The 230,686-nt window shown below is 71.3% G+C and carries 215 protein-coding genes, 4 tRNA genes, 1 pseudogene and 5 riboswitches (1 of these 225 cut by a window edge); of the genes and pseudogenes, 74 read left to right on the top strand and 146 right to left on the bottom strand.

The annotated features are described in order from the left end of the window. Positions 1 to 535: 535 nt before the first annotated feature. Positions 536 to 748: a hypothetical protein gene (locus ABD644_RS07110; protein ID WP_344688026.1), complete on the bottom strand. Its 213-nt coding sequence runs from the start codon at positions 746 to 748 to the stop codon at positions 536 to 538. A gap of 55 nt (positions 749 to 803) precedes the next feature. Further along, positions 804 to 1,022, bottom strand: coding sequence for a hypothetical protein (locus ABD644_RS07115; RefSeq protein WP_344688028.1), 219 nt, complete (start codon positions 1,020 to 1,022; stop codon positions 804 to 806). Between the two features lie 472 nt (positions 1,023 to 1,494). Between ABD644_RS07115 and ABD644_RS07120 the strand changes: the two genes are divergently transcribed. Continuing rightward, positions 1,495 to 2,715 (top strand): site-specific integrase, encoded by a 1,221-nt coding sequence (locus tag ABD644_RS07120; RefSeq protein WP_344688029.1) that lies wholly within the window; start codon positions 1,495 to 1,497, stop codon positions 2,713 to 2,715. 110 nt (positions 2,716 to 2,825) lie between these two features. On the opposite strand, the gene ABD644_RS07125 is transcribed toward ABD644_RS07120, so the two are convergent. After that, a tRNA-Asn gene (locus tag ABD644_RS07125) sits at positions 2,826 to 2,898 on the bottom strand. Between the two features lie 139 nt (positions 2,899 to 3,037). On the opposite strand from ABD644_RS07125, the gene ABD644_RS07130 reads away from it, so the two are divergent. Further along, on the top strand, positions 3,038 to 3,247 hold the full coding sequence (locus tag ABD644_RS07130) for a hypothetical protein (RefSeq protein WP_344688030.1): 210 nt from the start codon (positions 3,038 to 3,040) through the stop codon (positions 3,245 to 3,247). Positions 3,248 to 3,252: 5 nt separating this feature from the next. Here the strand turns inward: ABD644_RS07130 and ABD644_RS07135 are convergent, their stop codons facing one another. The 14 genes from ABD644_RS07135 to ABD644_RS07200 form a co-directional block, all read right to left on the bottom strand. Further along, entirely contained in the window at positions 3,253 to 3,828 is a 576-nt protein-coding gene (locus tag ABD644_RS07135) for a hypothetical protein (RefSeq protein WP_344688032.1), read from the bottom strand. After that, entirely contained in the window at positions 3,825 to 5,711 is a 1,887-nt protein-coding gene (dnaG, locus tag ABD644_RS07140; protein ID WP_344688033.1) for a DNA primase, read from the bottom strand. Before dnaG ends, ABD644_RS07135 begins: the two co-directional genes overlap by 4 nt. Further along, on the bottom strand, positions 5,711 to 6,214 hold the full coding sequence (locus ABD644_RS07145; RefSeq protein WP_344688034.1) for a hypothetical protein: 504 nt from the start codon (positions 6,212 to 6,214) through the stop codon (positions 5,711 to 5,713). Before ABD644_RS07145 ends, dnaG begins: the two co-directional genes overlap by 1 nt. Positions 6,215 to 6,228: 14 nt before the next feature. Next, positions 6,229 to 6,834 (bottom strand): YdcF family protein, encoded by a 606-nt coding sequence (locus tag ABD644_RS07150; protein ID WP_344688036.1) that lies wholly within the window; start codon positions 6,832 to 6,834, stop codon positions 6,229 to 6,231. A gap of 81 nt (positions 6,835 to 6,915) precedes the next feature. Beyond that, entirely contained in the window at positions 6,916 to 9,624 is a 2,709-nt protein-coding gene (gene ppdK, locus ABD644_RS07155) for a pyruvate, phosphate dikinase (protein WP_344688037.1), read from the bottom strand. A gap of 151 nt (positions 9,625 to 9,775) precedes the next feature. Further along, positions 9,776 to 10,087, bottom strand: a complete 312-nt coding sequence (locus tag ABD644_RS07160; RefSeq protein WP_344688039.1) for a hypothetical protein — start codon at positions 10,085 to 10,087, stop codon at positions 9,776 to 9,778. Between the two features lie 120 nt (positions 10,088 to 10,207). Next, complete coding sequence (locus ABD644_RS07165) at positions 10,208 to 10,654, bottom strand: hypothetical protein (protein WP_344688041.1); 447 nt, start codon at positions 10,652 to 10,654, stop codon at positions 10,208 to 10,210. A 16-nt stretch (positions 10,655 to 10,670) separates the two neighbouring features. Further along, positions 10,671 to 11,831, bottom strand: coding sequence for a tRNA dihydrouridine synthase DusB (gene dusB, locus ABD644_RS07170; RefSeq protein ID WP_344688043.1), 1,161 nt, complete (start codon positions 11,829 to 11,831; stop codon positions 10,671 to 10,673). 73 nt (positions 11,832 to 11,904) lie between these two features. Next, complete coding sequence (locus ABD644_RS07175; protein ID WP_344688045.1) at positions 11,905 to 12,366, bottom strand: BLUF domain-containing protein; 462 nt, start codon at positions 12,364 to 12,366, stop codon at positions 11,905 to 11,907. Between the two features lie 129 nt (positions 12,367 to 12,495). After that, the gene (locus tag ABD644_RS07180; RefSeq protein WP_344688046.1) at positions 12,496 to 13,911 is read right to left on the bottom strand and encodes a glycine--tRNA ligase; all 1,416 of its coding nucleotides are present in this window, start codon (positions 13,909 to 13,911) and stop codon (positions 12,496 to 12,498) included. An 83-nt stretch (positions 13,912 to 13,994) separates the two neighbouring features. Then, on the bottom strand, positions 13,995 to 14,540 hold the full coding sequence (locus ABD644_RS07185) for a hypothetical protein (protein ID WP_344688047.1): 546 nt from the start codon (positions 14,538 to 14,540) through the stop codon (positions 13,995 to 13,997). Positions 14,541 to 14,570: 30 nt separating this feature from the next. Next, positions 14,571 to 15,035, bottom strand: coding sequence for a hypothetical protein (locus ABD644_RS07190; protein ID WP_344688048.1), 465 nt, complete (start codon positions 15,033 to 15,035; stop codon positions 14,571 to 14,573). A gap of 59 nt (positions 15,036 to 15,094) precedes the next feature. Continuing rightward, positions 15,095 to 15,448, bottom strand: coding sequence for an HNH endonuclease (locus ABD644_RS07195; protein WP_344688049.1), 354 nt, complete (start codon positions 15,446 to 15,448; stop codon positions 15,095 to 15,097). Between the two features lie 23 nt (positions 15,449 to 15,471). Continuing rightward, positions 15,472 to 15,747, bottom strand: a complete 276-nt coding sequence (locus ABD644_RS07200; protein WP_344688050.1) for an antibiotic biosynthesis monooxygenase — start codon at positions 15,745 to 15,747, stop codon at positions 15,472 to 15,474. Between the two features lie 65 nt (positions 15,748 to 15,812). Here ABD644_RS07200 and ABD644_RS07205 point away from each other — a divergent pair, with 65 nt between their 5' ends. After that, positions 15,813 to 16,190, top strand: coding sequence for a Fur family transcriptional regulator (locus ABD644_RS07205; protein ID WP_344688051.1), 378 nt, complete (start codon positions 15,813 to 15,815; stop codon positions 16,188 to 16,190). A gap of 54 nt (positions 16,191 to 16,244) precedes the next feature. On the opposite strand, the gene ABD644_RS07210 is transcribed toward ABD644_RS07205, so the two are convergent. Next, entirely contained in the window at positions 16,245 to 17,087 is an 843-nt protein-coding gene (locus ABD644_RS07210; protein WP_344688052.1) for a hypothetical protein, read from the bottom strand. Positions 17,088 to 17,355: 268 nt separating this feature from the next. On the opposite strand from ABD644_RS07210, the gene ABD644_RS07215 reads away from it, so the two are divergent. Continuing rightward, positions 17,356 to 19,257 carry a serine/threonine-protein kinase gene (locus ABD644_RS07215; RefSeq protein WP_344688054.1) on the top strand — a complete coding sequence of 634 codons (1,902 nt, stop codon included), beginning with the start codon at positions 17,356 to 17,358 and terminating at the stop codon, positions 19,255 to 19,257. A gap of 76 nt (positions 19,258 to 19,333) precedes the next feature. Here the strand turns inward: ABD644_RS07215 and ABD644_RS07220 are convergent, their stop codons facing one another. After that, entirely contained in the window at positions 19,334 to 20,161 is an 828-nt protein-coding gene (locus ABD644_RS07220; RefSeq protein WP_344688056.1) for a protein kinase domain-containing protein, read from the bottom strand. A gap of 271 nt (positions 20,162 to 20,432) precedes the next feature. On the opposite strand from ABD644_RS07220, the gene ABD644_RS07225 reads away from it, so the two are divergent. Beyond that, entirely contained in the window at positions 20,433 to 22,523 is a 2,091-nt protein-coding gene (locus ABD644_RS07225) for a cation:proton antiporter (RefSeq protein WP_344688057.1), read from the top strand. 69 nt (positions 22,524 to 22,592) lie between these two features. Here the strand turns inward: ABD644_RS07225 and ABD644_RS07230 are convergent, their stop codons facing one another. The 6 genes from ABD644_RS07230 to era form a co-directional block, all read right to left on the bottom strand. After that, positions 22,593 to 24,065: an FHA domain-containing protein gene (locus tag ABD644_RS07230; protein WP_344688059.1), complete on the bottom strand. Its 1,473-nt coding sequence runs from the start codon at positions 24,063 to 24,065 to the stop codon at positions 22,593 to 22,595. A gap of 23 nt (positions 24,066 to 24,088) precedes the next feature. After that, complete coding sequence (locus tag ABD644_RS07235) at positions 24,089 to 24,523, bottom strand: hypothetical protein (RefSeq protein WP_344688061.1); 435 nt, start codon at positions 24,521 to 24,523, stop codon at positions 24,089 to 24,091. 45 nt (positions 24,524 to 24,568) lie between these two features. Beyond that, a complete protein-coding gene (locus ABD644_RS07240) occupies positions 24,569 to 26,122 on the bottom strand; it encodes an FAD/NAD(P)-binding protein (RefSeq protein WP_344688062.1) in 1,554 nt (517 codons plus the stop codon). Between the two features lie 138 nt (positions 26,123 to 26,260). Then, positions 26,261 to 27,043 carry an isoprenyl transferase gene (locus tag ABD644_RS07245; RefSeq protein ID WP_344688063.1) on the bottom strand — a complete coding sequence of 261 codons (783 nt, stop codon included), beginning with the start codon at positions 27,041 to 27,043 and terminating at the stop codon, positions 26,261 to 26,263. 73 nt (positions 27,044 to 27,116) lie between these two features. After that, positions 27,117 to 27,863: a DNA repair protein RecO gene (gene recO / locus ABD644_RS07250; protein WP_344688064.1), complete on the bottom strand. Its 747-nt coding sequence runs from the start codon at positions 27,861 to 27,863 to the stop codon at positions 27,117 to 27,119. A gap of 4 nt (positions 27,864 to 27,867) precedes the next feature. Then, entirely contained in the window at positions 27,868 to 28,785 is a 918-nt protein-coding gene (gene era / locus ABD644_RS07255) for a GTPase Era (protein WP_344688066.1), read from the bottom strand. Between the two features lie 61 nt (positions 28,786 to 28,846). Here era and ABD644_RS07260 point away from each other — a divergent pair, with 61 nt between their 5' ends. Both ABD644_RS07260 and ABD644_RS07265 read left to right on the top strand, forming a co-directional pair. Then, entirely contained in the window at positions 28,847 to 29,437 is a 591-nt protein-coding gene (locus ABD644_RS07260; protein WP_344688067.1) for a hypothetical protein, read from the top strand. 10 nt (positions 29,438 to 29,447) lie between these two features. Next, complete coding sequence (locus tag ABD644_RS07265; RefSeq protein ID WP_344688069.1) at positions 29,448 to 29,861, top strand: DUF1801 domain-containing protein; 414 nt, start codon at positions 29,448 to 29,450, stop codon at positions 29,859 to 29,861. 75 nt (positions 29,862 to 29,936) lie between these two features. On the opposite strand, the gene ABD644_RS07270 is transcribed toward ABD644_RS07265, so the two are convergent. From ABD644_RS07270 to ABD644_RS07295, 6 genes are all read right to left on the bottom strand, one after another. Then, entirely contained in the window at positions 29,937 to 30,269 is a 333-nt protein-coding gene (locus ABD644_RS07270; RefSeq protein ID WP_344688070.1) for a cytidine deaminase, read from the bottom strand. A gap of 85 nt (positions 30,270 to 30,354) precedes the next feature. Continuing rightward, a complete protein-coding gene (locus ABD644_RS07275; protein WP_344688072.1) occupies positions 30,355 to 31,704 on the bottom strand; it encodes a hemolysin family protein in 1,350 nt (449 codons plus the stop codon). A 10-nt stretch (positions 31,705 to 31,714) separates the two neighbouring features. Next, a complete protein-coding gene (gene ybeY, locus ABD644_RS07280; protein WP_344688073.1) occupies positions 31,715 to 32,218 on the bottom strand; it encodes an rRNA maturation RNase YbeY in 504 nt (167 codons plus the stop codon). A 5-nt stretch (positions 32,219 to 32,223) separates the two neighbouring features. Next, positions 32,224 to 33,243 carry a PhoH family protein gene (locus ABD644_RS07285; protein WP_425547398.1) on the bottom strand — a complete coding sequence of 340 codons (1,020 nt, stop codon included), beginning with the start codon at positions 33,241 to 33,243 and terminating at the stop codon, positions 32,224 to 32,226. A 221-nt stretch (positions 33,244 to 33,464) separates the two neighbouring features. Further along, positions 33,465 to 34,283: an enoyl-CoA hydratase/isomerase family protein gene (locus tag ABD644_RS07290; protein WP_344688074.1), complete on the bottom strand. Its 819-nt coding sequence runs from the start codon at positions 34,281 to 34,283 to the stop codon at positions 33,465 to 33,467. 59 nt (positions 34,284 to 34,342) lie between these two features. Then, the gene (locus ABD644_RS07295; protein WP_344688075.1) at positions 34,343 to 34,702 is read right to left on the bottom strand and encodes a histidine triad nucleotide-binding protein; all 360 of its coding nucleotides are present in this window, start codon (positions 34,700 to 34,702) and stop codon (positions 34,343 to 34,345) included. Between the two features lie 113 nt (positions 34,703 to 34,815). On the opposite strand from ABD644_RS07295, the gene ABD644_RS07300 reads away from it, so the two are divergent. Continuing rightward, complete coding sequence (locus ABD644_RS07300; RefSeq protein ID WP_344688076.1) at positions 34,816 to 35,934, top strand: endonuclease/exonuclease/phosphatase family protein; 1,119 nt, start codon at positions 34,816 to 34,818, stop codon at positions 35,932 to 35,934. A 34-nt stretch (positions 35,935 to 35,968) separates the two neighbouring features. Here the strand turns inward: ABD644_RS07300 and ABD644_RS07305 are convergent, their stop codons facing one another. Genes ABD644_RS07305 through hrcA form a run of 3 tightly spaced genes read right to left on the bottom strand, consistent with a single transcriptional unit; the run spans position 35,969 to position 38,896 of the window. Further along, entirely contained in the window at positions 35,969 to 36,724 is a 756-nt protein-coding gene (locus ABD644_RS07305; RefSeq protein WP_344688077.1) for a 16S rRNA (uracil(1498)-N(3))-methyltransferase, read from the bottom strand. A 3-nt stretch (positions 36,725 to 36,727) separates the two neighbouring features. Further along, entirely contained in the window at positions 36,728 to 37,858 is a 1,131-nt protein-coding gene (gene dnaJ / locus ABD644_RS07310) for a molecular chaperone DnaJ (RefSeq protein ID WP_344688078.1), read from the bottom strand. Positions 37,859 to 37,873: 15 nt separating this feature from the next. Further along, positions 37,874 to 38,896, bottom strand: coding sequence for a heat-inducible transcriptional repressor HrcA (hrcA, locus tag ABD644_RS07315; RefSeq protein WP_344688080.1), 1,023 nt, complete (start codon positions 38,894 to 38,896; stop codon positions 37,874 to 37,876). A gap of 245 nt (positions 38,897 to 39,141) precedes the next feature. On the opposite strand from hrcA, the gene ABD644_RS07320 reads away from it, so the two are divergent. Next, positions 39,142 to 39,516, top strand: a complete 375-nt coding sequence (locus ABD644_RS07320; protein WP_425547414.1) for a type II toxin-antitoxin system VapB family antitoxin — start codon at positions 39,142 to 39,144, stop codon at positions 39,514 to 39,516. On the opposite strand, the gene ABD644_RS07325 is transcribed toward ABD644_RS07320, so the two are convergent. The 9 genes from ABD644_RS07325 to hemW all read right to left on the bottom strand — a co-directional run bounded on the left by ABD644_RS07325 (position 39,513) and on the right by hemW (position 48,932). Continuing rightward, positions 39,513 to 40,118, bottom strand: coding sequence for a response regulator (locus ABD644_RS07325; protein ID WP_344688081.1), 606 nt, complete (start codon positions 40,116 to 40,118; stop codon positions 39,513 to 39,515). The genes ABD644_RS07320 and ABD644_RS07325 overlap by 4 nt on opposite strands. Next, positions 40,115 to 41,218: a sensor histidine kinase gene (locus tag ABD644_RS07330; protein WP_344688082.1), complete on the bottom strand. Its 1,104-nt coding sequence runs from the start codon at positions 41,216 to 41,218 to the stop codon at positions 40,115 to 40,117. The genes ABD644_RS07325 and ABD644_RS07330 overlap by 4 nt, the downstream gene beginning before the upstream one ends. Before the next feature lie 20 nt (positions 41,219 to 41,238). Continuing rightward, complete coding sequence (locus tag ABD644_RS07335) at positions 41,239 to 41,985, bottom strand: ABC transporter permease (protein ID WP_344688083.1); 747 nt, start codon at positions 41,983 to 41,985, stop codon at positions 41,239 to 41,241. Then, on the bottom strand, positions 41,982 to 42,878 hold the full coding sequence (locus tag ABD644_RS07340) for an ABC transporter ATP-binding protein (protein ID WP_344688084.1): 897 nt from the start codon (positions 42,876 to 42,878) through the stop codon (positions 41,982 to 41,984). The genes ABD644_RS07335 and ABD644_RS07340 overlap by 4 nt, the downstream gene beginning before the upstream one ends. A gap of 89 nt (positions 42,879 to 42,967) precedes the next feature. Then, positions 42,968 to 44,251 (bottom strand): NAD(P)/FAD-dependent oxidoreductase, encoded by a 1,284-nt coding sequence (locus ABD644_RS07345; RefSeq protein WP_344688085.1) that lies wholly within the window; start codon positions 44,249 to 44,251, stop codon positions 42,968 to 42,970. 22 nt (positions 44,252 to 44,273) lie between these two features. Next, on the bottom strand, positions 44,274 to 44,594 hold the full coding sequence (locus ABD644_RS07350) for a TraR/DksA family transcriptional regulator (RefSeq protein ID WP_344688086.1): 321 nt from the start codon (positions 44,592 to 44,594) through the stop codon (positions 44,274 to 44,276). Positions 44,595 to 44,973: 379 nt separating this feature from the next. Beyond that, on the bottom strand, positions 44,974 to 45,873 hold the full coding sequence (locus ABD644_RS07355; protein ID WP_344688087.1) for an oxygenase MpaB family protein: 900 nt from the start codon (positions 45,871 to 45,873) through the stop codon (positions 44,974 to 44,976). 74 nt (positions 45,874 to 45,947) lie between these two features. Continuing rightward, positions 45,948 to 47,681 (bottom strand): sulfate permease, encoded by a 1,734-nt coding sequence (sulP, locus tag ABD644_RS07360; RefSeq protein WP_344688088.1) that lies wholly within the window; start codon positions 47,679 to 47,681, stop codon positions 45,948 to 45,950. 30 nt (positions 47,682 to 47,711) lie between these two features. Continuing rightward, positions 47,712 to 48,932, bottom strand: a complete 1,221-nt coding sequence (gene hemW / locus ABD644_RS07365) for a radical SAM family heme chaperone HemW (RefSeq protein WP_344688089.1) — start codon at positions 48,930 to 48,932, stop codon at positions 47,712 to 47,714. 56 nt (positions 48,933 to 48,988) lie between these two features. Here hemW and ABD644_RS07370 point away from each other — a divergent pair, with 56 nt between their 5' ends. Beyond that, the gene (locus tag ABD644_RS07370) at positions 48,989 to 49,768 is read left to right on the top strand and encodes an enoyl-CoA hydratase-related protein (RefSeq protein WP_344688090.1); all 780 of its coding nucleotides are present in this window, start codon (positions 48,989 to 48,991) and stop codon (positions 49,766 to 49,768) included. A gap of 84 nt (positions 49,769 to 49,852) precedes the next feature. On the opposite strand, the gene selB is transcribed toward ABD644_RS07370, so the two are convergent. From selB to ABD644_RS07385, 3 genes are all read right to left on the bottom strand, one after another. Further along, positions 49,853 to 51,586: a selenocysteine-specific translation elongation factor gene (gene selB / locus ABD644_RS07375; protein ID WP_344688092.1), complete on the bottom strand. Its 1,734-nt coding sequence runs from the start codon at positions 51,584 to 51,586 to the stop codon at positions 49,853 to 49,855. A 5-nt stretch (positions 51,587 to 51,591) separates the two neighbouring features. Next, positions 51,592 to 52,917, bottom strand: coding sequence for an L-seryl-tRNA(Sec) selenium transferase (selA, locus tag ABD644_RS07380; protein WP_344688093.1), 1,326 nt, complete (start codon positions 52,915 to 52,917; stop codon positions 51,592 to 51,594). A gap of 29 nt (positions 52,918 to 52,946) precedes the next feature. Continuing rightward, positions 52,947 to 53,042, bottom strand: a tRNA-OTHER gene (locus ABD644_RS07385). A 63-nt stretch (positions 53,043 to 53,105) separates the two neighbouring features. Between ABD644_RS07385 and ABD644_RS07390 the strand changes: the two genes are divergently transcribed. From ABD644_RS07390 to ABD644_RS07415, 6 genes are all read left to right on the top strand, one after another. After that, on the top strand, positions 53,106 to 53,696 hold the full coding sequence (locus ABD644_RS07390) for a helix-turn-helix transcriptional regulator (RefSeq protein WP_344688094.1): 591 nt from the start codon (positions 53,106 to 53,108) through the stop codon (positions 53,694 to 53,696). A gap of 39 nt (positions 53,697 to 53,735) precedes the next feature. Next, positions 53,736 to 54,743: a selenide, water dikinase SelD gene (gene selD, locus ABD644_RS07395; protein ID WP_344688096.1), complete on the top strand. Its 1,008-nt coding sequence runs from the start codon at positions 53,736 to 53,738 to the stop codon at positions 54,741 to 54,743. A gap of 107 nt (positions 54,744 to 54,850) precedes the next feature. Next, entirely contained in the window at positions 54,851 to 55,231 is a 381-nt protein-coding gene (locus tag ABD644_RS07400; RefSeq protein ID WP_344688097.1) for a YciI family protein, read from the top strand. A 7-nt stretch (positions 55,232 to 55,238) separates the two neighbouring features. Continuing rightward, positions 55,239 to 56,435: an RNA polymerase sigma factor gene (locus ABD644_RS07405; protein ID WP_344688098.1), complete on the top strand. Its 1,197-nt coding sequence runs from the start codon at positions 55,239 to 55,241 to the stop codon at positions 56,433 to 56,435. Between the two features lie 136 nt (positions 56,436 to 56,571). After that, complete coding sequence (locus ABD644_RS07410; protein WP_344688099.1) at positions 56,572 to 57,537, top strand: zinc-binding dehydrogenase; 966 nt, start codon at positions 56,572 to 56,574, stop codon at positions 57,535 to 57,537. After that, a complete protein-coding gene (locus tag ABD644_RS07415; RefSeq protein WP_344688101.1) occupies positions 57,534 to 57,995 on the top strand; it encodes a YbaK/EbsC family protein in 462 nt (153 codons plus the stop codon). The genes ABD644_RS07410 and ABD644_RS07415 overlap by 4 nt, the downstream gene beginning before the upstream one ends. 43 nt (positions 57,996 to 58,038) lie before the next feature. On the opposite strand, the gene ABD644_RS07420 is transcribed toward ABD644_RS07415, so the two are convergent. The 3 genes from ABD644_RS07420 to ABD644_RS07430 all read right to left on the bottom strand — a co-directional run bounded on the left by ABD644_RS07420 (position 58,039) and on the right by ABD644_RS07430 (position 64,505). Then, positions 58,039 to 59,439, bottom strand: coding sequence for an FAD-binding oxidoreductase (locus tag ABD644_RS07420; protein WP_344688102.1), 1,401 nt, complete (start codon positions 59,437 to 59,439; stop codon positions 58,039 to 58,041). 96 nt (positions 59,440 to 59,535) lie between these two features. Beyond that, positions 59,536 to 60,906: an FAD-binding oxidoreductase gene (locus tag ABD644_RS07425; protein ID WP_344688104.1), complete on the bottom strand. Its 1,371-nt coding sequence runs from the start codon at positions 60,904 to 60,906 to the stop codon at positions 59,536 to 59,538. Next, positions 60,903 to 64,505 (bottom strand): ATP-binding protein, encoded by a 3,603-nt coding sequence (locus ABD644_RS07430; protein ID WP_344688105.1) that lies wholly within the window; start codon positions 64,503 to 64,505, stop codon positions 60,903 to 60,905. Before ABD644_RS07430 ends, ABD644_RS07425 begins: the two co-directional genes overlap by 4 nt. A 109-nt stretch (positions 64,506 to 64,614) precedes the next feature. On the opposite strand from ABD644_RS07430, the gene ABD644_RS07435 reads away from it, so the two are divergent. Together ABD644_RS07435 and ABD644_RS07440 are read left to right on the top strand one after the other, a co-directional pair. Further along, positions 64,615 to 64,848, top strand: coding sequence for a helix-turn-helix domain-containing protein (locus ABD644_RS07435; protein ID WP_344688106.1), 234 nt, complete (start codon positions 64,615 to 64,617; stop codon positions 64,846 to 64,848). A gap of 4 nt (positions 64,849 to 64,852) precedes the next feature. Further along, complete coding sequence (locus tag ABD644_RS07440; RefSeq protein ID WP_344688107.1) at positions 64,853 to 65,383, top strand: Clp protease N-terminal domain-containing protein; 531 nt, start codon at positions 64,853 to 64,855, stop codon at positions 65,381 to 65,383. Here ABD644_RS07440 and ABD644_RS07445 read toward each other — a convergent pair. The 4 genes from ABD644_RS07445 to lepA form a co-directional block, all read right to left on the bottom strand. Then, positions 65,352 to 67,112 carry an MFS transporter gene (locus ABD644_RS07445; protein WP_344688108.1) on the bottom strand — a complete coding sequence of 587 codons (1,761 nt, stop codon included), beginning with the start codon at positions 67,110 to 67,112 and terminating at the stop codon, positions 65,352 to 65,354. The genes ABD644_RS07440 and ABD644_RS07445 overlap by 32 nt on opposite strands. Beyond that, on the bottom strand, positions 67,081 to 67,782 hold the full coding sequence (locus ABD644_RS07450; protein ID WP_344688109.1) for an LppX_LprAFG lipoprotein: 702 nt from the start codon (positions 67,780 to 67,782) through the stop codon (positions 67,081 to 67,083). Before ABD644_RS07450 ends, ABD644_RS07445 begins: the two co-directional genes overlap by 32 nt. Positions 67,783 to 67,847: 65 nt before the next feature. Next, complete coding sequence (locus tag ABD644_RS07455) at positions 67,848 to 68,420, bottom strand: MOSC domain-containing protein (RefSeq protein WP_344688111.1); 573 nt, start codon at positions 68,418 to 68,420, stop codon at positions 67,848 to 67,850. Positions 68,421 to 68,527: 107 nt separating this feature from the next. Further along, positions 68,528 to 70,372 (bottom strand): translation elongation factor 4, encoded by a 1,845-nt coding sequence (gene lepA / locus ABD644_RS07460; protein WP_344688112.1) that lies wholly within the window; start codon positions 70,370 to 70,372, stop codon positions 68,528 to 68,530. Between the two features lie 218 nt (positions 70,373 to 70,590). On the opposite strand from lepA, the gene rpsT reads away from it, so the two are divergent. Further along, positions 70,591 to 70,851: a 30S ribosomal protein S20 gene (rpsT, locus tag ABD644_RS07465; protein ID WP_344688113.1), complete on the top strand. Its 261-nt coding sequence runs from the start codon at positions 70,591 to 70,593 to the stop codon at positions 70,849 to 70,851. A gap of 112 nt (positions 70,852 to 70,963) precedes the next feature. Here the strand turns inward: rpsT and holA are convergent, their stop codons facing one another. The 22 genes and pseudogenes from holA to ABD644_RS07575 form a co-directional block, all read right to left on the bottom strand. After that, on the bottom strand, positions 70,964 to 71,974 hold the full coding sequence (holA, locus tag ABD644_RS07470; RefSeq protein WP_344688114.1) for a DNA polymerase III subunit delta: 1,011 nt from the start codon (positions 71,972 to 71,974) through the stop codon (positions 70,964 to 70,966). A 472-nt stretch (positions 71,975 to 72,446) separates the two neighbouring features. Continuing rightward, a pseudogene (locus ABD644_RS07475) lies at positions 72,447 to 74,342 on the bottom strand (ComEC/Rec2 family competence protein); the annotation flags it as partial. 125 nt (positions 74,343 to 74,467) lie between these two features. Next, on the bottom strand, positions 74,468 to 75,292 hold the full coding sequence (locus ABD644_RS07480) for a ComEA family DNA-binding protein (protein WP_344688116.1): 825 nt from the start codon (positions 75,290 to 75,292) through the stop codon (positions 74,468 to 74,470). Positions 75,293 to 75,446: 154 nt separating this feature from the next. Then, positions 75,447 to 76,325 carry a DegV family protein gene (locus ABD644_RS07485; RefSeq protein WP_344688117.1) on the bottom strand — a complete coding sequence of 293 codons (879 nt, stop codon included), beginning with the start codon at positions 76,323 to 76,325 and terminating at the stop codon, positions 75,447 to 75,449. Between the two features lie 68 nt (positions 76,326 to 76,393). Further along, positions 76,394 to 77,155 (bottom strand): histidine phosphatase family protein, encoded by a 762-nt coding sequence (locus ABD644_RS07490; RefSeq protein ID WP_344688118.1) that lies wholly within the window; start codon positions 77,153 to 77,155, stop codon positions 76,394 to 76,396. Beyond that, positions 77,152 to 77,610, bottom strand: coding sequence for a ribosome silencing factor (rsfS, locus tag ABD644_RS07495; protein ID WP_344688119.1), 459 nt, complete (start codon positions 77,608 to 77,610; stop codon positions 77,152 to 77,154). The genes ABD644_RS07490 and rsfS overlap by 4 nt, the downstream gene beginning before the upstream one ends. After that, positions 77,607 to 78,344 carry a nicotinate-nucleotide adenylyltransferase gene (gene nadD / locus ABD644_RS07500; RefSeq protein WP_344688120.1) on the bottom strand — a complete coding sequence of 246 codons (738 nt, stop codon included), beginning with the start codon at positions 78,342 to 78,344 and terminating at the stop codon, positions 77,607 to 77,609. Before nadD ends, rsfS begins: the two co-directional genes overlap by 4 nt. 413 nt (positions 78,345 to 78,757) lie before the next feature. Continuing rightward, positions 78,758 to 80,194, bottom strand: coding sequence for a vWA domain-containing protein (locus ABD644_RS07505; protein ID WP_344688121.1), 1,437 nt, complete (start codon positions 80,192 to 80,194; stop codon positions 78,758 to 78,760). Beyond that, entirely contained in the window at positions 80,194 to 81,081 is an 888-nt protein-coding gene (locus tag ABD644_RS07510) for an AAA family ATPase (protein WP_344688122.1), read from the bottom strand. The genes ABD644_RS07505 and ABD644_RS07510 overlap by 1 nt, the downstream gene beginning before the upstream one ends. 25 nt (positions 81,082 to 81,106) lie before the next feature. Further along, positions 81,107 to 82,360 (bottom strand): glutamate-5-semialdehyde dehydrogenase, encoded by a 1,254-nt coding sequence (locus tag ABD644_RS07515; protein WP_344688123.1) that lies wholly within the window; start codon positions 82,358 to 82,360, stop codon positions 81,107 to 81,109. 150 nt (positions 82,361 to 82,510) lie between these two features. Further along, on the bottom strand, positions 82,511 to 83,728 hold the full coding sequence (gene serA, locus ABD644_RS07520; RefSeq protein WP_344688124.1) for a phosphoglycerate dehydrogenase: 1,218 nt from the start codon (positions 83,726 to 83,728) through the stop codon (positions 82,511 to 82,513). 24 nt (positions 83,729 to 83,752) lie between these two features. Beyond that, positions 83,753 to 84,235 carry a peptide deformylase gene (gene def, locus ABD644_RS07525; RefSeq protein WP_344688125.1) on the bottom strand — a complete coding sequence of 161 codons (483 nt, stop codon included), beginning with the start codon at positions 84,233 to 84,235 and terminating at the stop codon, positions 83,753 to 83,755. Between the two features lie 13 nt (positions 84,236 to 84,248). Then, complete coding sequence (proB, locus tag ABD644_RS07530; RefSeq protein WP_344688126.1) at positions 84,249 to 85,373, bottom strand: glutamate 5-kinase; 1,125 nt, start codon at positions 85,371 to 85,373, stop codon at positions 84,249 to 84,251. Continuing rightward, positions 85,370 to 86,848: a GTPase ObgE gene (obgE, locus tag ABD644_RS07535; RefSeq protein ID WP_344688128.1), complete on the bottom strand. Its 1,479-nt coding sequence runs from the start codon at positions 86,846 to 86,848 to the stop codon at positions 85,370 to 85,372. Before obgE ends, proB begins: the two co-directional genes overlap by 4 nt. Positions 86,849 to 86,981: 133 nt before the next feature. Beyond that, on the bottom strand, positions 86,982 to 87,236 hold the full coding sequence (gene rpmA, locus ABD644_RS07540) for a 50S ribosomal protein L27 (protein WP_135161267.1): 255 nt from the start codon (positions 87,234 to 87,236) through the stop codon (positions 86,982 to 86,984). A 7-nt stretch (positions 87,237 to 87,243) separates the two neighbouring features. After that, positions 87,244 to 87,582, bottom strand: a complete 339-nt coding sequence (gene rplU / locus ABD644_RS07545; protein ID WP_425547403.1) for a 50S ribosomal protein L21 — start codon at positions 87,580 to 87,582, stop codon at positions 87,244 to 87,246. 288 nt (positions 87,583 to 87,870) lie between these two features. Further along, entirely contained in the window at positions 87,871 to 90,702 is a 2,832-nt protein-coding gene (locus ABD644_RS07550; RefSeq protein ID WP_344688130.1) for an Rne/Rng family ribonuclease, read from the bottom strand. A 316-nt stretch (positions 90,703 to 91,018) separates the two neighbouring features. Next, the gene (locus tag ABD644_RS07555; protein WP_344688131.1) at positions 91,019 to 91,786 is read right to left on the bottom strand and encodes a TIGR03936 family radical SAM-associated protein; all 768 of its coding nucleotides are present in this window, start codon (positions 91,784 to 91,786) and stop codon (positions 91,019 to 91,021) included. Then, positions 91,786 to 93,708, bottom strand: coding sequence for a TIGR03960 family B12-binding radical SAM protein (locus ABD644_RS07560; protein ID WP_344688132.1), 1,923 nt, complete (start codon positions 93,706 to 93,708; stop codon positions 91,786 to 91,788). The genes ABD644_RS07555 and ABD644_RS07560 overlap by 1 nt, the downstream gene beginning before the upstream one ends. A gap of 113 nt (positions 93,709 to 93,821) precedes the next feature. Next, positions 93,822 to 94,232, bottom strand: a complete 411-nt coding sequence (gene ndk / locus ABD644_RS07565; RefSeq protein ID WP_344688134.1) for a nucleoside-diphosphate kinase — start codon at positions 94,230 to 94,232, stop codon at positions 93,822 to 93,824. Positions 94,233 to 94,243: 11 nt separating this feature from the next. After that, positions 94,244 to 94,651, bottom strand: coding sequence for a DUF4233 domain-containing protein (locus tag ABD644_RS07570; RefSeq protein WP_344688136.1), 408 nt, complete (start codon positions 94,649 to 94,651; stop codon positions 94,244 to 94,246). Continuing rightward, complete coding sequence (locus tag ABD644_RS07575) at positions 94,648 to 96,003, bottom strand: bifunctional folylpolyglutamate synthase/dihydrofolate synthase (RefSeq protein ID WP_344688137.1); 1,356 nt, start codon at positions 96,001 to 96,003, stop codon at positions 94,648 to 94,650. Before ABD644_RS07575 ends, ABD644_RS07570 begins: the two co-directional genes overlap by 4 nt. A 42-nt stretch (positions 96,004 to 96,045) precedes the next feature. Between ABD644_RS07575 and valS the strand changes: the two genes are divergently transcribed. Continuing rightward, positions 96,046 to 98,637, top strand: coding sequence for a valine--tRNA ligase (gene valS, locus ABD644_RS07580; RefSeq protein ID WP_344688139.1), 2,592 nt, complete (start codon positions 96,046 to 96,048; stop codon positions 98,635 to 98,637). 56 nt (positions 98,638 to 98,693) lie between these two features. Here the strand turns inward: valS and ABD644_RS07585 are convergent, their stop codons facing one another. The 8 genes from ABD644_RS07585 to ABD644_RS07620 all read right to left on the bottom strand — a co-directional run bounded on the left by ABD644_RS07585 (position 98,694) and on the right by ABD644_RS07620 (position 106,385). Next, positions 98,694 to 99,113, bottom strand: a complete 420-nt coding sequence (locus tag ABD644_RS07585; RefSeq protein ID WP_344688140.1) for an endonuclease domain-containing protein — start codon at positions 99,111 to 99,113, stop codon at positions 98,694 to 98,696. Between the two features lie 665 nt (positions 99,114 to 99,778). Further along, entirely contained in the window at positions 99,779 to 101,053 is a 1,275-nt protein-coding gene (gene clpX, locus ABD644_RS07590; protein ID WP_344688141.1) for an ATP-dependent Clp protease ATP-binding subunit ClpX, read from the bottom strand. A gap of 275 nt (positions 101,054 to 101,328) precedes the next feature. Then, positions 101,329 to 101,958, bottom strand: coding sequence for an ATP-dependent Clp protease proteolytic subunit (locus tag ABD644_RS07595; protein ID WP_344688143.1), 630 nt, complete (start codon positions 101,956 to 101,958; stop codon positions 101,329 to 101,331). A 22-nt stretch (positions 101,959 to 101,980) separates the two neighbouring features. Beyond that, positions 101,981 to 102,619, bottom strand: a complete 639-nt coding sequence (locus ABD644_RS07600; RefSeq protein WP_425547406.1) for an ATP-dependent Clp protease proteolytic subunit — start codon at positions 102,617 to 102,619, stop codon at positions 101,981 to 101,983. A 326-nt stretch (positions 102,620 to 102,945) separates the two neighbouring features. Continuing rightward, positions 102,946 to 104,367: a trigger factor gene (tig, locus tag ABD644_RS07605; RefSeq protein WP_344688144.1), complete on the bottom strand. Its 1,422-nt coding sequence runs from the start codon at positions 104,365 to 104,367 to the stop codon at positions 102,946 to 102,948. A gap of 135 nt (positions 104,368 to 104,502) precedes the next feature. Next, positions 104,503 to 104,576: transfer RNA gene (locus tag ABD644_RS07610), tRNA-Pro, on the bottom strand. Between the two features lie 58 nt (positions 104,577 to 104,634). Beyond that, positions 104,635 to 104,925 (bottom strand): YciI family protein, encoded by a 291-nt coding sequence (locus ABD644_RS07615; RefSeq protein WP_344688146.1) that lies wholly within the window; start codon positions 104,923 to 104,925, stop codon positions 104,635 to 104,637. A 5-nt stretch (positions 104,926 to 104,930) separates the two neighbouring features. Next, complete coding sequence (locus ABD644_RS07620) at positions 104,931 to 106,385, bottom strand: amidase (protein WP_344688148.1); 1,455 nt, start codon at positions 106,383 to 106,385, stop codon at positions 104,931 to 104,933. A gap of 124 nt (positions 106,386 to 106,509) precedes the next feature. Between ABD644_RS07620 and ABD644_RS07625 the strand changes: the two genes are divergently transcribed. Then, positions 106,510 to 106,583 (top strand) — tRNA-Gly (locus tag ABD644_RS07625). Between the two features lie 442 nt (positions 106,584 to 107,025). On the opposite strand, the gene ABD644_RS07630 is transcribed toward ABD644_RS07625, so the two are convergent. From ABD644_RS07630 to ABD644_RS07660, 7 genes are all read right to left on the bottom strand, one after another. Next, positions 107,026 to 107,571, bottom strand: coding sequence for a Mov34/MPN/PAD-1 family protein (locus ABD644_RS07630; RefSeq protein WP_344688149.1), 546 nt, complete (start codon positions 107,569 to 107,571; stop codon positions 107,026 to 107,028). Beyond that, entirely contained in the window at positions 107,520 to 109,352 is a 1,833-nt protein-coding gene (locus ABD644_RS07635; RefSeq protein WP_344688151.1) for a ThiF family adenylyltransferase, read from the bottom strand. Before ABD644_RS07635 ends, ABD644_RS07630 begins: the two co-directional genes overlap by 52 nt. A gap of 538 nt (positions 109,353 to 109,890) precedes the next feature. Beyond that, on the bottom strand, positions 109,891 to 113,643 hold the full coding sequence (locus ABD644_RS07640; RefSeq protein ID WP_344688152.1) for a DEAD/DEAH box helicase: 3,753 nt from the start codon (positions 113,641 to 113,643) through the stop codon (positions 109,891 to 109,893). A 12-nt stretch (positions 113,644 to 113,655) separates the two neighbouring features. Continuing rightward, positions 113,656 to 115,077, bottom strand: coding sequence for an ATP-binding protein (locus tag ABD644_RS07645; RefSeq protein WP_344688153.1), 1,422 nt, complete (start codon positions 115,075 to 115,077; stop codon positions 113,656 to 113,658). Beyond that, entirely contained in the window at positions 115,074 to 117,320 is a 2,247-nt protein-coding gene (locus ABD644_RS07650; protein ID WP_344688154.1) for a TerB N-terminal domain-containing protein, read from the bottom strand. Before ABD644_RS07650 ends, ABD644_RS07645 begins: the two co-directional genes overlap by 4 nt. Positions 117,321 to 117,813: 493 nt before the next feature. Continuing rightward, the gene (locus tag ABD644_RS07655; protein WP_344688155.1) at positions 117,814 to 118,839 is read right to left on the bottom strand and encodes a PIN domain-containing protein; all 1,026 of its coding nucleotides are present in this window, start codon (positions 118,837 to 118,839) and stop codon (positions 117,814 to 117,816) included. Between the two features lie 286 nt (positions 118,840 to 119,125). Then, positions 119,126 to 119,407 (bottom strand): hypothetical protein, encoded by a 282-nt coding sequence (locus ABD644_RS07660; RefSeq protein ID WP_344688156.1) that lies wholly within the window; start codon positions 119,405 to 119,407, stop codon positions 119,126 to 119,128. A gap of 266 nt (positions 119,408 to 119,673) precedes the next feature. On the opposite strand from ABD644_RS07660, the gene ABD644_RS07665 reads away from it, so the two are divergent. Genes ABD644_RS07665 through ABD644_RS07675 form a run of 3 tightly spaced genes read left to right on the top strand, consistent with a single transcriptional unit; the run spans position 119,674 to position 122,421 of the window. Beyond that, positions 119,674 to 120,309 (top strand): hypothetical protein, encoded by a 636-nt coding sequence (locus ABD644_RS07665; protein ID WP_344688157.1) that lies wholly within the window; start codon positions 119,674 to 119,676, stop codon positions 120,307 to 120,309. An 8-nt stretch (positions 120,310 to 120,317) separates the two neighbouring features. After that, positions 120,318 to 121,562 carry an AlbA family DNA-binding domain-containing protein gene (locus ABD644_RS07670; RefSeq protein WP_344688158.1) on the top strand — a complete coding sequence of 415 codons (1,245 nt, stop codon included), beginning with the start codon at positions 120,318 to 120,320 and terminating at the stop codon, positions 121,560 to 121,562. A gap of 1 nt (position 121,563) precedes the next feature. Continuing rightward, positions 121,564 to 122,421 (top strand): hypothetical protein, encoded by an 858-nt coding sequence (locus tag ABD644_RS07675; protein WP_344688159.1) that lies wholly within the window; start codon positions 121,564 to 121,566, stop codon positions 122,419 to 122,421. Positions 122,422 to 122,904: 483 nt separating this feature from the next. Here ABD644_RS07675 and ABD644_RS07680 read toward each other — a convergent pair whose 3' ends face one another. The 3 genes from ABD644_RS07680 to ABD644_RS07690 all read right to left on the bottom strand — a co-directional run bounded on the left by ABD644_RS07680 (position 122,905) and on the right by ABD644_RS07690 (position 127,174). Then, the gene (locus ABD644_RS07680; protein WP_344688161.1) at positions 122,905 to 123,330 is read right to left on the bottom strand and encodes a hypothetical protein; all 426 of its coding nucleotides are present in this window, start codon (positions 123,328 to 123,330) and stop codon (positions 122,905 to 122,907) included. Between the two features lie 456 nt (positions 123,331 to 123,786). After that, positions 123,787 to 126,135, bottom strand: coding sequence for a S8 family peptidase (locus ABD644_RS07685; RefSeq protein WP_344688162.1), 2,349 nt, complete (start codon positions 126,133 to 126,135; stop codon positions 123,787 to 123,789). A 220-nt stretch (positions 126,136 to 126,355) separates the two neighbouring features. Beyond that, positions 126,356 to 127,174, bottom strand: coding sequence for an AAA family ATPase (locus ABD644_RS07690; RefSeq protein ID WP_344688163.1), 819 nt, complete (start codon positions 127,172 to 127,174; stop codon positions 126,356 to 126,358). A 759-nt stretch (positions 127,175 to 127,933) separates the two neighbouring features. Between ABD644_RS07690 and ABD644_RS07695 the strand changes: the two genes are divergently transcribed. Beyond that, positions 127,934 to 129,004, top strand: a complete 1,071-nt coding sequence (locus ABD644_RS07695) for a hypothetical protein (RefSeq protein ID WP_344688164.1) — start codon at positions 127,934 to 127,936, stop codon at positions 129,002 to 129,004. A 95-nt stretch (positions 129,005 to 129,099) separates the two neighbouring features. Here ABD644_RS07695 and ABD644_RS07700 read toward each other — a convergent pair whose 3' ends face one another. From ABD644_RS07700 to ABD644_RS22695, 4 genes are all read right to left on the bottom strand, one after another. Then, positions 129,100 to 130,467 carry a hypothetical protein gene (locus tag ABD644_RS07700; RefSeq protein WP_344688166.1) on the bottom strand — a complete coding sequence of 456 codons (1,368 nt, stop codon included), beginning with the start codon at positions 130,465 to 130,467 and terminating at the stop codon, positions 129,100 to 129,102. A gap of 177 nt (positions 130,468 to 130,644) precedes the next feature. Then, positions 130,645 to 131,970, bottom strand: a complete 1,326-nt coding sequence (locus tag ABD644_RS07705; RefSeq protein ID WP_344688167.1) for an IS110 family RNA-guided transposase — start codon at positions 131,968 to 131,970, stop codon at positions 130,645 to 130,647. A gap of 423 nt (positions 131,971 to 132,393) precedes the next feature. After that, positions 132,394 to 132,690, bottom strand: a complete 297-nt coding sequence (locus ABD644_RS07710; RefSeq protein WP_344688168.1) for a hypothetical protein — start codon at positions 132,688 to 132,690, stop codon at positions 132,394 to 132,396. Between the two features lie 339 nt (positions 132,691 to 133,029). Continuing rightward, on the bottom strand, positions 133,030 to 133,488 hold the full coding sequence (locus ABD644_RS22695) for a GNAT family N-acetyltransferase (RefSeq protein ID WP_425547409.1): 459 nt from the start codon (positions 133,486 to 133,488) through the stop codon (positions 133,030 to 133,032). A gap of 76 nt (positions 133,489 to 133,564) precedes the next feature. On the opposite strand from ABD644_RS22695, the gene ABD644_RS07715 reads away from it, so the two are divergent. From ABD644_RS07715 to ABD644_RS07725, 3 genes are all read left to right on the top strand, one after another. After that, the gene (locus ABD644_RS07715) at positions 133,565 to 134,053 is read left to right on the top strand and encodes a hypothetical protein (protein WP_344688170.1); all 489 of its coding nucleotides are present in this window, start codon (positions 133,565 to 133,567) and stop codon (positions 134,051 to 134,053) included. Between the two features lie 200 nt (positions 134,054 to 134,253). Then, entirely contained in the window at positions 134,254 to 136,104 is a 1,851-nt protein-coding gene (gene ftsH / locus ABD644_RS07720) for an ATP-dependent zinc metalloprotease FtsH (protein WP_344688171.1), read from the top strand. Positions 136,105 to 136,184: 80 nt separating this feature from the next. Further along, positions 136,185 to 136,544, top strand: coding sequence for a DUF1003 domain-containing protein (locus ABD644_RS07725; RefSeq protein ID WP_344688172.1), 360 nt, complete (start codon positions 136,185 to 136,187; stop codon positions 136,542 to 136,544). 10 nt (positions 136,545 to 136,554) lie between these two features. Here the strand turns inward: ABD644_RS07725 and ABD644_RS07730 are convergent, their stop codons facing one another. Together ABD644_RS07730 and ABD644_RS07735 are read right to left on the bottom strand one after the other, a co-directional pair. Beyond that, positions 136,555 to 137,481 carry a metallophosphoesterase family protein gene (locus ABD644_RS07730; RefSeq protein ID WP_344688173.1) on the bottom strand — a complete coding sequence of 309 codons (927 nt, stop codon included), beginning with the start codon at positions 137,479 to 137,481 and terminating at the stop codon, positions 136,555 to 136,557. 160 nt (positions 137,482 to 137,641) lie between these two features. Beyond that, complete coding sequence (locus ABD644_RS07735) at positions 137,642 to 138,649, bottom strand: PP2C family protein-serine/threonine phosphatase (protein ID WP_344688175.1); 1,008 nt, start codon at positions 138,647 to 138,649, stop codon at positions 137,642 to 137,644. A gap of 71 nt (positions 138,650 to 138,720) precedes the next feature. Between ABD644_RS07735 and ABD644_RS07740 the strand changes: the two genes are divergently transcribed. After that, complete coding sequence (locus ABD644_RS07740; RefSeq protein ID WP_344688176.1) at positions 138,721 to 139,257, top strand: PepSY domain-containing protein; 537 nt, start codon at positions 138,721 to 138,723, stop codon at positions 139,255 to 139,257. 63 nt (positions 139,258 to 139,320) lie between these two features. Here the strand turns inward: ABD644_RS07740 and ABD644_RS07745 are convergent, their stop codons facing one another. Both ABD644_RS07745 and ABD644_RS07750 read right to left on the bottom strand, forming a co-directional pair. Next, entirely contained in the window at positions 139,321 to 139,473 is a 153-nt protein-coding gene (locus ABD644_RS07745; protein WP_344688177.1) for a hypothetical protein, read from the bottom strand. 169 nt (positions 139,474 to 139,642) lie between these two features. Further along, complete coding sequence (locus tag ABD644_RS07750; RefSeq protein WP_344688178.1) at positions 139,643 to 139,813, bottom strand: CsbD family protein; 171 nt, start codon at positions 139,811 to 139,813, stop codon at positions 139,643 to 139,645. Positions 139,814 to 139,959: 146 nt separating this feature from the next. On the opposite strand from ABD644_RS07750, the gene ABD644_RS07755 reads away from it, so the two are divergent. Next, a complete protein-coding gene (locus tag ABD644_RS07755; RefSeq protein ID WP_344688179.1) occupies positions 139,960 to 140,223 on the top strand; it encodes a GlsB/YeaQ/YmgE family stress response membrane protein in 264 nt (87 codons plus the stop codon). A 78-nt stretch (positions 140,224 to 140,301) separates the two neighbouring features. On the opposite strand, the gene ABD644_RS07760 is transcribed toward ABD644_RS07755, so the two are convergent. Together ABD644_RS07760 and ABD644_RS07765 are read right to left on the bottom strand one after the other, a co-directional pair. Continuing rightward, positions 140,302 to 141,321, bottom strand: coding sequence for a hemolysin family protein (locus tag ABD644_RS07760; RefSeq protein ID WP_344688180.1), 1,020 nt, complete (start codon positions 141,319 to 141,321; stop codon positions 140,302 to 140,304). Then, entirely contained in the window at positions 141,318 to 142,766 is a 1,449-nt protein-coding gene (locus ABD644_RS07765; protein WP_344688181.1) for a hemolysin family protein, read from the bottom strand. The genes ABD644_RS07760 and ABD644_RS07765 overlap by 4 nt, the downstream gene beginning before the upstream one ends. Positions 142,767 to 142,826: 60 nt before the next feature. Here ABD644_RS07765 and ABD644_RS07770 point away from each other — a divergent pair, with 60 nt between their 5' ends. Then, on the top strand, positions 142,827 to 143,162 hold the full coding sequence (locus ABD644_RS07770) for a hypothetical protein (RefSeq protein ID WP_344688183.1): 336 nt from the start codon (positions 142,827 to 142,829) through the stop codon (positions 143,160 to 143,162). Between the two features lie 650 nt (positions 143,163 to 143,812). Here ABD644_RS07770 and merA read toward each other — a convergent pair. Beyond that, positions 143,813 to 145,180 (bottom strand): mercury(II) reductase, encoded by a 1,368-nt coding sequence (gene merA / locus ABD644_RS07775; RefSeq protein WP_344688185.1) that lies wholly within the window; start codon positions 145,178 to 145,180, stop codon positions 143,813 to 143,815. A gap of 86 nt (positions 145,181 to 145,266) precedes the next feature. Between merA and ABD644_RS07780 the strand changes: the two genes are divergently transcribed. The 9 genes from ABD644_RS07780 (at position 145,267) to ABD644_RS07820 (ending at position 154,733) form a co-directional block, all read left to right on the top strand. After that, positions 145,267 to 145,698 carry a heavy metal-responsive transcriptional regulator gene (locus ABD644_RS07780; RefSeq protein WP_344688186.1) on the top strand — a complete coding sequence of 144 codons (432 nt, stop codon included), beginning with the start codon at positions 145,267 to 145,269 and terminating at the stop codon, positions 145,696 to 145,698. A 620-nt stretch (positions 145,699 to 146,318) separates the two neighbouring features. Beyond that, positions 146,319 to 146,906: a C40 family peptidase gene (locus ABD644_RS07785; protein ID WP_344688187.1), complete on the top strand. Its 588-nt coding sequence runs from the start codon at positions 146,319 to 146,321 to the stop codon at positions 146,904 to 146,906. A 218-nt stretch (positions 146,907 to 147,124) separates the two neighbouring features. Further along, on the top strand, positions 147,125 to 147,571 hold the full coding sequence (locus ABD644_RS07790; RefSeq protein WP_344688188.1) for a flagellar basal body-associated FliL family protein: 447 nt from the start codon (positions 147,125 to 147,127) through the stop codon (positions 147,569 to 147,571). Between the two features lie 224 nt (positions 147,572 to 147,795). Beyond that, positions 147,796 to 148,818, top strand: a complete 1,023-nt coding sequence (locus tag ABD644_RS07795) for a hypothetical protein (protein WP_344688189.1) — start codon at positions 147,796 to 147,798, stop codon at positions 148,816 to 148,818. 296 nt (positions 148,819 to 149,114) lie between these two features. Further along, complete coding sequence (locus ABD644_RS07800) at positions 149,115 to 149,354, top strand: SHOCT domain-containing protein (protein ID WP_344688190.1); 240 nt, start codon at positions 149,115 to 149,117, stop codon at positions 149,352 to 149,354. A gap of 85 nt (positions 149,355 to 149,439) precedes the next feature. Next, entirely contained in the window at positions 149,440 to 150,093 is a 654-nt protein-coding gene (locus tag ABD644_RS07805) for an ATP-binding cassette domain-containing protein (RefSeq protein ID WP_344688191.1), read from the top strand. A 14-nt stretch (positions 150,094 to 150,107) separates the two neighbouring features. Beyond that, entirely contained in the window at positions 150,108 to 151,610 is a 1,503-nt protein-coding gene (locus ABD644_RS07810) for an ABC transporter permease (RefSeq protein ID WP_344688192.1), read from the top strand. A 73-nt stretch (positions 151,611 to 151,683) separates the two neighbouring features. Continuing rightward, the gene (locus ABD644_RS07815; RefSeq protein ID WP_344688610.1) at positions 151,684 to 152,571 is read left to right on the top strand and encodes a DMT family transporter; all 888 of its coding nucleotides are present in this window, start codon (positions 151,684 to 151,686) and stop codon (positions 152,569 to 152,571) included. A 134-nt stretch (positions 152,572 to 152,705) separates the two neighbouring features. Further along, positions 152,706 to 154,733: an NUDIX domain-containing protein gene (locus tag ABD644_RS07820; RefSeq protein ID WP_344688194.1), complete on the top strand. Its 2,028-nt coding sequence runs from the start codon at positions 152,706 to 152,708 to the stop codon at positions 154,731 to 154,733. Positions 154,734 to 154,768: 35 nt separating this feature from the next. On the opposite strand, the gene ABD644_RS07825 is transcribed toward ABD644_RS07820, so the two are convergent. From ABD644_RS07825 to ABD644_RS07835, 3 genes are all read right to left on the bottom strand, one after another. Then, positions 154,769 to 157,630 carry a glycosyl hydrolase family 65 domain-containing protein gene (locus ABD644_RS07825; protein ID WP_344688195.1) on the bottom strand — a complete coding sequence of 954 codons (2,862 nt, stop codon included), beginning with the start codon at positions 157,628 to 157,630 and terminating at the stop codon, positions 154,769 to 154,771. Positions 157,631 to 157,781: 151 nt separating this feature from the next. Further along, positions 157,782 to 160,220 carry a phosphoketolase family protein gene (locus ABD644_RS07830; RefSeq protein WP_344688197.1) on the bottom strand — a complete coding sequence of 813 codons (2,439 nt, stop codon included), beginning with the start codon at positions 160,218 to 160,220 and terminating at the stop codon, positions 157,782 to 157,784. A 53-nt stretch (positions 160,221 to 160,273) separates the two neighbouring features. Then, a complete protein-coding gene (locus ABD644_RS07835) occupies positions 160,274 to 162,763 on the bottom strand; it encodes a heavy metal translocating P-type ATPase (RefSeq protein ID WP_344688198.1) in 2,490 nt (829 codons plus the stop codon). A 426-nt stretch (positions 162,764 to 163,189) separates the two neighbouring features. Here ABD644_RS07835 and ABD644_RS07840 point away from each other — a divergent pair, with 426 nt between their 5' ends. Then, complete coding sequence (locus tag ABD644_RS07840) at positions 163,190 to 163,459, top strand: SHOCT domain-containing protein (RefSeq protein ID WP_344688199.1); 270 nt, start codon at positions 163,190 to 163,192, stop codon at positions 163,457 to 163,459. A 450-nt stretch (positions 163,460 to 163,909) separates the two neighbouring features. Here ABD644_RS07840 and pspAB read toward each other — a convergent pair whose 3' ends face one another. From pspAB to ABD644_RS07905, 13 genes are all read right to left on the bottom strand, one after another. Beyond that, positions 163,910 to 164,482 (bottom strand): PspA-associated protein PspAB, encoded by a 573-nt coding sequence (pspAB, locus tag ABD644_RS07845; RefSeq protein ID WP_344688200.1) that lies wholly within the window; start codon positions 164,480 to 164,482, stop codon positions 163,910 to 163,912. Next, complete coding sequence (gene htpX / locus ABD644_RS07850; protein ID WP_344688201.1) at positions 164,479 to 165,396, bottom strand: zinc metalloprotease HtpX; 918 nt, start codon at positions 165,394 to 165,396, stop codon at positions 164,479 to 164,481. Before htpX ends, pspAB begins: the two co-directional genes overlap by 4 nt. A 4-nt stretch (positions 165,397 to 165,400) precedes the next feature. Then, on the bottom strand, positions 165,401 to 165,679 hold the full coding sequence (gene pspAA / locus ABD644_RS07855; RefSeq protein WP_344688202.1) for a PspA-associated protein PspAA: 279 nt from the start codon (positions 165,677 to 165,679) through the stop codon (positions 165,401 to 165,403). After that, positions 165,676 to 166,437: a PspA/IM30 family protein gene (locus tag ABD644_RS07860; protein ID WP_344688203.1), complete on the bottom strand. Its 762-nt coding sequence runs from the start codon at positions 166,435 to 166,437 to the stop codon at positions 165,676 to 165,678. The genes pspAA and ABD644_RS07860 overlap by 4 nt, the downstream gene beginning before the upstream one ends. Positions 166,438 to 166,636: 199 nt before the next feature. Further along, positions 166,637 to 168,979 carry a heavy metal translocating P-type ATPase gene (locus ABD644_RS07865; protein ID WP_344688204.1) on the bottom strand — a complete coding sequence of 781 codons (2,343 nt, stop codon included), beginning with the start codon at positions 168,977 to 168,979 and terminating at the stop codon, positions 166,637 to 166,639. A 292-nt stretch (positions 168,980 to 169,271) separates the two neighbouring features. Further along, positions 169,272 to 169,532: a heavy-metal-associated domain-containing protein gene (locus ABD644_RS07870; RefSeq protein WP_344688205.1), complete on the bottom strand. Its 261-nt coding sequence runs from the start codon at positions 169,530 to 169,532 to the stop codon at positions 169,272 to 169,274. Positions 169,533 to 169,617: 85 nt separating this feature from the next. Continuing rightward, entirely contained in the window at positions 169,618 to 169,923 is a 306-nt protein-coding gene (locus ABD644_RS07875) for a metal-sensitive transcriptional regulator (RefSeq protein WP_425547410.1), read from the bottom strand. Positions 169,924 to 170,119: 196 nt separating this feature from the next. Next, a complete protein-coding gene (locus ABD644_RS07880) occupies positions 170,120 to 171,034 on the bottom strand; it encodes an ion channel (RefSeq protein ID WP_344688206.1) in 915 nt (304 codons plus the stop codon). Positions 171,035 to 171,114: 80 nt separating this feature from the next. Further along, positions 171,115 to 172,053, bottom strand: coding sequence for a F510_1955 family glycosylhydrolase (locus tag ABD644_RS07885; protein WP_344688207.1), 939 nt, complete (start codon positions 172,051 to 172,053; stop codon positions 171,115 to 171,117). Beyond that, positions 172,014 to 172,883, bottom strand: coding sequence for a cytochrome c biogenesis CcdA family protein (locus ABD644_RS07890; RefSeq protein ID WP_344688208.1), 870 nt, complete (start codon positions 172,881 to 172,883; stop codon positions 172,014 to 172,016). Before ABD644_RS07890 ends, ABD644_RS07885 begins: the two co-directional genes overlap by 40 nt. Then, the gene (locus ABD644_RS07895; protein WP_344688209.1) at positions 172,880 to 173,488 is read right to left on the bottom strand and encodes a TlpA family protein disulfide reductase; all 609 of its coding nucleotides are present in this window, start codon (positions 173,486 to 173,488) and stop codon (positions 172,880 to 172,882) included. The genes ABD644_RS07890 and ABD644_RS07895 overlap by 4 nt, the downstream gene beginning before the upstream one ends. An 88-nt stretch (positions 173,489 to 173,576) precedes the next feature. Next, positions 173,577 to 174,215, bottom strand: coding sequence for a DUF305 domain-containing protein (locus tag ABD644_RS07900; RefSeq protein ID WP_344688210.1), 639 nt, complete (start codon positions 174,213 to 174,215; stop codon positions 173,577 to 173,579). Between the two features lie 82 nt (positions 174,216 to 174,297). Next, positions 174,298 to 174,735 (bottom strand): DUF6153 family protein, encoded by a 438-nt coding sequence (locus tag ABD644_RS07905; RefSeq protein ID WP_344688211.1) that lies wholly within the window; start codon positions 174,733 to 174,735, stop codon positions 174,298 to 174,300. A gap of 1,017 nt (positions 174,736 to 175,752) precedes the next feature. Between ABD644_RS07905 and ABD644_RS07910 the strand changes: the two genes are divergently transcribed. The 3 genes from ABD644_RS07910 to ABD644_RS07920 all read left to right on the top strand — a co-directional run bounded on the left by ABD644_RS07910 (position 175,753) and on the right by ABD644_RS07920 (position 176,813). Then, positions 175,753 to 176,022: a YgaP family membrane protein gene (locus ABD644_RS07910; RefSeq protein WP_344688213.1), complete on the top strand. Its 270-nt coding sequence runs from the start codon at positions 175,753 to 175,755 to the stop codon at positions 176,020 to 176,022. Further along, entirely contained in the window at positions 176,019 to 176,279 is a 261-nt protein-coding gene (locus ABD644_RS07915) for a hypothetical protein (protein WP_344688214.1), read from the top strand. Before ABD644_RS07910 ends, ABD644_RS07915 begins: the two co-directional genes overlap by 4 nt. A gap of 156 nt (positions 176,280 to 176,435) precedes the next feature. Further along, a complete protein-coding gene (locus ABD644_RS07920) occupies positions 176,436 to 176,813 on the top strand; it encodes a hypothetical protein (RefSeq protein ID WP_344688215.1) in 378 nt (125 codons plus the stop codon). 406 nt (positions 176,814 to 177,219) lie between these two features. Here the strand turns inward: ABD644_RS07920 and ABD644_RS07925 are convergent, their stop codons facing one another. The 3 genes from ABD644_RS07925 to ABD644_RS07935 form a co-directional block, all read right to left on the bottom strand. Then, positions 177,220 to 178,296 (bottom strand): cytochrome b N-terminal domain-containing protein, encoded by a 1,077-nt coding sequence (locus ABD644_RS07925; RefSeq protein ID WP_344688216.1) that lies wholly within the window; start codon positions 178,294 to 178,296, stop codon positions 177,220 to 177,222. Next, positions 178,293 to 178,856 (bottom strand): hypothetical protein, encoded by a 564-nt coding sequence (locus ABD644_RS07930; RefSeq protein ID WP_344688217.1) that lies wholly within the window; start codon positions 178,854 to 178,856, stop codon positions 178,293 to 178,295. Before ABD644_RS07930 ends, ABD644_RS07925 begins: the two co-directional genes overlap by 4 nt. Before the next feature lie 380 nt (positions 178,857 to 179,236). Continuing rightward, complete coding sequence (locus ABD644_RS07935) at positions 179,237 to 179,830, bottom strand: TetR/AcrR family transcriptional regulator (protein ID WP_344688218.1); 594 nt, start codon at positions 179,828 to 179,830, stop codon at positions 179,237 to 179,239. Between the two features lie 119 nt (positions 179,831 to 179,949). Here ABD644_RS07935 and ABD644_RS07940 point away from each other — a divergent pair, with 119 nt between their 5' ends. The 10 genes from ABD644_RS07940 (at position 179,950) to ABD644_RS07985 (ending at position 187,963) form a co-directional block, all read left to right on the top strand. Further along, positions 179,950 to 180,186 carry a hypothetical protein gene (locus ABD644_RS07940; RefSeq protein ID WP_344688219.1) on the top strand — a complete coding sequence of 79 codons (237 nt, stop codon included), beginning with the start codon at positions 179,950 to 179,952 and terminating at the stop codon, positions 180,184 to 180,186. Next, positions 180,183 to 180,713: a hypothetical protein gene (locus tag ABD644_RS07945; RefSeq protein ID WP_344688220.1), complete on the top strand. Its 531-nt coding sequence runs from the start codon at positions 180,183 to 180,185 to the stop codon at positions 180,711 to 180,713. The genes ABD644_RS07940 and ABD644_RS07945 overlap by 4 nt, the downstream gene beginning before the upstream one ends. Positions 180,714 to 180,915: 202 nt before the next feature. Continuing rightward, complete coding sequence (locus tag ABD644_RS07950) at positions 180,916 to 181,071, top strand: hypothetical protein (RefSeq protein ID WP_344688221.1); 156 nt, start codon at positions 180,916 to 180,918, stop codon at positions 181,069 to 181,071. Further along, entirely contained in the window at positions 181,072 to 181,461 is a 390-nt protein-coding gene (locus ABD644_RS07955) for a TlpA family protein disulfide reductase (protein ID WP_344688612.1), read from the top strand. It abuts the gene before it with no gap. Between the two features lie 167 nt (positions 181,462 to 181,628). After that, positions 181,629 to 181,991, top strand: coding sequence for a BlaI/MecI/CopY family transcriptional regulator (locus ABD644_RS07960; protein ID WP_344688222.1), 363 nt, complete (start codon positions 181,629 to 181,631; stop codon positions 181,989 to 181,991). Beyond that, positions 181,988 to 182,926 carry a M56 family metallopeptidase gene (locus ABD644_RS07965; protein ID WP_344688223.1) on the top strand — a complete coding sequence of 313 codons (939 nt, stop codon included), beginning with the start codon at positions 181,988 to 181,990 and terminating at the stop codon, positions 182,924 to 182,926. The genes ABD644_RS07960 and ABD644_RS07965 overlap by 4 nt, the downstream gene beginning before the upstream one ends. A gap of 202 nt (positions 182,927 to 183,128) precedes the next feature. Then, complete coding sequence (locus ABD644_RS07970; protein ID WP_344688224.1) at positions 183,129 to 183,659, top strand: hypothetical protein; 531 nt, start codon at positions 183,129 to 183,131, stop codon at positions 183,657 to 183,659. Between the two features lie 381 nt (positions 183,660 to 184,040). Next, positions 184,041 to 185,249, top strand: coding sequence for a peptidoglycan DD-metalloendopeptidase family protein (locus ABD644_RS07975; RefSeq protein ID WP_344688225.1), 1,209 nt, complete (start codon positions 184,041 to 184,043; stop codon positions 185,247 to 185,249). 298 nt (positions 185,250 to 185,547) lie between these two features. Continuing rightward, on the top strand, positions 185,548 to 187,158 hold the full coding sequence (gene resB / locus ABD644_RS07980) for a cytochrome c biogenesis protein ResB (protein ID WP_344688227.1): 1,611 nt from the start codon (positions 185,548 to 185,550) through the stop codon (positions 187,156 to 187,158). Between the two features lie 163 nt (positions 187,159 to 187,321). Further along, the gene (locus tag ABD644_RS07985) at positions 187,322 to 187,963 is read left to right on the top strand and encodes a M23 family metallopeptidase (RefSeq protein WP_344688228.1); all 642 of its coding nucleotides are present in this window, start codon (positions 187,322 to 187,324) and stop codon (positions 187,961 to 187,963) included. A gap of 16 nt (positions 187,964 to 187,979) precedes the next feature. Here ABD644_RS07985 and ABD644_RS07990 read toward each other — a convergent pair whose 3' ends face one another. Next, the gene (locus ABD644_RS07990; RefSeq protein ID WP_344688229.1) at positions 187,980 to 188,867 is read right to left on the bottom strand and encodes a M23 family metallopeptidase; all 888 of its coding nucleotides are present in this window, start codon (positions 188,865 to 188,867) and stop codon (positions 187,980 to 187,982) included. Positions 188,868 to 188,880: 13 nt separating this feature from the next. Further along, a riboswitch (cyclic di-AMP (ydaO/yuaA leader) is annotated at positions 188,881 to 189,033 on the bottom strand. A 399-nt stretch (positions 189,034 to 189,432) separates the two neighbouring features. Between ABD644_RS07990 and ABD644_RS07995 the strand changes: the two genes are divergently transcribed. Beyond that, positions 189,433 to 190,974, top strand: coding sequence for a multicopper oxidase family protein (locus ABD644_RS07995; RefSeq protein WP_344688230.1), 1,542 nt, complete (start codon positions 189,433 to 189,435; stop codon positions 190,972 to 190,974). A 6-nt stretch (positions 190,975 to 190,980) separates the two neighbouring features. Here the strand turns inward: ABD644_RS07995 and ccsB are convergent, their stop codons facing one another. After that, the gene (gene ccsB / locus ABD644_RS08000; RefSeq protein ID WP_344688231.1) at positions 190,981 to 191,970 is read right to left on the bottom strand and encodes a c-type cytochrome biogenesis protein CcsB; all 990 of its coding nucleotides are present in this window, start codon (positions 191,968 to 191,970) and stop codon (positions 190,981 to 190,983) included. Positions 191,971 to 192,622: 652 nt separating this feature from the next. On the opposite strand from ccsB, the gene ABD644_RS08005 reads away from it, so the two are divergent. Together ABD644_RS08005 and ABD644_RS08010 are read left to right on the top strand one after the other, a co-directional pair. After that, entirely contained in the window at positions 192,623 to 193,681 is a 1,059-nt protein-coding gene (locus ABD644_RS08005; protein WP_344688232.1) for a prolipoprotein diacylglyceryl transferase family protein, read from the top strand. A 175-nt stretch (positions 193,682 to 193,856) separates the two neighbouring features. Then, complete coding sequence (locus ABD644_RS08010; protein WP_344688233.1) at positions 193,857 to 194,291, top strand: hypothetical protein; 435 nt, start codon at positions 193,857 to 193,859, stop codon at positions 194,289 to 194,291. Between the two features lie 114 nt (positions 194,292 to 194,405). Here the strand turns inward: ABD644_RS08010 and ABD644_RS08015 are convergent, their stop codons facing one another. The 5 genes from ABD644_RS08015 to ABD644_RS08035 form a co-directional block, all read right to left on the bottom strand. Next, positions 194,406 to 195,590, bottom strand: a complete 1,185-nt coding sequence (locus tag ABD644_RS08015) for a peptidoglycan DD-metalloendopeptidase family protein (RefSeq protein ID WP_344688234.1) — start codon at positions 195,588 to 195,590, stop codon at positions 194,406 to 194,408. A 125-nt stretch (positions 195,591 to 195,715) separates the two neighbouring features. Next, a riboswitch (cyclic di-AMP (ydaO/yuaA leader) is annotated at positions 195,716 to 195,870 on the bottom strand. 395 nt (positions 195,871 to 196,265) lie between these two features. Then, positions 196,266 to 196,610 carry a hypothetical protein gene (locus ABD644_RS08020; protein WP_344688235.1) on the bottom strand — a complete coding sequence of 115 codons (345 nt, stop codon included), beginning with the start codon at positions 196,608 to 196,610 and terminating at the stop codon, positions 196,266 to 196,268. A gap of 296 nt (positions 196,611 to 196,906) precedes the next feature. Then, positions 196,907 to 197,848: a carbamate kinase gene (arcC, locus tag ABD644_RS08025; RefSeq protein WP_344688236.1), complete on the bottom strand. Its 942-nt coding sequence runs from the start codon at positions 197,846 to 197,848 to the stop codon at positions 196,907 to 196,909. A gap of 1 nt (position 197,849) precedes the next feature. Further along, positions 197,850 to 198,893 carry an ornithine carbamoyltransferase gene (argF, locus tag ABD644_RS08030; protein ID WP_425547412.1) on the bottom strand — a complete coding sequence of 348 codons (1,044 nt, stop codon included), beginning with the start codon at positions 198,891 to 198,893 and terminating at the stop codon, positions 197,850 to 197,852. Further along, complete coding sequence (locus tag ABD644_RS08035; protein ID WP_344688237.1) at positions 198,857 to 200,080, bottom strand: arginine deiminase; 1,224 nt, start codon at positions 200,078 to 200,080, stop codon at positions 198,857 to 198,859. The genes argF and ABD644_RS08035 overlap by 37 nt, the downstream gene beginning before the upstream one ends. Positions 200,081 to 200,403: 323 nt before the next feature. On the opposite strand from ABD644_RS08035, the gene ABD644_RS08040 reads away from it, so the two are divergent. From ABD644_RS08040 to ABD644_RS08055, 4 genes are all read left to right on the top strand, one after another. After that, positions 200,404 to 201,942, top strand: coding sequence for a YfcC family protein (locus tag ABD644_RS08040; RefSeq protein ID WP_344688238.1), 1,539 nt, complete (start codon positions 200,404 to 200,406; stop codon positions 201,940 to 201,942). A gap of 320 nt (positions 201,943 to 202,262) precedes the next feature. Continuing rightward, the gene (locus tag ABD644_RS08045) at positions 202,263 to 202,400 is read left to right on the top strand and encodes a hypothetical protein (protein WP_344688239.1); all 138 of its coding nucleotides are present in this window, start codon (positions 202,263 to 202,265) and stop codon (positions 202,398 to 202,400) included. A 55-nt stretch (positions 202,401 to 202,455) separates the two neighbouring features. After that, positions 202,456 to 202,944 (top strand): P-type ATPase actuator domain-containing protein, encoded by a 489-nt coding sequence (locus tag ABD644_RS08050; RefSeq protein WP_344688240.1) that lies wholly within the window; start codon positions 202,456 to 202,458, stop codon positions 202,942 to 202,944. A 102-nt stretch (positions 202,945 to 203,046) separates the two neighbouring features. Then, entirely contained in the window at positions 203,047 to 203,319 is a 273-nt protein-coding gene (locus ABD644_RS08055; protein ID WP_344688241.1) for a hypothetical protein, read from the top strand. A gap of 202 nt (positions 203,320 to 203,521) precedes the next feature. Here the strand turns inward: ABD644_RS08055 and ABD644_RS08060 are convergent, their stop codons facing one another. After that, positions 203,522 to 204,316, bottom strand: a complete 795-nt coding sequence (locus ABD644_RS08060; protein WP_344688242.1) for an STAS domain-containing protein — start codon at positions 204,314 to 204,316, stop codon at positions 203,522 to 203,524. A gap of 432 nt (positions 204,317 to 204,748) precedes the next feature. On the opposite strand from ABD644_RS08060, the gene ABD644_RS08065 reads away from it, so the two are divergent. From ABD644_RS08065 to ABD644_RS08075, 3 genes are read left to right on the top strand one after another with little or no spacing between them, the layout of a single operon-like run. After that, positions 204,749 to 205,225, top strand: a complete 477-nt coding sequence (locus ABD644_RS08065) for a TlpA family protein disulfide reductase (protein WP_344688243.1) — start codon at positions 204,749 to 204,751, stop codon at positions 205,223 to 205,225. Next, positions 205,222 to 206,820 (top strand): apolipoprotein N-acyltransferase, encoded by a 1,599-nt coding sequence (gene lnt / locus ABD644_RS08070; protein ID WP_344688244.1) that lies wholly within the window; start codon positions 205,222 to 205,224, stop codon positions 206,818 to 206,820. The genes ABD644_RS08065 and lnt overlap by 4 nt, the downstream gene beginning before the upstream one ends. Then, the gene (locus ABD644_RS08075) at positions 206,817 to 207,161 is read left to right on the top strand and encodes a TVP38/TMEM64 family protein (RefSeq protein ID WP_344688245.1); all 345 of its coding nucleotides are present in this window, start codon (positions 206,817 to 206,819) and stop codon (positions 207,159 to 207,161) included. The genes lnt and ABD644_RS08075 overlap by 4 nt, the downstream gene beginning before the upstream one ends. 7 nt (positions 207,162 to 207,168) lie before the next feature. Here ABD644_RS08075 and ABD644_RS08080 read toward each other — a convergent pair whose 3' ends face one another. After that, entirely contained in the window at positions 207,169 to 207,417 is a 249-nt protein-coding gene (locus ABD644_RS08080; protein ID WP_425547415.1) for an integrase core domain-containing protein, read from the bottom strand. A 99-nt stretch (positions 207,418 to 207,516) separates the two neighbouring features. On the opposite strand from ABD644_RS08080, the gene ABD644_RS08085 reads away from it, so the two are divergent. From ABD644_RS08085 to ABD644_RS08100, 4 genes are read left to right on the top strand one after another with little or no spacing between them, the layout of a single operon-like run. Continuing rightward, entirely contained in the window at positions 207,517 to 208,725 is a 1,209-nt protein-coding gene (locus ABD644_RS08085) for an MFS transporter (RefSeq protein WP_344688246.1), read from the top strand. Positions 208,726 to 208,762: 37 nt separating this feature from the next. After that, positions 208,763 to 209,182 carry an ArsR/SmtB family transcription factor gene (locus ABD644_RS08090; RefSeq protein WP_425547413.1) on the top strand — a complete coding sequence of 140 codons (420 nt, stop codon included), beginning with the start codon at positions 208,763 to 208,765 and terminating at the stop codon, positions 209,180 to 209,182. Further along, a complete protein-coding gene (locus tag ABD644_RS08095) occupies positions 209,179 to 209,940 on the top strand; it encodes a cation diffusion facilitator family transporter (RefSeq protein ID WP_344688248.1) in 762 nt (253 codons plus the stop codon). The genes ABD644_RS08090 and ABD644_RS08095 overlap by 4 nt, the downstream gene beginning before the upstream one ends. Further along, entirely contained in the window at positions 209,937 to 210,860 is a 924-nt protein-coding gene (locus ABD644_RS08100; RefSeq protein ID WP_344688249.1) for a cation diffusion facilitator family transporter, read from the top strand. The genes ABD644_RS08095 and ABD644_RS08100 overlap by 4 nt, the downstream gene beginning before the upstream one ends. Positions 210,861 to 211,030: 170 nt before the next feature. On the opposite strand, the gene ABD644_RS08105 is transcribed toward ABD644_RS08100, so the two are convergent. From ABD644_RS08105 to ABD644_RS08145, 9 genes are all read right to left on the bottom strand, one after another. Further along, complete coding sequence (locus ABD644_RS08105; protein ID WP_344688615.1) at positions 211,031 to 212,494, bottom strand: NADH-quinone oxidoreductase subunit N; 1,464 nt, start codon at positions 212,492 to 212,494, stop codon at positions 211,031 to 211,033. A gap of 5 nt (positions 212,495 to 212,499) precedes the next feature. Next, on the bottom strand, positions 212,500 to 214,083 hold the full coding sequence (locus ABD644_RS08110) for a complex I subunit 4 family protein (protein WP_344688250.1): 1,584 nt from the start codon (positions 214,081 to 214,083) through the stop codon (positions 212,500 to 212,502). Positions 214,084 to 214,086: 3 nt separating this feature from the next. Next, positions 214,087 to 216,024: a proton-conducting transporter transmembrane domain-containing protein gene (locus ABD644_RS08115; RefSeq protein ID WP_344688251.1), complete on the bottom strand. Its 1,938-nt coding sequence runs from the start codon at positions 216,022 to 216,024 to the stop codon at positions 214,087 to 214,089. Next, on the bottom strand, positions 216,021 to 216,338 hold the full coding sequence (locus ABD644_RS08120) for an NADH-quinone oxidoreductase subunit NuoK (protein ID WP_344688252.1): 318 nt from the start codon (positions 216,336 to 216,338) through the stop codon (positions 216,021 to 216,023). The genes ABD644_RS08115 and ABD644_RS08120 overlap by 4 nt, the downstream gene beginning before the upstream one ends. Further along, a complete protein-coding gene (locus ABD644_RS08125; protein ID WP_344688254.1) occupies positions 216,335 to 216,916 on the bottom strand; it encodes an NADH-quinone oxidoreductase subunit J in 582 nt (193 codons plus the stop codon). The genes ABD644_RS08120 and ABD644_RS08125 overlap by 4 nt, the downstream gene beginning before the upstream one ends. Before the next feature lie 10 nt (positions 216,917 to 216,926). Continuing rightward, a complete protein-coding gene (locus tag ABD644_RS08130; RefSeq protein ID WP_344688255.1) occupies positions 216,927 to 217,871 on the bottom strand; it encodes an NADH-quinone oxidoreductase subunit H in 945 nt (314 codons plus the stop codon). Further along, positions 217,864 to 219,075, bottom strand: a complete 1,212-nt coding sequence (locus ABD644_RS08135; protein WP_344688256.1) for a hypothetical protein — start codon at positions 219,073 to 219,075, stop codon at positions 217,864 to 217,866. The genes ABD644_RS08130 and ABD644_RS08135 overlap by 8 nt, the downstream gene beginning before the upstream one ends. Further along, positions 219,066 to 219,407, bottom strand: a complete 342-nt coding sequence (locus ABD644_RS08140; RefSeq protein WP_344688257.1) for an NADH-quinone oxidoreductase subunit A — start codon at positions 219,405 to 219,407, stop codon at positions 219,066 to 219,068. Before ABD644_RS08140 ends, ABD644_RS08135 begins: the two co-directional genes overlap by 10 nt. Before the next feature lie 157 nt (positions 219,408 to 219,564). After that, entirely contained in the window at positions 219,565 to 219,945 is a 381-nt protein-coding gene (locus ABD644_RS08145; RefSeq protein WP_344688258.1) for an ArsR/SmtB family transcription factor, read from the bottom strand. A 118-nt stretch (positions 219,946 to 220,063) separates the two neighbouring features. Between ABD644_RS08145 and ABD644_RS08150 the strand changes: the two genes are divergently transcribed. Both ABD644_RS08150 and ABD644_RS08155 read left to right on the top strand, forming a co-directional pair. Next, positions 220,064 to 220,471, top strand: a complete 408-nt coding sequence (locus ABD644_RS08150) for a four-helix bundle copper-binding protein (RefSeq protein WP_344688259.1) — start codon at positions 220,064 to 220,066, stop codon at positions 220,469 to 220,471. A 118-nt stretch (positions 220,472 to 220,589) separates the two neighbouring features. Then, on the top strand, positions 220,590 to 220,913 hold the full coding sequence (locus ABD644_RS08155) for a DUF305 domain-containing protein (protein ID WP_344688260.1): 324 nt from the start codon (positions 220,590 to 220,592) through the stop codon (positions 220,911 to 220,913). Positions 220,914 to 220,955: 42 nt separating this feature from the next. Here ABD644_RS08155 and ABD644_RS08160 read toward each other — a convergent pair whose 3' ends face one another. The 4 genes from ABD644_RS08160 to ABD644_RS08175 all read right to left on the bottom strand — a co-directional run bounded on the left by ABD644_RS08160 (position 220,956) and on the right by ABD644_RS08175 (position 226,630). Beyond that, entirely contained in the window at positions 220,956 to 222,287 is a 1,332-nt protein-coding gene (locus tag ABD644_RS08160; protein WP_344688261.1) for a multicopper oxidase family protein, read from the bottom strand. Positions 222,288 to 222,412: 125 nt separating this feature from the next. Then, entirely contained in the window at positions 222,413 to 222,661 is a 249-nt protein-coding gene (locus tag ABD644_RS08165) for an SHOCT domain-containing protein (RefSeq protein WP_344688262.1), read from the bottom strand. Positions 222,662 to 222,689: 28 nt separating this feature from the next. Beyond that, positions 222,690 to 222,956: a hypothetical protein gene (locus tag ABD644_RS08170; protein WP_344688263.1), complete on the bottom strand. Its 267-nt coding sequence runs from the start codon at positions 222,954 to 222,956 to the stop codon at positions 222,690 to 222,692. Between the two features lie 968 nt (positions 222,957 to 223,924). Continuing rightward, the gene (locus ABD644_RS08175; RefSeq protein ID WP_344688264.1) at positions 223,925 to 226,630 is read right to left on the bottom strand and encodes an HAD-IC family P-type ATPase; all 2,706 of its coding nucleotides are present in this window, start codon (positions 226,628 to 226,630) and stop codon (positions 223,925 to 223,927) included. 501 nt (positions 226,631 to 227,131) lie between these two features. Between ABD644_RS08175 and ABD644_RS08180 the strand changes: the two genes are divergently transcribed. From ABD644_RS08180 to ABD644_RS08190, 3 genes are all read left to right on the top strand, one after another. Next, positions 227,132 to 227,833, top strand: a complete 702-nt coding sequence (locus tag ABD644_RS08180) for a (2Fe-2S)-binding protein (protein ID WP_344688265.1) — start codon at positions 227,132 to 227,134, stop codon at positions 227,831 to 227,833. Between the two features lie 38 nt (positions 227,834 to 227,871). After that, a riboswitch (cobalamin riboswitch) is annotated at positions 227,872 to 228,046 on the top strand. A gap of 35 nt (positions 228,047 to 228,081) precedes the next feature. Beyond that, the gene (locus ABD644_RS08185) at positions 228,082 to 228,285 is read left to right on the top strand and encodes a CbtB-domain containing protein (protein WP_344688266.1); all 204 of its coding nucleotides are present in this window, start codon (positions 228,082 to 228,084) and stop codon (positions 228,283 to 228,285) included. Between the two features lie 10 nt (positions 228,286 to 228,295). Next, positions 228,296 to 229,066, top strand: coding sequence for a CbtA family protein (locus ABD644_RS08190; protein ID WP_344688267.1), 771 nt, complete (start codon positions 228,296 to 228,298; stop codon positions 229,064 to 229,066). Here ABD644_RS08190 and ABD644_RS08195 read toward each other — a convergent pair. Then, the gene (locus ABD644_RS08195) at positions 229,056 to 230,069 is read right to left on the bottom strand and encodes an alcohol dehydrogenase catalytic domain-containing protein (RefSeq protein WP_344688268.1); all 1,014 of its coding nucleotides are present in this window, start codon (positions 230,067 to 230,069) and stop codon (positions 229,056 to 229,058) included. The genes ABD644_RS08190 and ABD644_RS08195 overlap by 11 nt on opposite strands. Continuing rightward, a riboswitch (TPP riboswitch) is annotated at positions 230,060 to 230,168 on the bottom strand. Its footprint overlaps the gene before it by 10 nt. A gap of 58 nt (positions 230,169 to 230,226) precedes the next feature. Then, positions 230,227 to 230,320: riboswitch (TPP riboswitch) on the top strand. On the opposite strand from ABD644_RS08195, the gene thiM reads away from it, so the two are divergent. Further along, positions 230,314 to 230,686: the 5' portion of a hydroxyethylthiazole kinase gene (gene thiM / locus ABD644_RS08200; protein WP_344688269.1), read on the top strand. The gene runs 440 nt beyond the window's last position; only the first 373 of its 813 coding nucleotides appear in the window; it begins with the start codon at positions 230,314 to 230,316; its stop codon lies off the right edge, out of view. Its footprint overlaps the riboswitch before it by 7 nt.

The raw sequence follows: 230,686 nt of genomic DNA on the forward strand, positions 1-230,686 counted from the left end.
GCTCTTGCGGGCCACCGCGATCACGTCACGACGGAACTCCGCCGGATACGGCTTGGGCACGATGCTGATCCTTCCAGCGAGGCCGCAGCCTCACAGGCAAGGAGTCAACTGAACTGGGGGCAGTCCCCCCACTTCCCGATCCTCCTGTGCGTCCGAGCGAACTAGAGGTGGAGGTGGGTGCCGAGGTCGACTGGGAGGCGATAGAGCGGAAGGTGCAGCAGGAGCGGACCCTGCCCGTCCGCCAACGGGGAAGTCGCTACGCCTCATAGGTAGGTCCTTCGGACCCCCAGCGGTGGCGGTCAACGGGAAGGTGCTCAGCACAACCCCTTGCCGCCGCCGCTGAGGCGCTAACCCCACTCCGCGAGGCGCGTCGACGCGGGCCAGTCCGTTGCTGTGACACAGAGTCCACTGCGCGCCCCATAGCGGCCCACTGTGGGACACGAGCGCTGGTATATATCCCGCCAGATGGACGCTACGCGACTGACACCATTCGCGATTGAGGTCACACGCAGACGGCGGCTACCGGGGAACCAGTTCAGACCACTTGCCGTTGCGTCGCGTCTCGACGGAACGCACGCCGCAGGCTGTACCACGACATCGCCAACAGCAAGCCGTTGGCGGCCACGCCAAGCCACCGCCCTTTCACCACACAGATGACAAGGAGCACGCCCCAAGCAACAACCAGAACTACGTTGATCAAAACCAGCAACCGTGACCCGAACCGAGTTGATTGGTGAAAGCTGGTCATGTGCGGACTCCCGTGAGATGGCACAGCGCCGACTCGAGATGAGATGTCAGCGCAATCACTTGTTTCTGTAATGGTAGAATTGCCAGCCAATAAAGGCGAGCAACAGGTACGCCAGCGCGCCCATAAATATGGCCGTCGTGCCCCGCGCCCCGCCCTCGTCGGAACCCCACAAGAGCGCGAACGTGGCCACCAGCATGCAGCCCAACATAAAAAGCATGAACTGGTGCTTCATCTTCACCTTACGACCCCAATCGCCCCATTGCCGCTGGCTCATCCGAACTCCCCAGCGCCACCGAGGAGTCCCTCAAGTCGCCCTGCAACACACGAGTACGGCGGCGCCCACGCGGTCAGGCTATTAGTCGGCAGTACCCGAGTGTCTCTTAAGCCGCCTTCAGGGCGACGCCGCGCCCTTGGAACCGTGGCAACTTTCCGGCTGCTAAGACCAGGCGGTGCCGCGCGTCGGCTCTTGGGGGTCATACCCCCACCCTTTGCCGCCGATGGATGCCCGCCTAGGTGCCAGCGCATCTCGATAGTCCCGGTGGAGCCGAGGCGGGCAGTCAGTGGGCGCACAGCGGGCCAAGCGGCGAACCCCGGTCGCTCGACCCTCACTCACCACGCAGTCGCCGGCCTTCCACCAACGAGCGATCCGAGCCATGGCGACAGTTTAGAGTTACCCGACTTATCCGATACGATCCAGACCAGGCCGAGGCCCATAGCCCGGCAGACGACTCAAGGAGGGAGCGCACGTGGGACGACGCAGGCTCGGGCTCGGGGAGTGGGGAACCTTCACCTTCACCCCCCAAGTGCGTGGCGAAGACAACAAGTGGCACAGGGCTCCCGAGGGAACCAAGCCTGAGCAGTGGGAGGCGCGGGCCACGGTTCGCGACCGCGACGGAGTTCGGCGCGAGGCGTACCGGACCGCCGCGAGGAAGGCAGCCGCCGAGCGCCTGCTCACGGACCACCTACGGGAGCGGACCGCCCCCGCCCCGGCCGATGCGCTGGTCACCCAGACGACGCTGGTGAAGGACGCCGCCATCCTCTGGCGGGAGCGTCTGCCCGAGTCGCATCTGTCCGCCGGCACCCAGAAGACCTACCGATCGGTCGTCAACCACCACGTGATCGGCACGGCAGGAGCCCCGGCACCGCTGGCCAACCTCACCGTGCAGCAGGTGACCGCTGGTGGCGTGGAGCGGTTCCTGTCCACGGTCGCGCGCGAGAGCGGTCCCCAGGCCGCTCGGACCACCCGCACTGCTCTGCGGGCCGTGATGGACCTGGCGGTGAAGTACGACGCACTGACCCACAACCCGGTTCGTCAGGCCGGCCCCATCTCGACACCCCGCAAGCCGGAGCGAGCCGAGACTGATCGAGACACCGAGCGCGCCTTCACTCGGGAGGAGCGAGACGCCGTGGTCGCGTTCGCCGATGCCGACCCGAAGGCCCGGAACCGCGACCTCGGTGACCTACTGGCCTTCCTGGCGGGCACGGGGGCCCGGATCGGTGAGGCGTGCGGGCTGCGCTGGTCCGCACTGGACCTGGCCGATGGGTTTGCCCGACTCGGGCCGACCGTGATCCGCGAGACCGGCAAGGGCCTGCGCATCCAGGGCGACGGCAAGAGCAAGAGCGCCACCCGGACCGTCAAGCTCCCCGCGTGGCTGGTCTCTCGCCTACTGGAGCGCCAGGTGTCGGCGATCCCCAACGAGTGGGACGTCGTCTTCACCTCCCCTCGGGGCCAGCTCCGCGACCCGAGCAACACGACCAACGACGTCACTGAGCTACTGGCAGCCGCCGGCTTTCCATGGGCGCGCTCGCACACGTTCCGCAAGACAGCCGCCACGCTGTTGGATGGCTCGGGTCTGCTGACGGACCGAGGGGTTGCCAACCAGCTCGGGCACAAGCGCGCGAGCATGACCAAGGATCGGTACATGAGCCGCCACACCGTGCCCGAGGTGGCCGCCGAGGTGCTCTGAGAGAGGAGCGCGAGGACCGAAAGTCGGGAGTAAGTCGGGTTTCAGCCCAGGATCCCGCGAACAGCGAAGGCCCCTGACTGGCGAACATGCTGGTCAGGGGCCTCTTTGTGCTCCCCCGATTGGACTCGAACCAATAACCCTGCGATTAACAGTCGCATGCTCTGCCAATTGAGCTACGGGGGATGAGCGGGGCGGAACCCGCTGGCCGGACGAGACTACCCCACCGGCAGCCCCGCCCTGCGGAGGACCCCGGCCGGGTCTCGGGCGACGTGGACCACAGGTAGCGTGATCGCCGTCCCGCTCGTCCGTCCTGGAGGTCCCCGTGGCGAAGCTGTCGTTCATCGCCGGTTTCGGTGCCGGCTACGTGCTCGGCGCCCGGGCCGGCCGCGAGCGCTACGAGCAGATCCGCCGCGCCTGGGAGCACGCCAAGGACGACCCGCGCCTGCAGAGCATCGCCGGCATGGCGCAGGCCCGCGCCGACGACGCCGTCTCCTCGCTGAAGAGCAAGATGGGCAGCGACAGCCCCCACTGAGCCCGCTACTCGGGCTGTTCGGCCGCCACCGCGTCGGCCAGTTTCTGGCGTGCGACCTCGCGCTTGACCGGGTCGTTGCGGTCGGCGTCGTCGTCGAACACGACCGACCACTCGCGCGCCGCCTGACCGGGGATCCGGCGGGCGACCAGGAGCACCCCTCCGCGGTCGGGCAGCGGAGCCCGCTGGCTGGCGACGACGGTCTGGTCCACCCGTCTCCGCACGACCGACGGCAGGTCACCGGCCTCGGTGAGGACGTACCGGATCGGCGTCTGCCGCACCTGCACGCCGGGCTCGACCTCGACCAGCGCGGTGACCTCGAAGCTGCCGCCGCCGTCGTTGGTCGCCGTCCAGCGGGCGTGCCCGACCTCGTGCCAGGGCAGCACGACCAGCTGGTCCACCGACGCCACCTCGGGCGGGACGACCCGCAGCCCTCGCGAGGTGGCGACCAGCCAGCCCTGCGCTCGGGACAGCGGTCCCCACGCGAGCACCCGCTCGTCGGGATCGGACGACGCGAGGACGGCGACGCGCACCGGCTCCGGTGCCCGCTCGAAGCGCTTCTTGAGCTGGTCGAGGAAACTCACGGGGTCAGCCCGCCCATCGCGCGCTCACGCAGCGACCGCGCCTCCTGCTCGAGCGCGACCAGCTGCCCGAACACCCTCGTGTACTCCTCGGGGGCCTCGACCGGGTTCATCCGCTGCAGCTTCCCCTTCAGCGCCGCCACGCGGCGGACCGTCGCCATCTCCTGCAGCCGCGCCATCACGGCGTTGACGTAGTGGCTGTCGGCCTCCCCCACCGAGCGCAGCGGCTCGACCGCGAGCGCGGTGAGCTGCACCCGGGCGCTCTCCCGGTCGCAGTGCGCCGCGACCTCGTCGAGCCACGCCGGGCCGGTCACCGTGGCGGCCCCCGCTCCCCCGGCGCCGGCGATCGCCGCGGCGACCGCGGCGTAGTCGGGGTCGGTGTAGGCCGCGGGCGGAACGGCGTCGAACGACGGGCCGGCCAGCTCCGGTGACTGCAGTGCCGCCTTGACCGCCTCGCGCTCCACCTCGATGGCGGCGTCGTCGGGTGACCGCTGCGGCATGCGCGCGCGCCGCGGCGCGGGCGCTCCCCCGCCGTCGCCGGTCAGCCGCCGCACCCGCTCGGTCACCTCCGCCTCGTCGGTGTTGCCGATGAGGCCGGCCAGGCGCCGGGCGTAGGCGGGGCGCAGCGCGTGGTCCTTGATCTGCGCGACGAGGGGCGTGGTCTTCTCCAGCGCGGCGACCCGGCCCTCGACCGTGTCGAGGTCGTAGTCGGCCAGGGTCGTCTTGAGGACGAACTCGATCAGCGGGCTGCGCCGGGCGATCAGGTCCCGGACGGCGGCGTCGCCGTGCTCCTGGCGCAGCTCGCACGGGTCGCGGCCGTCGGGTTCGACGGCGACGAAGGTCTGCCCGACGAAGCGCTGGTCCTCCTTGAACGTCTTCATCGCGGCGGCCTGGCCCGCGGCGTCGCCGTCGAAGGTGTAGACGACCTCGCCGCGGAACTCGTCCTGGTCCATGAGCAGGCGGCGCAGGACGCTGATGTGCTCGGCGCCGAACGCGGTGCCGCAGGAGGCGACGGCGGTCGTGACGCCGGCCAGGTGGCAGGCCATGACGTCGGTGTAGCCCTCGACGACGACGGCCTGGTGCTTGCGGGCGATGTCGCGCTTGGCCCGCTCGATGCCGTAGAGCACGGTGCTCTTCTTGTAGAGCGGCGTCTCGGGGGTGTTCAGGTACTTCGGGCCCGGGTCGTCGTCCATGAGCTTGCGGGCGCCGAAGCCGATGACGTCGCCGGTGATGTCGCGGATCGGCCAGATGAGCCGGCGGTGGAACCGGTCGATAAGCGTGCCCCGGGAGGATTCCTTGGCCAGCCCGCCGGTGACCAGCTCGGCCTGAGTGAAGCCCTTGCCTCGCAGGTGGCGGGTCAGCGCGTCCCAGCCGGCCGGCGCGAAGCCGCAGCCGAAGTCGAGCGCCACCTGCCGGTCGAAGCCGCGCTCGGCGAGGAACTGCCGGGCCGGGGCGGCGTCGGGGGTGCCCAGCTGCTCGGCGTAGAACGCCGCCGCGGCGGCATTGGCCGCGACCAGCCGCGCGCGCTGGCCGACGCCGGCCCGGTCGGGACCGCCGGTCGGCCGGCCGCCGTCGTCCTCGTAGTGCAGCTCGACGTTCGCCCGCCCGGCCAGCAGTTCGACCGCCTCGGAAAAGGACAAATGGTCGATCTGCTGGATGAAAGAAATGACATCGCCACCCACTCCACACCCGAAACAATGGTAGAGATTTCGCGTGGGAGTGACTTGAAAGGACGGCGATTTCTCGTCGTGGAACGGGCAGAGACCCTTGAGCGACCCGCCGCCCGCGCGCTTGAGCTGCAGGTGCTCGCCGACGATCTCGTCGATCTTGCTGCGCTCCCGGACCAGCGCGATGTCCGCGGCCCGGATGCGTCCCCGGCCGGCCATCAGCTCGCCGCCCCGCCACCGGCGGCCGTGGCCGCGGCAACGGACGCCGCGCGTCGGCGCATGAGCAGTTCCCACCACAGCAGGAAGACCTGGTGCTCGAGCGGGAGGTCGCGCTGGAAGGTGAGCGTGGGGCGCGGCGACCACCCGCCCGTTTTCCCGCTCAGGGCGACCGGGCTCCCTTCGGACTCGAAGCGGTGCGTGCTCTTCCAGCGGGAGGCGTAGCGCGCCTCGACCGGCGTCCCCTCGAGGTCGAAGCTCCAGATGCTCTTCCAGGCCGACGTCTGCCGCGCACTGAGGCGGACCGCGGTCTCGGGGTCGCTCGCCCACCGCCCGGTGAGCTGCCGCTTCTGCCGGGTGAACACCCACGCCCGGTCGCCCACGGTGGCCGTGGCGGCCTCCTTCCACTTCGACGCGTGCAGCGTGGCCACGAGCCGGCCGTCGTCGAGGACCGGCACGGTGCCCTTCTCGGTGCCGGCCGTCCCGGCCTTGCCCAGTTCGATCACGGGGAGTCTCCTCGTCAGCCGATCCCCGGAGCGCCGGCGACGCTCTCACCGGTCGCGCGGTAGAGCAGGTAGGCGGCCGTCTCGCGGAGGATGTACTTGAACTGGGTCGTGCGGGTCTGGACCGCCGGGCCCTGCCGGGTCGGCGAGCTCGCGGCGTCCAGCCCGGCGTCGTCGGCCATGCGCTCGGCGCGCATGGCGTGCCAGGGGTCGGTGACCAGGACGGCGCTCGCCCACCCGTGCTCGGTGAACTCCGCGGCCACCGCGCGGATGCTCTCCAGCGTGTCCACCCCCTCGGGCACCGCCAGCAGCGCCTCGGCCGGGACCCCGGTCTCGGCGAGGTAGTCGCGCCCGGCCTCGGCCTCGGTGAACTCGTCGCCGTCGGCCTTGCCGCCGACCGTGACGATCACCGGCGCCACCCCGGCCTCGAACAGCTTGCGCGCGTGCTCCAGCCGGGCCTCGAAGATCGACGACGGGACGCCGTTGTACTGGGCCGACCCCAGCACGACGATCGCGTCGGACGAGGGCCGGGAATCCTGCCGCGCCGTCCACCAGATCGCCAGCGCCGTGGACGCGACGAGCAGGACGAACGCCAGGACGGCGGCGCCGACGATCCTGCTCACCAGACTGCCGACGCGCACCCCCACGCGTCATGGGTACCACGGACCACCCACCGCCCGTGGACCCCTGGGGATGAAGTGACTTCAGCCGCCGCTGCGCTCCCCGCCCAGCGCCGCCCGGCCGGCCTCCAGCCGGGCCACCGGCACCCGGAACGGCGAGCAGGACACGTAGTCCAGACCGACCTCGTGGAAGAAGTGCACCGAGTCCGGGTCGCCGCCGTGCTCGCCGCAGATGCCGAGCTTCAGCCCCGGCCGGGCACCCCGGCCGCGCTCCACCGCGATCTTGATCAGCGCCCCGACGCCGGGGATGTCGAGCGACTCGAACGGCGAGATGCCGAAGATGCCCTTGTCCAGGTAGGCATGGAAGAACGCCGCCTCGACGTCGTCGCGGGAGAAGCCCCAGGTCATCTGCGTGAGGTCGTTCGTGCCGAAGGAGAAGAAGTCGGCCGCCCCGGCGATCTCGTCGGCGGTCAGCACGGCGCGCGGCACCTCGATCATCGTCCCGATCGTGGCCGGCACGTCGACGCCCTCCTTCTCGGCGACGTCGGCGAGCACCTTCTCCGCCTCCTCGCGGATCGCCTCCAGCTCCTGGACCGCCCCGACCAGCGGGATCATGATCTCCGGGCGCGGGTCGCCGCCGGCCTTCTTCCGCTCGGCCGCCGCCTCGGCGATCGCGCGCACCTGCATGGTGAACAGGCCCGGCACGACCAGCCCGAGGCGCACCCCGCGCAGGCCGAGCATCGGGTTCTGCTCGTGCATGGCCTGGACGGCGGCCAGCAGACGCAGCGTGCCCTCGTCCTGCTCGCCGCGCTCCTCGGCCACCGCCACGCGCACCGACAGGTCGGTGAGGTCGGGCAGGAACTCGTGCAGCGGCGGGTCCAGCAGCCGGATCGTCGTCGGCAGCCCGTCCATCGCCTCGAAGATCTCGAGGAAGTCCTGCCTCTGCAGTGGCTCGAGCTGGTCGAGCGCGGCGTTCCGCTCGTCCTCGCTCTCGGCGAGGATCAGCGTCTCGACCAGCTGGCGGCGCTCACCGAGGAACATGTGCTCGGTCCGGCACAGGCCGATGCCCTGGGCGCCGAAGCGCCGGGCGCGAGCCGAGTCCTCGGGGGTGTCGGCGTTGGTGCGCACGTCGAGGCGCCGCACCTCGTCGGCGTGCGTGAGGATCCGGTGCACGCTGCGGACGAGGTCGTCGGCCTCGTCGGAGTCGGGTGCGATCTCGCCCTCGAAGTAGCGGACCACCGCTGGCGCCTCGACCGGCACCTCCCCCAGCCACACGCGACCGGTCGACCCGTCGATGGAGATGACGTCGCCCTCGTTGACCACCGTGCCGTCGGGGGCCCGGAACTGCTTCTTCTTGGTGTCGACCTGCAGCTCCTCGGCGCCGCACACGCAGGTCTTGCCCATGCCCCGGGCGACGACGGCGGCGTGCGAGGTCTTGCCGCCGCGGCTGGTCAGCACGCCTTCGGCGGCGATCATCCCGGAGAGGTCGTCGGGGTTGGTCTCCCGGCGGACCAGAACGACCTTCTCCCCACGGTCGGCCCACTTCACGGCCTCCTCGGAGGAGAACACCGCCTTGCCCACCGCCGCGCCGGGGGAGGCGTTCATCCCCTCGGTCAGCTGGGTGGCGTCGCCGCCCTCGACGAACCGCGGGAACATCAGCTGCGCCAGCTGGTCGCCGCTCACCCGGCGGACCGCCTCGTCCATGTCGATGAGGCCCTCGTCGACCAGCTGGGTGGCGATGATGAAGGCCGCGGCCGCCCCCCGCTTGCCGACGCGGGTCTGCAGCATCCAGAGCTTGTTGCGCTCGATGGTGAACTCGATGTCGCACAGGTCGCGGTAGTGCGACTCCAGCCGGGACATCGTCTCCATCAGCTCGCCGTAGGCGCCCTGGTCGATGTTCTCCAGGTCGGCGAGGGGAACCGTGTTGCGGATGCCGGCGACGACGTCCTCGCCCTGCGCGTTCTGCAGGTAGTCGCCGTAGACGCCCTGCGCCCCGCTGCCCGGGTCGCGAGTGAACGCGACGCCGGTGCCCGAATCCATGCCGAGGTTGCCGAACACCATCGAGCAGATGTTCACGGCCGTGCCGGCATCGCTGGGGATGCGCTCGCGGCGGCGGTAGATGATCGCGCGCTCGGAGTTCCACGAGTCGAAGACGGCGTTGATCGCGAGATCCATCTGCTCGCGGGGGTCCATCGGGAAGTCCGCCCCGGTCTGCTCCCGCACGATGGCCTTGAACCGCCCGACGACGTCCTTGAGGTGCTCCTCGTCGAGGTCGAGGTCGGACTCGGTGCCCTGCTCGCGCTTGACCTCGTCGAGGGCGTGCTCGAAGTGCTCGCCGTCGATGTCGAGCACGGTCTTGCCGAACATCTGGATCAGCCGGCGGTAGGAGTCCCAGGCGAAGCGCTCGCTGCCCGCCTGCTCCGCCAGCCCCTCCACCGACTCGTCGTTGAGGCCGACGTTGAGGACGGTCTCCATCATCCCGGGCATGGACGCGGCGGCACCGGAGCGCACCGAGACCAGCAGCGGGTCCGCCGGGTCGCCGAGGGTCTTGCCCATGGCCTTCTCGAGCGCCGCGAGGTGCTCGCTGACCTGCGCCTCGAGATCCGGCGGGGTGCTGCCGTGCTCCAGGTAGTACCGGCAGGCGTCGGTCGTGATGGTGAAGCCGGGCGGGACCGGCAACCCCAGGTTCGTCATCTCGGCGAGGTTGGCGCCCTTGCCGCCGAGCAGGTCCTTCTGGTCCTTGCTGCCCTCGCTGAAGTCGTAGACCCACTTCTGGGTGGTCCCGCTGGTCACCGTGTGCACCTCCGCGCTCGACAGCCGGCCTCTCGGCCCATGGTGCCGCACCGGTACCCGGCGGTACCTGGCCCGCCGTGCCGGTCGGCTCACTCGGGGTGATCTTGTCCCAGCGAGCGGTCCGGCGCGACGGGAAGTCCCCCGTCGGGGGTCAGGAGACGATCAGGAACCCGACGACGGCGAAGATCACGGTCAGGACGACGACCAGCAGGCCGACGTACAGGCTGGTGCGGTTCGGCGGCGAGGGCGGTGGCGACACGTAGTTCGGGAAGCCGGTGGCGAACGCCCCGCCCTGGACCTGCTGAGCCTGCTGCGGGGTGGGCGCGTACTGCGGCTGTGGCGCCAGCTGCACCTGCCCCGGGAACACGACCTGCGTGGGAGCGGCAGGCGCCGGGGCCGCCGGCGGCGGCACGGGGGCGCCGGCCGGTGCTCCGGGAACGGGGGGATAAGGCGGCTGCGACAACGCAGAATCCTCTCGAAGGGTCGGATGGTGCCCACCGGTAGGGCGGCGCCATCGTGGCAGGGTCGAGAGGCAAAGAGAAGGCATCCTGGCCCGAGCCGGGACGAAAAGTCCCGGCCTCGCTCAGTCGGCCGACGGGCTCGTGCAGACGTGCGGCCCGCCCTGGTTCACGACCGGGATCCGCGTCGTGCCGCCGTCGGCCCAGCGGACCTCGACCTCGATCACCGGCGCCCCGTCGACCTGCCGCTCCGTCGAGCCGACGACCTCGCCGGGGACGGAGTTCTCGTACTCGGCGGGCACCCGCCCCGGCTCGAACTCCGCGCGCAGGTCCTCGCACAGCAAGGCGTGCGCGGTCTCGCCGTCGCCCCGGTCCAGGGCGGTGAGGAAGACCCCCACGGCCTCTTCCGCCTGCTCGGTCGGCGAGCCTCGGACCACGAGCAGCGCACCGACCGCCACCAGCGCCATGAGCACCGTGCCGCCCAGCAGGGCGAGGAGGAAGCCGTTCCGACGGCGGGGCGTGCTGGTGTGCAGCTGCTCCGGCCCGTCGTCGTACAGGTATGGGCCGGTCATCGCTCGACTCCTGTGGTCATCCGCCGCTCACGTCCAGCTCCGCACCCGCCGGCGGGCGGGGGTCGTCCCGGTCGGCGAGCCAGCCCTCGGGCAGCGCCACCGGCCGCGGCGGGCTCGTGCGCCCGCGCGGCGCACCCAGGACCTCGATCGGGTAGGGCTGGTCGGGGATGCGGTCGAGCAGCCCGGCCAGCTCGTCCAGCGAGCTGACCATCGCCAGCGCCCGCCGGGTGTCGGACCCGACCGAGAAGCCCTTGAGGTACCAGGCCACGTGCTTGCGGAAGTCGGTGCAGCCGTGCAGCTCGCCCTGCTCCTCGCCGAGCAGCTGCGCGTGCCGGTGCATGATCGCCGCGACCTCGCGGAGGGTGGGCAGCATGCGCCGCGTCGTCCCGGCGAAGGCCGCGGCGAGGTCCCCGAACAGCCACGGCCGGCCGAGGCAGCCCCGCCCGATGACCACGCCCGCGGCACCGGTCTCGGCGACCATCCGCAGCGCGTCGTCGGCCTCCCAGATGTCGCCGTTGCCCAGGACCGGGATGTCGACGGCCTCGACCAGCCGCGCGATGGGAGCCCAGTCGGCGGTGCCGCTGTAGAGCTGGTCGGCGGTGCGGCCGTGCAGCGTGATCGCGGCCGCGCCCTCGTCCTGCGCGATCCGTCCCGCGTCCAGATAGGTGACGTGCTCGGCGTCGATGCCGATCCGGGTCTTCACGGTGACCGGGACGTCCTTCGCCGCCCGCACGGCCGCCCGCACGATGTCGCGGAAGAGCACCCGCCGCCACGGCAGGGCCGATCCCCCGCCCTTGCGGGTCACCTTGGGCACGGGGCAGCCGAAGTTGAGGTCGATGTGGGCGGGCCGGGTGCCCGCGACCTCCTCGTCGACCAGCATCTCCACGGCCCGGCCGACGGTGGCGGGATCGACGCCGTAGAGCTGGACGGAGAAGGCGTCCTGCTCGTCGGGCGTGGCCCGCACCATCTGCAGCGTCTTCTCGTTGCGCTCCACCAGCGCGCGAGTGGTGATCATCTCGCAGACGTAGAGGCCGGCCCCGAACTCGCGGCACAACGTCCGGAACGCCGGGTTGGTGATGCCCGCCATCGGCGCCAGCACGACCGCAGGGTCGACCGCCAGCGAGCCCAGCTTCAGCGGCGGCAGGGCCGTCGTCGTCGGCTCGAGCGTGCTGGTCATGCCACCCAGAGTAGGCGGCGACGTGGGTCACCTTCCCCCGCGCTGGAACCGCACCGAGGAACTTCCGGCGCCTTCAGACGACGTCGGCGCCGATCGTGTCCCTCATGACCTTCAGGACGGCGGTCTGCTCCCGGGTGAGGGGTTCGCCGGCGACGGTGTGCAGCCGCCCCTCGGAGGCCTCCAGCGGGATGTCGGCCTGACCACTCGCCGAGACCTGGGCCATCGCCCAGCGGGAGAAGACCCGCGCCGGTACGTGGTCCGCCTCGATCACCGTGACGTGCTCGTGCCGAGCGTCCCGGCTGATGCGCTCGTACAGCCCCTGCACCTCGGCGGCCTCGCCCTCCAGGGCCTGGACGAACCAGTGGTCGGTGATCAGGAGGGCACCGGTGACCCCGAGGACCTCGTTGTTCGACCGTGCCTCGCGGAAGATGTCGGCCAGAGCCGCCTCGCGATCCGCTGGGCCGACGCGGCTGTGGCTGCGGTAGATGAGGCGGAACGGCGACTCCGGCACGCTGGTCCCTGTCGTGTCCGTCATCGCGACGAGTCCTCTCATCCCGGTCCACAGGAGCAACCGGCGGGTGCCGGCACGGCCCTCCCCCGTGGCGGCGCACCGTCGACAAGTCTGGACGGAGCGGCGGCCCGCACATGTCTCAATGTGCGACGCTCAGCAGACGGGCAGCTTGGCCTTCAGGTAGCTCTCCACCTGGTCCAGGCCGATGCGCTCCTGGCTCATCGAGTCGCGCTCGCGCACCGTCACGGCGTCGTCCTCGAGCGTGTCGAAGTCGACGGTGAGGCAGAACGGCGTCCCGACCTCGTCCTGCCGCCGGTAGCGGCGGCCGATCGCGCCCGCGTCGTCGAAGTCGACGTTCCAGTTCCGCCGCAGGGCGGCGGCGAGGTCACGCGCCTTCGGCGACAGGTCGGCGTTGCGCGACAGCGGGAGGACGGCGGCCTTCACCGGGGCCAGCCGCGGGTCGAGCTTGAGCACCGTGCGGGTGTCGACGCCGCCCTTGGCGTTGGGCGCCTCGTCCTCGGTGTAGGCCTCGATGAGGAAGGCCATCAGCGAGCGGGTCAGGCCGGCCGCCGGCTCGATGACGTACGGCGTCCAGCGGGTGTTGCTGGCCTGGTCGAAGTACGAGAGGTCGGTGCCCGAGTGCTCGGTGTGCGTCGTCAGGTCGAAGTCGGTGCGGTTGGCGATGCCCTCGAGCTCGCCCCACTCCGAGCCCTGGAAGCCGAAGCGGTACTCGATGTCGACGGTGCGCTTCGAGTAGTGCGACAGCTTCTCCTGCGGGTGCTCGAAGTGCCGCAGGTTGTCCGGGTCGATGCCCAGGTCGGTGTACCAGCGGGTGCGCTCGTCGATCCAGTACTGGTGCCATTCCTCGTCCGAGCCCGGCTCGACGAAGAACTCCATCTCCATCTGCTCGAACTCGCGGGTGCGGAAGATGAAGTTGCCCGGGGTGATCTCGTTGCGGAAGGACTTGCCGATCTGGCCGATGCCGAACGGCGGCTTCTTGCGCGCGGCACCCATCACGTTGGCGAAGTTCACGAAGATGCCCTGGGCGGTCTCTGGGCGCAGGTAGTGCAGCCCCGACTCGTCCTCGACCGGGCCGAGGTAGGTCTTGAGCATCATGTTGAAGTCGCGCGGCTCGGTCCACGCACCCTTCGTGCCGCAGTTCGGGCAGCTGATGTCCGCGAGGCCGTTCTCGGGAGCCCGGCCCTTGCGGGCCTCGAACTCCTCCTCGAGGTGGTCGGCCCGGAAGCGCTTGTGGCAGCTCTGGCACTCGGTGAGCGGGTCGGTGAAGACGCCGACGTGACCGGAGGCGACCCACGTCTGGCGGGGCAGGATCACCGAGGAGTCCAGGCCGACGATGTCGTCCCGGCTCTGGACGACGGTGCGCCACCACTGCCGCTTGATGTTCTCCTTGAGCTCGACACCGAGCGGCCCGTAGTCCCAGGCCGAGCGGGTCCCGCCGTAGATCTCGCCGGACGGGAAGACGAAGCCCCGCCGCTTGCAGAGGTTGACGACCTTGTCGAGGCGGGCGGGGTCGTGCTTGGCGGTCTCGGTGTTGACGGGCGCTGCCACGGGGGGCTCCATCCGGCTGGCGGTCGGCGGTTGACCCGCCCACGGTAGTTGGCCGGTCGACGTGCCCCCGACGGCGGAGTCGGTCAGTACGTGGGCGCTGCCGAGTCGTCGTCGATCGAACAGACGGCGAGGCGCCCGTCCTCCTCCTCGATCACGACGGTGAAGGACGACTCGAACTCTTCCCCGGTGTCAGCGTGGATGCCCACGTAGTCGGTGCCGGCGGTGCCGACCACGTTCCCCGCCCCGATCTCGACGACGGTCCCGCGGACGAGAGCGTCGAAGTGCCCCTGGAGGACAACGGCACTGGGGTACCGCGATGTCTCGCACAGGACGTCGTAGGCGGCCTCGGCGTCACGGTCGGCCAGCCGCTGCACGAAGGCCTCGGCGAACGACCGACTGTTCGCGAAGTTCTGCGTCCCGGGGCCACGGGTCGGGTCGGCGTCGGGAACCGACGCGGCCGGCTCGGCCTCCGGTGCGGACAGGGCCGACGCCCCCGGCTCGCCACTCCGGTCCACGACGAGCAGCACGACCAGTACGCCGACGACCGCGAGGAGGACGACGAGGAGAGCGGAGGTCCCGACGACCAGACCCCGGGCCGCACCGGGCCGTCGCGGCGGTGACGAGCTCACGACGGGCCCCTCGGTCTCGATCCGGAACGGTCAGCCGCCCTGCATCAGGACGAGCAGCCACACGCCGGTGACGACGATGACGAGCACCGGCACCAGCGTCAAGACGATCCACGGCCACCGGCGCGACCGTTCGCGCGTCCTGGGCGCGACCACCGGCCCCCGAGCCGGAGGCACGGAGGACCACGCGGGATCCGGCGTCGCGGCGTGACCGGCCGCCCAGCGCTCCGCGGCCGAGCCGGAGAAGGTCAGGGTGCGCTCCCGGTCGGCGGTCGGCGGCGCCCCGAGCTCGTCGGTCGGCTCGTCGGCCGGAACCGGTCCCGGTCCCGGTTCCGGTTCCTGTTCCGGGGCCGCGGGAACGGCACGCCCTCGCCACTCCGTCGGCAGGACCGGCGGGGTCGTGCCCGGCAAGGGCGGCAGACGGATGTCGCGGGTCGGGTCGGCGAGACCGGGGCCGGGCGACGGCTCCCCGGGATCGTGCTCGGACGGGCCGGCCACTGCGCCTCCAGGAAGACGGTTCGGGATGTCGCACTGGAAGGTGCCCGGCCCGCGGCGGTCTACGCCTCCCCGAACAGCTTCGCCAGTTCGTCCCGGATCTCGACGTGCCGGGCCAGGAACCCCCGCTCGTCCAGCCGCTTGCGGCGCAGCCAGCCGGTGACCTCGTCGTTGCACTTGCTCGCGTTGCACGAGCCGCACGCCGGCGCGATGTTGTCCAGCGTGTACCGCCCGCCCCGGGAGATCGGCAGCACGCAGTCGCGCTGCAGGGGCGTGCCGGTGGCGCCGCAGTAGGCGCAGCCACCCCAGGCCGTCTGCAGGGCGGTCCACTGCTCGGTGCTGAGGTCGTGCTCGACGGCGTCCATGCGGCGCTTGCGCCGGCGGGCGTACCGGGCCGTGCGCGTCCGACTGACCACGACCGGAGCGTAGGGCGGCGACGTCAGTCGGTGACGTAGACACCCGGTTCGTCGAGGGCGTGCACCCACACCGGAGCGCCGGTGATCTTCACCTCGGCGGCTGACAGCGCGCGGCGGTAGGAACCGACACCGTCCCAGCGGGTGACCAGTGCCCACAGGTCCGGGTCGTCCGCGGAGCGGCCCAGTTCGCCGTCCCGGAACCCCGGCCGGGCGGACAGCGCCCCGAGCAGCGCGGCCACGGCGGCGGCCAACGCCTCGCCGTCCGGACCCTGCGCCCGCAGGCGCGTCACCGCGAACACGGCGTCCTCCTCGTCCTCTGTCCGGCACCGTCAGCAGCGCGGCGTCCACCTGGGATCATGGCCCCATGGTGCGCACCACCCGGCAGCGCGAGGCCGTCCGAGCCGTCTTCCAGGACCTCGACGGCTTCCACAGCGCGCAGGAGGTGCACGCCCGCCTGCGCGCCACCGGTGACGCGGTGGGTCTGTCGACGGTCTACCGGGCGGTGCAGTCGCTGGCCGACGACGGCGAGCTGGACTCCATCCGCACCGACTCCGGCGAAGCCCTCTACCGCCGGTGCAGCCCCCAGCACCACCACCACCTGGTGTGCCGCGCCTGCGGGCGGACCGTGGAGGTGGCCGGGCCGGCCGTGGAGCTGTGGGCCGACCGGGTCGCGGGCGAGCACGGCTTCGCCGACGTCAGCCACACGCTCGAGATCTTCGGCACCTGCGCCGCATGCCGATGACCGGACGGCCACGCGGGATGCGTGGCCGTCCGGTCATCCGGTCGGATCAGCGACTCAGAAGAAGTCGCACACCGTCAGGTCGGAGCCGACGTAGACCAGCAGCGTGAACGGGCTGCCGTCCTCCAGCGTGAGCGAGAACGCCGCGACGTCCTGGTCACCGGAGGTGCTGACGCTGTCGAACGTGCCGTCGGTGAAGCCCTGGCCGCCGAGCGTCTCGCTGTAGAAGTAGCCGGCCAGGACCTCGGCCGGGTCCCCGCCCGCGGCCGCGTCGGTGGCCGCCTGCTGCAGCGCCGGGCAGGTGAGGTCGAAGGCGCCCTGGAAGTCGCCCGAGGCCATCCCCTGCACCCAGGCGAACGCGACGTCGCCCGAGCCGGCGTACTGACCGCCGTCGGAGGGGTCGGGCTCGCTCTCGGTGTTCATCGAACCGGTCGCGGTCGCGCCACCGGGGATGCTCATGCTCGGCATCGAGGTCGACTCGGTCGGCGTGGCGCCCGAGTCGGTGCTCGACGCGGTGGTCGTGCTCGTCGAGCTCGCCGTGTTGGTCGGCTCGTCGTCGCCCCGGAGCAGGAAGAACAGCAGGACGCCGACGCCGGCCAGGACGACGACGACCGCGGCGATGATCCAGGGCAGGGGGCTCTTCTTCTGCGGGGGCTGGCCGTAGCCACCCGGGCCGAAGCCGCCGGGACCGCCGGGAGGCCCACCGAAGCCGGGCTGGCCGTACTGGCCGGGAGCGGGCTGGCCGTACTGACCGGGCTGGCCGGGCTGGCCGTACTGCGGCTGGCCGGGCTGCCCGTACTGCGGCTGACCGTACTGACCGGGCTGGCCCGGCTGGCCGGGCTGCTGGCCGTACGGACCAGGCTGACCGGGCTGGCCGTAGGGGCCAGGGGGCTGACTCATCTGATCTCTTCCGTTCCGTCGTCCGGCTGCACTCGTCCGGGCAGACCGCAACGTAGTGACCCGATCGCCCTGCGCCTACCGCTTAGTGCGCGGCACGCCGGTACCGGTTCCGTAAACCAACCGAACGTGGGTCGCTTCTTGGTCACGAACGTGTCGCCCGGCGGCCGAGGCGCTGGTCGCGACGCACCCGCGTCCCTAGAATCCGCGCACGACCGCATCTGCCGCAGGCTCGGACGAGCGCGGGTCTGCGGCACACGGAGGGGTCTGGGTGGAGTTCGAACAGTTCGGCGCCTATCGCATCGAGGGCCTGCTCGGTCGCGGCGGGATGGGCGAGGTCTATCGCGCCTTCGACACGGAACACGACAGGGTCGTGGCCCTGAAGGTGCTCTCCGAGCACCTCGCGGCCGACAAGGGCTACCGGGAGCGGTTCCGGCGCGAGGCGCACTCGGCCGCCCGCCTCAACGAGCCGCACATCGTGCCCATCCACCGCTACGGCGAGATCGAGGGCCGCCTGTTCCTCGACATGCGCCTGGTTCCCGGCCGCGACGTCGCCGAGGTGCTCGCGAACGAGGGCCCGATGGACCCCGCCCGCGCCGTCTCGATCATCAGCCAGGCCGCCCGTGCGCTGGACTCCGCGCACGCCGACGGGCTGATCCACCGCGACGTCAAGCCGTCGAACATCCTCGTCACGGGCAAGGGCGACGACGAGTTCGTCTACCTCGTCGACTTCGGCATCGCCCGCTCGACGACCGACACGTCGGGCCCGGCGCTCACCCAGACCGGCGCCGCGCTGGGCTCCTTCGACTACATGGCCCCCGAGCGGTTCCTCGAGCGGCCGGCCGACAAGCGCGTCGACGTCTACGCGCTGGCCTGCGTGCTGTTCGAGATCCTCACCGGCCGCCGGCCGTTCATGGGCGACGGCCTCGCCGTCCTCATGTACGCCCACCTCAACACCGACCCGCCGGCCCCGTCGTCGATCCGGCCGGACCTGCCCCACGCCCTGGACGCGGTCATCCTCAAGGGCCTGGCCAAGGAGCCCGACGAGCGGTGGGCGACCGCCGGCGAGTTCGCCGCGGCGGCCCGCAAGGCGCTCAGCGAGTCCGGCGTCACGCCGGCGCCGGAGGTCCGCGCGCCGGCCGCGCCGCCGACCGCCGTCACCCCGCTGCCGTTCACGCCGCAGACCGTCGGCTTCTCCAACCCCGGGCAGGGCGGCGGCTACGGCCCGCCGTCCGACCCGGGCGCACCCGGCTACGGTCCGGCCGCCGGCACGGGCGCCTACGGGCCCGCGGCCGGTACCGGGGGCTACGGTCCCGGCACCGGCGGCTACGGGCCCGGCACCCCGACCGGCGGCTACGCCCCGGCCGTCGGCACCGGCGGCTACGGGCCGCCGTCCAACCCCGGCCAGCCCAGCGCCTACGGCCCGCCGTCGAACCCGTCGATGCCGGTCTACACCAGCCCCGGCGGTCCCCCGTTCGGCCCTGCCGGTGGCGGGTCGTCGGTGTCCGGTGGAGGCGGCAAGTCCAACAAGCTGCCGCTGATCATCGGGGCCGCGGCTCTGGTCGTGGCGCTCGTCGTCGTGCTCGTGATCGTGCTCACCAACAACGGCGACGGCGGAGGTGGCAACGTCGCGACCGACACCATGGTGCCGACGACACCCCCCACCACGCCGCCGACCACGCCCCCGACGACCCCGCCGACGACCGAGGCGCCGGATCCCGAGGAGGAGCTGCTCGCGATCATCCCGGGGGGCTGGAACCGCGACAACTGCCGCACCCAGGACGCCGCCGGCGACGGCGACATCGCCGCGCTCGACTGCGGCGCGGCGATCGCCGCCCCGGAGGGCCCGACCGACTCGGCGTTCTACCTTTACCCCGACGCCGAGACCCTCGACGGCGTCTTCCTCGACGACACCGAGCGGGTGGGCCTCTCCGAGCTCTCCGGCCAGAACTGCCCGGACGCGCAGGGGTACCAGAACTACAACGGCGCCGACGGCCAGCCGGCCGGCCGGATCGCCTGCTACGTCCGCGAGCAGGACAACGCCTCGGTGCTGCTGTGGACGCAGGACGAGTACGCGGCCGAGGCGTTCGTCGTGATCGCCAACGGCGGCGTCGAGGGCCTGACGACGCTGATCGACTGGTGGCAGGTGCCCTCCAACAGCGACTTCGGCTGATCCGGCACACCGACGACGACGGCCGGTCGCTCCCTCGCGGGAGCGGCCGGCCGTCGTCGTCGTGCTGCTCGGTCGGTCAGGCGCGGGCGGCGAGTTCCTCGAGCTTCTCGCCGACCTCCTTGGCCGTCGCCGGGCGCTCCCCCACCGGGGCGAGGCACGCCCGGACGAGGTCGGCCTCCTCCTGGCTCAGGCCGGCGGCGATCTCGGGCTTGGCGCTCATCACCCGGCGGATCGCGAGCAGCGGCTCGCTGTCGGGCAGCTCGCCGTAGAGCCCGGTGCCGGTGAGCGCCCGGTGCAGGGTCGCCCCGAGCGCGAAGACCTCGGTGGACCGCGACGGGCGCTCACCCTGCAGCAACGCCGGGTCGAGGTACTCGACGGAGGCGGCGCTCGCCATGCCGGTCAGCGTCACCCCCGGCGTCAGGTACCGGGCCAGCCCGAGGTCGGAGAGCTTGCCGCCGTCCTCGGTCAGCAGCACGTTCGCGGGCTTGAGGTCGCCGTGGGTCAGCCCCGCCTCGTGCAGCGCGTGCAGTGCGTAGGCGGCGTGGGCCATGGCGCGCAGGACCTCGGCTCGGCTCAGCGGGCGGGCCGGGGCGGCCAGCGAGCCGAGGGGGCAGTACTCCATCGCGTACAGGAAGCTGTCCTGCAGCACGGCGTCGTACACCTTCACCAGGTAGGGCGAGCTGACCTGCGCGAAGGCACGCAACTCGCGGACGCCCCGCTGGTAGGCCTGCTCGCTGTGCTGGCCTGTGAAGACCTTGACGGCGACGAACTCGTCCGGGATGCCGAGCCGCGCCGGGGGGCGGGCCAGGTAGAACCGGCCGTGGTTGCCCTCGCCGAGCACCCGGACCACCTGGTAGTCCGCGATCGCGGCAGGCGGTGCTCCGGCAAGGCCGACGACGTCCATGCACTGTCCTCCTGTGCTGTTGGGCCGCCCGGCGTCTCGAGAGCCGCGCCGGTCCGGCAGCGGGTCAGTCTGCCGGGCCGGGCGCGTGGGCGGAAGGCACTCGGTCGTGCCGCGCGATGCGTGCCTCGACTCCGACCACGGGAGGCGGGACCCCGATAACATGCGCGGCCGGATGCAGCCTGCTGCGGGCGCCTCCCCTGGGCCTTGACCGGCCGTTTTCCTCCTCGTGGTGACCTGGCAGCGCAGGCCCATCCGGCTCAGCGGAGCAGCAGTGGATCAGCACGACATCGCCGAGATCACCGCCTACGTCTTCATCGACCTGGCGGTGATCATGGTGGTCGCCCGGCTCATGGGGCGACTGGCCCGGAAGGTCGGTCAGCCGGCGGTCGTCGGCGAGATCATCGCCGGGATCCTGCTCGGTCCCACCCTGCTCGGCGCGTTGCCCGGTGACCTCGACACGATCCTGTTCCCGGCCGACGTCCGGCCCTTCCTCAACGTGCTGGCCCAGCTCGGCCTCGTGCTCTTCATGTTCCTGATCGGCCTCGAGGTCGACCTGTCCTTCATCCGAGGCCGGGAACGGATCGCGGTGTCGGTGTCGGTGGCCTCGATCGTGCTGCCGTTCACCCTCGGGTTCCTGCTGGCCACGCTGATCCACGCCCGGCACGACGTGGTCGAGGGCCAGGAGGTCAAGTTTCTCTCCTTCGCCCTGTTCCTCGGGGTGGCCATGTCGATCACGGCGTTCCCCGTGCTGGCGCGGATCCTGGCCGAGCGGAACATGCACCGGATCCCCACCGGCGTCCTGAGCCTGGCCTGCGCGGCCGTCGACGACGTCATCGCCTGGGCGCTGCTGGCCGTGGTCGTGGCCGTGGTCGTCGGTGGCGACTTCACCGGCGTGCTGGCGATCATCGGCTACTCGATCATCTTCGCCCTGGTGATGTTCCTCGTCATCCGCCCGCTGCTGAAGTACCTGGTCACCTACCACAAGCGCTTCGGGCAGCTGACGCCGGAGATGATGGCGCTCGTCCTGATCGGCATCCTCGCCAGCGCCTGGGTGACCGAGGAGATCGGCATCCACTTCATCTTCGGAGCGTTCGTCTTCGGCGTGATCATGCCGCGGCAGGACGCCGCGAAGCTGACCCACGAGATCACCGACCGGCTCGAGCAGGTCAGCGTGCTCCTCCTGCTGCCGGTCTTCTTCGTCGTGACCGGCCTCGGCGTGGACATCGGGGCCATCGACCTGACCGGTCTCGGCGAGCTCGGGCTGATCCTGCTCGTCGCCATCGCCGGCAAGTTCCTCGGCGCGTTCGCGGCGGCGCGGTCGCAGCGGGTGCCCAGGCGCCAGGCGACGGCGCTCGGCGTGCTGATGAACACCCGCGGCCTCACCGAGCTGGTCATCCTCAACATCGGCGTCCAGCGCGGGGTGCTCGACGGCGAGATGTTCACGCTGCTGGTGATCATGGCCGTGGTCACGACGGTGATGACCTCGCCGCTGCTCCAGCTCGTCTACCCGCCGCGCGTCCTCGAGCGTGACATCGCGGCGGCCGAGCGGGCGGCCATGGGCCTCGAGGAGGCCTACACCGTCGTCGTGGTCGTCGACGACCCGGAACGGGACGCCGCGATGGTGCACCTGGCCTGCGACCTGGTCGGGCGCGAGAGCCCGGCCCAGATCGTGCTGGCGCGCGTGGTCCGCCGCACGCTGCCCAAGCCCGAGGTCGCCAGCGGGCTGGGCGCCGACCTCGCCCTGATGGCGGCCGCCGGCGACGAGTTGCGCCAGCTCGCGCGGATCGTCGGCGAGCGCGGGCTGCGGGCCTCGGTCGCCTCGCGGTTCAGCGACGCGCCGTGGGCCGACGTCAGCGAGATCGCGGCCAGTGCCGACGCCGACGTGGTGCTGGTTCGCGCCGGCTGGGCAACGACGGGGGACGGCGACGGCACGCCGTGGCCGGCCACGCTGCACGGCACCGTCGTCGTCGTCTCCGGCGACCTCGGTGAGCACGGCCTGGCACCGTCGGGGCCGGTGGCCGTCGTCCAGGACACCGGGCCCGACGGGCGCACCGCGCTGCGCATGGCCGCCCAGGCCGCCATGGGCCGGTCCGTCCCGCTGCAACTGCAGGCCGGCGAGGGCTGGCGGGCCGGCCGGCGGGCGGCGGGGATCGCGGACTCGCTGCGCCGGGTCGGGGTCGACGTCGCACCGGAGGACTCGGACACCCCGGCCGGGCTCCTGTTCGCGCCGCCCGGTGAGGTCACCGGCGGCACCGGTCCCGACCTGACGCCGGTGCTCACCGTCCACGCGGGGCCGGCCGACCGGGACCGGGACATGGACGAGACCCTGGCCGTGATCACTGCCCCTGCCGCGCCCGCCTGACGCGCCGGCCCCCCGGGAACGACGAAGGCCCCGCCGATTCGGCGGGGCCTTCGCTCGTGGTGCGGGCCGTCAGTGGGCCCCGCCGTGCGGTGACTCGAAGGCGAACTGCCGGCTGCCCATCCGGACGGCCATGCCCGGGGTGAGCCGGACGGGCTGCCCGGGCACCAGCGACGACCACTGCGGAGCACCCTGCGGAGCGACCAGCGTGCCGTTGGCCGAACCGGTGTCGAGCAGCAGCACGTCCCAGCCCTCCAGCCGGATCTCCGCGTGGTGCCGGCTGACGCCGCCCGTCTGGTCGATGATCAGCAGCGGCCGGAGCTCCCCGGACTGCACCCGGGGGTCGGTCTCCGGCTCACGGCCGAGCAGGTAGTCCGCGTCCATGCTGACCGTGGCGCCGTTGTCGAAGACGAGCAGGCCGAGCGGCGGCCGCACCCCCTCGATGAAGACACCGGTCTTCTCGGCCATCCGGATGCCGCACAGGTTGCAGAACAGCACGCGCGGGTCGTTGAGGTGCCCGCGCGAGCAGAGGAAGCCCTTCACCTTCGGACGGGTGTCCTCCGGCTCCGTGACCAGGGCCGCGGGCGGCTGCTCGGTGGAGACCACCGGCAGCGGCTCACGGGGCGCCTCCTCCTCCGGCGGCGCCAGCAGCGACGCCGACAGGACCGGGGCCGGCAACTGCACCGGCTCGGCGATCACCGGCGCCCCGACGGGCTCCGCCGCCTCGTGGGCGTGACCGGCGTGGTCATGCGCATGTCCCGCGTGGTCGTCGTGCGCGGGCTGCGCGGCCGGGCGCCGGGGCGGCGGCGGCAGCGGGAGCGCGCTGGAGGCCACCGGCGGGGTCGCGGCACCGGGCTGCGGCAGCAACGACCCGGGAGCCGGCAGCCGGACCATCGTCGTCGGCGACGGGGCGTCCAGCGCCGGCGTCGGCGCGGGTGCCGCGGCCGGGGACAGGACGGCCGCCGCACCCGGGACGCTGCCGGACTCGAGGTCGGCCAGCGGGTGCGGCGACGTGGTCACCGCCGAACCGGCCGACAGCCGCAGCGCAGCCGGGGGCCAGTCGACGAGCCGGTCGAGGAAGGGCTTGCCGTCGGGGAGCTTCTGCTCGCCGTCGGCAGGCGTCAGCCGCAGACCGAGGTCGGGGACCTCGGCCGCGGCGTCACCGACCAGCGCGACCGCGAGGCCCTCCTCGGTCGCGGCGGCGACGGCGAAGGAGGGCATGTCGGACATGGTCGGCAGCCAGGTGCGCAGCTCGTCGTGCAGCCGGCGGCCGGGTGCGCGGCTGCCGGCCGCCGAGACCCGGCGGCACAGGTCGACCAGCTCGCCGACGCGGACGTCGCCGGTCGGCATGGCCGGCTGCGGGGCCGCCGGCGACGCGCCCCATCCGCCGAGTTTGGGGCTGGCCGGCGGCGGTGCGTCGACCGCCTCGACGGCGACGACGAGCAGGATGCCGGGCAGCCGGACGACGAGGTCGTCGCCGGGCGCGACCGCGACCGAGACCTGGTCGAACGGGGGCACGGTGGCCGGACCACGGGCGCCGGCCACGGACGGAGACAGGCTGTCGGCCATCAGATGAGCCGCCCGCCGTTGATCCGCCAGTGGATGAACGGCACCCGCATCGGGCCGTTGGCGACCAGCCACACGACCAGCCACGTCGTGACGAAGTCGATGACGAACGCCGGGCCGGGCACGCTGTCGATCCACGGGATCGCGCCGCCGGCCAGCAGGAACCAGACGAGCAGCCCCTCGGGGATCGCGGTGAGCAGGCCGAAGATCGTCGGCCAGTCCTTCTCCCAGCGGAACTGCTGGATGCCGTGGTAGATCAGCTCCCAGACGATGCCGAGGACCGCGACGACCAGCAGGATCGAGAAGGTCGTCTTGTAGGCGGTGCCCAGCGGGGCGTCGATGGGCAGGATCGGCGTGATGATCAGGGTCCACAGGGACCCGACCACCGCCAGCAGGAAGATCCGCGTCTGGATGCGGCCGTTCAGGGTGGGGAGCACGAGGGTCTCTCTCGGTCGTCGGGGGTGTGCCGGGGGCGGGGGCGGTCAGATCGTCTTGTTGCGGACCCACTTCCACCACTGGCTGGTGGATCGCCCGGGCCCGAGCTTCTTCGCGAACCCCTGCTTGATCAGGTCGTCGGCGATCTCCTGCGCGGCGATCTGCAGCCCGAAGAAGGTGTCGACGCCCGGGAAGGGACCGCCCAGGGTCGAGCTCCCGGAGGCGTACATCTTGCCGCCGTTCTGCGCGCCGGTGACCTCGAAGTTGCGACCCACGTCGAGCCGGCCGACCGGGTTGCGCTGGGCGTTGGAGTGGTCCAGCAGGTCGGCCAGGACGCGGTGCTCCCGGATGTCGGCCTCGAGGCCGGTGCAGTCGATGACGGCGTCGAAGGTGCCCAGCTGCGGGCCCTGGTTGCTCGAGACGGCGACCTCGACAAGCTCCCCCACGGGCCGCATGTTGTCGATCTGGCCGATCATCACGCGGTACCAGCCCTGGGCACGGCCACGCTTGAGCTGCTCCTGCCAGTCGCGGCGGACGGGCGTGTTGGTGCCGCCCATCTCCTTGTAGAGCGTGGCGCGCTCCTGGCCCTCGGACTTGCGGACCTGCTGCTTGAGCTGCCCGCCCCACACCGACTTCGGGTAGTTGAAGCCCTGGTAGGCCCAGCCGTCGGCCCCCTTGCGGCGCTTGAAGATGCCGTTCCCGTGCGGCGTGTCCACGTAGGTGCGGAACAGGTGCACGATCTGGGTCTGCAGGCCCAGCCGGTCGCGGTCGTCGATGAGCCGCTGCAGCACGCGGGAGGCGACGATGCCGCCGCCGCGGATGAGGATCACGCCGGGGCGCAGCTTCAGCCGCTCGTAGATGTGCTCGTGCGGCTCGTAGGCGTTGACCACGCGGCTGTAGTCGTTGTACTCGCTGCGGTACTTCTGCAGGTCGGGCAGGAACTTCAGGCCGGGGTAGCCGATGGCGATGTGCACCCACTGGCTGCGGTAGGCGATGCGCCGGGTGGCCGCCGCGCCCTCGGGCGGGGTGAGGATCGTGAAGTAGCCGCCGCCGACCCGCCGCCGCACCATCCGCACCTGGCCGTGGACGACCATCTCCTGGTAGCGGATGCGGTGCATCTCCTTCTCCATCGACTCGAACGCGTGGCCGGCCTTGGGCGTGTAGTAGTTCGCCCAGATCGGCTCGACCAGCACGTTCCACAGCTGCTTGAGGTTGCCGTGCAGACCCTCGCGCAGGGCGTAGCTCGGGAAGCCCCAGATGTTGTCCGGCGTCGAGGAGGAGTCCGACCGCAGCCGCTCGCCGCGCGGGATCTGGGAGACCGTCGTCAGGTACTCGTAGCTCTCCCACGGGTGCTTGAGCGGCGTCAGGACGCGGATGGCGTCGGTCGGCACACCGCAGATGCGCAGGTAGTCAGCGGTCACGAACGAGCCGATGCCGCCGCCGACGGTGACGAACGGGACGTCGATGATCGGGATCCCCGCGTCGACCAGCATCTGCTCGGTCCAGAAGTCACTGGCGATCAGCTGGTCGGTGAGGTCGCCGGGCCGGGGTGGTGCCGGTGGGGTCTGGGCATGCTGCGGCGCGACCGTGCTCTCGCTCACGATGGGTGTTCCGTCCTCTCACAGGGAGGAGCCACTTTTTCGGCCCCGCGGTGTCCGTGTCAACGGGTCCCATCGCGGCGCGTCGAGAGTGTTCGGCAGCGCGGCCGGATCGTGATCGGACGACCGCGCCGAGCGGCTTCAGGCGGTGCCGAAGCGCCGCTGCCGCGAGGCGTACTCCTCGCACGCCTGCCACAGGTGCCGGCGGTCGAAGTCGGGCCACAGCGTGTCGAGGAAGACCAGTTCGGCGTAGGCCGACTGCCACAGCAGGAAGTTGCTGGTGCGGTTCTCGCCGGAGCTGCGCACGAACAGGTCGACGTCGGGCATGTCGGGCTCGTCGAGGAACCGGGCGACGGTGCGCTCGTCGATCGTGTCGGGGTTCAGCCGCCCGGCGGCGACCTCGCGGCCGATGGCCGCCGCGGCGTCGGCGATCTCGGCCCGGCCGCCGTAGTTCACGCACATGGTCAGGGTGAGGACGTCGTTGTCGCGGGTGAGCTCCTCGGCGACCTCGAGCTCCTTGATCACGCTGCGCCACAACCGGGGACGGCGGCCGGCCCAGCGCACCCGCACCCCGAGGTCGTGCATCTCGTCGCGGCGCCGGCGGATCACGTCGCGGTTGAAGCCCATGAGGAAGCGGACCTCCTCCGGGCTGCGCCGCCAGTTCTCGGTGGAGAAGGCGTAGGCGCTGATCGCGCCGATGCCGAGTTCGATGGCGCCCTCGACGCAGTCGAAGAGCGAGGCCTCCCCCGCCTCGTGACCGGCCGTGCGCGGCAGCCCGCGCTGCTTGGCCCACCGCCCGTTGCCGTCCATGACGATCGCGACGTGCCGCGGGATCTTGTCCGCCGGGAGCTGCGGCGGGCGGGCACCCGAGGGGTGCGGGTTCGGCGCCTTCACCTCGCGCCGGGGCGCGGTCTTCCTCACCATGTCACCGGTTCGCTCCCGCGGGTTGCTCCGCTCCTCGCTCGTTCCTCGCTGCGATGCTCACGCCCCTGTCCGCTCACGATCGGTCGACCAGGGCCAGCGACCGCAACCCGCGCTCCAGGTGCCACTGCAGCAGCGCCGCCACGAGCCCGCTGCCCTCCCGCCGGTTGGTGCCCTGGCTGGCCTCGGCCCGGTCCCAGTCGCCGGTGAGCAGCGCGTCGAGCAGTTCGATCGTGACCGGGCTGGGCATCGCCGAGCCGGTCGGCCGGCAGGCGGGGCACACCGACCCACCGGCCGGGACCGAGAAGTGCCGGTGCGGGCCGGGCTCGGCGCAGCGGGCGCAGTCGGCCAGCGCCGGTTCCCAGCCGGCGACCGACATCGCGCGCAGCAGGAACGCGTCGAGCACGAGGCCGGCCGGGTGGGTGCGGTCGGCCAGCGCCCGCAGCGCGCCGATCACGAGCAGGAACATCCGCAGCGACGGCTCGCGCTCCTCGGCGGTGAGCCGGTCGGCGGTCTCGAGCACCGCGGTGCCCGCGGTGTAGGAGGGGTAGTCGTCGACGACGTCCTGCCCGTAGGCACGGATGGACTCCGCCTGGCTGACGATGTCGAGGTTGCGGCCGGTGTAGAGCTGCAGGTCGACGTGGCTGAACGGCTCGAGCCGGGCGCCGAACTTGCTCTTGGTGCGCCGCACGCCCTTCGCGACCGCCCGCACCTTGCCGTGCCGCCGGGTCAGCACGGTGACGATCCGGTCGGCCTCGCCCAGCTTCTGGGTGCGCAGCACGACGCCCTCGTCGCGGTACAGCGCCTTCGGGGTGCCGCTCATGGCCTCAGTACCCCAGCCGGTTCAGCTTCTTGGGGTCGTCCTGCCACTCCCCCAGCACGGTCACGTGCAGCTCCAGGTGCACCCGGGCGCCGAGCAGCGTCTCCATGCCCTCGCGCGCCTCGGTGCCGATGGCCTTGATGATCTGCCCGCCCTTGCCCAGCAACATCGGCTTCTGGCTGGCCCGCTCGACGTGCAGCAGCGCGTGCACCTCGACCAGCTCGCCGCCCTGACGCCTGGGATCGGGCCGGCGGGTGAGCTCCTCGATCGTCACGGCCAGGGAGTGCGGCACCTCCTGGCGCACCTTCTCCAGTGCGGCCTCGCGGATCAGCTCGGCGATCTGCCGCTCGGTGTCCTCGTCGGTGGTCTGCTCCTCCGGGTACAGCGGCGGCCCCTCGGGCAACAGCCCGATCAGCAGGTCCTCCAGCAGCTCCACCTGGTGCCCGGCGAGCGCGCTGACCGGCACCACCTCGGTCGCCTCGACCAGCTGGCTGGCCGCCAGCAGCTGCTCGGCCACCTGCTTCTTGCCCGCCGCGTCGGTCTTGGTGACGACGACGACCACCGGCGCCCGCACCTCGCGCAGCTGCCGGGCGATGAACCGGTCACCCTGGCCGACGGGCTGGTCGGCCGGGATGCAGAAGACGATCACGTCGACGTCGGAGAGCGTGTCGCGGACGACGTCGTTGAGCCGCTTGCCGAGCAGGCTCTTGGGCTTGTGCAGCCCCGGGGTGTCGACGAGCACGATCTGGCCGCCCGGCCGGTGCACGACTCCGCGGATGGCGTGCCGCGTGGTCTGCGGGCGGTTGCTGACGATGCCCACCTTCTCGCCCACCAGCGCGTTGGTCAGCGTGGTCTTGCCGGCGTTGGGGCGACCGACCAGAGCGACGAAACCGCTGCGGTGCGGCGCCGGCTCGGGGGTGCTCACGCGAAGAGTCTCCCACCCGGGGCCGACGGGAACCGCGCACCGGGCTGGGATGATCGCGGGCATGGCACGGGAGCGCGGTCGATCGGCGCGGGCGGACGAGGCACGCACGCTGCACCAGCAGCAGCTGCGCGGCTACGGCTTCCTCGCCGGCCGCGGCCCGAGGCGCTCGGCCACCGTGACGCCGGGCCCCCTGCGCTACTGGCAGTACGACCCGCCCCGCCCGGTCCCGGTCGCCGTCGTGCTCGGCATCGTCGCCGTGTGGCTGGGCGTCTTCGGGTGGGCCGGCGGCTGGACCGCCGTCGTCGACGAGGCGCCGCTGGCCCTGGGGGCCGGGCTGCTCGTCCTCGTGCTCAACATCGGCCGGCTGACCGTGTCCGAGCACGGGCTGTCCGCCGACGTCCCGGCCGCCCGCACCAACCCGGCCGCGATCGTCCCGCTCGTGCTCGTGCAGGAGGTGCGCGCGGGCGACCCCCCGCCCGACTGGCCCCGGGCCGCGCGCCGCGGCGGCTGGCTGCCCGGCCGCTCGCGGGTCGCCGTCCGCTACCGGAGCGACGACGGCACGGCCGGGCAGGCGTTCACCCGCTGGGTGCGCGATCCCGCGGCCTTCGCCGAGGCGCTCGGGCACCCGCTCGCGACGGCGGCGCGCCGCTAGCCTCCCGCTCGTGCCCGGGGCCGCGCTCGAGGAGTACCTGTCCGGCGTCGACGACGCCGCGGCGGGGACGCTGCGCGCGCTCGACGCCGCCGTCCGCACCGGCGCTCCCGAGCTCGAGATGGCCATCAAGTACCGGATGCCGACGTACACCCTCGACGGCCGGTGGCGGTACTGGGTGGCCGCGCTCAGTGTCACGAAGGACGCCGTCAACCTGCGGTTCCTGTGGGGCGTGCTGCTCGACGACCCGCTGCACGTGTTGCGGCCGGGCACGTCGACGCTGATGACCTGGGACTTCCCACGCGGGGCCACGGTCGATGCAGCGGCTGTAGCGAGCTACGTCCGCGATGCGCTGGCCCGGCGCGACCACTTCCTGGCCCACGAGGAGGAGATCAGCGCCGCCGCCCGGGCGAAGTACCACCGCTGACCCCGTCCCGTCGAGATCGCCGATCTCGCGCGTCTTGGGGCCTCAAAGTGCACGAGATCGCCGATCTCGCCGGTCTCAGACGGTGGTGCGCAGGCTCCCGTCGGGGCCGGCCAGGTGCACCGGCGCGGACGGCGCGAGGTCGCGGACGGCCGCCAAGCCCTCCTGCTCGACGGCGTCGGACGCCGAGACGACGGCGGCGGCCTCGAGACCCTCGACCCCGCTGGAGACGGCGGCGGCCACCGCAGCCTGCAGCGCCGTGAGCTTCAGCGAGGGGAGGTCGACCGTCGCTGCGAGGTAGGTGCGTCCGTCGGTGTCGCGGACGGCCGCCCCCTCGGGCGCGCCGGTGCGGCCACGGGACGAGCGCGCGAGGGTGACGAGCTTGGCGTCTTCCGGGTCCAGGTCGGGCACAGAGCAATCCTTGCCGATCGGGGGCGGCCCTCCTGCAGGGACCCGCCGCGAGCGGGCGAGCGGTGGGGGGCAGGAGGGTCCTTCTTCAGCCTTCCACGGGTGCCGGCACGTCGGCGCTGGTGGCATCCGACCGGTCCCGCTCGTCGACCGCGTGCGGCTCCTCCGCCGCCACCCGGCAGACCAGCAGGGTGTCGATCCGGTTGCGCCGGCCCCCGGTGCTCTCGGCGACCAGCCGCAGGCCGCCGACCTCGGCCGCGGCGCCCTCGATCGGCACCCGCCCGAGCTCGCGGGCCAGCAGGCCGCCCACGGTCTCGACGTCGTCGTCCTCGGGGAGCTCGACGGCGAACAGCTCGGCGAGGTCCTGCACGGGCAGGCGGGCGGTGACCCGCATCGAGCCGTCGGGCAGCTCCTCGACCGGCGGCCGCTGGAACTGGTCGTGCTCGTCGGCGATCTCGCCGACGATCTCCTCGAGGATGTCCTCGATGGTGACCAGGCCGGCGAACCCGCCGTACTCGTCGACCACGATCGCGATGTGGATGCGGGCGGCCTGCATGTCGCGCAGCAGCTCGTCGACCGGCTTGGACTCCGGCACGAACGTCGGCGTGCGCATCAGCTCCTCGACCCGGGGGCCGTTGCGCTGGTCGTGGTTGCCCTGCGACCGGCGGACGAGGTCCTTGAGGTAGACGACGCCCACGACGTCGTCGACGTTCTCGCCGATGACCGGGATCCGGCTGAACCCGCTGCGCAGCGCGAGCGCCAGTGCCTGGCGCACGGTCTTGGTGCGCTCTATCCAGACGACGTCGGTCCGCGGGACCATGACCTCGCGCGCGATGGTGTCGCCGAGCTCGAACACCGAGTGGATCATGTTGCGCTCGCCGGACTCCACCACGCCGCGCTCCTCGGCCATGTCGACCAGCTCGCGGAGCTCGACCTCGGAGGAGAACGGCCCGTCGCGGAAACCGCGCCCGGGGGTGATCGCGTTGCCGACCAGGATCAGCAGGGTGGCGATCGGGCCGAGCACCCGGCCGAGCAGCCGCACGATCCCCGCCGTCGCCAGGGCCACGCCGTAGGCGTGCTGGCGGCCCAGGGTGCGCGGCCCCACGCCCACCAGCACGTAGCTGACCACGATCATCACGCCGGCGGCGGTGAGCACGGTCTGCCAGCCGCTCCCCCAGATGCCGTAGAGCACGACGGTGAGCAGCACCGCGGCCAGGGTCTCGCAGACGATCCGCAGCAGGAGCAGCAGCGCCACGTGCCGCGCCCGCTCGGCCAGGACCTCCTCCAGCGCGCGGGCCCGCTTCACGCCGTCGCGACGGAGCTCCTCCACGCGCGCCTTGGACACCCGCTGCAGGGCGGCGTCCATCGCGCCGAAGACGCCCGCGAACGGGATGAGGCAGATCGCGATCACCAGCAGGGTGACCGCACCGCCGCTCATCGGGGACGGCTCATGGGGTGCGGGGCTCCTTGACCACGGGGGCGCCGGTCACCGGCTCGCGCGGCGCGGCGCGCCAGCCCTCGATGAGCTTCTGCTGGAGACCGAACATCTCCTTCTCCTCGTCGGGCTCCATGTGGTCGTAGCCGAGGAGGTGCAGCACGCCGTGGGTGGCCAGCAGCACGAGTTCGTCGTCCATGGAGTGGCCGGCGGCACGGGCCTGCCGGACGGCGACGGCCGGGCACAGGACGACGTCGCCGAGCAGCGCCGGCCCGGGGTCGGGGTCGTCGGGGCGGGCGGTGTCGAGCTCGTCCATGGGGAAGGCGAGCACGTCGGTCGGGCCCTTCTCGCCCATCCAGCGCTCGTGCAGGCTGCTCATGTACTCGACGTCGACGCACAGCACCGACAGCTCCGCCATCGGGTTGACCTTCATCTCGCCGAGCACGAACCGACAGACGCCGGCCAGTTCGGCCTCGTCGACCGCGATCTCGGACTCGTTGGCGACCTCGACGGGCACGTCGCTCAGCTCCCCTGCCGGCGCGGGCGGTTCGAGCGCACCGGCGGACCGGACGCCGGGCGGGCGGGGGCGGGCTGCCGGGTGGCGTCCCAGCGCTCGTAGGCGTCGACGATGTCGCCCACCAGGCGGTGCCGGACGACGTCGGCGCTGGTGAGCTGCGAGAAGTGCACGTCGTCGATGCCGTCGAGGATCTCGCGCACGATCCGCAGACCGCTCTGCGCGCCGCCGGGCAGGTCGACCTGGGTGATGTCTCCCGTGACCACGAACTTCGACCCGAAACCGAGGCGGGTGAGGAACATCTTCATCTGCTCGGCCGTGGTGTTCTGCGCCTCGTCGAGGATCACGAACGCGTCATTGAGCGAGCGGCCGCGCATGTACCCGAGGGGCGCGACCTCGATGGTCCCCGCCGCCATGAGACGCGGGATCGACTCCGGGTCGACCATGTCGTGCAGTGCGTCGTAGAGCGGCCGCAGGTACGGGTCGATCTTCTCCGAGAGGGAGCCGGGCAGGAAACCCAGCCGCTCCCCCGCCTCGACGGCCGGGCGGGTCAGGATGATCCGGTTGACCTGCTTGGTCTGCAGCGCCTGCACGGCCTTCGCCATGGCCAGGTAGGTCTTGCCGGTACCGGCGGGACCGATGCCGAACACGATCGTGTTGGCGTCGATCGCGTCGACGTAGCGCTTCTGGTTCAGCGTCTTGGGCCGGATCGTGCGCCCACGGCGGCTGATGATGTCGAGGCTGAGCACGTCGGCCGGCCGCTCGGAGTCGCCGCTCCTGAGCATGGCGATCACCCGGCGCACCGAGTCGGGCCGCAGCTCCTGCCGCGTGCCGAGCAGCGCGATGAGCTCGTCGAAGACGCCGACGGCGAAGGCGTTGTCGGCCGGCAGGCCGGTGATCGCGATCTCGTTGCCGCGCACGTGCACGTCGGCGGCGACCTCCGCCTCGACCAGCCGGAGCAGCTCGTCGCCCGAGCCGAGCAGACCGACCATCGGAACGCTGTCGGGGACGGTGATCGTGGTCCGCACGGCGGCGGGAGTGGGGGCGGGGGAACCGGCTCGGGCGCTGTCCGCAGCGGCGGCTTGCGCCGAGGCGTCACGGGACGCGTGGACGGTCGGTTCGGGGACGCCTGGGGAGGTGTCGGGCAAGAACCCTCGACCCTGCCTTCCTGCGGAAGAAGATGCGGACCAGGCCAGTCTACCCGCGTGGGCGACCCCGGATCCCGGTTCGACCCCATCGGGGCACCCGGTCACCGGCCCGTGTAGGTCGCCTTCCCCGGGCCGTCGGCCAGGAACGAGGCGACGGCGCCGCGCAGGTCGTCGGTGCCGAACAGCGCGCCGGAGACGTCGGGCACCAGGGCGTCGGCGGCCCGGGACCCCTCCCGGACCGCCGTGGTGACCAGCCGCTTCGTGGCGGCGTGCGCCACGGTCGGGCCGGCCGCGACGCGGTGGGCGTACTGCCGGGCGGCGTCGGCGAAGCCGTCATCCGGGAGCACCCGGTTGACGACGTCCCACCGCTCCAGGACGGCGGCGGGATAGCGCTCGCCGGTGTAGATCAGCTCCTTGGCGCGGGCCGGGCCGGCCCGCTCGGCCAGCCGCTGCGGCCCGCCCATCGACGGGGTCAGCCCGACGACGACCTCCACCAGGCCGAAGCTCGCCCGCTCGGCGGCCAGCAGGATGTCGCAGCAGAGCGCCAGCTCGAACGCGGCGGTGAGGGTGAGCCCGTGCGCGGCGAAGACGGTCGGCACCGGTAGGTCCTCGATGGTCTGGGCCACCCGGAGCAGCCGGGTCCAGAGGTCCGCGCCCTGGCGCACCGGGGCCGGCCCCTCGGCGATGTCCCGGAAGAAGGTCACGTCGACGCCGCCGGACACGACCTTGCCCCGAGCCTCGAACAGCACGGCCCGGGCCCGACCCGCGTCGGCCGGGTCGGTGAGCGCCACGAGTTCGGCGGCGACGTTCTCCAGCTCGCTGAACACGGCCGGCGTGAACAGGTTCAGCGGCGGGTTGTCCAGGACGACGACGGCGACGTCGCCGTCCCGCTCGAGCCGCACGGGGGCGAGATCGGTCATGCGCCCCACCCTGTCACGCCCGCTGTCGGTGGCCGCAGGACGGCCGGTCCCGGTGCCGCTCAGCCGGGGGGCCAGTTCATGTGCCGGCCGCCCAGCACGTGCAGGTGGACGTGGTGCACGGTCTGGCCGGCCTGCGGTCCGGTGTTCGTGACGAGCCGGAAGCCGGGCTCCTCGCCGTCGCCGGCCACCAGCCCCTCCTGACGCGCCACGTCCTGCGCGGCGGAGATCACCTCGGCCAGCAGCGCCGGGTCCGCGGCCGCCAGCGCGCCGACGGTGCGGTGGTGGTCCTTGGGGATGACCAGCACGTGCGTCGGGGCCTGCGGGTTGATGTCGCGGAACGCGAAGACGCGATCGGTGGAGTGGACGACGTCGGCCGGGATCTCCCCGGCGACCATGCGGCAGAACAGGCAGTCGCTCACGGGCTCCGACCCTAGGACCGGCGCGGCCATCGTGCGCCCCGGCCGCCGCTCGCGCAGGCGTTCCCTTCCGGCAGTGGCAGCCCTACGCTGCGCAATCCTCGAAGGGAGCCGTCATGACCCAGCCCCGGGCCCTCGCCAGAACCCGGCAGCTGCTGCTCGCCGTCGTCGTCGCGCTCGCCACCCTGCTGGTGCCCGCCGGGGCCGCGCAGGGGGCCGGCGGCGGCCCCGCGCTCACGGTGATGACCCGGAACCTCTACCTGGGGTCGGGGCTGGACGCCCTGGTGACGGCGCCGGACCAGGGCGCGTTCGTCGCCGCGGTCGGGCAGACCTGGAACAACGTCGTCGCCACCGATTTCCCGGCCCGGGCGGAGGCGCTGGCCGCCGAGGTCCGGGCGACCCGGCCGGACGTGATCGGCCTGCAGGAGGTCAGTCTCTGGCGCGAGCAGCCCGTGGGAGACATCGTCCTGGGCGAGACCGATCCGAATGCCGAGGACGTCGTGTACGACTTCCTCGCGATCCTGCTGGCGGAACTGGGCGAACGCGGCCAGTCCTACGTGGCCGTCTCGACCTCGGTGAACGCCGACGTCGAGGCGCCCCGGGCCAACGCCCTGTCGCCGACCCAGACGACCGACGTCCGGCTGACCGACCGGGACGTGATCCTGGTGCGCGCCCCGCTGGCGCGGAAGTTCGTCAACCCGCAGGACGGGCACTACGACGTCCAGCTGAGCCTGCCGACGGCAGCCGGTCCGGTGACCTTCACCCGCGGCTGGGCGTCGATCGACTACCGGCACGACGCCCGCCGCACGGTGCGGATCTTCGACACCCACCTCGAGGTCGGCGCACCGTTCCCAGCGGCGCTCGCGCAGCAGGCCCAGGGCCTCGAATTCCTCGGCCTCGTCGCGCAGAGCCCCTTCCCGGTCGTGGCGCTGGGCGACTTCAACTCAGCCGCCGACGGTTCGACCACCCCCACGTACGGGCTGCTGACCGGTGCGCTGACCGACGCCTGGACGACGGCCCGCCCGGGCGATCCCGGGCTGACCTGCTGCCAGTCGGAGCTGCTCGACGATCCCGTGCCGGCGGCCACCAGCCGCATCGACCTGATCCTGACCACGGGGGCGTGGCCGGCCGACCGGGCGGCGCGGACGGGGGCGACGCCGTTCCGCGCGTCCCCCGCACCGCTGTGGGCGTCGGACCACTACGGAGTCGTCACCCGCCTGCAGCTACCCCGCTGACCCGGGCGAGAGGTGGGTCGCCGACCTGTCGCGGTCAGGCCCAGCGGGTGCGCATGGAGAGGGCGGCCAGGGCGGCGGCGCCCGCGGTCGAGGTCCGGAGCACCTCCGGGCCGAGCCGGACGGCGTGCGCCCCCGCGGCACGGAACGCCACGACCTCGCCGTCGGTGAGCCCGCCCTCGGGGCCGACGACGACGGCCACCGTGCCGCTCGTCGGGATGGTCAGCTCCGCCATCGGGCGGCGGGCCTGCTCGTGCAGCACCAGCGCGAGGTCGACGTCGGCCAGCAGGCCGCACACCTCGCGGGTGGTCATCGGCTCGGTCACCTCGGGCAGCCGCGGCCGGCGCGACTGCTTGCTGGCCGCCCGGGCCGCCGCGCGCCACTTGGCCACGCCCTTGGCGACCCGGTCGTCCCGCCAGCGGGTCACGCAGCGCGCCGCGGTCCAGGGCACGATCCGGTCGACGCCCAGTTCCGTGGCGAGGTCGACCGCCAGCGGCCCCCGGTCGCCCTTGGGCAGGGCCTGGACCAGCAGGAACTCCGGTGCCGGCGCGGGCACCTCGTAGCGGTGGTGGACGGCGACCCGCAGCCCGTCGTGGCCGGCACTGAGCACGGCCCCCTCGGCCACCGCGCCCCGGCCGTCGCCGACCAGCACGTTCTCGCCGGGTTCGAGCCGCAGCACCTCGACGGCGTGCCGCCCCTCGGCGCCGTCGACCAGCAGTTCCTCGCTCTCGGGCAGCTCGTCGAGCAGGAACAGCGGTGCGCCGTCCAGCTCGGGGGCCCCGGTCTCGGTCACCGGTCAGCGCCCGTTGAACGCGTCGCGGACGCGGGAGAACAGCCCACCCTGGGCCTCCCGGTGCGACTCCGGCTGGTCCTCGCCGCGCAGCGCGGCCAGCTCGCGCAGCAGCTTCTCCTGCTCGGCGTCCAGGCGGGTCGGCGTCGCGACCTCGACGTGCACGAGCAGGTTCCCCCGGCCGGTGGCGCGCAGCCGCGGGGCGCCGTGCGCCCGCAGGGTGATCACGCTGCCGGACTGGGTGCCGGCCCGGATGTCGAGGTCCTCCTCGCCGTCCAGGGTCTTCAGGCTCAGCGTCGTGCCCAGCGCCGCGGCGGTCATCGGCAGGGTGACCCGGCAGTGCAGGTCCTCCCCGTCGCGGGTGAACACCGGGTGCGGCCGCTCGTGGACCTCGACGTAGAGGTCGCCGGCCGGGCCACCGCCGGGGCCGACCTCGCCCTGGCCGGAGAGCCGGATGCGCATCCCGTCCTCGACACCGGCGGGCACCTTGACCGAGATCGTGCGGCGGGCCCGCACGCGGCCGTCGCCGGCGCACTCGGGGCAGGGCTCGGGGATGACCTGGCCGGTGCCGCCGCAGCTGGGGCAGGTGCGGCTGGACACGACCTGGCCGAGGAAGCCGCGCTGGACGCTCTGCACCTCGCCGCGGCCCGAGCAGGTGGTGCAGGTGGCCGCGTGCGTGCCCGGCGCGGTGCCGGCGCCGGTGCAGGTGCTGCACAGCACGGCGGTGTCGACGGTGATCTCCTTGGTGGTGCCGAAGACCGTCTCGTCGAGCTCGAGCTCGACGGGGATCAGCGCGTCCCGGCCGGCGCGGGTGCGGCTGCGCGGGCCGCGGGCGGCGGCGCCGCCGAAGAAGGCGTCCATGATGTCGCCGAGCCCGCCGAAGCCACCGGCCCCGAACCCGCCCGCTCCCCCGCCGCCGGTGTCGAACGGGTCACCGCCGAGGTCGACGATGCGGCGCTTCTCCGGGTCGGTCAGCGCCTCGTAGGCGCGGGTGACCTCCTGGAAGCGTTCCTTCGCCTCCGGGTCGGGGTTGACGTCGGGGTGCAGGTCGCGGGCCAGCCGCCGGTAGGCGCGCTTGATCTCGCTGTCGCTCGCGCCGCGGGTCAGGCCCAGCACGCCGAAGTAGTCCGTTGCCATCGAGATGTCTCAGCCTCAGCTCTCGGCCAGGAGGTGGCCGACGTAGCGGGCCACGGCGCGAACCGCGGCCATGTTGCCCGGGTAGTCCATGCGGGTGGGTCCGACGACCCCGAGGCCGCCCAGCGCCCGGTCCGGCGAGCCGTAGCCCACCGATACGAACGAGGCACCGGTGAGCGCCTCGTGGGCGTTCTCCTCACCGATCCGGACGAGCACGGTGCTCGCGTCCACCTGACCCATCAAGCGCAGGACGACGACTTGTTCTTCCAACGCCTCCAGCAACGGCCGGACCGTGCCGGGGAAGTCGAGCGCGCCGCCCCGCGCCAGGTTGGCGGTGCCACCGATCACCAGCCGGTCCTCGCTGGGCTCGACCAGCGTCTCCAGCAGGGTCGAGCTGACCGTGGCGATCAGGCCGCGCAGGTGCGGGGGCGCGGTCTCCAGCAGGTCGGGCACCTTGTCGCCGGCGTCGGTGAGCTTCACCCCGACGAAGGCGGCGTTCAGCAGGGTGCGCAGCTCGGCCACGGCGTCGGCGTCGATGTCGACGGGGGTGTCGACGATGCGCTGCTCGACCCGGCCCGTGTCGGTGATCAGCACCAGCATCAGCCGGGCGGCGGCGAGCTGCACGACCTCCAGGTGCCGGACGGCGCTGCGCGAGAGCGTCGGGTACTGGACGACGGCGACCTGGCGGGTGAGCTGCGCGAGCAGCCGGACGGTGCGCGACAGGACGTCGTGGAGGTCGACGGCGCCGTCGAGGAACCGCTCGATCGCGCGGCGCTCGGCCATCGACAGCGGCTTGACCGCCGACAGCCGGTCGACGAACAGGCGGTAGCCCTTGTCGGTGGGCACCCGCCCGGCGCTGGTGTGCGGCTGGGTGATGTAGCCCTGCTCCTCGAGCACGGCCATGTCGTTGCGGATCGTCGCCGGCGAGACCCCCAGGTCGTGCCGCTCGGCCAGGGCCTTGCTGCCCACCGGGTCGTTGGTCGAGACGTAGTCCTGGACGATCGCCCGGAGAACCTCCAGGCGGCGTTCGTCGTGCGCCACGGTGACACCTCCCCGTACCGGTCGTCGCGCCGTGCGGCGCGGTGAGGGCACTGGACCCCGCACTCGGCGGAAATCTGGCACTCGCAGGTACCGAGTGCCAGTCCAGCATACGTCCGGCGGGCTCCGCCGTCGCGCGGCTCGCGAACGCTCTCACCCCCGGCGGACTCGCGGCGGCCCCGGCTCCTGCCGGATAGGGTGGGACCGGTCGGCGCCCCGTCGGGGTAGAGAGCGGAGGTCGTTCCCTGATCTTCAAAGCGGTACGTGACGGCCGCCCCTATCCCGACCACGGTCTGTCCACCCGGGACTGGGCGATGATCCCGCCGCGCCAGGTGCGCATGGACACGCTGGTGACGACGAAGAAGGAGCTGGCGCTCGACGCGCTGCTCGCCGAGGACTCCACCTTCTACGGCGACCTCTTCCCGCACGCCGTCCAGTGGCACGGCGAGCTGTACCTCGAGGACGGCCTGCACCGGGCGCTGCGGGCGGCGCTGCAGCAGCGCAACGTCATCCACGTTCGCGTCCTCGACCTCGACGCGCTCACGCCCGTGCAGACGCCGTCCGGCCCGAACACCGCGGCGATCCCGGCGCAGCCCCCGGTGCCCAACCCGCGCCGCATCTAGAGCCAGCCTTTTTCCTCGGCCACCCGCGCGGCCTCGACGCGCGTTCGCGCACCGGTCTTGCCGATGGCCGACGACAGGTAGTTGCGCACCGTCCCCTCGGACAGGAAGAGCTTGCCCGCGATCCCGGCGACGGTGGCACCGTCCGCGGACGCCCGCAGGACGTCGGCCTCCCGCGCCGACAGCGGGGTCGCGCCCAGCGCCAGCGCGGCCGCCGCCAGGTCCCGGTCGATGACGCGTTCACCGGCCATCACCGCTCTGATGGCGCGCGCCAGCTCGGCGACGGGCGCGTCCTTGACCAGGAAGCCGGCCGCGCCCACCTCCATCGCGCGGCGGAGGAATCCCGGGCGGCCGAAGGTGGTGAGGATGACCGCGCGGCACCCGGGCACGGCCGACGCGAGGGCCCGCGCGGCCTCGATGCCGTCGCCACCGGGCATCTCGATGTCCAGCAGCGCCACATCGGGGCGGTGTTCCAGGGCGGCCGGCACGACCTCGTCGCCGCGGCCGACCTCGGCGACGACGGTGAGGTCGTCCTCGAGCTCGAGCAGCGCACGCAGGGCGCCCCGGACGAGGGTCTGGTCCTCGGCGATGAGCACGCGGATCATCGCGGGGCCACCCGGTCGGCGGCCGCGGGCAGCGCGGCGGCGAGTCGGAAGCCCCCGCTCCGGGCAGGGCCGGTGTCGAGCCGCCCGCCGAGCGCCTCGACCCGCTCCGCCAGTCCGGCCAGGCCGGTGCCGCGCGACGCCGTCGTCCCCCGACCGTCGTCGGTGACGGCGAGCACGATCTCGTCGCCCCCCGACCGGAGGTCGACGGTCACGGACCGCGCGGCGCTGTGGCGCAGCACATTGGTCGTCGCCTCGCGCACCACCCAGCCGAGGACGGCGTCGACGGCTCCCGGGAGCTCGGCCGCCGGGGTCGGCGCGTGCAGCGCGATCCCCGCCGCGGAGAGCGCGGAGCGCGCCTCGGCGAGCGCCTGGGCCAGGCTCACGGTGCGGTAGCCGCTCACGGCGTCGCGGACCTCCGCGAGGGCCTGCCGGGCCGCCTGTTCGACGTCGGCGATCTCGGCGCGTGCCCGCGCCGGGTCCCGTTCGACCAGCCGGCCCGCGAGCTCGCTCTTCAGGGCGATCAGCGACAGGCTGTGCCCCAGCAGGTCGTGCAGGTCGCGGGCGAAGCGCATCCGTTCCTCGGCGACCGCGCTCCGTGCGAGTTCGTCCCGGGCCTCGGCGAGCTCGGCGTTGACCGACACGAGACGGAGGGTGCCGCGCAGCGCGAACGCCGTGAGCAGGCAGATGGCCGGAAGGAACAGCAGATCGCCGAGCAGCCCATGGGCCGCGACGACGGCGCCGCAGACGACGGCTGCGCCGACGACCACCGGCCACACCCACCGATCGGGCAGGCTCGCAGCCGCGGCGGCCGCCACGTAGATGAGCAGTCCCGACCAGGCCGGGCCGAACCAGACGGCGAGCGTGATCCCGAGGACGACGACCACGAGGAACTCGCGCCGGAACCGCCGGGTGGCGCGAGGGGTGAACGCGTCGCTGAACAGCGCGAGATAGGCGGCGGTGAACAGCAGCAGCGCCGTCAGCGCGACCGCGCGGGTCAGCGCCGGTCTCGGCGTCGAGAACAGATCGGCCACCGGGAAGGCGAGGAACAGCATCCAGGGCAACCCCCACCCCAGTAGCTGCCACCGGTTCGGCGGGTGCATGGCCGCGACGCTAACCCTGCTCAGCCGGCCACCGCGTAGAGCGGGCGCCGCCGGGCCACGAGGACTGCCAGAGCAGCGAATCCGGCGGTGAAGCCGACCAGCGCCAGGACCGCCATCACGGCCGGGGCCGACCCGGCCGCGACGTCGCGGCCCAGCTGGGCGTACCAGTAGGAGGGCAGGAACCGGGCGAGCACCTGCATCGACTCGGGGAAGATCTCGACCGGCACCCAGAGGCCGCCCAGCATGGCGAGGACGACGCTCACCAGGCCCATCGCCCCGCCGGCGGCCTTCTCGTCGAGGGAGAGGCCCAGCAGCAGGCCGAGCGCCACGAACGCGACCGAGCCGGCCCACAGCACCGCGACCAGCCCCAGCCAGGCGCCCAGGCCGAGTTGGACCCCGTTGACGAACCGGCCCACCAGGGCGACGACCACGAGGCTGGGCACGGTCAGGAGGGCCCCGACCGCGATGTCGACGCCGACGATCTGGGTCTGCGGCACCGGCGTCACCCGCAGCTGGCGCAGCCAGCCCGACGCCCGGTCGAAGGAGATGCGGATGGTCGCGCCCAGAGCCGCGCCGATGCTGCCGTAGGCCATCATCGAGACCATGGAGCCGGCGGCGTACGACTGGTACTCCGCGGAGCTGCCGACCTGGCCACCGAAGATCTTCGTGAAGAAGACCGTGAAGAGCGCGGGCAGCAGGACGGTGAAGAAGAGGAACTGCCGGTTGCGCGCGACCCGGCGCAGCTGGAAGGCGAACAGCGGGGTCATCGGTCGGCTCCGATCGGTCGGGTGAGGGAGAGGACGGCGTCTTCGAGACTGGCCCCGCGGACCTCGAGGTCGGGCAGCCGCCGCCCCTCGACGAGCAGGGCCCGCAGGGTGGTCTCCGGATCGCCGGTGGTCAGCGTGACGGTGTCGCCGCGCCGGTCCAGCGCGGTGACGCCGGGCAGGACGTCGAGCGGGTCGTCGTCGGCCGCGGTGAACGAGATGGTGCGGGCCGCGGTGCCGGTCTTGATCTGGGCGGCCGAGCCGTCGGCCACGAGGCGGCCGTCGGCGATGACGACCACCCGGTCGGCGACGGCGTCGGCCTCGTCGAGGTGGTGGGTCGCGAAGACGATGGTGTGACCACGAGCGGCCAACCCGCGCATCGTCGTCCAGAACGACCGACGCCCCTCCACGTCCATGGCCGACGTGGGCTCGTCGAGCAGCAGCAACGGGGGTGCCCCGGCCAGGGCGACGGCGAGCAGGACGCGCTGGCGCTGCCCGCCGGACAGGGCCTCCACCGGCCGGGCCAGCAGTCCCTCGATGCCGGCAGTGGCCACCAGGTCCTCGAGGGGCCAGGGGGCCGGGAAGCTGCGCCGCACCAGATCGAGCACCTCGCCGACCCGCGCCTCGCTCGGCAGGCCGCCGTGCTGCAGCATCGCGCCGACCGCGCCGGCCCGGACGGCGTCGCGCGGCCGCCCGCCGAGCACCTCGACGGTGCCGGCGGCGGTCGGGACGAGGCCGAGCACGGCGTTGACCACGGTGGACTTCCCGGCCCCGTTCGGGCCCAGGAGGGCCACGGTCTGGCCGGCGGGGATCGACAGGTCGAGGGAGTCGACGGCGGTCGTGTCGCCGTAGCGAACGGTCAGGCCGGAGACGCCGAGCGCGGGGGAACTGGTCACGGCCCCAGCCTGTCGACCGGGGCTGCGGCCGTGTAGTGCGAGACGTCGCCGGTCGCGGCTGACATCTGTCATGCGCCGATCGGCGACCCCTACCGGAGCGGGTCGAAGGGACGCAGCTCCGGCGGCGCCTCGCCCTTGAGCACGGTCTGGGCCATCAGCATCCCCGTGACCGGGCCCAGCGCGATGCCCCACATGCCGTGCCCGCCGGCGACGAACACCCGCGGCGACCTCGTGCGGCCGAGCAGGGGCAGCCCGTCGCCGGTGCACGGGCGCGAGCCGACCCACTCGTTCTGCCGGTCGTCGAGATCGACGCCGGTGAGGAACGGCCGGACGGCGTCGGTGATCGCCGCGATGCGCCGAGGGTCCAGGGGCTCCTCCGGGCGCCGGAACTCCATCATCCCGGCGATCCGCAGCCGGCTGCCCAGGGGTGTGCAGGCGACCCGCTGCGCGGGGAAGTAGAGCGGGCCCGACGGCATCTGCTCGACCGGGACGCTGAAGCTGTAGCCGCGGCCGGCCTGCACCACCTGGCGGACGCCGAACCTGCGGGCCAGGGCTCCCAGCCACGCCCCCGTGGCGACGACGACGGCGTCGTGCCGCTGCGGCCCGTCGTCGGTCCCGAGCACCACCTCGTCGCCGTCGTCCCGGATGTCGGTGACGCCCACCCCCTCGCGGACGACCCCGCCCTGCGCGGTGACCGCCTGCGCCAGCGAGCGCACGTACTCGGGCGGGTGCAGGTAGCGCTGGCCGTAGACCTGCACGGCAGCGCCCACCTCGGCGGTGAGCACGGGGTCCAGCGCCCGCGCCTGGTCGCCGGTGAGCTCCCCGAACACGACGTCCCGCTGGCCCGCGGCCCGGATCGCGCGCAGCTCCTCGACCAGCCCGTGGCGCTCGCGCTCGTCGCGGTAGCAGGCGAGGAACGGCTCGGCGCGGTGCGTCGGGGCGCTCACGCCGGCGGCGGCCAGGACGTCGAAGGCGTCCAGTGCTCGCTCGTTGAGGGGCACGTAGGCGGCCATCCCGCGGCGCCATTGCCCCGGCGTGCTGTGCCGCACGAACGAGGCGAGGAACCGCAGCAGTTCGGCGTCGGCCCGCAGCGGCAGGTAGACCGGCGACCGCGAGCTGAGCACCGCCCGCAAGCCGTACCGCAGCACGGCCGGCTCCGGCAGCGGCGCGGCCAGGCCCGGAGTCAGCCAGCCGGCGCTGCCCCACGAGGCACCGGCGGCGACCGTGCCACGCTCGTAGACGGTGACCTGGGCACCGCTCTCCTGGAGGAACCAGGCGGTGGCCAGCCCCACCATCCCGCCGCCCACGACGGCCACGCGCCGGGGCGCGCGGGTCGGGGCGGGGGTGGCGGTTCGTCGGCGTCGGGAAAGCATCGAGATCACTCCCCCGGCGCCGTCAGTGCGCGCTGCTGCAGGCGACGCAGGTGGCCGCGAAGGGCCGCAGCTCGAGCCGCTCCTCGGGGATGGCCGTGCCGCACCGCGCGCACGTGCCGTAGGTGCCGGCGTCGATCCGGGCGAGCGCGGCGTCCACCTCGGCGATCGTGTCCTTGAGGTCGGCGACGCGGCGCTGCGCGACCGGGTCGGGCACCGACTGGGCGCACTCGGCGAGCGCCTCCTCGCGCTCCCGGACGTACTCGGCGCGCTGGGTCTCCAGCAGGGCACGGAAGCGGTCCGAGGTCGAGGGAACGGCGGACGAGGTGTCGAGGCTGGCAGACATTGAGATCTCCTCTTGGAGCAAAGCAGGAAGACGCGGTCACCGGGTGCGGTGTCGCGTCAGGAAAGAGGGGCTGGCAGGGACTCCGGGTGCGGGAGTCAGAACTGCGGCGGCGCTCGATCCTGGCTGCGGCGGAGTACGTCGAGTCCGCGGAGGCCACGAGCGCGGCGGTTCATCGCCAGGGCCAGCAACATCCCGCCGGAGAGCGCCATCGAGGGATGGTCGCCGCGGGGACTGAGGCCGGGTGGGGATCCTGCAGCCGGCTGGAACGTGCACACGCCCACCGCTGACCACCCCCACGAATCCGACCCGGCGTCGTTGCCGGAACGGGCACCATAGCCCACGAAGTGTGACGTGCGCCCCGCCCTAACGGGTGAACACGTCACGCCGTCGCGGACGCCGCCGGGAGGCGCGCGTGCGGAACCGGGCAGCCGGGCGGGAACGTGCCCAGGGTCTCGACGTCGTAGCCGTCGGGGTGGCTGCGGAGCTGCGGGAGCATGCGCCCGAAGAACGGCTGCCGGCGCGGCGGGAGGAACCGGACGACGCGGCCACGGACCTTCAGACCGCCGCGCACGAGCGCACGCAGGACCGGGTGCGGATGCGGGAACCGGAACGCCGACAGCAGCGGCACGTCCATGGTGGCCAGCGACACGGGCCGGACGAGGCGGGGCGGCAGCCGGTGGAACGGCGGGAACGTGGCGAGCAGGGCCAGGGTGGCCTCGGCGACCGACCGCGCCCCGGCGTCGAACCCGAAGTGCTCGTGCTCGTAGGCGTCGAGCAGCCGGGAGAAGCCCTGCCAGGTCTCCGGGACGTCGCGGATGCCCATCCGCCGGCCCACGGCCCGGTAGTAGTTGGCGCCGGCCACCCGCTCGATCTCGCTCATCGGCCGCCAGCCGAACTCGTCGATCCAGCGGATCGGCGTCACGACGAACGTGGCCAGGACGTAGCGGAGGTCGTCGTTGCTGATGTCGTAGCTGCGGTGCATCTGGTTCATGCGGCGGATCGCCGACCGGCCCTGCGGGCTGTCCGGCCCGTGCTCCAGGACGGCGTCGAGGATCAGGACCGTGTCGTCGTAGCGCTTCTGGGTGCGCTCGGTGAGCTCGCCGGTGCGCGCCAGGAGGCCACCGATGCTCGGGACGGCGTAGGTGCGGAACAGCGCGAAGCTCAGCGCCTGGTTGATGTCCCAGGGGAACTCGCGCGTGGCCATCAGCCGGTAGATCTCGACGAAGTCGCGGTCGGGGTCGAGCCGCTCGATCTGGCGCAGCACGTCGAACCGTCGCATGTCGTCCCCTGTGCTCGGCGATCTCGCAGCGAGCATGCCCGGCCGGACGGCCCCGGGGAAGGGCCGCCCCCGGGTCACCCCTCGGGCGGCCGCCCGTGCCGCTCGGTGTGCCAGGCGACGTAGGCCTCGACGGCGGTCGGCAGGGTCGGGTAGATGCGGTCGCCGCCCACCCGGTCGACCAGCCCCGCGGCCTCCAGCGCCACGAGCATGTCCTGCTTGACCCGTGCCATCGCGAACACCACGCCGCGCCGGGTGAGCTCGGCGCGCACCTCCTCCACGGCGTCCAGCGCGGTGAGATCGACCTCGACGTTGGACTCGGCGTTGAGCACGAACCACTGCGTCGGCGTCGGGGCGGACTCGACCGCGGCGAGCGCCCGCGTCCGGAAGTCCTCGGCGTTGGCGAAGAACAGCGGCGAGTCGTAGCGGTAGACGACCAGCCCGGGGATCCGCCGCGCCTCGGGGTAGTCGTCGACGTCGTGCATGCCGGCCGTCCCGGGCACGAAGCCGAGGATGCCGTCGTGCGGGCGGGCCACCCGCCGGAGCAGCTCGGCGATCGACAGCCCGACCGCCACCAGCACTCCGGCGAGGACGCCGAGGACCAGGACCGAGGCCAGGGTGGCGACGGCGAGGAGCAGCTCGCTGCGCCGGAAGGACGCGAACCGCCGGAACTCGACGAGGTCGATCAGCCGCAGCGCGGCGTAGACGACGATCGCCCCCAGCGCCGCGGTAGGGAACGCCTCGAGCACCGGGCGCAGGAGCAGCAGGGCCATGACCACCGACGCCAGCGCGACGAGCGAGTGCAGCTGGCTCCGGCTGCCGAGCGCGTCCCCGACGACGGTGCGGCTGCCGCTGCTGCTCACCGGGAAGCCCTGGGTGACGCCGGTGGCGAGGTTCGACATCCCGAGGGCCAGCAGCTCCTGGTTGGCGTCGATGCGGTACCCGTTGCGAGCGGCGAAGGCCCGCGCGGTCAGCACGTTGTCCACGTACCCGACGATCATCACGCCCAGCGCCGGGCCCACCAGGTCGGCGACGTCGGCGAGCCCCACCGCGGGCAGGGCGACCGCCGGCAGCCGCCCGGCGATGTCCCCGACGAGCTCGACCCCCTGATCGGCGAGCGAGAACGCGGCCACGGCCGCCGACGCCAGCACGATGCCGATGAGCGGCGCCGGGGCCCGGGGGAAGCGCCACTGGACGACGAGCAGCAGGGCCAGCACGCCTGCGGCGAGCAGCGTGGTCGCCGGGTGCAGCCGGTCCAGGCCGCCGACGAACGACGCGAGCTCGGCGAGGACGCCGTCCCCCGTCACCGGGATGCCGGTGACCGTCTCCAGCTGGCTCACGATCATGAGCACGGCGATGCCCGCCATGTACCCGACGAGGACGGGCTTGGACAGCAGGTCGGCGAGGAAGCCCAGCCGGGCCGCCCGGGCGAGCAGGCACAGCCCGCCGACGACGAGGGCCAGCGCGGCGGCCAGCGCGGCGTACCGGCCCGGGTCGCCGGCCGCGAGCGGGGCGACGACGACGGCGGTCATCAGCGCGGTCGTCGACTCCGGCCCCACCGACAGCTGCCGCGACGAGCCGAACACGGCGTAGGTGATCAGCGCCGCACCGATCGCCCAGAGCCCCACCACCGGGGGCAGGCCCGCGACGTCGGCGTAGGCCATCACCTGCGGGATCAGGTAGGCGGCGACGGCGATCCCGGCGAGGACGTCGGGCCGCAGCCAGGCGCGCTCGTACCGCCGCAACCGGTGCAGGCCCGGGAGGGCGCGCCAGAGCCCGTCGGCCGGGGCACTCGCGCCGGGTCGCGTCACGCGGTCATTCTGTCGGCCGGCCGGTCCCTTTCAGTCGGTCAGCTCGCGGACCAGGGCGTCGGCGAGCAACCGGCCGCCGTCGGTGAGGACGGCGCGACCCGCGGCGTGCGCCGCCGGGTCGAGCAGGCCCCGGGCGACGGCGTCGTCGGCGCGGCGTCGGCCGGCCTCCGAGAGGTGCGCCAGGGGCAGGCCTTCGCGCAGCCGCAGGCCGAGCATCACGGCCTCCAGGGCGCGGTCGGCGTCGTCGAGCAGTTCGGCGTCCTGGTGCGGGCTCTGCCCGGCGGCCAGCCGGTCGGCGTAGGCCGCCGGGTGCTTGACGTTCCACCAGCGCAGCCCGCCGATGTGGCTGTGCGCGCCCGGGCCGATCCCCCACCAGTTGGCGTTGGCCCAGTACAGCTCGTTGTGCCGGCACCGGGCGGAGTCGCTCGTCGCCCAGTTGGAGACCTCGTACCAGTCGAAGCCGGCCCCGCGCAGGGTGGCGTCGGCCTGCTCGTAACGGTCGGCGAGGACGTCGTCGTCGGGCATCGGCAGCTCGCCGCGGGCGATCCGCCGGGCCAGGCGGGTGCCCTCCTCGACGATCAGCGCGTAGGCGCTGACGTGGTCGACGGGCGAGGCGAGGACGGCGTCGAGCGAGGCGGCCCAGTCGGCGTCGGACTCCCCCGGCGTGCCGTAGATCAGGTCGAGGTTGACGTGCTCGAACCCGGCGGCGCGGGCCTCGTGCGCGGCCTCGACGGCGCGGCCCGGGGTGTGCCGGCGGTCGAGCACCGCGAGCACGTGCTCGGCGGCGGACTGCATGCCCAGGCTCACCCGCGTGAAGCCGGCCTCGAGCAGCTGCGTCAGGTAGCCGCGGTCGACCGTCTCGGGGTTGGCCTCGGTGGTCACCTCGACGTCGTCGGCGACGGGGAACAGCCGCCGGGTCTCGGCGAGGACGGCGGCGAGGTCGGCGGCCGGCAGGAGTGTGGGGGTGCCGCCGCCGACGAAGACCGTCGAGACGGTCGGCAGGTCGGGCCCGAGCACGCGGGCGGCCCGCTGCAGCTCGGCGATCGCCGTCCCGGCGTACTCGGCGCGGTTGGCCCCGGGGCCCAGCTCGTCGGAGGTGTAGGTGTTGAAGTCGCAGTAGCCGCAGCGGGTGGCGCAGAACGGGACGTGGACGTAGAGCCCGAACGGCGTCGTCGCCAGGCCCTCGCGGGCGCTGTCGGGCAGTTCGAGCGACCGCGCCGCGGGTTCTACGAGGGGCAGGACGGTGTTCATCTGCTCCCAGTGTGCCTCGGCCCCGGGATGTGCTGCGGGCGCCAGCGCCCGGCAGGATGCGGGGCGTGGACTCCGACCGTGTGCTGCAGGTCTCCGTCGCGACCGGCGTCGCCACGCTGACCCTCGACTCCCCCGCCAACCGCAACGCCCTGTCCCGCGCGATGCGGGCCCAGCTGCGCGACGCCCTGCTCGAGGCCATCGCCGACGACGCGGTGCGAGCCGTCGTGCTCGACCACACCGGCCGGGTGTTCTGCTCCGGCATGGACCTCTCCGAGGCCGCCGGGGGCGGTGCGCAGGACCAGGGGGTGCGCGAGTTCCCCGAGCTGCTCGAGGCCATCTGGTCCTCGCCCAAGCCGGTGATCGCCGTCGTCCGGGGTCCGGCGCGCGCCGGCGGGGTCGGCCTGCTCGCCGCCTGCGACGTCGTCGTGGCCGCGACGTCGGCCACGTTCGCGTTCTCCGAGGTCCGGCTGGGGATCGTGCCGGCGGTGATCTCGGCGGTCGTGCTGCCGCGGATGGTGCCGCACGTGGCCCACCGGCTGATGCTCACCGGGCAGGTGTTCGACGCCGAGGTGGCCGCGGCCGGCGGGCTGGTCGACCTCGTCGTCCCCGAGGCCGACGTCGACGGCGAGGTCCGCGCGCAGCTGGTGCACCTGACCGCGGGCGCCCCCGCCGCGCTGGCCGAGACCAAGCGGCTGCTGCGGGTGCGGACGCCGGCCCTGCACTTCGACTCGCTGCTGGAGCTCTCCGCCCGCTACTTCGCCAGCGAGGAGGGACAGGAGGGCATCGCCGCGTTCCGGGAGAAGCGCCCCGCCCGCTGGGTGCCCGGCAGGGACTGACTCGACCCGCTCCAGGGGTCGTGTTCGCGCTCGGGAGATTCTGCAGAACCGCCGGAGCGCGAGGCCAACCCCGGTAGCAGCCGGTCAGCGCAGCCGGCGGGTGTTGTCGGGCAGCCGGACGGTGGCGCCTCGCGTGTCCAGCCACTCCATCAGCGGGACGGCGACCCGGCGGCTGGTCCCCCACGCCTGCCGCGCCTGGCTGAGCGTGAACGGCTCCGGGATCCCCGCCAGCCGCGCCCGGGCGTGGTCCTCGACACCCGGCGCGAGCACCACGCCGTCGGCGATGCGGAGCAGCTGACCGCTGCGCACCGCCGCGGCGAGCTCGCGCGGGCCCAGCCCGGCCGCGGCCAGGTCGGGTGCCTCGGGGGCGGCGAACGGGTCCGCGGCCAGGCGGGCCAGCACGCCGTCGACGGCCCGCTGCACCGGCTCGGGGAGCGCCGCGGCGGCCACCACGACGCGCCCCTCGCGCAGCGCGAGCGGCGGCCGCACGACGGCAGCGAGCAGTTCGGCGTCCGGCAGGTCGAGGGCCCGGCGGACGACGTCGACCGGCGGACCGGGCTCCAGCGGATGGGCCTGCCGGTGGGCCGCGACGAGGTCGGGCACCCGCGCGGCCAGCTCGTCGACCAGCCCGGCGGCGAGCAGCCACGGGCCCACCCGGTCGGCGTCCTCGGGCACCGGCCAGCCCATGGCGGCGAACTCGTCGGCGCGCACCACCCGACGGCGGGCGAGGTCGGCGGCGGCGCCGGGCCGGGTCGTCAGGTCCGCGGCCCGCTGCCGCGCGGCTCCCCGGCGGCGCAGCTCGGGCGGGTCCACGTCGAGCACGTCGGCGCCGACCACCCGCCGGGCGCCCGGGTCGCGGAGCAGCAGCCGGTCCCCGACGCGCAGGGGCAGCGGCGTGGCCAGCCGCAGCCGCACGACGGCGCCCCCGAGCGGGCGCGACCGTGCCCCGACCGTCGCCGACCCCACGTGCACCACGGGCTCGGCCGGGAGCCGCCCCTCCGGGTCGCGGGCGAGCGTGACGTCGACCAGCTCGGTGAACCGGAACGCCGCGGGGGTCAGCAGCGCGTCGCCGCGGGAGAGGTCCAGGGCGGCGACCCCGCGCAGGTTCAGCGCCACCCGGGCGGGGGCGGTCGCGCGATCGACCGGTGCCCCGAGCGACTGCACGCCGCGCACGGTCACCTCCCGCCCGCCGAGCAGCAACCGGTCCCCCGCCGCCACCGAGCCGCCGGCGAGCGTGCCCGTGACGACCGTCCCGGCGCCGCGGATGGTGAACGCCCGGTCGACCCAGAGCCGCACCGGAGCGGTCGGATCGGCGGCCGGCAGCCCGTCGAGCAACGTCTCCAGGGCGGTGGTCAGCTCGGGCATGCCCGCTCCGGTCAGCGCGCTCACGGCGACGCCGGGGATCCCCGCCATCGACGTCCCCGCCAGCCGCTCCCGCACGTCGGCCAGCACCGGGGCGGGATCGGCGAGATCGGCCTTCGTGACGGCGAGCAGCGCGTGCCGGACGCCGAGCGCGTCGAGGCCGGCCACGTGCTCGGCGGTCTGCGCCGACCAGCCGTCGTCCGCGGCGACGACCAGCAGCGCCGCGGGGACCGGGCCGACCCCGGCGAGCATGTTGCCGACGAAGCGTTCGTGCCCGGGGACGTCGACGATCGCGAGGCGACGCCCCGAGGGCAGCGTCGTCCAGGCGAAGCCGAGGTCGATGGTGAGTCCGCGACGGCGCTCCTCGGCCCACCGGTCGGGTTCCATGCCGGTGAGCGCGCGCACCAGCGCCGACTTGCCGTGGTCGACGTGACCGGCGGTGGCGAGCACGTCCATGCCGATCACCGGGCAGCGACCGCCAGCACCGCGGCGGCGAGGGCCTCGTCCGACGACGGCGGCAGGCTGCGCAGGTCCAGCAGCGTGCGGCCGTCGTCCAGATAGCCGACGACCGGCGGCTCCCCCTGGCGCAGCGGCTCGGCGAACGAGGCCGGGAGGGAGACCGCGGCGCTGGGCAGCGGGTGCTCCGGGGCGCCGCCGCCGCCGACCCGCGCCTCGGCGTCGACGACGGACGCGTCCACCCCGGCGGCGCCGAGCCGGGCGACGATCGCGCGGGCCCGCTCGCGCAGCGTCTCGACATCGGCGGCGAGCATCTGCTGCACCGGGGGCAGGGGGCCGCGCAGCGTCGCCTCCAGCGCGGCGAGGGTGGTCTTGTCCACCCGCAGCGCCCGGTAGAGCGGATGCCTGCGCAGCCGGGCCACCAGATCGGCCCGGCCCAGGACCAGCCCCGCCTGCGGCCCGCCGAGCAGCTTGTCCCCGCTGGCGAGCACCAGGTCGGCGCCCGCCGCCAGGGTGCTCTGCAGGTCGGGCTCGTCGGGGAGCAGCGGGTGCGGACGGAGCAACCCCGACCCCACGTCGGCGACCAGCGGCACCCCGTCGGGGCCGAGCGCGCCGGCGAGCTCGTGCACCGGCACCGACCGGGTGAAGCCGCGGACGACGAAGTTGGACGGGTGCACCTTGAGCACGGCACCGGTCTCGTCGTGCACGGCGTCGCGGTAGTCCTCGAGCGTGACGCGGTTCGTCGTCCCGACCTCGCGCAGGCGGGCCCCGGTGGCGGCCAGCAGCTCCGGGATGCGGAACCCGTCGCCGATCTCGACGAGCTCGCCGCGGGCGATGACCAGCTCCCGGTCCTGGCCCAGGGCCGTGGCCACCAGCGCGAGCGCCGCGGCGCAGTTGTTCACGACGATCGCCGCGCCGGCGGCCGGCACGGCGGCCAGGAGCGCGTCGATCGCCCCCGCACCCCGCGGCCCGCGCCGCCCGCTGAGCAGGTCCAGCTCCACGTCGGTCGTTCCCGCGGCCGCCACCATCGCCTCGACGGCGACCTCGGAGAGCGGCGAGCGGCCCAGATTCGTGTGCACGAGGACGCCGGTGGCGTTGAGAACCGGGCGCAGGCTGCTCGCCGTCGCCGGGAGCACGGAGAGGACGGCGTCGACGGCGTCGGGCGGCGCGAGCTCTCCCGACCGGATGCGCTGCTGCACCGCCTGCACGGCGTCCTTGACCAGGCCGCGTCCCAGCCGCGCGCCGGCCGCGGCCAGGCGCTCGTCGGCCAGCAGCGTGTCGGTGCGTGGCACCTGGCGCCGCGGGTCCGCATCTCCAGGGGTCGGGCTCATCGTGACGCAGCGTAGGCGCGTCCAAGATCTGGCGGAGGCGGACGGGAATCGAACCCGCCTGACCGAGCTGCTCGGCCACGTCGGCTTTAGAGGCCGCGGGGGTCACCAGACACCCTGACGCCTCCACCGGGCAGCCTACGTGGCGCGCCGGTCCCGGAAATGTCAGTGGGGCTTGTCACCATCTCTGCATGACCCGCACCGTGACTCACCAGGCCGCCGCGCTGCCGCTGTCCGTGTCGCCGGAAGAGGCCGCGGCGATCGCGGTGGCGCTCGCCGCGCAGCCCGACGGTCCGTACGCCGGTGACGGGCGCACGGCGCTGGACAAGGTGCTGGCCGCACTCGAGCCCGACCCGCGCCGCCGGGAGGGGCTGGTCGCCCGCACGCAGCTCGTCCGCACAGAGGCGGCCAGGTCCCGAGGTGTCCGGTCCGCGCTGGAGGAGGGGCTGACCCGGCGGCGGGTGCTCGTCCTCGACTACCGCGACGGGAAGGGGGCCGCGAGCCTGCGCGAGGTGGAGCCGCAACTGCTCGCCCGCACGGCCGAGCACGAGTACCTCGTGGCCTGGTGCCGCGAGCGGCAGGCGGTCCGGTGGTTCCGCACCGACCGCATCGAGAGCGCCGAGGTGACCGCCGAGCCCGCCCCGCGCCGCGATCCCGCGACGTTCGGTGCTCCCCCGGCCGGCGATCACCACCCCACCCACCCGGCGGGGCGCGCGTTGCGCCAGCGCGCCGAGACGCAGCGCCCGCGGCTGGTCGTGCTGCCCGGCGGCCGGCAGGTGTAGTGCGGGTCGCCGCAGGCCGGCGCGGCCTACATTCGGCCGGTGACCAGCGCACCGACGACGATCCGCCTCACGCAGTACGCCCACGGCGGCGGCTGCGCGTGCAAGATCCCGCCCGGCGAGCTCGAGGCCGTCGTCGCGGGGCTGACGGCCACCGGACCGGTCGCACCCGCCGCCGAGCTGGTCGTCGGACTCGACGACGGCGACGACGCGGCCGTGGTCCGCACCGCGGGCGGTCAGGGGCTGGTGCTGACGACGGACTTCTTCACCCCCGTCGTCGACGACGCGTACACGTTCGGCCGGATCGCCGCGGCCAACGCCCTGTCCGACGTGTACGCGATGGGCGGCACCCCGGTGGTCGCGGTCAACCTGCTCGGCTGGCCGCGGGACGTGCTGCCCGCCGAGCTCGCGGCCGAGGTGCTGCGTGGCGGCCTCGAGGTGGCCCACGCCGCGGGCTGCCACGTCGGCGGCGGGCACTCGATCGACGACCCGGAGCCCAAGTACGGCATGGCGGTGACCGGCGTCGTCGACGTCGACCGGATCATCCGCAACGACGCCGCCGTCGCGGGCACCGCCCTGTCGCTGACCAAGCCGCTGGGCGTCGGCGTGCTCAACAGCCGCCACAAGAACACCGGCGAGGTCTCCGAGGAGGCAGTCGCCTCGATGACCGCGCTCAACCGGGACGCCGGCCGGGCCGCCCTGGCTGCGGGGATCAGGGCCGGCACCGACGTGACCGGGTTCGGGCTGCTCGGCCACCTCTACAAGATGGCGCGGGCAAGCGGCGTGACCGCGGTCGTCGACGCCGCCGCCGTCCCCTATCTGACCGGTGCCCGGCAGGCGCTGGCCGACGGCTTCGTCTCCGGCGGCACCCGGCGCAACCTCGACTGGGTGCGCCCGCACACCGACCTGTCGGCGGTGGGCGAGGACGAGGCGCTGCTGCTCGCCGACGCCCAGACCTCCGGCGGGCTGCTGCTGGGCGGGGAGATCCCGGGCGCCCCGGTGATCGGCGAGTTCGTGCCGCGGGGCGAGCACGTCGTCGTCATCCGGTAGCGGACGACGAAATTCCCGCACCGCCGCTGTCCTTTTCCCGCCGACGACCGCGTCGGGCAGGTAGGACGGACCGACCGGTACGTCCCTCTCCGACCCGGGAGGTCCCCATGCAGTACCTGATGTTGCTCTCGCACTCCCCCGACGCCTGGGACGACCCCGAGGCTGCCCAGCTCGAGGAGTGGGGTGCCTACACGCAGGCCCTGGTCGAGGCCGGGATCATGGTCAGCGGCGCCGGGCTGCAGGGCATCGAGACCGCCACGACGGTGCAGATGCGCGGTGGCGAGCGGCTGCTGACCGACGGCCCGTTCGCCGACACCAAGGAGCACCTCATCGGCTTCTACGTGATCGACGTGCCCGACCTCGACACGGCCCTGGAGTGGGCGGCCAAGGTGCCCAACGTGCGCACCGGCAGCGTGGAGGTCCGGCCGGTCCAGCCCGGCGCCGAGGCCGCCCGCGCCGACGCGGCGGCTGTGGCGACCGCGGGCTGACCTGGTCGTGAGCCCACTGGAGCGGGCGTTCCGCGAGGAGCGCGCGCAGGTGGTAGCCACCCTGGCCCGGCGGCTGGGTGATCTGCAGCTGGCCGAGGACGCCGTCTCCGAGGCGTTCGCGGCGGCTGCGGTCGCCTGGCCGTCGGCCGGCGTCCCCGACCGGCCGGGCGCGTGGCTGACGACGACGGCGTGGCGCAAGGCGCTCGACGTGCTCCGCCGCGACCGGTCGGCTCCCGGCACGGTCGAGGCCGTCGTCCCGGCCGCCCCCGAGCCGGGGCTCCACGAGGAGGACGCGGTGCTCCAGCTCGTGCTCACCTGCTGCCACCCCGCCCTGGCGATCGAGGCCCGGGTGGCGCTCACGCTGCGCCACGTGGCCGGGTTGTCGGTCGCCGAGATCGCCGCCGGGTTCCTGGTCCCCGAGGACACCATGGCCAAGCGGCTGGTCCGCGCGCGCACGAAGATCCGGCAGACGGCGATCTCCTTCGAGCTCCCCGACCCGGAGAACCTGGCCGAGCGCCTGTCGAGCGTGCAGGCGGTGCTCTACCTGGTCTTCACCGAGGGGCACCTGGCCAGCGGCGAGGGTCCGGCCGTCCGCACCGACCTGTGCGACGAGGCCATCTGGCTGGCCCGCCAGCTGCACCGGCTGCTGCCCGGCGACACCGAGACGACCGGGCTCCTCGCGCTGATGCTCCTGCAGCACTCCCGGGCCGCCGCCCGGCACGACGACGCCGGGCAGCTCGTCGCCTTCGCCGAGCAGGACCGCGCCCTCTGGGACACAGCAGCCATCGCGGAGGCCCGCGCCCTCCTCGCGACGACGGGCCGCGCGCCGGTCGGCCCGTACCAGGTGCAGGCCGCGATCGCCGCCCTGCACGCGGCGGCGGCCGGCGCCGACGACGTGAACTGGCCCCGCATCGCCGACCTGTACGGGCTGCTCGACCGGCTCGCCCCGTCGCCGGTGGTGACCGTGAACCGGGCCGTCGCGGTCGGGCGCGCCGACGGGCCGCGGGCGGCGCTCGCCCTGCTCGCACCCGTGCTGGCCGACGGCCGGCTGGCCGGCTACGCGCCGCTGCACGCCGCGCACGCGGACCTGCTCGAGCGCGCCGGCGACGAGCGCGGCGCCGTCGCCGCGTGGCGACACGCGGCAGAGCTGGCGCGCAACCCCGCCGAGCAGGCCGCGCTCCGGCGCCGCGCCTCCGCCGGCTGACCGTGATGTCGGGTCGCGGAGCGGGGGCCCGAAGGGTCCCCCGAGGCGGCCCACGTCAGAGCGGCTCAGCCGAAGCCGGGGACGGCACCTGGACGCGGTGTCGCCCGGAGGGCGACCGTGTCATAGCGTCGCGATCATGCTCGCTGCCTTCGTCTCCACGCCCGCCCCGAAGGACCCGCTCTCCGTGCTGGAGGTCGGCGACCGGCCCGAACCGGAGGCGAAGGAGGGCTGGACGACGATCGACGTCAAGGCCGTCTCGCTCAACCACCACGACCTGTTCAGCCTGCGCGGCATCGGCCTGCCCGCGGAGCGGATGCCGATGATCCTCGGCACCGACGCCGCCGGGATCGACGCCGACGGCAACGAGGTCGTCGTCCACGGCGTCATCGCCACGCCAGGGTGGACCGGCGACGAGACCCTCGACCCGAAGCGCTCGCTGCTGTCGGAGGTCCACCAGGGCACGATGGCCGAGCGGGTCGCCGTCCCGACGCGGAACCTCGTGCCGAAGCCGGCCGACCTGTCCTTCGCCGAGGCGGCCTGCCTGCCGACCGCCTGGCTCACCGCCTACCGGATGCTCTTCGTGAAGTCGGGGCTGCGCCCGGGCCAGACGGTGCTGGTGCAGGGTGCGAGCGGCGGCGTCGCGACGGCGCTGATCGTGCTCGGCCGCGCCGCCGGCTACCGGGTCTGGGTGACCGGGCGGAGCGAGGAGAAGCGGGCCGCGGCCCTGGCACTGGGCGCCGACCAGGCCTTCGAGTCCGGCGCCCGGCTGCCCGAGCGGGTCGACGGCGTGATGGAGACAGTCGGCGAGGCGACGTGGTCGCACAGCATCAAGTCGCTCAAGCCCGGCGGGGTGCTGGTGACCTCCGGCGCCACCACGGGCTTCAACCCCGGCGCCGAGCTCAACCGGGTCTTCTTCACCCAGCTCTCGGTGATCGGCTCGACGATGGGGACCAGGCCCGAGCTCGAGTCGCTCATCGAGATGTGCCGGGTGACCGGGATCCGCCCCCAGATCGACGTCGAGCTGCCGCTGGCCGACGCCCGGGAGGGCTTCGAGCGGATGCTGGAAGGCCGGACGAACGGGAAGATCGTGTTCACCGTATGAGCCCGGTCGACCGGGTGGTCGCGGCGCTGCGGGCCGGCGAGGTAGCAGCCGACGTCCGACGGTTCGACGTCCCGGTGCCGACGGCGGCGGTCGCGGCCGACGTGCTCGGCTGCGAGGTCGGTGCGATCGCCAACAGCCTCGTGTTCGAGGCCGACGGCGACCCGGTGCTCGTCCTCGCCAGCGGGGCGCACCGGGTGGACACCGGGAAGGTCGCCGCGCTGCTGGGCGTGCAGCGGGTGCGGCGGGCGAGCGCCGAGGTCGTGCTCGCCGCGACCGGGCAGGAGGTCGGCGGCGTGGCACCGGTCGGCCACCCCGCGCCCCTGCGCACCGTCGTCGACGTCGACCTGGCCGCCCATGCCCTGTTGTGGGCCGGCGGCGGCGACCACCACACCATGTTCTCGGCCACCTACGAGGATCTCCTCCGGGTGACCGGCGGTGTGCCGGCGGCCATCGCCTGACACACCGCCTGACACACCGCCCGAGCCCGTCACGGCTGCGGCCTCAGCGGACCAGTTCGCGGGTGTAGCGGCCGATGTTCAGCACGCCGTCGGGGTCGTACCGGCGGTTGATCTCGGCGAACCGCTGCAGGGTCGCCTCGTCGTAGGCCCGCCGTGCCGACCGCGCGTCGTGGGCCGGCCCGAAGTTCGGCCACACGCGGCCGTTGTCCCAGTCGGCCATCGCCGCGAACACCAGGTCGGCGTGCGGGGCGGACCGCGGGTCGGGCGCCATGCCCACGACCAGCAGGCTGAACTTCGCGTCCCGGTGGTCGAAGGCGTTGGGGTGCTCGGGCTCCCGCGCGTACGCCCCGCCCAGCTGCCGCACCTCGATCATCACCTGCGGCGAGCCGGAGCCGTAGCCGGCCACGGCCAGCAGCATCTCGGCCGCCTCGGCCGGGAAGTCCGAGAGCAGGATGGCCGGGTCGATGACCGGCATCGGGTCGACGGGGTCGGCGTGCACCGAGTCGACCGCGGTGTAGGGCTTGAGCGCGGCGTCGTCGAGGATGACGGGGGCCACGGCGCGGAGCTCGTTGAGCAGCCGCGCCCCCTCCTCCGGCTCCCCGGTCCACAGGAACCGGACGCCGAGGGTCATCTTCCCGGCCAGGGGCGGCGGGATCTCGGGCAGCGGCGGCAGCTGGAACAGCACGAACGACGTCGTCGCCTGCTCCGGCAGCGCCTCCGACCAGTCGCGCCAGCGGTCGATGACCCGCGCGGCGTCGACGCCGTCGAAGTAGATGGCCCCGCCGTAGAAGCTCGGCTGGTGGATCAGGTCGAACTCGACCGCGGTCACGATGCCGACGTTGCCCTTGCCGCCCCGCAGGGCGAAGAACAGGTCGGGGTGCTCGGTCGGGGTCGCGCGGCGGAGCATGCCGTCGCCGGTGACGACGTCGAAGGCGCGGACCCGGTCGGCGGCGATCCCGTAGGTGCGGGCCATCGGGCCGACCCCGCCGCCGGTGGTGTACCCGACGATGCCGACGTCGCTGGACGAGCCGTTGAGCGGGGCCAGCCCGTACGGGGCGGCCGCCTCGATGACCGGCAGCCACTTCGCGCCGGCACCGACGCGGGCCCAGCCCTCGGGGTGCACGGTGACCTCGTCGAGGGCTTTGGTGGCCACCAGCAGGTGACCGGCGATGCCCGGGATGGCGCCGTGGCCGGTGGCCTGGACGCCGGTGGTCAGCCCGTGGGCCCGGGCGAAGCGCACCGCCTCGACGACGTCGTCGGCGGTGCGGGCGTCGACGACGGCCGCCGGCCGCACCGGGACGGCGAGGTTCCACGGCGAGACCAGCTCGTCGTAGCGGGGGTCGTCGGGGGTGTGAACCGCACCGGTCAGCCGGGCGCCCAGCGGTTCGAACGAGATCTCCGGGATCGCGGTCTCGGTGACGGTGGTGTGCGTGGTGAGTGACACTGTTCCCTCCAGGTCCGGGTGACGTCCGGAGTGACGTCGAGGGAACGGTGGGCCGCCGACCTTGACGGCGGGTTGCGTCGGCCTTGAGGGCGGGCCTCAAGCGTGCGGCGCGACGAACAGCCCGGCCGGGTCGACGCTGCGGCGGATGGCCGACAGCCGGGCGTGCACGCCGGGCGGGAAGACCTTCCGGGTGTCGGTGCGGTCGTCGAGCATCGGCAGGTACTGGCGACCGGTGGCCCACGGCTCCAGGGCGCTCAGGTAGCGCGCGGCGTCGGCCCGCACGTCGGCGGTGTCCGCGCCCAGGCCGAGCCCCAGGGCGAGGAACTGCCCGTCCAGCGCGGCGAGCGCGCCACCGGCCGGGTCGGGGCGGGCCAGCGCGCCGCCGAGCTGCCGCAGCTCGGCCACCGCGAGCCGGGTGCCGGACCGTGGCCCGGCGGCCTCGATGACGGCCGCGACGGCGGCGTCGGGCAGGGCCGCGACGAGGGTGCTGCTCGCGTAGGCGGGCATGGGCCCCTCCGGCTCGAGGTGCAGCCGCACGAGCGTGTCCGCGGGGACGCGGGCGACGGAGTCGAACTCGGGACGCAGCGCGCGCAGGGGCGCCAGCACCTCCGCGGCGAAGGCGTCGTCCCCGAGGACGGCGCCGTCGACCATGGCCAGCCGCCGGCCGTGCAGCTCGAGGGGCACGGGCTCGGCGGCGGGAACGTCGACCAACCGGAACGCGGTCGTCACCTCGTCCGGGGCGTCGGCGCACCAGGCGACCCAGGCCGGCAGCACCTGCTCGACCAGCGTCCAGTCCCAGGCCAGGTAGCCGGCCACCACCGTGTCGAGCGGGAACAGCGCGAACTCCAGCGCGGTGACCACGCCGAGCGGCGCGGCTCCGCCGCGCAGCGCCCAGAACAGCTCCGCGTCGTGCTCGGCGGTGGCGCGGACGAACGTGCCGTCGGCGAGCACGAGCTCGACCGCGGTGACGGCGTTGCACTGCAGGCCCAGCCGCCGCGCGTACCAGCCGATCCCGCCGCCGAGGGAGTACCCGACCACGCCGACGTCGGGCGACGAGGGGTGCAGCGCCGCGAGCCCGTGCCGGCCGGCGGCCAGGGCGAGGTCGCCCCACAGCACCCCCGCCCCGGCCCGGACCGTCCGACGCTCGGGATCGACGCGGAGCTCGGTCATCGCCGCCGTTCGCAGCAGCACGGCGTCGGCCAGGCGGCCCTGCAGCGGCGGGGCGCCGTGCCCGGTCCCCTGGACGGCGACCGCCAGGCCCTCCGCGGTGGCGGTGCGCAGCACGTCGGCGACCTCGTCGGGGAAGGCCGGGTAGACCACGGCCGCGGGGTGCTCGGTGGACGCGAGGTTCCACGGCGACCGTGCCAGGTCGTAGGCCGGGTCACCGGGCAGGTGCACCGAGCCGCCGCACAGCCCGCGCAGGCTCTCGGCCCGGGAGCGCGCCGTCGGCATCCGCTGCTGCGTCACGGGGCTCCTCTCACCGGGACCGAAGCCTGCGCCCGGGAACTTGAGACGGACTTGAGACGGTCGTCGGACGCCTTCTCCTCCAGGACGGCCTGCACGGTGCCCGGCGTCATGAACAGCCGCTGCGCCACCTCCCGGACCCCGAGGCCGGCCGCGCTGAGCTCCAGCACCTGCCGTTCGGTGCTCGACAGCCGGCCGTCGCCCTCGGCGTGCGCGTCGACCGGGAGCCCCCGCGCACGCAGCGCCGCGCAGGCGCGCTGCTCGATCCCCTCGGCTCCCAGCCGGTGCGCCTCGTCGGCGGCCGCGCGCAGCAGCGGGACCGCCTCGGCGTCGGGCACCCCGGGTGCACTGCCCAGGGTGAGCCGGGCGCGGGCCCGCTCGACGCCGGCGTCCGTCGGACCGAGCAGGGCGACCGCCTCGCGCAGGTGCTCGACCCCGCCCGCGCGCCGTAGCCGGCCGAGCAGGCGCAGCGAGGACCCCAGATAGCTCGGGGCTCCCCACCGGCGCAGCAGCGCCACCTCGTCCTCGACCAGCTCGGTCGCCTCCCCCGTGCGGCCCAGGCCGGCCAGCGCCCCGGCTGTGATCCGCCGCCACGGGTGCCAGACGGGGTTGTCGACGGCGACCGGCGTCGGGACGTCGTCGAGCAGGGACAGGGCGTCGGCGAACCGGTGCTCGGCCACGAGCAGGCTGGCGATGCCCTCGTGGAGCAGCCGTCCACCCTCGCCCGCGGCCGGGCCGGCGAGCGCGGCGTCCGCGACCCGGCGGGCGGCCGCGACGTCGCCCCGGTCGAGGTGGCAGCCGATCTGGAACGCGCGCGAGTAGGGCTCGCCGATGCCGGTGCCGCCCCACATCCGGTCCTGCTCCAGGCCGAGCTCCAGGCGGGCGAGCGCCTCGTGCAGCTCCCCGCGCCGCCAGCGCCAGAACCCCTCCCACACGCTCGTGGACAGCGCGGCGAACAGCGACCCCCGCCGGTGGGCCTCGGTCCGGGCGCGCAGCCAGAAGTCGCCCAGGTCGTCGTCGGCGAGCATGCGCACGTTGGCGGCGACGACCCACAGCAGCCCGTGGTCGACCGCCATGAGGCGGTCGCCCTCGTGGGCGAACCGGGCCAGCGCGACCGCGCGCTCCCGGGAGGTCCCCGCGATCGTCTGCTCCCAGGCGAGGGTGGCCGCCAGCATCTGGGCGCCCTGCCCCTCGCCGGCGGGCTGCGGCGGGTCGGCCGTGCGCCAGACCTGCGGGTCCAGCCCGTGCATGTAGCCGGCGATCCGCTCCAGCGCCAGCAGCGCCTGCCGGTGGTCACCCAGGTCCTCGGGGACGACGAGCCGCGCCTCCCGGGCGAACGCCGTCGCGATGCCCGGCGGGCTGGCGAACACGTGCGTGCGGGCGATGGCGATCGCGAGGTCCGCCCGGATGCGCGGGTCGTCGTGCAGCCCGTAGGCCTGCAGGAGGTGGCGCGGCCCGGTGGCCCCGTCGAGCAGGGATTCCACCATGCCCAGCTCGACCAGCACGTCCCGCCGGACCGTGCCCGCCGGCGGCTCGGCCAGCGCCCGGCGCAGGTAGGTGACGGCGCTCTCGGAGGCGCCCCGGTCGGCAGCGGTCCGTGCCGCGCCGCGCAGCGCGGCGACCGTGGCGTCGTCCCCCCGCGGCGGGGCAAGGAGAAGGTGGGCGGCCACCTGCTCCTCGCTCGCGCCGGACCGCCGCAGGACGTCGGCGGCCCGCTCGTGCCGCAGCTCGCGCTCGGCGGCCGGGAGGTCGCGGTAGACGGCCTCCCGGACCAGCGGATGGACGAAGACCAGCGGCTGCTCGTCGCGGACGATCTCGGCGCGGGCCAGTGCGGCCAGCGCGGCCGCGGTGTCGCGCTCGGGCAGCTCGGCCAGGGCCGCGACCGCGGGCAGCAGGGCACCGTCACCCAGCACCGCGGCGGCGCGGGCGACGGCGGTGATCCGCTCCCCCAGCCGCCGCAGCCGGACGAGCACCATGCTGGAGACCGCGCGCGAGCCGACGGCCACCACCGCGTCGGCGTGCGCCGCGTCGGGCCGGACGCCGTCGGACTCCAGCGCCCGGATCAGCTGGCGCAGCAGCAGCGGGTTGCCGGCGGTCGTGCGGTGGCAGGCCGACGTGAACAGCGGCGACACCGGTTCGCCGAGGCGCTGCCCGACGATGCCGGCGATCGCGTCGCGCGACAGCGGCTCGGGCCGGAGGACCACCGCCGCCGGGTCGAGCTGCAGTTCGGCGACGAGTTCCTCCTCGTCGTGTTGCTCGCCCGAGCGCAGCGTGCCCGCGACGAGGACGGGCACGGCCTCGAGCCGGCGCACCAGGTACGCCAGCCAGCGCAGTGACGCGCTGTCGCACCACTGGACGTCGTCGACGGCCAGCAGCACCGGCCCGGCCGCGCTGAGGTTGACCACCAGCCAGTACAGCCCGTGCAGGACGGCGAAGGACCCCTCGCCGGCGTCGGCGGTCGCCAGGTCGAAGACGCCCCGCGCCCCGCTGGCCGCGCCCGACAGCAGGTCCTCGCGCCGGTCGGCGGTCAGCTCGGGCTCGAGCAGCTGCCGGGCCACGCCGAAGCCGAACGCCGCCTCCAGCTGGCTGCCCCGGGCGCTCAGCACGCGGACCGACCGCTCCCCGGCCAGCCGGCGGGCCTCGGTCAGCAGCCGGGTCTTGCCGATGCCGGCCGGACCCTCGATGAGCAGCAGGCGCGGCTGTCCCGCCTCGAGGGCGTCGAGGGCCTCGCGCACGGCCGCCAGCTCCCGGTCGCGGTCCACCAGGTCCTCCGGCGCCCGGGGAGCGGCCGGGGTCGTGGCCGGCGTCGTGGGCGCCCGGGGCCGGGGCACGTGCAGCGCCGGCGACTGGTCGAGCACCTGGCTCTCGAGGTCGCGGAGCGCCGGGCCGGGATCCACGCCGAGCTCGTCGGCGAGGACGGCGCGCGCCCGGCGGAGCGCGCCGAGCGCGTCGGCCTGCCGCTGGGCCCGGTATAGGGCGAGTGCGAGCAGGCGCCACCGCTCCTCGCGCAGCGGCTCCTCGGCGACCATCGCCTCCAGGTCGGGCACGAGCATCGCGGCCTCGCCGAGCTCCAGCCGGGCCGCCAGGAGCCGCTCGCGGGCGACCGTCCGCAGCTCGGCCAGCCGGCCGATCTCGGCCTCGGCCCACGGCTCGTCGGCGTAGTCGGCCAGCGCCGGGCCGCGCCAGAGCCCGATCGCCTCCGCGAGCAGCTGCGCGATCCGCGCGGGATCGGCCTCGGTGGACGCCTCCTGGAGCAGCTGCTCGAACCGCCAGGCGTCGACGGCGTCCCGGGGCAGCCGCACGGCGTAGCCGCGCCCCTCGCTGACGATGACCGCGGACCGGGTGCGGGCCGCACTGCCCGGCTGCAGGCGCCGACGCAGGTGGGAGACGTACGCCTGGAGCGCGCCGGCCGTGTCGGCCGGGGCGGGGCCGGGCCAGACCGACTCGGCCAGGCGCTCGGCGGGGACGATCTCGCCCTTGGCCAGCAGCAGGACGGCGAGGACGGCGCGCTGCCGGGGGCCGCCGAGGTCCAGCGGCACGCCGTCGGAGGACGCCGTGAGCTGCCCCAGCAGGTTGATCCGCAGCCGCGAGGTGCCGTCCACCGCCCCTCCCTCCGCGGGAAAGGTAGACGAGGAGACCGCCGCGTGGCTCCCCCGTCGTCCTGTCAATCAGGGTTGACACAGCCAGGCATGGCAACTTAGGTTGACAGCCATGGCGGATACGACGCAGGTGGCCTCGGCCGCCAGCAGCAAGGACCCGACCGTCGGGCTCCGGGCCGTCCGGTCGCTGCGCGTCCTGGTCGAGCGGCTCGAGGCCCTCCAGGTCCAGAACGCCCGCGACCACGGCTGGACCTGGGAGCAGATCGCCCAGCTGCTGGGCGTGACCCGGCAGGCGGTGCACAAGAAGTACGCGAGTGGCCGAGGGCCGCTCCGGCGGAGGGACTGAGGACATGTTCGAGCGCTTCACCCGGGACGCCCGGGAGGTCGTCGTCGGCGCCCAGCAGGAGGCGACCCGGCTGCACTCCGGCCGGATCGGCACGGAGCACCTGCTGCTCGCACTGCTGGACCGGCCGGGCAGCCCCACGTCCGCGGTCCTGGCCCGGTTCGGGCTGACCCACGACGCGGTGACGCGCTCGCTCGTCGGTTCCGCCGGCAGCAGCGACCTCGACGCCGACGCGCTCACGACGCTGGGCATCGACCTGGACGCCGTCCGCACCTCGGTCGAGGCCGCGTTCGGGTCCGGCGCCCTCGACGGACCCCGGCGCGAGCCCGGCCGGCACATCCCGTTCAGCCCGCGGGCGAAGAAGGTGCTCCAGCTCGCGCTGCGCGAGGCGATCGTCCTCGACCAGAAGTCGATCAGCGACGGGCACATCGCCCTCGGCCTGCTCCGCGAGGGGCAGGGGCTGGCGATGAAGGTCCTCGCCGACCTCGGGGTCGACGTCGGGGCGCTCAGGCGGGACGTGCAGGCCGCGCTGTCCTGACCTCGCGCAGCAGCAGGAGGGCAGCGAGCGCCGCCATACCCGCCGCGATCGCCGCCCCGGCGAACACGGTGTGCAGCTGGGTGAGGATCGCGGCGTCGACGAGCGCGTCGTAGGCGGGGCAGTCGCCCGGGGCCTGCGGGCACAGCTCGAACGGCGACTCGAGGGAGTCGACCTCCGCGTTGAACCGGCGCAGCGCGACCGCGGTCAGCAGCGACAGCCCGGTCAGCATGCCGACGGTCCGGGCGACGACGGCCAGCGCGCTGACGGTGCCGTGCACGTCCGAGCCGGTGACCGCGAGCAGGACCGCGTTGACCGGCGCGATCGCGAGGCCGAAGCCGAGCCCGGCGAGCAGCAGGACGACGACCGACCACCCGCCGTCCAGCGACCGCTCGTCCCACCTGGTCATCGCGACGAACGCAGCGCAGGCCAGCGCCATGCCCCCGGAGGCGACCAGTCGCGGGGCGACGGTGCGGCACAGCCAGCCGCCCGCGACCGCGCCGACCGGGACCGCGACGAGCAGCCGCAGCAGCACGAGGGCGGCGCCGAACTGGTCGCCGGGCGTGGTCGTGTTGCGGGCGAACAGCGGGATGTTCACCAGCGCCGCGACGAGGGCGACCCCGACCAGCAGGTTGACCAGCATCGCCCCCCACGCGCCGCTCGGCCGCAGCACCCGGAGCGGCAGCACCGGGTCGGGGGTGCGCCGCTCGTGCCACACGAAGGCCACGGCCGCGGCGAGCGCCAGCGGCAGGAGGACGGGCCCGTAGGCCACGATCTGGCTCGCCGGGTCGGCGGCGGCGAACGCCCACACGAGGCTGCCCAGGGCGAGCACCACCAGCGCCGACCCGAGCACGTCGACCTCGGAGACCAGCCGGCGCACCCCGCGCAGCGGCAGCACCGCCCCCGTCGGCACGGCGAGGCTGCGGGCGACCAGCCCGGCGCCGGCGAGGACGGTCACCACCAGCAGCGGCGTCGTGGCCGCGACCGCGTCGAGGAGCGGGACGTAGAGCAGGCCGAGGGTGACGTCCTCGGCGAGCGCGGCCGGCGCGGCGAGCTGGAGGCCGAACGCGACCACGGCGAGCAGGGCCAGGCCGAGGCCGAGCGGATCCGGCCGCCGTCCGCGGGCCGAGACCCACACGCCGGCCGCCAGGCCGAGCCCGAGCAGCAGGTTGAGCCAGAAGATGGCCCGCCAGTCGGCGAAGGCCAGGACGGCGGCACCGGCGAGCGGCCCCAGCACGGCCCCGGCCTCCTGGACGGCGCCGACCACGCCCAGCGGGAGCGCCCGCCGCTCGGGAGGCCAGCGGTCGGCGACCAGGGCCAGCGTCGCCGGGACCAGCCCGCCCGCGCCGATGCCCTGCAGCCCGCGACCGGCGACGGCGGGGCCGAGGGTCACCGCCGTCGCCGTCAGCAGCGACCCGAACGCGAACAGCAGGAGGCACCCGATCAGCACGGGGGTGCGGCCGCGCAGGTCGGCCAGCCGGCCGAGCAGCGGCAGGGTCGCGGTGTAGCCGAGAAGGAAGCCGCCGATGATCGGCGTGGCCCGCTGCAGCTCGTCGAGGCTGACGCCGACACCGGTGAGGATGTCGGGCAGCGCGAGGACGACGACGTAGGTGTCCGCCGCGGTGACGAGGACGGCCAGGGTGGCGACGACGACGGCGGCGAGCCCCGGCAGCGCGCGGTCGCCGGGCTCGACCCCCGCGTCAGCCGGTGGGCGGCGCGCTGATCTCGACATCGGCCCCGAAGTCGCTGAGGTCGAGGGTGAAGGTGGCGTCCTCGTCAGCGGCGAAGAACGGCCCGGTCAGCTCCGCCCGGCGCAGCTCACCGCTGTCCGACGCGATCGAGAAGCGCGCCTGCACCGACTGGCTCGGGTCGGCGCTGGTGAGGATCTGCTCGACGAGGTCGCCCGGCAGCTCGGCGGTGACCTCGCGGACGACCTCGCCGTCGACCCGCCGCTCCTCCCCCAGCTCGGCGGACTCCGCCTCGGCCAGCAGCTGGGAGATGCCGGTGTCGGGATCGAGCAGGGCACCGGGATCACCGAAGCCGAACTGGGCGGGGTCGACCACGCTGAAGCTGCTCGTGAAGGGCAGCTGGGCGTAGACGGTCCCGTCGACCGACACGACGTCCAGATCGACCGTCGACCCCAGCGCCACGACCTTCAGCGTCCCCTCGAACGACGACGGCCGCGCGATGTCCCCCTCGCCGCCGACCAGCGCGGTGCCGGTCGTGGGCGCGTTCTCGCTGTCGAGCACGAAGTGGGCGCTGCTCGCGTCGTCCAGCGCCGTCTTCGCGCGGGCCAGCAGGTCGGCGGCCGACTCCTCCGGGTCGCCGCCCCCGCACCCGGCCAGGACGGCGGCCGCGAGCGCCGTCGTCACCAGGAACGCCGCTCGGCGTCTCGGCGACATGCCACCTCCCGTCCGGCCGGGACTCCTCCCGGCACACCGCGGCGGACAGTAGCGCGCCGCCGCGGTCAGGCGAGGACGCCGGTCCGTGCGGCGAGCCCCGCCTCGACCTTCGCGCGGAGCCTCGTGCGGTCGCGCTCCGGCAGGTGGTCGAGGACGGGGGCGAGCTCGGCCAGCCGGTGCTTCTGGGTGGTGTAGATGCGGAAGGCCACGCCGGTGGTCACCTCGTGCGCGGGGCGGTGCACGACGTCGACGGCGTCGCCGGCTCCGATCTCGCCGGTCTCCAGCACCCGCAGGTAGGCGCCGGTCGCCCCGTGCGCGGTGAACCGCTTCACCAGCTGCGGCTCGTCCCAGAACCGGGCGAAGTTGGCGCACGGGACGCGCGGGGCGCTCACCTCGAGCAGCGTCGTCCCGACCCGCCAGCGCTCGCCGATCAGCGCGCCGGTGAGGTCCAGCCCGCTGACCCGCAGGTTCTCGCCGAACCGGCCGGGCGGCAGCTCCCGGCCGAGCTCGGCGATCCAGAAGTCGGCGTCGGCCTGCGCGTAGGCGTACAGCGCCTGGCCGTCGCCGCCGTGGTACTTGCGGTTGACCTGGACGTCGCCGTCGAGGCCGGCCTCGCCGACGGCGACCCGACCCGTCACGGGCCGCTTGTCGATGCCGGTCCGGACGGGCTGGCGGCCGGGGACCGCCGGCGGGTCCGTGCCCGAGACGCAGACCGCGTCGACGCGGCCGTCAGCGACCGGCCCCGTCACTTCTTGGAGGCGGTGGACTCGTTGGTCGAGAGCGCGGCGACGAAGGCCTCCTGGGGGACCTCGACGCGGCCGACCATCTTCATCCGCTTCTTGCCCTCCTTCTGCCTCTCCAGCAGCTTCCGCTTGCGGGTGATGTCACCGCCGTAGCACTTGGCCAGCACGTCCTTGCGGATGGCGCGGACCGTCTCGCGGGCGATCACCCGTGACCCGACGGCGGCCTGGATGGGCACCTCGAACTGCTGCCGCGGGATGAGCTCGCGCAGCTTGCCGGCCATCAGCACGCCGTAGCTGTAGGCCTTGTCCTTGTGCACGATCGCGCTGAACGCGTCGACCGCCTCGCCCTGCAGCAGGATGTCGACCTTGACCAGCGCCGACTCCTGCTCGCCGGCCTCGGCGTAGTCGAGGCTCGCGTAGCCGCGGGTGCGTGACTTCAGGGCGTCGAAGAAGTCGAAGATGATCTCGCCGAGCGGCAGCGTGTAGCGCAGCTCGACCCGGGACTCCGACAGGTAGTCCATGCCGCCGAGCTGCCCGCGGCGGCCCTGGCAGAGTTCCATGATCACGCCGGTGTAGTCGCTCGGGGCGATGATCGTGGCGTTGACGACCGGCTCGTAGATCGTGCCGATCTTGCCCTCGGGCCAGTCGCTGGGGTTGGTCACGGTGATCTCGGAGCCGTCCTCCATGATCACGCGGTAGACGACGTTGGGCGCGGTGGAGATCAGGCTGATGCCCGCCTCGCGCTCCAGCCGCTCGCGGACGATCTCCAGGTGCAGCAGGCCCAGGAAGCCGACGCGGAAGCCGAAGCCGAGCGCGGCCGAGGTCTCGGGCTCGTAGACCAGGGCGGCGTCGTTGAGCAGCAGCTTGTCGAGGGCCTCGCGCAGCAGCGGGTAGTCGCTGCCGTCGATCGGGTAGAGGCCGGAGTAGACCATCGGCTTGGGGTCGCGGTAGCCGCCGATCGACTCGGTGGCCGGCTTGTGCTGGAGCGTGACCGTGTCGCCGACGCGGGACTGGCGGACGTCCTTCACGCCGGTGATGAAGTACCCCACCTCGCCGACGCCGAGGCTCTCCACCGGCTTGGGTTCGGGCGAGATGACGCCGATCTCGAGCAGCTCGTGCGTGGCGCCGGTCGACATCATCTTGATGCGGTCGCGCGAGGAGATCCGGCCGTCGACGACGCGGACGTAGGTGATGACGCCGCGGTAGATGTCGTAGACCGAGTCGAAGATCATCGCCCGGGCCGGGCCGTCGGCGTTGCCGGTGGGCGGCGGGATCTCCTCGACGATGCGGTCGAGCAGCTCCGGAACGCCCTCGCCGGTCTTGCCGCTGACGCGCAGCACGTCGTCGGGGTCGCAGCCGATGATGTGGGCGATCTCCGCGGCGTACTTCTCGGGCTGCGCGGCCGGCAGGTCGATCTTGTTGAGCACCGGGATGATCGTGAGGTCGTTCTCCAGCGCCAGGTACAGGTTGGCCAACGTCTGGGCCTCGATGCCCTGGGCGGCGTCGACCAGCAGGACCGCGCCCTCGCACGCGGCCAGCGACCGCGACACCTCGTAGGTGAAGTCGACGTGGCCCGGGGTGTCGATCATGTCGAGGACGAAGTCGCCGCCGGCGTGCTCGCCGCTGCGCGCCGTCCACGGCAGCCGGACGTTCTGCGCCTTGATGGTGATGCCGCGCTCGCGCTCGATGTCCATCCGGTCGAGGTACTGGGCGCGCATCTGGCGTCCCTCGACGATCCCGGTGACCTCGAGCATGCGATCGGCCAGCGTCGACTTGCCATGGTCGATGTGGGCGATGATGCAGAAGTTCCGGATGATGGCCGGATCGGTGGCAGCAGGTGTCGTCACAGTGCACCCATCGTCCCATGCCCGCCGACGGAGCCGGGTGACCGAGGTTGCACGGGTGTGGCCGGGACCGCAGGACGCGAGAGGCACCGCGGGTTGGGGTCCGGGATCCGACGCTGGTATCTTTGCAGGCCGGTCCTGTGGCGCGTGCCGCCCGGACGCAGATCTTGAAGCACGACTGTCAGAAGTACTCCCTCCTGTCGAGACACCGAGGCTCACGCGTGGCGAACATCAAGTCCCAGATCAAGCGGATCAAGACCAACGAGCGGGCGCGTCAGCGCAACGTCGCGGTCAAGTCCGCCCTGAAGACGGCCGTCCGGCGCGTCCGCACCGCTGCGACCGCTGGGGACGCCGAGGCGGCCGCGGCCGCTCTCAAGACCGCCAGCAAGGCGCTCGACAAGGCCGCCAGCAAGGGCGTCATCCACAAGAACCAGGCCGCCAACCGCAAGTCGGGTCTGGCCAAGCAGGTCGCCGGCCTCTGAGCCGGCGTGCCACGCCCTCGGCGGCGTGGTCGCGACGAAGCCCCCTTCCCTGCCGGGACGGGGGCTTCGTCGTGCGTGGGGGCGTGCTGCGGGGCCGTGAGCGCGACGCCGGTCAGCGACCGTTGGCGCGCGCCCGGCCACCCCGGCCCGTCTCGGACCGGATGGTGACGATCCGGCGGATGGCGCGCTCCAGGGCGTAGTCGGCGCTCGCGGCGGCGCCCTTCACGTCGGCGTTGAGCTCGGCGGCCACCCCGATCGCCTGCTGCAGCCCGTCGATGCTCCAGCCCCGGGCCTGCGCCTGGGCCTTCTTCACCTTCCACGGCGGCAGCTTGAGCACCCGGGCCAGCTCGCCGGGGTTGGTGGTGCTCAGCGAGGACACCCGGGCGGCCGTGCGGACGCCGTCGGCGATGGCGTCGGCGATCAGGACGTGCGCCACCCCCCGGTCCAGCGCCCACCGCAGCATCTCGATCGACCCGGCCCGGTCGCCGACGAGGACGCGCTCGGCGACCGTGAAACCGCTGACCTCGGCCTGCCCGTGGTGGAACCGCGCCACCGCGTCGGCGTCGATGGTGCCGCCGAAGTCGGACACCAGCTGGCTCGCGGCCGCCGAGAGCTGGCGCAGGTCGGCTCCGATCGCCTCGACGAGAGCGGTCACCGCGTCGGGCGTGATGCGGCCGCCGGCGGTGCGGACCTCGTTGCGGACGAACGCGATGCGGTCGCCCACCGAGGTGACCTTCGGGCACTCGTCGAGCGCGGCACCGGCGGTGCGGAAGGCCTTCACCAGCGCCTCGTTGCGCTTGCCGCCGAAATGGACGATCACCAGCGTGAGGTCGGGGTCGGGCGCCTTGGCGTACCCGACCAGCGCGTCGGCGAGAGCGCCGGCGCACTCCTGGACGCCGGTGACGACGACGAGCCGGTGGCCGCCGAACAGCGAGGGAGCGAGCACCTCGGCGAGCTGACCGACCGGCAGGCCGGCCGCGGCCAGCTCGTGGATCTCCGCCTCGGGGTGGCGGCCGAGGACGGCGGAGCGGACCGCGGCGACGGCGCGGGACCGCAGCAACTCCTCCTCGCCCATCACGACCCGCAGGCGCGAGGTGGGCTCGACCGGTTGGGCTGCTGGCACCCCCGCATGGTGTCACGCGGGTGCGACGTCTCCGCCGCTCGCGGGCCGGTGGGCTGGGGACATGCGGAGGCGGTGCCGGGAGGGACGACTGCCCCGGATCCGGGACCGGCAGGGCAGGAGGTCCGGCCGCCGCGCCTCCGGCTGCACCCCGGGCGGCCACGCCCCAGGAGTCCCCGGAGCCGACCACGGCCAGATCGCCCTCCCGGTCGGTGCGGTGGACCTGCATCCCTGCCTGCCCGAGCCAGCGCAGCGTCCGGGCCGCCGGGTGGCCGTAGGTGTTGTCGGCACCCACCGAGACCAGCGCGACCCGGGCACCGCTCGCGGCGAGGAAGCCCGGATCGGCGTCGCCGCTGCCGTGGTGCGGCACCTTGAACACATCCGCCCGCAGGTCGGTGCCGTTCCGTCGGAGCCGGGCCTCGGCCTCGGCCCCCAGGTCGCCGGTGAGCAGCAGCGAGATCCCGCGGGCCTCGGCACGGACGACCAGGGACAGGTCGTTGGCCGCTGCGCCGGCGGTGGCCTGGCGGGGGTCCGGCGCGAGCACTTCCAGGGACACCTGCCCGACCGTGCGGCGGTCACCCGGCACCAGCGTGACCAGACCCGCTCCGGTCGGCCGCACGAGCGCCTGGAAGTCCGCCACCCGGTCGTCCGCGGGTGAGAGCGTCCCGGTGGCGACGACACCCACGTGCCGTCCGTCGAGCGCCCCCGGCAGGCCGCCGGCGTGGTCGGCGTCCAGGTGCGAGACCAGGACCAAAGGCAGCGTCTCGATGCCCAGCCGGTCCAGGCAGCGGTCGACGGCACCCACGTCGGGTCCGGCATCGACCAGCACACCCTCGCCCGGCCCGGTGGGCAGCACGAGGGCGTCGCCCTGCCCGACGTCGCAGGCGACCAGCACCGTGTCCGTCGGGGGCCAGCCCCGGACCGCCTGCCGCAGCGGCCAGCCGAGCACGAGCAGTCCGAGCAGCGCGGCCACCGCCAGCGGCCGCGCCCGGGGGAACCGCCACAGGCACCACCCACCACCGAGCAGGAGCAGCGCCAGCAGGATCGCGCCACCGGCGCCGGCCGGCCACGACGCGGCACCGTCGGGCACGGCTGCCGCTCCCTCGGCCGCGGCCACCAGCCAGCGCACCGGCCAGCCGGCCACCCAGACGAGGCCGTCGGCCAGCCACGGCAGGGCGGGGGCCACCAGCGCCGCGGCGAGGCCCAGCACGGTCGCCGGCGGAACGGCGGGCACGGCGAGCAGGTTCGCCGGCAGGGAGACGAGACTGACGGTCCCGTTGAGCCCGGCGACCAGCGGGGCCGTGACGAGACCTGCCGCGGCGCTGACGGCGACGGCGTCGGCCAGGACCGGCCAGCAGCCCCGCTGCCGGAGCGCCCGCGACCAGCCGGGCGCGAGCAGGACGATGGCCGCCGTCGCGGCGACGGACAGGGCGAAGCCCGCGTCCGCGGCCAGGCCGGGCTCGGCCAGCAGCAGCACGCACACCGCGCCGGCGAGGGCGGGCACCGCTGCCCTGGACCGGCCCGACGCCAGCGCCAGCAGCGCGACGGCACCCATGGCGGCCGCCCGCAGGACGCTCGGACTCGGGCGCGCGAGCAGCACGAACCCCAGCAGGGCCACGAACGCGACCGCGGCCTGCACCCGGCGGTCCACGGCCCGCCGGCGCAGGGGCCACAGCACCCACGCGAGCACGATCGCGACGTTGGCTCCCGACACCGCCGTGAGGTGCGCCAACCCGGCCCGCCGGAACTCGTCGGTCAGGACCGGGTCCATGGCGCGGACGTCGCCGACCGTGAGACCGGGCAGCAGGCCGGCGGGACGTGCATCGAGCACCCGCTCCGCCGATGCCGCCAGGCCGTCCCGGAGGTGAGCGGCAGCCTCCTGCACCTGACCGGGGACGCCGACGGGACTCGGCGGGCCGCGTGCGGAGAGGACCGCCACCCGGAGGTCCCCAGGGCGAGGCGCCGTGGCCCGGACCCGAGCGCGCACGGTCTCCCCCGGGATCAGGTCCCCCCAGCCCTCGGCGGCCGCGAACACCACGACCCCGTCGCTGAGCCCCCGGGAGGCCGTCCCACGGTCGACGAGCTCGGTCACCGTCGCGTCGACGACGATCCCCGGAACCGTGGCACCGGGCAGCCGGTGGGGGTCGCCGTCGACCTCGAGCAGCACCGACACCGTCCGGCCCGCCTCGGCGACCGGCCGCAACGGGGATGCCTCCCGCTCCAGGCCGCGCACGCCGGCGGTCGTCGTCGCGACCGCCAGACCGGCGAGGAGCCCGACCAGGAGCGCCGCCGATCGCCGTCCGGATCGCCCGGCCACCGCGACGACCGTCAGGGTCACGACCGTCGCGAGACCGGCCGCCGCGAGCAGCATCGCCGGCGACGCCCACGGAGCGGCGAGGGTCGCCGCCCAGACCGCGCCGGCCACGGGCACCAGCCGGAGATCGACCCAGGTCCAGCGGCCGCGGGCCGGCGTCGTCGCGCGGACCGCCTCCACGCTCACACGACCACCAGGTCGGCCAGCTCGGCCGCGATGGTCGGCCCGATGCCGGGCACGTCGTCGAGCTGGTCGACGCTCCGGAACGGCCCCTCAGCGTCCCGGTACGCCACGATCCGTTCGGCCAGCACCGGCCCGATACCCGGTAGCGAGTCCAGCTCGGCCGCGGTCGCGGTGTTCAGGTGGACGCGCCCACCGGCCGGTGACGGCGGACCACCACCCCCTCCCGACGCGGCCGGCGCCCCGGGCAGGCCGACGGCGATCTGCTCGCCGTCGGTGACCACCGCAGCCAGGTTCACCGAGGCCGGGTCGGCCTCGGGCAGGAACCCGCCCGCCGCCTCCACGGCGTCGGCCACGCGCGCCCCGGCGGGGAGCGACACGAGGCCGGGACGCGCGACCGGACCGACCACCGACACGACGACGGTCGAGGACGTCTGGGCCACCTCCCCGACTGGCGGCGACCCCTGGGCGGGCGACGGCGCGGCGGCCGAACCGGTCGGTGCGACCGGTGCCGGCTCCACCTCCGGGCGGTCCAGCCAGGTCCAGACGACCACGAGCAGCGCGGCGGCGAGCCCTGCCAGCCACAGCGAGCGTGCGCCCGCCCACCCGGGGTTCCACCGGACCGTCGGGCCCGGCGACCGGTGCCGCCCGATCCCGCCCGGCGGCTCGGCGGAGGCTGCGGGTTCGAGCCCCAGGTCGGGCTCTGGCGGCGGGCCGAGGTCGTCGTCCGGGACCCACCCTCCGGACCCGCCGGCCTCGGCGAGCAGGAGGCGCAGGCGAGCGCGGATGACATCGGCATCGTCGCTGCGGCGGGCGGGGAACGGCACGGGCCGACGCTAGGAAGCCGGACCCCTCAGGGGGTCGCTGCGGCGGGATCTGTGGACGGGGCTGCCACCTGTGGACGGCGGACGGCCCGCACCGGGGGCCCGCGGGCACCATGCCGGCATGCCACCACGAGGTCCGCGATCGGTCGTCCGCCGCCTACGGGCCCGGATCGGGTTCCGTCTGCTGCGCGGGAGAGGGCGCGATGACGACGCCGACCGCGCCCGGCCCGACGTGCGCACCGATCGCCGCCCCGAGCTCGCTCACGTACAGCTCGACCAGCCCGGGCAGCGCCGAGCGCAGCTCGGTGGCGAGCCGCTCGGCCCGATCGGGAGCGGCGAGGTGGTGCACGGCGATCGACACCGGGGCGTCGTCGGCGGCCTGCACGGCGTGCTGGACGAGGCGGTTCACGGCGCGGGCTGTCGTCCGCACCTTCTCCAACGGCACGACCCGGCCCTCCCGGACGTGCAGCACCGGCTTGACCGCCAGCGCCGTGCCGAGCAGGGCGGCGGCGGAGCCGATCCGTCCGCCGCGGCGCAGGTGCTCGAGGGTGTCGACCATGAAATAGGTGCGGGTCGCGGCGGCGGTGTCCTGGGCGACCTCGGCCACCGTCATGGCATCGGCTCCCTCGGAGGCTGCCCGTGCGGCCGCCATGACGGCGAAACCCATGCCCATGGCCGTCGAGCGCGAGTCGACGACGCCGACCAGGTGCTCCCCCACCTGCGACGCGGCGAGCCGGGCCGCGTCGCCGGTGCTCGACAGCTGCGCCGAGAGGTGGATGGAGACGATGCGGTCGGCGCCCGCATCCAGACACCGGCGGTAGGCGGCCACGAAGTCACCGGTCGTGGGTCGCGAGGTGGAGACGCTCTGCCCGCGCGTCGACAGCGCGCGGGCCACGTCCTCGGGGCCGATGTCGGTCCCCTCCCGCCCCGACCGCCCGGCGAGCACGACATACAGCGGCACGACCTCGATGGCGTACTTCTCGACGACGTCGGCCGGCAGGTAGGCCGTCGAATCGGTGACGACGGCGACGGGCACCCGGCGAGGCTAGCCCGCTGCGGAACGACAGTCGCGGCCATGGGCGGACGGCACGAGCCAGGAGGAGGTCAGAGCACCGCGTCGGCGTCGCCGACCTGCCCCGGACCGCCCTCCTCGGGGCCGGCGCCCGCATCCGGTGCGGCGAGGCCGCGCGGGCCGGTGACCGGACCAGCGGCGACCCGATCGGCACCGTCCAGCACGGAGTTGTTGTGCCGCATCAGGCGCCACCGGGTGCCCTGCACCGCGAGGTCGCTCCACGCGCAGTTGGTCAGCGGGCCGAAGACGCGTCGCTGCTCGGGCGCCATCCCCAGCAGCCGCTCGATGAGGCGCCCGGCCGTCCCCCCGTGGGTGACCACGACCGCGACCTCCGCGGCCGGCAGGTCCAGCAGGGCCGCGAGGGCACGCTCCCCCACGTCCGCCGGGTCCTCACCACCACGCCCGCGCACCGGCCGGCCGGCCATCCAGTCGGCGTACTGGTCGGGGAAGCGGTCGGCGACCTCGGCCCGGGTCAGCCCCTCCCAGCAGCCCATGCCGTGCTCGCGCAGGCGCGCGTCCTGCCGCAACGGCACACCGAGCAGGCCCGTGAGCACCTCGGCGGTCTCCGCCGTCCGGCTGAGGTCGCTGGACACGACGACCGTGTTCTCCGCGGTCAGCCCGGCGGCGACCAGGTGGGGCGCGGCCCGGTGCGCCTGGGCCCGGCCCCGGTCGTCGAGCGGCGGGTCGAGCTGGCCCTGGAACCGGCCCGTCGCGTTCCACTCGGTGCGGCCGTGCCGCCACAGCAACAGCCGGCGCACCGGCAACGGGGGCACGGTCGGTGCAGTGCCGGTCACCGGCCAGTCGTCTCCTCGGCGGACGACGCGGCGGACGACGGCTCGGCGGACGCATCGGAGGGCGGGGCCGTGTCGCCGTCGGGCGTCACGTGCCTCGGGCGGTCCTCGAAGGGGATCGTGGGGCAGTCCTTCCACAGCCGCTCGAGGGCGTAGTACGCCCGCTCCTCGGCGTGCTGCACGTGCACGACGACGTCGACGAAGTCGAGCAGCACCCAGCGCGACTCGGCCACACCCTCGCGGCGCACCGGCTTGATGCCGTGCTGACGCAGGCGTTCCTCCACCTCGTCGACGATCGCCTGCACCTGGCGCTCGTTCGGCGCGGAGGCGAGCACGAAGGCGTCCGTGATCGCGAGCCGGTCGCTGACATCGACGATGGAGACGTCGGTGGCGAGCTTGTCCGCAGCCGCCTGCGCGGCGAGCAGCGCGGTTTCCCGCGCCTCGGCCGAGGCGGTCATCGGGGTACCTCCTGGAGGTTCGTCGGGGGGTGGGGGTCGTGTCCGGTGCCGTCGCGGGACGGCGCGGGCGAGCCGTCGCGGGCGGGCCGCTCGGCGTCGGCGGGAGGGGCGGCGGCGCGGGCGCCGTCCCCACCGGTCCGCCGGCGGGGGCTGCGGTAGAGCCCGCGCTTCTCGATGTACTGCACCACGCCGTCGGGGACCAGGTACCAGACCGGCATGCCGCGGGCGACCCGGTCGCGGCAGTCGGTGGAGCTGATCGCCAGCGCGGGCACCTCGACCAGGCTGACCTTGCCCTCGGGCAGGTGGGCGTCGGCCAGGTGGAAGCCGGGACGGGTCACGCCGATGAAGTGGGCGAGCTCGAACAGCTGCTCGTTGTCCCGCCAGCTCACGATCTGCGACAGCGCGTCGGCGCCGGTGATGAAGAACAGCTCGGCGTCGGGCCGCTGCCGGTGCAGGTCGGCGAGGGTGTCGATGGTGTACGTCGGCCCGCCACGGTCGATGTCGACCCGGCTGACGGAGAAGCGCGGGTTGGAGGCCGTCGCGATCACGGTCATCAGGTAGCGGTCCTCGGCGGGGCTGACCTCGCGCTCGGACTTCTGCCACGGCTGGCCGGTCGGGACGAACACCACCTCGTCGAGGCCGAACAGGCCCGCGACCTCGCTGGCGGCCACGAGGTGCCCGTGGTGGATGGGATCGAACGTCCCACCCATCACTCCAACCCGGCCGCCTGTCACCGGAGGAGCGTATCCGGGCTGCACGGCAGCCCTCCGCGAGGACCGGAGCCGGCCCCGCAGGGCCGGCTCCGGCCGGTGGAGAGCAGCGACCCGCCCGAGGGCGGGCCGCCGCGCCCCTGCGACCGGCTCCCCCGTGCAGCCGGTCGCGTCGCACCTGCCCGTCGCGGACGGACCGGGGACGATGCCGGATGGTGCTCGGCATCGTGCTGACCAACGCACGTCCGTCGGTTGGGTTACGCACCGGCCTCGAAACACGGCGTGTCGTTCGCCTCATCGCGAGCCGGGGTGCTACCCGGGCCCCGTGTCGGCACGGGGTCGACGAGGCGCCACGTCGACACGGCGACGTCTCGACGAACGGACACGTCGACCTGGCGCCCGGGTGACCCGGCGGCGGACGGGCACCTCACCGCAGGTCAGAGCGTCGTCACGAACTCCGCCAGCTGGGCTGCGTTGCGGCACTCGACCATGTCGATGACCTCGCCGTACCGGTCGGCCGCGGAGTCCCCGCTCCCCCACAGCCGACGCGGCTCGGGGTTGAGCCAGTGCGCCGAACGCGACCGGCGCACCATGTCGGCCACCACGGGCAGGCCCGGCGGCCGGTAGTTGGTGCGCCCGTCGCCGAGCACGAGCAGCGACGTCTTCGGCCCGATCGCGGCCGGCCAGCGGTCGGCGAACACCTCGAAGGCGTTGCCGTAGTCGCTGTGCCCGTCGAAGGAGACGACGTCGGCCTCGCGTCCGATCCGGGTCACCGCATCGGCCACGTCGGCGCCCGGCCGGAAGAAGCGGGTCACCTCGTCGGTGGAGTCGACGAACGCGAAGGCGCGCACGCCGGTGAAGTGCTCGCGCAGCGCCTGGGTCAGCATCAGCGTGAAGTGGCTGAATCCCGCCACCGAGCCGCTCACGTCGCAGAGCACCACGAGCTCGGGCTTGTGCACCTTGCGCGGCCGGTGATGGGTCACCACCGGCACCCCGCCGGTGCCCAGCGACGCCCGCACGGTCTTGCGGAAGTCCAGCCGCCCCTCGCGGCCCAGCCGTCGCCGGGCCGACAGGCGAACGGCCAGCCGCCGGGCCAGCGGGGCGACCGCCCGGCGCAACTCGGCGAGGTCGGAGGACTGGGCCCGCAGGAAGTCGACCTGATCCGCCAGCGGGCGCACCGCATTCTTCGCGACCTTGTCCCGGCCCTTCTCCGCCGCCGTCCGCCGTCGCACCTCGGCCTCGATGGCCGCCCGCAGCGCCGCCAGCCGCTCCCGCACGGTCTGCCGGGCCACCTGCTCGGCCAGCCCGCCGCGGTCGCCCTCGGCCAGCAGCCCCGCCAGCAGCTGCGACACCAGGGTGTCCGGCGAGAGCGCCCGCAGCACGCGGTAGCTGAAGAACGACTGCCCCGACGGCGACGGCTGTCCCCGGCCCAGCCGCTCGACGGCCAGGCGGGCGAACCGGCGGAGCGCCTCCTCGTCGCCGTCCATGAGCAGCTGGAGCAGCTGGTCGCGCATCAGCTCGGCCAGGTCGGCGTCGGACCCCGGCAGGTCCAGGGTCGACTCCCCCGGCTCGCCGCCCTCTCCGTCCTCCCCGCCCTCGCCCGCCGGGGCCACCGGCCGGTCCGACAGCGGCCACCACAGGTCGAACAGCACGTCGTAGGTCGGTCGCTGGGCCGCCCGCTGCAGCAGCACCGCGGCCAGCCCGTGCCGCAGCTGCTCGCGGTCGAGCAGGTCGACGACGGTGAGGATCTCCGCCGCGTCGACCGCCTGGCTGATGCCGACCGGGATGCCGGCGTCGCGCACGGCGCGGACGAACCCGTCCAGGTGCCCGGCGAGGCCGCCGGGCTCGGGAGACGGAACGACCGGCGCGCTCATCAGTTCAGCCGCAGCTCGGCGGCGGCCCGGTCCTGGTCACTGGCGTGCTTGAGCACCACGCCCAGGGTGGAGCGCACAGCCGCCTCGTCGAGGGTGTCCAGGCCCAGCTCGAGCAGGGTCTGCGCCCAGTCCAGCGTCTCGGAGATCGACGGCGACTTCTTCAGCTCCAGCGCCCGCAGCGCCCGGATGATCCGCACCAGCTGCTCGGCCAGACCCGGGGCGAGGTCGGGCACCCGGGACAGCACGATCTCCCGCTCCCGCTCCGCCGACGGGTAGTCCAGCGCCAGGTACAGGCAGCGCCGCTTGAGCGCCTCGGAGAGCTCCCGGGTGGCGTTGGAGGTCAGCACCACCATCGGCCGGCGCGTGGCGGTGATCGTGCCCAGCTCCGGGATCGTGACCTGGAAGTCCGAGAGCACCTCCAGCAACAGCCCCTCCACCTCGACGTCGGCCTTGTCGGTCTCGTCGATGAGCAGCACGGTCGGCTCGGTGCGCCGGATCGCGGTCAACAGCGGCCGGGAGAGCAGGAACTCCTCGCCGAAGATGTCGTCGTGGACGGTGTCCCAGTCCGCGCCGTCGGTGCCCTGCGACGCCTGGATGCGCAGCAGCTGCTTCTTGTAGTTCCACTCGTACAGCGCCCGCGCCTCGTCGAGGCCCTCGTAGCACTGCAGCCGGATCAGCTCCGCGCCGGTCGCGGTCGCCAGGGCCTTGGCCAGCTCGGTCTTCCCGGTGCCCGCCGGGCCCTCGACCAGCAGCGGCTTGCCGAGCCGGTCGGCGAGGAACACCGTCGTCGCGATCTGCGCGTCGGGCAGGTAGCCGGCCTCCGACAGCCGCTTCTCGACGTCCCCGACGGAGGAGAACTGCGGGAACTGCGTGGGCGGTCGTGCCAAGAGAACTCCTCGGAGGCGGGACGGATCAGCGGACGTGGCCGCTGCCGGTCACGACGTAGGTGGTGGACGTCAGCTCGGGCAGGCCCAGCGGACCGCGGGCGTGCAGCTTCTGCGTCGAGATGCCGATCTCGGCGCCGAAGCCGAACTCGCCGCCGTCGGTGAACCGGGTGGAGGCGTTGACCAGCACCGCGGCCGCGTCCACGCCGGCGGTGAACTCGGCGATGGCCCGCGCGGAGTCCGCGACGATCGCCTCGCTGTGGCCGGTCCCCCAGCGGGCGATGTGCTCCAGCGCCTGCGGGAGGTCGTCGACCACGCGCACGGCCATGTCCATCGACAGGTACTCGGTCGCCCAGTCCTGGTCGGTTGCGGGGACGACGGCGGAGTGCGCGGCGCGCGCGGTCTCGTCACCGTGCAGCGTCACGCCGGCCTCAGCCAGCGCCGACAGCAGGCGGGGCAGGAACGGCACGTCGCGGTGCACGAGCAGCGTCTCGGCCGCGTTGCACACGCTCACCCGGTGGGTCTTGGCGTTGAGCACGATCGCCTCGGCCATCGCCGGGTCGGCCGACGCGTCGACGTAGACGTGGCAGTTGCCGACCCCGGTCTCGATCACCGGCACCGTGGACTCGCGCACGACGCGCTCGATCAGCGACGCCCCGCCCCGCGGGATGACGACGTCGACGAACCCGCGCGCGGAGAGCAGCTCCCCGACCGAGGCACGGTCGGCCGGGAGCAGCTCGACCGACCCCTCGGGCAGCCCGGCCTTCGCGGCGGTCTCGGTGAGGACGGCGACCAGCGCGGTGTTGGTGCGGAACGCCGACGCCGAGCCGCGCAGCAGGGCGGCGTTGCCGCTCTTGAGGCACAGGCCGGCGGCGTCGACGGTCACGTTGGGCCGGGCCTCGTAGACGATGCCGACCACGCCGAGCGGCACCCGCACCTCGCGCAGCTGCAGACCGTTGGGCAGCGTCGAGCCGCGGACGACGTCGCCCACGGGGTCGGGCAGCGCGACGAGTTCGCGCAGCGCGGCCGCGACGTCGGCCACCCGGTCGGCGTCCAGGCGGAGCCGGTCGAGGATCGCCTCGGGCGTGCCGTCGGCGGCGGCCGCCTCGACGTCGGCGGCGTTGGCGGCGAGCACCTCGTCGGTCCGCTCGACCAGCGCGTCGGCCATCGCCGCGAGGGCGGCGTTCTTCGTGTCGGTCGGAAGGGTTCGCAGAACCCGGGCCGCGGCTCGCGCGCGCAGCGCGGCGGCCCCGATCAGCGGCAGGTCGGCGGCGTCGGGCACGTAGCGAGGGTACGCGGCAGGACCCGGCCGACAGGGAACGGCGGCAGGACCCGGCCGACAGGGAACGGCGGCAGGACCCGGCCGACAGGGAACGGCGGCAGGACCCGGCCGACCGGGAACGGCGGCCCGGGGCTGGACGGGCGGTCGCCCTTACGGCAGGAGGGCGTGCGCCCGGATGACCTCGGGCATCTGCCGCAGCTCCTCGACCACCTCGGTCGGGACGGCGCCGGGGACGTCGGTCACCGCGAACCCGACCGCGCCGGTCGTCGACAGCACCTGCTGCTCGATGTTGAGGCCGTGCTCGGCGAGCAGGCCGTCGATCCGCGCGAGCACACCGGGCTGGTTGCGGTGCAGCACCAGCAGCCGCGACGACCCGGGCTGGCGGGGCATCTGGACCGAGGGCAGGTTCACGCTCAGCGCGGTCGTGCCCGCCTGCATGTAGGCGATGAGCTTGCCGGCGACGAACGTGCCGATGTCCTGTTGCGCCTCCTCGGTGGAACCGGCGATGTGCGGGGTGAGGATCACGTTCTTCAGCCCGCGCAGGTCGGACACGAACGGGTCGCCGGCGCCGGCCGGCTCCGAGGGGAACACGTCGATCGCCGCGCCGGAGATGTGCCCGCTGTCGATGTGCCGGCGCAGCGCGGCCTGGTCGACGACGAAACCGCGCGAGAGGTTCAGGAAGATCGACCCGGGGCGCATCCGGGAGAACAGCTCCTCGCCGAACAGCCCGGAGTTGCCCGGCCGGCCGTCGACGTGCAGCGTCACGACGTCGGAGGCGCCCAGCAGCTCGTCAAGGGTGCTGCTGCGCTGCGCGTTGCCCAGCGCGAGCTTGTCGGCGGTGTCGAAGAAGAACACCCGCATGCCCATGGCCTCGGCGAGCACCGAGAGCTGGCTGCCGATGTTGCCGTAGCCGATGATCCCGAGGCTGCGGCCGCGCAGCTCGTGGCTGCCCTTGGCCGACTTCACCCAGTGGCCGGCGTGCATGTTCTCGTTGTGCACGGTCATGCGCCGGGTCAGCGAGATGATCTCGGCGATCGCCAGCTCCACCACGCTGCGGGTGTTGGAGAACGGCGCGTTGAACACGGCGATCCCGTGCGCGGTCGCCGTCCGCAGGTCGATCTGGTTGGTGCCGATGCAGAAGGCACCGACCGCCCGGAGCGCGTCCGCGTGCTCGAAGACGTCGGCACGCACCTGGGTGCCGGACCGGATGCCGAGCACCTGGACGCCGTCGAGCCGCTTGAGCAGCTCGTCACCCTCGAGGGCGCGGTCGACCCGCTCAACCTCGAAACCGGCCGCGGTGAGCGACTCGGCCGCCGTCGGGTGGATGTTCTCGAGGAGCAGGGCGCGCCGCGGCGTGATAGTGGACATCACCCCAGAGGGTACGCGGGGGCGTCAGCGGGCCCGCAGCGCCCGGAGGGCGGTCTTGCGGGCCTCACCGGTCAGCCGGTCGAGGAAGAGCTTGCCGTCGAGGTGGTCGACCTCGTGCTGCAGCGCGCGGGCCATGAGCCCGGTGCCCTCCAGCCGCAGCGGCTTGCCGTGGACGTCGAAGCCCTCGACGGCGGCGTGCAACGCCCGCACCGTCGGCGCCCAGATCCCCGGCACCGAGAGGCAGCCCTCGTCGCCGTCCTGCGTCTCCTCCGACAGCTCCACGATCGTCGGGTTCACCATGTGCCCGATGACCCCGTCGATGTTGTAGGAGAACGCGCGCAACCCGACGCCGATCTGCGGTGCCGCCAGCCCGGCCCGCCCGGGGTTGTCCACGGTCTCGACCAGGTCGCGGATCAGGGCGGCGAGCTCGCGGTCGAAGGAGGCGACCGGGTCGGCGGGGGTGCGCAGCACCGGATCGCCGACCTCGCGGATGGGGCGGATCGTCACGGGAGACAGTCTCTCAAGGCCGTGATCGGCGTCCGACCAGCACCATCTCGTCGCGGTGGACGACCTCGCGGCGGTACTCGGGCGGCAGGTCGCCGGTCTTGCGGCCGAGCAGCGCGGGCATCTCACGGGCGTCGTAGGCGACCAGGCCCCGGGCGACGACCACGCCGTCGGGCCCGACCAGCTCCACCGGGTCGTCGGCCAGGAAGTCGCCGGCCAGCCCGGTGATGCCGGCGGCCAGCAGCGACGCCGACCGCTCCCGCAGCGCCCGCACGGCGCCGTCGTCGATCAGCAGCCGGCCCCGCGGGCGGCTGGCGTACCGCAGCCAGAACTGCCGGGCGCTGGGCCGGCGGCCCAGCGGCGTGAACAGCGTGCCGACCTGCTCACCGGCCAGCGCGGCCGCGGCCTGGGCGGTGGAGGTGACGACGACGGGGACGCCGGCGTGCGCGGCGATGAACGCGGCCTCGACCTTGGTCGCCATCCCGCCGGTGCCCACGCCGTTGCGGCTGGCCGAGCCGAGGGTCACGTGGGCCAGGTCGGCCTCACCGTGGACGGTGTCGACCAGCTGGGCCGGCCCGGACCGCGGATCGCCGTCGTACACGCCGTCGACGTCGGACAGCAGCACCAGCGCCTCGGCGCGGGCCACGTGGGCCACGAGCGCCGCCAGCCGGTCGTTGTCGCCGAAGCGGATCTCGTCGGTGGCGACGGTGTCGTTCTCGTTGACGATCGGCAGCACCCCGAGCGCCAGCAGCCGCTCCACGGTCTGGCGGGCGTTGCGGTAGTGGCTGCGGCGGGTCAGGTCGTCAGCGGTGAGCAGCACCTGCCCAACGGTGATGCCGTGCTTGGCGAACGCGTCGGCGTAGGTCTGCACGAGCCGCAACTGCCCGACGCTGGCCGCCGCCTGCGCGGTGGCCAGGTCGCGCGGGCGTCCGGTCAGCTGCAACGGCGCCAGGCCGGCGGCGATCGCGCCGGAGGAGACCAGGACGGCCTCCCGGCCGGCCGCGCGCACCGCGCCGAGGACGTCGACCAGCGCCTCGAGCCGCTCGGCGTCCAGGCCGCCGGGCAGCGTGGTCAGCGACGACGACCCGACCTTGACCACGACGCGACGGGCGCCGGCGATCTCGGGCCGGGCGGCGGTCACTGCGCGTCCTCCGGGAGGTCGTCCTCGGTCCACCCCGGCTCGCTGAGCTCGTAGGGCGTCCGCCGCAGCTTCTTGGCGGCCAGCCGCTCCTGCGCGCGCACCCGGTGCGGCGCGTCGATCCGGCTGTCGGTGCCGCGGCCGCCGAGACCCGCGGACTCCTCGATCGTGAGCGTCCCGGCCGGGAGGGTCGGCACCCAGTCGAAGGTGACCTCACCGATCGTGACCGCGTCGCCCTCGTGGGCGCCGGCCTTGGCCAGCTGCTCCTCGACCCCGAGGCGGTTGAGCCGGTCGGCCAGGAAGCCGACGGCCTCGTCGTTGGTGAAGTCGGTCTGCCGCACCCAGCGCTCGACGCGGACGCCGCGCACGACGAAGCCGCCGTCGCCGTCGGGCTCCACGGTGAAGCCGGTGTCGTCGACGGCCTTGGGGGTGACCGTGACGCGGGCGGGCTCCATCGGCGGCAGGCTCGCGCGGTGTTCCTCGACGGCGCGGGCCAGCGCGAAGCCGAGCTCGCGCAGCCCCTCCCCCGTCGCCGCACTGATCGGGAAGACCTCCAGACCGCGCTTCTCCAGCGTGGCCCGCACGAGGTCGACCAGCTCCCGGGCGTCGGGCACGTCGATCTTGTTGAGGACGGCGATGCGCAGGCGACCGACGAGGTCGAGCTCCTCGTCGTACTCCCGCAGCTCGTGCTCGAGGGCCTCGATGTCGCTCTCGGGGTCGCGGCCGGGCTCCATCGTCGCCATGTCGACGACGTGCACCAGGACGGCGCAACGCTCGACGTGGCGGAGGAACTGGACCCCCAGGCCCTTGCCGGTCGACGCACCCGGGATCAGGCCGGGGACGTCGGCCATCGTGTAGACGGTGTCACCGGAGCGGATCACGCCGAGGTTGGGCACCAGCGTGGTGAACGGGTAGTCGGCGATCTTCGGGCGGGCCGACGACATCGCCGCGATCAGCGACGACTTGCCCGCCGAGGGGAACCCGACCAGGCCGACGTCGGCGATGCTCTTGAGCTCGATGACCGCGTCGAACCCCTCGCCGGGCTCGCCCAGCAGGGCGAAGCCGGGGGCCTTGCGCCGGGTATTGGCCAGCGCCGCGTTGCCCAGCCCGCCCTTGCCGCCCGACGCGAGGACGACGCGGGTGCCGGCGCCCACCAGGTCGGCGATGACGCGGCCGTCGGGCGTGCTGACGACCGTGCCGGCCGGCACGCGCAGGACCATGTCCTCACCGCGGGCACCGTGCCGGTTGCTGCCCTCGCCGGGCTTGCCGTTGCCGGCCTTCCGGTGCGGGTGGTGGTGGAAGTCGAGCAGCGTGTGCACGTTGGGGTCGACCTCGAGGACGACGTCGCCGCCGTCGCCGCCGTTGCCACCGTCGGGGCCGCCGAGCGGCCTGTACTTCTCGCGGTGCACCGAGGAGACGCCGTGCCCGCCGTTGCCCGCGGCCACGTGCACGACCACCCGGTCGACGAAGGCCGCCATGTTCTTCTACCTACCGATCAGACGCCGCGAGCGCACGGGCAGGCCGGCCCGTGCGCTCGTGTCGACAAGATTGTCATGGCCCCGTCCCGGGCCCCGCCCTGAGCTTGCGAAGGGTGGGCAGGACGGGGTCCTTTCACTCGACGGCGGTGATGGAGACGGTCTTGCGTCCCCGCCGCGTGCCGAAGGTGACCGCGCCGGCGTCGAGCGCGAACAGCGTGTCGTCGCTGCCCCGGCCGACACCCAGACCCGGGTGGAAGTGCGTGCCGCGCTGACGGACGATGATCTCGCCGGCCTTCACGACCTGGCCGCCGAAGCGCTTGACGCCGAGGCGCTGCGCGTTCGAGTCGCGGCCGTTGCGGGAGGACGAGGCGCCCTTCTTGTGTGCCATGTCGGCGTCAGCCCTTCGAGATGTCGCGGACCACGACGCTGGTCAGGGGCTGACGGTGCCCCTGCCGCTTGTGGTAGCCGGTCTTGTTCTTGAACTTGTGGATGTGGATCTTCGGACCCTTGCCGTGCTCGACGATCTCGCCGGTCACGGTGACCTTGGCCAGCGCGGCGGCGTCGCTGGTGACGGTGTCGCCGTCGACCAGCAGGATGGCCGGCAGGGCCACCTTGTCGCCGGCCGCACCCGCCAGACGGTTGATCGTGAACGTGTCGCCCACGGCCACCTTGTGCTGGCTGCCACCGGCCTTCACCACTGCGTACACCACTGACTCCTCGATCGCTTCGTTCATGTCCAGCTTCTCGTCCGGCGCGCACGACCGGTTCGGGCGCCGGGTGCTGGACGGGCTGCGGACGCCTTCCGGGCGGCACCATGCGGTGCCCGCGCCGTGGCGGTGCAACCAGACCAGCGTACCCGAGCCGTCCGCGGGCGGTCGACACGGCCCGGTCGGGCCTTCGTCACGTTCCGCCGACCCCGCCCCGGCCCGGCTCTCGGGGTGTTCTTCGCGCTCCGGGGGTTCTGCAGAACCCCCGGAGCGCGAGGATCACCCTCGACGAGGGCGGGCCGACGCTCGCTCGGTTCAGACGGGCGGGCCTGCCGGGCGGCTCGCGGCCCGGCGGCGGCGGGGCCGGCCGGCGGGAGCGCCGCCGTCCCCGTCCGGCGCGGGCTCCGCGACGGCGGCGGGCTCGGCCGGCGACTCGTCGACGCGGGCCCGCTCCTCCGTCGGCTCGATCGCCTCGGCCACCGGCTCGGCGGCCGGCACCGGGGCCGGCTGCTCCGGCTCGGTCCGCTCCTCCGCCTCGGCGTCGGCGCCCCGCGCCGCGGTCAGGACGGCGGCGTCCTCGGCTGCGGTCTCCGCGCCGGCCTGGCCGCGACCGCGCCGACCACGGCTGCGCCGGCCCCGGCCACCCTCGGCCGCCTCGCCGTCCGGTGACTCGATCTCGGGACTCGGGGCCTCGGGGGCGGTCTCCTGGGCGGTCCCGCCGTCCTTGGGGGTGTCCTTGGGGGTGTCCTTCGCGCCGTTGCGGTCCCGGCGGCCACCGCCGGCGTTCCCGCTCCCGGTGGGGGTGGTCCCGGCGCCGCTGCGGCGCTTCTCGTCGACCGGGTCGGTGTGCACGAGGATCCCCCGGCCACGGCAGTGGTCGCAGGGCTCGGAGAAGACCTCCAGGAGGCCCTGGCCGACACGCTTGCGGGTCATCTGCACCAGGCCCAGCGAGGTGACCTCGGCGACCTGGTGCTTGGTGCGGTCGCGGCCCAGGCACTCGGTGAGCCGCCGCAGCACGAGGTCGCGGTTGCTCTCGAGCACCATGTCGATGAAGTCGATGACGATGATGCCGCCGATGTCGCGCAACCGGAGCTGGCGGACGATCTCCTCCGCGGCCTCCATGTTGTTGCGCGTGACGGTCTGCTCCAGGTTGCCGCCCGAGCCGGTGAACTTGCCCGTGTTGACGTCGACGACGGTCATCGCCTCGGTGCGGTCGATCACCAGCGAGCCACCCGAGGGCAGCCAGACCTTGCGGTCGAGCGCCTTGGCCAGCTGCTCGTCGATGCGCAGGTCGCGGAAGACGTCGCCCTCGCCGGTGAACCGGGTCAGCCGGCCGGTCAGCTCCGGGGAGACGTGCCCGACGTAGGCCTCGACGGTGTCCCACGCGTCGTCGCCCTGGACGACGAGCTCCTTGAAGTCCTCGTTGAAGACGTCGCGGATGACCCGGATCGCGAGGTCCGGCTCGCCGTAGAGCAGCGTCGGCGCATTGTTGGTCGACTCCGCCTTCTTCGAGATGACGTCCCACTGCGCGGTCAGCCGGTTGACGTCGCGGGTGAGCTCCTCCTCCGAGGCGCCCTCCGCGGCGGTCCGGATGATCACGCCGGCGTCCTCGGGGACGATCTTCTTGAGGATGTCCTTGAGCCGCTGCCGCTCGGTGTCGGGCAGCTTGCGGCTGATGCCGGTCATCGAGCCGCCGGGCACGAACACCAGGAACCGGCCGGGCAGGTTGATCTGCTGGGTCAGCCGGGCGCCCTTGTGGCCGATCGGGTCCTTGGTGACCTGCACCAGCACCTTGTCGCCGGACTTCATCGCGGTCTCGATGGAGCGCTGCTTGCCCGAGAGGCCCGCGGCGTCCCAGTTGACCTCGCCGGCGTAGAGGACGGCGTTGCGTCCCTTGCCGATGTCGACGAACGCGGCCTCCATGCTGGGCAGCACGTTCTGCACGCGGCCGAGGTAGACGTTGCCGGCGAAGCTCGTGGCCTGCGCCTGCGTCACGTAGTGCTCGACGAGGACCTCGTCCTCGAGCACGGCGATCTGCGTGCGCTCGCCGCGCTGGCGGATGACCATCTTGCGGTCGACGGCCTCGCGGCGGGCGAGGAACTCGGCCTCGGTCAGGATCGGCGCGCGGCGGCGTCCGGTGTCCCGGCCGTCGCGGCGGCGCTGGCGCTTGGCCTCGAGGCGCGTCGACCCGGCCACCCCGCGGACGTCGTCGTCGCTGGTGGTCCGGCCGTTGCGCCCGGCCCGCTCGGGACGGTCGTCGTCGTCGGTGTCCTCGCTGCGGTCCTCCCCGCCACTGCCACCGCGGCGGCGGCGACGCCGCCGGCGGCGGGTGGTCGAACCGCCCTCGGCCTCGTCGGTGTCGGACTCCTCGCCGGTGTCCTCGCCGTCGGTGTCCTCGGTCTCGTTCTCGTCGGACGTGTCGTCGGCGTCCTCGCCGCTCTCGTCGTCACCCTCGGCGGAGTCCTCGCCGCTGCGGCCGCGGCCGCGGCCGCGACGGCCCCGGCGACGCCGGCGGCTGCCCGAGGAGCCCTCGTCGCGGTCCTCGGCCTCCTCGCCGGTGTCCTCGGCCTCGGCCTCGGTGTCGGTCTCCTCGACGTCCGTCCGGTCGGCCGCCGGGCGCCGACCGCGCGAGCGGCTGCGGCGGGAGCGGGGCGTCTCGTCGGTCTCGTCGAGCTCGCCGGTGTCCTCGGCGACGTCCTCGACCTCTTCCGGGGCCTCGGCGGCGCGACGGCTGCGGCGGCGCGGGGGCGGCGGGACGTCGGCAGCCGGCGCGACGAAGCTGACGAACGCCGGGGCGGGCGCCACCGGCGTCGTGGGTGCGGCGTCGACGTCGAGCGGGTCGGCCGACAGCGCCGGCCGGGTGGCGCGGCGCCGGGGGCGGGCGACGACGGCGGTCGGCTCGGGCGAGCTGAACGCGGTCGCGAACCGCGGCAGTTCCGGCTCGGGCTCGTGCTCCGGCTCGGGCTCCGCGACGGGCTCCTCGGCCGCGTCGGCGGCCTCGGTCTCGTCCTCGGCGTCGGTGTCCGCCTCGGCCGTCTCCGTGACGTCAGGCGTCGCGGCGGTCGGGGTGTCCTCGGCCGCCTCCGGCGGGATGCCGGCCGTCTCGTCGGTGCTGGTGGTGTCGTTGTCGTTGTCGTTGTCGGCCACGAGGGCTCGCCTCCTGTAGAGCGTTCCCGGGCGCCGATCCCGGACGGGACTGGCGGCCGCGCAGGAACGCGGGTTGGGCGGGACGGGCCGCCGCGCGGGGTACGGCGGATTGGCTCGTCCTGCGAAAGTCTGTGATCGGCCTCCGGGCGACGGTTGCCGCGTCCGGGAGCCGGACTGCTGGTGGTGCCCGTGCCCGATGGTGCTGGGCACGGTGTGGAGCGGTGGATCAGGTCTTCGGCGGTGCGGTCTTCGGGTGCGCGTCACGTCTGGCAGTCGTGGCGCTCGACAGCGCGCGGGCCCCCGGGGAATCCACCGGTCAGATCGGAGCGTGCGCCCCCTGGCAGCGGGTGCGCGCCACACGGTCAGGACCGAGCGGATCGGCCACGGTTCCGGTGTCGTCGAGCCGGCCCTGCGCCTCACGCACGGCCCTGGGGGGCAACGGCGGGCGCAGGTCGGCGACGGCAGCCAGGCCGGCCAACACGTCGTCAGGTCGTACAGCGGGCGTCACCTGCCGGACGACCACGTGCAGTATGGCACAACCTGCCCCCTCGCCCGCGGACGCGCTGGTCACGGCCGCGCGCGCGTCGACGTCCCGGAGCCCGTTCTTCGTCCGCTTCGCGACCGTGACGACCTCGCTGGCGAGGAACTTCTCGACTGCGGGTGCGAGCTCGGCGAGGGTCAGCCCGGGCAGCTCCACCCGCCAGACCGAGGTGTCGATCCGGTCGGCCAGCGACCCGGTCCCCTCGGCCGCCTCGACGACCTCCAGGACGGCGACGTCGTCGGGCAGCGCGGCGTCCAGGGCCTCGCGCAGCGCGTCGGGGTCGCACCGGATGGCGACGCCGATCTCGAGGTACTCGGCCTCGCTGGCCGCACCGGTCGGGGCGGCGCCGAGGTAGCTGATCTTCGGGTGCGGGCTGAAGCCGGCCGAGAACGCCATCGGCACGTTCGCCCGCCGCAGGGCGCGCTCGAGCGTGCGGGCGAGGTCGCGGTGGGAGGCGAAGCGCAGCCGCCCGCGCTTGGCGTAGCGGATCCGCAGCTTCTGGACCGTCGGCGGCGGCGGGGGCCCGTCGGGCTGGCGCGCCATCAGACGACGGTCAGCGGCAGCAGGCTGCGCCCCGTCGGCCCGATCTGGATCTCGGTGCCCATGGTCGGGCAGACCCCGCAGTCGTAGCAGGGGGTCCACCGGCAGTCGGCGACCTCCTCCTCGGACAGCGCCTCCTGCCAGTCCTCCCAGAGCCACTCCTTGTCCAGCCCGGCGTCCAGGTGGTCCCAGGGCAGGATCTCGTGCTCGGTGCGCTCGCGGGTGGTGAACCAGTCGAGGTCGACGCCGAAGGGCGCGAGCTCCTCCTCCGCCGCCGTCGTCCAGCGGTCGAAGGAGAAGTGCTCGCTCCAGCCGTCGAACTTGCCGCCGTCGCGCCAGACCCGCTCGATGACCCGGCCGACCCGGCGGTCGCCGCGGGAGAGCAGGCCTTCGATCACGCCGGGCTTGCCGTCGTGGTAGCGCAGGCCGATGGAGCGGCCGATGCGGCGGTCCTCGTTGATCTTCTGGCGCAGCACGCGCAGCCGGTGGTCGATGGTGTCGGCGCTGGCCTGGCTCGCCCACTGGAACGGGGTGTGCGGCTTGGGCACGAACCCGCCGATGCTCACGGTGCAGCGGATGTCCTTCTGCCCGCTGGCCTCCCGGCCGGCCTTGATCACCTCGACGGCGAGGTCGGCGATCTCCAGCACGTCCTCGTCGGTCTCGGTGGGCAGCCCGCACATGAAGTAGAGCTTCACCTGGCGCCAGCCGTTGGCGTACGCCGTCGTCACCGTGCGGACGAGGTCCTCCTTGGACACCGTCTTGTTGATGACCCGGCGGATGCGCTCGCTGCCGCCCTCGGGGGCGAAGGTCAGCCCGGAGCGCCGGCCGTTGCGCGACAGCTCGTTGGCGAGGGTGACGTTGAAGGCGTCGACGCGGGTGCTGGGCAGGCTGAGGCTGGTGTTGGTGCCCTCGTAGCGGTCGGCGAGCTCCTTGGCCAGCTGGCCGATCTCGGAGTGGTCGGCGCTGGACAGGCTCAGCAGTCCGACCTCCTCGTAGCCGGTGGCCTTGAGCCCCTGGTCGACCATCGAGCCGATGCCGGTGATCGTCCGCTCCCGCACCGGGCGGGTGATCATCCCGGCCTGGCAGAAGCGGCAGCCGCGGGTGCAGCCGCGGAAGATCTCGACGCTCATCCGCTCGTGCACCGATTCGGCCAGCGGAACCAACGGCGTCTTCGGGTAGGGCCACTCGTCGAGGTCCATGACGGTGCGCTTGCCGATCCTGGCCGGCACGTCGTCGCGGGTGCGGGTGACGGCGGCGATCGCGCCGTCCGGGCCGTAGCTCACCGCGTAGAAGCGCGGCACGTAGACGCCGTCGACGCGCGCCAGGCGGGCCAGCAGCTCCTCGCGGCCGCCGGGGCGGCCCTGCGCCTTCCACGCCTTGACGACGTCGGTGATGTCGCCGACCGCCTGCTCCCCGTCGCCCAGGACGGCGGCGTCGACGAAGTCGCTGACCGGCTCCGGGTTGAACGCGGCGTGCCCACCGGCGACGACGACCGGGTGGGTCTCGTCGCGGTCCTTCGCGAGGATCGGGACGCCGGCGAGGTCGAGCGCCTCGAGCAGGTTCGTGTAGCCCAGCTCGGTGGCGAAGCTGACGCCGAGCAGGTCGAACTCGCGCACGGCGCGGTGGCCGTCGACGGTGAACTGCGGGACGCCGGTCTGCCGCATCAGGGCGGCGAGGTCGGGCCAGACGGCGTAGCTGCGCTCGGCCAGGGCGTCGGGGCGCTCGTTGAGCACCTCGTACAGGATCATCAGGCCCTGGTTGGGCAGCCCCACCTCGTAGGCGTCGGGATACATCAGCGCCCAGTGCACCGCGGCGTCGTCCCACGGCTTGACCTGGGCGTTGAGCTCACCGCCGACGTACTGGATCGGCTTCTGGATCTGTGCCAGCAGCGGTTCGAGGCGGGGGTAGAGAGAGGCACCAGTCATGACGCCCCCAGGGTAGCCGCCGCCCTTCCGCCCGCCCCCTGCGCGGCGAGATCTGCACACTGGCCCACTTCAGCGGCCTGAAACGGGCCAGTGTGCAGATCTGGCGGGGTTGCTCAGCCCAGGTCGGGGAAGAAGAGCTTGACCTCGCGCTCGGCGGACTCGGGCGAGTCGGAGCCGTGCACGATGTTGTTCTGCACCTCGAGGGCGAAGTCGCCGCGGATGGTCCCGGGGGCGGCCTTCACCGGGTCGGTGGCGCCGGCCAGCGCGCGGAACGCCTCGATCGCCCGCGGGCCCTCGACGACGAGGGCCATCAGCGGGCCGCCGGTGATGAACTCGACCAGCGAGCCGAAGAACGGGCGCTCGCGGTGCTCGGCGTAGTGGGTCTCGGCGGTGTCCCGGTCGAGGGTCCGCAGCTCGGCGGCGACCAGGCGCAGGCCCTTGCGCTCGAGACGGGTGATCACCTCGCCGACGAGGCCACGGGCGACGCCGTCGGGCTTGACGAGGACGAGAGTGCGTTCGGTCACGGGGCGGCAGCCTACGGGGTGGTCGTTCCCGTGCTCCCGCCGTCGTCGTGCTCGGGGGCCCGCGCCGGCCCGAAGGGCGAGCCGATGAGCTCCTTGCGCACCTGCAGCAGGTAGAGCCAGATCAGCACGAAGGCGCCGCCCAGGAACCACATCACGTTGTTGAGCAGCCCGGTCAGCAGCAGCGGCACCTGGAGGGCGGTGCCCACGTACAGGCCCCACGGCCGGCGCTGCAGCCCCGCCGCGAGGATGAACACCAACGCGAGAACCAGGAGGTACGCCAGTCGGCCGCCACCCAGCCCCCCGTCGCTCTGCGCGATGCCGCGGGGGACGAACAGGACCGCGATGCCCTCGATCATCAGGATCGCGGCCGCGGCCCCTCCGAGCGCCCGCGCGGCCCGGACCGGGTCGGGTGCGGTCATGCCGACCGTCCGCCCATGAGCGTGCGGGCCTCCCCCGCCGTGATCACGCTGCCGGTCACCAGCACGCCGGCGCCCCCGAGCGCGTCGTCCGGCCCGGCCTCGGCCAGCTCCATGGCCTCGCTCAGCGCCTCGGCCAGCCGCGGGGAGACGCTCACCCGGTCGGCGCCGAAGACGTCCACCGCCAGGGCGCCGAGCTCGTCGGCCGGCATCGCCCGCGGCGAGCTGTTCTGGGTGACGACGAGCTCGGCGCAGACGTCCTCCAGGGCCGCGAGCATGCCGTGCACGTCCTTGCCGCGCACGCAGCCGACGACGCCGACCAGCCGGGTGAAGTCGAAGGACTCCCGGATCGCCTCGACGGTCGCCGTCATCCCGGCCGGGTTGTGCGCGGCGTCGACGAGAACGGTCGGGCTGGTGCGCACCCGCTCCAGCCGGCCCGGGGACCGGACGGCGGCGAACGCCGCCCGGACGGTCTCCTGCTCGATCGGCCCGGTCGCGGCACCCGCGCCCAGGAACGCCTCGACGGCGGCCAGCGCCAGGACGGCGTTCTGCGCCTGGTGGGCCCCGAACAGCGGCAGGAAGACCTCCTCGTACTCCCCGCCGAGGCCCTGCAGCCGCACCTGCTGCCCGCCGACGGCGACCCGCCGCTCGAGCACCCCGAACTCGGTGCCCTCCCGGGCCACCACGGCCTCCACCTCGACGGCCCGGCGCACCAGGGAGTCCAGCGCGGCGGGCTCCTGGTGGGCGAGGACGGCGATGGAGTCGGCCTTGATGATCCCGGCCTTCTCGCCGGCGATCGTGCCGACGTCCGGACCGAGGTACTCGGCGTGGTCCAGCGCCACCGGGGTGACGACGGCGACCCGCGCGTCGGCCACGGTGGTCGCGTCCCACGTGCCGCCCATGCCGACCTCGATGACGGCGACGTCGACCGGCGCGTCGGCGAACAGCGCGTACGCGATGCCGACCATGACCTCGAAGAAGCTCATCGGGACGTCACTGCCGGCGTCGACCATCTGCACGTACGGGGCGATGTCGTCGTAGGTCTCGACGAAGCGCTCGGCGCTGACCGGCTCGCCGTCGAGCACGATCCGCTCCCGGATCGACTCCAGGTGCGGGCTGGTGAACCGACCCACGCGCAGCCCGAACCCGCGGAGCAGCTCGTCGACCATCCGCGCCGTCGTCGTCTTGCCGTTGGTGCCGGCGACCTGGACGACGGGCATCGCGCGATGCGGGGAACCCAGGAAGTCCACCAGGGCGTGGATGCGGGTCAGCGAGGGCTCGAGCCGGCTCTCCGGCCAGCGGGCGAGCAGCTCCTTCTCCACCCGGGCCAGATCACCGGTGCTGCTGCTGCTCATCCTGCTCAGGATGCCAGCCCGCCAGTTCATAGACTGGGGCACATGGTTCCCGACATCGCGACCCCGGACACGTCTGCCCCGGCTGCGACCGTCGGCGTACCCGAGAAGCCCACGCTGGACGGGCTCGAGCAGAAGTGGATCGAGCGCTGGGCGGCCGAGGACACCTACGCCTTCGACCGCGACGCCGCGCTGAAGGCGCCCCGCGACCAGATCTACTCGATCGACACTCCCCCGCCGACGGCCAGCGGCTCCCTGCACGTGGGGCACGTCTTCAGCTACTCGCACACCGACTTCGTCGCCCGCTACCAGCGGATGCGCGGCCGCCACGTCTACTACCCGATGGGCTGGGACGACAACGGCCTGCCCACCGAGCGCCGGGTGCAGAACTACTACGGCGTGCGCTGCGACCCCTCGCTGCACTACGACCCGTCGTTCGAGCCGCCGGAGAAGCCCGGCAAGGACCAGCACCCGATCTCGCGGCGCAACTTCGTCGAGCTGTGCATGGCACTGACCGAGGCCGACGAGGCGGAGTTCGAGAAGCTCTGGCGCCGCGTCGGGCTGTCGGTGGACTGGTCGAACGTCTACCGGACGATCTCGGAGAGCTCCCGCGCTACCGCCCAGCGGATGTTCCTGCACAACCTGGCGCGCGGTGAGGCCTACGCGCAGGAGGCGCCGACCCTCTGGGACGTCACCTTCCGCACGGCGGTCGCCCAGGCCGAGCTCGAGGACCGGGAGCGTCCCGGCGCCTACCACCGCATCGCGTTCCACGCCCCGCACGGCCCGGTCTTCATCGAGACCACCCGGCCGGAGCTGCTGCCGGCCTGCGTCGCGCTGGTCGCCCACCCCGACGACGAGCGGTACCAGGGCCTGTTCGGCACGACGGTGCGGACGCCGCTGTTCGGCGTCGACGTGCCCGTCGTGGCGCACCGCCTCGCCGAGCCCGACAAGGGCTCGGGCATCGCGATGATCTGCACGTTCGGCGACCTCAACGACGTCACCTGGTGGCGGGAGCTGCAGCTGCCCACCCGCCCGATCGTCGGCTGGGACGGCCGCATCCTCGCCGACCCGCCGCCCGGCGTGCCCGCGAAGCCGTACGACGAGCTGGCCGGCAAGACGGTGTTCAGCGCGCAGGCCCGCGTCGTGGAGCTGCTCCGCGAGTCGGGCGACCTGGACGGCGAGCCGCGGCCGATCACGCACCCGGTGAAGTTCTTCGAGAAGGGCGAGCGCCCGCTCGAGATCGTCACGACGCGGCAGTGGTACATCCGCAACGGCGGCCGGGACGCCGATCTGCGGGATGCGCTGATCGCGCGCGGCCGGGAGATCCAGTGGGTGCCCGACCACATGCGGCACCGCTACGAGAACTGGGTGGAGGGCCTCAACGGCGACTGGCTGATCAGCCGCCAGCGGTTCTTCGGCGTCCCGTTCCCGGTCTGGTATCGCCTGGACACCGAGGGCGAGCCGGACTTCTCCGACCCGATCCTGGCGCCCGAGTCGGCGCTGCCGGTCGACCCGTCGTCCGACGTGCCCGAGGGCTTCACCGAGGAGCAGCGCGGCAAGCCCGGCGGGTTCATGGCCGACCCCGACGTCATGGACACCTGGGCGACGTCGTCCCTGTCGCCGCAGGTCGCCTCGGGCTGGGACACCGACCCGGAGCTGTTCGCGCACGTCTTCCCGATGGACCAGCGGCCGCAGGCGCACGACATCATCCGCACCTGGCTGTTCTCGACCGTGGTCCGCGCGCACTTCGAGCACGACACCGTGCCGTGGTCGCACGCGACGATCTCGGGCTTCGTCGTCGACCCCGACCGCAAGAAGATGTCGAAGTCGAAGGGCAACGCCACGACGCCGATCGACGTCCTGGAGCGCTACGGCACCGACGCCGTCCGCTGGCGGGCCGCCGGCGCCCGCCCGGGTGCGGACTCGCCGTTCGACGAGACGCAGATGAAGGTCGGCCGGCGGCTGGCGATGAAGATCCTCAACGTCGGCAAGTTCGTGCTGGGGCTGGGTGCGGTCGACGTCGACCTCGCCTCGGCCGCCGACCGCATCACCGAGCCGATCGACCGCGGCCTGCTGGCCGGGCTGGCGGGTGTCGTCGACGAGGCGACGGCGGCGTTCGAGGCGTTCAACTACACGCGGGCGCTCGAGGTCGCGGAGTCGTTCTTCTGGTCGTTCTGCGACGACTACGTGGAGCTGGTGAAGTCGCGCGCCTACGCCTCGGGCCCGGCGTCGGAGTCCGCCCAGGCCGCGCTGGCCCTGGCGCTGTCGGTGCAGCTGCGGCTGTTCGCGCCGGTGCTGCCGTTCGTCACCGAGGAGGTCTGGTCCTGGTGGCAGGCCGGCTCGGTGCACCGGGCTGCGTGGCCGGTGGCGTCGGAGCTGCCTTCCGGTGGCGACCCGGCGGTGGTCTCGGCCGCGGCGGAGGCGCTGGCCGGCGTGCGCAAGGCCAAGTCCGACGCGAAGCAGTCGATGCGGGCCGACGTCGAGACGGCGACGGTGATCGCGCCGGCCGAGCAGGTGCCGCTGGTCGAGGCGGCGCGCGGGGACCTGGTCGACGCCGGCCGCATCGCGACGCTGTCCGTGGCGGCAGGCGACGGCCCCATGACCGTCCAGGTCGTCCTCGCCCCCGTCCCGGAGTAACCGCCCCCGCTGCACACTGTGCGCTGGTCGGCAGGAATCCGCGGGAAACCTGCCGATCAGCGCACAGTGAACAGCCGTTGGCGGGCGGCCCGTGCCGCCAGGATGTCCCGCCGGCAGGCCTCGGGAGCCCGGGTCAGCCGGCCGAAGCCGAAGCGCAACGTCTGCCAGCCGACAGTCGCCAGGAGAGCGTCGCGCTCGATGTCCCGCTCCCGCTGAGACCTCGACCCGTGCCACGCAGCTCCGTCCATCTCTACCGCGAGCTGCACGTCCTCGTACGCGGCATCGAGGAAGAACCGCTGCCCGGCCGCCGTGATCGGCCGCTGCTGGACGAACGGCGGCATGCCCGGCGCCCGGAGCACCTGCAGGCATCCCCAGATCTCCAGTTCGCTCTGACACCCCTCGGCCAGCAGGGTGACCAGGCTCGCCAGTTCTGATCGGCCCGGGAGCCGCGGCCGCCTCGCCAGTTCGACGGCCAACTCTCGGGTCGACCCTTGGCGGCGGCGCAGCGCAGTGATCACTGCGGCCCGGACGTCAGGCCGACGCAGCGGCGCCGGACGACCCCACGTGTCGACGAGTGAGCGCTCCACCGAGGTGACCGACAGGCTCCCGACCCGGCGTCGTTCGGCGTCGATTCCCGCCGAGCGGTGGACGGTCACTCCCCTCGATCCGCGGGCGCTCCTCGTCAGCTCAACCGTGACGTGCACCGGACCGGGCGGGTGCTCGATCAGCTCCCACAAGGCGAGTGCGGTGGCATGGCTGGCCACACCGTCTCCGCGCGTCAGTGCGGCGGCCAGGCGAACCCGCCAGCCGTTCGCAGCGGACGGGAGGGCGTATACGCCGGGACGCAGGAGAACCAGCTTGCCGGAGGACACCCAGGCCCCGATGGTTCGGGGGCTCACCTGCCGCTGCAGCTCGGCGGCCGTGATCCAGCCAGTCTCTCCCACAGCCGCTCGCGGGTCCCTCACCACGACATAAGGCTGCCCGGCAGTCGGGGTCCGTGGTCCGCCCCGAGCAGATGTGTGGATTCCCGCCGCAACGCTGTGCGCTGGTCGGCAGGAATCCGCCCCGGACCTGCCGACCAGCGCACAACGTGCGACGAGCCCGGCCCCACGAAGGGACCGGGCTCGTCGACGCGGCTGGGTTACGCGGACTTCTCGCGGCGCTCGCGGGTGGGCTTGCGCGGGACGATCGTCGGGTTCACGTGCTCCAGGACGACCTCCTTGGTGATGACGACGGAGGCGACGTCCTCGCGGCTGGGCACGTCGTACATGACCGACTGGAGCACCTCCTCCATGATCGCGCGGAGCCCACGGGCGCCGGTGCCACGGAGGATGGCCTGGTCGGCGATCGACTCGAGCGCGTCGTCGGTGAACTCCAGGTCGACGCCGTCGAGCTCGAAGAGCTTGCGGTACTGGCGCACCAGGGCGTTCTTCGGCTCGGTGAGGATGTTGATCAGCGCCTCGCGGTCGAGCTTCTGCACGCTGGTGATCACCGGGAGCCGGCCGATGAACTCGGGGATCATGCCGAACTTCAGCAGGTCCTCGGGCATGACCTCGGCGAAGGCGTTGGCCTCGGCGATCTCGGCCTTGCCGCGGATCTCGGCGCCGAAGCCGATGCCCTGCTTGCCGATGCGCTGCTCGATGACCTTCTCCAGGCCGGCGAAGGCGCCACCCACGATGAACAGCACGTTCGTCGTGTCGATCTGGATGAACTCCTGGTGCGGGTGCTTGCGTCCACCCTGCGGCGGCACCGACGCCGTCGTCCCCTCGAGGATCTTCAGCAGCGCCTGCTGCACGCCCTCGCCGGAGACGTCGCGGGTGATCGACGGGTTCTCGCTCTTGCGGGCGATCTTGTCGACCTCGTCGATGTAGATGATGCCGGTCTCGGCGCGCTTGACGTCGTAGTCGGCGGCCTGGATCAGCTTGAGGAGGATGTTCTCGACGTCCTCACCGACGTAGCCGGCCTCGGTCAGTGCCGTGGCGTCGGCGATCGCGAAGGGCACGTTGAGCATGCGGGCGAGGGTCTGGGCCAGGTGGGTCTTGCCGCACCCGGTCGGGCCCATCAGCAGGATGTTGGACTTCGCGAGCTCGACCGAGTCGTCGCGGGAGCCTCGCTCACCGCCGGCCTGGATGCGCTTGTAGTGGTTGTAGACGGCCACCGAGAGAGTGCGCTTGGCCTTGTCCTGGCCGATGACGTACTGCTCCAGGAAATCGTGGATCTCCTTGGGCTTGGGCAGCTCGTCGAACTTCAGGTCCGACGACTCCGAGAGCTCTTCCTCGATGATCTCGTTGCAGAGGTCGATGCACTCGTCGCAGATGTAGACCCCGGGGCCCGCGATGAGCTTCTTGACCTGCTTCTGGCTCTTACCGCAGAACGAGCACTTGAGCAGGTCACCGCTCTCACCGATACGTGCCACCTGTTGACCTCCACCTCGACATCCAGGTCCTGGTCCCAGGTACCTGCGTGATCCTCTGGCCGACCCCGGCTACTGCCTCGCTGCGTGCCGCGAGGCTCTCCTCCCGGCGCTGCTGGCCGGTGTTCGGGCGCTCGCCGACCCTAACTGCCGCCACCGACCCGATGGGGCAATGAATCGCCCGGTCGGACCGGTCCAACCACATCCGTCGCGTGTGCTCCCTGTGCCTCTCGAACGGTACGGGCCGAGGACGCGAAATGCGCCCTCGGCCCGCGCCATCAGACAGCCGGCAGCGCGTTGAGCTTCCGGCTCTGGATGACCTCGTCGACGATGCCGTAGGCCTTGGCCTCCTGCGCCGTGAGGATCTTGTCGCGCTCGATGTCGGTGCGGACCTGCTCGAGGGTCTGCCCGGTGTGACGCGCCAGGATCTCCTCCATCTGCGCCCGCACCCGCTGGATCTCGGCGGCGTGGATCTCCAGGTCGGATACCTGCCCGCCCGACTCACCCGACGGCTGGTGGATGAGCACGCGGGAGTACGGCAGCGCCAGGCGCTTGCCCGGCGTGCCGGCCGCGAGCAGGACGGCGGCAGCCGAGGCGGCCTGGCCCATGCAGACGGTCTGGATGTCGGGGCGGACGAACATCATCGTGTCGTAGATGGCCATGAGCGACGTGAACGAGCCGCCGGGCGAGTTGATGTAGATCGTGATGTCGCGGTCGGGGTCGGCGGACTCCAGCGTGATCAGCTGGGCCATCACGTCGTTGGCCGAGGCGTCGTCGATCTGCACCCCGAGGAAGATGATCCGTTCCTCGAAGAGCTTGTTGTAGGGGTTGGACTCCTTCATGCCGTAGCTCGTGCGCTCCACGAAGGAGGGCAGGATGTACCGGCTGGAGGGCATCTGGAAGCTCATGTTGGTCAGTTCCTCCGAACCGTCAGTTGTCCGTGACCGGGTTGGTGCTGTCGGTCATGGCCGCCTTGCTCACCACGTGGTCGACGAAGCCGTACTCGAGGGCCTCCTGCGCGGTGAACCACCGGTCGCGGTCGGAGTCCTTCGCGATCTGCTCGACCGGCTGACCGGTGTGGAACGACTGGAGCTCGTTGAGCTCGGTCTTGGTCCGGCGGAACAGGTCGGCCTGGATGGCGATGTCGGACGCGGTGCCCCCGACGCCGGCCGACGGCTGGTGCATCATGATCCGCGCGTGCGGCAGGGCGTAGCGCTTGCCCTTGGTGCCGGCGGTCAGCAGGAACTGGCCCATCGAGGCGGCCAGGCCCATGCCGTAGGTGGCGACGTCGCAGTCGATGAACTGCATCGTGTCGTAGATCGCCATGCCGGCCGTGACGGAGCCGCCGGGCGAGTTGATGTAGAGGTGGATGTCGCGCTTGGGGTCCTCGGCGGACAGCAGCAGCATCTGGGCAGCGAGCTGGTTGGCGATGACGTCGTCGACCTGGCTGCCCAGGAAGATGATCCGCTCGCGCAGCAGCCGCTCGTAGACGGAGTCTCCGAGATTCATCATTCCGCCGCCGCCGCGCATCTGCGGCGAGCCGGCGAGGTTCGGGTCGGTAATGCTCACGGGTGCGGTGACCTCCGTAGGACTGTCTTGCCAGTCGGTCTCGGTGGACGGGTAGGGCGGTGGTGCGGGGGCGGTGCGGGCCAGAACGGCCCACCGGGGAAGGGCTACCCCGGGGCGCTCGCCTGAGTCCTGTCGACCCTAACGCGGACCTCCGACGACACAGTCCCCTTCAGGCCGGTGTTCGCCATGGGCGCAGCGCCATCCGCCGGAGACGACGACGCCGCCCCTCCCCCGGCTCGGGGGTGGGACGGCGCCGCAGGTCGTTCAGGGCCCCGTCCCGAGGCTCACCCCGAGCGTGCGCGGGGTGAGGAGGACGGGGTCCTTGCTCAGGCCTTCTCGTCGGCCTCGTCGGGGCTGTCGGCCGAATCGGCCGAGTCCGCGCTGTCGGCGCTGTCCTCGGACTCCGCGGCCGCCGGCGCCTGGATCGTCTTCGGGCGGAGCGCCTCGAGGTCGACGGTGTTGCCCGACGCGTCGGTGATCGTCGTCTGCTCGAGCAGCTGAGCCAGCGCCTTGGTGCGGCGCACGTCGGCGACGAACTCGGGGATGTTGCCGCCCTGCTGCAGCTGCTGGGCGTACTGCTCGGGGCTCATCCGGCTGCGCTGGGCCTGGGCCATGATCTGCGCCGACAGGTCCTCGTTGTCGACGGTGATCTCCCGGGCGTCGGCGATCGCGTCGAGGATGAACTGCGTGCGCACGGCCTCCTCGACGTTCTTCCGCTGGTCGGCGTCGTAGGCCTCGCGGCTCTCGGTGTTGGAGATGGACAGGAACGTGTCCCAGTCCATGCCGGCCTGCTGCAGCTCCTGCTCGAAGGCCCGGTTGCGCCACTCGATCTCGCGCTCGACGAGGTTCTCCGGGATCGGCACCTCGACGATCTCCAGCAGGTGCTCGACCAGCTTGTCGCGGGCCTGCGCGCCCTGCTGCAGCACCTTCGTGCGGGCCAACCGGGTGCGGACGTCGTCACGCAGCTCGGCCAGGGTGTCGAACTCGCTCGCCGTCTGCGCGAACTCGTCGTCGAGCTCGGGGAGGTCCTTGGTCTTGACCGAGCGGACGGTGACGGTGACGTCGGCCATCTCGCCGGAGTTGGGCCCGGACAGCAGCGCCGTCTGGAAGGTCTTCGACTCGTCGGCGGACAGGCCGTGGACGGCGTCGTCCAGACCCTCCATGAGCTGGCCGGTGCCGACCTCGTAGGACATCCCGCTGGTCGAGCCGTCCTCGAGGACCTCGCCGTTCAGCTTCGCCTCGAGGTCGATGGAGACGAAGTCGCCGTCCTGCGCGGCCCGCTCGACGCCGGTGAGCATCGCGAAGCGCTCGCGCATGACGTCGACCTGCTTGTCGATCTCCTCGTCGGTGACCTCGACGTCGTCGACGGACACGGCGAGGTTCTCCAGCGAGGGGAGCTCGACCTGGGGGGCGACGTCGACCTCGGCGGTGAAGGCGAGGGTGTCGTTGTCGTCGAGGCGGGTGACCTCGATGTCGGGCTGGCCGAGCACGCGCACCTGGTTCTCGCGGACGACCTCGGAGTAGACCTCCGGGATCGCGTGCTGGACGACCTGCTCCAGGACGACGGGACGGCCGATGCGCTGGTCGAGGACGCGGTTGGGCACCTTGCCGGGGCGGAACCCGGGGATGCGGACCTGCTTGCCCAGCTCCTTGTAGACCTCACCGAAGGCGTGGTCCAGGTCCCCCCAGGGCACCTCGATCGCCATCCGGACCCGCGTGGGGCCCAGTTCCTCGATGGTGCTCTTCACAGCGGCAGTGCTCCTCGGTACAGACAGCAGGGGGATCGGGCGCTCCGCGGGCATGCGGACGCCGGGCTGCCCACGAGTCTAGAGACGGGTGGGCCGCCTGGGGGCGGCGGGATGCGAGCCCACAGCACACTCCGGTCGGGGTGACAGGATTTGAACCTGCGGCCCCCTGCTCCCAAAGCAGGTGCGCTACCAAGCTGCGCCACACCCCGTGGCCGCCCGAGTCTAGGCGGCCCGGCGGAGGCGGCCGATCGACGAGGGACGCAGGACTCAGGATCCGACGACGAGGTCCGGCTCGACCAGGCGCAGATCGACCCCCACGAGGTCCCACGCGGTGACCGTGGCCGTCATCGCCCCGGAGCTGACCAGTGGGTCCTCGGCCACCACCGCGCGGGCGGCCGCCAACGAATCGCACCGGAGCACGTAGGCGGCCGCATCCGACCCGAGCGACCCGCCCAGCAGCACGAGCTGCCGCTCGACGAGGGAGTCGACGAACGGCTCGTGCTCGGGCGGCTCCCCGCGAAAGTCCGGCCGCTCGGCGAGCTGCACGAAGACGTACACGGCCGTCAGGCGTGAACGGCGGGACGGCGGTCGGCCCACGGTGCGGCCTCCTCCAGGGCGGCCGCGACGCGGACCAGGACGTCCTCCCGGCCGTAGGCGGCGACCAACTGGACGCCGACCGGCAGGCCGTCGTCGGTCCAGTGCAGCGGGAGGCTGATCGCCGGCTGGCCGGTGACGTTGAACTGGGCTGTGTACGGGATGAAGCTGTTGATCCGCTGGCCCTCCTGCTCCGGGCCGGCCGCGGTGAACCAGCCCAGCTCGGGCGGGGGCGAGCCAACGGTCGGCGTCACGAGCAGGTCGAAGCCGTGGCCGTCCAGGTCGGCCGGCGCCCACCAGGCCGCCATCCGGCGGGTCCAGGCGCCGAGCCACATGCGGGCGCCCAGGTAGTCGACGGCGGTCAGCTTCCCGCCGATCGTCCGATACCTCCGGTTGCGCGGCTCGAGCTCCTCGTCGGCGATGGCGCGGCCGAGCGCGAACCGCTCCACGGCGGAGATGGTCAGTGCGGTGTCGGCGGCGACCGTCGTGGTGAAGAAGCGCGGGAACAGCGGGTCGAACATCGCGTCGGGCCCGCCCGGCTCGACCGAGCAGCCGAGCTCCTCGAGCAGCCGGCCGGCCCGCTCGACGGCGGCGCGGCACTGCGGGTGGTCGAGGTACCGGTCCTCGGGAGCGGTGTCCAGAAGCCCCACCCGGAGCGGCCCGACCGCTGCGCCGACCTCCTCGGCCAGCGGACGGGGCAGCGGCGGGGCGACGTAGGGGTCGCCGGGCATGGGCCGACCGATGGCGTCGAGGAGCGCGGCGGCGTCGCGGACGGTGCGGGTGAGAACGCCGTCGATCGTGGCCCCGGCCCAGCTCTCCCCGACCTCCGGCCCCTGGCTCACGCGGGCGCGCGTCGGCTTGAGCCCGACCAGGCCGCACTCGGCGGCCGGCACGCGGATCGAGCCGCCGCCGTCGTTGCCGTGCGCGACCGGCACGAGTCCGGCGGCGACCGCCGCCGCCGAGCCGCCGCTGGACCCGCCCGTCGACCGGCCCGGGTCGTAGGGGTTGCGGGCTGGGCGGCCGGCCGCCGGCTCGGTGGTGATCGTCGTGCCGAACTCAGGGACGGCGCTGCGGCCGACCGGCACCAGCCCGGCGCCGCGGAAGAGCCGGGCCAGGTAGCTGTCGGTGGGCCAGCGCACGGCGCCGTCGCGCAGGAACGAGGTGCCGTAGTCGGTCGCCTCGCCGCCGATGTGGCAGCCCATGTCCTTGAACAGGATCGGCACCCCGCGGAACGGGCCGTCGGGCAGCGGCCCGGCCGCCTCTTTCCGGGCGGCGTCGAACCGGTCGCGCACGACGGCGTCGAGCTGCGGATTCACCCGCTCGATCCGCTCGATGGCTGCCTCGACCAGCTCGGCCGGGCTCACCTCGCCGCGCCGTACGAGCTCGGCCTGCTCGGTCGCGTCCATCCACGTGGTGTCGATCACCGCCGCACCGTAGCGGCGGGCTCGGACAGGTCGCCCGGGGTCGTCACGCGGCTCGCGTGGTGGAAGGCCACCCGCCTGACGCACGAGCGGCGGAGCCCGGCCGTTACGCTGTGCGGGCACACTCGCGGGTGTAGCTCAATGGTAGAGCCCCAGCCTTCCAAGCTGGCCATGCCGGTTCGATCCCGGTCACCCGCTCCACGTCCTGACCAGCTCGAACGCACGTATGCCCAGATCAGCCGGGCAAGGTCGCTCCTTCCGTGCCTTCAGGGTGCTGACCCCTGTTGACCGCTGACCACCGGCTTTGACCGGTGCTTAAGGCACGGATAAGGCACGCCCTGCCCGTAAATGAGCTCGAGGTCAAACACGTGCCGCCTCGCCCGAAACGTACGGCGACGCCGTGCCGCTTCATGCACATCGCTGAGCGCGACCCCCGTTCACCGGGGAGGGGTCGCGTTCCTGACGAGACCGGTAAGGAAGCCTCGTTGACTTCGGTTTCAGCCTCCCTTGACGACGTGGGCCGAAACTACGTCGGCGACTTAGCCGCGAACCCCCAGCCCATCGTCCGGACTTCTCGCCACTCCAACTAGCGCGGTTGTCACTGAAGAGCCGCGCTGCCGAATCCCTGAGCCGCTCACTCCCTTCAGTCGCTCGGTGACTTCCACACTTCCAAGATCAGTGGGCGCGGGCCGCCGCGACCGTGGACCTGCTGACGGACAGAGATCTGCCACAGTGGACCGCCTGCGAGCACCGCCATGACTGGACGTTCGGCGCGTGCATCGGGATGCTCGGCGATATGACGCAGGGTGGCCCGGTCGGTGCGGCTGAGCCTGGTGGTGCCACGCGGGTGCGTGTGCCAGTCGCCCAGGTACTGCAGTCGCCGGCCCGCCAGCTCGTAGGCGTAGGCGAGTTGCTCCTCCTGCCAGGCGGCGTCGGGGCTGAACGCCGTAGCGCGATGGCTGGCGCCGGGCCCGGGGCCGATGACCTGACTGATGAACACCATTCCGGGTTGGCCGGACCAGCCCAGCAGAAGTCCTCCGGTCTCTGAGGGATATGCGCGCTGGGCCTCGCGGAGCGCCTCCTCCAAGGCCGCCGCAGCCCACCACACGCGGCCCCGGCGGCTGGCGCGAAAGGCGGTCAGTGGTCGCCGCGGCACAGCGGATGCACCGGCAGCGCGAGCCCCGTCCACGTCGGCGAGACCGGCGTCCCGTCAGGCGTCCTCAACGTGAGAACGTGTACGTCGTAGCCGCTGTCGGGGTAGCCGCCGGGCCGGCGACGCTGCAGGGTTGCCACGGCAACGCGGACAGCGTGCAAGGCGACCTCGGCGAGGTCGAAGCCGGACCCGGCAAAGGTCGGGTCGGCACAGCCGACCGGTTGGACACCAGCCTCGTCCGAGTCCGCCGAAAGGGGCGGGATGGACTCATCGCTGAGGCCGTACTCCAGGCAGTACCAGCAAGCCGTCCCCGACTCTGAGAACAGCCGCGCCACGCGACCACCCCAGCCGCCGTTGGTCGCCGAGACGGCGAGGTACGGCTTCCCGCGCCGGCGCGCCAGCCACGCCAGTGCCTGCTGCAAGCCCTTTTCGGCGGTGCAGTCCACGACGAGGTCGACCTTATCGATGACGTCGGTCCATTCATCGATTTCGTTGCGGTGGCCGGACTGGGGGTCGGTGCGCGGTGCGCCGATGGCGTACTGGATGACGTTGACGATGACGTCCGGCGCGACGCTAAGGGCGATCTGGCTGGCGGTGAACGCCTTGTCCCATCCCACCATGTCAAGGCGTGCGGCGTGCCGGACCAGGTTGCCCGGTTCGAGGTGGTCGCGGTCGACCACGGTGAGCTGTCCGATGCCGGCTCGGGCGAGATGTTCTGTGACAGTGCTACCGAGCGCTCCGACGCCGAAGACGGCGACGTGGCGATTGCGTAGGCCGTTGAGCTCGGGGACCCGAGCAGCCATGTCCGCCTGTCCGGCGTACCCGGCGCGGATGAGATGCGTCGTGGTCCTGCCAGGTGGCGACGGAAGGACGCGCTGCCCGCGGCCGCGCCTGGGCTGCTGCGGCCGCGCGCCGGTCTGACGGAGGCGGACGAGGAAGACCCATCCGTCGCCGACGCCTCGATGCACCCGCTCTTCCGGGAACGTGAGGCCGAAGATTTGCAGCTGCCAGCCGTCGACAGGAGCCGGCTGCCATGCCCCGTCGAGAAGACGGGGCGCGGATCTCTTGAGTTCCGTCAGGAAGGCTTCGGGAGTGTTGCCCCGTACAGGGGCGTCCAGTCGAACCCAGCGGCCAGTGACCGGTCGCGGGAAGCGGTCGGGGTTCTGGCCGGAGAGCGAGCAGAGGACTCGATCGCTGCCGTCGCTGACGGTGAAGACAGCCCCGTGCAGTAGGCCGGTGGGCTGCGCCGCGTCGATGCTGGCCAAATCCAGGCGGGATAGTCGCAAACCGAGGGTGCCCTGGTTGCTCGTCGCGGTGGACAGGGTCCAGCTGCTATCGACGAGGATCATCGAGCCCTCGTCGAAGCAACTGTAATAGTCGGTCCACGGCTCGGCTTGTGCCTCTTCTACAGCAGCGAGCGCCTCCACCTCCTCGGTGGAGGTCACCGTGACGTGGCCGGCCCGGAGCGTCTTGGGCAGTTGCGTGGTCAGCAGCCAGGCCAGGGTGTCATCGGTGTGCCACAGCGCAGTCGAGCGACCGATCAGGCACAGGTCACCGCTGAAAGGATGCTGATGGTGGCCCATCGGCTCCAACGGGTCGGCGGTGAGGCGGACCGAGGGCCGGACGAAGGGGTACAGGTCAGGAAAGGTCACCGTCAGGTCGACGCTCAGGTCACCAACCCGGGTCACGTGCAGCTGCAGGACCCCGAGCCGGCGGGCAGCGTCATTGATGTCGTAGCGGATTCCGGCCGCCTCGAGGCACGACAGCTCGTGCTCGAGGCGGCCGGGGAACTCCGCCTCCCAGGGCGGAGTCCTCAACCGACCGGCCGGTCCTTCGGAGGACGCGGCGGATTCGGCGGTCCCGGCGGCGGGCCCGGCGGCGGCTTCGGGTTGTGCGGGTGCTCCGGATGCTGGGGGTGCTCCGGGTGGTCGGGCTTCTGTGGCTGTCCAGGCATGGCTCTCCTCTCATTCGGCGCCGTAGTCGGCGTCTCCGTCGACCATGGCACGCGCCTCTGACAGTTCGGCCCAGTCGCGGTTCCGCACGCCACCGGACCGTTGAGAGTCGGCCTACCCGGCTCGGCGACTTCCTCGGTCTCGCGGCGCTTCGCTGATGGGAACGGTCTAGGAAGGCCCGTCGCCCGCACACTGCCAGGACGGCTGGAAGGGATTCACGGTCGTCCGCCATGGACCATCGCCGCAGGTCAAGGCTGGATGGCGACAGTCCCGAACCCCCCGGACTCCCTGACCGAGGCTCTGTGGCCACCACGCTGGCACCATGAACCGCGCGGCGAGCCGCGGCGACCAATCGGATCAAAAGTGCGCCTACCTCGCCGGCGCCGTGCCGGGGCTTACCGCTTCACGACAGACCGATAGCCGGCCAGAAGCTGGCCTCAGCCATGATGCGCGTCCCGTAGGAGCGGGCCTTCTCTGCCTTTCCCGACAGCGAGTCGGGGTCGGCGACGACTAGCACGTCCAGCGACTTCGTCACGCGCTCGTGCACGACCAGACCCGCAGCGCGGGCGAGTGCCTGCGCCCGCTCGCGGTTGACGAGCTGACCTTGCAGACGCGTCTGGAGTGCGCCGGTGAAGCACACGCCGAGACCGCGCAGGTTCTCGCCCTGGCCCGTGTTGGGCGTGTGCGTCCGTGCAGCGTGCAGTGCCGCAGCGACCTCACCGATCCCGAATCCGAGCGCAGCAGCCACGTCCGCGAGGTCCTCGGCCTCCAAGTCGGTGACCACACCGTCTGCCAGCGCCGTCAGGGCCAGTGCCTCCAGGTAATTCGTGTGAGCGCGGTGCACATCCTGACGTGACAGCCCCCATGTCCGGGCTGTCTCGGCGAGTGCCTGCATCTCCGCCGCATTAAGGCGGCGATCCTCCAACGCTCGGGAGAGCACATCAAGGTAGGCGGCGGTATCGGCCGGGTGCGTCGCCGCGTCGATGTCGTGCGCGGGCAGGTGACGGATCAGGTTGATCAGTGGCGACGCACCCGGCCGCGGCCGGGATGAGCGAGGCCGGGTCGGCCCGCCGATCGGCCACACCGACCAGTCGGCTGGTTCCGGCCAGCCCTCCGGTACGCAGCCGAGGTCGGTCAGACTGCTGCCGCCTGGAGCACGCCGCAGGTAGGCCGCAAGCAGCCCCGCCGTCGCGGTCGCATCGCCGAGCGCCGTGTGCTCGCCGGCATGGTTGAGCGACTCGGCTGCCAGGCAATCCGCCAGTCGGCCTCCCCCGAGGGCCCCCAACCGGTACGACAGAGCCAATGTGCACAGGGCAGGCCACGTCGGCGGCGAGGCACCTAGGCGCGTGAACTCAGAGGACACAAAGCCGAGGTCGAAACGGGCGTTGTGCGCGACCACGATCGCCCCGTCGAGCCTGTCAGCGACATCGCCCGCCACGTCAAGAAACCGAGGCGCCTCGAGAACGTCAGCGCCGCGGATCCCGTGCACATGGGTGGCACCCAGGTCGCGCTGGGGGTTCAGCAGGGTCGACCAAGTCTCCTCCACGGTGCCGTCCGGGGCGGTCCGGACGATCGCGATCTCCACAACCCGGTCATGGAGTCGCGGGGAGAAGCCCGTCGTCTCCACGTCCAGCACCGCGAAAGGGGTGGTGCCGAGCTCCGGGCGGCCGTGCGGTCGCCGGCCACGCCCCGAGGAGGACGGCGCAGGAATCGAACCACCCGATTCCACCGCCGCGGACTGGACTAGCGCTGGGCTTGAGGGCCCAACAGCGACAGGCGCCACCGACGCCGAATCAGCTGCCGTGACGCGGACCGCGCCCCTCTGATCGCCGCCCGCGCCGCGGGCCTGTGCGAGCAGCTGATGCGCGGCGTCCCAGGCTCCATCGACGTCGAGGCCGCGCGCAGCGAAGGCCGCGTTCAGCAGCTCCTCGCTGAGTTGCTCGTCGTACTTCTCCACGATCTTGTTGCTTACGCTCGCGGCGAGCACGTCAGGATCAGGAGCACCTCTGTCAACGAGCTCGGCCAGCCGGTCAACCGCCTGTTGTCGGGTGCAGTTGCTCATCGTCAGGCAGACGCCGTCCTGGGCCACCTCGATGCCGGAGGCAGTCAGGGCGATCGCGAGCGTCGAGCAGATGCGGTCACCGCGCCACGGGAAGATCAACGTGTCCGCGCCGACGTTGAGGACGGGATCCGCCCCGAGGCCGTACCGGGCGAAGTTGCTACGAGCCTCGGTCAGCAGCCGGACCGCGGTTGCGTCCAGATACGCGGGAACCTCCTCGGACAGGTAAACGCGCCGCATCTCTTGCCGGACCCTGTCGGCGACGGTCGCGCCGCCGCCGGTGAACGTCGGCGGGCGCCCCCCCGACGACCGGATGAGTTCCACGACCTTCGCGTGAGTGTCGACAGCAAGCACCTTCCAACGCCGGCCGCCGAAGATGAGCAGCGACCCCGGCATGAGGGGGTACTCGATCGGAAGTGTGCCCAGAGTCCGACCGCCGGCGATGAGGCGGTACTCCTCGCCGGTTCGGAACGCCGCGTAGAACGAGTAGTGGTTGACCAGACGCTCGCCGGCCTGCCCGTGCAGCAGCAGCCCGTCGGTGGACTGCATGAGTAGGTCGACCCGCTCATCCGCCAGGGCGCGCAGAAGCAGCTTGAACATCCCCCGGGGCACGCCCGCGAAGGGTCCGGTTTCGCAGAGCGTCCGATAGGCGTCCAGGGGCGTCACTCCGCCGTGCTGCGCGATCAACGACAGCAGTTGCTGTACCAGCGTGGACAGATGCAGCCCACCGGAATCCGGCGCTTCGTTCCACCGGTCGAGCAGCAGATTGACCATTGCGATGGCCTGCACGAGCTCGCTGCGCAACGCGTCGGCTGGCGACGTCTGTGGGCTGAGCTGCTGCTCGGTCACGTACAGCCGCATCGTCGCGGCGCCGCCGCGTCGGCCTGAACGGCCGAGACGCTGGCGCATGCTCGCCACGGTCTGAGGTGCGCCGAGTTGTGCGATCGAGGCGACAGACCCGATGTCGATGCCCATCTCCAGGGTCGACGTGCAGATCGCGCTGACCGGAACATCCCGGGCCTTCAGTCGGGCCTCGGCGAATTCGCGCAGCTCCTTGGACAGGCTTCCGTGGTGCGGGACGAACTCGTTCGGGACGCGTTCGCGCTCGCTCCGGCGTTGGAGCAGGTCGGCGTAGATCTCCACTTCGCGCCTGGAGTTGGAGAAGATGAGGTTGTCGGTCCCGCGCAGCGTCCTGTACAGGTGGTCGGCGATCGCCAGCCGATCCCCCTCGGTCACCTCCTCGGCCTCGACGTCGTGTCCGCTGGCCTCCGCCTGCTCGGCCTGTCGGGCCGAAAGCTGCGCCGGCTGCATCTCATAGCCCCGCAGTTGCAGCTTCAGCTCGTGCGTGTCATCCGCGGAGGTGATCACGGTGACGCGCGGCCCGGAACCGGGCCGGAGGTACTCCGCCGCGCCGTCCATGTCACCGAGCGTCGCGGACAGCCCGATCCTGGGGATGCGCCGTCGTACGGCCAACTCAATCCGGTGCAGGAGCGACTGGAGCTGGATGCCCCGTTCGGTGCCGAGAAAAGAGTGCATTTCGTCGATCACGACGTATCGCAGGTCCCCGAAGATCCTGGCGACCTTCGGCCCGTGAATGACCATGAGCGCCTCGAGGGACTCTGGCGTGATGAGCAGGATCCCATCGGGGTGGCTGATCACCTTGGCTTTGCGCGACCCGGGAACGTCGCCGTGCCAGCGGTGGACCGGCAGGTCCAAGTGCTCGCACAGGGCGTCGAGCCGCCCGTACTGGTCGTTGATGAGCGCCTTGAGCGGGCTCACGTACAGCCCCTGGACCCCGGTGGCCGCCGGAACCTGCTCGGGCCGAACGTCCGCCGGGCCTCTCGTCGCTGGTGCGTCGTTGCGGGCTGCCAGAAGCTTCGAGCAGATCGGGAGGAACGCCGCTTCGGTCTTTCCGGCGGCCGTCGCCGCGGAGATGATCAGGTCGCGAGTGCCCTCAAGGATGGGCTGGACGGCTCGTTCCTGCGCGTCCCGTAGCTCGATCCAGTTCTGCTCCCAGATCCACCTTTGGATGCGCGGGTGCAGCTTGGTGAAGGCCGACGAATGATGACTCTCGGTGGCTTCAGCTGCGTCGGTCATGCTCGGCCAACCTCACAACTTGAACGTCGCGAGGTCGTCGTCATCTGATGCCGACGCCAATCCGGCGGCGTGCGACTCCGCCTCCGGCCCGGCCTGCCCCGCGAAGCCCGCATTCGCGCCCGCCTGCGCGGCGCCGTCGTCGTCCGGCAGGGGCGCGAGGTCGGGATTGGACTCGGTCACGAGGTTCACCGCACCGACCAGCGGCGCCCAATCGGTTCCCGGATTCTGCTCGAGCACAGCGAGCAGGTTCACGAACTCCTTGATGGTGGTTCGAGGCGTCCGGAAATACGCGTCCCCGATGCGGCTGGAGCAGTGGGTCATGAACGCCGTCAACGCGTCATCGGGAACCAGGTAGGAAGTCGGGTCGCCGCCGGCGAACACATGCCGCAGCCGGGTCAGGAGCAGGTAGAAGTCCTCGGGGCTCAGATTCGCCAGGCGCAGGACGGGCCCGGAGTGGTCGACGAGGCCGTTGGTGGCGTAGGTGTTCTCGGCCAGGCGAGACTGCAGGGCCGCGTACGAGTACAGCCCGCGACGGGTGTCGAGCAGAAAGTCCGGGGTGCCGCCGAGAACGAACCCGAGGTGGGCGGCGGTGCCCTGCAAGCTGTCGTTCAAGATGCGCAGGATCTGCTCGTAGTTGGCGTTGCGCGCCTGCGTGTTCGCGAGCTTGTACAGGTTGACCATCTCGTCGAGGGACACGAGTAGACCGCTGAATCCAGCCATGACGACGAACCTGGCCAGTAACTTCAGCTGGTCATAGAACGTGGCGTCGTCGACGATCGTGCGAACTCCGAGCGCCGCTCGAGCATCGGTCCGGGTGCTGAACTCGCCTCGCAGCCATCGCACCGCGTCGCTCTTGAGCTGCTCGTTGCCGGTGTCGTGCCCGCGCCAGTACGCGCCGATGACCTCTGCGAAGTCGTATCCGCCGGTCAACTCCGACAACGAAGTCAGCCGCCCCCGGATCACCGCGTCCGGCGTCGTCCCCGACTCTCGCGCCTCGGTGAGCGCGGCGGTGATGAACCGCTCGACGATGCTGCCCATCGCCCCACCGTCCGGCTTCGCCCGGGTGGCGATGTTCCGCATTAACTCGGCGTACAGGGACCTGGCCTGGCCGCCGGTCGCGTGCAGCCGCCGGTCTGGTGCGAGGTCGGCGTGCACCGTGACGAGCTTGCGTTCCATCGCGATCGACCGCACGAGGTGCAGGAAGAACGTCTTGCCAGAGCCGTACTCGCCGATGGCCAGGCGGATGGCGGAGCCTCCGTCGGCGATCCGGTCGATGTCGGTGAGGAGGGCCTTGACCTCGTCGGCGCGGCCGACCTGCACGTGCTGCTGACCGACGCGTGGAACGACACCGGCGCGCAGCGCCTGCAGGATCGCATCACGCTCCCGAGGCCGGATCGTCGTGCCGGCTGGACTGGCTGGGGTGGAGCTGGTCATGCCTGCATCTCCTGGGCTACGCCGGGGTCGACGGTGATGGGGTCCTCGCCGTCGACGAACGGGTCACCGACCCGCTCGTAGGCAGCTTCGTTCAAGGTGTCGACGGCGCCGTCGGGCAGAAGGCCCAAGGCCGCGCACTCGACTTCCAGCTCGGCACGGGCCCAGCTGTCGCGCCCGGCCAGCACCGTCAGCAGTGTCGAATGAGCGGCGTCGAGTCCGGCGAAGCATGGACCCGTCGCGGGCGGCGGCGTCGGTTTCGGGGCGTCGTCGTCCGTGAAGATGGAACCAAGCAAAGCGGCGACGGCTGACGTCTCGGCGAGCTTGGCCGCGACCGTCGCCGCGTCGAGCTGTACTCCGGCGGCCGCTCCCCCACCGCGTGCTGCGCCGAGATCGGACCCGGGACTCGGGGCCGGCGGGATGGCATAGGCGTGCGCGCCCGGCGCCGCAGCCCTCACCGTCACGGGCGCGACCGCGGCCGTCCTGATTCCTCCGGTCGTTGCGGCGTGGACACGGCTGTAGACCGACGCAGGATCAAGGCCGAGCAGCTTGAAGACCTTCGTCAGCATCGTGATCTCTTCTGGGGTCACGAAGCCATCGGTGGCAGCGACCGTGGTGAGAAAGTCCCCGATGTTCTCGCGCTGTCCTTGGTCCAGCGCGGCCAGCCGCTTGGTGAGCCCCGTTAGCTTCACCGGTGTGGCCAGCAGCCAACGCAGGTGAGCGTGCAGTCGGGCACGTTCGGCTGCGTCGAATCCCAGAGCGGTCTCGAGGTGCGCCATCAGGTGCGAGGTTTCCGCATCGGACACATGCCCGTCGGCTGCAGTGACTGCGGATGCGAGGTGCATCAGCAGAGCCGCGGCCTGGTACTCGGAGCTCGGCGACGCGGGCTGGCCGGCTTCGGCACGGAACAGCACGACGGCCCCGCTGGGATCCGGCACAGGTCCGCCGTGGCGGACGTCGGGCTCCAGGCCGATGCCGCGGACGCCGAGAAGCTGCGCCAGCGCGATCGCCTCGGCCTTCGCGACCTTCCCCGGTGTCGCGAGGGGCCAGAAGGCGAGCAACTCGCCGGCGTCGATGACCGCGCTGGCTTGCCCATCGAGAGCGGCATCGACAAATGAGCTCAGGCGGGCCAGGTCCTCGCCGCCGGCAGAGTCAGTGAGCTCAGGCGGCAGGAGCGCGGCCGCGGCCAACGTCCCGCGCCCGTCCGGATTACGACCGAGGTAGCGGCTGTACGCATCCAAGCTCGTGGTGCACTCCTCCACGAGAGCCGCCAGCTTCTTACTCGGAACCGCCTGCGTCAGGACATCGGGCAGCGTCGTCGACACCTCCGCTCGGCCGATGCCGGCACTAGCCGAGCGGTAGTCGAACTGCAGCACCTTCTTCGTCGCCCTGACGGTGAGTCCGGCTCCGTGCTGCGCGGCGTACCTGGTCCGGAACAGCGTGTCGAACTCTGGCGCACATCGGGTAGCGGGAGTTCGCGAGTAGATTTCCGGGTGGTAGTACGCCCAGGCCAGCGCCCAGTCCGCGGAGACCGGCGTCCCGGTGACAGCGAGCTCGCCCAGACCGGTCCGCAGCGTCATCGGCACCTCCCACCGATCGCCAGTGCGAGGCGGGGGCGTCAGGTCGCCGGTGCTGGTCGCGCTGAAGTCCAGGAGCTGCAGGAACCGGGTGGCGTAGCCGCGGAAGGATGCGCTCTCGCCGTAGATCTCCAGCAGACGCCGCACCTCGGCGGCGATAGCTGGCAGCTCGTGGCTGTCCTCACCGTGCGCGGTGTCGACGAGCACCCGCCGCTCGAGGCCGTAGAAGAAGAGGAACGGCCAGCTGATCGGCACGTTCGGTTCGCGTCGGCCACCCGCGAGCCACGTCAGGTACGCGGCTCGCGCGCCAGGGGTGATGTCGCAGTAGGCAGGCCAGTAACCCACGGTTTCGGCCGCCCAGTCGGGCCGCCGGAAGTCGGCGGGCAACCGCGGGTCGATGAGTGCCGGGTCCTGGCCGAAGCCGTTAGCGGCTGGCAGATGCCGACCGACGTACAGCATTCCTCCGGGGAGCGTAAGCGAGCCGACCGCCACTGCGGAGCCCGGCGGGACCCACCCGCCCCTGCCCGGTCTACCGACCTCTGCCCGGGGCGGCGGGCCGGTTAGCGCTGGAGCTGACGGCGGTGAGACCCACGGCGTCGGCTTCGTGACCGGAGCCGCCGCCGGAGCTACGGCGGACGCACTCCGCTTGAACCAGTCTCTAAGCCCCACTGCGTCCCCCGCACCCGCTCGTCAAGCCCCGCCTGGGCGCCGCAGCGCTTCCCCCGCGACAGACGCAGGCTAGCGACCGAGGGGGACATCCCGGTCTTGATACTTGGCGCGGCGCAGGATCTGCGGGGACTTGGGTGGCCACTTCAGCAGTCGCCAACGCGGCTGACGCCGCAAGTCAGGCCGTAAGCGGGCTCGGAACAGTGATTGAGCCCCATAACCGCCAGTCACATTCGTGAGGTCCGCCGCGGTTCTTTTCAGGTTGATCCATGCCGCTCAGAGCGCAGACCGGATCCAACGGACTCAATGGACGGGACGGACCGGGCTCCACGTTTGCACCATCGGGGCGCTACGGAGCCTCCTGCGTCCTCGGTGCTCCAACTGCAACCAGGGCGGCGGCGTCAGGCCCGCTGAGCTCGGGGAGACAGGTAGAGACATCGCGTCGACCTCTCCTTCGATCGAGACTCCGGGCAGCGCCCGATTATTTGGCTTGGCCTCAGGCGAGACCATGTGCTCGCAGGAATGCGGTCAGCTGACTATCCCTCAACGCTTTCAGCCGCCGCCCAAGCTGCCACCGATAGCGCTGGCCGTGGAGGAACTCTGGCTCCTCGGTGAGCACTTGCCGGACGAGCTTGAGAGGTGGTCCCTCAGCTTCCGGGAAGTGATCCGCCAGCGCCTGATGTATGTCGACGGCAAGCACCGGTTCGTCAGCACGAGCCAGGATCGTGGCAATCATCTGCTTGGCCCCTGCTGGCTGCGCAGGCTCAAGCACGACTGCTTCAAGGTCGGCTAGGGCACGATGCTGCTCGTCCTGGAGGCGTGAGAACTCGTCCAGGAGCGGCGTGAAAACTTGGCCGGCAACCTCTCGCCGCCGACTGTCCCTGAGCAGCCATACCACTCCCCCGACCAAGGCCAAGGCCCCGACCCAGCCTGGGAGCTGGATGCGCCGGCTGAAGGCTGTGGCCGCCTTGAACGAGCCAACAGTAGGGAGGCTGACGCCGAGAGCTAACCCCTGTTGATGCGCGAGCGTCTCCGCCACCGCCACAGTCGAGCCAGCGACCTCGCGCCATTGGTTGCCCGCAAAACCCGGGCGGCGCAGTGACTTGTCCTCCGACAAGACGACGCACGGGGCGATCAAACTGGCTAGGTGCGCGGTCGGCACGTCGGTCATGTCGGTGACAAGCAGGACGCGTTCGTCATGTCCAAAGCCGCTGGCGACGCGAACCCAGCGGATATGCGGCAGATACGCCGTCTCGAAACAGGCTCGCAGGGCGTCGATGGACAAGCCTGTCTCCGCAGCGTGCTTGGGAAGACCCTTGTAAACCTCCCAGTAGACGTGCTCCGAGGCCAGCACCGGCAAGCGGCCACCCTCGCTGAACCGGGCGATGCGGGACGGCCAGTCATTCAACGCGTGGTGGCGGATGCTGCTCAGTAGCGCGTCGGCGTCGAGGACGGCCGGCACGCCCGGCGTAGAGCTGTAGGGGTCGAGCCGGACGAAGCTCGGCCGCTCATGCCCGGTCACCCTTCGCACCATAGGAGGCATCACCGACAGCCGGCCGACTCACCGTGCCGACAGTCGAGCGCGGCGCACACTGCCAGGGCGGCTTGAGGGGGTCCGGGGACGTTCGTCCAAGTACATATCTGCAGGTCAGCCGCACGTCCGATCCTGGGCAGACACCCGCGAACGCCAATGAACGCCGTCGTTAGGCCACCACGGTGGCATCATTTTCAGCTGCGTGACGAGGGTCGGACCCATCCGTCTGACATCCCGTCGGACTGGCCGCACCGTCCGATGACGGTGCGGCCAATCACTGTGTCAGGCCTCCGCTGGCGGAGTCTGCGAAGAGGCGGTCCCGCGACTGGTCGGCACGCGACCGAATGTCGCCGAGGTCGACGCCGACGAGTTGGCCCTCGTGCTTGACGATCCGGCCGGCGACCATGACCCTCTCGAGGTTGGCGGGGTGCCCGGCGCCGACGATGTTGGCGGCGAGGTCGTTGGCGGGCAGCAGGTTCGCTGCATGAACGTCGACGACGATGAGGCCGGCGTCCTTGCCGGGGTGATGGAGCCGGTCTTGTGTCCGAGGCCGCACCCCTCGGCGCCGTGGATCATGACGAACTCCTGCAGATCGACCGGGGTCGCGGCCGACAGCGCCTCTTAGGCCTCGGGTTGCCTGGTGATACGTGCTGCGGCGCTTGGGGGCCTTTTGCGCCGCCGTCCGCCGGCCCGAGCGGCGACCGGCGATCGGAGATGCCGTCTGGCGACGGTCGGTCGTCGGCCCCCGCATCCCCTGGAAGCGTCGGTGCCCCGTGACAGGCTCAAGGCAGCTACTTGAGAACGGATGAGATGAGGCGCCCGGTGTCCAATCTGCACCCGACGACGCACTTGCAGGCTGCCGCCTGGGTGCCAGACGACGATCCCGAGCGCCCATGGGATGAAGCGGCGGATCTCGCCGCTGACTGGATCTGGGAGCGTGGCGAAGTCGAGGGCGTCAAGCCGCTCTTGATCACCAACACCTTCCAGAACGCCAAGGGCATCGAGAGCCTGGAAGTGATCGCTCGAGAAGGTGGACAGGCCACCCCACAAGGCAAGGAGCGATTCGAGCGCGGTCCAGTACTCGCGTACGTGCCGGACGAACGAACTCTGAGGCTCGCTCTTAACCTGGCCCGCGGCTACTCGCTCGCCGTCGTCGAGACCGTGAGTTTCCCGCTGGCTGAGTGGGCAGCTGGCGCTGATGCGATCAACCTGCTCGACGGGAGCACCAGCTCCAGCGGCTTGTCGGACAAGGTCAAGGCGGACCTCGACCATGCGGTGTTCTTCGGCGGCAACAACGCGTGGACCGGGCCTCACGAGAAGGCACACGCGCGCAACCACCTCGTGAGTCACGTCCGGGCCAGCCGGCTCACGCCGGATCAGGCGGCTTCCTACGTTATGGCCAAGGGCGTCTCCGACAAGGGCGCTAAGCGGCTGCGACTGCTTCTGGAGAAGGGCTGAGTGAGGTCGTGCCTTTCACAGCACTCCACCGCCACCTCGGTGATCCGCCCGGCCCGCTCACCGACGACATGATCGAGCGCGCCATCGCGCAGGAACTCCATGAGACTGACGACCTCGACTGGAAGTCCGAGCTTCCACCGCTCGGCGCGATCCCGAGCTCCGACTTCCCCAAGGACGTCGCTGCCATGGCCAACAGCGGTGGCGGCACACTGGTCTTCGGCGTCACCGAAGCACACAAGGCGGCTTCCGGGCGCAGGGACACTGGCGAGCTGACTGAGGGCTTTGAGCGCGGTCTGCGCAGTGGCGCCGTGACCGCGGTGAGCCCGCCGATCTTCGGGCTCGAGGTCGTCCAGATCGGAGATCCGGGTAATCAGTGTGTGGTCGTAGTCATCCCACCAAGCGTCGACGGACCGCACCTGATCTACAAGAAGGACTACTTCGGGGCACCGATCCGCAACGATGCCGACACCGTCTGGATGAAGGAGCGCCAGATCGAGGCAATGTACCGAGCACGCTTCGATGACCGCCGGCGAAGCGCCGAGGTGCTAGACAAGCTGTACTCCGAGTCGGCCGCAATGCGCTCGCCCGACGGCCCCGCCTGGATTGTGGCCGTCGCACATCCGCGACTGCCGTCGAAGCTCCCGAACCGGCCAGACCAGGCGGTAGCCAGAATGGCATTCGAAGAGGCTGGCAAGAACGCCCTCGTCTACGTCGGACGAGGCAGACTGCACCCGCTTGAGAACGTCGATCGGAGCAACCCCCGCCCTGGACTCCGCCGGTGGACGGCTCGCCCGATGATCGACGGCGACAGCCAACGCTGGAAGGAAGCCTGGTCCAGCATTCACGACGACGGCTCAGTGAGCCTCGCTGCGGCGGTCGGTGGTCACCGGCGTTCGAGCACCGAGCACAACGACGACCACGTCCTCGAGTCGAGGGACGTCGAAGTAGCTATCGCCGACTTCATGGGCCTGATCCGGGAAGCTAGTGACCGGCTGGGACTCGGTGAGTACGAGGTCAAGGTCGGGTTCGAGTGGAACAAGACTGAGCGGCTCCAGATCTGGACCACTGACGGGATGAACTACTCGTACTCGGGGAGCACGATCCCGCTCGCGCAGTACACGCCTGTCGAGGTGACCGTACGAGCAGACACAGATAGCCGCGATTTCCATCAACAGGTACATGACATCGCGCTCGACTGCGTGAACCAGGGTGGCATCGCCCACGTGCAGACCATCTCACAGCCGAAGGCGTGACGTGCAGGAACTCTACGATCTGGCATTCGCCAGACATGATCGCGCGAAAGATAAGCGGCGCGAGTTCGGTGAGTACTGGGCGAAGTACATCTCGGTGCATCCATGGGACATTGACGTGCGGAATGTCGACCCGTGCACGCTGGAGATCCTGGCCGTCACGCGAGAGCCTGCGCCGGTAGAGCTTGCGCTGATCTTCTCGGAGTGGCTGGCCGCTCTGCGGGCCGCACTAGACAACGCGCTGTATGCACTGGCGGCAGCCACATCGGGACAGAACCCGCCGCCGCAGGCCGAGCGGATCCAGTACCCGATCTGCTCGACGCCCGAGGAGTTCAAGAAGCAGGCAAGACGCCTCTCGACGTTGCCGCGGAATGTCATAGAGGCGCTCGAGAAGTCGCAGCCGTACCAGTCGCCGTACGGACCCGAAAGTAACCTGACCTATTGGATCCATGAGCTGGCACGCAAGGACCGGCATCGGTCGCTGCATGTCGGCCTCGGACGGGTCGATGAGCACCGAGTCCGCGTTGCTCCGCCGCCCGGCGTGACCATCGAGTTCGACCAGACGGTCAAGCCGTACAGCCACATCGAGGGTGAGTTGGTGTTGGGGCGGATCACCGCCAGTCGACCAATTTGTCCGAGGGAGATCGAGGCCGACCTGCGCGGAGTGGCCATCGCGCCGGAGATCCATGCGTGGGCCGAGTTCACCCTTGGTGGCAAGAGCCAGTCGCTGCAGGACCGGATGGTCTACACAGAGATCTTCACCCGGAATCACCTCGAGAACATCGCCTTAATGGGCGGCGCGGTGCCACCAGACGGCTTCAGGACGTTCGATCCCGACGCTCCGCCCGAGAACGATGAGTAGCGGAAAACCCCACTCAGTTCAACCACAGTGAATAGCCCAGGGCGTTAAGGCTAAGAGTAGACCTCGTTTGAACTCGACTCGCCCGGTACGGCCCGAAATGTCGACACCCGGCTGATTGGGCGCACGGGTTCCAACAACGCCCGTTAGGTTTCTGTCTGGACACCTAGCGGGAGCCTATTAGAACTTGGCGGAGCCGAGGGGGAGTCGAAACCCCTCACCCAGACACTGCCAGGCCGACCTGACGACGTTCGCCAAAGTTCGCCGGCGTCCGAAAAGGCTCCCTGACCAGGGGCTTCGTCGCTCTGCCGAACGACAGCGAACGACTGTGAACCAAGATCGATTTGGGCCAACTGCAACCACCCACGGCCCGGAGATGCGCCCCACTCCGCTCCGGTGGCCACGCTCCGGGAGGCGATGGTGCGGGCCGAGTGGGAGCGAGGGGCCACTGACGAGGCGTTCATGACGGACGCGCAGTAGCAGCCGTTAGACCTTGAAGACGCGGCGCACTACGTCGGTGTGAATCGCGAACTCTCCGTAGATGTCCCAGTCGCCGACCCCACCGTGGTTCGCCCCTCCGCACTGGCACTGACAGTGGAGCGCGTTCTCTGGTTTGCCGTTCTGACAGAGCGGTCCGCATTTCTGCTTCTGGGCGGCGTCCGTGACAACCGTTGTCTGGCCCGGTCCGAACCGATCAACGCATGCGGCAAGTAGTGCGTCCGCGTGATCGCGGACGACTTCCCAGACCCCGCCGCCGAGGTTCTCGAGCTGGATTCGATTGCCGAGAACCTGGCGGAGCCACCGGGGGTTCGCTGCACGGTTCTCTGGATCGAACGGAAGGATGACTTGTGCGCGGCCACGCACGGGCACCCAAATGGAAGGAGGGTGCCGCATCTCCTCGGGCCGTGTCATGTCTCAAAGGCTAGACCGACCCGGAGTCTCGGGTATCGCGCTTTCAGGCTCGCCGCCACTTAACGGCGGCGGATGCGACCACAAGCCGACGCCGACGGCTAGGGCGATCGCGATTCAAAGTCCGACGCCGTCCCTTCGCATCGCCGCCGGTCCAAAGATTGACTTGGAAGGCGACGGCTCCACCGATGAAGATCGAACCCACTGCTTGCGCAAGGTCGGAGGCCGCTCCTGCTCGGTCGCGTAGGATGCCGATCCGGTCTGCCGCCTGTCGCACGTGCTCGGGACTCGGGCGTTCGGCCTTCGCGCGCTTCGCGATTCTGTTGGCCTCTGCGATCAGGTCCTTGCCGTACACGTCCATGATCGCGAGAACTTCCAATTCTCCGAGACTAGGAGTTGAAGCGGGCCGCTGCGTGCCTCCGCCGCTGCCCCCGCCCTCCGGAGCGATGCGTAACTGACCTAGCCTCCAATCTCCGCCGTTAGCTCGATCGCTTGTTCGATTGTAGCGCGCAGCTCAGCGTAGATGGCCCGGTGGTCCTCGTCCCGCTCAAGGGCGATCGCCAATGCATAGTTCTGCAGAGAGTCTGGCGTAGCCCAAAGGTTAGTGCTCTTAACGGCAAAGATCAGGTCGAGACCCCTTTTATCATCGAGGCGCTGACTGAAACGCAGGCGGCCCACCTGGTTTGCCCCGCGACTTCGCCATTGAGTGGACGGCAGGAGCTTAATCCTGTAAGGCGATAGTGCAGGAGGGGCCTCACTCGGCGCCCCTTCGTCGTCGTCTCCCGCCTCAACCACTGGGCTGGCCACCTCGGACTGGGGGGTATCGATGTACGCCTTGGCCACCTCTTCCAGGCTCACCCCTCGGTAAGCGGTAACAGTGAGTCGGCTTGCCAGGTAGTCCAACCTCGTCGCGCGCGCTTGTGGGTCAAAGGCAAGAGCGACTGCTACCTCGCGCCACCCGCCGCTTTCGAAGAATGAGGAAGGCAATGCCACAGAATATAGGTGCACTCCATCAACAGGAATCGACGACTCGGAAATCAGGACCGCGCGGTGATCGGTTGACGACGATGCTCGTATTGCATCCGGACGACCGAAGCCGGTGAGCCGATGCTGGGCCCAGCGCGCGTCCCGCGCGGCAGGTACTTCGTGTACGTGCTCCACCTCACGCACCGAAGCCAACATCAGCGCCCTAATACCGTTGCCCGTGAGCTCAGCGTTCTGAGCAAGAGCACAGGCAGCAACGTGCGTGACCAGTGGCGCCGCCAAGCTAGTGCCGACGCCGAGGGCCAACACCCTCTCCGCAGGCAGAGCATTCGCGCCGAGCACTTGAACAGTCACGTCGCTCACGAGCCGTCCCAGCGAGGTGTCGAACGCGAAGCTACCGGCAGGCGCTACCAACTCTGGCTTGATCATTTCGCCTGCGCCGGGCCCCACCCGTGTCACTGGACTCGGCAAGTTCGGCCGACCCAAAGGTCGGATGTCGACACTGCTTCGCGGTGGATGCGCACCTTGGCCTGCGTCAGGAGCCAGTCCCCCGACCGTCAGAGCAAGTGCGGAGCTCGCTGGGTCCAGCAGGCCTGCCTGAGAAGCATCGAGGAGTTCCCGCAGGTAGTCATCGGGCTCAGCTACCGAAGAGTAGTCGTTGATGCTCATGTTGCCCGCAGAAACGACCACCACGACGCCAGTCCGCTTGATGTACTCGTCCAATGCCGCCCCGAGGGGCGTTCCCCTCGGCGGCTCAAACGGGCGGCGAGGGTCTCCGATGCTCACATTCACGATTCGTGCGCCGGCCTGGGCGGCAGCCTCTAGCGCCGCAAGTAGGTCCGTCTCCCACAGAGACTCTTCCGGGAACTGTCCGGTGGAATCAAGCACACGGATCGAAATCAACTTGGCGACCGGCTGAACGGAGCGCTCACCGAGGAGATCTTCTAATGGGCCATAAAGAGCAAGGCTTGCAACGAAGGTTCCATGACCGTTCTGATCATCGCTATCTGCAATACCAGCCACCGATGACGCCTCCACTACAGCCGGAGCCAAGAGGGGGTGTCCGTCACGGATTCCACTGTCAATGACGGCGATAACCGGCGCATCATCCGACGGGGGCAGCACCAGAGGCATGTCGCCAGCGTGTGTGCTGCGCACTTGAGGCAGGGTCAGACCAGGGTGGGGTAGGACATCTATCCGTCGGACGTGATCTAAGGACGCCAGATCATCAACTCGCCCCACAGGGATGGTGGCGCGGATCAAGGACAAGCCTACGCCAGGGCGAACCGTTGAGTCCTTAACGAGGCCGCCAGACTCAACGATAGCTTCGCGGACAAGCTGGTTCCTTCGGCGGGCGTCCTCATCTTCTTCTGGACACCAACACTGGACGTCGACAGATACAAACGTGTCGCTAGAAGCATTTCGGACAGCAGCAGCGAGCGCCGGTGTTATCACCTCGTCGAGACCATAGTCCGTGATTTCGTCGACGCAGTCGAACAGGTCTTTGTACGTTGCGTTTCGAGGCAACTTCAATGCAGCATCTGCGGACGAGCCTTCTTCCCTCTCACCCTCCGCCGATTCCGCGTCGTCCGCGCCTTCGGACTCTTCGGAGCCGTCCTCCGTGACGGCACCCTCGGCCGCACTAGCCGCATAGCGTTCCAGCCGGGCCCTAAGGCCCCGAAGATCGGGGTCAGTGATGCTGGCTACCACTATGCGGTCAGGAAACCTGTCGAGCACCTGCAGGTCCGCAGCGCGCAGGAACGACTCCTCTGGGATGCGGTTGCATCGGAGCACAGCCACCGACTCCGGCGTGACTCCGAGCACGGCGTTTCGATTCGCATGGATTGCGCGAAGCTGATCCAGCGAGCGGCGGAGATCCGCAGCATGTCCTGGTCGATCGCCGTAAACCGTTTCCCGCGCACGCCCGGTAGCGCGACGCTGTCGTTCCCCCGTTGGAGCCTGCCGCGGGAGGCGAAGGTGAGGATGCAGGTTCACCAGCGGCAGGTTCAGTTGACCTTCTGTCACGCAGTGAGGCTAGGGCACTTCAACGTCCGCGTCCGAGACGACTCGAGGTCTCGCTAATCCGCTGCCTGCGCAACTGGCGAAGCCAGGCGCGGTCGGCATCCGTCTCAGTGAGGTGTCCGTCGCCTCGGAGAACCGCCTCACGGATGAGGTCCAGGCACCAACGCTCGATATCGGCTGGACTGAAGTTTGCCAGTCGCTCTGCCCACGCAGACGTTTCAACATCGTTCGGCAGGACTGACAGCTTCTGGGTGATCAGTGCCCGGACATTGGACTTCGACAGCATGTCCATGTTGATGACTTCGTCGAATCGGCGCCACACAGCCTCATCAAGTAGATCAGGATGGTTGCTTGTAGCCACTATGATTGACTCACCGCGAACTTCTTCAAGCGACTGAAGAACCGTAGCAACCACGCGCTTCAATTCACCATGGTCGCCACCCGTGGCCCGCTCGGCAGCCAGGGCGTCAAACTCGTCGAGAAGCAGCACGCAGGGCGTGTGTTCGACGAAGGTCGCCACAGCCTCGATGTTCCGAGCGGTTTCACCCAAGAGCGACGACGTCAACGAGGCCAGACTCGCCGTGGCGACGGGAAGAGACAATTCTGCGGCAAGAGCATGCGCGCTCATGCTCTTCCCGGTACCTGGCGGCCCGACGATTAGCACACGCTGGCGCGGCTTGATTCCCGTCGAGAGTAAGACCCCTCGCGACAAGTTCTCGCGAACCAGGTCGTCCAGGGAGGCGCGGGATTCGGGCTCAAGGACGAGATCTTCCATCGAGCGAGCCGGCTTACTCATGCGAAGGAGAATGCGGTCGTCTTTGCCCTTCGGCAGTGGCTTCATGGAGAGGCTAGGAGTTACGCCAGGCTTGCGAGGGTCGCGTAGGGCCCGTTCGAGATCACTCGCAAGAAGGCCGTGATTTTTTCTGCGCTCGTCTTCAATCACCTGGTTGGCGGCGTGCAAGAAGCCGCTGTGGTCGTTTGCTGACCACGCTAGGAACATCCTCCGCAGGAGATCGCTCCGTGCCATCATGTCCTCCGTGACGCCGGGCCAAGCGCTCGCGGATGGTCTGTGCTGGCGTTCCGCTTCCCGATGCAAACGACAAGCAGTCTAGCTAGCGACGAGCAGGCCTCCCGCGCGCGGCTAAGTCATCAGAGCAGGGCCCTAAGACTGTTTCGGACGGACCAGCGCGTTCTGAAGCTGAGCGCCCGAATCGATGCGCTCGAGCACCGATGACAAGTGCGAGTGGTGGCAGTCCACGACCCTGGGGACTGCGATCTCAAGTCTCCCTCAAGCGCTTGCACCGACGGCTCAGCCAACCACGACCACGGCCACGGCTTTCCGTCAGGGTGCAGGAGTCGGTTGGACGGCTCGCGATCCGGACCGTGACCAGCGATGCTCTGTGCCAAGAGTGCGGCCGTAGGGCTTCAGGAGCCTCCGCTGGAGGGGTCAGGTCAAGCGCATCGAGGACGACATCGCTGACGCCGAGCGGCGGCCATCCAAGCCCAGTTGGCTACCGGTGCTGGCGCGGCAGAGCCATCTGCCTGACCGGGCCCGGACCATCGACGGGACCGCCCCTAGTCGCGAGATCGCGCCTCAGTCATGACTCGCTTCGCCATCCCATATGAGGCCAATGACTTCCCTTCCACGATCCCGTCGCTGGGGCGCCTGTCCTGCTCATGGCCGGGGCTTCTGCGCTCGGCCACATCTTTGGCCGGCAGCACGATTGGATCCTCCCGGAGCGGCTTGTCCTGGCTACCCGGCGTCGCGTTGGAGTTTGCCTGGCGCGCAGCCCTCGTTGGCGCCAACCTGCGGCAACGTCGAAGGGGCGGGCAACCGCTGCTGCAGACGAGCCAATACCGGGCCCTCGATCCGTCCGAGAAGTCCGCTGTCAGCTTCTTTCTGGGACAAGTCTCAGCCAAGCACTTTGCCGATTATCTGCTAAACGCTCCTATCTTCGCCCGCGTCGACGAAGCCATGAAAGCGGCCGGCTTACCCCTCGTCGGGCGCAGACCTGACTTCTACGGGTGGGGCCCTGGCGTCGGCGTTATTGCAGTCGAGGCGAAGGGACGCAGTGGCATCTGGAGCAATCAGACCATGCAGAAGGCGAAGAAGCAGGCAGGAGACCTGCCTCGCGTACTGGGTGGCGGCGCTCACACGGCGATCGCCCACATGGCCTACTTTGAGCGCCGGCATTGGAAGGCCTGGCTACTCGATCCATCCCCTCGGCGACGTCAGCAGGACGGTCCGCCCTTGGAGGCCGTACTGCTGGCCTACTATCAGCCCTTCGCGCAGTTGTTGGAGGAGCGCGGCGCCGGAGACGCTTCGAACCACAACGGCGTCACGTACGACATGGCCGAACTTCCCGAGGTAGACCTGCGGATCGGGCTACGTCGGGACCTGCACCAAGCTCTCTTGCTGCCAGGCCGTGCGTACCAAGAGCGTGGCGCGATGCTGCGGCGCTCGCTCGACGACTCGGACTTGGAGCCAATTTCCCAAGAGCACTTTGCCGAGCAACAACTCATTTCCGTGAAGCAGGCCGCCCAGCTCGCTGAGGAGGAGGCGGAGACCGGGCGCAGTACAGGCGCGGACGGAGTGATGCTTCAGGCTGGCGCCAGCTGGACCTCGGTCGCCATGTCACTTGAGCCGCCTGAGCGGTACTCGGTCGAGTAATCGCCCGATACCTCAACTTGCCCCTCGCCGCGCACTGCGATGGGACTCCCGTCGGTCCCCTTTTGACGTACAAAGGAGGAACACTGGGTCCTCGCCTACTTCACGCCGCCACTGCTCCCAGTCACGATGATCGAGGTCGATGACGACAGCGGATGCCAGTACGGCGACGTTGATTCAATCTGCCCGTCGGGCATGACGTGGTGATGTGCAGCCCTCGGAAGTACATCCGGGTCGAGCGGATGTAGGGCGTTGGGGTTGTGGTAGACGTCCATCCCTTCCATCCAACTCTCTGGGTAGCCTTCGCTGACGACGTGCACGAAAGGCGTCGGCTCGCTGGCGTCCGGGTCTTGGTCCAGTGCGAAGCCCTCACGGACCAGTATCACGTTCTCAGCGCCGAATCCGGCTGCCACCCCCATGCGATCGAACTTCGCGATCGTCCCGCTGCTGTTGAACAAGACTGCGCTGACGTGCTCAGTGTCGGGCAACGAGAAGAATCCTGATGGGACGTTCTTGGTGCCCCATTTGTGCATGCTGACGGGTATGACTCGGATGTCGAGGGTGCCGTCGTCGCGCCTGATCGGCTCGTGGCGGTTTGCGTACAAGTACGTCGATAGCGCTGATCTCGTCCACGTCATGGACAAGGTCTCGTGGAAGTCCTGGATGGCGAAGACCAGGGGTTTGCCACTGACGTGCGGCTGCTCCCAGTAGCGCTTGGACAACTTGGCGTTGAGCGGGCCGGCGTACCTGATTGGGAGGTAGTGCTCAACGTACAGACGTTTTTCCTCGTCCGTTTCGCGCGGCGGGGGCTCCACTGCGTTGCCCTGGTGATCTTTCGACGGGTTGATCGTCGTGGCCTCAACACATAGGTCGCCAAGCGGTCCCGTGAGGTTGAAGTCGGGAACGCGCTTCTCCGAGGAGATCGCCAGGCCCGCCTCCGTGATGGCGGCGAAGAGGTAGAGCTCCCACATGCGAGCGTCGAACCCTGTTGTCTGGAACTGTTCGACAAAGTTGCCATCGGCATCTTCGTGCCATCGCATCATTGGTTCAATCAGTGCCCGTGCCGGCAGGTAGCCAGCGTGGGTAGCCAAGCGCTCGAAATGAGGGTGCAACTTTTCAGCGGGAACCGCCGACGCGAAGAAGTTGACCACCTCGCCAGATTCGTCACCTTGCTCACGAATCTCGTCGATCCGGTCCGCGAGAGCCCCGCCCATCTTCGCTAGTTGGGCCACCGCCTTGACCGGCTCGGTGTAGAACTCGGTCATATCGACCCACCGGTAGCGTTCGCGAAGGTCCGGAGCCAAGAATACTGCGCTGAACTCCCCATCGGTATCGACCTGAAGAGTTGCAATCAGACCTGACTCGGCCCATTCGAACCAAGCGATCTCCGTGGCGAGTGCCGCCGCGGCAGGGTGGCGTGCATAGGACGCAAGTGCGTCGAAACGGAGCTTTGAGATCTGGCGCACGACATCATCATTCCTTGTCCTGACCCAACGAACAGGATCCGCAGAAGATTGAGATGCCGCTGCCCGCCCCTGGAGTCGCGGCGAGCCGGGTCAGCGCGGCAAGAGCTTGCAGTGCCGGCGCGGTGGCGGCCAGGTGCAGCAGCCTGGTGCACCCGCACGCAACTGGAGATTCCAAGATCACGGGGCCCCACAGACCCGTGAATAGCGGTGTTGCAGGCGCGCGTCAGCGCGGGGCGGGCGAAGCCCGTCCTCCAGTACTTCTGCAGTTGATTCAGGCGGCCGGATCGAGGACCACGGTGTGCCCGAGGCGTTCGAGTTGGGCGACCAGCCGGCGGGCGTGCGCCTCATCGTTACGCCGGGCCAACCAATCAGCGCCCAGATCGGTGTAGGGCTCGTCGCGAGACAAGATGTAGTAGACCGAGACGAGGATGGAGTGGGCGACCGCGACCGCCGCCGGCCCATCCCGCGCCGAGCGGTGAGCCGGGCGAACTGGGCCGAGAGGTAGTTCCTGCCCTTCATCCGGCCCGCCGAGCCGGCGGCCTCGACCAGCATCGAGGTCAGCCACTTGTTGCCGTGCTGGGCCTCGGGCTGGTGGCGCTTGCCGGCCGACTCGAAGACCCCCGGCGCCAGACCCGCCCAGGAGGCCAGGTGCGCCGCGGAGGGGAAGCGGGACATGTCCCCGCCGGTCTCGGCGAGGATCACCTGGGCCACCTTCGGGCCGACTCCGGGAATGGTCTGCAGCAGCTCCAGCTGGTGCGCCCAGGGCCGGGTGGCCTCGGCGATCACCGCGTCGAGCTCGTCGAGGGCGTCCTCGATCAGCTCCAGGCGGTGCAGCATGGTGCGCGCCAACTGCGCGTGCTGGGCGTTGAAGTGCCCGGTCAGCGCCTCGACCAGCTGCGGGATCTTGATCCGCATCTTGCCCTTCGCCATCTCAGCCAGCACCCGAGGATCGCGCTCGCCCTCGATGAGTGCGGTCAGCATGGCCCTTGCCGAGACGCTGGTCAGGCTGGCCGCGACCGAGGACAGCTTGATGCTGGCGTCCTCGAGCATCAGCTCCAGCCTCGTGACTTCCCGGGTCCGGTCGCCCATCAGCTGCACCCGGTAGCGGGTCAGCAGCCGCAACCGGCGGATCTCCGGCGGTGGCACGAACGAAGGCCGGATCAGCCCGTGCTCCAGCAGCTGGGCGATCCACTCCGCATCCCGCACGTCGGTCTTGGGCCGCCGGATCGCCTTGATGTGCGCGGCGTTGCACAGCCAGACCTCCAGCACCTCCTCCAGGCAGTAGAACGCCGGCTTCCAGTAGGTCGAGGTCGACTCCATCGCCGCCAGCGTCACCCCGCGCTCCAGCAGCCAGTCCCGCATCACACCCAGCGCGCGGGTGGTCGTCGGGAACGTTCGCGTCTCACTGCTGCGCCGACCCCGCCCTCCCGGGGTGCGCACGCAGACGGTCAGCGTCGCCTTGCCGATGTCCAGCCCGGCGACCCGCTCATGCATGACCTCCATCGGGATCCCTCCCCTGCATCGACACCGATGGGACGTCGTCCGGAGGGCCCTCTGCCAGGACACAGACCCACGCGCTCACGGCAGCAATCAAGGGGCACCCGAGGGCCCCGCGTCATACACATCTACGGGCTCACCTGCACCACTGTGTTGCGACGTCGCCGGACCCCTGCAGCATTCTCATCAGCAAGGGCAGCGATCAAGATCGCAACCGTTACACGTCTTGCATCTCGGGCGGCGGAAGACGTTGTAACAGGTTTCCTGAAGGTCCGCGCTCACCGCGACGGTCACCAGCAAGGAAGCCAGCACCACGCCCAACGAGTCATGGCAGGCGGCATACGAGTCGTAGCTGCGCGTCGTCCATCCCGCCAGCTCGTCGGCAGCCGCCGGCGCGCCGAGGTGGTCGCATTGCTTCTGCCAGCCGAACTACTCAGGCAGCTGCGGGTCCTCGTCATCGTCGGTGTTCCAGGGCATCGCTGCTAGCTCCGCCATCGACGGGCGGAACCGGGAGTCCTCCCGGCGCAAGCGCACCACCTCACGAGTGAACCAGGCCTCCGCGTCGGCACGCTCTTCGAAGCTCTCGCTGATCGCGATGCTGCCGTCGACGTAGACCTGAACGACGAACTCCTTCGTAGGCTGCCACCAGACCATGGAGGCGCCCCATCGACGGGGCGCTTCGTCATCCAGCCAGTCGGGGCCTCGCTCGAAGGCCAGCCGGGTCATCTGTGGGTGTTCGACGGTTGGGTCCGTCAGCGTCCCGGGGTCAGGGAGTGCGAGCTGGTACTCCTTGAGGTCCTTGTTGCGGCACTTCGCCCAAGTGACGTAACCACGAATCTGTGGGTCATCGGAGTGCCCGCGGTGCTTGCCGCCCTGAGTCCCCCGGCCGCAATGCCAGCAGCGACTCCACCCCTCACCCGGGTCTATGGGGGTCGCGGTCGGTCGGGAGGTCGTCACGTCCTTCAGTAGGTCTTGTAGGTATGCGTGCCGTCAAGATGGTCTGCTGCACGAGCGGGTGGCACCCGGCCCTGCCCTACCCGTAAGCCGGCCGGCCACCGGCGACGGTCAGTCAACTGGGGAACGGGAGCTCAGAACATCGGGACTGTCCCGCGGGGATCCTCGCGGGGTGCGCGCAAGGGGATCGTCAGCGAGACGCCTGCACGCACTCCGGTGCTGGGGCGGCACGGGCTGCAAGAGCCTGCACGACTCGCCGCCCAAGCGCATGACCTCGATCTCGTCCAGACCCCGGTCGTGCCGCCGTCGAAAGAAGCGCAGCGCATGGTCGTTGGCGCGCAGGACCCACCACCCCAAGCGGCCACCGCCACGTTCGACAGCCAGGCGAGCCAGTTGGGCGAGCAGGGCAAAGCCCAGTCCGGCGCCGAGATGCTCGGGTGCAGACGTCCACGTCCTCCAAGTGGCAGACGTACACGTCCTCCAAGTCAGGCCGGGCCGGCCGATGACGGTGCTGCAGCTCGGGTAGTACAGAGCGAAGCCGATCGTCATGAGCGAACGGCTTGAACGCATCGCCCCGAATTGACTCTCATGCTGGCATATGCTCTAGTAGCTCCAACGGCACCAACAACCCCGATGGAGCAGTCCAATGCCGAACGACCTGCACTTCCACATTCCAGCGGGCTTCAGCGGCACCATGACCGTCAGCAACGACGGCCAGGTCACCGTGACCAGCACCGCCCCGTCGCCCTCCGCGCCCGCCGCATCAGGTTCCTGGCCGGGCCTCGGGCCCGACGTCGTCGAGGACCTGGAGGAGATGCTCAAGCGTCAGAAGGACTACACCCCGACCACGCGATCGCGGGAGATCGCTACCACGCTCTTCGAGCGCGGCTGGCAGGTCTCGGTGAACCTGAAGGGCGCCTACATTTTGTTCAAGTACGCAGGCAAGGAGCACGCGGTGTCGCTTTACCTGAGCTCGCTGGACCTCAACAACGCCAAGCTGTCCCAGCGCGACTTCATGAAGAGCCTGCCAGGCGTTGACGTGCACAAGCCCGATGTACGGGTGCCGATCAACGGCGCGGCCTACGACCAGGCCCTCGACAACATCGCCGCCATCGAGAAGTGGGCCGACGGATAGGCCCGTCGGTGCAACGCAGACGGCAGTTGATGACGTCCGCCGAGGGATCGGCCTAGGCGACGCCGTGCCGCTCAGTGTTCGGCGCGCAGAACCGCCGGTGTCCGGTCCGCGCAGGGTCACTTGCTTGCCGATGTCAATCCCTCCACACCGGCTTCGAGACCCCAACGGCGCCGACCGAGGCTCACGTCGCCTCCCAGCCAGTGCACTCTCCAGGCACCTGGAGATTCCAAGATCACGGGCGACACACCTTCTTCACCAACCAGGTCACCGCGGACAACGTGCGCTCGGTGACCTCCACCGCGGAGACCATCCAGGGCCTGTTCCGGACCGCGGTCGGATACCCGCCCGGAACCCCGGGCGCGGCGGCGGTCACCAGCTTCGAGACCCAGCGGCCCGCCTTCGCCCGCGACGACCTGCTGACCCTGCTGCAACAGCACCACGTCGACGTCAACGCCGCGCCGCCCGTGGTGTCCGCGCCCTGGTGGCAACAACTGCTCGTCGGCGTCCTGCCGACCATCCTGCTCGTCGGCCTGCTCGTGTGGATCTCCCGCCGGGCCCTGGCCGGCGCCGGGGGGCTGGGCGGCATCGGCCGCTCCCGTGCCCGCCGCTATCAGCCCGAGGCCGGCCGACGGGTGACCTTCGCCGACGTCGCCGGCATCGACGAGGTACGCGACGAGGTCGCCGAGATCGTCGACTTCCTCCGCCATCCGGACCGTTATCGCGCGATGGGCGCCCAGATCCCCCGCGGCGTCCTGCTCTCCGGCCCGCCCGGCACCGGCAAGACACTGCTCGCCCGGGCCACGGCCGGCGAAGCCGAGGTGCCCTTCTTCGCGATCTCCGCGTCGGAGTTCATCGAGATGATCGTCGGCGTCGGCGCCAGCCGGGTGCGAGACCTGTTCGACCAGGCCAAACAGGTCGCCCCCGCGATCATCTTCATCGACGAGCTCGACGCCATCGGCCGGTCGCGCGGCGGAGGGCACTCCCTGGGCGGCCACGACGAACGGGAACAGACCCTCAACCAGGTGCTGACCGAGATGGACGGCTTCACCGGCAGCGAAGGCGTCGTCGTCCTGGCCGCCACCAACCGGCCGGAGATCCTCGACCCGGCGCTGCTGCGGCCCGGCCGCTTCGACCGGCGGGTCACCGTCAGCCCGCCCGACCTGGCCGGCCGCCGGGCGATCCTGGCCGTGCACACCCGGGCCATCCCGCTGGCCCCTGGCGTCGACCTCGACACCGTCGCCGCCTCCACCCCGGGCATGGTCGGCGCCGATCTCAAGAACCTGGTCAACGAGGCCGCTCTGCTCGCCGCCCGACGGGGACGCGAGCGCGTGGTCCCGGCAGACCTGCAGGACGCGCTGGAGAAGGTCCTGCTCGGCAGCGCCCGGGGCATCATGCTCACCCCCGCCGAAAAGCGGCGCACCGCCGTCCACGAGTCCGGACACGCCCTGCTCGGCATGCTCACCCCGGGCGCGGACCCCGTCCGCAAGGTCTCGATCATTCCCCGCGGCCGCGCGCTCGGCGTGACCATGCAGAGCCCCGAGGCGGACCGCTACGGCTGGTCGGCCGACTTCTTGCGCGGCCGCATCGTGGGCGCCCTGGGCGGGCGGGCGGCCGAGGAGGTCGTCTACGGCGAACTCACCACCGGAGCGGAGCACGACCTGGAGGAGTGCACCCGCATCGCCCGCGCCATGGTCGGACGCTGGGGCATGTCGGCAGCGGTGGGCCCGGTGTCGGTGCTGCCGCCGCCCGGCCAGGAGAACCCCTTCGGTCCGGAGACCGCGGCACCGGCAACCCGACAACTCGTCGACCGCGAGGTGCGCCGGCTGATCGAGCAGTGCCACGACGAGGCCCTGCGCATCCTGCGGGCCCACCGACCGCAACTCGACGCCCTGACCGCACGCCTCTTGGAGGCCGAGACACTGGACGAGGACGAGGCGTACGCCGCCGCCGGTGTCGACCGCAGCGCCTCCGCCGGCGACGACCCAGAGCCGGTCCCCCCGGCCCGTGAGGCACGCGGCCGGGCGGCCGCCCCGACAGGAGGACCGCGATGAGCACCGAGAGTCCCGATCGACCCGATCACCCGGCGGGAAAACCGCCGCGCACGGGTCCCGGTAGCCGCCCGGAGCACCCCGTGGTCACCCGGCTCCGCGAGAACCGGGCCGCCGACCGGCAGCTGCGGGTAGCCGACGCGATCACCCGCTTCGCCGGCTCGATGGCGTTCGTCTACATCCACGTCGCTGGCTTCGCAGTGTGGATGCTCGTGGTGGAATCCAATCCCTGGCCGACGCTGACGCTCGTCGTCTCGCTGGAGGCCATCTTCTTGTCCACCTTCGTCCTCATCGGCCAGAACCGCGCCGCCGCCTTCCAGCAGGCCAAGGCCGACCACGACTTCCTCGAGCAAGAGGCCGAACTCAAGACCAACACCCAGCTCACCCGTGAGATCCACGTCCTCACCACCGAGCTGCACCGCAGAGTCGTCGGCGGCCGGTGACCTCGCCCTGTCAGCCGGCAACGTCGGCCCGGGTCAGGGTGAAGCTGTCCACCAGGTTGCCGTCCTGGTCGATGGCCCGGCCCACGATGCGGTCCCGGTAGACCAGCAGGTCCAGGTAGTGCAGGGTGGCGCTGCTGACGGCGGTGAAGTCCGCGGAGCCAACCCGACGAGTCCCCGCACCTGCGCCGGAGACCACGTAGGTCACGCCCTCCTGCGGCGTGGACCGCTGGTAGTCGTGGTCGTGCCCGGCCAGCACCAGCGGCACGCCGGCGTCGGCGAACAGCGGCCCCCAAGCGCGCCGAACCGCCATGTCCGACCCGTGGTGCCCGGCGGAGTACGCCGGATGATGCATGGCGGCCACTGTCCAGATCCCCCGCGGCTGCGGGGTGGCCAGGGTGGCCCGCAGCCATCGCGTCTGCTCGGCGTCCTGCACCCGGTTGGAATCCAGCACCACGATGCGCAGGGACCCCTCCCGAGCGACGTACCACGGGCGTTCCTGGCCCAGCCCAGTGAGGATGTCCTGCTGCTCGCCGCTGCCGTAGTCGTGGTTGCCGAGCACCGGGAGGAGACGGGTACCGCCGTCGAGCAGAGGGGCGAACGGCGTCCGCACCGCCCGGTCGAGCAGTGCCGCGTCCCCCGCGTCGTAGATGAGGTCACCGAGCAGCAGCACAGCGTCGTAGGGCCGCTGCTCGCCCTCGGCGACCATGCGGGCCACCGTGGCCCGCTCGGCCGCATCACCGGTCCCGGTGTCCCCGGCAACGGCGATCCGCGTCTCCGGTTGCCCGGTGACCGGCGGCGCGTCCTGCCCGGCGGCGGCGGCCGGCCGGTCCGCGGTCAGGTAGGGGACGATGGCCGCCGGCGGACGGAGCCCGAGGTAGGCGACGCCGCCGAGCACCACCAGGCACGAGAGGAAAGCGACCGCGCGGCGACGACTCACCCCTCGAGGCTCCGCATCGTTGCTGAGTGGACGCTGAGACATCCGATTCCGGCCCATGCACCGGCGCGGCTTCGGACTCGCATCCAGCCCGAGCAAGCCAAGACAGGCGCGTTCCCCGGCCCGGCAGAGGCGCCCGCCTTCACGGCGCCGCCCCGGGAGGTCAGATCGCCGCTGCCGCGCCGACCACCGAGATGGCCGTCATTGTCATGCGATCGCACACATCGGCGACGATCACCGTGACGTTGTCCGTCGCCCGCGCAGCGACAGCCGCGTCGGCCAGCATCCGCGCCGCAGACGTCGGATCGGCTGCCGTCACGAGACCAGCTCGGATCGGCTCCTCGGGGAGCGGCCCCCACAGACCATCCGAACACAGGAGCAGGCGATCGCCGGGCACCACCCGGAACGCGGCGAACTCGACGGCCGCCAGGTCGTCGTCCCGCCCGTGGAGGGCAGCGAGGAGCACGGCCCGCCATGGATGCGTCCACGCCTGGTCCGCGGTGAGGCTGCCGGCATCGATCATCGCCTGGACGACCGAGTGGTCACGAGTGAGCGTGACGAGCCGTCCGCGGCGCAGCAGGTACGCGCGAGAGTCCCCGATGTGCGCGATGCCGAGCCGGCCGTCGCCGGACAGGACCGCCGCGGTGAGCGTGGTCGCCATCCCGGTGAGTCCAGGCATCTCGGCGCAGACGTCGCCCATCCGCTGGTTGGCCGCGGCCACCATCCGCTCGAGCGCGACTGTCGGGTCACCGTCCACACGCGTCAGCCGTCCATCCGCCAGCGATCGCACCACCAGAGCGGAGGCAGTGGCGCCGCCGACGTGCCCGCCGACCCCGTCGGCCACGGCGAGGAGTGTCGCGGAAGTCAGGCCGGAGTCTTGATTGTCGGGGCGCGGCCCCGCCACCGACCGGGCCGCGGCGGAGAGGAACAACTGCGGGGTCGGTGTGCCCGCCGGTGGTCCGAGGGGTGACCCGAGGTCCGGCAGCTCCGTCGCGCCGTTCCGTGACTTCGTGCTGCTGGCGTTCACGTCGTCCTCCTCCAACTCCCCGTCTCGAATGCCCTGCACTATGGCCGCCAGAAGCTGAGCCGATGGTGAGAACGACGGACCGCGGAACGCCGGGATCTCGTGCTGGAGGATGCGCGGCTTCTCAGCGGTTCTCAGGGTCCGCACAGGCAGGAACGGTGACGCTGGCACCGACCGGGCCGGACTCCCCGCCCGGAACGTCTGAAAGGTGGAACAGCATGGCCCGAAAGCGCAACGCCCTCATCGCCGGAGCCGCAGCGGTCCTCGCGGGGCTCGGCATTGCCGGCGCCGCCGCCGCGCAGGCCGGACCTTCCGACCCGACCGGCCCGGCGGGGCAGTCCGACGAGCAGGACCGCGAGGACCCCACCTACACCGGCAGCATCACCGCACCGGACGGCGGCAGCGACAACGGCACGGAGACCGAGTCCGACGAATCGGCCGAAGCGCAGGCGCTGCAGGACCTGGCGACCGTGACCCCCGATCAGGCCCGCGCCGCCGCGCTCGCCGCCGTCCCCGGCAACGCCGGCACGGTCGAGCTGGACAACGAGAACGGCTTCGTCGTCTACAGCGTCGAGATCACCGGGGCCGACGGCACGGTCACCGACGTGAAGGTCGACGCCGGCACCGCGCAGGTCCTCTCCCAGGAAGCCGAGGGCGAGGAGGGCGGGGAGTCGGAGTCAGCAGACGGCCCGGAGGACTCCGAGGCCCCCGGTTCCGAGCAGGCCGAGGAGGCCGAGCCGGCACCTGTCGGCTGATCCCTGTCGACGCCCGACTCCCGGCGGGGGCGACTGGATCCAGACCGTCGCCCCCGCTCCACGTCAGGACCAGACCCCCGGCGCGCCGGCCACGGGGCGGATTCCACAGCGCATCTCTAGTGCGTCCAGGGGCAGCTCTGTGGGCATCCTCGCCGCGGTGTGCCAGCTGACGATCCTCCGGGCGTAGACGTCGGTGACGACCGCGGTGAACGCCATGCCCGACTATGTCGGCACGTAGGTGAAGTCCACCACCAACAACGCGTTGAGCCGAACCGCTTGTCGGCGCCTGCAGCTCGACACCAGGGCCGACGGTAGGGACAGCCGCCCGTCTCGCGCGTCCCCCGCCGGACCTGTTCTGCCGTAGCTCCCGAGTACTACAACAGGTCTACTTGAAGGCGTCCTTGACCTTCTCGCCGGCCTGCTTGAGGTTGCTCTTGGCCTGGTCGCCCTTGCCCTCGGCTTCCAGGTCGGGGTTGTCGGTCGCCCGGCCGGCGGTCTCCTTGGTCTTGCCGGCCAGCTCGTCGATCTTGTTGCTGATCTTGTCCTCGTTGCTCATGCCGTGCTGCTACCCGCCGGGCGCAGCCGGCATGCGGCAAAGGTGTCCGTGTCCGGCGGTAGCCCCGCGATGCCGTTGGCGCACCGAACATCACAGACCCGCATCGGGCAGTTTCATCCGGCGTCGAGCAGGTACAGGAATCGACCATGATCGGATTCCTCATCGCCGGCCTGATCATCGGCGCGCTCGCGCGTCTGATCACGCCGGGCAAGCAGCACCTCAGCATCCTCGCCACGTTGCTCCTGGGCCTGGTCGGCTCGCTGATCGGCGGCACGATCGCCTGGGCACTGGGCACCGGCTCCATCTGGGAGCTCAACGTCCTGGGCTTCGTGCTCGCGGTCATCGCCGCAGTGCTGCTCATCGGCGTCGCCGAGGGCATCGCGGCCTCGCGCCGCCGCAGCGTGCACTGACCGGCCGAACTCGCTGACCACCCGGTGCGGCCGGGCCCCCTGATCGGGGCCCGGCCGCGCCGTTGTGCCGTTCGGCGGTCAGGCCGCAGTGCTCTCCGGCTGCGGGAACAGCCGGCGCAGCACGTCCGACAGCGTGATCACGCCGAGCACCGCGCCGCCGTCGGTGACCACGGCCAGGTGAGTGCGGGTCTCCCGCATCGCCTTCAGTGCGGAGTGCACGGTGGTGTCGGCCTCGAGCGCGAATACAGGCCGGGCCAGCGGTCCGGCGGGCGCATCGTCGGCGGCAGTGAGGGTGTCGCGGACGTGCACCACGCCGGTCAACCGTGCTCGGTCGCCGAGCAGGATGCGCAAGTGCCCGGTCGACCGGGTGGCTTCTCGCACCGCGCCGACGGTGGCCTGGGCCGGCACCGCGGCCAGCGGCGCGTCGGCGGTGACCAGTTCGCGGACGGTCATGCGCTCCAGCTCCAGGGCGCCGGAGATCTGCGTGGAGAAGCTGGCGTCCAGGGCGCCGACGTTGGCCGAGTGCTCCACCAGGTGGCGCAGCGCGTCGGGGCTGTGGCCGACCGCGAGCTCGTCGGACGGCTCGACGCCGACCCTGCGGACGAGGGAGTTGGCGGCGGCGTTGAGCGCCCGCAGCAGCGGCCGGAACACCGCCATGAACGCCCGCATCGGTGCCGCCAGCAGAGTCGCCGAGCGCTCCGGGTGAGCGATGGCCCACGACTTGGGCGCCATCTCCCCGACGACCAGGTGGATGAACGTCACGATCAGCAGCGCCAGGACGAACCCGACGACGTCGGCGGCGACCAGCGGCAGGCCCCACGTCTCGAACAGCGGGGTCAGCCAGTGATGCACCGCCGGTTTGCTGATCGCACCCAGGGCCAGGGTCGCGGCGGTGATGCCCAGTTGCGAGCCGGCCAGCAGCAGGGTCAGCTCCGAGGAGTTGCGCAGCGCCGCGCGGGCCGAGCGGCTGGTCGGTGCGGCCTCCTCCAGGCGGTGCCGCTTGGCGGCCAGCGCGGCGAACTCGACCGCCACGAAGAACGCGCTCAGGGCGACGATGACCACGGTGGCGGCCACGACCACCCACGGGTTGTCGCTCATCGGGAGCCCTCCTCGGATGTCGGGGTGGCCCCGGCCGCGGCGGGATCAGTGCCAGTGCTGTCGGAGGCGTGGGTGTGACCGGCGGTCCCCAGGCGGTCGGGCAGTTCCAGACGCACCCGGGACGGCACGTGCCGTTCGACGGCGAGGACGCGCACGTGCAGCCGGCGGGCGGCCGGGTCGTCGGCGTGGACGAGGTCGCCGGGATCGGGCGGCAGCTCGACGGTCAGCGTGGCTTCTCGCTCGGGCAGGGTGCCGGCGGCGGCGATGACCAGGCCGGCGATCGTCTCGTAGTCCCCACGCGGCAGGTCGACGCCCAGGGCTCGCTCCACCTCGTCGACGTGCACGTCGCCGGCCATCTCCCACACGGCGTCGCCCTCCACCGGCATGTACTCCGGATCGACGTCGGCGTCGTGCTCGTCGGTGATCTCCCCGACCAGTTCCTCGGCGAGATCCTCCAGGGTGATGACGCCGGCGAAGCCGCCGTACTCGTCGATGACGCAGGCCAGCTGATTGCCGCTGTCAGCGAGCTGCCGCAGCGCATCCGGCAGCGAGGTGAACGTGGACACGACGAGGCACTCGCGGGCGATCGCGGTCACCGGCGCGCCGTCGGGCTCGGGGGTGTTGAGCAGGTCGGCCAGGTGCACCACGCCGGCCACGTCGCCGGTCTCGTCGTCGAGCACCGGGTAGCGGGAGTGTCCCGACGCCATCAGCACGCGCAGCCGGCCCATGGAGTCGGTGCTCTTCACGGTGTCGACCCGTGGGCGCGGGATCATGGCGTGCTCGACGTCGCGGTCGGGGAAGTCGAGGATCCGGTCGACCAGCATCGACAGCTCCGCCGACAGGTCGCCGCGCTCCCGGGACTCCTCGACGATGTGCTCCAGGTCGCGAGCCGTGGCGGCGTGCTCGACGTCGTGCACCGGCTCGATCTTCAGCGCCCGCAGCAACAGGTTCGACGCCTGGTCGAACACCCAGATCAACCAGCCGAACATCTTCAGGTACAGCGTGGTGGACGCGGACAGCCAGCGGGCGACCGGCTCCGGGCGGGCGATGGCGAGGTTCTTCGGGAACAGCTCGCCGAACAGCATCTGCACGATCGTGGAGAACAGCAGCGCCAGGACCGCCCCGACGCCGACACTCACCCCGGTCGGAATACCCACGCCGCCGAGCAGCGCGCCCAGGGACTCACCGATCAGCGGCTCGGCGACGTAACCGACCAGCAGCCCGGTGACGGTGATACCGAGCTGGGCGCCCGACAGCATGAACGAGGTGCGGCGGGTGACCGCCAGCGCCCGCTTCGCCGCGCCGTCCCCGCCCGCGGCGCGGGAGGCCAGCGCGGAGCGGTCGACCGCCATGTAGGCGAACTCCTGGGCCACGAAGTACCCGGTGATCACCGTGATCCCGAGGACCACCGCCACACCCAGGAGCAGGGAGAGCACTTCGGTCACCGGCCACGCACCCCCTCAGCGACAGAGGGGTACGCGGCCTGGGGACTGTGATAGGGACTCATGGCTCTCTTCGACGGGGTGGCTGGAGCGGGCGACGCTGCCCGCTGGTCAACGGACGGGCGGAACGCGCTGTTCCACCGCAGGCCGCCCGGCGTCACCGCGCATCGGCCGGGCGACGCTTCATCCCTCCGCGCGCTCGAACTGCAGCCGGGCGGGGTTAACGTGCTCCATTCGGCCGGTGTCGAAGCGCACCGCGATCAGCCGCTCCTCCGGAGTCCGGGCCACGACAACGCCTGCGCTGCCACGGGGGATTCGGTGCAGCCGCGGGCCGACCGGATCGACGGTGACCACCCGGTCGCCGACGTCGAACTCCGGCGGCTCGTCGAACGTCGTTGAGGGCGGCACGGAGCATTCTTACCGCCTCCGGCAGGGCGGCCAGGCGGCTGATGCGACGACGCAGCGCTTCGCCCCCGACCGCGCTTACCAGGCCATGGGCCGCCGCCGCGGCTCCAGTGTGATGGCTCAGGACACCCGGACACCCGGACGCCCGGACCCGCGGAATGTGGCTCCGGGCGCCGGACCAACTGGCACATGACCTGCCGTCAACAGAGGCACGCTGAAGGCATGGCGGAGGGCAAAGATCCCTCTGACCAGCCCATAAGGACGTCAGGAGCCCTCGCCTGCCAAGCTGGCCATGCCGGTTCGATCCCGGTCACCCGCTCCACACGCTGATCGGCTCATCTGCCCGTCTGCCCAGCTCAGTGCGGCAGCGGCGCTGCTTTAGTGCCTCAGTCACGCAGACCCCTGTTGACCGAGGACCACCGGCCTTTGTCCGCTGCTTGTGGCACGCCTGAGGCACGGCTCCAAATGCGATTGCGGCCACCATCTTGGATCCCGCGGTCTGCAACAACCTCTGAGCTGGCAGGGCGCGCCTCCCAGCCGATGAGGATGCGGGACACGACCCTCGTGTTCCCCGCGGGTGCCGTCACTCCGAGCATTGAAGGAGGCAGTCAGCCCCCTTGGACAGCGGGCGGGCCACCCACCGCTCATGCGCAGCAACTGGTCGGCAGGTCGGCGCGGAACAGTCTGGCGGCGATGCGCAGCGCCTCAGCCATCGTCAAGTACGGCGCCCAGGTGTCGGCCAGGTCGTCGATCGTGAGCCCGAACTTGATCGCGTAGGTAGCGGCGAGCATCACGTCCCCGGCGCCGTCGAGCGCGGCGTGCACGCCCAGCACCTGCTGGGTATCAGCGTCGATGACGAGCTTCAGCGCGCCGCGAGTGTCTCGGTTGACCAGCGCTCGCGGGATGTCCTGGGCACCGAGCACCCGACTGTCGCAGGCGTGCCCGAGCGCCAGCGCCTGCTCCTCGGTGAGACCGGCGCTCCCCAGCTGCGGCATCGTGAAGGTCACCCCGGGTAGTCCGCGGTAGTCCACGGTCGTCGGCGCGTCGAAGGCACCCGCGGCGGCGGCGTGCCCGGTCTGCGCGGCTACGTAGACGTACTGGGGCGCGCCGGTGACGTCGCCAGCGGCGAAGATCAGCGGGTTGGTCGTGCGCTGGTAAGAGTCAGTGACGATGAAGCCCCGCCTGTCGGTCTTCACCCCGGCCACGTCCAGGCCCAGGTCGCCGGTGTCGGCGTACCGGCCGGTGGCCACTACCAGCCGCTCGCCGGTCACCTTCCGGCCGCCGCTGGTGGTGACCACGACGCCGTCGGAGGTGTCGGTTACGGCCACCCCGCGCTCCTCGACGACGGTGATCCCGTCGTCGAGGAACACCCCGCGCAGCACCGCCGCGATCTCAGGCTCGGAATGCGGAGCGAACCGGCCCACGATGGTGACCTTCACGCCCAGGTGTGCGAACAGCTGCGCCTGCTCGAGCCCGACGTACCCGGCGCCGAGAACGACCAGCGACTCCGGCAGCCGGGTCAGCTCCATCGCCGTGGTCGAAATCAGATAGTCGACATCGGCCAGGCCGGGCAGGTCCGGGATATGCGGGACGGCCCCGGTGGCTACCACGTACGCCGATGCGACCAGCGGCTGCCCGTCGACCTCGAGGGTCTGCTCGTCGACGAACCGGGCGTGTCCGTACCGAATCGGGAAGCCGTGCGCGTCGGCGACGTCGACGTACTTGACCTGCCGCAGCCGGTCGATGAGCTCCTGCTTCTGCTCGATCAGGCCGGTCATGTCCACGCCGTCGGCGCCGGTCGGCACCGCCGGGAACGGGTTGACCTGGGCCCGGTGCCGCCGGTCGGCGGCGGTAAGCAAGTTCTTGCTGGGCACACAGCCGATGTTGAGGCAGGTCCCGCCGAGCGGGCCGTGCTCGACGAGCACCACTGACCTGCCGCGCGAGCGCGCCTCTATGCCGGCGGCCATCGCCGCACCGCCGGTCCCGATGACGACCAAGTCCACTACGTCCACGCCCCGCTCCTCGTCCTCGCTCGATGACCCGGAAGCCGACCATAGAGCTTCCATTGCACTGGAAGGTCAAGGCGTAGAGTTCGCCGATGCGCATCGGCCAGCTTGCAGCCAGAACCGGGCTGACGACGAAGACGATCCGGTTCTACGAGTCCACTGGCGTGCTGCCTGAGCCGGGGCGCCGGCCCTCGGGGTACCGGCACTACGACGAGGCCGCGGTCGACCGACTCGGGTTCATCAGGGCCGCACAGGCCGCCGGGCTTAGCCTCGCTGAGATCCGCAACGTCATCACCGTCCGGGACAGCGGTGGAGCGCCGTGTCAGCACGTCCTCGCGCTCTTGAACACGCACGCCGCCGACCTCGACCGGCGCATCGCCGAACTCACCAACTTGCGCGAGCAGGTGGATCGACTCCGCTCCCGAGCCAGCACCCTGGATCCGGCCACGTGCAGTCCCGCGGACATCTGCCAGTTGATCCCCCTCGACGCCGTCCCGCACCACGACGTGCACTACTTCGCCTAGCCGCCGGCACAGCTCGCCAGCGGCGCGCAGTAGCCCCGGCCGATCATCCCGCTTGGTCGTCGCCCGGGACGCTGAGCCCGCCGCTGCTACGCGAGCAGTTGGCCGACGACATTCGGTCGACGCCCTAATCGGCCCCGCCGAACAGAGCGGAGGCCAACTGCCCCACGAGCGGGGCGATCCCGGCCAGGCCGTGGTTCACCGAATTGATGTGTCCATGCCGGAAGTGCAAGTCACCCGGTGACTCACGGCCGGCCGTCGCCCGGCGAGGGTGCTGTTGCACAGCGCGGAGGCCCTACCGCTGGTCACGCGGGCTACCCAGGACGCCGGAGCCGCCGGGTACCTCGTGAAGGGTTGCAGGGTGTCCCTGATCGCCTGCGCCATCCACGCGCGGGAGCGGGCGGGACTCCAGGCATCGACGACTGATCGCCGCGCCCGAGGCGTTCTCGCGTAGCCGCCAGGTGAGTCCTCGGCGCGCCGTCACCCATTCCGTACACAGGACTACTAGCTTCCATAGTCGTGCGTTTCGCCGCCCCGACGTTCACCGTCCCCAGCACCCCCTCCGACGGCGGCGGGGGTGCGGTCTTGTCGACTGGTCGTTCGCGCCGCACGAGGCAGCCGTGATGGACGGGGTGACCGAGGTGCGTTCGCGGATCGCCGAGATTCAGGCCGGGTTTCCGAGAACTACTCAGCCATCCGCTGCGACGGACTGGGTATCCGCAGCCATGACCGCCGGTCTGACGATGGGCACGACCCCCTCATCGGTCCGCACGACCTCTGGAACGGATGCACTGCCCCGCGTCGACGCCGGGGGCGCGCTTTCCGGAGCGTCGGCCGCTGGCTCTGCCATCGTGGCGAATGCGCGCCAGTACCTGGGGGTGCCGTACCTGTGGGGCGGCACAGATCCCAGCAGGGGACTGGACTGCTCTGGCTTCACGCAGTTGGTCTACAAGAGTCAGGGCATCGACCTGCCCCGCGTCTCCTCGCAGCAGGCGACCGCCGGGACGGCCGTCGGGTCCCTGGCCGAGGCCCGAGCGGGCGACTTGCTGTTCTTCGACTACTCACCGGACCGGCCGGGCATCGATCACGTCGGCATCTACGTCGGTGACGGTCAGATGATCGCCGCCCCGCAACCTGGGGACGTGGTCAAGATGCAGTCTGCCGGTCAGCCGACTGCCATCCGCCGAGTCCTCCCGGCTGGAGCTGCTTGAGGCAGGGACTCTCGCGGCCACTGAGCCGGCGAACCAAGCTCCGCGACGCGACGACACATGCTCCGGGCGCGCCCGGGACCGGCCGATCGGTTTCGATTCCTCCTTGCCGACGGAGACAACAACTCCCCCGAGCGAGTCTGGAGAGCGGGACTTCAGGGCCGCGCTGCACATGACGAAGAGAAGCAGAGCAGGCGCAAGACCATGACGGGAGAACTCACATGAGCAAGAGCGAAATCGCCGCTGAATCGCCAAACGCCGGGGTCAGGTCGGGGAGGAAGAAGTTCCTGGTTCTGGGTCTGATCCTGGGTGTTGCCGCGGCAGGTGCCGCCTGGTTCTTCGTCTCTGGCAAGAGCGCCGTGGGGGAGGAACCACCGGCTCACGGAGAGGTGGTGAGCCTGGATCCGGTCGCGATCAATCTGGCAGGTGGTGGCTACCTCAAGGTCGGCGTTGCCCTCCATCTCACCGAGGATGCGAGCGCGGCCGAGGGCGGGCAGCCGGATAGCGCCGTCGCGCGGGATCTCATCATCGGCCAGTTCTCCCAGGCCTCGCCGGTCGACGTGCACGGCGCCCGCGAGGCGCTGAAGGAGTCTCTCGAGCAGAAGATCATCGAGGCCTACGGCGAAGCCGTTCTCGAGATCTACTACACGGAGTACGTCACCCAGTAGCCATCCGTGGCGACTTCCGCGAAGCCGGTCGACCGTGGCCATCTGTCATGTGCGGCAGTCCGGCCACGGGCGACCGTCGTCGAGCTTCCCCACAGACCGTGCCGGGGATCTGGTTGGAGCCTCCCGAGGGGAGCACGCCGCCGAGCCGTGTCCGGGCCCGCCCTGGACAGATATACCCCCTAGGGGTACAACTCTCCTGGTAGTTCTCTCGACGGAGGTTTGCCATGGTCACCGCGACATCTTCCGCAGGACGCGGCGCGACGTACTCCGGCCGGAGACAGGTCGTCACCGTGCTGGCAGGAAGCTGGGTGGTCCTCGGCGTCTTCATCGACGGATGGGCGCATTTCAACCGGCCGAGCTTGGAGACCTTCTTCACCCCGTGGCACGGGCTGCTCTACAGCGGGGCCGCGGCACTGTTCGGCTGGCTGCTCTTGCCTTCCCCATCTGTGGCCCGACGGGATCGCGTCTGGGCGGTGGCGGCCGCCGCGATCTTCACGGCGGGCGGACTTGGAGACCTGGCCTGGCATCAGACATTCGGGGTGGAAACCGGTATCGACGCGTTGGTCAGCCCTACCCACCTCCTGCTCATGCTGGGCGGCCTGCTCGGCCTGACGGCACCGCTCCGCGAGAGCCGGCAGCAGCGCCTCGAGGGCTTCCGGGCAGCGTTACCGGCACTGGGATCCGTGACCTTGGCGGCGGCCCTGAGCGCCTTCTTTCTTCTCTACGTCTCCCCGTTCGCCGCAGACGCCCCGACCATGGCGCTGACAACGATTCCCGAAGGGGCGCCGGGGCATGAAGCGGCGGAGGCGCCGGCGGTCGCCGGGCTAGCCGCCTACCTGGTCAGCACGGCGGTCGTGGTCATCCCCGTCCTGCTTCTACGAATCCGGGGAGTTCTTCCCTTTGGCGCGATCACCGTGCTCGTCACGAGCGTGGCGACGTTGTCCGCCGCGGTGACGCAGTTCGAGCAGCCGGCCGCCCCCATCGCGGCGCTGATCGCCGGGCTGGTGGCCGACGCCGTCGTTCGAAGTGGCCGAAATCTGCCCGCATCGACCCAGTTGCCTGCGATCGGTGCCGTGGTCCCCCTGCTGCTCTGGGGTGCTCAGTTGCTCGCTCTCGCCGTGACCATCGGCGTCCGCTGGCCGGCTGAACTGCTCATCGGTGTCGTCCTGCTGTCGACCATGTTCGGCGCGGTGCTGGGACTGCTGGCTGTTCCGCGAGTGCGGTCAGGCCGCGACTCGACCCGGTGAGCCCCGCGACCAACCGATGGATGCACCCGATGCGGGACCTTCGACCCTCCTACTATCGAACTTAGGACGGTCTACCCCGAGGGGACCCGGATCCATTCTGTGGCTGCAATCCCCTCGGAAAGGAACCGTCACATGGCGCGACAGCATCTCCTCATCTACGCGGTGGCAGCCGCGGCCGTCCTCAGCAGCCCGGAGGATGACGACGCCGGGCAGCACTCCGGTCACGGCGCGGCGATCGGTCGTCCCGACTCTCCGACGGGGAGCTGGTCACGGTGATGTGGTGGTACGGACCGGACATGAACGGCTGGGGCTATGCGTTGATGACGCTGAGCATGCTGGTGTTCTGGGGTCTGGTGATCTTCGCCGTGGTCGTCGGCTGGAGGCGCGTCGGTCGAGATGAGCGGTCTGCCGACCGGCAGCCCCGGCCGGAGGAGGTGCTGGCTCACCGCTTCGCCGGCGGAGAGATCGACGAACAGGAGTACCGCCAGCGCCTGCAGACCCTGCGGGAGCACGGCCGCCATGTCCCCAGCCCCTGATCGGCCGATGTCCGACGTTGTCGCAGGGCGGCCGGTATCGATCGGACGACCGGGAGACCGTCGCCCCACCCCCGGCACGAGTCCCGTGGTCTTCGACGTCGCCCCGACACCCTCGCTTCGGGCGTCCGGCGTCGAGATGACGTATCGGCGGGGACTGTGGCCACGGAGGCGCGCTGTTGCCGTGTTGCGAGGGATCGACCTGGAGCTGGGACCCGGTGAGGTTGTGGGTCTCGTCGGCGAGAACGGCTCCGGCAAGTCGACCCTCATGAAGGTTCTGGTGGGCGCCCTTGCGCCCGACGCAGGCACGGTCACGCACCACGGAAAGCTGGGATATTGCCCGCAGTCCCCCATCGTCTACGAACGCCTGACGTGTGACGAGCACTTCGAGCTGTTCGCCCTCGCTTACGGGATGAGCCCCGCCGACCTGAGTCGCTCACGGCGGGACCTCTACGCCACGTTGGGCTTCGAGCGGTACGCGACCGTGCGTGCCGACCAGCTGTCGGGCGGCACGTTGGCCAAGCTGAATCTCGGCCTGGCCTTGCTCGCCGATCCGGAGGTCCTGCTGCTCGACGAGCCCTATGCCGGATTCGACTGGGACACATATCTGCGCTTCTGGGAAATCGTGCACGACCGCCGGCAGGCCGGGCGATCTGTCCTCATCATCAGCCACTTCGTCACCGACGAGGAGCGGTTCGACCGCATAATCCACCTGCGCGACGGCCTGGTCGAGCCGCCGTGAGGAGCGCCCCCTTCGTGACCCGGTTTCTCGCCGACTACGCGAGGAACCCGGTCAATCTGCTCATGCTGGTGCTGGTCCCGACCGTCTTCGTGATCGTGTCTGCCGGCTCGCTGGCCGAAGCAGCGAAGCTCCTGGGAGGGCCTGGCGGGCCAGCGGTCGCTACCGCAACCGCCGGTTGGGCAGCGGGCTTCCTCGCGGGCCTCGCCATGTACTTCCAGATGGCGTCGGCGCGCAGCGCCGACCGCAGGTTGGTGCTGGCGGGGCTGACGGCCACCCGGCTGGTGGCCGCCCGGCTCGTCACGGGCCTGGCCCTGGCGCTGCTTGTGACAGCGGTCTCGCTGATCGCGTTGGCTGCGCGCAGCGGCATCGATACGCCGCTACGGGTCGTCGGCGGCACGGCCATGTTCGCGCTGATCTATCTCGCGCTCGGAGCCGTGGTGGGCACCCACGTGCGGACTCCCGTGAACGGAACCGTGCTGATCCTGTTCATCTGGATCCTCGACGTGTTCTTCGGCCCAGCGCTGGGCGCCGCGGACCGGGTGAGCACTCGATGGCTGCCCTCCCACTTCGTGACTCTGTGGATGGTCGACCTGCCGTCCCGTCACGGTGGTCGGCTCGGAGACCTGGGCTGGGCACTGGCGTGGACGGCGGGAGCCGTGCTGGTCTGCTGGGTCGTCGTCGTCCGCAGCGCCCGGATCGCTCGGCGCCGGCCCCCCCGCCAGGCGGGATCAGCTCGGGCACAGCTGTCCGGCGGATTGCGCATGGGTATACGGGACTACGGACGGAACCCGGTCCTCTGGGCCCTACTGATCGCAGTGCCTGTGGTCTTCGTCCTCCTGGCCACGGCCGCGACCCCGGATGCGCAGACGACGCTCCCGCTCATAGAGAAGGGCCGGGCGGTTCTGCTGACGTTCCGTCTCCCCGATGTCCACGCCGGGACGATGACGCCGATCGCGGTCGGTTCGCTGTCCGCGCTCGCCGGTCTGTTCATCGCGCTCGATGCACGCGCCGGCGATCAGCGCCTGATCCTGTCCGGATACGGGAGAGGAAGCCTGTTGACGGCCCGGATGCTCGTCATCGCCCTCGCAGTACTGCTGGTCTCCGTCGTCTCCCTGTCCGTCACTGCCGCTGTGTTCAACGCTCAGCAGTGGACCGTCTACATCGGCGCGACTCTTCTGCTCGGCGCGACGTACGGCCTGGTGGGGGTCGCGATCGGATTTCTGCTCGGCCGTGTCGCCGGCGTCTTCGTCGCCTTCCTCGTCCCTTTCCTCGACCTGGGTATCGGGCAGAGCCCGATGCTTCGCTCGGAGCCGCCCAGGCGGGCGGAGTTCATGCCAGGTTATGGCGCGAGTCGGATGCTGCTCGACGGCGGCCTCACCAGGACCTTCGATCGTTTCGGCTCACTGCTCATCGCCCTCGCGTGGTTGGGCGGATTGACCCTGATCACCATCTGGCTGTGGCGTCGTCCGATCGTTCTTGAGCCCGGTCGCGGACATCTGGCAGTTGGCGCGAGGTAAGGAGACGGTGAAGCTGAGGCCGGCTGGGTCCCCCCGCGGTGCGCCCGCCGGGCACCGTCCGAGCGCGGTGCTGATGGTGGCGGTCACCGCGACGTGGGGGTTGTGCTTCGTCCTGATCCAATGGGGTCTGCGAGATGCGCCGGTGTTGTGGTTCGCAGCACTGCGTTCGAGCGTCGCCGGGGCCGCGCTACTGGCCTACGGCATGGCCCGAAAGCGCTCGAGTCCCCGGACGCCGCGCGACTGGGGGCTCGTCGGCGCACTTGCGCTGACCAACGCCGGCCTGGCGTTCGCCGCGATGTTCGGCGGGGTGGCCGGCCTGTCCACCGGTGTCGCCGCCGTGCTGGCCAACGCGCAGCCGTTGCTGATCCTGCTGCCCGCCTGGTGGTTGTACCGCGAACCTGTGTCGGCGCCTGCCGCGGTCGCCATGGTCGCCGGCTTCTTCGGCCTGATCGTGGTAGCAGGACCCGGCGACGGCGGAACCGGCGCCGTGCTGTCTCTGGTGGCCGCTGCCGCCATGACCGCCGGAACGCTGTTGGCTCGGCGCGCCGGCCACCTGGATGTGGTGATGGTGAGCGCATGGCATTTCCTGCTGGGCGGTGTCGGATTGACGCTGGTGGCCTGGGCTGTAGACGGAACACCGCGCATCTCCTGGACCGCCCGGTTCCTGGCTGCGCTGGCCGTGCTCGCGCTGCTCGGCACCGCGTGGGCGTTCCTCATATGGTTCCGCGAGGCGCAGCGCTCTCCGCTCGGGACGCTCACCGCCTGGACGTTTCTGACGCCGGTGTTCGGCGTCGGTTTCGGGTTCGTGCTGCTGGGCGAGCGCCCGGGTGGGTGGACTCTCGCCGGGCTCGGCCTCGTGCTGATCGCACTGGGCTTCGTCCTTCGTCCGCCACGCGCTGCCCGCCCGGCATCGCTCGACCGCGTACGCGAGCCGGCTGCCCGGCCGCCCTTCGCGCCATGACCGGCCTCGGAGATTCGGCGGACCGCGGCGCTTCGGTTGCACGGGCGGCTCCCATCCGGCCGGCCGCTGAACCCGACCGCCCCCTCTCCGAGCCCGACGCCCGCGGGGATCTATCAGAACCCACTCCGCCCTGCGTGGCAGGGCTGACGACGCCCGCCGATCGGCTGGCGGCTCTTCGGACACTCGTTCTGAACGAGCGGGAACCACTGGTCACGATCACCCATCTGCTGCGGTTGTGTCGCGACGAGCATCCCGTCCTGTGGTCGCGTATGGACGATCCCGCCTGTTGCGGCCGGGTCGACAGGATGCTGGGTGAACTGTCCGCGCTTCTCCCGCCGCCGGGCCTCGCGGACCACCTCACCGGCGATGTGCGCGACGCGTTGGCCGACGCCCTCCAGCCAGTCTCCGACACCCCCGTAGTCGTCGTCGCCCGCGCGCTGGCCGAGCTGCTCGACGACCGCTACGGCCACACCGTCTTCGCGTCGTTCCGCCGGCGCAGCCCGTACCAGCCGAGCGTGGGGGATCCGATTCCGCTGGACAGTCCTGACCTGCGTCGGATGACTGCCTTGGCCCCCACCACGCCCCCATGGCGGCTCGCCCATCGCCTGGACGAGACCCGTCACGTGCGGTTGGCGGGTGAATGGGCAACACAATTCCGCGTGGTGTTCGACTACTCACTGGTTGACACGTTGTCCGGTCTGATCTCCTCGGACACCGTTGTCGCGACCTGCCATCCCAATGCCAGCCTGGATGAGATCGACCTCCCGCGGGGCCACCGGCAACGGTCCTTTCCGGTCCGACCCGCCGCACCGGAGCTCCAACGGCGGACAATCGACTCCCTGCTCGCGACCGCAGTTGCCGAGGGGGCCTCGATCGCGCTTCTCCCCGAATTGTGCGTCGACGAGGCGCTGGCCTGGGAGTTGCACGACTGGGTTCGTCGGCCTGGCGGGCCGCGGCTGCTGGTCGCTGGTAGCTACCACCACCAGGTCCCTATGAGGGCCGGGACGGATCATGCTGCCGGTCGGCGTCTCAACACCGCCGTTGCGTGGGTGCGCGGCCATGAGCGCCCCCTGTTGCACGACAAGCACTCCCCCGCCGACCGGCCGGTGCACGAGGACATCCAGCCTCATGGCTGGCCCGAGCAACGGATCTACGTGACCGCGGACGGATGGCATCTGGCGATCGCGATCTGCCGCGATCTCCTGAACCCGCGTGCCGTACAGGCCCTGTCCGAAGCCGGCGCCAACCTGATCCTGGTGCCTGCGATGAGCGAGACATTGGTGCCCTTCGCAGGGCCCGTTGCTCAGCTGGTCGGCGACAACCAGGCATTGGTCGTCGTTGCCAACAACCCGGCGCAGTGGTCCCGCCCTGGAGACCCCACCGCAAGACGGCCGGCGCGGGTTCTCGTCGGCCACCCGGGCTTCGGCCAGTTGACCCGCTGGGTGCCCGCTGCCGACCCTGCGCCGGGCATTTCCGTGCTGCAGGTGGGTTCCGGCGAGCTGAAATGGCGGCCCTGCCCCGCGGGATCGGCAGTGCGTGACGCCTCACGGGGACCGCACCATCGAGCTGCAACAGCGCCCATCCCTCCCCGATGGGTGTCGACGCTGACGGCGGAGACCTGTGCGTGGACCTCGGACATGAGGTCGGAACCGACGGTGACTTTGCGCAACGCGGCGGTGCTCGTAGTCCTCATCGACCGTCCAGGCGGTCCGCAGGTCTTGCTGACGCAACGAACCGCGGATCTCGCCGACTTTCCGGGGCAGATGGTGTTTCCGGGGGGAGCAGCCGACGCCGGTGACGCCAGCCCGCTGGAGACTGCGCTGCGGGAGGCACGGGAGGAGACAGGATTGGACCCAGCGAGCGTGCACGTCATCGGACTGCTGCCTCCCCACGCGCTGGTCGACCGTGGGTTCCTTGTGACGCCGGTACTCGCCTGGTCGACCGACCCGGCCTATCCGGGTGCGACCAATCTTGCGGAGATGGAGGCTGTTGCCGAGATTCCGCTGGCCGAGCTACATGCAGAAGGCGACCGCCGGTCGACGTCCATCGGGGACACGCGCGCGATCCCCGGCGGTCGCGGCTATGGCCCGATGACGGCCGCCCTGCTGGACCTGCTGGCCACCCTGCTGCTCCCCGTCGACGGACACCCCGGAGGAGCGTAAAGCGCCGTACGTCGGAAGCGGAAGTGCCGTCCTCGCTACGTCTCCGGTGTCCCGCGTGCGACCCCAGCTGCCGGCCTCGCCGGCGCGTTCGCCGACAGGCCCGCCGGAAGGTCGAAAGCCAGTGTCTCGCCCCCTCCGAGGGTCGTACGCGTCCCGGCCACCTGGATGTTCACCGGTGCGGCGGTGGCGCAGGGGTGAGCGGATAGCTGCAACCGTGCCTGGTCAAGCGTCACGTCGATGCGCTGCCCTCGGAACAGGATCTGGAAGCGCGCTTGGCGCAGTTCGGCGGGCAAGCGCGGTTCGAACACCAAGGCGTCAGGTCCGATCCGGAGCCCGGCGAAGGCCCGGCCGACGATGTCCGCGGTGCCGGCCATGGCGCCCAGATGAATTCCTTCCTTCGTCGTCCCCCCTTGCGTGTCATCCAGGTCGGCGACAAGTGCCTCGCGGAACGTGGCCCATGCCCGGCCAGGATCGATGCTTGCCAGCACGGAGGCGTGAACGACACGACTGAGGGTGGAGCCGTGCGCAGTGCGGAGGAGGTAGTAGTCGACGGTCCGCCCGAGGACGTCCGGCGCCAGGGGGTACCCCAGTGCGCCGAGTTGGAACTGGAGTTCGTCGGCTCCCAGCACGTAGACCAGCATGAGCACGTCGGCCTGCTTGGCCAACTTGTAGCGGTTGGTGGTGTCACCCTCGGCCTCGAGGATCAGGTCAAGTCGTCCGATGTTGTCGTACGTCGCCCGGTAGCGATCCCAGTCCAGCTCCTCGAGCTCTTCGTACCCGGCGAACTGGCTGATGACGCCGTCGGCATGGAAGGGCACAGCCATTCGGCGGCTCATGTGCTCCCAGCGACTCTCCTCCTCCGGCTCGACCTGCAGGCGGGCCCGCAGGTCGTCGCAGTCATGGCCTGACAGGACGGTCAGCGTGTCCAGTGCGCGCCGGCAGACCCAGGCAACCAGGACATTCGTGTAGGCGTTGTCGCGCACACCACCACCGGCTGCGCCCGGGTAACCGTCGTGGTACTCGTCGGGACCCATTACGTCACCGATGTGGAATCGGTCATGGGTGGAATCGTGGCTGGCCAGGCCGGCGAAGAGCCGCGTGACCTCGATGATGAGTTCAGCGCCACGTTCGACGAGCCAGGCGGTGTCGGCGGTCGCCTGGTAGTACCGCCACGCGTTGTGGGCGACCGCCAGTCCGACGTGGCGCTGGCGGCGCGAGTTGTCCGGCATCCACCGTCCGGACTTCATGTTGAACAACTGTGCGGGGGTCTCCTCGCGGCCGTCGCTGCCGCTCTGCCAGGGAAACAGCGCGCCTACCTGACCGGCGCCCGCGGCGGCCTGCCGAGCGGCACCCAGCCGCCGCCATCGGTAGTCGAGCAAGGCGCGGGCGACCGCGGGGAGGTGGAGGGTGAGAAGCGGGAGGACGAACAGCTCGTCCCAGAAGACATGGCCGCGGTAGCCCTCCCCGTGCAGACCTCGGGCGGTCACTCCCGCATCGAGTTCAGCCGTGTGCGGCGAGGTGCACTGGAGCAGGTGGAAGAGATGCAGGTTGAGCACGAGCTGCTCATCCCGGCCGGCAGCCAGATCCACGTGGAAGCTCCGCCAGAGCCGAGCCCACGCCTGTTCGTGTTCGTCGAGGAGACCGGCGACTCCGGAAGGGGACCGCCCGAGCTGGTCCAACGCGGCGAGGCCCGGGCTGGCGATCGCTGGGTCCCGGGAGGTCACCACGGCAACGGTCTTGTCGACGAGGACCGGCCTCTCGTCAGCAGCGAGGACATCGAGGCGGTGGCCGTAGTACCCCTCCGGAAGCGCCTCCAAGCGCCGCCTCACGGGGCCCGCCGCACCCGTGACCACCGTGCGGGCAGCCGTGGCAATGGTGACCTCACTGGTCGTGGTCACCGCTTCCACCAGCAGGACGTCGGGCTCCAGGTGCCGACCCGTGACGTGACCGAGATGCCGATCGGACAGCTGGGCGAACTCCGCGACGCCGGCGTTCCGCACCGACGCGTCGATGCCCGAACGTACGGCCAAGCAACCGGTCCAGCCACGGGGCACGACCGTGGTCTCGAGCGCGGTCATGTGCGGTCGGGCCATCGACACCAACCGCCGCTGGGTGAGGTCCACACGGCGACCGGCCTGGTCTGCCAAGGTGACGCGGCGAGTCAGCACACCCGTGCGCAGGTCGAGCTCACGGCGCTCCCGCCGGGCACTCAGTCCCCCTTCGGACCACCATGGGCCATCCTCGATGCGCAGGTCCAGCGGCAGCCAGTTGGGGGCGTTGACCAGGTGCTCGTCCTCGACCTCGCGTCCCTGAACCTGGCTCGTCAGTCGGTTGTAGATCCCCGCCAGATAGCAGCCCGGGTAGTGCACCCCGTCGGCCGTGCGTTCTGGTGCAGCCCCCCGGGTTCCGAGGTAGCCATTCCCCAGGGTGGTGAGCGCCTCCCGGTGCCCCTCGTGCGCCGGATCGAATCCCTCGTAAGCCAACACCCACGGGTCGGTCCGCATGACGCCGAGATCGACCTCGCCGACGTCATCGAAGACCAGGTCCGCGCCCGCTGCCTCGAGATCTGCTCGTTGGCCGTTGCGATCGATGCCGACGACGAGGCCGACAGCGGCGCTCCGGGCATCTCGGACGCCGACCGCGGACCCGCTCAGGACGGCTACCTGTGCCGGCGGTAGGTCTGTCAACTCGGCTGCCTCGGCGACGGCGCCGTCGCCCACAACCACGCCGAGGCTGACGAGTTCTGCCACCCATGGCCCGTCGACGTGCCGCCCGCCCACCTTCAGCGCGACTCGTACGCCGCTGGTGCGCAGTCTGCGGACGAGATCCGATGCGCCCGCCGATAGGCGCTCCCGGCCTGGGGCGCCCACCAGCACCGCATCCCCGTCGAGGACCACTCCCCCGTACGGTGGCGCGGCCCCCATCGGTGCCACGCGGCGAACAGCCCGTGCCCCGTCGTCTTCCCGCACCCCGTCCGGCCATGCCCTGCCCGGTCGATTCATCGCTGCCTGGCAGTCGGGCGGACCAGGGCTACGGCAGCAGGAGGCATCACTGCGGTTCGCGCAGAGGCTCGTTGCCACCGGTCGCGCGCGGACCGCTGCCTGCCGACCACTGCCAGTTGCGGATCTCCGGCAGGTCCTCCCCGTGGGTGCGGATGTATTGGCGGTGCTCGATCAGCTTGTCGCGAAGCCGGTCACGCACGTGGCCGGAGATCGCCTGGAGCCGCGGGACGCGGTCGAGCACGTCGATGGCCAGGTTGTACCGGTCGATCCGGTTCATCACGCAGATGTCGAAGGGGGTTGTCGTCGTGCCTTCCTCGACGTATCCGCGAACGTGGACGTTGTCATGGTTGGTGCGCCGGTAGGTCAGCCGGTGGATCAGCCACGGGTAGCCGTGGTAGGCGAAGATGATCGGCCGGTCGACCGTGAACAGGGAGTCGAACGCGGCGTCGGAGAGCCCGTGTGGGTGCTCCCGGTCGTCCTGCAGCCGCATCAGGTCGACCACGTTGACCACCCGGATCCGCAGATCAGGGAAGTAGCCGCGGAGGATCTCGACCGCGGCGAGGGTCTCCATGGTCGGCACATCGCCGGCGCAGGCCATGACGACGTCGGGTTCGGCCCCGTCGTCGGTGCTGGCCCAGGACCAGATGCCGATGCCCTTCGTGCAGTGGACGATGGCGTCCTGCATGCTGAGGTACTGCAGCTGCGGCTGCTTGCCCGCCACGATCACGTTCACGTACTGGCGGCTGCGCAGGCAGTGGTCGGCGACCGACAGCAGCGTGTTCGCGTCCGGCGGCAGGTAGACCCGGATGACGTCGGCCTTCTTGTTGACGACGTGGTCGATGAAGCCCGGGTCCTGGTGGGAGAAGCCGTTGTGGTCCTGCCGCCACACGTGCGAGGTGAGCAGGTAGTTCAGTGAGGCGATCGGCCGCCGCCACGGGATGCCGTTGGTCACCTTCAGCCACTTGGCGTGCTGGTTGAACATCGAGTCGACGATGTGGATGAACGCCTCGTAGCAGGAGAAGAACCCGTGCCGGCCGGTGAGCAGGTAGCCCTCCAGCCAGCCCTGGCAGGTGTGCTCGGACAGGATCTCCATGACCCGCCCGTCGGGCGCCAGGTGGTCGTCGCCCGGCAGCCGCTCTGCCGCCCACGCCCGGTCGGTGACCTCCAGGACGGCGCCGAGCCGGTTGGAGTTGTTCTCGTCGGGGGCGAAGACCCGGAAGGCCGACATGTTCTCGGCCATGATGTCGCGGAGGAACGTCCCGAGCACCCGGGTGGACTCGACCGCGCCGGTGCCCGGCTCCGGGACAGCGACGGCGTAGTCACGGAAGTCCGGCATCCGCATGTCCTGCAGCAACTGGCCCCCATTGGCGTGCGGGTTGGCGCTCATCCGCCGGTCCCCCGCCGGGTGCAGGTCCCGGACGGCGGGCACCGGGGCGCCATCGGCGTCGAATAGTTCCTCGGGGCGGTAGCTGCGCAGCCACTCCTCGAGGATCTTCCGGTGCCCCTCGTCGCCGCGGGCGTTGGCGAACGGGACCTGGTGGGACCGGAACGATCCCTCCACGGGCAGCCCGTCCACTTGCTTCGGCCCGGTCCAGCCCTTCGGTGAGATCAAGACGATCATCGGCCAGCGCGGCCGCGCGGTGTCGCCGTCGGCACGGGCCCGCCGCTGGATCGCGGCGATCTCGTTCAGGCACCGGTCCAGCGTGGCGGCGAACTCCCGATGCATCACCCCGGGCTCCGAGCCCTCCACGACGTGAGGGGCGTACCCGTATCCCCTCAGCAGGTCCAGCAGCTCCTCGCGCGGGATCCGGGCGAGCACGGTCGGGCTGGCGATCTTGTAGCCGTTCAGGTGCAGGATCGGCAGCACGGCGCCGTCCCTGGCCGGGTCCAGGAACTTGTTGCTGTGCCAACTGGCGGCCAGCGGGCCGGTCTCGGCCTCGCCGTCACCCACCACCGCGGTCACGATCAGGTCGGGGTTGTCGAACGCCGCGCCGTAGGCGTGGGACAGCGCATACCCGAGCTCGCCGCCCTCGTGGATGGAGCCCGGTGTCTCCGGGGCGACGTGGCTGGGGATGCCGCCGGGGAAGGAGAACTGGGTGAACAACCGCCGCATCCCCGCCTCGTCCTGCGTGATCTCTGGATAGACCTCGCTATAGGTGCCCTCCAGCCAGGCCGCCGCGACGGGGCCAGGGCCACCGTGTCCGGGGCCCATCACGTACATGGCGTTCATGTCCCGATCGACGATGACGCGGTTGAGGTGGGCGTAGATGAAGTTCAGCCCGGGCGTGGTACCCCAGTGCCCCAGCAAGCGCGGTTTGACGTGCTCTGGGCGCAGCGGCTCCCGGAGCAGCGGGTTGCCCATGAGGTAGATCTGGCCGACCGAAAGGTAGTTGGCCGCCCGCCACCAGGCATGGATGCGTTCCAGCTCGTCTTCGCTCAGGGGTCTCGCCTCGGGGGCGGTCTCCGTCGCCAGGGTCTGTGCCATGCCCTACCCACCTCCGCTTGATCCTGGAACCGCGCTCCCCGATGCGGATTCGCTCAATGCCGCCCGACCGGAACTCCAGACGTCCGGTCGGTCGAAGTCGCCGTCGGCACCGTGGGTCGGGGCAGTTTCAGACGCTTCAGCAGCAACGCATTGACCGCCACGATGAGGCTGGAGCCCGACATCGACAGCGCTGCGATCTCCGGACGCAGGACCAGTCCGAACGCCGGTTCGAAAACCCCCGCGGCGATCGGGAGGGCAATCACGTTGTAGCCCACGGCCCAGGCGAGGTTCTGCCGCATCTTGCGCAGGGTCCCGCGGCCGATCTGCAAGGCGGTCGGCACGTCGAGAGGATCCGAGCGCATGAGGACGACGTCCGCCGTCTCGATGGCCACGTCAGTGCCGGCACCGATCGCGATACCCAGATCGGCCTGGGCCAGTGCCGGCGCGTCATTGACACCGTCCCCCACCATGGCGACCCGCTTGCCCGCCCGCTGGAGCTCGGAGATCTTCGTCGCTTTGTCACCGGGAAGGACTTCGGCAATGACCGTGTCGATGCCGAGCTGCCCGGCGATGCGGCGGGCGGTCGCCTCGTTGTCGCCGCTGAGCATGACGACCTCGACACCCAGGTCGTGCAAGGCGGCAACGGCCGCGGCCGAGGTCTCCCGGGCTGCGTCGGCCAGCGCGATCACACCCGCCACGCGGTTGTCGACGGCGACGAGCACGGCCGTGCGCCCGGAGGCCGCGAGCTCGTCGCGGCGGCCGGCCAGGGGCCCGAGGTCGATGCCCTGATCCGCCATCAGCTTGCGATTACCCACGAGCACCCGTCGCCCCGCAACCTCCGCCCCCGCACCGTGGCCGGGAACGTTGCGGAAGTCGCGCGCCGCCAGCGGTGCCAGGCCCCGTTCAGCGGCATACCGAACGACCGCCGCGGCGAGTGGGTGCTCGGACTCGCGCTCCACGGCGGCGGTCAATGCGAGCAGTTGCTCCTCATCGATGCCGTCGACCACGACATCGGTCACCTCCGGCTCCCCCTTCGTCAGGGTGCCGGTCTTGTCCATCACCACCGCGTCGATACGGGCTGAGGTCTCCAGCGCTGTGGCGTTCTTGAACAACACTCCACGCTGGGCACCCAGACCGGTGCCGACCATGATGGCCGTGGGAGTGGCCAGCCCCAGGGCATCGGGACAGGTGATCACCACGACGGTGATCGCGAACAGGATGGCGACCGACACGTCGACACCGGCGATCAGATACCACACGAGGAACGTCCCGGTGCCGCCGATCAGGGCGACGAAGACCAGCCAGAACGCCGCCCTGTCGGCCAGCCGCTGACCGGGCGCCTTGGAGTTCTGCGCCTCCTGCACCATCGCGACGATCTGCGCAAGCGCCGTGTCGGAGCCGACCTTGGTGGCCCGAACCCGCATCGTCCCGGTTGTGTTGATCGAGGCGCCGATGACCTCGGCCCCCGCGCCCTTCGACACCGGCAAGCTCTCCCCGGTGACCATTGACTCGTCCACCTCGGAGATGCCGTCCTCGACGACGCCGTCCACGGGGATCTTCGCGCCTGGTCGGACGAGCAGGAGATCTCCGACCTCCACCTCGGCGGTCGGCACCTCCGTCTCCTGTCCGTCTCGTAGCACGACCGCCATCGGAGGGGCCAGTTCGAGCAGCGTCCGGATGGCCTCGTTCGCGCCACCCCGGGCGCGCATCTCGAACCAGTGGCCGAGAAGGACGAAGGAGGCCAGCACGGTCGCGGCTTCGTAGAAGACCTCACCGCCACCTGTCAGGGTGATGACGACGCTGTACAACCAGCCCGCCCCGACGGCGACGGCGACCAGCACCATCATGTCCAGCGTGCGGGCCCGCAGGGCTCGGTAGGCGCCGTCGAAGAAGATCCAGGACGAGTAGAAGATCACCGGCAGCGACAGCAGCAACGAGAAGACGTCGTCGCGCATCCCGAACGGCGCGGCCGCCGTGAAGCCCAGGACGTCACGCCCGATCGGGGACCACAGCAGGATCGGGATCGACAGGAGCGCCGCCACCAGGAAGCGATTGCGCATGTCGCGGACCATGTCGTCCATCGACATCCCCGCGCCGTGGCCGCCGTGGCCCATGACGTCCTGCGGGGCCCGGGCAACCGCCTCGCCCTTGGCCTCGTCATGCCCGACGTGGTCCAGACCTGCGTGCGCAGTTCCGCGCTGTGCCCCCGGGGGTACTACCGCGCCGGTCGCCGGTCCCGCGGCGCCGTGCCCGGCGTGATCGGCATGCTGGTGCACCGCCACCGGCTCCGTCATCGGGTCGCAGACGTGATCAGGTACCGATCGACCAGCGCAGTGGTAGCCGCATTCCCTCACCCATTCGGTGAGCTGGGCCACACTCGTCACGGCAGGGTCGTAGGTGACCGTTGCCGTCTGCGATACCGGGTTGGCCTCGACGTTCACCACCCCAGGCCGGCGAGACAACGTGGCCTCAACGACGGCCTTGGACGTTGCCCGGTACAGGCCGGACGCCTCGATGACCGCCGTCGCTGGGCTTTCCGCCACAATTTCCCTCCGAGGTCCTGGTCCCGCTCCGTCGAGCGTTCTGCCCTACCGGTAAGCCTGTCGGGCCGCAACGGTTCACGCCGCCCGCATTCGTGCCGTGCCGGTGGGCTGCTCACCGCCCCACCATCTCGACGAAGCCACGCCTAAGCCGACCCCGATAAGTACTACCCCCCATAGCGGACCACGGTCCATCCCCCGCGGCAAGGCGCCCGCCCGCGCCCCCGACCATGGCGGCTGCTGCCCCGCCCTGCCGCCGGGCGTGCTCTATGGCTATCCGGTGAATACCGGGGATGGGCAGGGACCTTCGTCGCATCCGTCGTGTCCCATGTCCCTGCCCGCGACGACCGTCTACTACGCATGATCGTACTGACGGCCCGGCGGCGCGACAGTGATCCCTAGGGGCCGGGCGGCGAGAGGAGACCGACAGTGACGTTCTGGTTCGACCACAACCTCAGCACGTGGGGCTGGGTCGGGATGACAATCGGCATGGTCGCCTTCTGGGGGCTGCTCATCGGCGGCGTCGTGTGGACGGTCCGCAGCCTCAACACGCGTGACCAGCGCACCGATACCTCTGGGCCGCCCGGGCCGGAGCAGTTGCTCGCTCAGCGGTTCGCCCTCGGCGAGATCGACGAGACCGAGTACCACGACCGTCTGACCGTGCTGCGCGGCGGTGAGCGCCCAACGGTGCGGTCGTGAGCACGGATGCCGCCTCCCGGAGACGTCGAGCCGACGGAGGGTGCACCGGTACGGGCAAAACCGCCAGTAAGACAATCGCCACGGCCCCGAGCCGTGCGGATCAACCTCGCCCACAGGAGTAACGATGAGAATTCGCCATGCTTTCGCTGTCACCACGGTCACTGCGGGACTGCTGCTTCTGATGCCCTCGGCAGCCAACGCGGCACCCGCCTCCGCCGGCACGTTCGGCCAGCACGTCCGGACGTGCGCGCAGGACATGGGGTTCTCCGGGACCCACAACCCCGGTATGCACCGCGGCGCAGCGGGATGGGATGGCGCTGCCTGCGGATGATCCGCTGGGAGCCCGTGGACATGGTCCCAGCAGTGATCGGAAGCTCACGACGGGAATTCGTTCGCTGCCGCAGCGGCCCGAGGCGTGCCCTTCCGCTCTCCGGAGCGGAAGGGCACGCCTCACAGTCCTGGCGCCCCGTACACAGGGAACCAGCGGCTCAAATCGCTCTCGATGCGTAGGTCATCCTCGATCACGGCCCTGACCTGTAGTTCGACGGTCGAGTTCCGGCGGTCCGGGCCGGACGGGGCGAACGGGTACCAGCTGCCACGTTTGTACAGGTAGACCAGGCCGAGGGGCTGCGCTCCGTCGGTGAACGCGATGACGGTGCACAGGAGCGCGGACCCGAACCCGGCGTCGGCGAGACTGCTGTTGACGACGTGCAGATCCGTGACCAGGCCACCGATGTCATCGGGTGGCGTACTGCGGATCAGCCAGGTGAAGCCGAAGGAATCGCGTTCCTTCCGGTATTTGCCCTGGCCGAGGGCCAGCAGTGCTTCCACCTGCTCCTGGAGGCCGGTGAACCCCCCGCCCTCGGCGGCCTTGAAGCACACCGAACCCACCCCGGTCGGCCGGAAGCCGGTGCTCGCCTGAAGGCTGATCGCCGCCGCGGGCAACCCGAACAGCTGGTCGAGGTCGGGCGGCGCCGGCTTCGACCGGCCGAGGAATGCGTCCAGGAAGCCCACTGGCGTCACACCGCCTGGCCCAGCTCGCGCGAGAGGACGGCCAGCTGAGTCAGCCGCTGCTCGAGCGGCGGGTGCGAGGAGAACAGCGACGTCAGGCTGAAGCCCGGCGCGAGAGCCGGCACGAAGAAGAACGCGTTGAACGGCTCGGCCCGCCGCAGGTCCGTCGTCGGGATCTGCGCGATGCTGCCGCTGACCTTCGTCAATGCCGAGGCCAGGGCCGAGGGCCGGCCGGTGAGCACCGCCCCGGACCGGTCGGCCGACAATTCGCGATACCGGGACAGGGCCCGGGTGAGCAGGAAGGACAGGGCGTAGACGACCGCGGAGACGAGCACGACGACCAGGAACATCAGGGCAGTGTTGTCGCCGTCCCGGTTGCGTCCACGACCGAAGCCGCCGTAGAAGCCCGCGTACAGACCGATGCGGGTGAGAAGGCCGGCCAGCACCCCCAGGAACGAGGCGATCGTCATGACGGCGACGTCCCGGTGGGCGACGTGCGAGAGCTCATGGGCGAGGACGCCCTCCAGCTCGTCACCGTCGAGTCGCCGAAGAAGGCCGGTCGTGGCACAGAGCACGGCCCGCTTCTGACTCCTCCCGGTGGCGAAGGCATTGGGCACGTCGACGTCCGCGATCGCCACCACCGGCTTGGGCATGTCCGCCAAGGCACACAGTCTGTCGACGACTCCGTGCAGCTCGGGTGCCTCCTCGCGGGTCACCGCCCGGCCGCCCATGGCGAAAAGCGCCACGCGGTCGGAAAACCAGTACTGCACGAAGAGCAATCCGCCGGCAATCACCACGGCCCAGACCGCGCTCTTCAACAGGGCGAGAAGCACCGCCGCGAAGACCACGTAGAGCAGGCCCAGCAGGAACGTCGTGACCAGCATGCGGGTCGTAAGACCTCGGTCCGGCCTGAAACGGCTCTTCATCTCATCAGCCAGGAATCAGCCCCTCCTCACCGAGGAGGTCACGCACCTCGGTGAGGCTGCTGGTCGGGCCGGGAAGGATGAGGTCCGACGCGCCCAGGTAGTCGTCGGGAACCCCTGTGCCGAGGGAGCGAACCCGCGTGATCAGTTCAGTCAGGCACAGTTCGAAACGGGACTCGTCATCGGCGTTCACCGCATCGGTCAGAGCGTCGTCGAGTTCGTTCAGCTCCGCGAGATGGTCGTCCCCCAGACGCAGCTGCCCCTCCCCCATGATGCGCACGATCATGATCTGAGCTCCTTCGGCGCAGTCGGTCCCGGGGCCAGCGCGGCCGGCTGTCCGCCGCCGGCGGGGAGCGCGGACTTCAGACGCGCCAATTCCGCCTCGACGGTCGAAGACGAGGACATCCGCTCGAGCTCGACCTGGATGTCGTCCTTGGTGGACCCGGTGGCGTCCTCAAGCGCGCCCGAGGCCAGCAACTCGTCGATGGCTCCGGCGCGGGCCTGTAGCTGTGCCGTCTTGTCCTCGGCGCGCTGCATGGCCAGGCCGACGTCGCTCATCTCCTCGCTGATCCCCGACACCGCCTCGCCGACCCGCGTCTGCGCTTCGGCCGCGGTGTAGCTGGCCTTGATCGTCTCCTTGCGGATCCGGAACGCCTCGACCTTCGTCTGCAGGCGTTGGGCGGCGACGTCGAGCTTGTCCTGCTCGGCCTGCAACGAGTCCTGCTGCTGCGCCAGATCGGCCGACTGCTGCTGCAGCGCCGAGCGCCGGGTCAGCGCCTCACGGGCTAAGTCCTCCCGTCCGGCGGCCAACGCTGCCGCGGCTTGATGCTGCAGCTTCGCTGCGGTGGCATCGACCTGCTGGCTCTGCAACTCCACGCGCTTGCGGCTGGTCGCCACGTCGGCCAGACCACGCCGAACCTGCTGCAGCATCTCCATCTGCCGCTGATAGGAGTAGTCCAACGTCTCCCGCGGGTCCTCGGCTCGGTCGAGGGCCCTACTCGCCTTTGCCTTGAAGATCAGGCTGAGTCGTCTGCCCAGACTCATCGGACACCCTCCTCGACGGTGTGCAGCCCGCTCCCGCGGGGGCTGTACTACCGAATCTAGGAGTTGGAGTGGCACCCGGCAGGGGGCCGGAGGGCCTGCCCTCAGGGACGTTGTGCCCCTGCGGTCGTCGCGTCCTGATCGCAGGACCGCCGACCCCATCACAGGGAGCCGGCGGCTCAGCCGTACGTCCCGATGTCGCTCAGGTCGCCGATGACCGGCTCTGCACCGGCGGGACACGGCGCACCGCAGGCCGGCCGCCCGTGGCCTGCGGGGTCAGGGTCGTGAAGCGGCGAAGTCGCAGGCTGTTGGAGACGACGAACACCGACGAGAACGCCATCGCCGCCCCGGCCAGCAGCGGGTTGAGCAAGCCTGCCGCGGCCAGGGGAAGGGCAGCCACGTTGTAGGCGAAGGCCCAGAAGAGGTTTCCCTTGATCGTGGTCAACGTCTTCCGGGACAGTCGGATCGCGTCAGCGGCAGCTCGCAGGTCGCCACGGACGAGCGTCAGGTCGCTGGCCTCGATGGCCACGTCGGTGCCGGTTCCCATGGCCAGACCGAGGTCGGCCTGCGCGAGGGCGGCGGCGTCGTTCACGCCGTCCCCGACCATGGCGACGACCCTGCCCTCGCCCTGGAGACGCTTGACGACGTCGACCTTCTCTTGCGGGAGGACTTCGGCGATGACCTCGGTGATGCCGACCTGGGCGGCGACCGAGCGGGCGACCGTCTCGTTGTCACCGGTCAGCAGGACCGGGGTCAGCCCCAGGTCGCGCAGCTGCCGGATGGCCTCCGCGGAGGTCTCCTTGATCGCGTCGGCCACGACGAGCACACCCCGGGCGACGCCGTCCCAGCCGACGACCACGGCCGTCTTGCCCTCGGCCTCAGCAGCGGCCTTGGCCCGTTCCAGGTCAGCCGGCAGCTGCTGGGACCACTCCGCCAGCAACCGGGTACGGCCGACCAGCACCGCGTGACCCTCGACGACGCCCTGCACGCCCAGGCCCTCGATGTTCGCGAAGCCCTCCACCGGCGGGAGGACGCCGACGCGCTCACCTGCTCCGCGGGCGATGGCCTGGGCAATCGGGTGCTCGGAGGCGTCCTCCAGGGCTCCGGCCAGCCGCATCAGCTGTTCGGTGTTCTCACCTTCCGCAGCCACCACGTCGAGCAGGGTCATCCGGCCCGTGGTCACGGTGCCGGTCTTGTCCAGCACGACGGTGTCGACCTTGCGGGTGGACTCCAGTACCTCGGGACCCTTGATCAGGATGCCGAGCTGGGCGCCTCGTCCGGTGCCGACCATCAACGCGGTGGGTGTGGCCAGGCCGAGTGCGCACGGGCAGGCGATGATCAGCACGGCGACCGTCGCGGTGAAGGCCGCCGCGACCCCGGCTCCGGTGCCGATCCAGAACCCGAGGGTTGCCACGGCCAGCGCGATGACGATCGGCACGAAGATGCCGGAGACCCGGTCGGCCAGCCGCTGCACCTCTGCCTTGCCGTTCTGCGCGTCCTCGACGAGCTTGGCCATCTGCGCCAGCTGGGTGTCCGAGCCGATCCGGGTGGCGCGCGCGACGAGACGCCCGCCCGCGTTGACGGTGGCGCCGACCACGTCGTCCCCGGGCGCGACCTCGACCGGTACGGACTCCCCCGTGAGCATCGAGGCGTCGACCGCGGAGGAACCCTCGGTGATTACGCCGTCGGTGGCAATTTTCTCCCCCGGGCGGATGACGAACAGGTCACCGACGCTGAGCCGGTCCACCGGGATCCGCTCCTCGCGCCCGTCACGCAGGACAGAGACGTCCTTGGCGCCCAGCTCCAGCAGGGCCCGCAGCGCGGCGCCGGCCTGCCGCTTGGAGCGCGCCTCGAAGTAGCGACCGGCCAGGATCGCCGTGGTGACCCCGGCGGCGACCTCCAGGTAGATGTTCGCCATGCCGTCGGTCTGCGCGATCGTCAGCTCGAAAGGGTGCGTCATCCCGGGCATACCTGCGGTGCCGAGGAACAGCGCGTACAGGGACCACCCGAAGGCGGCGAGAGTGCCCATCGAGATCAGCGTGTCCATCGTGGAGGTGCCGTGGCGCAGGTTTGTCCACGCGGCCCGGTGGAACGGGTAGGCGCCCCACACCACAACCGGGGCCGCCAGCGTCAGGGACAGCCACTGCCAGTAGGTGAACTGGAGCACCGGGATCATCGCCATCGCGATCACGGGAACCGTCAACGCCGCCGAGATCAGCAGGCGCTGTCTCAACGGACGCACCGGGTCGTGCTCGTCCTGCGTGTCCCCGACCGAGTCGGCTGCGCGCGGCGGCTCCGGCAGCCGCGCCGTGTACCCGGCCGCCTCGACCGCTGCCAGGAGCTCCTCCGGGCGGACACCGTCGCCGTAGGTGACCCGGGCCTTCTCGGTGGCGTAGTTGACCGTGGCGGTGACGCCGTCAAGCTTGTTGAGCCGCTTCTCGATCCGCATGGCGCACGACGCGCACGTCATGCCACCGATCGCGAGCTCGACCTGGTCACCATCGGCCGGGGTCGACGATGTCGTGTTGTTCGTGGCGGAGTTCACTGGCCCTCCCGTCAAGATCGATGGTTGCGCACATGCGGGGCGCGCCCCCCCGCGGGTAGCACCCGGGGCGGCCCGGTCAGCTGCCGGCGTTGCCGTTGCTGTACATGCCGCCGTGGCTGACTTCTGGCTGTGCCGGTGAGTGGGTCCGGTCACCGGCAGGTCCGACGGCGCCGCCAATCCCGATAGCGGCAGCGAAGACGACAGCGAGGCCCACCAGATAGGCGGCGACCCTCGTCTGAGTGTTCACCTCAGATCCCCTCGCGCGGCCGGCCTCCCCCGGGGCAGAATGCCGTCACTTGCATCCGCACCCGCACCCGGACCCCTGTCCAGTCGACGACTGGCTGGCGGGCGCCGCCACTTCGTAGCCCGCTTCCTCGACGGCGGCGCGCACGGCGGCGTCGTCCACGTCGGACTCGCTGGTGACGGTGAGACCGCCCGTGGCGAGGTCCACGGCGACGTCGGTGACGCCGGGGACCTGGGTGACTTCCTCGGTCACGGAGTTGACGCAGTGCCCGCAGGTCATGCCGACGACGGTGTAGGTGGACGTGCTCATGTCAGGGGTGTCCTTTCAACGGGGGGTGTTCCGGTGATTCCGAACTGACGAGACAGTTCGTGCGGCTGGGGGCCGGGCTACTTCCTCAGGAGCGGACCAGTCGCGCGATCGCCTCGGAGGCCTCGCGCACCTTCTCGTCGGCCTCGCGGCCTCCGATCTTGGCGGCCTCGACGACGCAGTGGCTCAGGTGCTCCTCGAGCAGGCCGAGGGAGACGGCCTGCAAGGCTTTCGTCATCGCGGAGACCTGGGTGAGGATGTCGATGCAGTACTTCTCGTCCTCGACCATCCGCTGCAGACCACGCGCTTGGCCTTCGATGCGGCGCAGCCGCTTGAGGTATTCGTCCTTGCGGTGGATGTACCCGTGCGGCCCTGTGGGTTCGTCGATGTCCACGGTGCTTCCCTCCGCTCGTTCGTCGTCGCGAAGCGACACCCACAGGATACCCCCCTACGGTATTTCGTCAAGGGAAGTCTCGGCAGCACGGCTGCATGACGGCGAGCGGCTACTGCGCTACAGGTCTGAGGAACACCTGGCTGGGCCGTTACGCGTACGGCCAAGCGTTTCCGACGGCCGGGTCACAGGTCCATCCTCAGCCGACGTCACCAGGCTCGTCGGAGTGGCGCTCGAGCAACGCGGACTCGCCGTGATCCGCCGCATAAGCGGCGAGCACCTCCTCGACCGATCCTTCGATACCCAGGAACTGACGGCCGACCAACTCCGTCAGGTCGGCGAGAGCACACGCCAAGGTGGCAGCGGCCCACCGCAGATCCCCGCGCTGCGACCGTTCGCCTATGTCCGCCAGGTCCAGGGCGTACGGCAAGGCCGCGGGCAACGACGACCGGGGGTCCTCCGCTCGGAAGTAGTAGGTCTCCGCGTACTGCGTGAGGTCGACGCGGGCCTGCGCCACGCGGCCGGCCAGTTCCTGCAGAAGCAACGCCGCGACTGGCGAGTCGGCGTCGCGCAGCGCGGCATGAACGCCGGACCTCTCCAGTGCCGTCAGTCGGGTCGCCAGGGTCCGGCGTCGATTGAGCGCCGGGTACACCTGGAGCACCCATGAAACTGCCGCGGTCAGCAGCGTGAACCCGATCATGGCCTGCAGCGGTGCGGCGGCCCGTAACCACCCCGCCGTCGGGACGATGTCGCCGAATCCCAACGTGGTGGTCGTGGTCAGGGAGAGATAGACGGCGTCGAGGAAGTCGTCGCGCGCAGCGGGATGCAGTCCCGCCGCGTAGGAGAAGGCATCGGGCATGTGCGGCCAGTAGACCAGGGCACCGCCCAGCACGACACCGCCGAACCAGGCTGCGATCACAGCGACGAGGCCGAGGGGGCCGGCCAGCTCGGCGAGACGCCTCGGCCCCCCGAGCCGCCTGGCGGTGCGCCAGGTGCCCACAAGGATCAGGCGGCTCAAACCTCCCTGTCCCGCAGGGTGGAACAACGTGTGAAAGATGTCGCGGAGGATCAGCGCCACCAGCGCACCGCCGAGAACGGACGGGAGGAACGTCACCGGTGTCGTCCCGTCGCACGTGCTCGAGTTTCGGTCAGCCGTGGGGCACCAGGAAGCCAGGACGCCGGTCCGCCCACGTCTCAGTGCTCCAGGACGATGTCGAAGGTCCGACCGTTGTCCTGAGACTCGACCAACGCTTCCGTGGTGACGACGAGGATGCGTGCGGCGGCGCCGGAGCCACTCACGTCCAGGGCCTGCGGAGCGGAGCCGAGGTTCGGACCCTCCTGCCACGTCGCCCCGCCGTCCGCGCTCGTCCACAACACACCTGTCGGGTCCACGCCGGCCACGCTGTCCCCGTGCGGCGACCAGTCGACCACCTGGAGGAGGGGCGCACCGACGACCGGCGACCACGACCGGCCACCGTCCGCCGACTGCAACAGGCCCTGCTGGGTCGTCGCCAGGAGACGCATGTCGTCGGGTGCGGCGGCCAGCGTGGCCGGCGCCGACGGGATCGCCACCTGTTCCCACTCCGCACCGTCATGGCTGCGCCACAGAGAGCCGTCGTAGGCGATGACACCGGTGTCACTGACGGCCAGCGCGTGGAAATCAGACTCACCCTGCCGGGAGAGCGGATCCCAGGTGCGGCCCCCGTCGGTGGACTCGATCAGTCCGACGGGCTGCGGTAGATCGACGCCTGGCCCGGGATGACCGGAGGCGAGGAAGTGCCCGGGACCGGCCACCGCGAAGCCCATGAGGTCGATCGCGGGCCCGATCCGGGTCGAAACACCGTCCTCTCCGACCACGAACAGGCCGTCGTGCGTCGCCAGCAGGCGGGTCCCGCCCGCAGGGTCGATCCCGACGCCGTGGATGTGCGACGCGGGCATCACCCCGGCGGGCGCGGTGCTCGCGGCTGACGCAGCCGTGTCGGGATCGGTGGAGCCACAACCGGTGAGCACTACTGCCACGAGCGCGACCGCAACCGAGACCACCGCCCGGTCCATCCCCGACCTTCGGAACCGCGCGTTCACGCGAATGTCCCTCACAAGAATGAGCTCCCCAACCCCGTGGCGGCGAGCCACGCTCGCAGCCAGATCATCAGTCCGTCCCACAGCCCGGTCACCAGCAGGACACCCAGCACGACCAACAGGCTCCCCCCGATCCGCATGACATTCGCGGCGTGCCGGCGCGCCCATACCGAGAAGCTCAGCGCCCGCCGGGCCCCCAGTGCGATGCCGACGAACGGGATCCCGAGGCCCAGGCAGTAGCCCAGGCCCAGGATCGCTCCACGCATCGCCGACGCCTCGGTGTAGGCCAGTGTGTTGACCGCGGCGAGGGTCGGCCCCAGACACGGTGTCCAGCCCAGCCCGAAGACGATGCCGAGGATCGGGGCGCCGGCCAGCCCACCGGTCGGGCGGTGCCGCAGCCGTCGTTCGCGCTGCAGCCAGGGCAGCGCTCCCAGGAAGGCCAGTCCCATCAGGATCGTGACCACGCCCGCGACGCGGGTCAGGACCGGCGCCCACTCCAGCAGCAGCCGCCCGAGCCCTCCGAACAGCGCGCCGAAGGAGATGAACACGGCGCTGAACCCAGCGACGAAGAGCAGCGAGCCCACGAGGAGTCGTCGTCTTCCCGACCCCGTGCGCCGGGTCGCGACCGCTGCCGATCTCGACCGCGCCGCACCCTCCGACGCAGCGACCTCAGGAGCGGAAGAGATGGCCTGCGCCGACCGAACTTCCTCGGTGGCCACATCGGCCCCGGCCAGTCCGGCGATGTAACTGACGTAGCCCGGCACCAGAGGTAGGCAGCAAGGCGAGGCGAAGCTGATCAGCCCGACCAGCGCGGCCACGCCGAAGGCGAGCAGCAGAGACCCGTCGGTGACGACGGCGGCAAGAGCCTCACCCAGCGCGCTCATGCGCCGGGCTCCCGCAGCAGGATGGCGAGGGCCGCGCGCAGGTTGTCCTGGGTGACTGCGCCGGTGTACACCGCAGCCACTCTGCCGCCCCGGTCCAGCAGGATCGTGGAGGGCACCACGTTGGCCGGGAACCCACGGAACGCCAACGCGACCTCGCCACGCGGGTCGAACAATGACGGGTACTCCGCGCCGACGGCGGCCATGAAGGCGGTGGCCAGTTGCCGCTGATCCTTCACGTCGACGCCGAGGAACTGCACGCCCTGGTTCCGGACGTCCGCGTAGACGGCCTGCAGGTCGGGAGTCTCGACGCGGCAAGGCGCGCACCACGACCCCCAGAAGTTGATCACGGCCACGTCGCCGTCCAGGGATTCGGAGTCGAACGGACTACCGTCCAAAAGCTCACCCTCGAACGGAGGCGCTGGGGCCCGGCCGGACGTGGGAACGACCTGACCGGCCGGGGTGGCGCCGGTGAACTCGTAGCGGTCGCCGGGCTTCGTCTGGTCGACGTCGGTGGACGAGCACCCGGTGGCGAGAAGGGCGGCAGTGGCGAGCGCGAGAACGCACCTGACGATGAGGCGCTTCTTGCGGGGGGCAGCGCAGGGCATGAGGGCTCCGTGCCGTGATGACGAAGGGACGCGGACGACGACCGGGGTGGCGCTGCCGAGTGCGCGGCAGCGCCACCCCGGCGGCAGGTCAGCCGCCGAGCTCGCTGAGCAGCGTCTGCATCTCCTCGATCTCGGCAGTCTGCGACTCGACGATGTCTTCGGCCAGAGCCACCGCGTCGGGGTAGGAGCCGGCGTCGATCTCGGTCTGGGCCATGTCCACGGCGCCGCGGTGATGCCTGATCATCAGCTCCAGGAACATCCGATCGAACTCGGCGCCCGAGGCGGATTCCAGCATGGTCAAGTCCTCCCCGGACATTCCACCCATGTCCATGCCGCCGTCATCGGAGCCGTGATCCATGCCGCCCATGCCGGTGTCGGACTCGTCGGGCAGTGGCTCCCCCCATTCCTCGAGCCACCCCGTCATTGTTTCGATCTCCGGCTGCTGGGCCGCCTCGATGCGGCCGGCCAGTTCGATGACGCTGGAGTCCTCGGCCCGGCCGTCAGCCAGCTGCGCCATGGCAAGTGCTCCACGGTGGTGCGGGATCATGGCTTGGACGAAGGTCACGTCGGCATTGTTGAACGCCTCGTTCTCGGCGGCGGTGCCACCGTCGGCCGTGGCGCTGGCCGCAGTCGAGCTGTCGCTTCCGCCGGAACAACCGGCAAGGAGGACGGCGCCGGCGACGACGCCGACGGCGATACGTGCAAATCGAGTGGAGCTGGTGGTCATGTGCGGTCTCCTGATCTTCGGTGGGTAGGCGTGCCGTCTGACCCCTGCCAGCGGCTGAGCTGGCGGGGTCCGAGCGATCGGCCTAGATCCGCAGGAGGCAGAGTGAGGCGAGGTCCGGCGGTCGAGGGACCCTGAACCAGCGCCCGACACCACGCGGGCGGGGCGCCACGGCACCGTCGAGGGCGGCCGCGACCCGCCGGGTGAGCACGAGCGCGCCGACAAGGGCCAGCCCGGCGAGGATCGCCAGGCAGAGCGACCAGATGTGCATCCCGACGCCGTGGCCGGGGTCATCGGTGGGCATCGGCTTCTCCGACCCAGCCGCGATGTCGGCCGACGGCCCCGAGCCGCCCGCGCTCGCGAGGCCGGTAACGGGGCCCGAGTCGTCGGAGGCGGCCATCGCGTGCTGGTCGGCTACCGATCCGGCATCGTCGTTGCCGCCGCTGGAGGGGACCAGTAGGACACCGTGCATCGAGAAGACAGCGGCCAAGACCACCACGATCCACCATCGCCGAGCCGGCATGCCCACCCCCTCCCGGACTCACGGTACTACGTGCTCTAGTACCCATCTGCGCGCGGCGCAGTCGCGCCGGGCCACTCGCCAGGCGTCTCGCTCAGACGATCCGGCGGGCCCCTGCGTAGCCGGCCATGTCGACGCTGCCGACCTTCACCGGCTCTCCGAAGGTGGAGGCATGGACCATCTGGCCACCCCGATGTAGATGCCGATGTGGCTCACCGGGCTGTAGAAGTAGACGAGATCACCGGGCTGGAGGGCCGCCCCCTCGACCGGCTGCCCCCTGGTGGCCTGCTGGAGTGCGTTAGCGAGATGCCGGTGCATCTCGGGCTCCGAAGCGAGGCTCTGGGGCCCTCGCTCCGCCCAGGGGCACCGAGTCCGCCGGCCGCATGAAGGACGACCCCGGCACCCGTCACGGCAGTCGCCACCTCGCCACGGGATCGCGGAGGCCACGACCGGCCCCAGCCACACCGACCTTTCCTCGGCGGGCGGAACCGACGGAGGATTCCGGTCCGGGAGGCCAGATGCGGGATCAGAACTGAGACATCGATGTCCGCGCCGGTCTCGGCGATCACCACCAGCGCAACGAGGCCAGCAGCGGCGTATCGCCTTATACCCCCCACGGGTAGTGACCTTCGTCGCCGGACGGGAGTCGCAGGGCCCTGCCCGATGCGCAACTACGGGTCGACAGTAGTAGTCGTCCGGTCGTCAACGGCGGGGGGAAAGCCCCCGAGCGGACCGGCGAGCTGAAGGAGGGATTGCCGTGATGTTCTGGACTGACCACGACCTCAGCGCCTGGGGGTGGGTCGGGATGACACTCGGGATGGTCGCGTTTTGGGCCTTGGTGATCGGCCTGACCGTCTACCTCGTCCGCGGACTGGGCCGCACCGATCAGCCTCGCGCGACTGACTCTCCGGGACCGGAGCGCCTGCTCAGCGAGCGATTTGCCCGCGGGGAGATCGATGACGCGGAGTACGCCAGTCGGCTCGCCACCCTTCGGGGGGCGGGACGTCCGGTGGTGCGGTCATGACCGTGGAAACTGCGCCGCACCGGTCGCCTGCTTGGCGGACCATCAACATCACCACTACCGAGCGGGTGGCCCGCATCGTCGCGGGCCTCGCGGCGATCGTCGCCGGCATCGTCCTGCTGACCGCCGCAGGATCCGTGGTGGCCGTGGTACTGGAGGTCCTGCTCATCGCTGCCGGCCTGGATTTGGCTGTCACCGGGGCGACGGGCCACTGCCCGCTCTACGCCAAACTGGGCTACACGCCCAAGGCTCTCGGGAGGCGGTCGTGACCACTCCTGGACGGCGCACCGAACCTGCGCATCAGCCGGCCGAGCATGCGCACGGCGGCGCACCTGGTCACGGCGGCGCATCTGGTCACGGCGGCCACGGCTGGATGATGATCGCCTGTTGCATCCCCATGCTGGTGATCGCCGTGGCCCTCGTCGCCACCGGCGTGGCCGGTCCCGGCTTCCTGGTCGTCGCAGTCCTGTGCACGGCCATGATGGCCCTGATGATGACGGGCACGCACGGCAAGGACTCCCGATGACCCTCGGCGCCCGTCTCGCTGCGGATGGGTGCCGAGAGAACAGCCGGTCCCTGCGGAGACGCCCCTGATGGGCCGGCAGGGCCGGGACAAGCAACCCGTGCGGCGAAGCGACTCACGCCATCCGTCCGGCCACGCTACCGATGAAGGAGCTCCGACATGGCCGCCAGTCTGGTAGTGGTCCTGTTCGTCGTGGGGCTGTACGTCACCTACTACCGGCACGTGCGGCGGACATCCGCGAGCCAACGCCCGGACGACCGCGCAGCGAGCCGATCGGCGCGCGACGACGTGGACCCGGCCCGACTGGACCTGAGCCGTCTGTGGCGAGACATGGCCACAGCCAGCAGTCTGCGCTCCCCGTGGCGGTTCTCGCCTGAGCCGCCGCTCGCCAGCGGGGCATCCCTGGAGACCCACGCAGAGGAGCGGGAGGCCACCCTCACCCGCCAGTTGTTCGAGGGCACCATCGATGCTGGGGCGTACCGACGGCAGATGGGCGAGCTGGCCGGGCACAGGAGTGCCACGCGGGAGACGCGGTAGGCCGGCACGCGAGCAGCGCGGCCCGTTCAAGCGCAGTCGCCACTTCCACTGCCGGCCACAGATCCGGCAGACCCTGGCCGATTGCTCGCACGATGGGCGGTGCCTTCCGCGCGCCTGTCACGAGATGATTCAGCACGCGACCGCTCAGCCCGGTCGCCTGACGACAGAGGGCCCGCCACCTCAGGGCGCATTCGCCGCCCCGCTTCTTTGAGGGCGATGAGGATGCGCGCCGCCTGCGAGGTCGCGAGGATCAGCACCAGCCCGGAGCCGAGAACCGCCAGGCCGGCGCTCGGGCCTGGACGGGCCCGAAGCGCCACGGACAGGACGCCGGCCGCCAGGACGCCAGCCGCCAGGAGCGTCCAGAACCAGCGGCGAGCCAGCCGTGCCGGGGGGACGGACCGTCTCATCAGTGCCCGTTCGGGTTGTTGATCCACACGTAGACGCTGATGGCTACCAGGATGAGCACCAGAAGAGCGGCGATGCCCATCGTCACCTTTCTCTCCTGCCACCGGCGACGGGGACTGCGATCCAGCAACGGCACCAGGATGATCAATCCGAAGATGGCGGCGATGGCGAGCCCTACCGAACTGATCCCGAACCACTGCTCGAAGGGGAAGAACCACCAGAACATCCACAGCGGTCGGGTGGTCTCGATCCCCTCCACCGGGGTCGGCCCGAGCACCGGGGGGACCAGCACGGCCAGAACGCCCAAACCACCGAGGAGTACCAGGCCGTAGGCGGTCGCCCTCCTGAGGTGGGCAGTGAACGGAGCGGGATGCTCGCGCTCGGGATGCGGGATCGCGGGATGCTCCGAGATCCTGTGCCGCTTCACCAGGAGGGCGTGCAGGACGAAAAGCGCAAAGATCAGCCCGGGGATGACGGCCACGTGCGCCGTGTACAGGCGGACGACGATGGGCACCTGCGCCGCCAGGTCGGTGCCGAACCAGACACCGAGCCCTCCCATCAGCTCGGCGACGTCCAGGTTGTGCATCAGCGCCTCGAAGCCTTCTTGGTCCCACTTCAGGACCGTGCCGGTGAACACGGCGAGGTAGGCCAGGAGCAGCATCAGGGAACCGACGATCCAATTCCCCTCCCGCGGGCGCTTGTAGGAGGCGTGGAGGAAGACCCGGAACATGTGCAGAAGGGCCAGGACGACCATCGCCTGCGCGGCCCAGAAGTGGAGGCCCCGGGCGAACGACCCGAGCCAGACACCGGTCATGAGTTCCCGAATGGACTGGTTCGCCACCTCCGGCATGGGGTGGTACCACTGCGCGATGTAGATGCCGCTGGCGACCAGGATGAAGAAGCCGATCGCCGTCAGCGCGCCCAGGCTCCAACTCAGATTGTTGGCGTGCTCCGGCACCTCGTACTGCAAGGCCGAAATGCCCATCCGCTCGTCGACCGCGTCCAGAACCCGGCGGAAGCGGCTGCGACGCCGCGCAGTAGCCCCCGCTCCCGCCGGAGTCGTGGTCCCCGTGTTCATCTGGAGCCCTCCGACAGTGCGACGTCGCGCCGTAGCCGGCGAATGGAGTCGGGCGGACGCCACCGGTGGGCGAGGATCGAACCGACGCCAATCGACACGGCCGCGAGAACGAGGAGCACCACATCACCGCCGTCGGAAATCCCGCGCGCTGGCGAGAAATCGTCCAGCACCGCTGTCATTCCCGTCTCGGCCCCGGTGGCGTACGGGGGCTCCCCGTGGCTGACCTCACCCGGCCGGGGGACGTCGCCGTATCCGGTGGCGAAGCGAATGTCGACGGCGTCGACGAGCAGTTCTTGCGCCCGGTCGAGGCCGGCCCCGCCTGGTGTCGCCTGGATGACGCGTAGGGCTCGTTCCACCAGCGCCAGGTCGGTGCCCGACTTGTCCGGCGCGGCCAACGCATCCTCTACGCGCTCGATCACGGCGTCGACCGGCGCGCCGTTGGCGATGAGCGCCACCGACTGCAGCACGAGGACGCTGGCCCGGTCGGACTCCTCCTCGTCAGCGAGCACGGCCCTCGGGGAGGCGAGCACCAGGCCGAAGACGAGCAGCAGAACCGCCATGCCTCGGCCGACCTGAGCAAGCACAGCTGTCGCACGGAACATTTCCCACTGCCATCTCGCGAGAGAGCTTGATTGCTGGTGCATGGGTAGTACTAAGCGGCCCGCCTAGCAATAGGCCGTGACGCGAGTCTGCGCAGGTCGCGAACTACCCAAGGAGTGTGCCGCTGGGCATCCCGACCCCAATGCCGTGGCCGATCACCGCCAGCGCCTGCCGCCGTGGCCGATCTCCGCGCCAGCGTCTGCCCCCTCCGGGTCTCGTCGTCGTAGCGCAAGGCTGGTGACGACAACCCGGGTACGCCGTGCAGGAGGATCGCCCTCGTGGGGGAGGCCCCTCGCCGGGAGCCGGACGAACGGGAGGGGCGGCCGAACGATCGAGTTCGTCAGTCGCCGGAGCCGTCCGCCGAGGGCCGCAGCCCGGCGAGGGTGATTTCGACGAGCCGGCGCACCGCATCTCCCGGAGGCAAGCTGCCTGCGGCGCCCAGCGCGTGCAGGCAGTACGTCGCCAACTGCTCCGGCGGCACGTCGGTTCGGACCAAGCCCGCTTGCGCAGCATCAAGGAGCAGCCCCCGGAAGAGGTCGAGCAGTTCCCGCTGCGCTACCGCGACGTGCTCGTCCCGATGTAGTAGTGCCCCCATCTCCGGGGGGCCGTGCCGCTCTCGATGATGGACATTGCGCGCGTAGGCGTTGAACACCGCGGCCAGTCGTTCGCCCGGCCCCTCCCCCCGCTCCCGCAGCTGAGCCAGCTGCTCGAGATGCGCGGCGACATGCCGCTCATGGCATGCGACCAGGACCGACGCGACGTCCGGGAAGTACTTGTACAAGGTGGCCCGGCCGATGCCGGCCGCGTCGGCGACTTGCGACATGGTCACGGACAGCGGCCCGCGCTCAGCGGCAAGCGCCCACGCGCTGTCGAGGATTCCCCCGCGGACACTGCGGCGATGCTCGTCAATGGTGGTTTGCCACAGCCTGGGCACGCGCCTGAGGATACAGTGCGACGATTGCAGGACAGTATGGTTTTATCAGGACGCACTGTCTCGATAAACTCTGCCCCACCAAGGGACCAAGCGGGCGCGCACGCCATCGGAGGGCGGCTATGGCCGAACCCAACGCACGCAACCCGGAGACGCAGACCGACCGACGGTCGCCCCCGGGAATGCCCCGTTGGGTAAAGGTCACCAGCATTGCGATCGGCATTCTCTTGCTGGTGTTCCTCATCCTTCAGCTGTCCGGCATCGCCGGACAGCACGGACCAGGGCGGCACATGTCCCTCGACGGCTACTCTTCCGGCGCGGCGACGACCTGGGCGGTCGCCCCGGCCACTGTTGAATGACGATGCCACCGCGGCTGCGCAAGGCAGTTCTCGCGGCTCACGTCGTGACGTCGGTGGGCTGGCTCGGCGCGGTGATGGCTTACATCGCGCTGGATGTCACGGCGGTTGCCAGCAGCGATGCCAACCGCGTGCGCGCTGCATATCTCGCCATGGACATGATTGCCGGGGCGGCGATCATCCCCTTGGCACTCGCCTCGGTGGTCATCGGCGTCGTCCACGGCCTGGGCACGCCCTGGGGCTTGTTCCGCCACTACTGGGTCCTGGCGAAGTTGTTGCTCACCCTGATCGCGACTGCTGTCCTGCTGGTGCAGAGTCGAACGATCACATCACTGGCGCGAGCCGCCGATGGCTCCTCGGACCCGGGCGCACTCTCCGGAACGTTGCCCCACTCCATCGGCGGACTGCTGGTCTTGCTGATCGCGCTGGTCCTGTCGGTGTACAAGCCGAAGGGCGTGACCAGGTACGGCTGGAGCAAGCAGCAGGAGTTGCAGGGCCACCGACGCACCGCCACCGCGGCCGGCCCGTAAGGCCACCCAAAGAGGCCGTAGACCTTCCGGGTTCTCAGCCGACCTCGGTCACCTCGAGGGCGACGCCTGACTCGCCGGCCTGCCTGACGCCGCGCGTCGTCCAGTCCCGCGCCGACAATGATCGGCGCCGCCCGGCAGGAGCGGGCGTGCCAGAGTCACTCCCCTCGCCCGGCTGACGAGCCGTCGTCATGCACGAGGGTGCGTGGTCGTGTTCACGCTGGCCGGCTGCAGCTCCTCGGCGACCAGCCAGCCCGACCTCGATGGACCTGCGGCCGAAGCCGCCGTCGAGGCGGCCGCGTGCGGGGCTCCGAGCGGGGAGGGGGCGCACACCGTCGACGGCGGGCTGCCCGCCCTATGACTGCCCTGCCTTGGGAACGGCCCGGAGGTCACGCTCTCCTCGCTGACCGGGCGCCCGACCGTCGTGAACCTGTGGGCAAGTTGGTGCGCCCCCTGCCGGGAGGAGATGCCGCTGCTGCAACAGGCGTTCGCCGAGCACGGGCAGGACATTCGCTTTCTCGGCGTCGTGACGCGTGACGAGCCGGCGGTGGCAGCCGACTTTGCGGCGGCGACGGGCGTGACCTACCCGAGCGTCGTCGATGTCGAGGGCACGTTGCTCACCCAACTAGGCGTGCCGGGACTGCCGGTGACGCTGGCCGTGGACCCGGCCGGGCGCATCGTGGGAAGGCAGATCGGACAGATGACGAGCGCCGAACTCGCGTCACTCGTGCAGCTGTTGAAGGACTCCTGACCGCGGGCGCCGGGCCAAGCGGTTGACCCTCGAGGGTCACTCGGCGGGGGCTCATCCTCGCCACTGCCACGCCGCGCCTACTACTCGGCACAGTATGCTTCGACCCCGCGGATGCCGCCGGACACGCTCCGGAGACTGCGTCAGAGAGCCGACCTGAGGGAGCGCCGATGCCACGCCTGGGCAAGCTCGAGGCTGCCGTGATGGACGTCCTGTGGTCGGCCGACGGGGCACTGACCGTACGAGACGTCCTCGAGAAGATGCCGCCGCAACGGAATCTGGCGTACACGACCGTGATGACCGTGTTGAGCAACCTCCACCGCAAGGGAATGGTCGTCCGAGAGCCAGCCGGCCGCGCCTACAACTACCGGCCGACCGTCAGCCGCGAGGGGGCGGCGGCCGCCTCGTTGCGGGAAATCCTGGATGCGGCCGACGATCCCCGCTCGGTGCTGCTGTATTTCGCCGAGACCGCTTCGGAGGAGGAGTCGACCGTTCTTCGCGACGGGCTGGCTCGGCGCGACTCGCTGTCATGACCGCAGCCCTTGCACTCCTCATGGGCGGCATGGTCGTCGGCGTCCATGGCCACCGGACGCTGTTGTGGCTGGCGGACCGGCGGATCGACCCGACGGTCCTGTTGACCGGCTGGCTGTTGTCCACCGTCGGCCTGGTGGTCTCGGCTGTTGCCACGATCAGTCTGCTGGCGCTTCCGGCCGACGAGCATCCTGCCTCGGGCATCTTCGGGCTGGCGGGCGGCTGCTGGACGGCGATCTCCTCGGGAAACGTGCCGGGATGGCGCGAAGCCTTCGCCGCACTCGGCGTCGTGGGCTCTGCGGCCATCCTGTTCCGTCTGGGCTGGGCGGTCCGCGCGCGGCTTCGGCGCCGGCGGGAGCGGGCTCCTCATCTGGAGCAGCTTCGCCTCCTGGCCGCCGGCTCGAGTCCGGCCGACCCCCTCTGGGTCCGTGACAACCGACCGTTGGCCATGTCGATCGGCGGCCGGCCGGGTCTGATCGTCATGAGCGACTCACTGCGACACCAGCTGACCCCGGCGGCCGTAGCGGCCACGCTGGAGCACGAGCGGGCACACCTACGAGGCCGTCACCACGCCCTGATCGCGGTCGTCGAGGTGCTGGCGGCGGCGCTGCCCATCGTGCCGCTGCTGCGCGCCGCCCCGTCCGTCATCAAGGACCTGGTCGAACTGGCCGCCGACGCCGAGGCGGCCCGCCGCTGCGGTCCCGCAGCTGTCCGCGAGGCATTGGGTCGACTCAGCGGGCACCCCGCTCCCGCACTGGGCCTGGGAATGGCGGGCCGGTTGACCCAGACGCGCTTGTCCCGACTGAGCGCGGACCGGGTGGGTGATCATCGCGCGATGCGGCTGGCCGGTTGCGCTGTGGTGGCTCTGGCTGCCCTGCTGCTGCCCGGAGCGGCCGGCTGGCTGACCCTCAACGTGGTCGGCTGCGTCGTCACCTGACCTCCCGGTCTACTATTCCCAGTAGTGGCCGCCGTCTCCGGTGAGGCGGGCCGGGGGTGGGAATCGGACGAGCCCGCGGCGGCCTACGAGAAAGGGCCGCGATGATGGTGCACCAGTCCTCTCAGCCCCGATGATCGATCGAATACCGGTGACCCGAGTTCTGCGGGCCCAGTGGCCGTCTCGGCGGGTGGTGACCGCCGTCGTGGCGACCGTCGTCTTCCTACTGGCCGTCGGGGTGCCGACGGGCGTGATGCCGACGCCGCTGTACACCCGGATGACGCCGGTCCTGTGGTGGAACTACCCCGTCTGGCTGGCAACTGCGGTGCTCGGCGGACTGGTGGCAGCGACCTATATCCGGCGACCGGAAGACCGGGCGGCCCGCAACGGCGCGACGGCAGCGACCGGCGGCGGGCTGCTCGCCGCCTTCGCCGTCGGCTGCCCGGTCTGCAACAAGCTGGTCGTCGCGACGCTCGGCGTATCCGGCGCGATGACCATCTGGGCCCCGTTGCAGCCGGTCTTGGCCGTCCTGTCGATCGCGGGATTGCTGTGGACTCTCAGGCGGCGACTGAGGAACGAGTACGCCTGCGCGGTTCCGGGCGGTCGCCCGCCACGCACGCCGATCGCGCAAGCCGTGGACGGCGCTCCGCCGGACAGGCCTACTGTCGACCGTGTCGTGACACCCCCTTCGGCCGGCGACCTGACGCCGTCCGAGCGGAGTGACGCCAGGGGCTGACGCCCGTCGGTTTCTGAGGGTGGCCGGGCGCGACCGGCAAGCCACTCCCACCTCACCGATCCCGATTTCCACTCAAGTCACAGCCCCACCCAGCCGAAGCTACTAAGGACATTAGTAGGCTGGGGCCGCTCTTCTGCGCGCACCCTCCCGGACTCGGAGCGTGACATGCGGAATGCAGCCGCAGGCCGTCAGACCACGGTCGACCGACCGATGCGCGTGCCCCACACGACCGTCGCCGAGACGACAGCCCGGCATCCGGGACGCCCCGCTTCCCCCCGAACGGCTGTCCGTCGCCGTCCCCGTGGGGCCGCAGCGCCGGGACGTCTGGTCGCACTGGCCGCCCTGACCGCGGCGCTGGTAACACTCCCTTCCCAGCATGCGATGGCCGCACCGGCCAATCCCAGCGACGCGGAAATAACCGACGCGCAGGTGGCGCAGGAGGCCGCCGCCGCGGAAGTAGGGCGCATCGCCGGTCTGGTCGCCTCGTCCGAAGCCGAGTTGCAGCGCGTCACCCTCGAGGCCCAGGCGGCCGCCGATGCGCAATTGGTGGCTCAGGCAGAACTGGAGCGGGCACAGCAGGCAGCGGTCGACGCGGCAGCCGAGCTCGAGGCCGCTCGCACAGCGGTCGAACAGGCACGCTCGAACGTGGCCGCGCTGGGGCGGGAGAGCTACATGCGCGGTGCGACCCTCACCGGAGTGGCCGCGCTGATGAATGCCGACGGGCCGGCAGAGATGCTGCAGCAGGCGGCGACGCTGGAGCTGCTTGGGGTGCAGCGGGCCGCCACCCTCCAAGGCCTGCAGGTGGCCCAGGTCCGACAGGCGAACGCTGACTCAGCGGCGCGGGCCACCGTTGCCGACCGCGATGAGGCAGAAGACGCCGCCGCCCAGGCGCAGGCTGCGGCCGAGAGGAGGATGGCCGCATCGCAGACAGCCTACGAAGCGGCAGTCACCCAGAAGGCGACCTACGACCGGCAACTTCAGGAGGCCCAGATCAACCTGCTCAACCTCCAGGGCGCCCGGAACGCCTATCAGGCATGGCGGCAGCAGGAGGAGGCCCGCGCCGCCGCCGAGGCGGCAGCTGCGGCGGCGGCGGCGCGGGCCGCTGCCGAGGCCGCCGCTCACGCACGGGAGTCGGAGAACTCTGACGGGCCGTCTCCGACCCCGAGCCCGACGCCGGGGGCCGGACGCGCCGTGGCGCCGACCAGCGGCTACTTCACGACGTGCTACGAGATGCGATGGGGAACGATGCACTACGGCATCGACATCGCCGCTCCCACGGGTACCCCGATCTACTCCCCCATGGCCGGCCGGGTCGTTCGCGCCGGCCCGGCGACCGGGTTCGGCCTTGCCGTGTACATCCAGCACGACGACGGGTCGGTGACCGTCTACGGTCACATCAACGACTACTTCGTGACCGCGGGTCAGCGTGTGTCCGCCGGCGAGGTGATCGCCGAAGTCGGCAACCGGGGCCAGAGCACCGGCCCCCACCTGCATTTCGAGGTGCACACACGCGGGATGTACCAGGGGCGGACGAACCCGATCCCTTGGCTGGCCGCCCGCGGGGTCAACATGGGCGGCCGCTGCCGCTGACGCCCGGGCGCGTATCACCGTCCGGGCGCCACCGGCGTCGGAGCGGCGGCCGGACATCGGGCCCGCCTACCTGATTCGCGGCGGCGACCGTGTTACTACTATGGCAACTAGTAGAGTTCGGTCGACGTGAGCCGCACCTGCCGCGTTCGGCGCGGAGAGTCCTGCGCGGCCGCCTGGCACGTCGTCGCCGAGCAAAGGAGCGCAGCGTGGCCGCCCTGCCCTCGAGAGCCGCCGAGTCAGAGCGGGCGCCGGACGTGGCGCAACACAGCTCGGGCGCGCCGTTCGTCGGGCGGTGGGCATGACCGACGTACAGGACCGCAGTGCACCGCCGCCGCCCGCCCGCCCGTGGCCCGGGGTGCGCGCCATCCTCCGGGCTCGCCGCTGGTGGCGGGTGCTCACCAGCATGCGGACCGCGATCATCCTGCTCTTCCTGATGGCGATCGCCGCCGTGCCCGGATCCCTGCTGCCGCAGCGCTCACTGTCGCCGAGTGCGGTGGCCACGTACTTCCGGGACCACCCCGCGCTCGCGCCGATCCTGGACCGGCTCGGCATGTTCGAGGTGTTCGCCAGCCCATGGTTTGCCGCGGTGTACCTCCTCCTGTTCACGTCCCTCGTCGGCTGCCTGCTGCCGCGGTGCCTGGAGCACGGCCGGCGGCTGCGACAGGGCCCGCCGCCGACGCCGCGCCACCTGCACCGACTGCCTGACTACACCAGGCGAGACGTCGACCTGGACCCGCCGGCGGCGGGCGAGCTTCTGTCGCGGCGACTCAAGTCCCAGCGGTTCCGCGTGCGACAGGAACAGACGGCCGACGGCGTGACGATCGCGGCCGAACGCGGCCGCCTCAAGGAGACCGGCAACCTGGTCTTTCATCTCGCACTGCTCGCCATGCTGCTGTCGCTGGCAGCCGGCAAGATGTGGGGCTACGAGGGCAACGTCCTCGTCACCGAGGGAAACGGATTCTGCAACTCCTTCCAGCAGTACGACCAATACACCGCTGGGCCGTTGGTTAACCAGGACACGCTGAGCCCGCTCTGCTTTGACCTCGACGACTTCCGGGCCACCTATGAACCCGACGGCACCCCGGCCTCTTTCACCGCGGACATCGGCGTACAGGAGCGACCCGGCGCGTCGACCCAGGGAGTGACGATTGGAGTGAACGACCCCTTCCGGCTCGACGGCAACCGCCTGTATGTCACCGGGCACGGGTTCACTCCCAGTTTCACGATCACGCTGCCGGACGGGCGCACATTCGATCAGCTGTCGGCGCCGTTCCTGCCCGAGGACAACCGCACGTTCGGCAGCCAGGGCGTCGTCAAGCTGCCCGACCTGGGCGACGGCAGCGGGGACGGGTTCGCCATCGAAGGATTCTTCGCCCCCACCGGGGTCGTGACCGACGGGGTTCTCACCTCCGTCGACGCCCGCCCCCTGAACCCACAGGTGGCGCTCTTCGCCTACCGCGGGTACCTGGGCCTCAACAGCGGCGCGCCCCAGTCGGTGTACTCGCTCGACCGACGACAGATCGAACTGGGGGCGCTGGAGCGGATCGGATCGGCGAACCTCCGCGTCGGGGACAGCGCCACCCTCGATGACGGGACGACCATCCGCTTCGACGGCTACCGCGAGTTCGCGGCCCTGCAGGTGTCCCACGATCCCGCACAGATCGCCGTGCTGATCAGCGCGATCTTCATCCTCGTCGGCCTGGTCGCGAACCTGCTCCTCCGGCAGCAACGAGTCTTCGTGCGTCTCGAGCCACGATCCATGGGCACGGGCCAGTCGGGGCCGCCGGGATCGACGGCTTCCGCCGCGGTTCTCACGCGCGGCGGATGGGACGACGTGCAGCAGTTCGTGGCCGGGCTCTTCGACGACCTCGGCGACGCTGCGGACGGGGAGCGGAACACCACGACGTGATCAGCGCGCCTGCCCAGCGACGAGCACGGCGACCGCTACCGTCTACGAGGTCAGATAGTAGGCGGGATGGAGACAGTGCGTGTCCAGGGACAGCGCCCCGGGATCGAAGCCGGGTCAACGAAGTCATGGGCGGACCGGTCGACGTCTGCAGCCACCGCCCTCCATGGCGGGGAAAGGGCCGGCACTCCTGACCGCCGCCGTCGTCGGCGCCGCACTGATGAGCCTGTGGCCGCAGTCCGCGCCGACCACGGAAAACAGGTCGGTGCTCGCGGCCACGCACGGGCTCGGTCTTGATGGGGGCGCCAGCTTCGCCGAGGAGACCGATCCCCGACGGGACGTCGCACTGATGGCGGCGGCATCGCGCCTCGAGGACGTCCGCGTCACCCGGGCCGCCCGGGAGGCTGAAGAAGCACAGCGGCGAACGCTGCCTTTAGGCGGCACCCTCACCACCGCCTTCGCCATGCGGTGGGGCGAGATGCACTGGGGCGTGGACATCGCCGCACCGATGATGACGCCGGAGTACGCGGCGGCCGCAGGCACCGTCCTGCGTGCCGGCCCCGCCAGCGGCTACGGGAACGTCATCTACATCCAGCATCTCAACGGCGACGTCACCGTCTACGGCCACATGGAGCAGGTGCTCGTGGAGGCCGGCCAGGAGGTCGAAAGCGGTCAACTGATCGCTCGCGTGGGCTCACGGGGGTTCTCGACCGGCCCTCACCTCCACTTCGAGGTCTGGGCGGGCGGGCTCGACGGTCGGCGGGTCGACCCGCTCGACTGGCTCGCCGAACAGGGAATCACCCTCTGACGGCGCGCGGCGGGGATCAGACGTCGACGCCCCGTTCACGCAGGTAAGCCAGCGGATCGACCGGATCCCCCCCGAGTCCTCCCAGTCGCACCTCGAAGTGCAGATGCGGCCCGGTGGACTGGCCGCGATTCCCGACCAATGCGATGGTCTCGCCGGCCTGGACGACCTGTCCGGCCGATACGAGGATCTCCTCCATGTGGCCGTACACGGTGACGTCACCGTTCTCGTGCTGGATGTAGACCGCCTGCCCGAATCCTGAGGCCGGGCCGGCCTCCAGGACGATTCCGTCCATCGCGGCGTACTCGGGCGTCAACATCGGCGCGGCAAGGTCCACTCCGCCGTGCAGCGTGCCCCAGCGCGGCCCGAACGGACTCGTGAGTCGGGCGCCGTCGATCGGCATCACCGCCTCGGCATCGGCTGGGCCACTCGCCGCTGCCCGGGCCGCCTCAGCGGCCGCGGCCGCCTCGGCCGCTGCTTGCGCTTCGGCCTGCGCGCGAGCCGCTGCGGCGGCCTCCTCAGCCCGCGCTTGGGCGTCGGCGGCCGCCGCTTGCTCGGCTTCGCGCTGGGCACGGCTGGCCGTTAGCTGCTCGAGAACAGTCCGCTGCTCGGCGGGTGTGGCGGCATCGACGCCGAGGGCGTCGGCCACGCTCGTCGTCCGGGCAACCGAACCCGTACTGGCTGTTGCCGCAGCCGACGGCTCCCCCGCCAGGAGGACGGCCAAGCTGAACGCCCCGGCGGTCGTGGCCGTCAGCAGCATCACCGACCCGGCGTGGGCGCCGACTCGAGGGCGGTCGACGCGAAGCGGCGCTCGATTTCGCCGGGCCCAGGAGGTCGCGCGGGGCTTGTGGTTTCCGATGTTCGCGGCGTCGTCGTCCGCGAAAGCAGCTTGATTCAGCGTCGCCACAGGGGGCGGCTCTCCGTTCCTTCCTCACCGCCTACCGAGTTAGCTGACGGGTTCGGGCCGGAAGATGCCCTACCTGCGCTCGGTGCACGCAGGATTCACCCCAGAGGATCCATGGGTCCCCGGTCCGCCACGGTGTCTCCCGTGGACGGTTCGGCGGTGTCCGATCGAGGTCCTCGGTCGAGGAACGGGGCTCGGCGGACAAGAAGCGACAGTACTACGATTCGACTTAGTTGACAGTTGTGCTTGTGAACCCTCCGGCGCTGAGTGCCGGGGATCCCGGCGTCAGCCCCGCTCGCCAGGCGGCCGGCTACCCCGACCACAACGGATCGGTTCGAGGCCGCGCGACACCGAGCGGTGACAGGCAGAGCCGCTGCAGCCAAGACCGGTCGGGCGCGGCCACGACCTGGCAATGGGTGCGCCGGTATCGAGCAGGGCGCCGGTCGCAGCGTCTACTATTTAGGATAGTAGGAGTGCGGCCGGCCGGGACCGGCACAGAGGTACGCAACCGCCAGTCCGAGCGGCGAGCAACGGCTTCACACATGCCGTCGATCCAAGGAGTTCAGACGTGTCCGATCCGACTGCGGGCCCTGCGATGGCATCACCGCGCCTCAGCCGGCGACGCTTCCTCCAACTCGGCGCGGCCGGCGGTCTCGTGGTAGGTGGCGGCCTCGCCGGCCTCCAGTTCGTTGGCGAGGACACCCCCTCCCCGATCGGGCCCCGCTCACCAGCGGTCGCCCAAGCAGAGGCCGCACGCACGTCGACCGGGCGTGCCGTTCAACGCCGATTGCGGGTTGCTCCGGCGACGCTCGACCTGGGTGGAACGACCGTGCAGACCTGGGCCTTCGACGAAACAGTCCCTGGCCCCGAGATCCGGGCCAACGTGGGTGATGAACTGCACGTGCACGTGCGCAACAGCCTACCCGATCCGACGACCATCCACTGGCACGGCGTGGCGCTACGCAACGACATGGACGGAGTCCCTGGGCTCACTCAGGCAGCCGTCGAGCCGGGAAGCGTCTTCGACTACTCCTTCGTCCTCCCCCATCCGGGAACCTATTTCTTCCATCCGCACGTCGGCGTCCAGCTCGACACGGCACTGTATGCGCCCCTCATCGTCGAGGATCCCGCTGAATCCGGGAACTACGACGAGGAGGCCGTGCTCGTCCTCGACGATTGGACCGATGGCCTTGGCGACTCTCCCACCGACGTCTTGGCGATGTTGAAGCGCAACGGCATGGAGATGGGCGGCATGGAGATGGGCGGCATGGAGATGGGCGGCATGGAAGCCGATCCCGAGGCGCCGTTGGGCGAGGACACCGGGGACGTCGCCTATCCCGCGCACCTGCTGAACGGACGATTGCCCTCTGCTCCGGTGACGGTCGGGTCTCGGCCGGGACGACGAATCCGCCTCCGCCTCATCAACGCCGGCAGCGACACCGCCTACCGCTTCGCCGTCGGGGGCCATCGGTTGACCGTGACTCACGCCGACGGATTCCCGGTCCGACCCGTCGAGGTCGACACCCTGATCCTCGGGATGGGCGAGCGCTACGACGTCGTCATCACGGCGGGCGACGGATCATTCCCGATCGTCGCCGTCCCCGAAGGCAAGCCAGACCCGGCCGCCTCGGGGGTCCTGCGGACCGGGTCCGGCACGGTCCCGCCTCCGGACGTCCGCCCGACCGAGCTCGAGAGGCGAATGTTGTCCTACGCCGACCTGTCTCCCACGGACGACGTGACCCTGGACCGTCGCGCTCCCGACCGGGAACACGAACTGTCCCTGCAGATGGGCGACGGCGGCCGGCAGTGGCTGATCAACGGAGCGTCGTACGGCGAGCACGAGCCACTCGACATGAGGGCGGGCGAGCGGGTCCGGCTCACCCTGCGCAACCGCTCGATGATGTTCCACCCCATGCACGTTCACGGCCACACCTTCGCGGTTGCCGACCGAGCCGGTCGGGGCCTGCGCAAGGACACGATCAACGTGCTGCCGATGCAGACGGTGACGGTGGACCTGGAGGCAGACAACCCCGGGCAGTGGCTCGTCCACTGTCACAACATCTACCACGGCGAGCTCGGCATGATGACGGCGTTGTCCTACGTCTCCTGACAACCCTCAGCCAGCGTAGGAGTGCAGCCCCGTCGCGACGTAGTTGACGTACAGGAGATTGAAGATCATGGCGGTCAGGCCGACAAGGTTGATCCAGGCGGCCCGGCGGCCACGCCATCCCGCGGTGGACCGGGCATGCAGATAAGCGGCGTAGATGACCCAGGCGATGAACGCCCATGTTTCCTTCGGATCCCATCCCCAGAAGCGACCCCAGGCGCTCTCGGCCCAGATCGCTCCGGCGATGACCGCGAAGGTCCAGATCGGGAAACCGAAGACGGCGGTGCGGTGTCCCACGCGGTCGAAGGTCTCGGCACTGGGAAGCCGGGACAGCCACGTCCCCTCGCCCGACGCAGTGTCCGCCGGCCTCGCGTCGCTGCGCAGGCGCAGTAGGTAGAGGGCATTGGCGATACCGCTGACCATGAACGTGCCGAAGCCGAGCACCGCGGCAGTGACATGGACGCCCAACCAGGCCGACCGGAGGGCGGCCACGAGCGGGCCGGCTGGGGCATACAGCAGAAGGCCGACGAGGACGAGGGACAGGGCGGCAGGTCCGACGACGAAGGCGCCCAGTCGTCGACTACCCGGCACCCTGTCGACGGCAACGAGAAACGTGACAACGGCCACGAGGACTACCGCCGTGCCGAACTCGTAGACGTTGCCCCAAGGCAGGCGCTGGGTCGCCAGCCCGCGCGTGAGCAGAACACCAGCCTGGGCAAGTGCGGCGATGACGGTCAGGCCGACTGCGACACGTCCGACCGTTGCAGGCCGGCCGGCGCGCGGCTCCTGGTCCACCCCGGGGACCGAGACAGAGGCGAGGACCGCAGTGCTGTGCCGTCCCGCGGCGGCGGCCGCCGGCACCTGCAGTTCCGAGCCGGCATTCTGCGCGCGTCGGCCGAACGCGAGTTCGGCGCAGTAGCCGACCAGCGCCAGCGAGTAGACCGCGATGCTGGTGGAGAACAGAGCGTCGGAGAGCGACGCGAGCGCTGCAGGAGACACACCGGCTCCAGATGGGTGATGCGGCGGGCGGGCCCACCGTCAAGGCCTCTACTAACCTTGATAGTAGACTTTGCTGCGCTGCGACGCGAGCAGGCCTGCTGGTGCCCGGCCCGGAGGAGATACCGACCTCTGCCCCGTCCCCGAGTCGAGGCAGTGCTCGTCCGACAACTGCTGCCGATCGAGGTGGGGCCAAATGGCCGGCAAGTCACGACGGGGCAAGTCCCCGGGCAGGCGGGGAGCTCCGACCTCGGGCGCGCCGCGTCCTCAGAGAGCTGCGCAGCCGCCGCCTCTCGATGCGCCGGGTACCGAGGTGGCGAAGGCGGCGCCCGGCAGTGCGCAGATGCCGTCCGCGTTCCGACCGCCCAGATCGCTGCCGCGGCCACCGCAACCGGCGACGCAGCGACTGGCCACCATGCGGACGGAGACCTTGCTTACTACATCGGTGCCACGGCGCCCGGCGAAGCCGCCGACAGTTCCACCGGCCACGTCCTCGCCCACCACCCCTGCCCCGCCCCCTGCCGGCACCGGGAAGGGTGTCGGGTCGCCCCCGGAGCCGCGCGGCGCGCAAGCAGGCTTTGTCACCGTTCGCCCACGGCTCGTAGCGAACAAACCGGTCGGCCCGGTCGAGGTGTTGTCGTGGACCTGCGAACCGGTGCGAGACCTCGAGCCGCAGGGATTGGCTCTGACCTACTGGTTCGATGCCGAGGCCGCCGACGAGCCGTACCCCGTCAGTGTGCGGTTCACCGGGGCCCGCGTCGGCGGATCCGGCGCCACCGGGGATGCATTTCAGGTCGTGCACACGCTCGAGCGGGTGGTTCCTGGCAGCGGACGCATCGCACTGTCGGCTCGAATCAGCGGCATCTCGGCCGGCCAGTGGAAAGTGACGGCGACACCGCTACGCGGTGACGGTCCGAGGGCCTCGACCGGTCTGAAGAGCCAGGCCTTCCTCCGGCTGCCCACGGCGACCACGACCGGGAACACGAGCTATCTGCCCGTGGCCAGGGTCCTGGCTCCCGGGGTCAGGGTCGGCGCGTGGCCCTCCCTGGTGGGACTGGGGACGGTCGTGGCCCTGGTCCTCCAGGCCCTGCTGGCTTCGCAACGTCAGGTGCCGGTGGGACGCCTGCTCCTGGTGTCGCTCCTGGCCTGTCTGACGGGGCTCGTCGGGGCGAAGGTCTACTACGTGCTGACACATCGCGCCGAGCCGGGCGGACTGCTCCGGGCCGGCATGTCGGTCCAGGGCTTCGTACTGGCCGCTCTGACGACACTCGGCGTGGGCAGCTGGTGGGCGGGCATCTCCGTCGGCGCGGTGCTGGACGTGACCACCCCTGGACTGCTGTTCGGCATGATGATCGGCCGATTGGGCTGCCTGCTGGGTGGCTGCTGTGCGGGACTGCCGACGGCCTCCCGCTGGGGGGTGTGGTCCTCGGATCGGCGGGTCGGGGTCCGCCGCATTCCCGTCCAACTGATGGAGTCTGCGATGGCCGGGGCCGTGGCTATCGCCGCGCTGGTCGCGGTCGTGTCCCTCGACCCGCCGGTCGACGGCCTACTTCTCGTGGCCGGCCTGTCCACCTACATCGCCGGCCGGCAGGTCCTCTTCCCGCTGCGCGGCATCCCGCGCTCCACCAGTTGGGGACGAGTGACCACGCTGGTCCTGGCACTCCTGGTGCTGGCGACGGCAGTCGGCGTACTGATGAGCGCCGCGGGCTCCTGACCGACGCTCACAACCCAACCGGTTCGCGAGTGGCACCCGCGAGACCTCGGTACGGGGGCGCACGCATCATCCGGATGCCAGCCGGCGAGTGCGATCCTTTCCAGGAGGCGGCCAGCGGATGGGGGGCACACTGATGCCGGACGGCACTCCGGGTCCCCGCCACCGACGGCTGCCTGTGCGGGTTTCGATCGCCCTTCCGTTCATCCTCCTGGCCCTAGCCGGATTCCTGGCCGCTGTCATCGTCGTGGGGCCGAACGACGAGCGAGCACCGGCCACCCTTCTGACCCGCCCGACAGAATCGACCTTCACCAGCGTCCCCGACGGCGACGTCAGTCACGTCCACGCCGCGCTGCACGGCTTGGGTGAGACATGCGCCGAGGACGCTGTGTCGCGATCCCAGGATGCCGTGGACCGGGACGTGTCCGCGGTCCTGGATTTCGCGCGGCGACACCCGGATGGCCGCTTCCAGATCGACGACGAAAACGGCAGCTCCTTGTCCCTCCTCCTGGTCCTCCAGGACGAGCTGTCCACGTGCGCGCCTAGCCTCCTGCCGCGCGTGCAGGAGTTGATCCCCCCGCAGCTGCGCCGGGCGCCCGGTCCAGCCTCGTGACACGCGGCCAGTTCGCGAGATTCTGAGGAGCGACTGGCGGCTCGGCCCGGCTGCCCGGCACGTGGGACGACTCGCCGACCCTCGCAACTCCGCGGAGCTCGGAGCGTCGTCGGGTCAGCAGCCCCCACCCAGTGACACTCCGCGGGCAGCCAGCCAAGCCATCGGATCCGTCCGATTCCGGTAGAGGCCGCCGGTGTGCACTTCGAAGTGCAGGTGCGGACCGGTCGACTGGCCCCTGTTGCCGACCTCGGCGATCTGCTGACCGGTGGACACCTGCTGGCCGGCGGAGACGAAGTAGTCGTTGATGTGGCCGTAGACGGTGATCGAGCCGTCGTCGTGCTGGATGTAGACAGCCAGACCGAAACCGCTGGCCGGACCGGCTTGCAGCACGCGACCCGCTTGCGGCGTGTAGATCGGCGTCCCGATAGGCGCGGCGATGTCGACGCCGTAGTGCATGGCACCCCAGCGCGCGCCGTAGCAAGAGGTGATGCGACCGGTGGTCGGCGGGACGGCCTGGCCGTTCGCGGCCGCTGCTGCATTCGCGGCGATGGCCGCATCGGTCCGGGCGTTCTCAGCGTTGATCCCCTGCGCCCAGGCCCATTCGGGGTCTGCGACTCCCTGCAGTCGGAGAAGTTCTATTTCGGCCTGCTGCAGCTGCCGGCCGTAGTCTGCCTGCTGCGCGATCGCGTCGTTGTGTGCCTCCTGCGCCCGAACCACGTCCGCTTGGACCGCGGCCTCGGCCTCTGCCGCGCCGCGGGCGGCCTCGTCGCGTTCGGCGACGGAGTCCTGGGCAGCCGCCTCGGCCCGCACCTGTTGTTCCTCGATGACGCGGAACTCGGCGAGCCTCTCGGCGCGGTCATCGCTCAGCAGGTCGAGGGTGACCGCGCGCTGCAGGAACTCTGCGGGCCCGTCGGCATCAAGAAGCGCCGCTGTGGTGCCGAAGGCGTCGGTGCCCATATAACTCTCCCGGCCGAGATCAGCGATCTCGACGCGCGCCTGGTTGACCTCTGCGGTGGCGGCCTGGAGCGCAGCTGCAGCGCTGTCGGCTGAGGCTTGTGCGGTAGCGAGTTCGGCTTGCGCCCGCCGTGCTGCATCGGTGGCCGCCTCAGCCTCGACGGTCAACCGTGCGAGCTCCTCCTCCGCCTGGGCGACGAACCGCTCGATGCGCTCGACTTCGGCGGCCGCCGCGTCACGCGCGGACTGCCCGGCAGCCACGTCGCCGGCCCCCTCAGCGGGCGGATCCGATGGGGCGGCGGCTGCGGGTGAGCCGAGGATGCCGAGCAACATGCTGATGACCACGCACCCCAGGGTGACGAGCGCCGTACTTGACACGCGGCGTGCCTGTAGAGGGCGGGTGCTGGCCCGGCGAGACGCAGAGAGTCCCGGGGTGCGTGGCGCAGGCAGGGTCGCCAAGGCGACGGGCTCCGTTCTCCCTGGCCGCCTACCGGGTTAGCTGACGGGTTCGGGCAGGAGAACGCCCTACCTGCGGTCGACGTGACGCGCAGGATTCACCCCATGGGACATGGGTCCCCGGTCCGCCTCGATCGGTCGACCGAGATCGGCTCGGCGGAGCCCGACCGAGGCCCTCGGGTTCGAGGATCGCGGCTCGATCGGGCTGGCGGTGACAGTACTACGAAGCAGGCTAGTTGGTCACGCTGCGGTAACACTCCCCCATCGCCGCGTGCTGACCGCACAGAGGACGCCTGCTGCTCGACGCCCGCGCATGCACACGCCCCAGCGGGGCCGCGCTCGCCCTTCAGCGGGACGCCGTGGCCCTGTCCTCCTCGGTCAGTGCGGAGAAGGATGCCCCTTTCAGGGGTCGGTGCCACAAGACCGGTACCGGCGGCCAGGGCGCGGGCATGGCCGGACCATCCAGCAGCAGATCATCAGTCAAGGTGGCTGGACCAGTGTCGGGGGCCGGGACGCGCTGGCGTCAACCGGTCTGCATCGCCGGCGTCCAGCCGACAGCCGTCTTCAGCCGGGGTGGTGGGTGGTGTGCTCTGTCGGGGTGGTCGGGCTTGCGGGCTCCGGCGTCTCGGTTGGGGAGTTGCCGCTTATGGCCGGCCCGATGACGAATGCGGACAGGCTGAACATCACGGTGAACAGGGCGACGCCGATGGCCGGCGCCTTCCACGTACCGAAGCGGCGGTACAGGCGGCGTAGTAGAGGCACGGAGAGCAGTAGACCGACGGCGCCGAAGAGAAGGTTCCCTCCGCTGGTCGTGACGAGTGCGGCACCGGCGAAGAGGGTCGCGTGGTGCAGGACGTGCGGCAGCAGACCCATGATGGCCCCGATGGCGGCCGTGACGGCATTCCACACGGCAGCGGTCCGGCCACGGGACGCCGTCTCCTCGTGGGGGTGGCCGGACCCAGGCGCCGTCGTCGGCCGTGCAAGGCGATCGTCTGTCATCCCAACTTCCGGTCGATAGAAGGACTCGGAGCCTGCGGCGACGAAGCCTAGGACAGCATGGCCGCGCGCTGCTGCAGCCTATGGCGGTGCCCTTGCCAGGGTCCGATCGTGACGATCTGCTCGGCGTACGCGAGCTCGGAGAGCGCACTCCGGGACCGTCTCGGTTCGGCCGCTGTCTCTCACTACCCGTCTGTGAGCTCCGGTCATCAGCCGCTCGTCAGTGGGACCCCGGGATAGTGCCCCGAGGGGGTCACGACTGTGCCGGCCTCACCGCGAAGGATTGCGGCCACGTCCTCAAGCCGGCCGATGGCGCCGACGTCACCTGTCAATTCCACGAACCGACAGATCGCGTCAACTTTCGGCCCCATCGACCCAGCCGGGAAGTTCATCCGTCGCAGCGCCGCGGGCGTGGCACGCCGAATGGCCTCGGCGTGTGCGGTGCCGAAGTTCCGCTGCACACCGGGGACGTCGGTGAGTATCAGCAGCGCGTCCGCCTCCAGCGCCTCCGCAAGCACCGACGAGGTCATGTCCTTGTCGACGACCGCCTCGACACCCTCCAGCAGGCCCTGTTCGTTGCGGATCACCGGCACACCGCCTCCGCCCGCGCAGACTACGACCGCTCCGCTGTTCAGCAGCAGTCGGATCAGCCGGGTCTCGACCACGCGCTCCGGTGTGGGCGAACCGACGACACGCCGGAAGTGCTGTCCGTCGGCCCGCACGGTCCAGCCTCGTTCTTCCGCGAGGCGCCGCGCGGTCTCCTCGTCGTACACCTCGCCGACGAACTTCGTCGGGTTCCCGAACGCCGGATCGTCGGCGCGCACCAGGGTCTGGTTGATGATCGCCGCCACCTGACGTCCGGGCAGCGCGTTCTGCATCGACTGCAGCAGCCAGTAGCCGATCATGCCTTGGGTCTGGGCGCCCAGGACGTCGAACGGGTACGGCGTCGTCAGGTGAGGGTCCGAGGCCGACTGCAGCGCCAGCACGCCGACCTGCGGGCCGTTGCCGTGCGTGACCACCAGCTCGTGCTCCGCGGCCAACGGCGCCAGAGCGGCCACCGCCAGGTGAACGTTGGCCTCCTGGACCTCCGCGTCGGGTTTCTGCCCCCGCTGCAGCAGGGCGTTCCCGCCCAGCGCCACCACGATGCGCACGTCAGCCTCCCAGCGTGGCCACCATGACCGCTTTGATCGTGTGCATCCTGTTCTCCGCCTGATCGAACACCACCGAGTGGTGGGACTCGAAGATGTCGTGGGTGACCTCGAGCCCATCCATCCCGGTCTGCTGGTAGATCTGTTCGCCGATCGTGGTGTTCCGGTCGTGGAAGGCCGGCAGGCAGTGCATGAACTTCACGTTCGGGTTGCCGGTCAGCTCCACCATGTGCCGATTCACCTGATACGGCTTGAGCTGGGCGATGCGCTCGGTCCAGACCTCCATGGGCTCCCCCATCGACACCCACACGTCGGTGTAGAGGAAATCCACACTCCGCACGCCATCGGCCACCTCCTCGGTGTGGGTGATTCGCGCGCCGGTGCGGTCGGCGATCTCACGGGCTTGGTCGATGGTGGCTTCGTCGTTCCAGAGCGCCCGGGGTGCGACGATCCGGACGTCCATGCCGCTCAGCGCGCCCGCAATGAGCAGAGAATTGCCGACGTTGTTGCGGGCGTCACCGCAGTAGGCGAACGAGATCTTCTGCACGTCCTTGGTGCTGTGCTCCCGCATGGTGAGGATGTCGCACAGGGTCTGAGTGGGGTGCCATTCGTCCGTCAGCCCGTTCCACACGGGGACCCCCGCGTCCCTGGCAAGGATCTCCACGTTCTCCTGGGCGAAGCCGCGGTACTCGATCCCGTCGTACATTCGCCCCAGCACACGCGCGGTGTCGGCGATGGACTCCTTGTGTCCCAATTGGGAGCCGGTGGGGTCAAGGTATGTGACCCGCGCACCCTGGTCGTAGGCCGCCACCTCGAAAGCACACCGGGTCCGGGTGGAGGTCTTCTCGAAGATCAGGGCTATGTTCTTGCCGGCCAGGCGCGGCGCCTCCGCGCCCGCGTACTTTGCTGCCTTGAGCGTCGCGGCCAGGTCGAGCAGGAAGTGCCACTCCTGGGGAGTGAAGTCCAACTCCTTCACGAAGCTACGGTTTCGCAGGTTGTACGACATGGCGTTCAGATGCCCTCCCGCTCGATCGGGCAGGTCATGCACCGCGGACCTCCACGGCCCCGGCCGAGTTCGTCACCCTCGATGGTGATCACCTCGATGCCGTTCCTGCGCAGGTGGGTATTGGTGGTGACATTGCGCTCGTAAGCGACTACCACCCCCGGGCGGACCGCGAGCACGTTGCTTCCGTCATCCCACTGTTCGCGCTCGGCTTCGCGGAGGTCCTGGGTAGGCGTGAGCACGTTGATGTCGCCCAGGCCAAGCGCCCGGGCCATCGCCTTGTGCATGTCTTCCGGCGGGTGCGCGGTGACCTTGAGCTCCTTCTCCGTGTCGCCGGGTTCGATGGTGTACGAGGGGAGCATCCCCATCCCGACGTACTTGGTGAACGTGTCCTCGCTGAGCATCGTCATCACGGTGTCGAGATGCATGAAGGCCCGTGACTGCGGCATCGCCAGCGCGACGATCCGCTGTGCCGCTCCCTCGGCGAACAGTTTCGACGCCAGCCGCTCCACCCCCTGTGGGGTCGTGCGCTCACTCATCCCGATGAGCACCACGCCGCGACCCAGGACATGGATGTCGCCACCCTCGGCGGTGGCCATCCCGTTGGGGCGGCCCTCACTCCAGACGTGGAAATCCTCGCCCTCGAAGACCGGGTGCCACCGGTAGATCGCCTCGTAGTGCACCGTCTCGCGGGCCCGAGCTCGCTTGCGCATCGCGTTGATCGCCACGCCGTTGTAGATCCACGCGGTGGTGTCGCGGGCGAAGAGATGGTTGGGCAGCGGCGGCAGGAGCAGGTCGTCCATGTCGAGCACCGCGATCACCACGGATCGCGGCTCGTCGATCCGTTCGAGCAGTTCACGTTTGGTGATCCCACCGATGAGGAACTCGGTCAATTCGTCGCTCGGCATGGTGTCGAACAAGTTGCGCACGGCGTCGATCGCCATAGGGCCATAGATGCGCTCGTCGAGGATGCCGTCGAGGACGAACTTTCGGGCCTCAGGGATCTCCACCACCTCGTGGAGCAGGCGGTCGAGGTAGTGCACCGTCACCCCCTGTTCGCGGAGTGTCTCGGCGAAGCCGTCGTGCTCCTTCTTGGCTTCCTTGACCCAGAGCACCTCGTCGAACAGGTAGTCATCCTTGTTGGACGGGGTCAGCCTCTTCAGCTCCAGACCCGGCCGGTGCAGGATCGCCCGCTTGAGCCGGCCCACCTCGGAGTCAACGTGCAGCGGCATGGCTCTCCCTCTTCATGGGTTCGGGTGACGTCCCCAAACCTGCCGGTCCAGGACGCCGGGGTGCGCCTGCCAACGCCCCTGAATGCCAGGCCGAAAGGCCCCACGCGCGCCAACCAAAGTCTCCACCGTTGCAGCCGTACCGGCCCCCTAGGCTGCCCTCACTGGCGCAGCTGGCATCGCGCGGCACCAATCCCGGACGGCGCGGAAAGGGTTGGCCGCACCGACAACTGCTGAAATCCGGGCGAATGCTCGGTGACCAACTGAACGGATGCGGTTGGGTGCCGCGGACGACAATCTCCGGGACGACGATAGGGGCACCGAGCATGGCCGCGTCGAAGACGACAAGCGATATCAGATCCAGCGACAGCCGAGCCAGCGAACGGCGGCGCAAGTTCTCATTTCCGAGTGCGCTCACCGTGCTCTTCTTCGTGACCATCGTCGTCTGGTTGCTGGCGTTCGCCATTCCCACCGGCGCCTACCAAGTGGGCGACGACGGCCGGCCGATCCCGGGCAGCTACGAGTCGGTCGACACCGACCTGTCGTTCTGGGATCGGGTGATGCAGCTGTTCATGGCTCCGGTCAACGGGCTGTACGGCATCAAGAGCGCGGAGACCGGCGTCATCGGGCCGTACGAGGCCGGCGAGCTCTTCGGTGCGGCCGGCGTCTTCTTCTTCGTGCTCGCCATCGGGATCTTCATCACCATGGCCATGCGCACCGGCGCGATCGACAACGGCGTCGCGCACGTCGCCCAGCGATTCGGCAAGCGCGGAGCGTTGGTCATCGCGATCCTGATGGTGCTGTTCTCGATCGGCGGCACCACCGAGGGGATGGCCGAGGAGACGCTCGGTTTCTACGCTCTGGTAATCCCGCTGATGCTCAGCCTCGGCTACGACCGGATGACCGCCGCGGCCACCATCCTGATCGGCGCCGGAATCGGCGTGCTGGCGTCAACAGTGAATCCCTTCGCCACCGGCGTAGCCTCCGACGCCGCGGCGGTCTCCATAGGCGACGGCATCGGCTTCCGATTCCTGATGTATGTCGTGCTGGTACCGGTCGGCGTCCTGTTCGTGATCCGCTACGCGCGGAAGGTCAAAGCCGACCCGGCTTCGTCGAGGAGCGGCCGGGCGGAGGGCGACGAGGAGATCGCCCGGGCCGGGATAGGCGAGATCCAACCGCTGACCGGGAAGCACAAGGCGGTGTTGGCGATCGTGGCCATCACGTTCGCTTTCATGATCTTCTCGCTCGTCCCCTGGGCGCAGGTCATCGGCGGCCCGGACGCCGAGAGCTACGCCTGGCAGCTCGACTGGTACTTCCCCGAGTTGGCCGCGCTGTTCCTGCTGATGTCGCTGGTCGTCGGGCTCATCGGTGGGCTGGGCGAGAAGGGGCTCACGGACACGCTGGTCCGCGGGGCGGGGGACTTCATCGGGGTCGGACTGGTCATCGTGCTCGCCCGCGGCGTCACGGTGATCATGAACAATTCTCAGATCACCGACACCGTGCTGAACTCCATGGAGAGCCTGGTCGCGGACACCTCCTCCTGGCTGTTCGGCGGACTGATGTTCTTGGTCAACATCCCGCTGGCGTTCCTGGTGCCATCCACGTCCGGACACGCCGCACTGGCCATACCGATCCTGGCGCCCCTCGGCGACTTCGGGGGGGTCTCGCGCGCAATGGTGATCACCGCTTACCAGTCCGCCTCCGGACTGGTCAACCTGATCACGCCCACCTCGGCGGTGGTGATGGGCGGGCTCGCGCTGGCCAAGGTCCGTTACGACCAGTGGTTGCGGTTCATATGGCCACTGCTGGGCATCCTGTTCGTGCTGACCTTGCTGTTCATCTCGGTCGGGGCGGCCGTGTCGTAACGCCGGGCCGTCTCATGGACGCCGCGTAGAGGACCTACGGGTTCGATGGACGAACTGGGACGCCACGTACAGGCCTCGCTGACGAACCAGCGAACTCCCCGGGGGACGTGCCGGTGGACAGGAGCGCGGATGACGACCTCCGACCAGATCACCCCCGCCGACGCCGCCACGAGTGGCCGCTGGAACGTCTTCTCGAGCACCGATGTCCTTGGTCGGCTGAACACCGCCGCGGACGGGCTCAGCAAAGCCGAGGGGCCCGGCGGCTGGAGCGGGATGGTCGAACCGGGCTGCCATCGACCGAAGCCACGCCGGCGATCACGGTGCTGCTGCGGCAGTTCGTCAGCCCGCTGATCGGCATCCTGCTGCTGACCTTCGAGATCACGCTGGTCCAGCGGGAGTGGGTGGACGCCGGCGCGATCGGCCTGGTCCTGCTGATCAACGCGGCCATCGGCTTCTGACAGGAACGCAAGGCCGAGACGGCGGTCCGGGGCCCTGCAGCGGCTGTCCGCCCCGGTGTGCCGAGTGCTGCGCGACGGCACGGAACGGGAGCTGGCTGCGGCAGAGCTGACGCCCGTCGACCTCGTCCTGCTGAAGAGCGGCGAACGGGTGCCGGCCGATCTGCGGCTGCTGGAGGTCAGCGGGCTGCAGATCGATGAGTCGATGCGCACCGGTGAGGCGCTGCCGGTGACCAAGCAGGTCAACCGCCTCCCGGTGGACACCATCGCATCCGACCGCACCAACGTCGCCTTCAGCGGCACGCTGGTCATCTCCGGACGGGACCGCGGCGTCGTCGTGGGCACGGGTGCGGACACCGAGCTCGGGATGATCAACGAGTTGGCGCAAGGGCCGGCCGGCCAATCGCCGCTACAGGTGCTCACCCACAGCCTGGAGCGGAGTATCGGCATCGTGGTCACCACCGCCGCAGTCGGCGTCTTCGGAGCCGGCCTCATGCTCGGCAACGACCCTCGGACATGTTCCGCACCGCCGTGGCCATGGCGGTAGCCTCCATCCCCGAATCTCTCTGCCGATCGTCCTGACTGTGGCGATGAGCCTCGGCGTCACCCGCATGGCCCGCACAACGCGATCGGCCGGTCGCTGCCCGCGGTGGAGACGCCCGCATCCACCACGGTCATCGGCTCGGACAACACCACCACTGTGCGCCGGACGCTGCGGGCCGGCGCGTTGACCAGCGAGGTCGTCTCCGCGCCGGCGGATGCCATCGCCGCCGCCGGAGAGCCGCTGGACTACACCGGGGACGCCGTCGACGTGGCGATGATGCGCGCCGCGGTGCACCCCCGTCGAACCGCCCCACCCCGCTCCTCGTGCGCGACCCTGCAGTCGGCTACGCGCTCGCCGCAGTCATCGCTCCGCAGATAGGGGCCAGCCGCTCGCTGCAGGAACTCAGCAAGACGCTCCGGTCAAACAAGATCGCGACGGTGGCGAAAGCGCCGATAGCCACGCCCTGCTCAGTTCGGCGGTCCCTGCCCGCGCCTCGTTCAACGCGGCCCGTTCCCGCTCGACATGGACCGTTGCGATCACCGAGAACGGGAGCAGGAAAACACCGGCAGACGCCGTCGACTCAGCCTTGCCGAAGGAAGACGGACGTCATTCCCATGACGCCCATCATCCGATCGAATTCCTGATTGACGCCACGAACAAGAGCCGGGCGACCTGCACGCGAGGCCGCCCGGGCCCACCGCCGCAGCGGCAGTAACGCAGTCGAGTCCAGGTACGTCAGCCGAGTGACGTCGACAGCTACGACCGTCACCCCCTCCAGTCGTCGCTCGAGCTCAAGGCGGCGGACCGCTGGGGCGTCCACCTCGCCTCGAAGGTGCAACACCCAGCCGTTCCCCTCCCGCTCTATGACAATGGCTTCGCCCTGTTCCTCAACCACCTCGTCGAGGTGAACCGGGCTCACGTGATTCGGCAGCTTGGCCAGCTCGGAGTCCACCGTGTGCTGAACCAGCCGCTGCATCGCTCTTCGCTGCAGGCTGTGCCGCAGACGACTGCCACCCTTTGGCTCGCAGGTGACCGTGACCGTGACGCGGGTAGAGCCCCGCTCCTCGTCGCCGAGCTCAATGCGGGTCTGCCAGATCTCCGACGCCAGGTCCAGTCGGGATCCGATGCATCGCTGTTCAGCCCATTCGACGATCTCCCCGCCCACCGCGTTCGGCGGCGGACTTCCACCCTCCAGTCGTCCTGGTACACAGACGAACCGGCTCCCCAGACCGATCGCTTGCCCACCACCACTCGTGTCATCGTCGAACACGTAGGAGACGTCGCACACCGGGCAGTAGCTCGTCAGATCGGTGAGCGAGCGCCACACGAGCTGCCGGCCGAACGGAATCTCGCGTGTGCCTGTAGCAGTCGCCATCCCGTTCCTTCGCTCAGAAGACGGCCCTATTCGTGCCGGCGCCTATTAAGCACCGCAGTAGTGCCGTCCGCGGCACGTGCCCGCGGTCGGCCGTCCGATCGCGCTGCGGTGCCGCCCAACCTGTCTACTACTGTAGATAGCAGATGCATCGTCCGGGTTCGCGAGCCTGTCACTAGCCCTTCGCCAGTTCACGGTCGTGCTGAACCCTTCGTCCCCGGAAGGCCGGGGCCGGCTTCGTAAGGTGGCTCAGATCATGACCTCCCTGGGTGTACGACCTCAGTTCTGGGAGGCCGGATGACGTCACCGGTGGGCGCACGGACGCTGCTCCGCAGGTCGACCGCTGCACTCGTGGCCGTAGTCGCAGTGAGCGGCTGCAGTGACGGTTCGGCGGTAGAGAGCGCACCCCAGCCTTCGGTCGCCATACCTGCCGACGTGGCCGGCTGCGACTCCTTCTCTGCGGACGGCGAGGCGGTCGACGGCGGTAAGGCACTGCCCGCCCTGCAGCTTCCCTGTCTCGTCGGAGACCAGGACGTGCCCCTCGGTGACCTCGGCGGCCGGCCCGTCCTGCTGAACCTCTGGGCGAGCTGGTGCGCACCCTGCCGCGAGGAGATGCCCCTGCTGCAGGCGGCGTACGAAGGCAACGGTGACCGGGTAGGGTTTCTCGGCGTCATCACGGAGGACACCCGTTCGGCTGCGGCATCTCTGCTGGCCGACCTGGACGTGACCTATGCGCACGTCGTGGACCAGGACAAGGAACTGCTGACCGAACTCGCTGCGCCGGGGTTGCCGGTCACCCTCGCCGTCGCTGCCGACGGCCGGATCCTCGACCGGCAGATCGGGCAGGCGTCCGCCACCCGCCTCGATGAGCTGGTGTCCGTGCTGGTGGAAGACGCCGCCCGAACGCCGTGACGACCATCGATGACGAGCCGAAGTCGGCGGGGAAGGCGGGCGCTCCGACAACGGGCGTCGACGGCCGCAGCCCTGTCCGCGGCCGATGGCTGCCAGGGTGGCGGCGGCTGGTCGCCGGCCTGCTCGCCGGGGCGTTCCTGGCGGGCAGCATGCCACCGCGTGAGGCGTGGTACCTGGCTCCCGCAGGCGCCGTGGTCCTCACCTGGTCGGTGCTGTCCTTGCCGTGGCGGCAGCGACTGGCGCTGGGTGCGGCGACGGGCCTGGCCTTCTTCCTGCCGACGTTGAGCTGGCTGACCGGCTTCCATCCCGCTGGGTTCGGAGCCCTGCTCGTCGTGGAGGTCGTCCTCTTCGCTGCGGCGATGCTGCTGGTCGACCCCCGGCGGACACGCTGGTGGACCGTCCCCCTGGCCCTGATCGCCCTGGAAGCGGTGCGCGCCCGGTTCCCGTTCGGCGGCTTCCCGATCCCCGGAATGGCCCTGGGGCAGCTGGACGGCCCGTTCGCCGCCGCCGCTCCCCTCGGCGGGTCTCTCCTCGTCGTCGGGCTGTCCACCGGAGTCGGCGCCGCGGTGACGGGCGTGGCCGTCGCCGGCCGACGCGTGGGCACGCTGGTCAGCGTCGCCGTCCTGGTCGCCGTGAGCGCGGTCGGGGTCCTGCTGGCCGCTCCGGGCGGTGAACCCACCGGCTCGCTGCGCGCAGCGCTCGTGCAGGGGGGCGGCCCGCGCGGCATTCCCGCCGTCGTCAGTGACGCCGATGCCGTGACCGAACGGCAGTTCCTCCTGAGCGAGGACCTACCTCCCGACCTGGACCTGGTGCTCTGGCCGGAGAGCAGCCTGGGTGTCTCCGGCCCCGTCGCTGACACGCGAGAGGCAACACGCGTGGCGCAGCTGGCCCGGCGCACCGGAGCAACCGTCGTCGTCGGGCTCAGCGAGTCATACGTCGACGGCTTCCGGAACGCCGCGGTGGCCTGGGGTCCCGAGGGGCGCATCGTCGACCGCTACGAGAAGGTCCACCGCGTGCCCTTCGGGGAGTACATCCCCGCTCGAACCCTTTTCGAGAGCGTCTCGGACATGACGTCCCTGGTGCCCCGCGATGCGATTCCGGGAAGCGGACCGGGACTTTTGCGGACGCCTGCCGGCCCGCTCGGTGTCGTCATCTCCTACGAAGTGTTCTTCTCCGACCGCGTCCGCGCCGCCGTCGCCGCCGGGGGCCACGTTCTCCTCGTCCCGACGAATGCCGCCTCGTACACCACCGAGGAGGTGCCGGCGACGGAGGTCGCCGCGGCCCGGATGCGCGCCCTGGAGTTCGACCGGGCGGTCCTTCAGGCCGCGCCGACCGGGTACACGGCGATCGTGCAGCCCGACGGACTGGTCATGGAGCAGAGTGGACTCAGCTCGGCCGAGGTCCTGACCGCCTCCGTTCCGCTGAGGTCGGGCCTGACCATGTACGCCCGCACCGGCGACGGCCCCCTCCTTACGGTCGTGGTGCTGGCCCTGCTGGTCGGTCCACTGATGCGGCTGCTCCACCTGCACCGCGTCCGGAAGCGCAACGGTCCAGCCGTGCGGCTGGTCGGCCGCGTCCCTGGGCGACCGGCGTGAACCGCCTCTCCCGGCGGGTCTGGGTGCCCGTCCTTGCCGTCCTCGTTCTCCTGCTCTTCGGCACAGCACTTGCCGAGTCGATCGAACTGCCGAGCGTCGTCGGCGTGCGCACCTGGCTGCACGAGGGGGGCCTCAGCGGCGTCCGGCTCGGGCCCTACCTGCTCGGAACCGCGATTGGACTCGTGCCGTGGTCGGTGCTGTACGTCGGAATCGGTGCTTCGGCGGCAAGCATCGACTCCTGGACCTCCCCGGTCGGCGTCGTTCCCACGCTCGCCGTCGTCTTACTGCTGGCGCTGTCGGCGGGCTACCCCTGGTGGCCACGGCGACCGCAGCCGACCTAGCTAGCCGCTAGTTGTACTGACCACTGAGGTTGGTGACACGGTCGGCTGGTGAGCGTCCGCCGAGTGCGGTGTGGCCGCGGTGATGGTTGTAGTAGTGCAGCCACTGTGGCAGAGCTGCGCAGCGGTCGGTGTCAGTGGAGTACGGCCGGATGTAGGCCCACTCCTCGAGAAGGCCCGTCGTCGAGTTGGACGAGCGGGCGCCCGAGCGCCGCTGGCGGACGGTCGGTGACGGCTGTGCAATTCGACCGTTGAGCAGCCTCGGGGCTCAGGATGGGCCTGAGCGCATCTGGCCCTGCCACCTGTCTGACGAGCCCTCTCACGTGGGTGACATGCGGCACCCGGGCACGATGGCGACATGCCGCCCACGGCCGACCGACCCTCGCTTCGCTCGGTTCTGGCCCGCCCGGGCTACCGGCGACTGTGGGCCGCCCGGACGGTGAGCCAGGCGGGCGACGTCTTCCAGTTCACGACACTCGCGCTGCTCGTCTACTCGGTGACCGGCTCGGGGTTGGGCGTCTCGGGGTTGGTGCTGGCCGAGATCGCGCCCGTGCTGCTGCTCGCACCGCTGGCCGGGCCGCTGGTCGACCGGCTCCCCCGGGTGCGGGTCATGCTCGCCGCCGACCTGCTGCGCCTGGTCCTCGCCGCGGTGCTGGCCGTCTGGCACGACGACGTCGCCGCGATCTACGCGCTGTCGTTCGGGCTGTCGGCCGGAGCGGTGTTCTTCAACCCGGCCGCCGGTTCCCTGCTGCCCACCCTCGTGCGCGACGAGGAGCTGGTGGCCGCGAACTCGGGCATCTGGTCGGCGGCGGTACTCATCCAGGTCGTGCTCGCCCCTGCCGCCGGGGTGCTTGCCACGACCGCCGGGTTCGCGTGGGCGTTCGCAGCGAACGCGGCCAGTTTCGGGCTCTCCGCGCTGCTGCTGCGCGGTCTGCGCGCGGCCGAGGAACCCCGCCCGGTCGCGACGAGCAGCATCTGGACCCAGGGCCGTCAGGCACTGGGGCTGCTCGGCCGGGACCGCCTGCTGCGGGCCCTGGCGGTCGCCCAGGCGCTCGCCGCGCTCTCGGCCGGAGCGACCAGCGCACTGCTGGTGGTGCTCGCCGCCCGCCGGCTGCACGCCGCCGGTGAGGGTTACGGGTTCATGCTCGCCGGCATCGCCGTCGGTGCGTTCCTCGGGCCGCTGCTCCTGACCCGTCTCGGTGCCCGGGCGCGCAGCACGCGCATCCTGTTCGGCGCTTTCGGGCTGCGCGGCCTGGTGGACCTGCTGTTGGCCACGGTCAGCGCCGTGCCGGCCGCGGTCGGCGCGCTGGTGGCCTACGGACTGGGCACCTCGACGGGCAACGTCACCCTCTCCACGCTGATCCAGTCCCACGTGCCGGAAGCGCTGCGCGGCCGGGTGTTCAGCGCGTTCGACCTCATCTGGCAGGCGATGCGGCTGGCCAGTCTGCTGTTCGGCGGGCTACTCGCCGACACCCTCGGAATCCGCGCGGTGTTCTATGCCGGCGGCGTGCTGATGCTCGCCGCCGCTTTCACCGGAGTCGCCGCGACGCGGCAGCCGGGCACGTAGAGACCCCGGTCGGTTACCCCGCCGACCGCAGTGCTCAATGGCCGAGCTGTACCGCTATCATCGCCCGGTGACGATGAGAGCAGATGCGGTCTCGACGTCGAAGGGGCCTGGGCTGCCGGTCAGTGAGACCGCGGCGCTGTCGGCCGCGGCGTGCATGTTCCGCAGCCTCGGCGACCCGGCGCGGCTGGCCATACTGCGGCACCTGTCGCTCGGCGAGCACAAGGTCGTCGAGCTGACCGCGCATCTGGGCCTGGCCCAGTCCACCGTGTCGGCGCACCTGGCCTGCCTGCGCGATTGCGGACTGGTCACCTCGCGGCCGCAGGGGCGGGCGTCGCTGTGGTCACTGACACACACGACCGCGCTGCTCGAGGCACTGGCCGCGGCCGAGCGGCTGCTCGCCGCCACCGGCGACGCGGTCGCGCTGTGCCCGACCTTCGGCGAGGCGGCGAACCTGTGAGCGCCATCGCCACCGCTCCGCAGCTGACCCCGGCCGACCGCGTCCGGCTGGGCCGCCGCGCCCAGTGGCTGGCCGGCGCCAGCGTCGCCTACAACGTGCTCGAGGCGGTCGTCGCCGTCACCGCGGGGCTGGTCGCCGGCTCGGTCGCGCTGGTCGGGTTCGGGCTGGACTCGGTCGTCGAGGTCTCCAGCGGCCTGATCATCCTGTGGCAGTTCCGGCACCGGATGCCCGAGTCCCGGGAGCGGCAGGCACTGCGGCTGATGGCGCTGGCGTTCTTCACCCTGGCCGCCTACGTCACCGTCGAGTCGGTGCGTGCACTGTTCCTCGGCGGAGAGCCGGGACCCTCGCCGGTCGGCATCGGGCTGGCGGTCGCCTCCCTGGTCATCATGCCGTTCCTGTCCTGGGCCCAGCGGCGCACCGGCCAGGCGCTCGGCTCCGCGACGGTGGTCGCCGACTCCACCCAGACGCTGCTGTGCACCTACCTGTCGGCGGTGCTGCTGGCCGGGTTGGTGCTCAACGCCACCCTCGGTTGGGGCTGGGCCGACCCGATCGCCGGCCTGGTCATCGCCGCGGTCGCCGTCCGGGAGGGAGTCCAGGCGTGGCGCGGCGAGGCCTGCGCCTGCGGACCGGCCATCCCCGGCGAGCCCGGCGACGAGGACGGCTGCGGCTGCGGCGACGGCTGCACCGATGCATGCTGCACCCCCGTTTCCGAGGCCCCGCAGAGCCTGCCGCTAGTCCGCCGGGAGGCCAGGGGGTGAGCGGCGGCCACAGCCATGCCGACGGCGCGACCGGCAACCGTCGGCGCCTGGCCGTCGTCCTGGCGCTCACCGCCGGCGTGCTGGCCGTGGAGGTCGTCGGCGCGCTGGTGTCGGGGTCGCTGGCGCTGCTCGCCGACGCGGCGCACGCCTTCGTCGACTCCGCCGGTCTGGTCATCGCCCTTGTCGCGGCCACCCTGGCGCTGCGCCCGGCCACGGCGCGACGCACCTGGGGCTACCGCCGGGCCGAGGTGCTCGGCGCCACCCTTCAGGCGGCGGTGCTGCTGTCCGTCGGCGTCTACGTCGTCCTCGAGGCCGTTCGCCGACTGTTCGCCCCGCCGGAGGTTGCCGCCGGCCCGGTGCTCGTATTCGGCATCGTCGGCCTGGTCGCCAACACGATCGGCATCGTGGTGCTCACCCGCGGCGGCGGGCACGCCGGCAACGTCAACATGCGCGCGGCACTGCTCGAGGTGGTCAACGACACCCTCGGTTCGCTCGCCGTGCTGACCTCCGCCGTAGTCATCGCGTTGACCGGCTGGCAGCGGGCCGACGCGGTCGCCTCCCTGGTCATCGCCGCGCTGATCGTGCCGCGCACGCTGGTGCTGCTGCGCGAGACGGTCTCGCTGCTGCTGGAGAGCACACCGCCCGGGCTGGACCTCGCCGACGTCCGCGCGCACCTGCTGGCCCTGCCGCACGTGCTGGAGGTGCACGACCTGCACGCCTCGCAGATCACGAGCGGCCTGCCGGTGGTCAGCGCGCACGTGGTGGTCGAGGACTCCTGCTTCTTCGACGGACACGCGGCGCAGGCGCTCGACCAGCTGCAGAGCTGCCTGGCCCAGCATTTCCCGGTCAGCATCGAGCACTCCACGTTCCAGTTGGAGATGGCCAGCCACGCCGACCACGAGCACGCCGCGCACGCCTGACCAATTCCCTCGCCCACCCGAGGTGATCCCGCACCAACTGCGTCCTGGGCGCAGATTCGCAGCCTTTCAAGCGCCGCGGCGACTCCGAAGTGGGATACCGGGTCCACTCCCAATCCACCGGGGCGGTTCACTACGGCGCCATCCCAGTTCCGGACCGCGGCACAACGTGGTCAGACCGACCCGGACGCCACACCCATCCACACCCCGGCCCCGACGCCCAGCACCAGTGACGCAGCAGCGGCGGTGTGAAGCACGACCGCCGGGCCGCGCCGGACGGTCTGCGCCGTGCCGGCCGCGGTGCGGAGACGGGTACCGACCGCCCTCTCCGCCCCGGCCGGGACGGCCGGCACGCCCACGAACGCCGGGGCGATCCAGCGCAGGTAGTAGAAGGGGCTGGCGACTGTGTTGACAGCGGCCACGACGACCAGCCACACCATGGCGCCGTCCCAGGTCGCGGCGAAGACCGCGAGCTTGCCGACGAAGACGGCCGTCGGCGGCGTCCCGACCAGGCCGAGCAGGCAGACCACGAGGCTGACCACCAGCCACCGATGCCGCGCTGCGGCCGTGGCCCAGTCGGTGATCGTGCGAGCCGCCGGTGTCGCGACGACGGCGGCGAACGCCCCGATGTTGGTCACCGCGTAGGCGGCCAGGTAGATGGCAAGGGCAGGGACGGCGAGATCGGTGCGGGCCGCGACGGCGACGACCATGAACAGGTAGCCGACCTGACTGACGGTCGAGTAGGCCAGCAGTCGCAGCACGTCGGTCTGGGCGAAGGCAGCCAGGTTGCCCAGCGTCATGCTGGCTGCAGCGATGACGGCGACGAGCAGCGGGACGTCGAGGGGCAGGTCCGCGAACGGCTCGGCGAGCAGGCGAAAGGCTGCGGCAACGGCACCGAGCTTGGGGATGGTGGTGAGGTAGGCGGCCATCGGCGGCGTCGTCCCGGCCGTCACGTCGGGAACCCAGAAGTGCACGGGAACGGCACCGGCCTTGAAGGCGACGCCGGCGAGCACGCCGAGGACCCCGACGGCCAGCAGCGCCGGTGACGACTCGGGGAGCAGCGCGGCGAGCTCGGAGTAGCCGGTCGTGCCCGAGGCGAGCACCAGGGCGGCGACACCCACCAGCAGCAGGACGCCGACGAAGGCGCCCATGAGGTAGTACTTCATCGTCGCCTCGGTGCCGGCAGAGTCCTTCGCGAAGCCGGCCAGAGCGTAGAGCGGGACGCTGGCCAGCAGGTACGCCGCGACGAGGAGGAGCAGATCGCCGCTGGCCGCCAGCGCGACCGCGCCGAGGCCACCGAGCAGCATGAGGACGTAGGCCTCGGTCTCCCGGGGGTGGCCGGCCACCGACGGCGCGGCCAGCCAGACGAGGACGGCGACGCCCAGTGCGACGACGATCCGCACCACCCCGGTGGTGGTGTCCAGGACCCAGGTGCCCTCGAAGATCCGCTGCGCGGGGTCCGGCAGCGCGACCGCGGCCGCGCCCGCGCTGCCCAGGCAGGCGACGGTGGCCAGGATCCGGACGTGCCACTGCCGGTGCTGTGGGGTCCACAGGCCGAGCAGCAGACCGCCGACGGCGCCGAGCAGGAGCAGCGCCTCCGGGAGGAGCGTGGGCCAGGCCTCCCCGCCGCCGGACATACCGGTCACCGGCCGACCAGTTCCACCACGGCCGCGGCAGCGGGTTCGATGACCTCGAGCAGGACCCCGGGCACGATGCCGAGGAGCAGCGCCAGGACGAGCAGCGGCACGATCGACGCCGTCTCGTGCCCCTGGAGGTCCCGGATCTCGGTCGTCGTCTCCGCGCGGACGGCGGTGGCGGTGCCCCCGGTCGGGGGAACCGGCTCGCCGCCGTCGGCCGGATCCTGGGACGGGACGGTCGTGTCGCCGGTCAGCAGCCGCTGCAGAGCCAACAGGAACAGCCCGGCGGTCACCAGGATGCCGACGACGGCGATCACGGTGGCGACCGGGGTGGCCTGCAGCGCTCCGGTGAAGACCTGGAACTCGGCGACGAACCCGGAGAACCCGGGCAGACCCAGCGAGCCGAAGGCGGCCACGGCGAGGCACGCGGCGAAGACCGGCGCGGGCCGGGCCAGGCCGCCCCACCGGTCGAAGGCGTAGCTGTGCCCGCGCGACCACAGCCAGCCGCTGAGCAGGAACAGCGCACCGGTGAGCAGTCCGTGGCTGACCATCTGGTACATCGCGCCCACGGTGGCCACGGTGCGGGCGCCCTCGTCGGCGGACGCCACCAGGCCGGCCGCGCCGAGGCCGAGCAGCACGTAGCCCATGTGGTTGACCGAGGTGTAGGCGATCATCCGCTTGACGTCGGTCTGGGCCAGCGCGACGAACGCGCCCCACAGGACGCTGACCACCCCGACGACGACGGCGACCATCGCCCACCGCTGCCAGGCCTCGGGCAGGATCGGCATGGCGATCCGCACGAAGCCGTATGTGCCGAGCTTCAGCAGGATCCCGGCGAGGACGGCGGACCCGGCGGCGGGCGCGTCGGTGTGCGCGTCGGGCAGCCAGGTGTGGAACGGGAACAGCGGGGTCTTGACCGCCAGGCCCAGTCCGATGGCCAGCAGCACCAGACCGCCGGCGACCGGCGAGTCCGCGAGCGGCGGGTTCGCGGCCAGCGCCACCATGTCGAAGGTGCGCTCCTCGCTGCCGAGGAACAGACCGATGAATCCCACCAGCAGGGCCAGCGACCCGATGAACGTGTACAGGAAGAACTTCAGCGCGCTGGCGCGGGCGTTGCCGTGCCCCCACCCAGAGATGACGAAGTACATCCCGACGATGGTCAGGTCGAAGAAGACGAAGAACAGGATCAGGTCCAGCGAGGCGAACGTGCCCAGGCACGCCGTCTGCAGGAAGAGGAACAGGGCCGCGTAGGTCCGCGGCCGGTCCGGCTCGCGCAGCGAGTAGACCGCGCAGGCCAGGAACAGGACGCCGGTCAGCGCCAGCAGCGGCAGCGACAGCCCGTCCACGCCGACGTGGTAGCCGGCGTCGACCGTGGGGATCCACTGCAGGTCGACCTCGTAGGCCAGGCCGTCGACGACTCCGGAGGCGCCCTCGCCGGGGTCGAACCGCCACCACATCCAGGCGATCAGCGCCAGGTCTGCGGCCGAGGCGGCGACCCAGACCCCGATCGCCGCGCGCCCGCTCAGCCGGGGAGCGGCCAGCAGCACGGCAGCCGCCAGGAGCGGCAGGAAGATCACGACGGTCAGCACCGGTCACCTCACCAGGAGCAGGAGGACGAGCAGGACCCCGAGGCCGGCGACGGCCTGGGCGTAGTACTGGTGCAGCAGCCCGGTCTGCGGCCGCCGGGCGGCCGAACCGGCGCGGCGGACGGCCCGGGCCAGGCCACGGACGGCGCCGTCGATCACGCGGCTGTCGCCCCGGGCAGCGCTCGCTGCGCCCCGCCGGGTGCCGCCGGCCACGGCGGCGACCGCGCGGTCGATCCCGCCGTCGTCGGCGCGGGCGGCCAGCCGCGCGATCCGGTGGGCGGCGAGCCCCACGCCGCGGACGGCGCGGTCGATCCCGCGGTCGTCGACGGCGGCCAGTACCCGGGCCAGCGCCAGCGCCGGCCGGGGCGAGAGCAGGTGGCCGAGCCCGGCCCAGGAAGCCAGCGGACTCCGCTCGAGCGCCGGGGCGAACCCCGGCCGGGCCCGGCTCCCGGCGACGGTCAGCGCCAGTGCGACCACGGCGAGCGCACCGGAGAGCAGCAGATCGCCGAGTCCCGGTGACGGCTCGCCCTCCGCGTCCAGCACCGCCTTCAGCGCGTCGGCCACGGCGGGCAGGGCGAGGACACCGAGCCCGGCGGCGAACACCGCGAGGATCCCGGCCGCCGCCCGGGACGGCAGCGGGATGCGGTGGGTTCCCGGCTCCTCCTCGTCGAGGGGCTCCTCGCCCGTGGGGCGGGCCAGGACGACGGCCAGGATGCGCCCGGCGTAGACGGCAGAGAGCACCGCGGCAGCAAGGGCCACGACGGTCAGTGCGGTCCCCTCGACCCCGGCCAGGACCTCGTCCTTCGTCGCCCACAGCGACAGCGGTGGCACGCCCGCCAGGGCCAGGGCGGCCACCGTGGCCGCCGCGCCCATCCCCGGGTATCGCCGGGCGGCGCCGCGGAGCCCGGCCAGCTGCTTGGTGCCCAGCGCGGTGAGCCAGGCGCCCGCGGCGACGAAGAGGCCGGCCTTCACTGCGGCGTGCGCCACCAGCTGCGCGGTGCCGCCGGCGGTGGCTCCCACCCCGGCGGCGAGCACGACGAAGCCGAGCTGCGCGGCGGTGCTGGCGGCCAGCAGCTGCTTGAGGTCGGACTGGGCGACGGCGACCGCACCGAGGACCAGCGCGGTGAGCGCCCCGGCCCACGCCGCCGCGGTCGCGGCCCAGCCGGTCGCGGCCAGCAGCGGCTGCATGCGGATGAGCAGGTAGCCGCCGGCTGCGACCATGGTGGCCGAGTGCAGGAGGGCGCTGACCGGGCTGGGGCCCTGCATGGCCGCCGAGAGCCAGGCCGAGAAGGGCAACTGCGCCGACTTGCCCAGCGCGGCGACGAGCACGCCGGCCGCGGCGAGATCCGCCCAGCCACCCTCGGCGGCGTCCAGGTCGGCGAGCACCAGGCTGCCCGTGGCCGCCAGGGCCGCGCCAGCGGCCACGTACAGGCCGAGGTCGCCGGCCCGGGTGGTGACGAACGCCCGCGTGCCGGCGGCGAGCTTGCCGGGCTCGTCCCAGCGGAAGCCGATCAGCGCGTAGGAGGTCGCGCCCATCACCTCCCACGCCAGCAGCAGCGCCGGCAGCGTTGCTGCGGTGACGGTGGCCAGCATGGCGGCGACGAACAGCAGGACGAGCCCGAAGAAGCGGGCCCGGGCGGCATCGGCGGGGAGGTCCGCGACGGCGAAGACCGTCACCAGTAGCGCGATCCCGGCGACGAGGACCACCAGGACGGCGGACAACCCGTCGACGATCAGCCGAAGGTCGCCACCGTCGACGATGCCGAGGAAGGGCGCCGACAGCCGCGGCCGGGCGGCGGCCACGACCGCGGCGAGCACCAGCGCTCCTGCGGTGAGCGCGAGGGCGAGCGGCCCGGCGACGCGGTCGGCCCGCCGTCCTGTGACCAGCAGGCCCGCGCCGCCCACGGCGGGCAGCAGCACCAGGGCGGCCAGGGCGGCGGTCATCCGCGCAGGTCCGTGGCCATGTCGACCATGTCCACCTGGCGGGCGCGGTAGATGGCGACGGTGACGGCGAAGCCCATCGCCATCTCCACCGCCATGACCACCAGGGCGACGACGACCAGCACCTGTGCGTCGGGGAGCTCGGGAGCGAGGAAGAACCAGGCCGCTCCCCCGGCCAGCAGCACGCCGTTGAGCACCAGCTCCAGGCCCATCATCACCATGACGATCGACTGCTGGGACAGCGCACCGAACAGCCCGACACCGACCAGCCCAGCGGCGACGGTCAGCACGATCTGCAGCACCAGTTCCGCGGTCATCGGGGCAGCCCCCCGGGCACCGGGTCAGCAGGCCGCCCGGCGGTGAGGTCGGCGCCGAAGCGGTCGTAGCGCCCACGGGCCGTCGCCAGCACGGTGCCGGCCAGGATCGTGGCGAACAGCGCGATGCCGATGGTCAGCATGACCAGCATGTGGCTGCCCATGAGCGCCTGGCCGAGCTGCCGGGTGCTGTCCGCAGGCGGCTCTCCGGAGCGGGTCGGCCAGTCGATCGCCCAAATCCCGACGGCCAGGACGACGAACGCGCCGGCGCCCACGACGGCCGAGCCCTTGGCGTTGTGCACCATGGTCATCGGCATGAGCCCGGCCGGGTTCATCATGAACATGATCATGAAGACGGCCATGATCGCCATCTCGATCGTCATCATCAGCGCCGTCACCACGGCCAGATAGACCAGGTCGAGGACGAGCAGGATCCCCGCGACGGCCAGGAACGAGCCGAGCAGCGCGAACGTCGCCCGGGCCATCGAGTCCACGACGAACACCGCGATCCCCGCCGCCACCGACAGCACGCCGAGCACCGCGACCACGGCGATCACCCAGCCAGACAGGTCGCTCAGCACCCCGTCCTCCTCATGCGTAGAACCCGGCCAGCACGAGCACGGCGACGACCAGCGCCTGCAGCAGCGTCAGTGGCACCAGCACCATCCAGCCGACCTCGACGGTCCGGTCGGGGCGCAGGACGGGCAGCCGCCGGCCGATCCACACGAGAGCCGCGACGACGACGAGAGTCTTGAGCAGGTGCCACACCGGGCCGGGGAGCCACGGTCCGGAGTCCCCGCCCAGGAACAGGGCCGCGGCCATGGCGGCGGTGGCCCCCAGGAAGATCGCCCGGCCTGCCTCGACCAGCAACCGGTCCACGCCCGACAGCTCCGAGGTGACCCCGCCGGCGATGTCGGCCGCGGTGGGCGCGGCGAACGGCCCCCAGAAGGCGAAGGCGGCGGCACTGGCGACGAAGACGGCGAACGCCACCGGCATGGTCACTACGAACCACAGACCGTCCTGGGCGGCGAGCACGTCCGTGGTCCGCAGGGATCCGGCACCCACACCGACCGTGACCAGCGCGAACATGAGCGGCAGTTCGTACGCCAGCCCCTGGGCGAGGAACCGGTAGCCGCCGGTCAGCGCGTGAAACGAGTTGGGCCCCCACCCGACCAGCCAGAGCGCGGCCCACAGCAGCGCCTCCATGGCGTTGAACCACACCAGGTCCGCGCTGGTCGACCACAGGGTCCGTCCGCCCACCGGGACGACGGCCCACGACAGCAGGGCCAGCGTCGGCACCGCCACGCATCCCAGCCGCCACAGCAACCGGTCCGGCGCCAGGGTGGTGCGCCGCTGCTCCAGCAGGAGACGGGCGCCCGCCCGCAGCGGCTCGACCGCCGCCCCGGCTGCCCGACCGGTGAGCACGGCACGGTCGGCGGCGGCCACCACCAGCCCCAGGGCCACACCGACCAGGGCGACGACTAGGACGGCCGGCACCACGCCCCACGTGTCGGGCAGCGTCTGGGTGTCAGGCACGGGCGGACTCCGGTGAGGGCCACGCGGGAACGGGTTCGAGGCCGAGTGCCGCCACGACGAGCCTCGCGGTCCCGATCTCGGCGCCGTCGACCATGTCGGCGACGTCCTCCAGGGTCGGCAGTCCGATGTCGTCGCCGGTACGGCCACCGGCCACCTCGCACCAGTGCCGGAGCCGGTCTGTGACCGAGCCGCCGGAGGCGGTGCGCTCACCGCGTGGCGAGCAGCCCACGCCGGCGGCCGTCCACGCCAGCACTCGGGAGCGGCCGACCCTCCGGGCCAGCCGCTCGGCCAGATCCTCCGCAGCCGCCCGCGAAGCGCGGTCTTCCGAACGGAGCCCGTCGCGGGCGCTTCGGGCGTCGCGGGCAGCCGTGGGCCAGCCGGCCACGAGCAGAAAACGGGCCAAATGGTCCAGCCCGACCTGCCGCGGGTCGAGTTCGGACCGGGCAGCCGGCAGGGACTCGACATCCAGCCACGAGAAGGCCGCACCGGTGAGGACATCACCTTGCAGCTCGGCGCGGAGCAGGAGGCCGGTCGGCCAGCCCGGCAGCACCGGGCCCAAGGACACTTTCAGGACATCGAGCTCGAGGCCGTCCCGGTCCGGCCCAGTCATCGCCATGGGGAGTCCGGCGACCTCGCCGCCGTGATGCATGTGGTGGCCCTCGTGACCACCCCCGTGGTCCATGCCCACGTGACCACCCCCGTGGTCCATGCCCTCGTGACCACCCCCGTGGTCCATGCCCTCGTGACCACCCCCGTGGTCCATGCCCTCGTGACCACCCCCGTGGTCCATGCCCTCGTGACCACCCCCGTGGTCCATGCCCTCGTGCGCCTGCTCGTCTTCCTTGCCGAGCAATGAGCCGGGGCTCGGGCGGTGGTCGAACGACCCGGAGCGGGCACGCTCCCGCAGTGCGGCCCGCCCTGCGTCGAGGGCTGCCGCGACGTCGTCGCTGGCGCGCAGGCCGACGCGAGCTCGCGGTGCGGGGATCTGGCTCCAGACCACGTCGACCGCGGCAGCCAGCTCCCGCCCCGGCGCGCCCAGGACGAGGAGGAGGTCGGTGTCAGCAGGGCCAACGCCGAGGGGCCAGCCGCGACGGTCCAGCTCTGCCTCCGCTCGCCACCGGTGCTCGTCGCTCCCCGGGGCGTCCACCACGAGGACGCGCGGCCGCGCCAGGGCCCACGCGCCGAGCCGGGAGATCAGGTCCATCGCAGCGCACCTTCACGCCAGACGTACGTCACCCCGACGAGCAGGACGGTCAGGAAGCCGAACATCTCGATGACGGCCGTGGCGCCCATGTCCGCGACGACGACCGCCCACGGGTACATGAAGATCATCTCCATGTCGAAGGCCAGGAAGAGGACCGTGATCGCGTACCAGCGCGCGTGGTAGCGGGACACCGCGTGCTGCTGCGGGAGCAACCCCGACTCGTAAGGCAGGACGGCGGCGCTCCCGCGGGCACCGCGGACGACGAACGACAGGGCGTAGAGCCCGGCAACGCCGGCCACCACGAGGGCCAGCAACGACAACACGGCAAACATGTCGCCTCCTCGCTGCGAGGTCTCGACTGGAACGGCCGGGGCTGGGCCGGACGGATCCGTGACATCCGGACGACCGTGCGGATGTTGTCGACCGTAGGGCAGGACGGAAAGGCTCGCCGAACGAGCGGACGGCCGACCGGTCACGATCTCTGCGTGGTCACCCGTCGTCCGGGGCCGGCGCCTCGGAGAGCACCACGAGCTGGCGGAGGCAGTGCTCCCGCAGCGGCTCGGGGAAGCCGTCGGCCAGGCGGTAGTAGACCACCCGACCCTGCTTCCGATTGACGACCAGGCCGGCCGTCCGCAGCAATCGCAGGGCGTATCCGACGGCGTCCTCGTTGCTCTCGAGCGCCAGGGCCAGATCGCCGACGCAGAGCTCCTCGACCAGGTCGAGCGCGAAGAGTACGCGGGCACGGGTGGGGTCGGCCATGAGGCTCAGCACGCTCGTCAGCTGGGCGGCCTCATCCCGACTCGGCAGTCGGGCACGAGCATGGGCGACGCGGTCGGGGTCGACGGGGTGCGCGTGGGCGGCATCGGACATCGAGAAAAGCACCTCCAGTTCACCCATACCCGTACGGATCTACGGGTATGCGGGGGTCGTCGGCGACAGTCCCGGACGGCATCCGAGCCTCCGGCGCCGGGAACCCCAGGAGGTAGCCATGACGGTGGCAGCCCAGATGCTCGACACCTACCCCAAGGACCTCGGCGGGGTGGACAAGGAGAAACTCCGCGCCTGCATCGAGGCCTGCGTCGAGTGCGCGCAGGCGTGCACCGCGTGCGCGGATGCCTGCCTCAGCGAGGACATGGTCGCCGAGCTTACGAAGTGCATCCGCACCAACCTCGACTGCGCTGACATCTGCGACACCACGGGACGGGTCCTGTCCCGGCACACCGGCTACGACGCCAATCTCACCCGCGCGGTACTCGAGGCCTGTGCCGCGGCCTGCAAGGCCTGCGGCGACGAGTGCGCGCAGCACGCCGAGATGCACGAGCACTGCCGGGTCTGCGCCGAAGCCTGCCGACGCTGCGAGCAGGCCTGCCGCGACCTCATCACCTCACTGGGCTGACCGGGGCCGGTCCCGGCAGGCCGACCGCCCGGGCAACCCGTGTGGCAGAGGCCTCGTGGGCGCCCGGGCGGCGAGGTTCTGCCGCCTCCCTCGAGACCAGCACGACGATCAGCAGTTCGTGGCGATCAGCCTTCTACTGCTGGGTGTGGGCGTGTTCCTGGACCGCAGTCAGACCACCGTGCAGGACTCCGGCTGGATGAGCGCGATGATCCCCCACCACTGCATGGCGATCACCCGTTCCGAGCGGGCCGAGATCAGCGACGTGCGCGTCTGCGAGCTGGCTCGGTCCATCAGCGAGGGGCAGCGCCGGGAGATCCTCGAGATGGACTGGCTGATCGCGGACATCGAGCGCAACGGGCCGGCCACCACACCGGAGGAGGCGGAGTCCCGTTCGGTCCCCGAGTTCGAGGTGGCCGCGGAGCGGGACTGCCCCACAAGCTGACCGTCGGCCGGCGGGTCGCCGGCCGGCGGACCGTGCTTGACGTCAGCCGGCCGCGATGACGCCCATCATGCCGTTGTCCTCGTGGTCGAGGATGTGGCAGTGGTAGACGGTCCGGCCGCTGAAATCGTCGAAGGCGACCCGGACGGTGGCCTCGCCGCCGGCGGGGATGTTGACGACGTCCTGCCACCGGACGTCGTCGACCGGCCGGCCGCCTTCGGCGACGATCTGCATGGGCCACACGTGCAGGTGCATCGGGTGGTCCATCGGGGAGGTGTTGGTGATCGTCCACTCCTCCACCGTCCCGACGGACACGGTCTGGTCGATCCGGTCGGGATCGAACTCGCGGCCGTCGATGGTGAAGGTCATCCCCCCGGGCCCCATGCCACCGCCCATCCCGCCGCCCATGCCCATGTCGAACGTGAGCCGTCGGCGCTCGGTCACCTCGGTGCCGCGCAGGTCACGAGACCGCGGCGACGGCGGCACGGGCGCCGCTGGGGCCGCCTCGTCACCGGTCACCTCGAGGGTGGCCAGCGGTCCGACGTCCCCGGACACCGAGCCGCCCATCATGCCGCCCATGCCGCCGCGGTCGACCCCCAGCGCCTGCAACGTGCTGGTACCGGCGGCAGTGGTGACCAGCAGGTCGGCACGGTTGCCCGTGGCCAGCACGATCTCCTCGACCCGGCGCGGCTCGGCGTACCGACCGGAGTCGATGCCCAGCAGATCCAACTGCTGGCCGTCCAGACGCAACCGTACGTAGCGCGAGGTGCAGGCGTTGACCACCCGCCACCGCTCCCGCTCGCCCGGACGGGCGGTCAGGACGGGCCGGACCTGGCCGTTGACCAGGATCAGCTCGCCCTCGCGGCCCATCATCCGCTCCATCGTCGACGGCTGCCGCAGCCGCCCGGCAGCATCGAGGCTGGTGTCGGAGACCACCAGCACTCGCTCCCGGGCCACCGGCAGCTCCTCGGGGTCCTCGACGACGATGGCGCCGTAAAGGCCACCGAAGAGCTGGTCGGCGACCGTTCCGTGGTGGTGCGGGTGGTACCAGAACACCCCGGGCGGGTGATCCTCGGGCAGCCGGTAGTCGTAGTCGAAGGACTCCCCCGGGTCGACGGTGACGAAGATGTTGTCGCCGTTGCCCTCCGGGGAGACGTGCAGGCCGTGCACGTGCAGGTTGGTCGGGGCGTCCAGCCGGTTGACCAGCCGGATCTGCAGCCGATCACCCGGGCGCAGCCGCAGCGTGGGACCGGGGACGCCACCGTTGTAGCCGTAGGCGGTCGCTTCCCGGCCCGCGATGCGCACCGGGCCCGCGACCGCCTCGAGCCGCGCCTGCAGGGCGCCGTCCGCGCTGCGCAGGGTCTCCGGTTCAGCCATCTCCCCACCCACTTCGGGATCGAGCCGCGACCCACCCCCCAGCGCGAGCCCGGTACCGCCGACCGCGACGCTGAGCAGCCCCAGCCCGCCCAGTTGCAGAGCCCGGCGACGGTTGATCGGCCGCACTAGGAGTCCCCGCCCAGCACCCGCAGCCGCTCCTGGTACTCCTCCGTGCTGATCTCGCCCCGCGCGTAGCGCTCGTCGAGGACCTGCCGCGCACGGCTCTGCTCCCCCGACGCGCGACCGTCCCGGCCGTCGCCCCGGGTGATACCGCCGCCGAGCGCCCGGACGGTGACCACGGCTAGCAGCACAACCCCAATGGTCAGCAGCAGCCAGAACAGCCACATCCAGCCCGTGCCCATGTCGAATCCCACGGTCTCTCCCCTCGTCTCCTCCGTCAGGTCAGCGCCGACGACGTCCCCTCGCCTTCGGGGCGCCGTCCGGGCCGCGCTCCGGGTCCGCGGGGCGCTGCAGGTCGTAGCGGCGCAGCGCCAGTTCCTCTCCCCGACCCCGGCGGCGGCCGCGCCCGACTACCCACCACACGAAGACCAGCAGGAAGACGAGAACCGCCACCGCGACCAGCCACGCGATCGCGCTCCCCCATCCGGCACCGGCCCCGACCGGCCCTCCGGGACCGGCGAGCACGTCCTGCCAACCGGTCGACCGCATAACCCCAGAATACCCCGGGGGGTATAAGTTCGAGCGCATCAGTCGCCGGTCCGGCGGGGTTCGAAGGCATTTCCGCCGTCCATCGACTCGCACATGCCTGCCTCCGTGACGACCACGATCCGCGCCGGGCCCTCGCTGGTGATGTCCGCCGTCACGGCTTGCGGGCCTCGCCGAGCCCGGTCCCCTCCGCCCATGTGGCAGCTCCGTCCCCGCTGGTCCACACCACTCCCGCCGGGGTCACGCCCGCCACCGTGCTGCCGGCGCCGGCCCAAGCGACCACCTGTAGGAGTGGAGCGCCCGCCACCGGCTCCCAGGACCGACCACCGTCGCGTGAGCGGAGCATTCCCTGCTCGGTGGTGGCGAGGATCTGCGCACCGTCGGGGGATGCCGCTCAGCGGGCCACCCGGAGACCTCGGGTCGAGGAGCTGCAGCCGGGCGGCCAGAGGGGACGGTAGTACGAGGCTGCATAGTTGTCTCAAGCGGGTAACGGATGGCTCTCATCGCCTATGCCCTCGGACCCGCCGCCCCTGCGCAGCCGCACTTGCAGCGGCCAAGACAGCACCACGAATGCCAGCATGCCGAGCGAGCGCGGGAACCTCTTGTCCGGCCGCCACCGGCAGTGCGATGAGGCACACAGAACGCATGGCAATCACTTGCCTGGGCGCTGACCTGCGAGGACGGCACCTGGAGTCTCAAGCCTTCCAAGCTGCCTGTGCGGGTTCGATTCCCGTCACCCGCTCCACTGCGATGTCGCGGGACACCGTTCACAGGTGTCCCGCCACATCGTTCACGTTCGAGCCTGCCAGCCCTCGCCGTCGGGATGGCGGCCCTCGGGCCCTCCTCGGGTCCGCGACGCGGATCGCGCGGAACCTGCGTGTGTCCAGCAGGACGCGGCTGCCGTCGGTGGTGGCGCCGAGGACTGCGTCCATGTGCAGGACGGTTGGCCCCCGGGCAGCTCCCGCACCGGCTCAAACGATTCGATGCCTGAGCCGCTTGTCGAGGGCCACGATGGTCCAGGCAGCGACGGAGAGGGCAGCGATGAATAGCCAGGTGCGGAGGCCGAGCGGAGCGGTGCCGAACGCGCTGTTGAGGGCGGGCAGGTAGGTCAAGGCGGCCTGGGCGAGGACCTGCAGGGCCACGCCGCCGAGCACCCAGCGGTTGGACAAAAGGCCGACCCGGCGGACGGGCGCGTCGAGGGTGCGGCAGCTGAACAGGTAGAGCACTTCGATCCCGACGAACAAGTTGACCGCAGCCGTGCGGGCCTCGGCGAGCGAAGCGCCGCCACCGAGCTCCCACTCGAACAGCCACCACGTGGCGGCAACCATCAGCACGGAGAGCATCAGGATGCGGATGACGAGGGCGCGGGTGAGCAGCGGCCGGGCGGGGTCCCTGGGCGGCCGGTGCATGATGCCCGGCTCCTTGGGCTCGAAAGCCAGGGTGAGCCCGAGCAGCACGGCGGTGGTCATGTTGATCCACAGGATCTGCGTGGGCAGGATCGGCAGCGCCGAGCCCAGCGCGATCGCCACCAGGATGACCAGGCCCTCCCCCATGTTCGTCGGCAGGGTCCACACGATGAACTTCGACAGGTTGTCGAACACGCCGCGGCCCTCCTCCACGGCGCCCTCGATGGTTCCGAAGTCGTCGTCGGTGAGCACCATGTCGGCGGCTTCTTTGGCGACCTCGGTGCCGCCGGCGCCCATCGCGATCCCGATGTCGGCCTGGCGCAGGGCCGGGGCGTCGTTGACGCCGTCGCCGGTCATGGCCACCACGCGGCCGCGGGCCTGCAGCGCCTCGACCAGCCGCAGCTTCTGCTCCGGGGACACCCGCGCGAACACCGCGGCCCGGTCGACGGCGTCGGGGTAGTCGGCGTCGGGCAGCTCCCGGAGATCGGCCCCGGTGAGGACGTCGCCGGGATGTCGCCCCGGCAGCAGCCCGATCGCGCCGGCGATGGCGGTGGCGGTCTTCGCGTGGTCGCCGGTGATCATCTTGACCGCGATGCCGGCGGCATGGCAGGCCGCGACCGCGTCGGCGGCGGCCGGGCGCGGCGGGTCGAGCATCGCCTGCAGCCCGCAGAACAGCAGCGTTCCGCCGAGCGCCGACTCGTCGAGGTCGGCGTCCTCGGCGACGAACTGCACCGCCGTGGCCAGCACCCGCAACCCCTCTGCGGCGAGGCCGTCGGCCGCGTGCAGCGCGGCGTCCGGATCCAGCGGGCGGGTCGTGCCGTCGGCGCCCATCTGCGCGCGGCACAGTGGCAGCACCCGCTCGACGGCACCCTTGACCAGCACGACCCGTCGCCGGGCCACGGGATCGGCGTGCAGCGTGGCCATGTACTGCCGTTCGGAGCTGAACGGCAGGGTGTCCATCCGGGGCAGTGCCGAGAGCACGTCCGCGGCCAGGCCGGCCTTGCCTGCGACGACGAGCATTGCCGCCTCGGTCGGGTCCCCGACGATGGTGGGCCGGCCGTCCTTCGTACCGACCGAGGCGTCGTTGCAGCCTGCACCGGCCAGCAGGCACCAACGCAACGCCTCATCCGCCGTGACGTCGGCGGGCCGACCCTGCCGGTCGACGATGTGGCCCTCCGGCGCGTAGCCGGAGCCGGTCGCTTCGTACCGTGCGGAGGGAATCCACAGCTGGCGGACGGTCATCTGGTTCTCGGTGAGGGTGCCGGTCTTGTCGGTGCAGATGACCGTGGTGCTGCCGAGGGTCTCCACCGCGGGAAGCCGGCGGACCACCGCCCGGCGACGGGCCATCCGTGCCACCCCGATTGCCAGCGTGATGGTCACCGCAGCCGGCAGGCCCTCGGGGATCGCGCCGACGGCGAGCGCGATCGCGGCGGTGAACATCTCCACGGCCCGCTCGCCGCGCACCACGCCTACCGCGAAGGTGACCGCGGCCAGCGCCAGGATGACCACGGTCAGGATCCGGCTGAACCGGGCGATCTTGCGGGTCAGCGGCGTGGCCAGCGGCTCGGCGGCGCCGACCAGGCGGTGGATCTCACCGAGCTCGGTCTCCGCGCCGCTGGCCGCCACCACCCCGGCTCCGGACCCGCTGGTGAGCAGGGTTCCGGCGTAAAGCATGTTGCGCCGGTCCGCGACCGGGGTTTCCACCGGCAGGGCCACCTCGTCCTTGACCGCAGGCTGCGATTCCCCGGTCAGCGCGGATTCGTCGGCTCGCAGCTCAGAGAGCCGGATGAGCCGCAGATCGGCGGGCACCTTGTCCCCGGCCTCGACCAGAACCAGGTCCCCGGGAACCACGTCCTCCGAGGGCACCCGGTACGAGCGCCCCTCACGCACCACGCGCGCCTCGGTACGCACCATCCCGCGCAGCGCATCCAGCGCCGCCTGCGCCTTCGTCTCCTGCAGATAGCCGACCACGGTGTTGAGCAACACCACGCCGAAGATCACCGAGGAGTCCACCGGCTCGCCGAGGGCCGCTGTGACCACCCCTGCCACCATCAGGATCAGCACCAGCGGTGAGTTCAGCTGCCGCAGCACCCGGACCAGCGGCCCGTCCGGCTTCGCCGCCGGCAGCACATTGTGTCCGTACCGTCGCAGCCGGCTCTCAGCCTCGGCCTCGCTCAGGCCGTCGACCGGGTCGCTCTCCAGCAGCAGCAGCACCTCGTGCGCCGCCAGGCCGTGGTGGTCGCTCGTCCGTTCGGTCAACGTCTCCGCCACGACCCCAGCCCACTCCGGCGCGCGACCGTCGCCCAGGGAGCTTGGTCCGCACGAGGTAGCCGAAAGCCCCATCGCTCCGGAAGTAGCAGCGGGGCAGTACAGGTATGCGCCTCGGCCGGGATCCGCCGAGGCACGTAGAAGGCACGGGGTAGGGCGAGGAAGCCTTTGACCAGCGGGAAGGAACGCGGAGAAACCGAGCCTTCCAAGCTGATTACGCGGGTTCGATTCCCGTCACCCGCTCCACCGCGGTCGCGGGACACCGACAGGTGTCCCGCGACCCGTAGACGCGTCCGGGCGGTTCGCGGTGCCGCCATGACTCTCGTGCTTCCCGCGAATGAGAGCCTCCATCAGACCAGGCGCGGGAAACGGACGTCCTCTTCGTTCAAGCCCGACCGTCGTCACCAAACGTCCTGGCCCGGTAGAAGTAGACGGTGACAGCCCGCTCCCCTTGACACCGGGCATGCTGACCGAGTGACAGCGCTCCCGTTCGGCCATCAGCGCGTGGACCGTTCACTGGCTGCGGCCGGAGCGCTCGGACCCTTCTTCCGGGTCGACGATCACCCGTCACCCGACTGGACGTCCTGGGCTGCGCTGAGCACCGATCCGAAGGCGCTCCGCTTCCGCACCGAGGAGGTCCACGCCGCGCTCGCCGCGTGGAAGCCGGTGCCGGACATCGAGCCTGCCGTGGTCGCGTCGCTCACCCATCTCGGACTGGTCGCCCGGTTGGTCTCGCCGCTGCTGGGCGCCGCGCTGCTGTCGGGCGTCCTGCCCGTGACGCCGGTCGAGAACGTGCACGTCCACCTCACAGGTGCGAACCCCCTCCCCCTGGCGTTGTCGGCGACGTCAGCAGTCGCCGTCGGTAGCGCCGAGGAACTGGCTGACGCGTTGCATCTCCATTGGCTGACTCCCGCTGTCCGCCCACTCACTGCCGCGGTGCGGGCCGTCTGCTCCGTCTCTCCCCGGTTGCTCGACGGCAACGTGACGTCCGCCGTCGCCGGTGCCCTGCGGATGGCCGGGGTGGCTCGTCCCGAGCTCGCCGCGCGGGCGGACGCCGTCCTCGACGCGCTGCTCCGCTCCGGGCCCCTCGAGGGCACGGGGCGGCGACGCGAGGACGGCTCCTTCGTGCGACGGTCCTGCTGCCTGTGCTACCGGCTGCCCGACGCGGGCACCTGCGGTGACTGCATCCTCGACGCGCGAAGGTGAAGCGACGGACGGCCCGTGAAGCCCCTGCCGACCGGGTGTAGCGTCACCGGCGCCGCAGTGTCAGGGAAGCCGGTGCGATACCGGCACGGTCCTCGCCACTGTGACCGGGGAGCGGACCCCCACGACACCACTGGTCGCCACACCGGCGGCTGGGAAGGTCGGGGCGAGCATCGATCCGGGAGTCAGGAAACCTGCTGCGGCTCGTACTGCTGCATTCCACGAGGCATGGATGAAAGGACTCCTCCCGCATGACCTCCCTCCAGCACGCCCAGCCGTCCTCCGCCGATACCCGGATCCACGTCCCTGCCTGGGCCTGGGCGCTCTCGCTGCTCGCGCTCTTCGCGCTGTACCTGGTCGCGCAGGACAATGGTGCGGTTCTCGCCCAGTTCGGCGACACAGCCCACGAGTTCTTCCACGACGCCCGGCACTCGCTGGGCATGCCCTGCCACTGAGGCGACGGGCATGACCAGGACCCTGGACCGCTCCCCGACGCTGCAGGCGCCGCGCTTCGGACCACTGCTCGGCCGCATGGTCCTGGCCGGGCTGATCGCCGGGACGCTCTCCGGGGTCTACTCCCTCCTCGTCACCGAGCGCGCGATCGAGCCGGCCCTCGAACTGGAGGAAGCTCGTGCGGCAGCCGGTGGGGGCGTCCACGACCACGCCGAGGAGCTGTTCGGTCGCGCGGAGCAGCTGGTCGGCGGTTTCCTCGGGACCCTGCTGGCCGGCGTGGTGCTGGCGGTGGTCTTCACGGGCGTCTATGCGCTGGTCCGCCACCGGCTGCCCGGCCGGACGGACCTGGCCCGGGTGTGCCTGCTCGCCGGGATCGGTTTCGGCATCTTCGCCCTGTTGCCGGCGTTGAAGATCCCGGCCAATCCGCCTGCCCTCGGTGACCCCGCGACCGTCGGCACCCGGACGGCGATCTACGGGACCGTCCTCCTGAGCGGCATCGTCTCCGCGATGCTGGTCGCGGCACTGGTCAGCTTCCTGCAGAGCCGGGCGGTCAGTCCCGCGGCGACCGCGACCGCCGCCGTCGGGACGCTCACCCTGCTCCTGGGGACCATTCTCGTCCTGATCCCCGCCAATCCGGACCCGATCGCCGCGGACGTGCCCGCGGCGATGGTGTGGGACTTCCGGGTCGCCTCGCTGGGGCAGCTCGCGGTGCTGTGGACGACCCTGGGCCTGGCCGGCGGCTGGCTGGTCGACCGGCTGGCCCGCCCACCGATCACGGGATGAGCACGGCGCGGCCGAGCACCCGGCCGGCGCGCAGATCGTCGAGCACCCGCCCGACGTCGCCCAGCGGGTAGCGCGTCACCCGCGTGATGAGCCGACCTCGAGCGGCGAGGTCGAGAGCCTCCACCAGTTCGGAGCGGCGGTTGCCGACCGACGTGACGATGCGCTGTTCCGGCACGACGAGCGACAGCGGGTCGAATTCCACCCGATCGAAGCTGTAGCCGACATAGACCAGGGTGCCACGCTTGGCGAGGGACGCCAGCGCGGCCGCACCCGTGACCCGAGTGCCGACCAGCTCGAAGACCACGTCGGCCCCAGCCCCGCCGGTCGCCGCGCGGATCGCGGCGACCACGTCCTCCCTGGCCGCGTTCACCGTCGTCTCGGCGCCCAGCTCCCGCGCGAGTGCCAGCCGTTCCGGGTTGCGGGCGACGGCGATGGGTCGCGCTCCGGCTTCCCTGAGCACCTGCACGAGCGCAAGGCCCACTCCACCGCTGCCGTAGACCACCGCCGTGGCGCCCGCGGTGATCCCGGCAACGTCGACCGCGTGGAGCGCCGTGGTGCCGCTGCAGCAGAGAGCGGCCGCCTCTGCCAGGTCGAGTCCCTGGGGAACGGGCACGGTCGCCGACGCCGGGACGACGAGCTGCTCGGCGAACCCGCCGTCGGTGCCGAAGGCCAGGAAGCCCAGCGGGGCGTCGCAGAGATGGTCGTCCCCCGTGCGGCACCACCGGCAGCGGCCGCAGGCATGCAGGTAGTGCACCGCGACCCGGTCACCGGGCTGGACGTGCTCGACGGCCTCGCCGACCTCGGCGACGATCCCCGCGACCTCGTGGCCGAGGGTGATCGGCCTCCGGCCCGGGGTGAGCAACCCGTCAACGAAATGCAGCTCGGTGCCGCAGACCCCAGCCGCCGCCACGTCGATCAGCACGTCCCACGGGCCTGGCCGGGGCGGCTCGACGTCCTCCGTCCCCAGCGGCCGACCGACCTCATGAAACCGCACAGCACGCACAACTGCCTCCCTACGCCGGCATGACCCGGACAGGTTCGAACGGTCGGCGGCCCTAGCCGCCCTCTCAGCCCACTCGGATGGGCTCCCGCGATACGCCGGGCAGGCTACCGCCAGGGTCCGAGGCTGCACGCGCCCGGGCGGCTGTTACGTTCGCGGCGTACGTGGCACGGGGTGTCCCGCCCGGGACTGAGAACACACCCGTCGAACCTGCTCCAGTTGACACTGGCGAAGGGATGTCACCGGCATGTCCGGATCCAGCACGGAACTGATCGACCTGCGCGCCGTCCACGAGGCGCTGCGCGCGACCGCCCCCCTGGTGCACTGCCTGACCAACACCGTCGTCCAGGCCCTCACCGCCAACGCGCTCCTGGCCGTCGGCGCCGCACCCGCGATGGTGGACGCCCCGCAGGAGGCCGGCGACTTCGCCGCCGTCGCCTCCGCGGTGCTGGTGAACGTGGGGACCGTCCACGAGCGGACCGCGGAGGCGATGCGGATCGCCGCGCGCTCCGCCGGGACGGCGGGGACGCCATGGGTCCTCGACCCCGTCGCCGTCGGCGCCCTCGCCTACCGCACCACGCTGGCCGACGAGCTGCTGGCACTGCGTCCCACTGTGGTGC

It is taken from the genome of Blastococcus jejuensis (assembly GCF_039534705.1).
Classification (GTDB): Bacteria; Actinomycetota; Actinomycetes; order Mycobacteriales; family Geodermatophilaceae; genus Blastococcus_B; species Blastococcus_B jejuensis.

Coding starts and splice junctions, on each gene's coding strand:
- ABD644_RS07110 (WP_344688026.1), bottom strand. CDS start 748: ATGACCAGCTTTCACCAATCAACTCGGTTCGGGTCACGGTTGCTGGTT.
- ABD644_RS07115 (WP_344688028.1), bottom strand. CDS start 1,022: ATGAGCCAGCGGCAATGGGGCGATTGGGGTCGTAAGGTGAAGATGAAG.
- dnaG (WP_344688033.1), bottom strand. CDS start 5,711: ATGGCCGGCCGGGGACGCATCCGGGCCGCGGACATCGCGCTGGTCCGG.
- ABD644_RS07165 (WP_344688041.1), bottom strand. CDS start 10,654: ATGACCGGCCCATACCTGTACGACGACGGGCCGGAGCAGCTGCACACC.
- dusB (WP_344688043.1), bottom strand. CDS start 11,831: ATGACCAGCACGCTCGAGCCGACGACGACGGCCCTGCCGCCGCTGAAG.
- ABD644_RS07175 (WP_344688045.1), bottom strand. CDS start 12,366: ATGACGGACACGACAGGGACCAGCGTGCCGGAGTCGCCGTTCCGCCTC.
- ABD644_RS07205 (WP_344688051.1), top strand. CDS start 15,813: ATGGTGCGCACCACCCGGCAGCGCGAGGCCGTCCGAGCCGTCTTCCAG.
- ABD644_RS07210 (WP_344688052.1), bottom strand. CDS start 17,087: ATGAGTCAGCCCCCTGGCCCCTACGGCCAGCCCGGTCAGCCTGGTCCG.
- ABD644_RS07220 (WP_344688056.1), bottom strand. CDS start 20,161: ATGGACGTCGTCGGCCTTGCCGGAGCACCGCCTGCCGCGATCGCGGAC.
- ABD644_RS07245 (WP_344688063.1), bottom strand. CDS start 27,043: ATGGTGAGGAAGACCGCGCCCCGGCGCGAGGTGAAGGCGCCGAACCCG.
- recO (WP_344688064.1), bottom strand. CDS start 27,863: ATGAGCGGCACCCCGAAGGCGCTGTACCGCGACGAGGGCGTCGTGCTG.
- ABD644_RS07260 (WP_344688067.1), top strand. CDS start 28,847: ATGGCACGGGAGCGCGGTCGATCGGCGCGGGCGGACGAGGCACGCACG.
- ABD644_RS07275 (WP_344688072.1), bottom strand. CDS start 31,704: ATGAGCGGCGGTGCGGTCACCCTGCTGGTGATCGCGATCTGCCTCATC.
- ABD644_RS07290 (WP_344688074.1), bottom strand. CDS start 34,283: ATGACCGATCTCGCCCCCGTGCGGCTCGAGCGGGACGGCGACGTCGCC.
- ABD644_RS07300 (WP_344688076.1), top strand. CDS start 34,816: ATGACCCAGCCCCGGGCCCTCGCCAGAACCCGGCAGCTGCTGCTCGCC.
- dnaJ (WP_344688078.1), bottom strand. CDS start 37,858: ATGGCAACGGACTACTTCGGCGTGCTGGGCCTGACCCGCGGCGCGAGC.
- ABD644_RS07325 (WP_344688081.1), bottom strand. CDS start 40,118: ATGATCCGCGTGCTCATCGCCGAGGACCAGACCCTCGTCCGGGGCGCC.
- ABD644_RS07330 (WP_344688082.1), bottom strand. CDS start 41,218: ATGCACCCGCCGAACCGGTGGCAGCTACTGGGGTGGGGGTTGCCCTGG.
- ABD644_RS07335 (WP_344688083.1), bottom strand. CDS start 41,985: ATGACCCCGCTGTTCGCCTTCCAGCTGCGCCGGGTCGCGCGCAACCGG.
- ABD644_RS07345 (WP_344688085.1), bottom strand. CDS start 44,251: ATGCTTTCCCGACGCCGACGAACCGCCACCCCCGCCCCGACCCGCGCG.
- ABD644_RS07350 (WP_344688086.1), bottom strand. CDS start 44,594: ATGTCTGCCAGCCTCGACACCTCGTCCGCCGTTCCCTCGACCTCGGAC.
- ABD644_RS07355 (WP_344688087.1), bottom strand. CDS start 45,873: ATGCGACGGTTCGACGTGCTGCGCCAGATCGAGCGGCTCGACCCCGAC.
- hemW (WP_344688089.1), bottom strand. CDS start 48,932: ATGAACACCGTCCTGCCCCTCGTAGAACCCGCGGCGCGGTCGCTCGAA.
- ABD644_RS07370 (WP_344688090.1), top strand. CDS start 48,989: ATGCGGGGCGTGGACTCCGACCGTGTGCTGCAGGTCTCCGTCGCGACC.
- selB (WP_344688092.1), bottom strand. CDS start 51,586: ATGGACGTGCTCGCCACCGCCGGTCACGTCGACCACGGCAAGTCGGCG.
- selA (WP_344688093.1), bottom strand. CDS start 52,917: ATGAGCCCGACCCCTGGAGATGCGGACCCGCGGCGCCAGGTGCCACGC.
- ABD644_RS07390 (WP_344688094.1), top strand. CDS start 53,106: ATGACCCGCACCGTGACTCACCAGGCCGCCGCGCTGCCGCTGTCCGTG.
- ABD644_RS07400 (WP_344688097.1), top strand. CDS start 54,851: ATGCAGTACCTGATGTTGCTCTCGCACTCCCCCGACGCCTGGGACGAC.
- ABD644_RS07410 (WP_344688099.1), top strand. CDS start 56,572: ATGCTCGCTGCCTTCGTCTCCACGCCCGCCCCGAAGGACCCGCTCTCC.
- ABD644_RS07415 (WP_344688101.1), top strand. CDS start 57,534: ATGAGCCCGGTCGACCGGGTGGTCGCGGCGCTGCGGGCCGGCGAGGTA.
- ABD644_RS07435 (WP_344688106.1), top strand. CDS start 64,615: ATGGCGGATACGACGCAGGTGGCCTCGGCCGCCAGCAGCAAGGACCCG.
- ABD644_RS07440 (WP_344688107.1), top strand. CDS start 64,853: ATGTTCGAGCGCTTCACCCGGGACGCCCGGGAGGTCGTCGTCGGCGCC.
- ABD644_RS07445 (WP_344688108.1), bottom strand. CDS start 67,112: ATGTCGAGATCAGCGCGCCGCCCACCGGCTGACGCGGGGGTCGAGCCC.
- ABD644_RS07450 (WP_344688109.1), bottom strand. CDS start 67,782: ATGTCGCCGAGACGCCGAGCGGCGTTCCTGGTGACGACGGCGCTCGCG.
- rsfS (WP_344688119.1), bottom strand. CDS start 77,610: ATGACCGCCTCGGCCGAGGCGCGGGAAACCGCGCTGCTCGCCGCGCAG.
- ABD644_RS07505 (WP_344688121.1), bottom strand. CDS start 80,194: ATGAGCGCGCCGGTCGTTCCGTCTCCCGAGCCCGGCGGCCTCGCCGGG.
- serA (WP_344688124.1), bottom strand. CDS start 83,728: ATGTCCACTATCACGCCGCGGCGCGCCCTGCTCCTCGAGAACATCCAC.
- obgE (WP_344688128.1), bottom strand. CDS start 86,848: ATGGCGGCCTTCGTCGACCGGGTGGTCGTGCACGTGGCCGCGGGCAAC.
- rpmA (WP_135161267.1), bottom strand. CDS start 87,236: ATGGCACACAAGAAGGGCGCCTCGTCCTCCCGCAACGGCCGCGACTCG.
- rplU (WP_425547403.1), bottom strand. CDS start 87,582: ATGAACGAAGCGATCGAGGAGTCAGTGGTGTACGCAGTGGTGAAGGCC.
- ABD644_RS07555 (WP_344688131.1), bottom strand. CDS start 91,786: ATGGCGCGCCAGCCCGACGGGCCCCCGCCGCCGCCGACGGTCCAGAAG.
- ABD644_RS07560 (WP_344688132.1), bottom strand. CDS start 93,708: ATGACTGGTGCCTCTCTCTACCCCCGCCTCGAACCGCTGCTGGCACAG.
- ABD644_RS07570 (WP_344688136.1), bottom strand. CDS start 94,651: ATGACCGCACCCGACCCGGTCCGGGCCGCGCGGGCGCTCGGAGGGGCC.
- ABD644_RS07575 (WP_344688137.1), bottom strand. CDS start 96,003: ATGAGCAGCAGCAGCACCGGTGATCTGGCCCGGGTGGAGAAGGAGCTG.
- valS (WP_344688139.1), top strand. CDS start 96,046: ATGGTTCCCGACATCGCGACCCCGGACACGTCTGCCCCGGCTGCGACC.
- ABD644_RS07595 (WP_344688143.1), bottom strand. CDS start 101,958: ATGAGCTTCCAGATGCCCTCCAGCCGGTACATCCTGCCCTCCTTCGTG.
- ABD644_RS07640 (WP_344688152.1), bottom strand. CDS start 113,643: ATGACCGACGCAGCTGAAGCCACCGAGAGTCATCATTCGTCGGCCTTC.
- ABD644_RS07645 (WP_344688153.1), bottom strand. CDS start 115,077: ATGACCAGCTCCACCCCAGCCAGTCCAGCCGGCACGACGATCCGGCCT.
- ABD644_RS07680 (WP_344688161.1), bottom strand. CDS start 123,330: ATGACACGGCCCGAGGAGATGCGGCACCCTCCTTCCATTTGGGTGCCC.
- ABD644_RS07690 (WP_344688163.1), bottom strand. CDS start 127,174: ATGAAGCCACTGCCGAAGGGCAAAGACGACCGCATTCTCCTTCGCATG.
- ABD644_RS07695 (WP_344688164.1), top strand. CDS start 127,934: ATGACTCGCTTCGCCATCCCATATGAGGCCAATGACTTCCCTTCCACG.
- ABD644_RS07705 (WP_344688167.1), bottom strand. CDS start 131,970: ATGGAGGTCATGCATGAGCGGGTCGCCGGGCTGGACATCGGCAAGGCG.
- ABD644_RS07710 (WP_344688168.1), bottom strand. CDS start 132,690: ATGACCCGGCTGGCCTTCGAGCGAGGCCCCGACTGGCTGGATGACGAA.
- ABD644_RS22695 (WP_425547409.1), bottom strand. CDS start 133,488: ATGCGTTCAAGCCGTTCGCTCATGACGATCGGCTTCGCTCTGTACTAC.
- ABD644_RS07715 (WP_344688170.1), top strand. CDS start 133,565: ATGCCGAACGACCTGCACTTCCACATTCCAGCGGGCTTCAGCGGCACC.
- ABD644_RS07740 (WP_344688176.1), top strand. CDS start 138,721: ATGGCCCGAAAGCGCAACGCCCTCATCGCCGGAGCCGCAGCGGTCCTC.
- ABD644_RS07745 (WP_344688177.1), bottom strand. CDS start 139,473: ATGGCGTTCACCGCGGTCGTCACCGACGTCTACGCCCGGAGGATCGTC.
- ABD644_RS07750 (WP_344688178.1), bottom strand. CDS start 139,813: ATGAGCAACGAGGACAAGATCAGCAACAAGATCGACGAGCTGGCCGGC.
- ABD644_RS07755 (WP_344688179.1), top strand. CDS start 139,960: ATGATCGGATTCCTCATCGCCGGCCTGATCATCGGCGCGCTCGCGCGT.
- ABD644_RS07760 (WP_344688180.1), bottom strand. CDS start 141,321: ATGAGCGACAACCCGTGGGTGGTCGTGGCCGCCACCGTGGTCATCGTC.
- ABD644_RS07770 (WP_344688183.1), top strand. CDS start 142,827: ATGGCTCTCTTCGACGGGGTGGCTGGAGCGGGCGACGCTGCCCGCTGG.
- ABD644_RS07780 (WP_344688186.1), top strand. CDS start 145,267: ATGCGCATCGGCCAGCTTGCAGCCAGAACCGGGCTGACGACGAAGACG.
- ABD644_RS07785 (WP_344688187.1), top strand. CDS start 146,319: ATGGACGGGGTGACCGAGGTGCGTTCGCGGATCGCCGAGATTCAGGCC.
- ABD644_RS07790 (WP_344688188.1), top strand. CDS start 147,125: ATGAGCAAGAGCGAAATCGCCGCTGAATCGCCAAACGCCGGGGTCAGG.
- ABD644_RS07795 (WP_344688189.1), top strand. CDS start 147,796: ATGGTCACCGCGACATCTTCCGCAGGACGCGGCGCGACGTACTCCGGC.
- ABD644_RS07800 (WP_344688190.1), top strand. CDS start 149,115: ATGAACGGCTGGGGCTATGCGTTGATGACGCTGAGCATGCTGGTGTTC.
- ABD644_RS07815 (WP_344688610.1), top strand. CDS start 151,684: ATGGTGGCGGTCACCGCGACGTGGGGGTTGTGCTTCGTCCTGATCCAA.
- ABD644_RS07830 (WP_344688197.1), bottom strand. CDS start 160,220: ATGGCACAGACCCTGGCGACGGAGACCGCCCCCGAGGCGAGACCCCTG.
- htpX (WP_344688201.1), bottom strand. CDS start 165,396: ATGAAGAGCCGTTTCAGGCCGGACCGAGGTCTTACGACCCGCATGCTG.
- pspAA (WP_344688202.1), bottom strand. CDS start 165,679: ATGATCGTGCGCATCATGGGGGAGGGGCAGCTGCGTCTGGGGGACGAC.
- ABD644_RS07860 (WP_344688203.1), bottom strand. CDS start 166,437: ATGAGTCTGGGCAGACGACTCAGCCTGATCTTCAAGGCAAAGGCGAGT.
- ABD644_RS07870 (WP_344688205.1), bottom strand. CDS start 169,532: ATGAGCACGTCCACCTACACCGTCGTCGGCATGACCTGCGGGCACTGC.
- ABD644_RS07890 (WP_344688208.1), bottom strand. CDS start 172,883: ATGAGCGCGCTGGGTGAGGCTCTTGCCGCCGTCGTCACCGACGGGTCT.
- ABD644_RS07895 (WP_344688209.1), bottom strand. CDS start 173,488: ATGCCCTGCGCTGCCCCCCGCAAGAAGCGCCTCATCGTCAGGTGCGTT.
- ABD644_RS07900 (WP_344688210.1), bottom strand. CDS start 174,215: ATGACCACCAGCTCCACTCGATTTGCACGTATCGCCGTCGGCGTCGTC.
- ABD644_RS07905 (WP_344688211.1), bottom strand. CDS start 174,735: ATGCCGGCTCGGCGATGGTGGATCGTGGTGGTCTTGGCCGCTGTCTTC.
- ABD644_RS07910 (WP_344688213.1), top strand. CDS start 175,753: ATGACCGTGGAAACTGCGCCGCACCGGTCGCCTGCTTGGCGGACCATC.
- ABD644_RS07920 (WP_344688215.1), top strand. CDS start 176,436: ATGGCCGCCAGTCTGGTAGTGGTCCTGTTCGTCGTGGGGCTGTACGTC.
- ABD644_RS07925 (WP_344688216.1), bottom strand. CDS start 178,296: ATGAACACGGGGACCACGACTCCGGCGGGAGCGGGGGCTACTGCGCGG.
- ABD644_RS07930 (WP_344688217.1), bottom strand. CDS start 178,856: ATGGCGGTTCTGCTGCTCGTCTTCGGCCTGGTGCTCGCCTCCCCGAGG.
- ABD644_RS07940 (WP_344688219.1), top strand. CDS start 179,950: ATGGCCGAACCCAACGCACGCAACCCGGAGACGCAGACCGACCGACGG.
- ABD644_RS07945 (WP_344688220.1), top strand. CDS start 180,183: ATGACGATGCCACCGCGGCTGCGCAAGGCAGTTCTCGCGGCTCACGTC.
- ABD644_RS07960 (WP_344688222.1), top strand. CDS start 181,629: ATGCCACGCCTGGGCAAGCTCGAGGCTGCCGTGATGGACGTCCTGTGG.
- ABD644_RS07965 (WP_344688223.1), top strand. CDS start 181,988: ATGACCGCAGCCCTTGCACTCCTCATGGGCGGCATGGTCGTCGGCGTC.
- ABD644_RS07975 (WP_344688225.1), top strand. CDS start 184,041: ATGGCCGCACCGGCCAATCCCAGCGACGCGGAAATAACCGACGCGCAG.
- resB (WP_344688227.1), top strand. CDS start 185,548: ATGACCGACGTACAGGACCGCAGTGCACCGCCGCCGCCCGCCCGCCCG.
- ABD644_RS07985 (WP_344688228.1), top strand. CDS start 187,322: ATGGCGGGGAAAGGGCCGGCACTCCTGACCGCCGCCGTCGTCGGCGCC.
- ABD644_RS08035 (WP_344688237.1), bottom strand. CDS start 200,080: ATGCCGCTGCACGTTGACTCCGAGGTGGGCCGGCTCAAGCGGGCGATC.
- ABD644_RS08040 (WP_344688238.1), top strand. CDS start 200,404: ATGGCCGCGTCGAAGACGACAAGCGATATCAGATCCAGCGACAGCCGA.
- ABD644_RS08060 (WP_344688242.1), bottom strand. CDS start 204,316: ATGGCGACTGCTACAGGCACACGCGAGATTCCGTTCGGCCGGCAGCTC.
- ABD644_RS08085 (WP_344688246.1), top strand. CDS start 207,517: ATGCCGCCCACGGCCGACCGACCCTCGCTTCGCTCGGTTCTGGCCCGC.
- ABD644_RS08090 (WP_425547413.1), top strand. CDS start 208,763: ATGGCCGAGCTGTACCGCTATCATCGCCCGGTGACGATGAGAGCAGAT.
- ABD644_RS08105 (WP_344688615.1), bottom strand. CDS start 212,494: ATGTCCGGCGGCGGGGAGGCCTGGCCCACGCTCCTCCCGGAGGCGCTG.
- ABD644_RS08115 (WP_344688251.1), bottom strand. CDS start 216,024: ATGACCGCCGCCCTGGCCGCCCTGGTGCTGCTGCCCGCCGTGGGCGGC.
- ABD644_RS08120 (WP_344688252.1), bottom strand. CDS start 216,338: ATGACCGCGGAACTGGTGCTGCAGATCGTGCTGACCGTCGCCGCTGGG.
- ABD644_RS08135 (WP_344688256.1), bottom strand. CDS start 219,075: ATGGACCTGATCTCCCGGCTCGGCGCGTGGGCCCTGGCGCGGCCGCGC.
- ABD644_RS08140 (WP_344688257.1), bottom strand. CDS start 219,407: ATGTTTGCCGTGTTGTCGTTGCTGGCCCTCGTGGTGGCCGGCGTTGCC.
- ABD644_RS08145 (WP_344688258.1), bottom strand. CDS start 219,945: ATGTCCGATGCCGCCCACGCGCACCCCGTCGACCCCGACCGCGTCGCC.
- ABD644_RS08150 (WP_344688259.1), top strand. CDS start 220,064: ATGACGGTGGCAGCCCAGATGCTCGACACCTACCCCAAGGACCTCGGC.
- ABD644_RS08160 (WP_344688261.1), bottom strand. CDS start 222,287: ATGGCTGAACCGGAGACCCTGCGCAGCGCGGACGGCGCCCTGCAGGCG.
- ABD644_RS08170 (WP_344688263.1), bottom strand. CDS start 222,956: ATGCGGTCGACCGGTTGGCAGGACGTGCTCGCCGGTCCCGGAGGGCCG.
- ABD644_RS08185 (WP_344688266.1), top strand. CDS start 228,082: ATGACCTCCCTCCAGCACGCCCAGCCGTCCTCCGCCGATACCCGGATC.
- ABD644_RS08190 (WP_344688267.1), top strand. CDS start 228,296: ATGACCAGGACCCTGGACCGCTCCCCGACGCTGCAGGCGCCGCGCTTC.